The sequence below is a fragment of the Botrimarina sp. genome, from assembly GCF_040219535.1.
Taxonomy (GTDB): Bacteria; Planctomycetota; Planctomycetia; order Pirellulales; family Lacipirellulaceae; genus Botrimarina.
Genome location: NZ_JAVJSH010000012.1, coordinates 511,908 through 701,871, shown reverse-complemented (window position 1 = coordinate 701,871; position 189,964 = coordinate 511,908). Strand labels below are relative to the sequence as shown.

The window sequence follows — 189,964 nt, the reverse complement described above, 5'->3', positions numbered from 1 at the left end:
CCGTCGACCCAGCTCACCTCACGCATCGGGTCGCCGATCTGGATCGACGGGTCCTCCACCGTCGTCGCCCCCAGGTTGCCCAGCAGCGGGCTGCCCGTCACGTCGGCGGAGGTCACCTGACCGTCGCGGTTGAGGTCGCCCGTATGCAGCACGTGGGCCACGAACTTGCCCATGCCGATCTGTTGGTTGGCAGTGGCGGCCTCGTCGGGAACGCCGTCGGTGCTCGACTGGTTCGTGTTGATGTTCGCCTCGGCGCGGACGATCGACGGCAGGATGCCCCCCTCCTCACCGGAGATGTCGCGGCGGGTGGCGAACAGGTTGATTGCGGTGATGTCGCGGATTGGTTGCGTCGGGATCAGGCTGAAGTCTTCGTCCGGCGTCTCGAACTCTGTCCCCGCACCGAGGTCGGTCCCGCGCAGCGAGCGCCAGTTGCTGTCGCCGCTCGCGTCCGGGTTGAGCGACCGCCATTCGACCTCGAAGTTGTAATTCTCGTAGTCGTTCAGCCGCACCACGGCGTTCTGCTCGAACAGCGTGTTCAGCACGCGCTGGTCGCCGTCGGCGTCGTTGGGGTCGTCGTCGTCCGGCTCCACGCCGGTGCCGAACAGCTGCGAGCCCTGGATCGCGTCGAAGTTGAGCACGCTCCACACGTGCTGCACGCCGGGGTCGTTGCCGTCGACGTCGCGGTCGACCAGGGGCAAACCGGTTTGCGGATCGGTGAGGACCCCGCCCTCACCATCGCTCTGCAGGACCACCAGCCGGGGCTTCGCTTGATTGGTACGGGAACCTCCGTAACCCGATCCCGACTTCGTGTTCCACAGGTTCTGGAGCTGAACGCCGACCCCGATCTCGTCCTCGAAGGTGATCCCCCACTTGACGGTTTCTTGGCCGCTGACCGCCATGTTGGCGAAGGTCGAGAACTCGAGCCAAACGACGTGCGTGTCGTATTGCGAGCGGCTGAACGAGAAGTCCCGCGTGGCGTGTTGGAAGAAGCTCCATTCGTCGCCCGCTGGGACCGGCTCGCGGATGTTGTAGGTCAAGACCGATGGACCCGCGCCGCCGGTGATCGGGTGCGGCGTGGGGCCCTCGGTCCCGTCGATCTGCCGGCCGATCTGCCACGAGTTGACGTCGCCCGGGCGGTTGGTCCAGCCGCTCGGGTCGCCGGCCAGGTAGTCCTCGCTGATCTGTGCGGACGCCGACGCCGCGAACGCCGACAAGAGGGCGGTCGTTACTCCCCCCCACCGAAGACGTCTATCTAGGTCCAACATGTTGCCCGCCCGGTTAAGAAGAAAAGCGTCGGTCTTCAGCTGGGTCGCCGCCATCGACGGCGGCCGGCCGCCGCCGAGCCCAACAGCAGCATCCACCCCGCAGCTGGCTCGGGGACGCCCGCGGCGCCGCTGGCCGACGCGCCGTAGTTGGCGGCCCAGGTGTCGTAGTCGCTCTGCTGGTAGGTCGTGCCGAGGCCGTCGCGCCAGACCGTGTAGTCGGCCGCGTCGACCGTGCCGTCGCCGTTGAAGTCGCCGGGCAAACCCTCCGGTGCGAAGAACGACACCGCCCGAGAGAGCGCGTCGCCGGTGTTGAACACCGCCGCCGCGAAGAGGCCCTGGAACTGCTCTTCGGTCAGGCCGCTGGGCGCGACGAGGCCCAGGTCGATCGTGCCGGTCAGGTTCGCGCCGGCGGCCTGGCCGCTGGCCGTGAGGTTCATCCACGACAGCTCGGTCGGCAGCGCGGTGCTGATCGCTCCGCCGGCCGCCGGGTTGTCGAACGCGCCGCTAAACAGAACGGGGTCGTCCGCCATCAAGGCGAAGCCAGAGATCGCCTGCCCGCCCGCCGCGATCTGGACCCGGCCGTTCGCCGGGTTGTACTGCAACTCAGGCCCGCTGGGCGCGGCGCCGGCGACCGCGGTGAGGACGCCGGCCAGCGCGTCGCCGACGGTGACGTTCTTGTCGCCGTTGGTGTCGCCGTCGCGCCAAACCCGCTCGCCCATCACGCCGAGCTTGGAGAGCAACGGGGACCCGGTCACGTCCGCCGAGGTGACTTGGCCGTCGCGGTCGATGTCGCCGACGTGGTACTCATTGACGACGATCCGGCCGAAGCCGGTCTGATGGTTGTTGGTCGAGCGGTCGCTGCCGTCGGTGTTGATCTCGTCGAGGTTCGACACCGTGACCGCCGAATCCTCCCCCGTGTCGGGGTTGCCGAAGCGGGGGTTCCACAAGCTGATCCGCAGCTTGCCCAAGTCGCCCAGCGGCTGCTTCTCGGGGCCCGACAGGTCGTAGATATTCTCGACGACGTTCATGCTGTGCCAGCCGTCCTTCTCCGGGCGCATGCCCGGCGAGCCGCCGAAGGGCGTCGAGGCGTCGTCGGCCGGGTTGGCCGGGATCGACTCCTCGCTGAACCACTCGACGTTCATGCGGCCGTTGTCGAGGTCGTGCACCCGCACGACCGTTTCGTACTGGAAGAAGTGGCTGAGGATGCCGCTCTGGTCTTCGGCGCGGAACTTGAAGTCGGTGAAGTCGAGCGCCGGGGGCGTTACCGTCTGGCTCTGCCCCCACGCGAGGTTCCGCGCCTCGGTGGTGAACGCGCCACCGACCTCGATGTGCACGTTTTCGCCGTTCTCGTTCACTCGGTGCACGTTGATCTGGTTCGTGCGTCGGAAGCGGTCGCCGGCGTTCCGCGTGTTGTACGTGTGGCCGAAGTAAACGCCCTGGTCCTGCGAATCGAACAAGCCGATGCGCGCCTGCATGCTCTCGGTCGAGCTGACCGCGATGTTCGACGCCACAGAGTACTCGAGCACGTAGACCTTCTGCCGTGTGTCGAGCTGCGGGTTGAGATCGATCGACGCGTTCTGATGGAAGAAGGTCGTCGGGTTGTCCGACCACCACGCGCCCTGTGCGAGGATCTCTTCGTAGTTGCTCGGGTCGTCGGGATGGCGAGGTTGGTCGAAGTCGATCGACTGGAACCCTTCGGGCACGCCCTGCGGGTTCGGCGCTTGGGGGTCGTAGGTGAGCAGCGGCGCGCCGACGGGCGACCCGCCGTTGGTGTCCGGGTTGACGATGAACGGCTCGATCTCGAAGACCGGCGTCGCTTGGGCGGAGCCGTTGATGATCGCGCTTGGCACGAGCGCAGTCGTCGTCGTGGCGCCCGACGCGTAGTCTTCGTTGAACAGCGTCTGCGCGTGGGCCGACGCCGCAACGACCGCGGCCCAGATGACTGCGCCGTGCAGGAATATCCGGCCGGCAGGTAGCGAGAAGAGTGGCGCCATTTTCCTTGTCGGGGGAGGAGGCCGAGCAGGAGGAGGTGAAAAGAGCGACAGCCCGCCTGAGCCGCCGCCATGCGCCGCGTTGGATAAATCCCCGCCGCCCCATAACGCTGGGGCGGCGGGGACTGGCTATCCAATGCCCCGCCGAGCGAGGCGCGTCGGATCGATCAGCCGGCCCGGCGCCGCATCAATCCGGCCAAGCCGCCCAGCGCAACAAGGCAAGCCGAGGTCGGCTCGGGCGTGCGGAAGGTGGCGACCGCGTCGCTGCGGAACTCGACGTAGTCGAACCGCGTGTTGCTGGTCAGGTACGCGTTGTACAGACCCCACGCCTGCACCGTGCCGCTGGGCTTGGCCAGGTTGAAGTCCGAGGTGATCTCGGCGATGTCGAGCGGGCCGCCGGGAACGAGGTCCGCGGCCGACTCGAGGTTCGACACGTCCATGCTGGCCCAATTGCCGCCGGACAGGTCGATGCCGAAGTAGTCGAACTTGTTCGAAGTGGTGGAAGTGTCGACGAGCCCGGTCTCGGTCACGTACCACTGACCGTCGACTTGCAGCACCGCGTGGATCGACTGGTCGAGGGGGTCGTCGGTCCGCCCCGCGTTGTTGCGGCCGCGCCACACGACGGAATTAACGTCCGAGGCCATCGTGCCGCCCGGAACCTCTTCGGTAAAGAACAGGAACGGATAGAAGCCCGAAGAGGCGAAGAGGATGCCGTCGGTCGTGTCGGGCGGGGTCTGCGGGTTGTTGTTGATCCCGCCGCCGATGTCGCCCTTCGGCACGGTGTCGCCGTTGCCGAAGATCGCCGAGCTGTTTTGGACCACCGGTCCATCGCCATCGAAGTCGACAACGTTGCCGACCTGGTCGTTCCGGGAGCGGATCACGTCCCACCCCTGCTCGACGATATTCTCACCGCGGGACGCGGACGGCGAAGCGGGAAATGTCTCGCGGTACAGGACGTTTGCGTCGGACAAGTCCGGCAGCGGCGTGAAGTCGGGCCCCTGGCCGTTCGCTCCGACCGGCAGGGACATTGTCGCGCCGATCGCCGCGACACAGAACAGTTTGAGTCTCATCACAAGGCTTCTCCAAGGTGTGCGCGAACCGGTCCGGCCATCCCCCTGCGGGCGCAGGGCGGTCGGCCAAGCGGATCGCTAGACAAGAAATCGCAGCGCTAGGGGTCGATCGGTTGAGGCCTTTTCCGGCAAGGATTGCGGCTAGCCGCAAAACCGACCATCGACAGTGTTACCGCAGACGCGGTGACGTTGGCAAAACGGGGGCTGGGGACGAGAGGTGAAAAAGCGATTGAAAAGCTTCAACGAGCAGCCGCTGCCGGGAGCCGGCAAAATGCGAACCTCCGGACTCGACTCTTCGTTGTCATTTGAATAGCCGCCGCACGCCCAATTGGGCGCAATTTCTATCGTTTGTGTCGCATGTGGCCGAAGTGCCCGGGGCGGTCGCTGGCAAGGGAGCGGGATTTTGGGCAACCGACCGCGCGCCCGACGCCATGCCGAGGGCGGGCGTCCCCTAAATTAGCAACTCACGGGCCGCTCTCCGCTAGTGGATTCTCCGGAATTTCGTCCGCCTTCGCCTCTTGGGGCACGGCGACGATGCCATACATGTTGATATCCCAGTTGTCCCCCCCGAGCGGGCCCAGCCCAACGGGGCCAGCCTCCGCCACGCGACGCCAGATGGAGCAGGTGAAGTCGATGCTTGCGCCCGGACCGCTGCCGGTGGGGCGTTGCTCCCACCGCACCGAGCCATCCGGCGCAAGATCCCGATACTTGCCAGACCCCTCGTCGATCCCCAGTCGGTCGTCAAGCCGCTCGAAGCCACGCTTTAGCCACTCCGGCGCCTGCGCCCGATCGTCGAGCAACACGTAGATGTCCGCGGGCTGCGTCAGTTCCAGCTCGATCCGCAGCTGCTTGTTGAGCTTGTCGTCGTTGAAGGTCCGTACGAGGTCCCCGCCGATGAGGTACTCGGGCATACCCTTGGCGTCCACGCCGTTCCACTCGTGCTCCGGTCGATCGACGAAGGCCAACGCGTCTTCGAACATTCCGGCGTGGACGATTTCGTAGAAGCTGAACGAGTCTTCGCGATCGATATTGTCCGTTACCTTCGCGATGATCGGCGGCCTCATGCCGCGAACCGTTTCGAGGCTCTCCCCCGCTCCGACGGGGAAGCGGTCGGCGTTGACGGCCACGATCCGGCTGGCGGTGCCGAGTTCGTCCATCCGGACCGCTTGGCCCGCTTCCAGCCGCCTGGCTAGCCTCGGCGGGCCGACCTCGTTCGCACGTCCTTCGATGTCGACGGCGCCTTCGTAGACTACCACGTCGGTGCCTCCGCGGTCATCGACGCTCACGCCGAACTCGGTGCCCAGGTCGACCACCCGCGCGATCGGCGTGGCGACCGAGAACCCTTCGGCGCCCTGCGCGACCACCACCCGCAACGCGCCGCGGTGGATCCGCGCGTGCATGTCGTCCTGCAATTCGAGCACGGCCGGCGCTTGAAGCGTCATCGACGTGCCATGGTCGTAACGGATACGCAGCGAGCCCGCGTTCAGCCGGAGCACGTCGCCACGGTGCAGGCTCCACGGATCCTGATGCGATAAGCGTTCCGTGTACCAGTCCGAATCGCTCGACTCATTCACGACCCGAGCCACGAGCGACTGCTGTGGGTCCGCAAGGGTCGAAGGCGGAACCGTCGCAGCCACCGGAGCGGGCGTGTCCTCCCGCATCGCCGCCACGCCGGTCCACACGGCCGCGATCGCCGCCGCTATCCAAGGCGTCGCCGCCAGCAGCCACGCACCCGCCCTGCTCGTTCGAGTTGTTTGAGGACCGGGTTGCGAACGTCCCTCTGTGGACAACTCTGTGGACACCGGCGCGGCGACCGACGCGGAGCGTGCGCCACCAAGCCCAGCGGTCGCCCCCGCGATGCCAGAGCCGCTGCCGTTACGGCTTGAGCTCGAACCGAAGGTCGGCGCCCCGTCGCCGGCGGCGATCGACCGCGCCCACTCGACCAGCCGCGCCTCGTCGCCGGCGAGGTCGAGCAGGTTTGCTGCGAGCCGTTCGTCTTGCTTAAGGCGCACGACGAGCCGGCCGAATTCCTCTTCGGTGAGGTCGTCGGAAAGGTAATCCAACAACAACGACCGGTCCTCCGGACTCATTCGGTCGCCTCCATGGGGAAGTGCCGCTCAACACATTCACGCAGATTGATCCGGATCCGCTTGAGCACGCCGTAGGTGGCGGCCATGCTCCGCCCCAGATGCTCGGCAATTTGATCCACTCCCGCGAACGACTCGCCGTATCGCAGCTGCAGCACTTCGCGGCTGCGGGGGGGCAGCTGCTCGACACACCGGCGTAGAGCCGCGTCCCGCTGCTGATTGACCTCGGTCGAATCAAGGTTGCGGCCAGCCGCTTCCGCCAACACGCCCACAAGCTCCGAGTCGTACACCATGGGCCGCTTCGACTTCCTGAAGAACGAGAACACCTGGCGGCGTGCTATCTCCATTGCCCAAGGCAGGAACTCGTCCGGGCATCTCAACTTGTGGAACGACCCGACGATGCCGACCGAAACCTCCTGGAAGACTTCTTCGGCATCGTGGTGGTTCCTGACGCAGGCGAGGATGTAGCCGTACAGCTTGCCCCGGTGCTTAATAATCAGGCGGGTTATCTCGGTATTGCTGCTCACATCCGCCTCAGCACTGCGGGGCTCGCCGGCCTGCTCCTCCCGCGCGGGGCCTCGCTCGTCCGGTGGCGACGACGCCTGTGGCTTCGCCGAGCTGCGTCCCTCCGACGACGAGTCGCGAGGCGCCACAGCCGACCCGCGGCCAACCTCCAACCCCTCTCCGCCGGGCTGCGTCTGTTCGCCGAGCTCACGCAGCCGGTCCGCAGTCCCGAACCGGCGGGGATTCGCGTCTGACGGCGGTTGCCCGCTCGTTTCCAATCGCAGTGCCACGGTAAGTCTCACCGGGAAGGTGTGGCGGGGCCGGCCCCCCACCCACACGTCGGACCTGCCCAGCAACAAGATGTCAGCCCCCCGCAGTTTAGGCGCGGCGTCGGAAAAAGCCTGGATGCCGCGTCCGGCGGGTGTCGCCCCGTTAAGTTGCAGCCATAGGGCCCGCCGGATTAGCCTCTCCGGGAACGCCTCGAGTGCCCGCCGCTCGTCTAATCATCGCTCGAATCGACTCGGATTTTCGACCAGGAGCCATGTCTGCCATGTCGCTGTTCAGGAACCCGCTGAAACTCCCCTCCGTGCTGGCTTGGGCGCAGCTGCTCGTGGTGGGGGTCGCGGCGGCCCAGCCCTACCTGGCCGAGGGCGTGAAGGTCGGCGAGGTCTCGTCGGACACCGCCATTGTCTGGACCCGCTTGTGCACCGTCGAGTCCGTAAACGAGCGATTCCAGCTCCCCGGGGCCGAGGGGGAAGTCCGTGTCCGTTACCGGCCCCCCGGCGGCGATGAGAGGCAAACGGCGTGGACGCCGGCCGACCCCAACCGGGACTTCACTGCGCAGGTCCGCCTCGAGGGGCTCTCGCCCCAGACGCGTTACGCCTATGTCGTCGAGGCGCGCAACGGCTCGGGCACGGCCGAGCTCGGCGGCGAGTTCGACACGGCCCCCTCCGCCGACCAGCCCGCCCCGGTCCGGTTTGTTGTGACGACCGGCCACAAGCACCAGACGGCCGAGGAAATCGAGCTCGGCCCGCGGATCTACCCGGCGATGGCGTGGCTGCAGCCCCACTTCTTCATCCACACGGGCGACGTCGTCTACTACGACTTGGACACCGACCCGCTCGCAGAGTCCCCCCAACTCGCGCGGCTCCACTGGCATCGCATGTACAGCCTTGAACGCCGAGTCGCTTTCCACCGCCGCGTAGCGAGCTACTTCATCAAGGACGACCACGACCTGCTCAAGAACGACTGCTGGCCCGGCCAGACCTACGGCGACCTCACGTTCAACCAAGGCGTGCGGATCTTCGACGAGCAGACACCCTCCAGCGACAAGCCCTACCGCACTTTCCGATGGGGCAAAGACCTCCAGATCTGGCTCGTCGAAGGGCGCGAGTTCCGCAGTCCCAACGACCAGCCGGACGGGCCCGGCAAGACCATCTGGGGCGACGAGCAGATGCGGTGGCTCAAACACAGCATGCGGGCGTCCGACGCCACGTTCCGGCTGCTCGTGACGCCGACCCCTGTGGTCGGGCCCGACCGGGAGAACAAGTTCGACAACCATTCCAACGACGCTTTCGCCTACGAGGGCGCCGACGTGCGGGAATTCTTGTCGGGCCTCGAGCGGTGTTACGTGGTCTGCGGCGACCGGCACTGGCAATACGTGTCGGTCGACGACCAAACGGGCCTCCGCGAATACTCCTGCGGCTCGAGCACCGACGAGCACTCTGGTGGCTGGGGCAAGGACGACAAGCGGCCCCAGCACGAGTTCCTGCGGGTCGCGGGCGGCTTCTTGAGCGTGGAGGTCACGCCCGGCGACGAGCCGACCATCGCGTTCCGGTTGCACGACGTCGACGGCCGCGTGGTGCACACCGACTTGCAGCCGTCCGGCGGCTAGCCGATCGCCGCGATCGCCCGGCGCAGCTCCGCGACGTGGCGCGGGATGGCCTCGCGCGGCGGTTGCTCGCCCTCGTACTCAAGCACTAGGTAGCCCGCATAGCCACTCTCGACCAGCAGCCGCGCCAGCCGCGGGTAGTCGGCCGGCATGGGCTCTCCGTTGACGGGGGTCTCGGTCTTGAGTTGAGCGATCGCTGCTACCGGCGCCAGCCGCCGCAGGTGGTCATACGGCGCCGGCGTGTCGACCAAATTGCCGGAGTCCCAGCACACGCCCAGCCAGGGCGAGCCGACTTGCTCGATGATCCGCAACAACAGATCGGGGTCACGCACCCGGTCGTGGTTCTCCAACCCGAGCATCACGCCGCACCGCTCGGCCAACGGAAGGACCTCTGCCACGTTCGCGGTCACGTTGTCGACGAGCGTGTCGTCGTCGAGCCCTTCCGGCGGGCGCCGCGACGCGAACACACGCAGCGCCGGCGCGCCGAGGTCCGCGAAGCGCTCGATCCACTCCCGCGCGTACGCCAGGTTGGCTTGGCCGCGGTCGCTGCCGGGCGGCCAAGAGAAGTCGTTGCCCATCGCCGCCGATGAGATATCGAGGCCGAGCAGATGCGCGCGCCGCCGCAGCTGCGCAACGAAACCGGCGGGCGGCGGTGCGGGGAAGAAGTAGCTGGTCGGTTCGACCGCGTCGAGGCCCTCGCGGGCCGCGTAGTCGAAGAAGCCCTCCATCGTGAGCTCGCCGTCGGTCCGCTCGCCGTACCGCCACCGCATCGCATCGCGGAGCGAGTAACTCGACAGCCCAACCCCCTTCAGCCGCGGGTTGACCCGCGGCGAGAGCGGCGCCTGGGCGGGGGCGGCGGCCGCGAGCGTCGCAGCGCCGAGGCCGGTAAGGAACTCGCGTCGGTAGATCATTCGTCTTCAGGGGTTCTTGGTCGGGCGGTAATCTCAGGTGGATTCCGACGCCATCCGGTCGACACGCTCCGCCGCCTCGCGGTTGACGCGGGTGATCGCGTCGATAACCGGTTGGTCGGGTGTTTCGTCTTCGTAAAGCAGCCCCTTGCGGCGGATCCGGTTCTTCATGTACGCGCCGCACAGGTGGAAGCCGACGCATTCCGGGTTGGCAAGCGTCAGGTCCATGATGCGGCGGTAGGCCTCCGTGTCGTGCCGGTGCGACCCGTCCTCGAGCACGTGCTTGCCGCCCGAATCGGCGAGCAGCACCGGCATTCCGATGCGGCCGGCCCACTCGTCCAGGTCGTCGCGGATCTGGTCGGGCTCGCCGAAGTTCTGGAAGCTGAGCACGTCGACATACGGCTTGGCCGCCTGCAGCACCTCCTCGGCCATCCGCCCGCGCCCCTCGTACCGATCGCCCAAGATCAGGTGGTGCGGGTCGTACCGCCGCACGGCGTCGTGCGTAACCCGGTAGTACTGGGTCGCTAGGTCGAACAGCTCGCGCCGGCCCTCGTCGCTCGCGAGCCGCGCGGGGTCGAACAACGGCCCCCGCCAGCGGCTGTGGGGGTGGGTGTGCACCCAGGAGGGACAGTCCACGTAGAAGTAGCCGATCAGGTCGGGGTCGTCCGCCATAGAAGAGCAGTACTCGCGCGCCACGTAGTCGCACCAATCCGCGAATTCCGGCGCGAAGAAGTCCGGCTTGCGGTTCTGCGCGTCCCAGTGGTGGAACTCCGCGAAAGGCAACTGGTGGCAGTAGGGCAGCCCGATCGCGTTGTACTCGGCGCGGGTGAAGTAGCGCGACTGTTTGTGATTGGTGGCGCCGTTGGAGGCCATCTCGACGGTGTTGCCGATCGAGTTGAACCCCCATTCACGCAGGTCGGGGCCGACCCGCTCCCGCAGCCACCGCTGGACGTCGCCACCGTAACGCTCACCCAGCAGGTCGCCGTGCTCCGGGTACCGCAGGGTGGCCGGGTCGATGTGGTTCATCCCGACGGAGAAGAACGGGGCGCCGTCGGGTGTGACGAGCCACGTCCGGTCGCCGCGGCGGGCCAAGCGGAACGCCCCCTCGGGCTCGGTCTGCGTGGTGTCGAGCCACCGCCACGCAGCCGGATCACCGGCGGGCGCTTCGCCACGCGTTCGCGCCGCGGCCGCCAGGGCCGCCGCGCCGGCGATCCATCCGAACCGTCGCCGATCGATCTGCGCTTGTCGCTCCAAGGCTCAACTCCCGGTGGGTGGCCGTGCTCACTCGTCTGCTGCGGTTTGAATCCTGCCGTCGAACTCAACGGCGATCACCGACGCGAGGCGGTTCGGCGCTTGCTGCGGAACGCTCACCCGCAGGCCGTCGCTCGTCGACCGAACGCCGAGCGACTCGCCGCCAAGCAGCCGGCAGCTCGCCGGCTCAGAGACAACGCCGCGCAGCGTGAGCCCGCCGCCGGTCGGCCAGTCGAACACGTGCAGGTAAAGCGTGTCGCCGTCGGCCCCCTGCCGAACGGTGCAGCGGCCCCACTCCGGCGTGTCGACGGGGCTCGCCGTGCAGCCGTAGATGGCCTCGGAGTACCGGTTCATCCAGTCGCCCATCTCGTCCAGCCGCTCCACGCTCGGCTGGGGGATCTCGCCCTGCGCCGTGGGACCGACGTTCAGCAAGAAATTGCCCCCCTTCGACACGATATCGATCAGGTTGCGGACGAGCTTCTCGGTTGACTTCCAGTTGTCGTCGTTCTTCTTGTATCCCCAAGTGTCGTTCATCGTCATGCACGACTCCCAATCCACGCCGGGCAGGCCGGTGGGGGGGATCTCTTGCTCGGGCGTGCCGAAGTCGCCCGCGTACTGTTGATCGCCGCGGTTCATCCCCGACATGCCCTTGCGGCCCTTGCCGACCCGGTTGTTGATGATCAGCGTCGGCTTGAGGTCTAGCAGGAACGAGTACAGTTCGCGGCCGTCGGCCTCCGTCCACCACGGCGTCCACTCGCCGTCGAACCAGAGCACGTCGGGGTCGCACGACTCGATCAGCTCGCGGAGCTGCTGCTTCATGTAGGCGATGTACTGGTCCTTCTGCGACTCGTCGATGATCGTGTTGTGCTTTTGGTCGGGGTCGATCTTCTGGCTCGGGTGGGCCCAGTCGATGATCGAGTAGTAAGTGCAGAACTTCACCCCTTGCCGGCGGCAGGCCTCCGCGAGCGGCGCCAGCAGGTCCTTGCCGTAGGGGGTGGCGTCGACCACGTCCCACTCCGTCGCGTCGGTGTCGAACAGGCAGAATCCGTCGTGGTGCTTCGACGTGATCACGAGGTACTTCATCCCCGCGTCGGCCGCGATCCTCGCCCACCGCTCCGGGTCGTACTCCGTCGGATTGAACTCGTCGGCGAGCGGGCGGTACTCCTCGAGGGGGATGTCCGCTCGGTTCATGATCCACTCACCGATGCCGCGCACCGGCTCCCCCTTCCATTCACCGGCCGGGATCGCGTACAAGCCCCAATGGACGAACATGCCGAAGCGCGCGTCGCGCCACCACTGCATCCGCTCGTCCCGTTGCTCGGCCGACTCTTCCGGCAAGGGGGGCAGGGACCCCTCTGATTCGGCGTGTCCCACACGCGGCGCCAAGAGGAAGACGACAAGACAAACGAGCGCGACAGTCCAGGTGCGGATCATTGCCGGGTTCCGTTGAGAAAAGAATTCGGTTCGCAGCCTAGCGACGGGCCTGCTGAGTAGACGCGGCGCCCGCCGGCCGCTTCTCGGCCCGCAGCCACCGCCCGCTGTACCTCGGGATCGCGACCCGGCCAAGGTCGTCAATGGTGTCCCCCGTGACCGCGTCGGTCCAGCCCGCGTACGCGTCGGGAGCGTGGAGGGCGACTTCGGCGGCTTCGCCGTCGTTGATCAAGAAGTAGTGGTCGGCCGCTTGGCTCGCCAAGCGGTAGAGCAGGGCTCCATCGCAGCGGTGCGGCGACCGGTGGCCACCCAGCACGTGCCGCAGCAGCGACCGCTCGGCCTGGTCGTCGCCGGGCCGGAAGCAGTTGCGTGCCGCTTCCCAAGCGAGCAGCACCGCACGCCCGTCGCCGTGTCGGGCCTCGGTGGCCGCGGGGGCGCCGTGGTCGAACTCCGTCACGGACTGGGCGGTGGTCGGCGTCAGGTCGGCGATCCAGCCCTCGACCTGGCGACCGTCGATCGACCACGGCCTGTTCACGCCGGCGCCCTGGTGGCTGGCGAGCACGACACCGAAGAGCCTCTCGAACGGCGAGCCGCGCCCCGTGTCCAGCAACTCTGCGCGGTGGTTCATGTGCCCGCCCGGCATGTCGAGCACCAACCGACCGCCGTCGGCTACGTATTCCTCGAAGACCGGCCACAAGTCCTCGTTCAGCGCCACCACCGCGGGCAACGCGATCACCCGGTAGCGCCCCGCGAGGCCATTGCGAAGGTCGTCGGCGGTGACATACTCGAATGGCACGTCGGCATTCATCAAGGCGCGGCTCAGCCCGACGCGCGCCTGAGTTGCGAAGTACGCGAAGTCGTCGCGTCCGCGGTTGCTCATCGCGGCCCAGATAGCCTCGTTGTCCCAGTCGTAGAAGACGCCGACGATCGGCTCCTTGTGAGCGGCCCATAGCTCGTCGCGCCACTTGCGCGCCGCTTGGCCGATGCGGCCGACCTGCCGGGCGCGGGGGGTGATCTCGTTGTTGCGGCCCAGCAACGCGTACTCCCCCGCTTCCAAGCCGGCGGTTCGTGCGTTCCAGCACCAGATGCCGAAGCCGCGGAAGCCGCCGGCCAGGTAGCTGAGCATCAGCTGGGTCATCGTGCCGTCGTCGACGGTGAACGCCTGACCGGCGCCGCTGTGCTGCTGCGGGCCGCCGGTGGTCTCTACGCCGAACGCCCACCCCCCTTTGAACATGTCCGTCGCCCAGCTCGCGTGCATGTACACGGGGCGGGTGATCTCGTGGTCGACCTCGTTGAAGTGCCACTCTAGGTGGACCGACGGGTAGAAGCACCCGCCCGGCTTCATCAGGTCGGCAATCCCCTCCATGTCCACGCCGCGCAGCGGCATCGACAAGAACAACGCGATCTCCCCGCCGCGGCGGAACGGGATCAGCGGGTCCTCCGCGCGGGCGCGATCAATCTGGCTGCGTAGCAAGGCCAGCCGCCCGTCGGCGCGGAAGCGGAACTCGTCGCGTACGCGGGCGAAGCCGCGGTTCTTGGGCCGCAGCCCCGCCTCGGCGACCTCCTCCCACGAACCGTACACCTGCCCCAGCCCAGCGTGGTTGCGGTTGTGCGCGCGGCTGACGGCCTCGAGCGTCCGGTACTCTTGCTTGGCCCAGTCGGCGTACGCCTGCCTGGCGATGTCGGGCAGGTTGCGCACGATCGACTTGCTGTAGTAGTAACGTTCCAGCGGGGTCAGCTCGGGGTCATCGCCGGCGCCACTCTCCAGCCCGATACGCTCAGCGCGTTTCCGGTAGAGCGTCGTCATGTGCTCGACGACCCGCGGATCGCTCCGCGCCTGCTGAACCGACGTGGCCGGGTCCAAACCGAGCCGCTCCAGCAGGTCAGGCGTCAGCCGCTCCCAGCCCGCCTCGCCGTACCACCAAGGCCAGATGCCCTCGTCCAGCGCGATCTGCGCGACGCGGTTCTCGTCGGTCCCATCGCACAAGAGCGTCTGCTTAAGGGCCGTGTAACCCAGCTCACGCATCGTGCGGAAGTGCCAGCGCATCTGCTCCTCGCCATCGCCGGGGCGCTGCACGTACACCGAACCCAGCGGCATCGGCGCCAGCTCGCGGTAGTAGCGCTGCTCTGGCGAGTCGTGCAGGCGGTCGTATACCGAGTGCAAGAAAGGGTCATCCGGCTCTTCCGCGTGGCCCGCCGTTGTAGCGGCAACGGCAAGCAACAACAGCGCGCCTTTCAGGGTGCGGGAGCCGGCGAGCCGAACATTGCGAATAGGGTTCGTCACGGTGCGAGAGTGGTCTGGTTGAGAGGACAGGAGAGCGGATACGGCGGCCGCCGCCGGCCTAAGGATCGGCTCTCGCCTGGGTGACCGCTGCGGCCCAGGGGCCATCGCCCGGCGGGCTGAGTGAGACAGAGCGCCCCCCCTCGACGTGCTCGGCCGGGCCGAGCACGCCGCGATCGATGTCAATCCATTCGAACTTCCACGCGCCCGGCGCGGGGCTCAGATCGAGCGCAAACTGGCCGCCGTCGGTCGCAAACAACGCGTATCGCTCTCCCGCCGCGGCTGCCAGGTAAGCCTCGTTCGGTTCGCGGTCGGCCAGGAGTGAGTTGTCGGGCTCGACGGTCCAGAGTGGGACCCGCTCTTCCAGCAGCCGCGCGGCGCGGATGCTGGCCAGCGCTTTGTCGCTCAGCCCCAGGCCCGACGGGGGTCGATGGAATCGCACCGACGCCGCTCCGGCGAGCAGGTGCCGCCAGAAGCGCTCCACGCCGTCTCGGTCGCTGTGCCCGAACTTGTTGCCGTCGGCGCCGTAGGTTTTGGTCGTGTTCATCGGACGCGGCCGCGCCGCCAAGTAGCCGCGCACGAACAGGAAGTTGTCCCAGTGCTGCTGACCCGATTTGTGGTTGTTCTGCGACACGTCGACGAACGTGTACAAGTCGGGGTGATCGAACGTCTGGCGGTGCTCATCGGAACGCAGGTCGTGCGAGTCCCACATCTCCGTGACGGCGACCGATTCACCACGCCCACGTGCCTGCTCGCGCAGGTAGCGCGCCCAGTAGCGGCCCCAGGCGGGGTCGCCGCTGGTCTCGTTGTCGATGCAGTAAAGCACGTGGTCGTAAGCGAGTGAGGCTTCGAGCAGTCGGTCGACGAACCGCTGCTGGAAGCCGAGCACAAGCGAGTTGTCGCGTTGTTCTGGCGTGGTGAAGAAGAACGGCTGCTCGTTCCTGCCGGGGTGCTTGTCGTACCGCTCGGCGAAGCCCGACTCCTCGTAGCCGTAATTGACGTTGTTCTTCGGGTTGAACGGGTGCGACTGCCAGTTGGGCTGCCGCAGATCGGTAAAGTCGAATCGGTCCCAGACCTCGATCTGAACGAACACCCCCCGGCGGGCGGTCTCACCGAGGAACCTCTCGAAGCGGCGCCAGTACTCGGGGTTGAACCGCGTGAGGTCGTAGCGGCCGTCGTCGCGTCGCGCGAAAGCGTAGACCTCCCAGTCGCGGCCGTCGCGGCGGTCGCTCATCGTGTTGCGGACCACGTTTCCGCCCGCGGCGACCAGCCGGTCGAGCTGCCGACCGAGCCGCTCGTCCGGCCATTGGAAGAGGTTGTCGTCGTCGCTGCCACCGACCAGCAGCACCGGCTCGCCGTTGTGGCTCCAGTACCAGGGATTCTCGCTCCACGGCTCGATTGCTCGGCCGGAGGGCGCCATCAGCGTCGACAACGCGAGCAGCGCCGGCAGCAATCGGACAGAACGGGGCATCGGGCGCAGGGCTGAGCGTGGAGGAGATACGGAGCGCGGAGGAGGCGTGGGCCGATGAGCGGAAGCGGTCGGGCGCTGGTGGTAATGGCTTGCGGGGCGGGTTTTAGGCGCGGCGGCTCACCAGCCGACCGCCTCGAGGAACTCCGGTCCGGTGCGGCTCAGCTCAGTGCGCGCCACGTCGCGCATCCGCTCGAGCACCTCCGCGTGGCTGGCGTGCCCGACGAGGTTCTCCAGCTCCGCCGGGTCGGCGGCCAGGTCGTACAGCTCCTCGCCCTCGCCGGGCACGAGGTAGCGGATGTGCTTGTAGCGCCCCTCCCGGCAGAGCACGTACCAGGGGAGCTGCTTGCGAACGCGTCGCTCCGTGGGTGGCAACGGGTCGAGGTCGTCGCCGTAGATGTCGTGCGTCTGCGCGAGGAGCACGGGGTGCGGCCATTCGGATTCGGGATCGCTGAGCAGCCGAGAGAAGTCGTGCCCGTCGAGCCGCCAGGGGACCTTAGCGCCGGTCTGCGCGATGAGCGTCGCAGCCAGGTCATCGCCGCCGACGGGCGCATCGCACACACGCCCTTGGGCCACCCGGCCGGGCAACCGAAAGATGAGCGGCGCGCACAACGCGGCGTCGTACGGGGCCCACTTTTCTTCGAGGCCGTGCTGGCCCCATGCGAAGCCCTGGTCCGAAGTGAACACGATCAACGTGTTGTCGAGCTGCCCCGTCTGGCGGAGCGATTCGACCAACCGCCCGACGCCCTCGTCGATCGAGAGAACCGCCTCGTGGTACTGGCGGACCGCCTCTTGGAAGCTGACCGGATCGCCCGCCTCGGAGCGGGTCCAACGCGTCAGCAGGCGCATGTGGGGCGGCTTGTCGGGCCGCGGGGGGAAAATGTCGACCGGCGGCGGCGTGTGCGTCCCGGCGTAGCGCCCCGCGTGCCGCTCTGCCGGCGTGTAAGGCCCGTGCACGCCCGAGTAGCAGAGCCAGAGCAGCCACGGCTGCTCGAAATCCGCCGAGCCCTGGCCGATACGCCGCTCGCGGATGAAGCGTTCCGCGAGGCCCGTGTAGATGTCCGTTGAGTAGCCCTCGAACACCTCGGCCTCGGCGCCGTTGACCTCTAGCTTCGGGTTGTCGTAGTAGGCCCACACATCGTCGCCGCGCAAGTTCGGCCGGTTCCAGACGGCTTGCAGATCCCAATCGCGCCCCCACCCCGCGTCGGCGCCGGTGTGCCACTTTCCGATCTGGGCGGTCACGTAGCCCCCGTCGCGGAGGCAGCGGAACCAGAAGGGGCATCGCGCCGGATCGTACTCCGCATTGGGGTAGGGCTCGGTTGCCCGCATTGTCTGTACGTTGTACTGCCGGAGCCCGGTGAGTTGCGTCGCGCGGGAGGGCATGCACCACGTGCCAATGTAGGCCGATTCGAAGCGCACGCCCTCGGCCGCCAGCGCGTCGATGTGCGGCGTTCGGACCCAATCGTGCGCCTGACCGTAGCAGCTCACGGTGCGTCGTGATTGGTCGTCGGTGAAGATGTAGAGCACGTTCGGCCGTCGCTCGGAGGCCCCCTGAGCCATCGCGGAGCCGGGCTGAACGACTGCGAATCCAGCTAAAAGCAGCGCGAAACGTGCGGCGATTTGCATGCGAGAAGCCGAGAGCGCGTGGGGGAGGAGCAGCGACGCGTGACGCATCGCCCACCAACGTAGTCCCGCGCCGCGCCGGCGGCCAGCTTCCGCGGGGCCGAGCGCCCAAACGCCGGCCTAGCGCCATAGACTTTGGCCTACACCCACTTTTCGCCAATCTCTTCCGCAGGTCCCTCGGTGTGCGAAGCCACCACGCCCTGAACATCGAGTCGCTCGCCGCCGCGGCCGTCGGCGTGATAGTAGCCGTTGCGATCGCGCCGGCTAGCGGCAACGAGGCGACGGCCGGCGGCCCCGCCGAGCTTGCCGTGCGTGTGGCGCCGGACCGTGTGGCGCCGGACTGTGTGATCAATCTCGTGCTGATTCCCGCCGGCGAGTTCCGGATGGGCAGCTCGCCGGCGGAACCCTCACGGGATCCCGACGAGGGCCCGCGTCACCCCGTCCGCTTGAGTAAGAGCTTTTACCTTGGCAAGCACGAGGTGACCCAAGCGCTGTGGACGGCCGTCATGGGGAGCAACCCTGCCGAGTTCGACCGCGGACCGCACGCGCCGCAGAGGCCGGTCGAGTGCGTTTCGTGGGACGACTGCCAGACGTTGATCGCTCGATTGAACGACCGCCAGACGGAGGGCCAGTTCCGCCTGCCGACCGAAGCAGAGTGGGAGTATGCGTGCCGCGCTGGCAGCGGCGCCGCCTATTCGTGGGGGCCGGTCACCGAGCCCTGGCGAGTCAATCGCCGCGCGTGGGCCAACAGCGGCTCGCAAGCGATAACACACCCGGTCGGCGAGAAGCCGCCCAACGCTTGGGGCCTGTACGACATGCACGGCGGTGTGTGGGAGTGGTGCGCGGACCGCTACGGCCCCTACCCGAGCGCCGCGCCGGTCACCGACCCCGCCGGCCCCCCCGAGGGCGAAGACCGCGTCATCCGCGGCGGCAGCTGGTACGACCCGCCCGCTGCGCTACGATCGGCGAACCGCCACCGCCACGAGCCGGAGGGCCGCTACACCACGATCGGCGTCCGCCTGGCGTTCGACCGAGCCGACTCACCCGAAGCGAGGCGCCTGCCGTGACTCGTCGAAACCGACCGGGCGGGCACGCCGTCGCTCGTTGGCCGGCGGCCACGCTCCTCGCCGCCGTCCTCGCAGCCGGGCCGGCGCCCGCTTCCGACGCAAACGGTCGCGTCGATGCAGCGCGGCGGCCAAATTTTGTCGTCATCTTCTGCGACGACCTCGGCTACGGCGACCTCGGCTGCTACGGCTCGCGCTGGAACCAGACGCCCGAGATCGATCGGATGGCGTCCCAAGGCGTCCGGTTCACCAGCTTCTACGCCGGCGCGCCGGTCTGCACGCCGTCGCGGGCGGCGCTGTTGCTCGGCTCTTATGCGCGGCGGGTCGATCTAGACCTCGACAACGAAGGCCAGCCGGTCTTCTTCCCGCGCGAGCCCAAAGGGATCGCCCCCTCGGAGGTGACCCTTGCCGAGGCGCTTGCCGACGCCGGCTACCAGACCGCGTGCGTGGGCAAGTGGCACCTCGGCGACCAACCACCGCACCTACCTACTCGCCACGGGTTCGGCTACTGGTTCGGTGTGCCCTACTCCAACGACATGGAATGGGCCAAGCGCGGCGACCCGCCGCTGCCGCTAATGGAGAACGACCGCGTCATCGAGCAGCACGACGCCCACCGCGAGTTCGACCAGTCGACACTCACCCAGCGATACACCGAGGCCGCCCTCGATTGGCTCGAGGCGAACAAGAGCGAGCCGTTTTTCCTTTATCTCGCTCACACCATGCCGCACAACCCGGTCGCGGCGCGGGAGGCGTTTTACGAGCGGACGACCAACCCGGAAGCCGGCTTCGGCGCGGCGGTCGCCGAGATCGATTGGTCGACCGGCCGGCTCCTCGAGTGGCTGCGCGACAACGACCTCGCCAGCGACACGCTCGTGATCTTTACGTCCGACAACGGCGGACAGCCCCGCTGGGGCGCCGACAACGGGCCGCTCCGCGGGCACAAGGCCCAGGCTTACGAGGGGGGGGTGCGCGTGCCGTGCGTCGCTTGGCGCCCCGGGACTGTGCCGGCCGGCCGAGAGACCGACGCGATGGCGTCGGTCCTGGACCTCGCGCCGACCCTCTGCAACCTGGCCGGCGCCACGCTGCCCGCCGGCCCGACGCGCGACGGCCACGACATCGGCGACTTGCTCGAGGACCCCGGCAAGTCTCTGCCACCGCGTCCGTTCTTCGTCTGGTACGACGGGCGCCTCGAGGCCGTGCGCTACGGCGACTGGAAGCTGATGCTGCCCGGCGAGTTCCGCCGCCGCGAGCAGGAGCTCCCGGAGCTATACAACCTGGTTACCGACCTCGGCGAGCAGCACGACTTGGCCGCCCAGCAGCCGCAGATCGTCGCCGAGTTGACGGCGCTGGCCGATGAGCACCGTCGACAACTGGGCGAGCGACTGACCTACGGCCCGACAGTCCGCCGCGCGGCGCGTGTCGACGACCCGCGGCCTCTGCTCACCGACGCCAGCGCTAATCAGCCAACCACCGAAGATTGACCCGCCCCGACGTCCGAAACCTTCTATGCCACGCTCCCCGCAACCCCGCCGACCGCTCGCCCTTGCCGCGACGCTGCTAGCCGCGTCAGCGCTTGCGGGCGACCCGATCGAGTACCTGCCTCCAACCGAGTGGGACGAGCCGCCCGTCGTCGAGCCCGGCGCGACCGACGACTCCCCGCCGAGCGACGCGATCGTGCTCTTCGACGGCGCCGACCTCTCGGCCTGGCACAACAGCGACAATTGGCGAGTCGAAGAGGGCGTGATGATCTGCGGGCCCGGGTGGCTCACCAGCAAGCGTTATTTCGGCGACTGCCAGGTCCACCTCGAGTGGTCCGCGCCGGAGGAGCCCGAGAAGACCGGTCAGCACCGCGGCAACAGCGGCGTCTTCTTGATGGGGCAGTACGAGGTCCAGGTCCTCGACTCGCACGAGAACCGCACCTACCCCGACGGCCAGGCGGCCGCGATCTACAAACAGACGCCGCCGATGGCGAACGCCACCCGCCCTCCGGGGGAGTGGAACACGTACGACATCTTCTGGCGCGCGCCGCGATTCTTGGACGACGGGACGGTTGACCCGGCGGTCGTGTCGGTCGTGCACAACGGCGTGCTCGTCGTCGATCGCCACGAGGTGCTCGGCGCCACCGGCTGGGACCGCCCGCCCGACTACCGCAACTACGGCCCGCGCGGGCCGATCGCGTTGCAGCACCACGGCAGCCCGGTCCGCTACCGCAACGTCTGGGTCCGCGAGCTGCGCCCCCCCACCGGCTCGGAGCGACCCGCCCGCTATCACAACCACGCCAACGGCCGCAGCTGGGCCGCGGACGAGCCTATCGGCGAGGCCAACCCCGCCGAGTTAGAGACGCACAAAGACATCGACTACGTGGGGGCCGGCGTAGCGCGGCAGACGCTCGACCTCTACCTGCCGAAGAACCGCGACCGCACCCGCCCGTTGCCCCTGGTCGCGTACATCCACGGCGGCGGCTGGCGGCACGGCAGCAAGGACAAGGCGAACCTGGTAAAGCGGCTCGCCGAGTCGGGGCGCTACGCGGCCGCTTCGATCGGTTACCGCCTGACCGACGAGGCCGTTTGGCCCGCCCAGATCCACGACTGCAAAGCCGCGATCCGATGGCTCCGCGCCAACGCGAAGCGCCACGGCTACGACCCGCAGCGGATCGGCGTGTGGGGCATCTCGGCCGGGGGGCACCTGGTGGCGATGCTCGGCGTGAGCCGCGGCTCGGAGTTCGTCGAGGGCGACCTCGGCCCGCACACCGACGCGTCGTCCGAGGTGGCGTGCGTCGTCAACTGGTTCGGCCCCAGCGACCTGACCGCGATGGGGCCACAAGGGACCGAACTCTCCGGGCCCGACGCGCCGCAGTCGCTGCTCGTCGGCGGCGCTGTTGAAGAGAACGCGGCGCTGGCGCGGACGGCTTCGCCGATTCACTACGCTTCGGCCGACGACGCGCCGATGCTGATCGTGCACGGCACCCGCGACCCGCTCGTGCCCTTTGAACAGTCCGCCGAGCTGCTGCACGCGCTACAGTCTGCCGGCGCGCCCATCGCGCTGCTGGCGGTGCAGGGGGCTGGCCACGGCGGTCTCGGCGGCGAGGCCAACCGCTTATGCTACGAATTCATCGATGCCCGTCTGGGCGGCCAGCCGTTCGAGATGGGCTACCGCAGCATCGCGGGGCCGGGTTGGCGTCGCACTCACCCGGCCGGCGACCCCGCGCCGCCCGCCGCGACGTCCCTAGCAAAGGAGCACCCGTGAGGAACCTGACACTCTGTCTGTTGATCGCGGCCGCGTCGGCTGGGTGGGGCGCCGATCGCCCCAACGTGCTGCTGGTGATGTGCGACGATATGGGCTGGTCCGACCTCGGGTGCTACGGCGGCGAAGTCGAAACGCCCAACGTCGACCGCCTCGCCGACGAGGGCATGCGCTTCACGCAGTTCTACAACAACGCCAAGTGCACCACGACGCGGGCGTCGATCATCACGGGCCTCTACCCACGCGGCGGCAGCACCCACCGCTACGAAGAACTGCTCCGCGACGACATGCTCACGGTCGCCGAGATGCTCGCCCCCGCGGGCTACCGCTGCTCGCTCGTGGGCAAGTGGCACTTGGGGCGCGGCGAGGGCGTCCACCCGCTCGACAGGGGCTTCCACTCGTACTACGGCCTGCTCGACGGCGCGTGCAACTTCTTCGACCCCGCGCGGCCCGACCCGCCGTACAAGGGGGGCCGCGTCCGGTACTTCGCCGACGGCCGCCGGCATGTGACCGAGTTCCCCGAGGACTTCTACACGACCACGGCGTTCACCGACCGGGCTATCGACGAGGTCCGGCGCGGCGTGGAGTCCGACGGGCCGTTCTTCCTGCACGTGTGCTACACGGCGCCGCACTACCCGCTGCACGCGTGGCCCGAGGACATCGCCAAGTACCGCGGCCGGTACATCGACGGCTGGCCCGCGCTGCGCGAGCGGCGCTTCGCCCGGCAGAAGGAGCTCGGCGTGGTCGGCGACGATTGGCGGCTGTCGCCGGCGGACTCGCGCGCGTACGACTGGCGGACCGCCGATCACGACTTCGAGGACCACCGCATGGCGGTCTACGCGGCGATGATCGACCGCATGGACCGCGAGGTGGGCCGTTTGCTTTCGGAGCTCGACCGGCTCGGCGTGGCCGACGACACGCTCGTGCTCTTCCTATCGGACAACGGCGGCTGCGCCGAAGAGCCCGGAGGCCGCGACCCGGCCGAGCGTAACCCGGGTGCGGCCGACGACTACGTGGCCGTCGGGCCAGCGTGGGGTTGGGCGCAGAACACGCCGTTCCGCCGTTACAAGTCGTGGATGCACGAGGGCGGGGTGCGTACGCCGCTCATCGCCCGCTGGCCCGGCCAAGTGCCCGCCGGCTCGATCACCGATCAGGTGGGCCACATCATCGACCTAGCGCCGACGCTGGTCGACCTGGCCGAAGCCGACCCGCCCCGACACCGCGATGGCGCCCGCGTGCTGCCGCTAGAAGGCCGCACCCTCGCGCCGGTTCTCGCCGGGGGCGACCGGCAGCCGCCCGAAGAACTGGCCTGGGACTTCTTCGGCAACGCCGCGATCCGGCAGGGCGATTGGAAGCTCGTTTGGGACAAGCTCGTCGGCCAGTGGGAGCTCTACGACCTCGGGCAAGACCCGACCGAAATGAACAACCTGGCTGCCGACGAGCCCGACCGGGTCGAACAGCTGGCGAGGGCTTACAACGCATGGGCCAAACGGACCGAGAACACCTCGCGGCCCGGGCCCGGCGAGTTCTGAAGGCCCCCGGCGCGAAACCGCATCCTCGGCGCCCCCGCTGATCCGTTTATCGCACCAGGCAATATTTGATGGGCGGCTTTTTTCGAATGACAGGCGATTTTCCGCGCCCAGACGGGCGCCACACGCGGCATTAAGGAACGACTGGTAGGTCGGTTGTGCTCGCCAGTCGGCTCGTCCCTTCCTCATCCTCATTCTGTCTCGACTCCTCCCTCTGCTACGACGTGGTTCGCTTCGTTCGATCGATCGACGGGGCTCTCCCCGGCTGTCGATCCCGGCCCGAGGCCCCCTTGGGCCAAACGCGCGTGTCGCGGGGCGTGTGGCTGACTGACTGATTTATTGGCGTTGCTGTTCAGCACTCTTCTACGAGGTCACGTCTAATGAAGCTCCGACTCTTTCGCTCATCTCTTCTTGCCGCGGGCGCGGTGGCGCTGTTGGCCGCTGACAACGCGGCCGCTCTAACGATTCCCGGCGAAGTCATTTACCGCGAGCCGTTCACGCATGGCCGTTTTGTGACCGGCACGCCGGACTCGGACGTGTCGATCTCGACGTACGGGTGGACCGCCGAGTGGGGGCCGGGCGCGGCGGCGTCGGGCGTCGATGTCGGCGGCGCCGGGGCCGGCACGCTGGCGGAGGCCGTCTCCTCGGGAACCGGCATCCGGGCGGCCGACGAGGGCAACTCCAGCACGCTGGAGTTCGCCGCCACGCTGCACACCCAAGTCAACGCGGGCATGCCCACCGACGAACGGCCGGACGGCACCCGCAACGGCTTCGCGTTCTTCCGGAACCAGACCGATCCGGACGACCTGGTCACCGAGCCGAGCCCGGCCTTCGGCATGATCTGGACCGACGAGGCCGCGTTCGAGTTCAGCGGCGTGCCCGAATCGGGCGAAGGCCAGGGCCTGGGCCCCACGGCGATCGAGTTCTGGATCAACCCCAGCAGCACGCAGGTCACCTACAACCCCGCGGTGCGTGTCGACGGCGAGTGGTACATCAACACCCAGACCACCAGCGTCGCCCGCACGTCCGACTGGCTGAACGTGCTGATCCCAATCCACAGCCCCTTGATCCCAGACCGGCAACGCCACTGGGTGACCGGCGCGTATATTGAGGGCCAGATGCTGGCTGGCGACTTGTCGTCGCTCAGCACCGCCGCGTTGCCGCTGGGAACCGTCGACGCATTCGGTCTCTACATCACCACGCCCGACCACGGTGTGCGGGCGCGGTTCGACGGGTACACGATCTACGGTTTCGGATCGAACGTTGTGCCCGAGCCAACCGCCGGAGCGCTCGCGTGCTTGGCGCTGGTGGCGCTCGCGGGTGACCGCCGCGTCGGCTAGCCGATAAGCCTCGAGGACGCATCGCGATAGCTCTCAATTTGTCTCGCCCGGCGACCGCGACGGCGACCACTGCCCCGCGTTCGCCGGGCTTTTTGTTACACTCACGCTAGCTCTCGACCAACGAAAGAATGCTTTTCACCAACCGCGAAGACAGCACCGATCGCCGACGGTTCTTGCAGCGCGCCGGCGCGACGTTGGCGGCCCCTTACTTGCTGACCGCCTCTCGTGCGCGGGGGGCGGCCGCCCCTTCTGACACGGTCGTCGGCGCGAGCATCGGCCTGGGGGGGCAGGGCAGGTGGATCGCCAGCGAGTTGGGCAAGTCGGGCCGAGTGGCCGCGCTGGTCGACGTCGACGAGGCGCGCTTCGCCAAGGCGGCCGACCGCCTCGTGTCGGAAGGGGGCGACAGGCCGGAGCTCTACGGCGACTACCGCCGCGTCCTCGACCGCAAGGACATCGACGTGGTCACCATCGCCACGCCCGATCACTGGCACACGAAGATCGCCGTCGAGGCGATGCAGGCTGGCAAGGACGTCTACTGCGAGAAGCCGCTGACGCTCACGATCGACGAGGGCCGCACGCTCTGCCGCGTCGCGGAAGAGACCGGCCGGGTGGTGCAGGTGGGCACCCAGCAACGCAGCAGCCGCGGCTTCCTCGAGGCGGTCGCGCTGGTGCGCGACGGCCGGATCGGCGACCTCCGCCGTGTGTGGGTGGCCATCAACAAGGCGAAGTCGGGCGGCCCGTTCCCCACGTCCGACCCCCCGCAGAGCCTCGACTGGGACGTGTGGCAAGGCCAGACGCCCGCCGTCCCCTACATCCGCCAGCGGTGCCATTACGACTTCCGTTGGTGGTACGAGTACTCCGGCGGCAAGCTCACCGACTGGGGCGCGCACCACGTCGATATCGCGCAGTGGGGCGCCGGGCTTGAAGGGGACTCGCCCGTGTGGGTGAACCCGCTCCGGGTCGAGCACCCCGTGCCGATGCAGAACGGCCATCCGCAGGACGACAGCTCGTACAACACGGCGACCTCCTTCACTCTCGAGTGCCGCTTCAAGAACGGCGTCGAGCTGCGTATCCAGGACGAGGTCAACGAGCCGGGGATCGCGAAGTTCCCACGCGGGGTCCTCTTCGAAGGCTCCGAGGGCCGGTTGTTCGTCAACCGCGACCGAGTGTCGGGCACGGCCTACGAGCGGATGGCCGAGAACCCGCTGCCAGACAACGCGCTCAGCGACCTCTACAAGGGCCGCACACCCACCAGCCACATGAAGAACTTCCTGGAGTGCGTCCGCGACCGCGCCGAGCCGGTCTCCGACGTGTTCTCGCACCACCGCATCCTCACGACCTGCCACCTGTCGAACATCGCGCTGCGGCTGGGCCGCGGCGTCGAGTGGGACCCGACCGAGCAGCGCGTCGTCGGCGACGAGCAGGCCCAGTCGATGGTCGCCCGCGAGCAACGGGCCGGGTACGAGATCGTCGCTTGAGCGGCCGACCGATCGGAGCGAACCGGCATGAAGCGATCCGAGGTGAACCAAGCGGTGCGCGACGCGATCGCGTGCTTCGCGCGTTGCGGCTGGGCCCTGCCCCCCCGCCCGCGGTGGGACGTGACCGACTTCGGCCGGGGCGACTTCCGCCGATGGGGCTTGGTGCTCGTGAACCTGGCCGAGGAGCCAGAGTACTGCGAGAAGCTCATGTACGCTTACCGCGACCAAGTAACTCCCGCGCACACCCACCGGCGTAAGAAGGAAGACATCATCTGTCGCCACGGGCGGCTGTCGCTGCGGCTGTGGGCCGACGCGGACCGCAGCACAAGGCCGGTCGCCGTGCCGATCGATGGGCGGCCGATCACGGTCCCCGGCGGCGGCGCCATCGACCTGCCAGCGGGCAGCCGCGTGACCCTCACGCCCGGCGTGTACCACGAGTTCTGGCCCTCCGCGGACGACACCGTGATCGGCGAGGTCTCCACCGCCAACGACGATGCGGCCGACAACGTTTTCGCCGAGCCGGTCGATCGCTTCTGTGAGATCCAAGAAGACGAACCGCCCGAGGTCCGCCTCGTCGGCGATTCTTACTAACTCCCTCGCCAACCCAATCCTCCGTCGATGAACCTCTGCCGCCCTCTCGCGCTCGCCGCGGCGCTGCTCGCGTCGCTCACCGCCCACAGCGCCGAGCCTCTCCACGCGGACCTGGTCGTTTACGGCGGCACGTCGGCGGGCGTGGTGGCCGCGGTGCAGGCGGCGCGGCTCGGCCGGAGCGTCGTGCTGGTCTGTCCCGAAGCGCACCTCGGCGGCTTGTCGAGCTCGGGGCTCGGCTTCACCGACACGGGGAACAAGGCGGTCATCGGCGGCCTGTCGCGGGAGTTCTACCACCGCGTGTGGAAGCACTACCAAGAGCCCGACGCGTGGCGCTGGCAGACGAAGGACTCTTACGGCGGCCGCGGCCAGGGAACGCCGGCGGTCGACGCCGACCGCCGCACGCAGTGGATCTTCGAGCCGCACGTGGCCGAGCGAGTCTTCGAGGACATGCTCGCCGAGACCGACGTGCGCGTGTTCCGCGACGAGTGGCTCGACCGCCAGGGGGGCGTCGAAAAGCAAGGCGCGCGGCTCGTCGCGATCACCACGCTGTCGGGCCAGTCCTACCGAGGCAAGCAGTTCATCGACGCCACCTACGAGGGCGACCTGCTCGCCGCCGCCGGCGCCGATTTCCACGTCGGACGCGAGCCCGGCGACCGCTACAACGAGCAGTACAACGGCGTGCAGACCGGCGTGTACCACCACAACCACTACTTCCAGGCGCCGGTCGACCCCTACACGACGCCGGGCGACCCGTCGAGCGGACTGCTGCCACGCATCAGCGACCAGCCGCCGGGCGAGTACCGCGCCGGCGACGATAAGGTGCAGGCCTACTGCTTCCGGATGTGCCTGTCGCGACACCCAGACAACCGCGTTCCGTTCCCGAAGCCCGAAGGCTACGACCCCGCCGACTACGAGTTGCTCGTGCGGGTGTTCGACACCGGCTGGCGCGAGGTGTTCTGGAAGTTCGACCCGATCCCCAACCTCAAGACCGACACCAACAACCACGGCCCCTTCAGCACCGACAACATCGGCTACAACTACGACTACCCGGAGGGCTCTTACGAGCGCCGCCGCGAAATCGTCGAGGAGCACCGCCGCTACCAACAGGGGCTGATGTATTTCCTCGCGAACGACCCGCGCGTGCCCGAAGAGGTGCGGCAGAAGATGGCCCAGTGGGGCCTCGCGGCCGACGAGTTCGAGGACAACGACAACTGGCCGCACCAGATCTACGTTCGCGAGGCGCGGCGCCTGATCGGCCAGTACGTGATGACCGAGGCCGACTGCCTCCTCCAGCGGACCACGCCCGAGCCGGTCGGCATGGGCTCCTACACGATGGACTCGCACAACGTTCAGCGGTACGTCACGCCCGAGGGGCACGTGCAGAACGAGGGCGATGTCGGCGTGAAGCCGCCCGGCCCCTACGCGATCGCCTACGGCAGCCTGACCCCAATGCGCGACCAAGCGACCAACCTGCTCGTGCCGGTTTGCGTCAGCTCTTCGCACATCGCGTTCGGCTCGATCCGCATGGAGCCGGTCTTCATGATCCTCGGGCACTCCGCCGCGACGGCGGCAGACATCGCCATCGAGCGGGGCCTCGCCGTGCAAGACGTCCCCTACGGCGAGCTCCGCCAGCGGCTGCTCGCCGAAGGGCAGGTCCTCCAAGCGCCCGCTCCGCCCGCCCCGCAGGAGAACCCCGCCCCGCAGGAGTCTGCCCCCCAGACGGACCATCAACCGGCGCCGCCACGGCACTCCCCTCCGACGCCCTCTCCGGTCGAGAGCTAGAGAAACTTAGGCAGACATCGGCGACGCGGAGCTGACCGCCGTACCGATCCGCGAGTGCAAGGAGCCGGGTGGGAAGCGGAGCGACTGTGTCGCTCCGCTTCGGCAAAAAAACCGGCACCGACAGTCTGCCCATCGCGACACGGAGCGAAACCGAATGGCCTCGGCCTCGGTCGGCGCCCGGGCCGGCGGCCTGGCGCCAACCTGCAACGGCCGCAGAAGGTTGTTTCTGGCCCGGCCGACGCGGCGGCCCAGAAACAGATGTGCCCTCTTGCGGCTGTTGCGCGCGGGCGGACGCGTGGGCACGCCGCCACGAACCCACGCGCCGCCAACATCGTTGGTGACAGCGGGAAAACGGGCCAAGACACGCGGTCGCAGCATTAGGATTAGAGCGCGAGCCCGAAGCGTCCTCGCAGGGAAAAAACGCCCCCAGTCCTAGACACGCGACGGGATCCCCGATGCCTTGGTTCACCGACCAATTCCCGCTGGTTTCGTTTGGCGAGATCCTGCTGCGGTTGTTCTGCACGAGCGTCTTCAGCATCGTGATCGGGCTCGAGCGGGAGGTGCGCCAGAAGCCGGCGGGCCTGCGGACCAACGTGCTCGTCGCGCTCGGCGCGGCCGGCTTCGTGATGGCGCTGGCCCAAGGCCACGTGCTGCTAAAACTCGACGAAGAGGTTGCCCGGCTCGACCCGGGCCGGTTGATCCAAGCGGTAGCGGGCGGGATCGGGTTCTTGGGGGGCGGCGCCATCTTCCGCGCCACCGACGAGGTGCGCGGCCTCACCACAGCCGCCACGATCTGGGTCTCGGGCGCGGTGGGCGTCTGCTGCGGCCTCGGGCAAGTAATGCTCGCCGGCCTGTTGAGCTTTCTCTGCCTGATCGTCCTGGTGGGACTCGGCCACTTCGAGCACCGCGTGCTCGACACGAAGAGCCGTCAAGACTGATCCGCCGCCCACTCTGACGCGGCGCCCCGATCGGCGAGAGTTCCGTCGCGGAGCGACGCGCCCGATGGGGCTGGCTGCGATAAGTTCCAATCGGTCGGCGAGGCGACGGCCGGCGGGCAGTGCGACGCGATCACCAGGTCGGCCACGCGCCGCGCGATGTCGATCGTCCGCTCGTTGCCGGTCACGTGCCGCGTCACGTAAGCGCCCTCGATGATCAGGCAGAGCTCTTGCGCGAGGGCGCGGGGGTCGCCGGCGCCGGCCTCGCGGGCGATGCTCTCGAGGATCTGCTCGATCGCCCGCTTGTTCTCGGAGGCGGCTTGGTGCGCGGGTTCGTGCTGGAGGGGGAACTCGATGGCGGCGTTAACAAAGATGCAGCCGTGGAACCCGTCCGACGCTAGGATCTGGTCGACCACGTCGAGGACCGCGTGCAGCTGCCCGATCGCTGAGGGGCCTGCGCGTTCGCGTATCACCGTTCGGAATTTGTCGATCAGCCATTCGTTCTGCATCCGCAGACCGGCGAGCATCAAGTCTTCTTTGCTCTGGAAGTGCTTGTAAAAAGCGGTCTTGCTGATGCCCACGTCGGCGATCACCTGGCTGACCCCAACCGAGCGGAATCCGTCGCGGTAGAACCGCTGGATCGCAGCCTCGACCAACCGCTGACGGGTGGGGACTCGCATGGCACGCGGCGCAGAAGAGAGTGTCGGCGCCCCTGGAGTAAACCTCCCGGTGTACCGGAAGTCAACTTTCCTCCGCCGCCGCGGCAGCGACAATCGCCGCTGACGATGGTCGCCGAGGCGAGTCGGCGGGTCGGTTGGCAATTCGCTCGTACCGTGACGGAAGGGGTTCGCTATGAGGCGGTTCTTGTATTTTGTGTACGGCGTGGCCTGCTACGCCTTGTTCTTGGGGGTCTACGCCTACCTGGCCGGCTTCCTCAGCAACGTGGGCGTGCCCAAGAGCATCGACTCGGCGCCGGCCGGGCCGATCGGCTTGGCGGTGCTCGTGAACCTGTCGCTCGTGACGCTCTTCGCGGTGCAGCACTCGGTGATGGCGCGGCCGGCGTTCAAACGCGTCTGGCGCCGGGTCGTCCCCACGCCGATCGAACGCAGCACCTACGTGCTGGCGTCGTGCGTGGTGACGATCCTCCTCATGTGGCAGTGGCGGACGATCGATCCGGTCGTCTGGGACCTGGCCTCGCCGGCCCTGCGGGCGGTGGTCTGGACGGTCTTCGCCGTGGGCTGGCTGGCGGTGCCGGCCGTGAGCCTGTTGATCAACCACTTCGACCTGTTCGGCGCGCGGCAAGTCTGGCTGCACCTGAAGCGACAAGACTACACGCCGCTGCCGTTCCGCGAGCCGTCGCTGTACAAGCACGTGCGGCACCCCCTCTACCTGGGTTGGGCGGTCCTCTTCTGGGCCACGCCCACCATGACCGCCGGCCACGCGCTGTTCGCCGGCGCGCTGACGGCGTACATGGCCTTAGCTGCGCTGGTGGAAGAACGAGACCTCATCGCGCACTTCGGCGCCGACTACGCCGACTACCGGCGCCGCGTCCCGATGTTCCTCCCCAGGTTGCGGCGGCGCTCGCCGGCAGTGCCGGCTGCCGCCGAGTGACCCGCGAGGCCGGCCTCGTCAGCCGCGCGCGAGGTGGTCTGTCGACTGGGCCGGGCTCTTCATCCGCCGGAGCTCGACGTCGTGAAGGCGCATCTTTGCGGATTCGAGGTACACGCCGAAAAGGCCCTCGGTGAACGTCGCGTCGGCGAGCGTCAGCACGACACGCTCGTCGACCGACAGCTCGATGTACTGGCCGAACACCAGCAGCTGCAGCCGCGCGGCGCCGGGCGTTGTGACGTGCCAGTTGCCGCCTTGCAGCGTGCGGAACTGCATCATGTGCTCGCCGCTGCCGGGCGGGCCGGTCTGCCAAGCGCGTAGCTGTGCGATCCCCTTGAGCAGGTCGAGCGACAGGTAGTAACCGTCGCGCGAGTCGGGGTGCACACGGAAAACCAAGCCGCACTTGCCGAGCCCATCCAGCACGATCCGCGCCCGCAACCGAGCCGACCGGAGCACGCCGTCGAACGCGAAGGCTTGGAAGCCGGCCTCGCAGGCGAGGTCGAGCACGTCGTCGTGCACGGAGCAGAGCTGCTCGCCGTGGCCCTCGCACAGGGGACGCACGCAGCGGGTGTCGACGCGGTCGCCGAGCCAGGCGTCGAAGCCCTCGAACGTGCCCGCGCGGAGCAGGCCTCCGTCGGTGCGGTGCAGCCGCTTGGGCGGCGGCATCAGGTTTTGCGATGTGCGGTCGGGCCCGTTGAGCGAGAAGAAGTTCCACACGAGCCATCCGTGGTCGTCGCGGCACACGCGGGCCGCGTAGTTGCCCTGCGCGAGCAGCACGTTGTCGTGGTAGCTGCGCCACGGGGCGCCGATGCGGTCGGTGTGCCAGTAGCGGACCTTGGCGTCCTCGCGCAGGCTGCCGATGAGGTAGTACTCGTCGGCGAACCGCATCAGGTTGGGGACCTCGATGTCGTCGTACAAACCCGGGTGGTGCAGCGGCGGCGCGGGCTGGAAGCAGCCGGGCGTGGTCTCTTCCATCACGCCGACGCACCCCCGCCGGACAAGGGGTCCCGAGTTCGTCCGCGCGGCCATGATCAGCCACCCGCGGTCCCCTTCCCGGTAGTAGTACGGGTCGCGGAAGCTGACCCACTCGCGGCCCTCTTTCTCGGACGCCTCGTACCAGGTGGGGTCGGCTTCGAGGGGGAAGCTGCTCGTGGGGTCGGGCGGCGCGTGCCGCGAGCCCTCGGGCTGCCGCCGGGCGATCTCCCTGGCGCGTTGCACGGCCGGCGGGTCGTGCGGGCCGCGGAGGTCTTGCCAAGCGACCGGCGCCTTGCGCCAGTGGAACAGGTCGTCGGACTCGGCCAGCCCGATCCGCTGCACGGCGCCTTGTTCGCGGCGCGACAAGCCCGTGTAGAACATCCGCCAGCGGCCGGGCCGGTGCGGGTCGGGCGACACGGCCATCGTCCACAGCATCAGGTCGTCCCACGAGCCGGGGTCGCCGATGAACAACGCGTTGTTCACTCTCCGCCAGTTGATCGCGTCGGTGCTGACCGCGTGCGCGATGAAGTCGTGGTTCGGCAGCACCAGGTGGAACAGGTGGTAGAGGCCGTCGTGGTAGAGCACGTCGACGTCGCCGATCGCTTTGCGGCTGCCTTCGGTTTCGGTGAACACGTGCGCGCGGTCTCGTTCGGTGGGGGCGGGGGCCGCGGCGCCCCAGCCGACGGGGCCGCCGGGCCTAGCCTAGCCCAACCGCCCCCGGCGAGCAGCGCCGCCCGCCCGGTCCGGCTGTCGGGTCTAGCGGGCGTCGCGGAAGAAGCGCTCGACCTCTTCGGCGTCGACCGGGTTGGAGACCACCCCGTCGAACCCCCGCTCCCGCCAATCGGACGGTTCGTCGGGGCCGTGGCTGAGCAGAGCGAAGCGGCAATTCGCCAAGGCGGGGATCGCCTTGAACTGATGCAGCAGGTCGTCGCAGCTGGGCTCTTCGAGCCGCGCCGGAACGAAGACAACCTCGGGCGGCGCCGTGTGGCAAGCTTCCAGCGCCTGCTGGCTGTTCAACGCGGTGACCCGGTAGCCCCTCCGCTCGAGCTCGCCGGCCGCCCCCTCGCCCGGCACGGCGCCGTCGCCGATGAACACGAGGGCGGGGGCGGTTGCGTCCTGGTCGCCGTCTTCGTGGGCGCGGAGCCAGCGGGCGAGGGCGCCGATAAGCTGGTCCCGATCAATGGGTTTGGTCGCCACGTCGTTGCAGCCGGCGTCGAGGCAGCGTTGCCGGTCCGTGCTCATCGCGTTGGCGGTGAGCGCGATGATGGGCCCCTCGTAGCCGTCGGCGCGCAGCTGCTGTGTCGCGGCGATGCCGTCCAGGACCGGCATCTGCATGTCCATCAGGACCGCGTCGAAGGGCGCGCCGTCCTCGCTCCTGGCGAGACAGGTCTCGACGGCTTGTTGGCCGTCGTTGGCGGTTTCGACCGAGAGGCCGGCCTCTCTGAGCAGCAGCGACACCAGGAACCGCATCTCGTGGCGGTCGTCCACGGCGAGCACCGTGCCGCTGAGCCTCAGAGGGTCCGAAGGCTTGTCGGGCGTCGGTTCGGCCCGCAGCGACGCCGTGTCGGGCTCCGTCCATTCGACGCCGTCGAGCGGTCCGGTGTCGAAGGTGAAACGGAAGGTCGCCCCCTCGCCGAGCTCGCTCTCGACCTCGAGCTCCCCGCCGAGCATGTCGACCAGCTTGCGGCAGATCGCCAGCCCCAGCCCGCTGCCGCCGGTCGCCCGGGTGAAGGAGTTGTCGATTTGCTCGAACGGGCGGAACAAGATCTGGCGGTCCGACTCGGCGATCCCCACGCCGGTGTCGGTGACGGTCATCTCGGCTTTCTGTTCCTCTCGTAGGCAGCGGCACGTGACGGTGACGCCCCCCTCGCGGGTGAACTTGATCGCGTTGCCGACGAGGTTGACGAGCACCTGCCGGACCATCTTGGGGTCGGTCATCACGTGCTGGGGCATCTCGCCGTCGAACGCGATCGACAGCGTGAGGCCCTTCTCCGAAGCGCGGACCGCCATCAGCGAGCGGATGTCGGCGAGCACCTCGAGCAGCGAAGTCCGCTCTCGGCGAACCGTCATCTTTCCCGACTCGATCTTCGACAGGTCGAGGATGTCGTTGATGATCTCGCACAAGAACTCGCCGTTCTGCTTGATCGTGCGGATGCAGGACCGCGCGTCGGCGTCGTCGGTCCGCGCGGCGAGCACGTCGGCGTAGCCGAGGATCGCGGTCATCGGCGTGCGGATCTCGTGGCTCATGTTGGCGAGGAAAATGCTCTTCGCCGCGTTAGCGGCCTCGGCCGCTCGGCGCGCGTTCTCCAGCTCGATCTCGGTCTGCCGGCGCTGGGTGATGTCCACCCCGATGCCCGCGATGCGCACCGGCCGACGCTCGCCGCCGTTGCCCGCGAACACGGTGCGGCCCTGCATCAGCACCCAGCGGACCTCGCCGTCGGGGCGGACGACGCGGTGCTCGCTGTGGAACTCGCCATCACCGGCCGGGTCGAGGCTCGCCTCGATGCCGCGCCGCACCGCCGCGCGGTCCTCGTGGTGCACGAAGTCGGGGATCTCCTTGAACGCGACCGTCGACGGCGCGTCGTCGGCGAGGCCGAAAATGGCCTTGAGCTCGGGCGACCACACCACCTGCCCGCTCGGGACCTCCCCGTAATAGGACCCGAACTGCGCGAGCTTCGCCGCCAAACGCAACCGCTCCTCGCTCTCGACGACCGCCTTCTCGGCCTCCTTGCGGGCGGTGATGTCGAAGTTCACGCCCATCAGGGTGACAGGACGGTCGCCGTCCAACTGCTGCACGCTGCCGCGGCCGATGAGCCAGCGGACGGTTCCGTCGGGCCACACCACGCGGAAGTCTGTCTGGTAACTCACGCCCCCCTCCAGAGCGGTGCGGACCGTGTCGCGCACCGACTGGCGGTCGTCGGGGTGGACCCGCTCGAGGAAGCCCTGGTACGAGTCGACTCGCTCTAGTTCCGCGCGCGTCAGTCCATACAAGTGGGCCCCGCCGAACCATATCAGCCGATCGCTCTCCACGTTCCATTCCCAGAAGCCGAGCTCCGCCGCCCGGGTCGCCAGCTGCGTGCGGCGCTCGCTTTCGGCCAGCGCGCGTTCGGCCTCGACGCGGCCGGTCACGTCGACTCCGAGACCGCCGACGAAGCGCTTGCCGTGAGCGTCGGTGAAAGGGAACTTCATGCTGAGGAAGTAGGCCCGGGTGTCGTCCGGGTAGAAGGCCTCCTCGATCGCCTCGATCGACTTCTCGTCGTTTAGCACGAGGCGGTCGTTCTCGACGAAGCGGTCGGCGATCTCCCGGGGCCAGAGCTGGTGGTCGGTCTTGCCGATCCAGGCGCCGGGCTCGATGTTGAACCGCGCCTCGTAGTTCGGGCTGAGGTAGACGTAGCGGCCCTCCGCGTCCTTCAGCCAAGCAACCACGGCGCTGTTGTTGAGGAACGCGGCCGTGCGTGCCTCGCTGGTTTGCAGAGCCGCTTCGTCGGCTTTCCTCTGGATCGACTCCCAGAGGATGTTCGCCACGGCCGTGACGAAGTGGGCGTCGTCGGCGGTGTAGCTGCCCGGCGTGCGTGAGTGCACGCCGAGCACCCCCCACGGCTTGCTCTCGGGGCCGATGACCACGCTCAAGCCGCTCCGCACGCCGTGGTCGATCAGCAGCTGGGGCCCGCTGAAACGCTCCTCGGTGGTCAGGTCTTCCACGACCACCGGCCAGGCGGACCGCAGCGTGTAGCCCGCCTGCGAGTCGCGGCCGGTGGGCACGGCCGCGTGGCCCACGAGCCCCGGCTTCCACCCCACACCGGCGACGAGCCGCACGGTCTCGCCGCCGGGGTCGAGCCGCAGGACCTTCGTCAACTCGACGCCCAGCGTGTCGGCCGCGACACGGACCGCGCGGTCGAACAGCTCGTCGAGCGGCCCCCCGGCGAGCGCGTGCCGCCCCAGCCGGGCGATCGCCGCCTGCTGCCGCTCACGGGCCTCCAGGTTGCGGGCGGCCTGCTTGAGGTTGGTGATGTCGGAGAACGTCACCACGACGCCGTCGATCTTGTTGTCGCCGGTTCGGAAGGGCATGACCCGCCGTAAGAACCACCGGTCGTCGACGCCCTGCACCTCCTTCTCGACCGGCGCGAGCCGGTCGAGGACGGCCCGCGCGTCGCCGACCAGGTCGGGGTCGTTCACCCGCGTCGACAGGTCGCTGATCGGCCGGCCGACGTCCGTGTCGAGCAGGCTCATCAGGCGCGTGGTGGCGGGCGTGTAGCGGCGGATCCTCAGGGCCTCGTCGAGGAAGAGGGTCGCCATGTCGGTGCTCGACAGCAGGTTGCTCAGGTCGTCGTTTGTCGACTCGAGCTCGTCGACCTTTTCGTGCAGCTGGTTGTTGACGGTGTTCAGCTCTTCGTTGAGCGACTGCAGCTCCTCGCGCGAGGTCTCCAATTCCTCATTCGTCGATTGCAGCTCCTCGTTCATCGACATGACCTCCTCGTTGGAGGCCTTCAGCTCTTCGTTGGCGCTCTCGAGCTCTTCGATCGTGCTCTGCAAGTCTTCCCGCGTCGCCTGCAGCTCGAGCGCGAGCTGCCGCTCGATGGACGTGCCTTCGGTGTCGGCCCCGACATCGGCAAGCTCGTGCTCGGCGGTCGCCGAGGGCGGCGCCGCCTCGTCGGAGAAGCTGACAAGCAAGAGCGGCTCGGCCTGCTTCGCCTGGACCAGCGGTTGCACGCGGACCCGGACCGCGACCCGCTCGTTGCCCCGTTGCACCCGGGGCGCGACGACCGACGCGATCTTCCCGGTCACGCGCGCGTGCTGCAGCGCCGTGCGCAGCTTCGCCTTGAGCCCGCCGAGCGCCATGGCGCTGACTTCCAGGTCCGGTTCGCCCAGCGGGAAATCGAGGTAATTGCGGACCGGTCCGTGGATGTACTGGATCAGCCCGCGGCGATCGACCATCACCGACGCCGGAGCGAACGCCTCGAGCAACGCCTTCTTCGATATCTCGATCGCGCCGGCGTACTCGGCGGCCTGCGTGCCGTCCCTGCCGCCGTTGCGGCTGAGCCTCCAACGAGGCGACTCCAGCGGGTAGCCCGACGCTCCGGACTTGCTCACGCCGGTCTTCCGGTAGAGCCGCGCCGCTTGCGAGACGGTCTCGTAAAGGTGCTCTCTCTTGGCCGGCGACTCGGAACTGCCCAGCAGCAACAGGCCGTTGGGGCGGAGGGCGTAATGGAACATGTCCAGCACCCGCCGCTGCACGTCCGACTCGAGGTAGATCAGCAGGTTGCGGCAGCAGATCAGGTCGAGGTTCGAGAGCGGCGGATCGGCCAGCAGGTTTTGCACCGCGAGCACACACAACTCGCGGAGCTCCCTCCGCACGACCAGCCGGTCATCCACCCGCGTGAAATACGAGTCGATCTGGCTCTCGGTCAGGTCGCCCGCCACGTTCTCCGGGTAGGAACCGGCACGGGCGGTCTCGATCGCGTCGGAGTCGATGTCGGTCGCGAAGATCTGGATGTCCACGCGGCGGTCGAGCCGCTTGAGCTGATCCCGCAGCAGCATGGCCACCGAGTACGGCTCCTCGCCGGTGGAGCAACCCGGCGTCCACACGCGGAACGGTTCGTCCGCCGGCTTCTCGAGCAAGGCCGGCGCGAGCTCGGCGGCGAGCGCTTCCCAGGCCGGCTCGTCGCGGAAGAACCTAGTGACGCCGATCAACAGGTCCTTAAAGAGCGCTTGCAGCTCTTGCCTCTCTTCGCGCAGCAGCCTTACGTAATCGCCCGCGTCGACGACCTGGCGGATGCCCATCCGCCGCTCGATACGCCGCGTGAGCGTGCCCGTCTTGTAGCGCGAAAAATCGTGGTCCGTAGACGCCCGAAGCAGGCCGAGGATCGACCGGTACTGGTCGGGCACGGCGTCGGCGAGGTCCGCCTTGTCCTTCTGCAGGACGTACGGGTGCCTGGCGTACCCTACGAGAAGCCCCGGCATCTCGGCGATCGGCACGACGAAGTCCACGGCGCCCGTAGCGATCGCCGCGCGGGGCATTCCGTCGTGCTCGGCCGTTTCTGGCTCCTGAGCGATCGTCAAACCGCCGGCGCCCTTGACCTCGCGCGCGCCCTCCGCACCGTCGGCGCCGGTTCCCGACAGCACGACGCACACGGCCCGTTCCTTTCGCGCCTGCGCCAGCGAGCGGAAGAAGTGGTCGATCGGCAACCGCACGCCGCGCCGCTCGACGGGCTCTTCCAGCAGCAGCTCGCCCCCCTCGATGCTTAGGAACCGATCCGGCGGGATCACGTACACACGATTCGGCTCGACCCGGGTCGTGTCGGTGACCTGATGGACCGGCAGCTCGGTGTGCTTCGAGAGCAGCTCGACCATCAGGCTGTCGTGGGCCGGGTCCAGGTGCTGGACCAGCACGAAAGCCACGCCCGGTTCGTTGGGCATCCCGCGGAGCAGCTGCCTGTAGGCTTCCAGCCCGCCGGCCGACGCACCGACCCCGACCACCACACACGGGGCCTCCGCCGCCTCGGCTCCGGTCCGGGCGCCGGCCGCGGTCCCCGGATCTTTCCGCGGGGCTTTGCTCTTCGACTTCTTCTTAGCCATCGACTGGGCCCGGTCGTCTAGCGATCAGGCGTAGCAACTTGGTGTGGGGGCCGCGACGACCATTGTCGCGGTTCGCGGAGGGCGGGTCCGCACAGCGTGGCCGATGAGGGGCCCGGGCGCCGCGCCTCCGCTTCGACCGAAGGGGCCTCCTAACAAGGGAGTACTAGCGTTACACGGGCTGAGAGTCTTCTCATTGGACAGCCGATTGTAGCAGCCCACGCCGGCCTCGGAGCACGGGCAAATTACCGCTAGGGGGCGCCAAACCCCAGTCGAAATCCCGCCCGACAACGCCGCTTCTGCACCCGACCAAACAGCCGTGGCGCCTTCCGCCACCCCTCGAAGGGCGGCGCGGTTATCGCGTAGCCCACGCCCTCGTCGCGCGGTACACGCCACGACGGGGCAGGCACTCGGCTTGGCGTTGTCGCTCTGCTAACGAGAGCCCCTGCGGTGAGGCGTCTGTTGGACGAAGGCCGCCCTGCCAAATCACGACATCGTCGTCATCGGTGGCTCGAGCGGCGGCATCGAGGCCCTGTCGGAGTTGGTAAGCGGGCCGCCGGCCGACCTGCCGGCTGCGGTTTTCGTGGTCCAGCACCTGCCAGCGGATTCCCACAATTACCTGCCGAAGATCCTCGCCAAGCGTTCCGAGCTGGAGCCGAGCGGCACGTCGAAGCCCTCCGGGGCCTGCTCGCTTCGAGGGACCCGTCCCGCCCCGACCGGCAGAGCGCCGGTTAAGATAGCGACCGGCGCCCAGACCGCCGCCGATTGGCCCGTCCCGCCGCCTTTTCGAGTCCTGGTATCCCCGCTACCGCCATGCAGCTGTCCGACTTCCAACAATTGATCCGCGACATGTACCACGAGAAGGACGTGGCCCGCGGCGTCGACGGGACCTTCATGTGGCTCATCGAAGAAGTCGGCGAGCTGGCCGCCGCCCTCCGCGACGGCACGCCCGAGGAACAGCGCGGCGAGTTCGCCGACGTGCTGGCTTGGCTGACGACGATCGCCAACGTGGCCGGCGTGGACCTGACCCAGGCGATCGAAGAAAAGTACGGCCGGGGCTGCCCGGGGTGCGGCCAGCTCGCCTGCGTGTGCGACGACGCGGAGAAGCCCTGACGGGCTTCGGGCGCCAGGCCTCGGGCTGCAGGGGATCGCTGGCCAGCCCTCCCGGAGCTCGAAACCCGAAGCCCGAAGCCCGGCGCCAGCGCGGCGCTGTTGGTTCGCTTCCCTCCGGGGCCGTACAATCACCTCCATGCCGAACCGCGGCCTGAAACGTGTCCTTGGCGAGACCTCCCTCGAGCGGAAGTGCTTGTGGTGGTTCGGGATTGCGCTGGCCGTGCTGCTGTCGCTGAGTTTTTATTGGTCCGGCCTGAAGCTGCGCGAGATCGTTTACGAGAACGACCTGAAGCTCGGCAAGGAGTGGGTCAACGCCGCGCTGGTCGAGCGCCACTTCGAGGCGTTCGTCGAGCCCTCGCCCGACGAGAAGCAGAGCTTCACCCCCGGCGACGTGCGGTTCTGGGAGGACATGCTCGACAGCATGATCAGCGGCGGCCGCGACGCGGACGTCGACTTCGACTCCTACGCGATCCTCCCGCAAGACCCGATCCTCAACCCGGACGAGAAGAACCCCCCGACCCAGCCGGGCGAGCGCGAGCTGCTGGCGCGCTACGACGCCGCGGACCGGGCCGAGGCCGAGCCGTCGCTCGTCGACGCCCGCGGCGGGAAGCTTTTCCGCTTCTACCAGCCGATCTACGCGAAGCAGTCGTGCGTCAGCTGCCACTCGATCTCGATGAACGGCGGCCTCGCCCGGCCGGGGCTGAAAGAGGGCGACCTGATGGCGGTTATGCGGATCGAGATCGAGCGCGACACGGGCGAACAGATCGCCATGTACGAGGGGATCATGTGGGCGGTCGCCGTGATGATCGGCGTGCTGTCGATGTTCCTGCTGTACTTCATCATCCGCCTGCTGATCGTCAAACCGGTGCAGCACCTGCGCGACGTGGCCAACGCGATCCGCGAGGGGGACACGGCCCAGCGGGCCGACATCCAGACCGGCGACGAGTTCGAGGACCTGGCGGCCGCGTTCAACCGGATGCTCCGCCAGCTGCTGAGCCAGCAGAACGCGCTGGAGAGCGTCAACCACGAGCTCGACGCGAAGGTCGACGAGCTCGCGCAGATGAACCTGCGGCTGTTCGAGATGAACCGCCTGAAGAGCGACTTCCTGGCGACCATGAGCCACGAGCTGCGCACGCCGCTCAACAGCATCCTGGGCTTCAGCGAGGTGCTCGGCGCGGTCGACTCTCTCGACGCCAAGCAGCAACGCTACGTGACGAACATCCAGCGCAGCGGCAAGATGCTGCTCGAGATGATCAACGACATCCTCGACCTGGCGAAGCTCGAGTCCGGCCGGATGGACGCCACGCCGAGCGAGCTGCCGCTGGCGTCGATCATCACCGCGCAGTGCGACATGGCGCGGCCCCTCGCCGAGCGCAAGCACATCGACCTCGACGCGGTCTGCCCGACCGGCGTGCCCCCCCTGCGGCAGGACCACGCCAAGCTCCAGCAGATCCTCAACAACCTGCTCTCCAACGCGATCAAGTTCACCCCCGAGGGGGGACGCATCATGGTCCGCGCCCGCCGCGAGGAATCGTCCGACTCGGACGGCGCGCCGCGTGCCGGCGGCGACTCGGCCACGCTCGTCGTCGAGGTCGAAGACACCGGCATCGGCATCAACGAGGCCGACCAGGGGATCATCTTCGAGAAGTTCCGCCAAGGAGCGTCGGCCGCCCCCGGCGGCGACGCCATGACGCGCGAGCAAGGCGGCACGGGCCTCGGCCTGTCGATCGTCCGCGAGCTCTGCCGCCTGCTCGACGGCGAGGTCACCGTACGCAGCGTCAGCGGCAAGGGGAGCACGTTCACGGTCCGCCTCCCCTGGCGCCTGCCCGACCGCACCGATCTGGACGCCGAGCTGAACCGCGAAGTCGCCGAACTCACGCGCCCGGCCAGCGGCGCGCTCCCCGCCCCGGCGGCCCCGCACCCGGCCGCTTCCGCCGCCGGCTGAGCCGATTCTTTGTAAGGGCACGCCCCGTCGTGCCCCCGCCCTCGCCTCTCGCCTCCGGCCTACAGCCTCCAGCCTTCCCTGTGGTTCACCTCTACACCGACGGCGGTTGCTCCGGTAACCCCGGCCCCGGCGGCTGGGCGTTCCTGCTCGTGCACCCCGCCACCGACAAGCGCCTGGAAGGCTCCGGCGGTGAGCCGGAGACCACCAACAACCGGATGGAATTGCGAGCGGTCGTCGAGGGGCTCTCGACGCTCAAACGGCCGACCGAGGTCGAGCTGTTCACCGACAGCGTGTACGTGGGCAAGGGCCTCAGCGAGTGGATGCCCGGCTGGAAGCGAAACGGCTGGAAGCGGAAGGAGAAAGGCCGCTTGAAGGACGTGAAGAACGTCGACCTCTGGAAGCAGCTCGACGAACTCGCCGCCCGGCACACCATCAAATACACCCGCGTGGCCGGCCACAGCGGCCACCCCGAGAACGACCGCGTCGACGAGCTCGCCGTGGCCGCGTACCAGCAGTACTTGTAGCAGGCAGCAGGCAGCAGGCAGCAGGCAGCAGGCAGTATGCTATTTAGCGAAGCTGCCTACCGCCCTCTGCCCTCTGCCTACTCCCCGTGGACCGCGCCCTCGCCACGCCGATCGCCCAGCTGAGCCGCGCGCGGCGGGACCACGCCGACGCGCTCGCGCGGAAGGGCCTCCGCACGGTGGCGGACCTGCTGTTCTTGTTCCCGCGCGACTACGAGGACTTCCGCGACCGCCGCGCGATCGCCGACCTGGTCGCCGACGAGCCGCAGACCGTCGTCGGCGAGGTGACCGACGTCGAGTCCCGCGGCACGGGCTTCGGCAAGAGCCGGCTGGGGGTGATCGTCGAGGACGCGTCCGGCGCGCTCCGCGCGACCTGGTTCAACCAGCTCTTCTTGCGCGACAAGTTCCGCGTGGGCCGGCGCGTGCAGCTCTCCGGCAAGCCGAAGAAGAAGGGCCTGCGCTGGGAGATGACCCACCCGCGCATCACCTGGCTCGGCGACGACCCCGACGACGACCCGTCCAACGAGGGGCTGCTGCCGGTCTACCCCCTCACCGAAGGCGTGCCGCAGCACGCGATGCGGCGCCTGGTGACCGAAGCGGTCGACGGCTACGCCGACCTGCCGGACGAGGTCCTCGCTGCCGAAGTGCGCCGGCGCAACGCGCTGCTGCCGATCGCCGACGCGCTCCGCGCGATCCACCGGCCGGCCGACGAGGCCGCGCGCGACGCGGGGCGGCGGCGGTTCGTTTTCCAAGAGCTGCTCACGCTGCAGCTGGCCCTCGCCGCGCGGCGCCGGCAACACCAGTTCGCGTTCAGCGCGCCGGCCATCGAGGTCGACACGCGGCTCGACGCGCGGATCCGCCGGCTGCTGCCGTTCGAGCTCACCGACGGCCAACGCGCGGCGATCGAGGACATCACCGCCGACCTGGCGAGCCCCACCCCGATGAACCGTTTGCTGCAGGGCGACGTCGGCTCCGGCAAGACGATCGTCGCGCTCTACGCGATGCTCGCCACGGTCGCTTGCGGCTGGCAAGCGGTCCTCCTCGCGCCGACCGAGGTGCTCGCCCGCCAGCACGCGGACACGCTCTCGGCGATGCTCCGCGCGAGCCGCGTGCGTTTCCGGCTGTTGGTCGGCGGCATGACCGACGCGGAGAAGCAACAAGTCCGCGCGGGCCTCAAGTCCGGCGACGTCGACCTGGCGATCGGCACCCACGCGTTGCTGCAAGAGAAGGTCGCGTTCGCCAAACTCGGCCTCGCCGTCGTCGACGAGCAGCACAAGTTCGGCGTACGCCAGCGGGCCGCGCTGCGCGACGGCGACCGCTCGCCGCACTACCTCGTCATGACCGCCACCCCGATCCCGCGCACGCTGTCGATGACCCAGTTCGGCGACCTCGACATCTCGAGCATCACCGACCTCCCGCCCGGCCGCCAGCCGGTGCGGACGTACCTCGTCGAGCGCGACCAGCAGAGCCGCTGGTGGGACCACGTGCGGCGGCAGCTCGACGAGGGGCGGCAGGCCTACGTGGTGGCGCCGCTGGTCGACGACTCCGAAGCGATCGACGCCGCGAGTGTCGAGCGGGCGTTCGAGCGCCTGACCCACGGCGAGCTCCGCGGCTACCGCCTGGGCCTGCTGCACGGGCGGATGGCGCCCGCCGATAAGGACGCGGCCATGGAGCGATTCCGCGGCGGCGCGACGCAAGTCCTGGTGAGCACGACCGTCATCGAGGTCGGGGTCGACGTGCCCAACGCCACGGTGATGGTGGTCGCGTCGCCCGGCCGCTTCGGCCTCAGCCAGCTGCACCAGCTCCGCGGCCGCGTGGGTCGCGGCCGCCACCCCGGCGCGTGCGCGCTGCTCGCTCCGGCCGAGCTCTCCGACGCGGCGCTCGCGCGGCTGCAGGCGTTCGTCGCCACGACCGACGGCTTCGAACTGGCGGAGATCGACTTCGGCCTCCGCGGGCCGGGCGACCTGTTCGGCGACCGCCAGAGCGGCCTCCCCCCGCTGCGGATCGCCGACCTGGTGCGCGACCGCGAAGTCCTCGCCGAAGCGCGCGACGCGGCAGCCGACCTGTTCGCCAAGGACCCGGGCCTGAAGTCGCCCGAGAACACGCTGCTGCGCCGGCAAATGCTCCGCCGCTACGGCGCGTCGCTCGAACTGGGCGACGTGGGGTGACGAGTTGCTCCCGCGCCGAAAGGGATCTACAATGTAATTACAACCGATGACCCAGATCTAACCAGGAACCGAACGATGCGAGTCGACCTCGTGGCCATCGGCAACTCGCAGGGGATCCGCATCCCGAAAGCGGTGATCGACCAAGCGGGCTTGTCCAAGGAACTCGAACTCGAGGTGACTCCTGGGGCGATCGTGATCCGGCCTGCCCATCGGGTCCGCGGTGGGTGGGCCGACGCGGCTGCCTCGTGCGGCGTGTCCGCCGAGGACGACCTGGGCGACTGGGACGCCACGCTCGGCGACTTCCAGGGCGTGTGGGAATGAAGCGGTTCGAAGTTTGGCTCGTCAACCTCGACCCCACCATTGGGAGCGAGATCAGGAAGACCCGGCCCGCCGTGATCGTATCGCCGGACGAGCTGAACGATCACCTACGAACGGTCGTCGTCGTGCCGCTGACGACCGGCAGGACTTACCCGTTTCGAGTACCAACGAGAATCGGCGGCGCCAAGGGTGTTGCGGCCGTGGATCAAATTCGCACGGTCGACAAGCGGCGGCTGACGAAGCGGATTGGGCGCGTGGGAAAGGCGACAGGCCAGAAGCTTCTCGCCGCGCTCATCGAGATGTTTCGACCGTAGCGGCCTCACTCGACTTCCACGGCCTCACGCTCCCTGAGCGGCCCTTCCTCCGCGGGCGGGTCGGACGATTCGGCTGTGTCGTCGTCGGGGCTGTCATCGGGGTCGCCATCGGGGTCGCCACCCGCGTCGTCGTCGTCGGTTTGCTGCCGCTCGAGTTCGTCGGCCGCGTCGCCTGCGGCCCGACGCAGGTCGTCACCTGCCGCCCGCGCGGCCGCTCCCATTTCTTCGATGTCTTGTTCTATCTTCTCGGTCTCGATCGTCGCCGAAGGGCGATCGGAGTCGGCGCTGAAGGAGATCCACCCGATCAGGGCGAGAACGAGGATTACGACCAGCAGGGCGACGATGGCGCGCACGGCGTGGGCCTCCTAGAGGATGGAACTCGGGGCCCCACCAGATGCACTTTGGGCGCCGACGCCGATCGACGCCCCGTTTCAACTTCCCGACGCCCCTTCGGCTGGCTCGGTGGCGATCAGGATGATCTCTTGCCGTGCCACTCTTGGACCAATTCAGGCGGGGACCGCCCCAACGTTGGCCCGGATCGCCTCCTCGGACACCGGCGAGATCACCCCCCGCTCGGTGACGATGCCTGCGACCAGCTCGGCCGGCGTGACGTCGAACGCCGGGTTCCACACGGCGACCCCCTCCGGCGCGGTGCGGCGGCCGAACGGCTCGGCGACCTCCTCGGCGGCCCGTTCTTCGATCGGGATGTCGGCGCCCGACTCGATCGACAGGTCGAACGTCGTCGTCGGCGCGGCCACGTAGAACGGCACGCCGTGCGCTTGCGCTAGAACCGCCAGGCCGTACGTGCCGATCTTGTTCGCCACGTCGCCGCGGGCGGTGATCCGGTCGGCGCCGACGATCACGGCCTGCGCCTTCTGGTCGCGCATCAGCGGCGCGGCCATCGAGTCGCAGACGAGCGTCACGTCGACGCCGCGCTGCATCAGCTCCCAAGCGGTCAGCCGCGCGCCCTGCAGCAGCGGGCGGGTCTCGTCGGCGTAGACCTTGGGGTTCTTGCCGGCCTTCTGCAGAGCGAAGATCACGGCCAGCGCGGTGCCGTCGCCGCCGGTGGCGAGCATCCCCGTGTTGCAGTGGGTCAGGATCCCCGCGCCGGACCCGAATTCGCCGAGCAGCTCGGCCCCGTACCGGCCGATGGCCGCGCACTGCGCGCGGTCCGCTTCGTGGATCGCTTTGGCCTCGGCCAGCAGCCGCTTGCCGACCTGCGCCGGCGGCACTTCGTCGTCGAGCTCTCCGACGACGCCCCGCATCCGATCCAGCGCCCAGAAGAGGTTGACCGCGGTAGGGCGGCTGGTCGCCAGGTGGTCGCACGCGGCGAGCGCCGCCTCGCGTGCGGCGGCCGGATCGCGGGCCGGCGGCTCGGCGCCGAGCATCGCCCCGTCGCGCACGCCCAGCACCACGCCGTACGCGGCCGCGATGCCGATCGCCGGCGCGCCGCGTACGGCGAGCCGCTGGATCGCGTCCCACACGTCCTGAACCGATTGGCAGTTCACGTAGATGACCGACTCCGGCAGCCGGGTCTGGTCCAGCAGCGTGAGGAAGCCGTCGCCGCCGCCGGTCCAGCTGATCGGCGTGGCGTTGGCTTCGGGCGTGTCGGACATCGGGACTCCGCTGCGGGGATCGGAACGGCGGGGAAGCGGGGGACGCACCTCTACCGGTCGGCGCGACGCCCCTACACTACCCGCATGGAAAACCCTCCGCTGCCCCTGTCGCTCGAATCGCGGGTCGTGCTGGTCACCGGGGGCGCCCGGCGGGTCGGCAAGGCGATCGCGATCGAGCTGGCCCGCCGCGGCGCGCGGCTGGCGATCCACTGCAACTCTTCCGTCGAGGCGGCCCGCGACCTGTGCGCGCTGCTCGAGGAGCGCTACGGGACCGACGCCGAGCCGTTCCAGGCCGACATCACCGAAGACGGCGCGGCCGAGGACCTCGTCGACCGCGTCACGCGGCACTTCGCCCGCTTCGGCGACGCCGACGACGAACACGTCGGCCTCATCGACGTGCTGGTCAACTCGGCCGCCGTCTGGCCCGAGAAGCCGCTCGAAGAGTTCACCGCCGACGATGCGCGACGCTGTTACGAGGTCAACACGCTCGCCCCGCTGCTGCTCGCGCGGACCGCCGGGCTGCGGATGGCCGACCAGCCGACCGGCGGCGTCGTCATCAACCTGGGCGACATGGCCACCGCCCACGACGGCTCGCCGTACCCGGGCTACCCGGCCTACCACCCGTCCAAGGCGGCGATCCCGGGCATGACCCGCGCGCTCGCGATCGAGCTCGCCCGACGCAACCGCCGCGTGCGTGTCAACGCGGTGCTGCCCGGCCCCGTGATCTGCCAGCACCTGCCCGGCGAGCCCGAAGAGCCCGAGTCGCGCAAGCAGCACGCCCGCGACGTGGCCCTCGTCGCCACGCCCGAAGAGGGCGGCTACGGCCGCGCCGAACACGTGGCGCACGCCGTGGCGATGCTCGTCGAGAACCCGTTCTTGAGCGGCGTCTGCCTCCCGGTGGACGGCGGCGGCCGGCTGGCCTGAACCGCCGCCGCCCCGCGCTGGTAGGATGAGATCATGACCGACACGCCGCCCGACGCCCCCCGCCTGAAGCCCCGCGCCCTCGCCGTCGGGGCGACGGCCGCGCTCGCCGTTGCAACCGCGCTGCATTTGGTCATGATCCCGCCCGGAGGAAGCCCAACGGCGCACGAACTCGCCGAGGGCCGCACGCCTGCGGGCGAACCCCTCAGGCGGGTCGCCAACACGCCGGTTGAGAACCCGCTCGACGCCGACCGAGCGATGGGCTACCTCCGCGACCTCTGCGCGATCGGCCCCCGCATCAGCGGCACGCCCGGCATGCAGCGGCAGCAGCAGCTCGTGTCGGAGCACTTCAAGGAACTCGGCGCCGAGGTCGAGTTCCAGCCGTTCACCTACCCGCACCCGCTGACCGGCAAGCGGGTCTCCCTGGCGAATCTCATCGTGCGGTGGCGGCCCGACGCGGAGCGCCGCGTGCTGCTCTGCGCCCACTACGACACCCGCCCGCTGCCTGACCAGGACCCCGACCGGGCCGCGCGGCAGTCCGGCGTGTTCGTCGGGGCGAACGACGGCGCGTCGGGCGTGGCGGTGCTGATGGAGCTGGGCCACCTGATGGCCGAGCGGTTCGAGGAGCAGGCGTCGGACGAAGACTTCGGCGTCGACTTCGTGCTCTTCGACGCCGAGGAACTGGTGTACCGCGAACGCGACCCGTACTTCCTCGGCAGCCAGTACTTCGCCAGCCGGTACAAGAACCGAAGGCCGGACGAGTGGTCGTACGAGGCCGCCGTGCTGCTCGACATGGTCGGCGACGCCGACCTCCGCTTGCCGTACGAGGCGAACAGCTACCTCAACCGCCAGTCGCGTCCCATCGCTCAGGAGGTGTGGGCCGTGGCCGAGCGGCTGGGCGTCGACGAATTCGTGCCGAAGCTCGGCCCCCAGGTCAGCGACGACCACCTCGCGCTACGCCGGTACGGCGGCATCCGCGCGATCGACATCATCGACTTCGACTACCCCCACTGGCACACCCGCGCGGACACGCCGGACAAGTGCTCGGGCGAGTCGCTGGCGAAGGTCGGCTGGGTCGTGTGGGAGTGGCTGCTGGAGCGGGCGGGGGAGGGGGAGTGACCCGAGCGGCGCCCAACCCCTAGAGAGGCAAGACGCGGACACGAGCCCTCGCCTCGTCCACCACGACGAGCGCGCCGGCGGCCAAATCGGCCTCGTGCTGCCTCAGAGCCGCCGCTACGACGGCGCCCATGTGGTCGGGCAGGACGTCTTGGCCCCGCACTTGAAGAACGCTGGGGCCAGCGGCGTGCGTCAACGCGAGCGTCGTTCCGAAGTCCAGGTCGTGTGTGAAGACGACGCGGCCGTTGCGGCGAGCCCAATCCATGATCTCTCGATCGGTCGCCGCAGGGTTGCCGACCGACGACCAATGGACCGACGACCATCCGTGTTCGGACAATTTGTCGACCCAGCCGGGCGACAAGTTCATGTCGATCAAGAGTTCAATGCTCATGCCGTCGTCAACGGCGCCTCACGCTCCTCCGTTCGCCAAGCGGCGTAGGCCAAAGCCTGCTTGATGTCCTCCGCTTCCAGGTAGGGATAAGCGGCAAGGATCTCTTCGTGCGAACGGCCAGCCGCCAGCAGCCCTAGGATCATGCCCACGGTCACCCTCTGCCCACGCACGCACGGCTTGCCCCCCATGACGGCTGGGTCGAACGTGATCCGGTCAAGCTGAGGCATTTGGTGGTTGTTGTGTTTGGGCAGGCTCACGCCGGCCGGTGCGGGCCGAGGAAACATCGCTGCCGCTCATTCTAACAGGGGTTTCTTGCGAATACCGCACCTCGCCCGAAACGCGCGGCGTGTGGAGAGGCCTCGCCCGTCGCTTGCCAAACCGCCCCGGCTATCGACAATCCCTCCGATACCCCACGCCCCCCAACTCCGGAGCCTCGCCACGATGGCCGACGTCAAGATCACCGTCCGCGACAACGGGTCCCTCAAGGTCGAAGGCCCCGTCGAAGTCTACGACGCGCAAGGCCGCAAGTTCCCCCTCGACCCGTCGAAGCCCGCCATCGCGCTGTGCCGCTGCGGCCACAGCAGCAACATGCCGTTCTGCGACGGGTCGCACAAAACGTGCGGCTTCGAATCGGTCGTCGTCGCGCCGCAGGAGTGAGCCAGGGCCGCTAGTCCGTGGCCCGTTGACAGTAGTCGGTTGCCCGTGGCCAGTAGCCGCGCCTCGCCACGAGCCACGCGCGACCGACTAACGGCGCGAGCCGCGCGGCCGCATCGACACGCTGTTGACATGTCCGCGACACCTTATCCACCCCGCCCCGGCTGATGTTTCGGCCGGGGTTTTTCGCGCCGGTCCCGGGATCGGGAGGGGTTTCGCGGGTCGCAGGGAAGGGCGGCCGGAGGGAATCGCGCAGCGGCTGGAATCGGCGCGTAGCGGGCCGCGGCGCGCGCGATAGAATCCGCGGCCCCGCCCCCTCCGTGACCCGTTGCGAGATCCGATGCCCGCCGAAGAAACCACGCCCCGCGACGCCGCCGATACCCCGACCGCGGCCTCCGCCCCGGTCCGCTCGACCACCCCCCCGACGCCCGGCGCGCCCTTCGACGAGGCGCCGCTGTCCGCTGCGACCGTCGAGACCTCCACCCCGTTCGTGGGCCGCTGGAACGAGTTGGTCAGCACGACCAACTGGGAGAAAGGCCGCATCATCGCCGAGTGGCGGGCCGAGCTGGAACGCTCCGGCGCGGCGGTCACCGAGTACTCCGACGAGGCCTGGGCGCGGCTCGTCGGGGGGGTGACCAGCCAGCACGTGGGCCGCCTCCGCCGCGCCCACGATCGCTTCGGCCGAGTGTACGAGCAGTACCCCGGCCTCTACTGGAGCCACTTCCAAGCCGCGCTCGACTGGCCCGACGCGGAGATGTGGCTCGAAGGGGCCATCACCAACAAGTGGAGCGTGTCGCAGCTGCGCGCCGCCCGTTGGGAAGCGGTCGGCGACCCGTCGGACGCCGACCAGGCGAGCGACCCGCGGGTGATCGAGGGCACGCTCGACGAGGACTCCTATTCTGCGCTCGTCGATCGCAACGACCCCGCGCAAGAAAAGTCCAGCGAACGGTCCAGCGAAGGCGGCGACACGCGCCCCACGCCCGCGCGCTCCGAAGCCGCCGAGCGTTCCACCGTCGGCGAGCCAGACGACGGGCCAGACGACGGGCCCACGCCGGCCACCGAGGCCGCGCCGCGGGTCCGGCCGTTCAAGGACCTGGCCGCGTTGCCCGACGACGTGGCCGACGCGTTCGAGCAGTTCAAGCTCGTGATCCTCAGCCACAAGCTAACCGGCTGGGAAGCGATCTCGCGCGACGACCTGCTGGGGGCGCTGGAGGCCCTCAAGGTGCTGGCGATGGCGCCGTCGGAGAGAGAATGACTCGGCGCCCGTCACCGAGTCGTGAGTCACAATGACCAAGGACCAGTGAGTGACGGCCAACGCTGCCCATTGGTCATCGAGGCTTGGCCGTTCGGTCATTTGCCCCACCCTGCCGGCCTTCGCCCCCCGCGCCGCGTTGTGCTACCCTCTTGGTCCCAACTCCCCCACTTCATGGAGGCTCGCGCCGATGGTCACCGTAGGAATGAACTATGTCGTGTTGCCGGGCAAGAACGGGGAGTTCGAGGACAAGTTCTCCGCGGTCATCGGCGCGCTCAACGCGGCCGAGGGCCACACCCAAAGCCAGTTGTGGCGGGACACGGCCGACGAGAACTCGTACCTGATCACCAGCGAGTGGAACGACGAGCAGGCGTTCCGCGACTTCATCACGAGCGACGCGTTCCGCTCGGTGACCAATTGGGGCAAGGCCGAGATCCTCGCCGGCCGGCCGTCGCACAAGGTCTACAAGCACTGAGCGGCGGCGCGCTGCCGAGCCGCGTCTGCGAGCTCGGTAGGGCTCTCAGCGATCCGCCGTCGGCTTCCCGCTGATGGTCCAAGAAGCTGACCGCTAACCGCTCCGATCCGACCGCCCTTACAGCGACCTGAGGTACGCGATCGCGTTCTCGATGTCGGCGACCGGGTCGGGACCGGTCGTTCGGTCGACGATCAGCGGGCCGCGGTAGCCGTGCTCTTCGAGGGTCGCCAGCACCTCGTCGAAATCGGCTTCCCCCCGCCCCAGCTCGACCTCGGTCGCGCCGCTGGCGGCCGACGTGTCGCCGACCGCGTCGACCGCGTACACGTGAGCGACCTGCGCTCCCAGCTTGGCGGCGGCCTCGGGGCACGCGACGCCGCGGCCGATTAACAGCAGCGGGTGGAGCGACAAGCCGACGGGGCCGTCGCCCGCCCGCCGGCAAAGGTCGAGCTGCGTGTCGGGCGGGTCCCCAGAAACGAGCGCGGGCCGCACGCCGACCCGTTCGCCCCGAGCGCCCAGCAGCCTCAAGGCCTCGGCCAGCGAGTCGGCGCCCGTTTCGCCCGACGGCGCGCCGGCCCGGACGGTGAGCACCCGCGCGCCGAGCTTGTACGCGAACGCCATCGCCTCGCCGATGGCGAGCACCCGGCGCTCCAGGTCGTCCGGGTCGCCCAGCGGCCGGCGGGTCGGGAAGGTCGCGGCGAGGACCCTCAGCCGGTGGTCCTCCAGCATCCGGCGGAGCTCGCGCAGAGCGGTCTGCGAGAAGTCGGTCGGCCGCAGCTCGTTCCGCAGGTCGACCTCCACGCCGTCGGCCCCGGCCTCGGCGGCCCGCGCCAAGGCCCGCTTCAGCGGCGAGCGGAACGAGCGGGTCGGAACGCCGATTGGGAGGGTTTGCACGGTCTTAGCGACGGGGCGGTCGGGCGGTGGGCCGGCGCGGCTTGGCGCGGCGGCCCGGTGGGCGGGCGGCGTTGTACGTTTGCTCGGCCGACCAGCCGGGGCGACCCCCGTGGCGTGTCGGCCTTGAGCCTGCCGCCTTTCTACGTGCCGCCCTCCCCGAGATGAATCCTCCCCCCGCGACCCTCGCTCTCGGTGTGGGTTGCCTGTTGTGGTCGGCGGCGCCGCTGCTGGGCGCAGCGGGCGGGCCCGACCGGGGCGCGCCGCCCGTCGCGCAAGCGCCGGCCGCGCCGGACTCCCCCGACGACGGCGACGCCGAGCTCGTCGGCGTGTTCCGCTGCCGCTTCGGGCACGACCGCTGGGACGTCAACTACGACGACTGGCCCGACCAGTGGACGCGCCTGTACGACGCCCAGCACCCGCAGTACGTGCGGATGGGCATCGAGCCGGTCTCCGACGAACACGGCAGGGCCTTGGTGATCCGGCCCGACGGCGCGGCGGCCCAAGCGAGCAGCCCGCCGATCCCGATCATCCCCAAGTTCAGCTACAAGCTGCGGCTCCGGGTTCGGGTGGCGGGCGTCGAGCACGGCGCGGCCCGGGTGCAGATGGCGTTCTGCGACGGCGCCGACAGGGTGCAGCAGCTCGAGCAGGTGTCGGACCTGCCGTCGGACTCCCAGTGGCGCGACATCGAGCTGGGCGACTTCGAGCCCTCCCAGCAGAGCGTCGACCGCCTCTACCTGCGGGCCGTCTACGAGCGCGGCGAGCGCGGCGACCTCAACGCCGAGATCGCCATCGCCGACCTCCGCTTGTACCGCCTGCCGAGCATCCGGATCGCGACCAACAGCCCTTACAACGTGTACACCGAGCCGTCGCAAGTGAGGGTGACCTGCCGGCTGTCGGGCATCCTCGAACAGAACCCAGAGATCCGCTTCCAGCTGCTCGACGCCACGGACAAGGCCATCGGCGGCGAGGGGGAGATCGAACTCGAGGGGGAGGTGATCCACGAGTCGCGCACCCGCGCGTCGGAGATCGTCGACGGTTTCGGGAGCGACAAGCCGAGCTACGAGGGCTCGGTCGAGTGGCGGCCCCCGATCGACGACTACGGCTTCTACCGGGTCCGCGTCGGGATGTTCAGCGCAGAAACCGGCCAGCCCATCGGCGAGGCGCGCTCCATCACCGTGGCGGTCGTACGCAAGGACCTGCAAACCAGCCAGAGCGGCGAGTTCGGCTGGAGCCTGCCCGACGCGGACGACCCGCTCCCGTTCGACGTGCTGCAAGACCTGCTGCCCCGGGTGGGCGTGAGGAAGGTGAAGCTGCCGGTCTGGTTCCCCGCCGGCGACGAGAGGCGGGCCGACACCCTGCTGCGCTTCGCGGAGCAGCTCACCGCACGCGGCATCGACACGATCGGCGTGCTCGAGGACCCCAGCCACCACCTGAAAAGCCACGCACCGGACGAAGCCGCCCCGCCGATCGAAGGCCTCTTGTCGGCCGACCCCTCTTACTGGATCCCGCTGATCGACCCGGTCATCACCCGCCTGTCGCTGAGGATCCGCTGGTGGCAACTCGGCGCCGACGGCGACACCAGCTTCGTCGGCTACGGCTCGCTGCCGCAACGCATCGGCGACATCCGCAACCGGCTCTTCCGCTTCGGCCAAGACGTCCGCCTGGCGATCGGCTGGCGCTGGGACCACACGCAAGACTGGCGCGAGCGCCTGACCTGGGACGGCGAGCAGATGGCCGGGCGCGAGCAGCTCGACGCCGCCGGGCTCGCCGCCGCGTTCGCCTCGGCGCCCCGCAGCACCGTCCAGCGCTGGGTGCTCGTCGCGCCGCCGGAGGTCGCCATCGACACGCCGCCGGGCGCGGACCTCACGGACCCCGAGGGCCCCTTGGTCCGCGCGGCGATGGTCCGCCGGCACCAGCAACGGGTGAGGGACTTCGTCGAGCAGGTGCTGGTCGCGAAGGTGAACAACGCCGACGGCATCTTCATCGCCGACCCGTTCAGCGGCTCGGCCGACGCGCGCGTGGGCCGCACCGGCGTGATGAACGACGACGGCACGCCCGGCGAGCTGCTGCTGCCCTGGCGCACGTGCGCGCGGCTGCTGGGGGGCGCGGAGCACCTGGGCTCGCTGCAACTGCCCGGCGGCAGCAACAACTGGCTCTTCCGCCGGCCCGACGGCCAGGTCGTCATGGTGCTGTGGAACCTCGGCGTCGAGGTCACCGAAGACGACTCGGCGTCGATCGAGGAGGTGCTCTACCTGGGCGAGGACCCGCAGGTGATCGACGTGTGGGGCAAGTCCACGCCCGCCGAGCTCCGCGACGGGCGCCACGTAGTGCCGGTCGGCCGGATGCCGCGGTTCGTGTTCGGCCTGAACGACGCCGTCGCCCGCTGGCGGATGGCGACCCGCTTCGAGCGGACCAACCTGCCGAGCGTGTTCGGCACGCCGCACGAGAACCGCCTGTCGTTCACCAACACCTTCGGGCAAGGCGTGGGGGGCCGCGTCGGGGTCTTCGTGCCGGAGCTCGACGGCGCCCAGCCGCCGCTGTCCGACCGACCGTCCAAGCACTGGCGCGTGCAGCTCCGCGACGACCGGATCCGCTTGGCGGCCGGTGAAGAGGCCGGCTCGGACACAGCGATCACGCTGCTGGGCGCCGGGTACGGGCCCCAGCCGGTCCGCATCGACTTCATGGTGCAAGCCGACCGGGAGTACCGCTTCAGCGTGTGGCGCCAGCTCCACGTCGGCGAGAACGACGTCGAACTCGAAATCGACAGCTACCTCGACGAGTCGGGCCGGCTGATCGTTGAGCAACAAATGCGCAACCGCGAAGGCCGACCCTCGGACTTCAAGTGCTTGCTCTACGCGCCGCAGCGACGGCCCAAGCGTGCGCAGGTGTTCCAGCTCGGCCCGGAAACCGACAAGAAGGAGTACCGCTACCTGAACGCCGAGTCGCTGATCGGCGAAGAGTTCCAGCTGCAGATCGAAGAGCTCGACGGCCAGCGGGTGTTCCTGCACCGCTTCCGCGCGAAGCGCCAGCGGCGGCCGCCCGCCAATCCCGAGAAGTCCGGCGGAACGGAGTCGGAGGAACCGGGCCCCGGCCAGCCGCTCGCCGACGACGCGCGCCCCGACGATCGGGCCCCCTGGGGTGGCGTGCCGGCGCCGGGCGGGTAAGGATCAGGTGAGTCGCACCGAGCGTCCTCCCTGGCGAGCCCCCGCATGCCGACCATCGCCGACGCCGTTTCGTTGCTCGAAGAGATCGCCCCGCCCGTCCTGGCCGAAGAGTGGGACAACGTGGGTCTGCTGGCCGGCGACCCGGCGGCGCCGCTCCACAGGGCGCTCACGTGCCTGACCCTCTCGCCGGACGTCGTCGCCGAGGCGGCCCACGCCCACGCCGACCTGGTCGTGACCCACCACCCGCTCCCCTTCCGCGGCGTGAGGTCGCTCTCGACCGAGGGGATCGACGGCGGCTCGCTGTGGCGGCTGGCGCGGGCCGGCGTGGCCGTTTACAGCCCCCACACGGCCTACGACTCGGCCGCCGGCGGCGTGAACGACCAATGGGCCCAGCGGGTCGGGCTGATCGATGTCGTGCCGCTCGTCCGCTCGCCGATCCGCGAAGAGGTCTGTGGCGTCGGGCGGATCGGCGACCTGCCCGGCGGCCGGTTCGCAGCGCTCGTCCAAGCGGTGCGGCAAACCGTTAGCCCCGCGGCGGTGCTCCGCGTCGTCCCCCCGCCCGACGGCGCGGCTCGGCGGGTGGCGATCGCTTGCGGCAGCGGCGGCTCGCTGCTCGACGCGGCCCTCGCGGCCGGCTGCGACACGCTGCTGACCGGCGAGCTGGGCTTCCACGAGTGCCTCCGCTGCCGCTCGCTCGGCGTGGGCGTGGTCCTCACGGGCCACTACGCGAGCGAACGCTTCGCCGTGGAAAGCCTCGCGGTGCGACTCGCCGCCGAGCTGCCGGGCGTCGAGGTGTCCGCTAGCACCGCCGAGCGCGACCCCCTGTCGCCGGCCGCCATGTAGGCCCGCCACGCCCGCCGGTTTTGACCTTTTGCCCCGGCTGCCTAGACTGCCCCTCGGGCGTGTCCGGCGCGTGGTCGGACGGGTCTCCCGCCGTTTTGCTCCCGCCGCTGTCTTCCCGCCGAGGTCTTCCCTTGCGACCCCGCCGACTGCTGACCGCACTGCCCGTCTTTAACGAGGCGCAGCACTTGTCGCCCGTGCTCGACGAGGTGGTCGCCCACGCCGACGACGTGCTGGTCGTCGACGACGGGTCGACCGACGCCACGGCCGAGCTGCTCGCCGGGCGGACCGACGTGCGTGTCGTCACACACGAGCCCAACCGCGGCTACGGCGCCGCGTTGCGGACCGCGTTCTGCTACGCGAAGAAGCACCGCTACGACGTGCTCGTCACGATCGACTGCGACGGGCAGCACGAGCCGCAACGCATCCGCCAGCTGGCCGACCTGTGCCGCGACGGCGTCGACATCGTGTCCGGCAGCCGCTACCTCGACCCGTCGCTCGCCGGAGGGCTCTCCCCCCCCGAGCAACGCCGCCGCATCAACCGCGCGATCACCGCCGAGATCAACGAGCGGCTGGGCCTGTCCCTCACCGACGCGTTCTGCGGCTTCAAGGCTTACCGCGTGCGGTCGCTCGGGCCCCTCCGCTTGGCCGAGGACGGCTACGCGATGCCGCTCGAGCTGTGGGTGCAGGCGTCCCACCACGGGCTGAACGTGATCGAGACCCCCGTGCCGCTGATCTACCTCGACGAGAAGCGCTCCTTCGGCGGCGAACTCGACGACGCGCGGCGCCGGCTACGCCACTACCGCGAAGTGATCGACCGCGCGATGGCCCGGATCGCCGTCGCGCCGCCGCTGCGGTCGGACGACCCGTGCGCGGGGCTGCTCGCGTCGGGCGTGGCGATGCCCTCGAGCTGACGCCGGCCGCCTGACCCTCGCGGCGGGGTTCCGATACGATCCGCCTTCTATGGCGCCACCACCGAAGCCCCGCGCACCGAGCGAGAACGACCGCGCGCTCATCGCGCCCGGCTGGGCCGAGTTGCTCCAGCGGCTCGCCGCGCCGCCGCCCGCGCCGGCCGACTCGCAACTGGCCGGCGAGTCCGCCACGCGGCTGCGGGCCGACGCGCGGCGCGAGCTCGTCGCGCTGGCCGCGGCCTACACCGGCCGCTACGCATCGGCCCCCGCGCGGCCCTTCACCGACGAAACGCCGCTGGTCCTTTCTGGCCACCAGCCGGAGCTGTTCCACCCCGGCGTGTGGTTCAAGAACATCGCGCTGGACGCGCTCGCCAAGCAGGCCGGCGCCGTCGGCGTGCACCTGCTGATCGACACCGACCTGTGCCAGGCGCCCGGCGTGCGCACGCCGACCGGCTCGCTCCAAGAGCCACGCGTCGAGCCCGCGCCGCTCGACGCACGCGGCCCGTCGGCGCCGTACGAGCAGCGGCCGATCCACGACGCCGACCTGTTCGACTCGTTCGGAGAACGCGTCGCGTCGCTCGTGGCGCCGCTCGTCCGCGATCCGCTCGCGCTGAGCCGGTGGCCCCTAGCGATCGAAGCGCGCCGACGCGGCGCCACGCTCGGGCAGGCGCTGTCGGAGTACCGGCACCGCATCGAGCTCGGCTGGGGTTCGCAAACCCTCGAGCTGCCGCTTAGCGCCGCGTGCGACGGCCAAGCGTTCCGCTGCCTCGCTGCCGAGCTCCTCGCGCGGCCGGCCCAAACCCGCGCGGCCTACAACGCCGCGCTCGCCGAGTTCCGCCAGCGGCGCCGCCTCCGCAACGCCGCCCAGCCGCTGCCCGACCTGGCCGAGGCCGACGGCCTGGTAGAAACGCCGCTCTGGGTTTGGTCGGACGACACGCCGGCGCGGCGGGCGCTCTTCGCATCGCTCCGCGACGGCCGCTTGCGACTGACCGACCGCCACGGCTGGTCGGCCGACGGGCCGGCCGACGCCGCTTCGATCGCCGCGTGGATCGCCGAACTCCGCCAGCGCGGCGTGAAGCTCCGCAGCCGCGCGCTGGTGACCACCCTCTTCGCCCGGTTGCTGCTCGCCGACCTGTTCCTGCACGGCATCGGCGGGGCGCGGTACGACGAGGTGACCGACCGCTTCGCGGAGCTGCTGCTCGGCGTGCGGCTCCCTTGGCACGCGACCCTGTCGGCCACGCTCCGCTTGCCGATCGAGCACGGCCTGCCCGGCCCGACCGAGCTCCGAGGGCTGCGGCAGAAACGCCGCGACCTGCGCTTCCACGGCGAATGGTTCTTGCCCGAGGGCTCGCCCGCGGCCGACGCGGCCAGCCAGAAGGCCGACTGGATCGCCCAGGCGAAGACCCCCGCCAACGCGGCCCAGCGCCACGCCGGCATCACCGAAGCAAACAGCCGGATGCACGCGGCGCTCCGGCCGCTGCGAGAAGAGACCGACGAAGCCATCGCCGCCGCCCGCCACGGCGTTCGCGCGCGGCGCGTGCTCGACTCGCGCGAGCACTCGTTCTGCCTGTTCCCCGAGGCCGACCTCCGCCGCCGCCTGGCGGCCCTCTGCCCCTGACCCGCGCCCCGCCCCGCCCCAACCGCCTCGCGCCGCCGAGCCCCTCTCTGATGAACGATCCCCCCAACTGGCAAGCCGTGATCTGCGACCTCGACGGCTGCCTCGCCAACGAGAAAGGGGGCGCGATGGACCTCGTGCGCCTCGGCCGGATCGCCGAGCACAACCGCCGCGTCGAGGCGGCCGGCGAGGGGCCCACCGTCACGGTCTGCACCGGTCGGCCCCAGCCGTTCGCCGAGGCCATGTGCCGGCTGCTGGCGAACAACACGCTGCCGTGCATCGCCGAGAACGGCGTCTGGCTCTACCACCCCGGCACGAACCACTACGAGCGCGACCCCGCCATCACGCCCGACCACGCCGACGCGGTCGTGGCCGCGTCGAAGCTGCTCAACGAGCGCTACGCCGGCCGCGGCGTGACCCAGCAACCGGGCAAGACCTCGTCGGTCACGCTCTTCCACCCCGACCGGCAGGTCTTGATCGACATCCAGCCGGAGGTACGCGACCTGCTCGCCCAGCGCGACTGGCCGTTCCGTGTGTCGATGACCTGGGACTACATCAACTGCGACCTGAAGCACGTGTCGAAGTCGACCGGCCTCGCGCGCCTGTTCCAGCGGACCGGGCTCGACCCCGGGCGCTGCCTCGGCCTGGGCGACACGATGAGCGACCTGCCGATCGCCGAGGCCTGCGGCTGGTTCGGGTGCCCCGCCAACGCGGCCGACGAGATCAAGCAGCACGCCGACTACGTGTCGCCCGAGGAAGAGGTCGCCGGCGTGCTCGACATCCTCCGCCAGGCCGGCGCGCTGCGCGGCCCGGGCTGAGTCCGGCGCGTCAGGCCGATCCGCCGGCGCGCCCGCCCGGCGAGCCCCCCACCCCACCGAGCCACCACCAAGCGTGCCCCAAGTCCACATCGCTATCACCCGCCGGGTGCGGCCCGGCCAGGAGGCCGCGTTCCAGGCCGCTTTGAAAGAGTTCGCCAGCCAGTCGCTCGGCTTCCCGGGCACGACCGGCGTGCACCTGGTCGGCCCCGTGGGCGGCGACGAGCGGGACTACGGCATCCTCCGTTCTTTCGAGAGCGCCCAGGCGTGCGAGTCCTTCTACGCGTCGGACCTGTTCGCCGACTGGATGCGCGGTACCGAACACCTCGCCGAGGAGCAGTGGGTCCGCCAAGAGCTCACCGGCATGGAGGCCTTCTTCCGCGGCCGCGGCGCGCCGCCGCCCCGTTGGAAGATGGCGGTCGTTACCTGGCTGGGGGTGTATCCCACGGTGCTCGTGTGGTCGGCCGTGCTCGCTGCGCCGATGTCGGGGGCGCCCCGCTATGTCGCGACCGCGATCTCGATCGCGCTTTCGGTCGTGACGCTGACGTGGCTCGTCATGCCGCTGCTGACGAAGCTGTTCGCCCCGTGGCTGAACCGCCACGCGCCGCGCCCCGTCGCGCATCGCAGCACGCCCGACTGACGCCCCGTCGCGAAGCGGGCAGCCGGGGGAACCTCGCGCGATTGACTCACGACGCAAACGCTGATCGACTTCTTGTGGAGGTCGACGCCGACGTACTTCATGACGGACTCCTTCTGATGGGAACGGGGTCGTTGAACAATCCTCGTTTACCACCGAATCGAAGGACCGCCTACGCGGCGCGGCCTCCTCTCATAGGTTCACCCGGCTGGCCTATTCAATAGGCGTTAACTTCATCTCCTTGAAGATTGACGTATATGCCCCGCCCTTCCTCCAAACTCTCCGCTTTATCCAATACCGCACGGCCCACTTCAATGCCTCCAACCTTGACCGAATTACAACCAAATCCCGCGATCGCAACAGCCTCGGCACGTCCATCTGATCGTAGCAGTTGTATTTCAATATGATCATCGAATTCGGAAACTTCTGGCGGACCGAGGCGAACTACAAAAAGGCGAACGTCTTGCATTATGGGTCTCCAGGCAAACGGAGTCGATCCGTCGGTTCTGGGCTATATACACCAGTACGCCATCTCCAGTATGCCGATTGCCGGGTGCCATGCCCACCTCCGAAGGAGATGGGCATGCGAACCACCGAGGCGGCCTCTCATGCTTTTCCGCTTCGTGGGTGATCATGAGCGGCATGCCTCGTGGCGATGCGCGTCCACATGCTCATCCGCTTCGCATGTGAGCATGGCACCTCGGCTTGGATGTAGCGGATGTCGGCACAAGCGGAGAAACTGCCCCCAAGCTAGAGTTTACCGTCAGGGCGTTCGGCGACGACTGGTAGGCCCTGAAAATTAAACGCGTCGCGAAAGTTTCTCTCGATCCTAGCTTGCTCTTCATCATCAAGAATTGATTCTGCCGTCATGTCATCCCATCGCCTGCAAAAACTTGGCGACACAAGCAAGCACGGTTTGCCAGCATTCATTCCATCCTCAACTTCGACGGTAAGAGTGCGATTGCCCTCGCCGGGTGAACCTATGAGAGGAGGCCGCGCCGCGTAGGCGGTCCTTCGATTCGGTGGTAAACGAGGGTTGTTCAACGACCCCGTTCCCATCAGAAGGAGTCCGTCATGAAGTACGTCGGCGTCGACCTCCACAAGAAGTCGATCAGCGTTTGCGTCGTGAGTCAATCGCGCGAGGTCCAGCAGTCGAGGCGTTTCTGGTGCGTCGAAGAGCACCGGATCGAGGCGTTCTTCCGCGAGCTGGGCCCGTGCCGGGTCGTTGTCGAGGCGACCATCGGCTACGAGTGGTTCCTGCGGCTGGTCGAGCCTCACACCGAGCGCGCCGTGCTCGCCCACCCGGGCAAGCTCCGCGTGATCGCCCAGAGCACCCGCAAGAGCGACAAGCTCGACGCGCGCGTGCTGGCCGAGTTCCTCGCGCTAGGGATGATCCCCGAGGCGCACCGCCCCACGCCGCGCGTACGCGACCACCGGGCGTTGGTGCGTCACCGGCAGCACGTGCAGCAACGGATCACGGCGACCAAGTCGAAGATCCGCCGCGTGCTCTGGGACTACAACGCGGACCGGTCTGACTTGTTCACGCGGCTCGGCCACGAGTTCCTGGATCGGCTCGAGCTGTCGCCCGCCGATCGGTTCCGCGTCGAGCAATTGCGGAAGCACCTGGCGTTCCTGCAAGAGCGGCTGAAAGAGGCGAACGAGCAGCTCCGTTCGTTCGCCAAGGAGGGGGTCGACCAGGAAGTTCGCTATCGCGAGCTGCTCCGCACCATCCCAGGCGTCGGCGAGGTGACCAGCGAGGTGGTGCTGGCCGAGCTAGGCGACCCTTCTCGCTTCCGCTCGAGCAAGCAGGCGGTCGCGTACGCGGGGCTCGCGCCGGGCTGGCGTGAGTCGGCGGGCAAGCGGAAAGAGCTGTCGATCGAGAAGAAGGGCTCGAAGCTGCTGCGTTGGGTGCTGGTCGAGTCGGCGTGGCAGGTCGTGCGTTACGACGCACGATGGCGAAACCAATTCGAGCAACTCGCGAAGCGGACCGGCAAGAAGAAGGCGATCGTCGCCACAGCGCGTCGGCTGCTGACGGTGATGGTGGCGATCCTCCGCAGCGGCGAGCCCTACCAACCGGGAGCCCTCGCCTAAGGACAACACACAACCGGCTACCGGACGCAGGCGACGACACGGGACGACCCCGAAGCATGGCATGGCGACGCGTCCTCACCGACACGATCGCCGACCGGGTGAATGGCGGCGTCCCTTCGAATACCGTTCCTGGAGGCGTTCCACCGAGGGCGACCTCCGAATAGATGCCCGAGCGCACCTCGTCCAACCACCGAATCGAAGACCCAAAACGGGTTGACGGCTGAACCTCCATAGATGCCATGCCCACCTCCGTAGGAGATGGGCATGCGAACCACCGGGGCGGCCTCGCGTGCTTATCCGCTTCGCGGCTGCGTGTCGCGCCCGCCTGGTGGTGAAAATGATCGGCACGCCTCGTGACGATGCGGGTTCCCATGCTCATCCGCTTCGCGTGTGAGCATGGCGCCGGCTCGACGCCAGCCGAAGAACTCGAACAGTTCCTGCCGGAAGTGTGGAAACGCGACGACGCTGCCGAGCCGATGGATCAGTCTTGATCGCCGCTGACAATACTCCGACTCGCTGCCGACGGAGTATCAGCAAGCTTCACGAGCTGAAAAGCATCGTTATTCCTATCGCCTGGTTCGATCGATACCACGTTGCCTACTTTATGATTGGAGAGGCAGATGACGTACCGCGACAGCATTCTCATCGCTTCTTCCACGTTGGGAATGTGTCGGCCTGTATCGACGAGCTTGGCGAATAGGTCGTTGGCAGTAATCGGTCGTCCGACGAATACCATCATCGCGAACTCAGAAAACCGATTCGACTGAAGGTCGAAGAAGCGTACGCGTTCGTTCTCGACGATCGGCACGACGAACCCGCCTCCCCGCCCTTTGGGATTCGAAGGGTCGAAAGACGTCAGCAGCTTCTTCGCGGTCGGCGTCTCTTCTCTCATAGTTTCACCATTCCCATGGACGATAGTATCTGTGGTGAGTGTCATGCAAGTCCGTAGGATGGGGTGCTCGCACCCATCTTCCCGGCGCCGATCGGCGGGCCCGTTGCCTACTCCCTCCGCTCTCGCTCATCGCCCCGCCACTCGTCGGCCGAACCCCAGTCGGCGCCGTACTCGCCGAGGCGGACGCTGGCCGTCGTACGCGTAGAAGGCGCCACGCCGAAATCTTCTGCGACATCGGCGACGTGCGCCTGCTGCAATCGCGGTGGCACGAGGCCGAGGTGAACCTTCGTCAGGCGCTGGCCGCGGCCGAGGACCCGGCCCCGGTCCAGCAGCGGCTGGCGGAACTCGACGGGAGGGTGGCGGCCCCACGAAGGCCGGCGGCGCCGCGGCGACCAAATAAGCCGGCTCGGCCGCGCCGGTGGGCGACAATAGCGACTCGCATGGCTTACGGAGACACACCCCCCCACCTGAGAGGGGGCAGCCCGTTGACGTGTAACGCATGCGCAACCCTCGGCGCGACAACGGGTTAGCGTCCCAATCGCCCCGTTGAAGCGTTACACAACACATTCTCACGTGTTGCGTTTGTTTCAAACGGGCTCGCGGCATGCCGCCGAATGTGGCTTATTCCCGCCGCGGGCCAAAGCAGGCGAGCCGCCGCACGGCCGGTTCTAGCGCGTCGGCCAGGCGTCGGTAGCCCTCTTCGGTCGGGTGGAGCTTGTCGGCCATCCAGCGGTCGGGGATGCGGCCCTCGGCGTCGACGAACAGGGCCGTGCAATCGAGCAGATCGACGCAGGGCGAGTCGGCCACCGCAGCGAGGCGGCGGTTCACCTCGGCCGCCGCGCGGCGGTGGGGGGCGCCGCTCGACTCGCCGCAGGGGAGCACCGAGAGCAGCAGCACGCGCGAGGTGGGCATCTCGAGCCGGAGAGTCCGGACCACCTCAGCGACGCCCTCGGCGGTCTCCGACGGCGAGTTGCGGCCGTTCTTCACGTTGTTCGTGCCGATCAGCAACACGACGACCTCCGGCGCCATTCGGGCGTAGCCGCCGTGGTCGAACCGCCACAGGAGCGACTGCGTGCGATCGCCGACCACGCCGAAGTTGGCCGCGCCGAGCGGCTCGAACCGTGCTCGCCAAACCGCTTGCCCGACGGTCGACCACCGCTCGGTGATCGAGTCGCCGAGGAACAGCACCCGGGGCCGCTCGGTCGCGGCGCGCTGGGCCAGGGCGCGGCAGCGGCGGTCGAAGCGGTCCCACTCCAGCGGAGCGGGGAGGACCGCGGTGTTGGGGGCCGAGGGCGGGGCCGCGGCGGACGGCTTCGGCTCTTCGGCGACAGCGACCGCCGCGATGGCCACGAGCAGCAGCGCAAGAGCGGCCGGCGCCAAGGCGAGCGGCCCCGCGGTGGCGCCGGGCGCCATCACGGCCGGCGCCCCGACTCGAGGGCGAAATCGGCTTGGTCGGTCCCCTCGGCGGGCACGGTGAGCCGGAGCGACCCGTCGAATGCCTCGGCGGGGAGCTGGCTGGGGCCGCGTAGGGGGGCGTCTTCGCGGCCGGCCACGTACCGGTCGTTGAGCTTCTTGATCCGCACGACGTGGGTCCCGACCACGGCGCCCGGCCGCGGCGGGGAGACCAGCTCCAGCTCGTAGTGGCCGGTGTCGTCGGTGACGGCGAACGAACCGACCCCGGCGTCGGGAGCGTCGGTCGGGCTGATCGGCTGCGTGTTGACCCGGGCTCCGGCGAGCGGGGCGCCGTCGAGCGTCACCACGCCGGAAACCGGGGCGACCGAGCGGGAGTCGCCGCAGCCGGCCGCGACCAGCGCTAGCAGGCCCGCGGCGCCGGCGAGCGTCGCGGGGCGGGCGGCGGCCTTCGAGCCGGCGTGCCGCGGCGGAGCAAAGCGGGCGGGCGAGGTCACAGGGCGCCGGTGGGCTCCTCGCCGGCGATGGTCGCCAGCGACGTCAGCAGGCTCATGTCGATGTCGTCGGTGACGAACCGGGCACTACCGTCGGACAGGGCGAAGTGCATCCCGTCGGGGTGCACGCTGCCCCAGCCGCGCTTGCAGGCCTCCGGGTCGCCGGTGGTGATCTCGCAGCGGCACGTGTCGGGCAGCAGCGTGCCCGAGAGCGGCTGCACCTGCGACATCGAGTACGACGTGTACCCGTACGCCCAGAGCGTCTGGCGGCGGAGCGTGTCGGTGAGGGTCCCCTCGCAGAGCCCCGACGTGGCGGAGGAGAGCACGCTGTGCCGCTCGCCGATCATGAGCGTCTTGGACAGGCCGTCGGTGATGCGTCGCAGCCGCACGGGCTCGGTGATCGACCGCGGCTCGAGTTGGGCGACCGCCGAGCCTTGCCGACCGGTCGCCAGGTCCACCGCCAGCAACGACGGGAAGGGTCCCATCAGCTGCCGGCCGTCGTACTCGCCGAACGGCTGCGTCTGCCAGCCGCCGGGCGCGACGCCGCCGCCGGTGAACGGCGGGCTGCTGGTCCAGTCGCAGGTGACGCTCTGGTCGCTGTCGTTCCAAGCGCCGGCCACGGCGCGGTACGAGCCGCGGGCCCAATCGACGTTCTGGCCGGGCCCGGTGATCGGCCGCACGAGCTCGTCGGTCCCGAGGTCGGAGGGGCACTTGTAGCTGGCGATCTGAGCGACCCGCACCAGCGAGTTGTCCAACCCGTCGTTGTCCAGGTCGCGGGGCGCGGTGACCGGCTCGTCGGGGTCGAAGTTGTCGTAGACGTTCTGCTCTTCGATGAAGGGCAGGATCGCGATCGCCCAGTTGGCGTAGGTCGGCGTCTGGCAGCACCCGCCGGGCGAGCTGCCGCCGGGGGGGAGCTCGCCGTTGGCGGACTCGTAGTTGAGCACCGCCTTGGGGATCTGGCTGATGTTGTTCAGGCAGGCGGCCCGCCGGGCCGCGGCGCGGGCCGCTTGCACGGCGGGCAGCAGCAACGCGACGAGCAACCCGATGATCGCGATCACCACCAGCAGCTCGACCAGCGTGAAGCCGGCGGGCGGCTCGCGCCGCCGGGCCCGTTCTGTGGTTCGGGGAGAGAGCATCACCGCCTCCTGAGGGAGAGGGCCAGGCACGCCGTGAGGGCGCCGAGCAGGGCGGCCGGCTCGGGCACGGCGGCCGCGTCGGCGCCGGCGCCGTAGTTGTCGGCCCACTGCGTGTACTGGCCGGCGCCGATCGTGCCGCCCAAGGGGTCGTTCGGCAGCGTGGCGGAGGTCCCTTCGGCGTCGCGCCAGAGGGTGTAGTCGGCCGCGTCGACTCGGCCGTCGTCGTTGTAGTCGCCGAAGAGCCCGCCCAGGCTGGCGTCGAGCAGGGCGAGGTCGTCGGCGTCGACGTCGTCGTCGCCGTCGAGGTCGCCGTCGGCCCAGCCGAACACGCCGGCCGCGTCGAGGTTGACGAGCAGCGCCGACCGGTCCGCGGCGTCGACCAAGCCGTCCAGGTCGAGGTCCCCGTAGTTGGTGCCGAGGATGTTGAGCACCAGCTCGTCGACGTCCAACTGGTCGAGCACGTTGTCGGTTCGTGTGATGCTGAACTTCTCGGGGAACGAGAGGTCGAGCCCGGGGATGCGGTTGACGCCGAACACCGGCTCGAAGTCGAGGATGCCGTTAAAGTTGTTGTCCGGCACGTCGGGCAACGACTCGTTGAGCGTGAGCACGTTGATCGCCTCGGTCAGCAGGTCGATGTCGGCCGCGTCGACCATCTCGTCGGTGTTGAAGTCGGCGGGGTGGTACTTCAGCACGTCCGGTCCGGTCATCGTCCACTCGCTGAGGAGCAGCTCCCCCACCCCGCCCGATCCCGGGAACGTGACGCCGACCCGGGTCAGGTCGAACGACCGCGGCGAGCGTGAGAAGAACGGCTCGAAGCTGGCGTTGGTCCAGCCGTTGGCGGCGCTGGGGTTCTCGTCGAGTGCGACGGGCAAGCCGCCGACGTTGGCTTGCGTGCCCCACGTGTTGACCGGCAGCGCGCCGATCTCGCTGGCCGTGGGGCCGATCGGCAAGACCCGCGACCCGGCCCCGTTGATGTCGACCAAGCCGGGGAACGCCCCTTGGACGAACGAGACCGTCCCGCCGGCCCCGTCCTCGTACCGCCCCGAGCGGGTCCGGGAGCCGGTGTCGAAGTTGATGCGGAACCGGGCGTCTTCTTGGCTGACGCGGACCGGCACGGTCACGTTGATGCCGAAGTCGAAGTCGGGGATCGGCTCGTCGCCGCTGGCGGTCCCGCCGCCGCTGTTGCCGAGGCGCAGGCCCTTCGCGGCGAAGATCAGGCCCGAGAAGTACCCGCCCGGGGTCGTGTCCGTGACCGTCAGCCGAGCCGCGTTGTCGCCCGCGCCGTTCGGGCCGACGCCCTCGACGATGTCGGCGACGATCTCGTCGGGGGCGCCGCCGAACGAGCCCCAGAAGGCGCGCTCGCCGGCGATCGCGTCGTCGAAGTCTTCGGAGAAGCCGGTGGTCAGGATGCTGACCGGGCCCGGCGACGAGTCGGAAGAACCGTCGAACGAGATCGTGAACGAGTTCTGAACCGGCGCCGAGAACGCGCCCTGGGCGCGGGCCGGGCGGGGGTCGAGGAGCACGGCCACGAGCGCGACGAGGGCGATCGCCGCGGGGGTCCGCCTGAGTCGGAAGGTCATCTCAAGCACCTGGGGTAGTTGTCAGCAGGGGGTGTGGATCGTTGAGCGGTTTCGGCGTGAGGGCGAGCGCGCCGGGCGCCGACGGCGTGCTCGGCCGCCCGCGGGCGACGCCCGTGTCGAGCGGGGTGGCCGCGATGCCGTACATGCTCACGGCGAGCTCTTGCATCGGCAGCGCGCCGAGCGTCACGACGCGGGGCGACGGCACGTCCCGCACCCAGATGTCGTGGACCGTGTCGATGCTGACCGCGGGCCCGAAACCTCCGCGGGCCATGCCGACACGCCGGTAGTCTTCGTCGACGCCGATCTTGTCGCCCGTGTCGGCGAAGTTGTCGGTGAGCCAAGCGGGGGGATCGAGCCGCCGGTCGAACATCACGTACAGGCGGGCCGGGGCGGCGAGCTCGACACGGATCTCCACGTCGGCCTCCCACTTGTCGGCGTTGAAGGTCTGCACGTAGTCCGCCCCCAGCAGGTAGGCGGGGATGCCGGTCGCTTTGAGGCCGTTCCATTGGTGGAAGCGGTCCACGTAAGCGCGGGCCTCTTCTCGCAGGCCGCCTCGAGAGATCTGGTAATACTGGGCCGCTTGCGGGGCGCGGAGGTTGTCCCAGACGCGTCGGATCAGCGGCGGCCGCGGGTCGAGCGGGCCGGGGCCGGCGCTGGCCGGGTACGCGTCGGCGTGGATCGACACGATCCGCGAAGTGGCGCCGTCCGGGTCGACACGCAGCCCCTCGCCCGACCGCAGCAGACGGATGTCTTCCCGCGCCGAGCGGCGCGTGGCGTTGCGGCGGTCGGCCGCCGTGCCCGAGCGGTCGACGTACTGCAGGTCGACCCGCCCCTCGAACACGACCACGTCGGTCGTGCCGGCTTGCTGGTCGACGTCGACGCCGAACTCGGTCCCCAGGTCGGTCACCTCGGTGGTCGGCGTTTCGAGGACGAAGCCCCGCGCCGACTCGCCAACTCGGGCGCGGACCGCTCCGCGTCGGGCGCGGACCCGCATGGGGGAGAGGAGGTCCAGTTCCGCCGGGCCCCGCATGACGACCACCACCCCGCTTGTGAGCGTCAGCTCTGCGACCCCGCGCTGGAGACTCAATTCTTGGCCGGCGACCAAACGCCGGGGCACGGCGCCGCTGCGCGACGCGTCCCACCCCTCGTTGCCCCAAGCGGCGCCGCTGGCGTTGCTGAGCACGCCGATCGCCTCCTCACGACCACCGCCAGCCCCCGCAAGCACTCCGCCGTCCCGGGCGCCGAACAACGCCGCCGAGTAGGCCACGGCGAGCAAACACCCGGCCACGGCCAGCCAAGCCGAGGCGCGGAGGCCCCGCGTCAGCCGGGCGCCGCCGTACAGCGTAGACTTCGTGACCGACCGCTGGATCTCGGCGGCCGCCTCGTCGAACAGGCCCCACAGCTCGGCCATCTCGGCGCCGCAGGCGCCGCGTTGCGGATCGGGGGCGGGCTCCGCGCCGCGGGACGCTTCCGCCGCGTGCCCTTCCAGGGGCAACAGCGTGGTAGCGTGGCGCGCTTCGAGCAGGGCGTGCAGCTCGACGCACTCCGCGTAGCGCTCGGCGAGGGCCGGGTCCTTGCGCAGCAGGCGGCACAGCTTCGCCGCGGCGGCTTTCGGGTCGCTGCCGTCGAAGAGCTGGCCGACGAGGCGCTCGACCGCTTGTCGGTTGTCAGGGGGGGTCATGTGGCCAACTCCTTGGCGAGCTTCCCTTCGATGCAGCGGAGCAACGCCGCCCGGATGCGGTGCAGCGTGACGGCGATCGAGCCGGGCGTGCGGCCCGCCCGCTGGGCGGCGAGCTGCACGGAGCCGCCCGGACCGTAGCGGTCGTGCAGCCGCGACCGCTGCTGCTGGTCGAGCCGCTTGAGGCACTCGTCGAGGGCGACCGCCCGCTCGTCGTGCGACTCGAGCCGTTTCGTGGCGGCGTCGGCGACCAGCTCCATCGTGCTGTCGTCGAACAACAGCTTGTCGCGGCCCCGCCTGCGCCGCTCGGTGAGCACCTCGTAGTAAGCGACCTTGCACGCCCAGGCTTGGAAGCTCGTGCCGGGCTCGAACTGGTCCGCTTTGCGCCACAGCACGACGTTGGTCTCTTGCAACACGTCGCGGGCCCTGTCCGGGTCCGGCAGCAGCGCCAGGATGTAGACGTACAACCGGTTCTGGCACTCGGTCAGGCGGCGCACGAACTCGTCGGTGACGCCCGCCGTCGCGGGGGCGTCGGGCGGGTGCTTTTCTGCGTTGGCCCTCGGCTGCGTCATCGGTTTGCTGGCGGGTTGCGGAGCTGTTTCCTCAGCGAGCTGTTCGCCGGGCGAGCCTGCCAAAGAACCCCGGCCGCGCTCGGCGAGCGGGGCTCGCCAGCGACGGCTCGGGGTCTCGTTCCTCAGCTATTCGCCGACAGGGTTACGCGGCCTGCCGCGCCGGCGGCCTGCTAGCCCCGGCGGCGGGCGCCGCGGCGGAGGCCGGCGACCACGGCGAGGCCGGCCAGCGCGGCGCCGGACGGCTCGGGGATGCCGAGCCGGTAGAGCCCTTGGACCTCGGCCGCGGTGAGCACGTCGTCGTAGACGCGGATGTCGTCGAGCCAGCCCTTGAAGTGCGCGTCGGCCGTGCCCCCTTGGGCGATCCGATTGTTGCGGGCGCCGATGAACATGCCGGGGGCCTCCCAGGGGAGGATCGGGCTCTTGGCCGGGTCGGCTTCGAGCGCGGCCTCGGTGATCACGGTGCCGACCGGCGCGCCGTCGATGTAGATCTGCACGTCGTCGGCGACCGTGCCCGACGCGTCGACGCGCCAAGTGTACGCCAGGTGGCGCCACTCGCCGTCGTTCCAGCCGGTGGGGAACCGCTCCTCGTTGGTCGAACCGGGCTCTTCGTGGCGGAACTTCAGGCGGTTGTTGGTCTCCGTGCCGTCGTGGGTGCGGATAAAGATCTGGACGCTGCCGGCGCCGTTGGTGTCGATTTGAAACGACATGCGGTCGTCGCCGCCGAAGGTGGCGGGGTTGCCGTTCTGTTGGCCCATGAAGACGCGGCTGCCGCTGGGGCCGCCGTCGCCGCGGACCCACAGGGCGACCGTCCCCTGGTAGTACGCTCCGCCCGCGCCGGGCACGGCGTCCACGCCGGCGCTAGCGAAGTCGTCGAAGCCATCGAAGTAAGCGGCGCCATCGCCGACGATCGCGCCGCTGTCGATGAACGTGCCGTTCTGGAGCGTCGAGTCGAGCGCCGGGTCGGCCGAGTTCGTGTAGTCGCTGTCGAACGTGAAGTGGGAAATCAGATCGGCCCCGCTGGCGATCGAGGCGGCCAACAACAACGCAGCGGCTGAAGCGAAGACTCTCATTAGATGCATGCTCCCTTGGGAAACCGGCCACGCAGGCCGTGCCTGCCGAACGGCGCCCAGCTGTAGAAGAGAAAGGAACGCGAAAGCGAGTTGCTATGGATCAGTCAACGAAAAGCAAAGGAGGAGAAGCTGCTGCCGGCCGAGTCGTGCCGCGGCCGGGGGCTCACGAAGCGGCCGGACGAGCCGGGTCGCGATCGCTCGATGGTTTTACCGACCCCACGGCTGACGCCATTAACGCAAAAATGAGAAGTTGTTCGATTCGCCGTGCGGCCGCCGCCGCGCTCGGCGCAAATTAAGAGCCGCCAAGCGGTTACGGATTCTTGTTAAGCTAGGGCGGCCGAACCATCGTGTATTTAGGGGGCTCGGGCCCGACCGGCAAGCCGCGCCGATCGTGATCCGGGCCCCTGCGGCGCGCCCTGGCTGCCGGCTCCGGAGCCGGGGCAGCGGCGGCGCCGGCGACGGCTCATCGAACTGACTCCTCTGACGGCCATCATGCCACCGGACCTTCTTCGGCGCTCGCTGCGCCTGGCGATCGGCGCGCTTGCGACCCTCCCTGCGATCGAGGCGGCGGGCCAGCGGTGCTCGACCGGTTGCGAGCTGTACAGCTACGCCTCGTCGGTCAGCGCCGACGCGGGCGGGCCGCTCGATCTGCGGGCGTTCGCGTTCTACCCCCGCGACCTGGCGCCCGGCGCCGATGCGCCGATCGCGGTGGTGATGCACGGCTACTCGCCGCGGTCGACCTTCGGCGACACCCGCCAGCACGCCGAGCGGCTGGCGGGCGAGGGGTTTGTGGCGGTGTTGGTCGCGATGCGTGGCCGGGATGGCTCCGACGGCCAGCGCGATTCGGGCGGGTTGGAGATCTACGACATCTACGACGCCGTTGAGCACCTCAAGGCGGACGACTACTTCGCGCCTCGGGTGGATCGGACGAACGTCCATATCACCGGCTTCTCCGGCGGCGGGGGGAACGTCATGTCGGCGCTCACGAAGTTCCCGGACTATTTCCGCTTGGGCTCGTCGTACTACGGGATCTCCGACTACGGGTTCGACCCGGTGACCGGCTGGTACGTCAACGGGGCCGACGTCGGCGTGATGCGGACCGACCAGCTCGACACCGACGTGGGCGACCCCACCACCGGCGACCCGGGGGTGCTCGATCGGTACCTGGCGCGGGCCTCGAACCTGGCGTCGAAGAACAACCCGTACAGCGAGATCCATCTGTTTGTGAACTCCGACGAGACCATCTCGCCGCCGGTGAACCACGCCAGCTACCGAGACAACGCCGTGGCGGCCGCGTCGTCGCCCGGCGAATTCGACAACATCACCGTGCACGTCGGCCAGTCGGACGGCTCGCTGTGGGTCGACCACAACGGCGACGGCGTGCGGGACGACGACGAGCTGCAGAACTTCCCCCACTCTGGCGGCTTGGAGTCCCAAGCGCGGGGCGAGGCCTGGTACCTCGACCGGCTCCGCGCCGGCCTGATCCCCGAGCCGGTGCTGGCGCCCGCCGACGAGCTGTTCGTCGCGGGCTGGGTGCGCACCAAGCCGTTCGAGCTGTTCATCGGCGACGGCCAAGACGCGGCGGCTCGCCTCGAATACGAGCTCGATGACCGAGCGATGGCTTTCCAGATGCTCATTGAATCGAGCGACAAGTCGCCGGCGGCGCGGCTGACGGTCGACCCCTCGCTGCTGGCGACCCCCTGGATGCTTGTGGAGCTCAACGGCGAGGCGATCGCCACGGCGCTCGCCGACGAGCCGTTCGTGTATGCGTCGCTGCGGCACGGCGACACGCTCCGCTTGGTGGCGATCCCCGAACCGTCAGGCGCGGCGGCGACATCGATCGCCGCAGCCAGCTGCGCGGCCGCGACGGCGGGTCGCCGACGCGGCAGGCCGCTGGTCACCCTAGGCCGTGCGCTGCGCCTGGCGCGGCACACCCGATGCGAACCACACGCCGTGGCGGTGCGGGGTTGGCGGTGCGACTGACTCGATTTTGCCGTTAATGGCGGGCGTCGCTGCGGGAGTAACTAGGGGGCGGGAGTCGGCCACCGGCTCTCGCTGCACGCTCTTCGGTCGAGGGCCCCGACGGCGCTGGGCGCGCCGCGGCGCCCGGCGGCGACGGTCTCATCCTGCAGGCGACGGCATGCTATCTCGCAGCACCCACCGGGGCGCATCCGACACGGCCGGGCGTGGCTTCACGCTGGTGGAGCTGTTGGTCGTGATCGCCATCATCGGCATCCTCGTGGCGCTGCTGCTGCCCGCGGTGCAAGCGGCGCGGGAGGCCGCACGGCGCACCCAGTGCAAGAACAACCTCAAGAACATCGGCCTCGCTCTGCAGAACCATCACGACACGCAGGGGTTCTTCCCGGCCGGCGGGTGGGGCTTCGTGTGGATGCCCGACCCCGACGCGGGCTACGGCGTCGATCAACCCGGCAGCTGGTTCTACAGCTTGCTCGAGTACATCGAAGAAGGCTCGCTCCGCTCGATCGGGTCGGGGCTGCCGCAGGCGCAGAAGCCCGAGGCGCTGCGCACGCTGCTGACCTCGCCGATCTCGGTGCTGAACTGCCCGTCGCGGCGGGCGGCGACGCCCTACCCGTTCGGCGCCGGCAGCGGCACGGCGTTCCGCGTCCTCGGCGAAACGCCCGACACGGTCGTCCAGTTCGACCCACGCGCCGACCCGGGGGTCTCTTTCCGCGGCGACTACGCGGGCGTGACGAGCGGCGGGCACGAGACCTACGCGGCCGCGTCGTTCGGCGCGTCGACCCCGGACTACGATCGCGGCACGCCGCCCCGCGACGGCGGCGGACCGATGACCCGCTCCGAGGCGGATATCCTCTGGGAGCAGCCGGTAGCCGGACGCCTGTCGGCGGGTCGCAACAAGTGGCGGTTCGAGATGTCGGGCGACAAGAACGGCGTCATCCTCTCTCGCTACCCCGTGCCCATGCGGAAGATCACCGACGGCACGAGCAAGACGTACGCCGTGTCGGAGAAGACCGCCAACTCCGACGCGTACACCGACGGGTCATCGCGGATCGACGACCAGAGCGTTTACAACGGCTTCGACCGCGACAACCACGTGTCGTCGTGGCTCGCGCCGCAAGCGGACGAGCCCGGCTGGTCCGCCCCTTTCCACATGGGCAGCGCCCACCCGGGCGGGTTCAACGTGGTGTTCGCCGACAGCTCGGTCCACACCGTCGCTTACGACGTCGACCCCGCCGTGCACGGCGCGGCGGGCAGCCGCGACTGGGGCGAGAGCGAGGGGCTACCCGACTGAGCCTTCCATGCGGGTTGGTTCAACAGCCGATACGCCGCGGGGTCTCAGCGGCCCGCAGCGGCGAGCTCACTGATTCCGTCGCCGGGCGCCAGGTCGGCCGCGGTTGGCGACCCCGGCCAGGGTTAGCAGGGCCGCGACGGCGCCGGACGCCTCGGGAACGGCGGCGGCGGCTTCGCTTGCGGTCCCGAAGTTCATCGCCCAGATGTCGTAGTCCGCGTTGCCGACGAAGCCGTCGCCGTTGGCGTCGGCCGGGTTGCCGGGCTCCAGCCGCAGCCAGTTGTCTCGCCAGACCGAGTAGTCGGCCGCGTCGACCAGGCCATCGGCGTTGAAGTCGCCCACGGCGGTCGGGTTGAACGTGTCGCCGGGGTCCCAGAACACGGTGTCGAGGTAGACCGTCGCGTCGGACGACCCGAACAGCTGGATCGAGTCGAGCGACACGTTCACGCCGGTGATCTGGCCGTCGCCGCCGGCGGTCCAGGCCTCCCAATCGCCGGGGTTGTCTAGCCGCCACTTGTACTGGCGCCACTGGCCATCGGCGACCACGGAGCGTCGCACGCCGCGGTCGCCGGTCTCGGGGTCGTCGATCGCCAGCGACACCTCGAGGCCCGGGTCGGTGGTCTTCAGCCAAAAGCCGACCGAGCCGATCGACTCGAACTGGAGGTTCGCCACCCTCGACGCGGCGTTCGAGCTGCCGCCGAAGTCGCTGAACCGCGCCCCCGCCACGTGCCGGACGAAGAAGTCCTCGCCGGAAGACTCGTCGTACACCAGGTCGAGCCGCTGCGAGTGGCTCCCCTCGTGCGCCTCGGCGCCGTCGCGCACCGCGTCCGACCCGGCGAGGTTCGCCGTCGTCGAGCCGGAGAACGTCAGCGAGCGGTTGAACACGCCCTCGTGGCCATCGATCACGCCGTCCGACGCCCGGCCGCTGCCGTAGTCGTCGAACGAGGTGAGCACCTTCCGCCCGAAACCGACGGGCGCGCCCGCGGTGGTCGCCGTGCGGACCTGGATGTCGGCGCCGTAGTAGTACTTGAGGATGTCCAGGTAGTTGATCGAGTTGTCCGACAGGTAGTCGGCGCCGTTCTGCGACATCGCGCCGCGGTTGGGCCAGTTGGGATTGGTCACGCTGCCGCGGAAACCGAGCGTGGTGCCGCGGTTGAACCCGCCGACAAGCCCTTCCTCGTACGTGTAGGTGACGAACCGCTCGGTGTCGCCCAGGCTCGGCGCGCCGAAGGCGGGGCGGGCGCTGGGGCTCTGCGGGTCGAACGGCGCGGTCGGGATCGCGCCGGCCACGTAGAACGAGGCGATCAGCACGTCGCGCTCCGGGGCGATGTTGTCGCGGACCCAGAGGATCTCGCCCTCGGTCGCCGCGGCCGCGTCGAAGTGGATCTGCCGCGGCGAGCCCGACCCGCTGTAGACCTGGTCGTTCTGCCCGTCGCCGATGACGCCCGACCCATCCAGCTTGTAGTAAGCGAACGTCCGCGCCGCGACCGCCTGGGCCTTGAGCGCCTCGAAGCTCGCCAGGCCGTTCTCGCTCACCACGACGTTCGGCACGTAGTCGGATTCTGTCGGCACGGCGCGGCGTAGCGCCGGGTTGTTGTCGACGTCGACCAGGATCGTCGGCCGAGCGGCGAACTCCGACTGCCCGCACACCGGCGCAGCCATCGCCGCGATCAACGCGGCGAACAGGGGGCGAAGCGACATCACACACCGCGGCGAGCGCCGCGTAGCTAAAGCGGAGGGAGGGTTCTGTTCCTAAGCTTCATCCTAGGCAAGAACTGCAAGCTACGCTCTCGCTTTTACGCAGGCGCGGCGATCGTTCGGCCTGGAAGCCCCCGCCGCTGTCAACTCGCCCCGGCGATCGTCGTCGTCGCGGCGGCGAGCACGGGGGGCCCCTGCTGACAAGTCGCCCGAGTCGCCCGATCGGGCCGGGCGTGAAGAAACCCCGCGGAAACAGGCGTTCCCGCGGGGCAGGGTGAGGGTGGCTGAGGGGTCTCGAACCCCCGACCTTCGGAATCACAATCCGAGCGGCACGGATTCTAAACCGTTGGCGGGAAAGGGGTTTGCGGCTTGCGACCCCGGCCGTTGCACCAACGGTTGCACCAGCGGCGCCGATTTGGAGCAAATCACGGCCGACCTGGCGGGCCGGCTGTGCGCGGATTGCTTGCGGCGGCTGGCGTCGCAGCTATGGGAGGCGGCTGACCGTTTATGAGGCGACGAAAGCGGCAGTCTGCTCGCAGCCGGCGATCGGGGAGGTTTAGACGGCCGCTGTGATCGGCAGTGCTGAACAGGTTGCGGATTGCCCGAGTCAATGCGGCTCCTTACCGTATGCGGCATCGCACGGAAGCGCGAAATTCCGTAAGCGGGGGCCGGATGGAAAAGCTAAGACCGAAAGGAAGTTGGGAGAAACTGGGTGCTGGAGAGCTATTTTTTGAGGTGCCGCTAGCGGTCGCTGTAGTCGTTCAAGGCGCGATTGCGTCCATCAACTACTGCCGCAAGTCGCCCCCAGAGCTGGATCTTGCGATTGGTAGCGGCCTCGGAGCTTTACTAGCGGGGGTGGTACTCCTGTGGCGAGCGTTCGTACGCCATAAGAAAGCCTCGAAGGCAGAAAGCCACTCACATGAGTTGGACGCGGTTCTGCACACGCTGCATGCGGTACTGATTGAGCGAACCGACAAAACCCGCGAAGCGTCGTTGCGAATCTGCGTGTTCGTTCCCGGCAGAGTCGCCGATACGATCCACCAGATCACGAATTACGTCGGGGACGGTCCACCGCACGGTGCAGGGCGAGACCTCCCCTGCAGCAAAGGCGTGGTCGGGCTAGCGTTCCGAACCGGCGAGGCGAAATACGATAAGGCACCCGGAAGCGGTTCTCTTGCCGACTACTATGTCAAGACTTACGGCTACGCCAGGGAAGAAGCAGCTGGGATGCGTCAAGACAGGAGCGCATGGGCAGCGATCCCTCTGGTGGGGGGTGGTAGGGTGCTAGCGGTGGTTTTTCTGGACTCCGACCGGAGGGATTTTTTCGGCAAGGCTAATAGCCCGCAGCGAAAGACCATTGAGAGTGCGACCTTGGGCGTCGCTCGATTCGTACAAGCTAGGTAGAGTTAGGTAGCGTGCTAGACTCTCCTTCCACGAAGGGGGCAGAAGAAATGCAGAAGGCACTAGTTAAGAAAAAGAGCAAGCAGAAGCCCCGCAATCCCGAAGCTGCTCGCTTTAACAAGCAGCGGCGGATTTTGGGCAACCTAGAATCTGTCCCAATAAGCCCTTCGATTCAAAAGAAGGTCGACCAGATTCTTAGGGATCGGGGAATCATTAGGACGGCGGAGTAGCGGACCGTGTAGCGGAGAGTCCGCCTGCAGGACTGTCGCTCAGGGTACGGTATGCGCTGCCGCCCGGGGGGGGCACCCGATTCTGTCGCCGTGTCGGCCGAGTCCGTAGCCCGACCCCCACGGGCTTTCGCCAAGGCTACGGGGTGGGGGGGGTATTCGGTTTCTGGCGCGATCCAGCCCGCTACCGTAGCTGCCCCTTCGCAAGTTTTTTGGCAGTAAAAGGGTGTTTCTGGGGCCGGTTGCCGGGGGCCTGCCGAGCGGCTGCCTCCGCGCCGTTTGCCCATTTATGATGGCGGCAAAATGGAGTTTCTGGGGGCCGGCCGATGCGTCGGCCCCGGTAACCAATGATGCCTACCGCGGCTGTTCCCAGCGGGGCGGGCGCTCCGGGGCGGCGCCGAGAACCTAATCGCCGCCCGCCGGCCACGGTGGCCGGCCCCCGCCATTAGAGAGCCCGCCATTAGAGAGAGAGCCTGGCGGCGGCTGGCGCGGGCAGGCCGTTCGATGCCGCGACCGCCGGAAGGGGGCGCCGGGGGTGTGGAAGGACCCGACCGGGGGGGCGTCGAAGGTACTTTTCGACCCCGCCGGGGCGCCGTAGGCGGAGCCCCGATCGGCCCGGGTTTTGGCGCACGCCGGGGCGATTGTCGGTTGTAAGAAGAACGCGGCGGGTCCTCCGGCGGGGCGCCCCGGGGGTGGCTTCGCCGCGGACCGAGGGCCGTGTATCGAGGCGGGCGCCTTTTTTTGGCTAGTATTACTACCACCCGCGGCGGCGCCTGACCGGTTTGACTGGTTCGTGCTGGCGCCCTGCCGGTAGACTACGGGGCGGGGATAGGGTCGCTCCCGAACGGCGGTTTCCTGGCCGCCTTCCCCCTCTGCTTTCAGGGGTCGTGAGGGCCGCGACAGGAAGCGGTTTCGATGGCGGATGAATCTGAGTCAGGCGAAGCCGACGAGCGTTTCGGCGCGATCAATCGCACGCTGAACGGTCTCAATTCGGCTCGTGCGGCGCTCCAATGCCTAATCGGTAACGCGGAAGTTGTTTGCCGGTACGCGAAGACCTACGACTTCGTGTTCGCGCCTGACGGTTCCTTCGCGGGTCTTTCGAAGCGGCGGAGTGCTGCCGCCGACCCGCAGGTGCTAGACCTCGACGTTTGGGAGTCTCAGCGCCGGGCGCAGCTTGCCAAGACCGACGATGCGGCGTGGGGTATGCCGCTAGCCGATTTGATCGAACAGGGACAGCGGACGGGCGCTCTGCAGTTTCTGGCCGCCATTCCCGACGATGACTTCCTCGGCCGGCACGCCCGCGACGCCGCTACTTACTATGAGCGGCTGCCCGAACTCACTGAGAGTCTGTGGGCGGCGGGCAATAAAGCGGACGCCGGAGTCCAACGACTGCCGCAGCCGTTCGTCACCGCATTAAATGGGCTGCGCCCTGGCTGGAGACCAAGAATTCGGAGGGACCTCCTCGATCCGCTTAGAAGGTGGCCCGCACAACGCGGCTTCGGCATGGCGGCCGCACTTATCCCTGATGGAGCGAGGGAGTTTACTCGGCTAGTTTTCGAAGGCGACCCACGTCCGGAGTGGTCCGAGGCGATCGACCTGATCTACGAGGCGGAAGCCGACCTGATCGCGGTTCGGGGCGAAGCGGGAGAATCGTCGAGAGCCACTGCGCCACCCGAACCGGTTGGGAGTTTCTCCGCCGAAGCGTTGGTGCGGCAGTTCGGCGGGAGCATAAGGGAATCGAGTTGGCACAACGCGTCAGCGACTGATGGTCCACGAACCGAGACCCAATTTAATCGAGCCGCTCCTGTTTCACCTCTGGCTCGATCCCTAAGCCGACTCCGCGAACACTTCGTCGCCGGCCTGGATCGCCACCCGCCGCTGATCGGCGTGATGGTCCATCATGAGGCACCGCTGAGCTTTCCAGAGCCCCACTGGCCAAGTCGGATGCTGGACGGAAAGAAGAACCTGTTCGTCCACGGGGGCACGGTGAGCGCCTATGGCCCGACCGACGATCCACTCCGAAAGCTCGGCGTCTACGCTGAGGAATCAACTCAGGAGCGACTTACTGAAGCCAATCTCGGTTTCGGCCACTACTGCAGAATCGCAGACGAAGCGGACGCATTGCTTGGGGAACTGCCGCAGCCGCTCTTGCGATCCATCTGGAGTGATTGGCCCGCGGAGTACTGGCGCGGCTCAGAGTTTTGGTGCTGGATAGCCGCCGTGTTCGAACTGGCGTTCAAAAAGTATCCCCTCAGTGGTCTTTCAGCCGAGCGATTCGTTTGGGATGAGGAGAGCGGGTATGGCGCGCCGGTTCCGACTGCCGCACAGCTGGACGGCAGTCAGGGCGCCTCGAATTGGGTTATCGATTTAGTGCGATCGACTGTACGCCCTGCTCCCTATTGGTACTCAAAGATTGACAACCTCTGGCAGGCGTCAGTGGCTGCCGTGGATTTACTAGCGCTCCTGCTAGAGGCGGCGAGTTCTGGCACAGACGCGAAACCTGGGCCTACACCCCCAGCGAACCAGTCGGCCGCTTTGCCGACAATCGACGAATTAGAGAAGGCCACACCGCCGCTCAGTCATGAGACCGGTCAGTGGGTGAAGAACACCAGAGCCGCTGAACTGGAGGGGCTGTCCACCGGCACCCTGTCTGACTACCGGCTGCCTGGTGAGAAGACGGCAGACAAAATGTTCGGCCGAGATAAGGACGGCCGGATTTGGCGCCGCCAAGGAACTGCTAACGCGCACCCGTGGTACCTCCGATCTAGCCTCCGATCGCAGTCGAAACCGTAGAAAAAACCGCCGATTCGGCGGATTCGACGATTCGCTCTATCGACGCGACAAGCGTTTACTCCAGCACGCAGACGGCAACCCCGCCGCTCTGCAGTGTCTTTCACGCTGGAGTTGAACCATGCGAAACGCTTCTTTGCCGGACGCGATGACCGCGCCGGCCAAGTTCCTCGACGCGAACGGGTGCGCGACGCGCTACCTGTGCTCGACCGCGCATTGGCGGCGGCAAGTCGACGCCGGCAAGGCGCCCGCGCCGCGGCGGTTCGGGCGGCTGGTGCGGTGGCTCGAAAGCGAACTGGACGAATGGGACGCCGCCGGCAACCCGCCCGTCCGCAGCACGAAGGGGGGCCGGTGATGACCCCTCACAACCGAGACCTCGACGCCCGCCGCAACCCCGACAACTGGCCCGTCGACCGCTCCGCCCTCCGCAGCGAGGGCGAGCGGCGGCGGGACCACGGCATGGCGGCGGCCGCTTGCCCCAAGGCCCTGCGGGTCCGGGCCGGGCAAGTCGCGTTGCTCGACGCGCTGCTCCGCTCGCCCGACGGCACGGCGACGATCGACGACGCCACCGCGCCCGACGACCTCCGCGCCGCCTTCACCGACGGCGGTCAGTGGCGCGGCACGGTTCCCCGGGCGCTCGCCGCGATGGGGCTGATCGATAAGGTCGCGATCGGGTCGAGCCAGCGGCCGTCGCGGCACGCCGGAACCCGCGGCGTTTGGCGGCTGGTCGACCGCACGAAGGGGATTATCGCCCGCTGCCGGTTCTCGGCGGCGGTGAACCTGGCATTACGCGAAACGCCGCCGGCTGGCACCGACGGCGCTTCGGACGGATCGAACCCTAATCAGGAGGATTCCAACCGTGGGTAAACTCACCAGCATCTTATCGGCAGGCGGCTACGGCGGCGACGACTTTTCGGCCGCATGGAACGCGACCGAAGCGGCCGACGACTTCGGCCCGCTGCCGCCGGGCGAGTACCTGGCGGCGGCCGAGCGGGGCGAGCTGACGACCGTCGGCGCGAAGGGCACGCCGAGCTACAAGCTGACGTTCCGCGTCGTGAAGGGGCCGAGCGGGTCGGCCGACCACGTCGACCGGCTGTTCTGGCACGACGTCTGGCTGACGCCGGCCGCGCTGCCGCAGGCGAAGCGCGACCTGGGGAAGCTGGGCGTCACGGAGCTGTCGCAATTGGAGCGGCCTCTCCCGCCGGGCATCGTCTGCCGGGTGCGGCTCGCCTTGCGACGCGACGACGACGGCGCCCAGCGCAACCGCGTCGTGCGGTTCGACGTCGACCACGTCGCGCCGCCGCAGGCGGACCCCTACGCGCCGACCGACGGCGCCGATGGCGCCCCCGCCGATGGCCCTCAGCAGGCGGAGGGCGAGACCGATGCCGCATGACGACGCGACGGCCCACCCTTCTCAGGGGACGCTGGGGTTTCGCGTTGTCGGCGGGCGCCACGGCCTGCGGCGGCTTGTCGATTGGCAAGCCGCCCTGGCCGGGCACGCCGCCTGCGACCCGCGGGCCGAGACCGACCGGGAGTGCTACCTCAGCGCGTTCACGTTCCCCGACGACTTCCGCGACTACCTGGCCGCCAACGGCAGCACGAAGGGCTACAGCGGCCCGTGTGGCGCGGCTTGGCTGTGGCTGGACCTCGACGACCCCGACGACGACGCCCGCGCCCTCGACGCGGCACGGCGGCTCACAGCGGGGCTGGTGGACCGCTACGCGATCGACGCCGATGACCTGCTGGTGTTCTACAGCGGCGCGAAGGGCTACCACGTCGGCCTGCCGCTGGCGTTGTGCGGCGCGCCGGCGCCGTCGGCCGTGTTTCACCGGGTCGCCCGCCGGTTCGCCGAGCGGGCCGCCGAGCGGCTTGGTTTGATTCGGGATGGGGGGCTAGCGATCGACACGGGCGTGTACGACCGCGTCCGGCTGTTCCGGGCGCCCAACAGCCGCCACCCGAAGACCGGCCGCTACAAGCGCCGCATCGCGTTCGACGAGCTGCTCGCCCTGCGGCCCGACGCGATCGCCCGCATGGCCGACGCGCCCGAGTCGTTCGACCTGCCGGCCGCGCCGGCGCTCAACTTCACGGCGGTCGCCGATTGGAACGCGGCCGCCGAGGCGGTCCGCGCAGCCGACGCGGCCCGCGCCGAGCGTCGCGCCGCGGCCGCGGGCGCGACCTTGAACCGGCGCACGCTCGACTTTATCCGCGACGGCGCCGCCGAGGGGGACCGCCACCGGCTGCTTTACTCGGCCGCCGCGAACCTGGCGGAGTTTGGCGCCGGGTACGACCTGGCGTTCGCCCTGCTCAGCGAGGCGGCGCTCGACTCCGGCCTGCCGCCGGCGGAAGTCGCTAGGCAGGTCAGGTGCGGCGTTGAGGGGGGCCGAGCATGAGCACGAACTACGACACGGCCGGCGACCTGCTGGCCGGCTGGCGCGACGACCTGCTGACCGGCGAGCGGCCCCCGCGGTGGGCCGTCGGCGGCGCCGTGTTCGACCCGGTCGAGCTGGGGCCGGGGCTGGTGATGCTGCTGGGCGGCGCGCCGGGCGCCGGCAAAACGGCCCTGGCGATGCAATGGACGCTCGACGCGCTGCGGCTGTCGCCCGCGCTGCGGGCGCTGGTGGTGAATGTCGAGACCTCGCCCGCGGTGCTGCTCGACCGGCAGTTGTCGCGGCTGTCGGGCATCCCGCTAGCGACCGTGCGCGACCGGGAGCTGGGCGAGCTGCACGGCGACCGGCTCGCCTTCGGGTTCGACGCGATCGAAGCGGTGGCCGACCGGCTGGCGTTCTTGGCGCCGCCGTTCGACCTGCCGAGCATCGCCACGGCGGCCGACGGCTTCGGCGCCGACCTGCTGGTGCTCGACTACGCGCAGCGGATCGACACGGGCGACCGGGGCGACAAGCGGGCCGGGGTGAACGTGCTGATGGACTACCTGCGGCGGTTCGCCGGCGCCGGGGTGGGCGTGCTCGCCCTGGCCGCCGTGGGGCGCACGAAGGACGCCAAGGGCCGCAGCAGCTACGCGGCCGAGGGGCTGTCGCTCGCCAGCTTCCGGGAGTCGTCGGAACTAGAGTTCGGCTGCGATAGCGCCTACATGCTGAGCCGCGGCGGCCGGCCGGACGAAGCCGACCTCCGGTGCCTAAAGAACCGCCACGGCGAGCCCCGCGACCTGCGGCTGACGTTCGACGGCGCGCTGCAGCGGTTCGAGTCGCTCGACGACTTCGCCGAGTTCGCCGGCGGCGGCCCGGTCGAAGCGCTCGCCGAGCTGTGGAACGCCGACGGGGAGGGCGCCGCATGAACGGCCCGACGAACGGCCCGCCCCCCGGCTGCGGCGTGCTGCCGCCGATGACGCCCCCCACGCCGCGCCCCGACGCCGACCGCGCCGAGCCGAAGCCCGACGCGACCGCCAAGCGCCGCGCCGCGGGGCGGTTCGGCGTGCTGAACCGGTTCGCGGACAACGGCGCCCGGTTGGTCGACACGACCGCGCAGGCGTGCTGGTGGATTCTCTACCGCGAAACGAAGCCCGACGGCTTGGCGACCGTGTCGCACCAGCGGGTCGCCGATTGCGTGGGCGTCGACCGCAAGACCGTCACCCGGGCGCTGGCGCGGCTAGAGCGGGCCCGGCTGCTGACCGTGGTGCGGCACGGCGGCTGGCGGCGCGGCCCATCGACCTACCGCGTCCACCCGACGCCGAAGCGGCCCCCGCCGACACCGACAAAAACCGACGCAAAAAAAGGGAAAGCGGCTTCGGCCCCTAGTACCACCAGCGAGCCTTAGCCAAGTACCACCCGAGGCCCGTTCCTAGTACCACCCGCGCCCCATGAACCAGAAACCAGAAGGCGTGAGCGCTTCTGGCGTTGCTGCGCAACGAAGCGACACGCCCAGAAGAGAGTCGCCCCCCGGCGCCGAGCTGATCGCCCAGCTAGACCGGCTGTGGCGCCGCCCGCCGGCGGACGCCCCCGACCGGACGCGGCCGCCGGGCTGCCCGCTAGACCACCGCGACCCGTCCGGCTGGAAGTCGACGCCCGACCCCCGGCGCCCGGGATACCGACGCGTCGCCTGCGGCTTCTGCGGGCGGTTCTACGGGTACGCGCCGCCGGACCGGCCGAAGCGCCGCCGAAGTTGACACCCGCCCCTCTAGCTGTCTTAATTGTGACATGGCCGAGCGACGCTACCCGACGATGACCGAGGCGCTGCGCGACTCGCTGCTGAGCGACCCGCGCAGCTTCGCCGAAGTCGCCCGGCAGACCGGCCTGACCCGAACCAGCCTGATGGCGTTCGCCGAGGGCAAGCGGTCGCTGCGGCTCGACCTGGCGGATGAGTTGGCGGTGTTCTACGGGCTGCGAATCAGTAGGAGAGAGGATGGCTAAGAAGCCGTGGGCAAGGTTTCCAACCGTATCTGCCGGAGCAGAGTTTCTGGTGATGGGTTACCTCATGCGCCGGAACATCCAGACCTACAAAGCTCCACTCAACAATGCCGGCTACGATCTGGTTTGCATCCACCCGGACCCGCGTTACAAGCCATCACGCCGGGAGAGAAGTCAGATTCGGGTGCAGGTAAAAAGTCGCATTCAGTCGGACTGCGACCGCGGCTTTCCCGTCAAGGCTGCTTCGCTTGACGCATTCGACTTCTTGGTCGTCGCGTTCTTGAATATCGGTAACTTCTACCGCGGCAAGGACGGATCGGAGGGGATGCGTCCGCCTGAGTTCTACACGCTGCCGGCAAGCTTCGTCGCAGAACACCACGACGCGTCTTCAACGTGGGAGAAAGTCAGATTGCGACCGATCGCGAACCAGATCGAGCGATTTAAGGACGAAGCCGGTTTCGACCTAATCGCTGAGGCGCTAGGGATACCGAAGCCCACCAGAAAGCCAGCGAGTGAATAATGGCCACCGTCTACCGCAAAGCCGTCACCCGACCCCTGCCGCCGGGCGCCGAGTTGTTCACCCGCAAGGGCGAGCGGCTCGCCCGCTGGCGCGACCGCAAAGGAGAGCGGCGGACCGGCGCCGTGGTCGAAGGGCGCGACGGGTCGCTCCGCGTCCGCGTCGAGGCGGCGACCTACGTCGCCAAGTACCGCGACGGCGCCGGGGTGGTCCGCGAAGTCTCGACCGGCTGCCGCACGAAGGACGCCGCGCAGGCGGTCCTCCGCGGGCTGATCGAACGGGCCGAGAAGGTCCGGGCGGGCGTGGTCACCGCGACCGACGACGCCGTCCGCGACTGGCTGACGACGCCCGCCGCCGAGTCGCTCGCCGAGTACGTCGACCACCTGCGCAGCCGCGGCCGCAGCACGAAGCACGTCGCCGATTGCCAGCGGCTCGCCGGCCGGGTGGTCGCCGAGTGCAACCTGCGGTCGCTCCGCGACCTGGCGGCCGGGCCGGTCGAGCGGTGGCTGTCGGCGCGCACTGCCGAGGGGATGGCGCCCCGGACCCGCAACAGCTACCTGCAGGCGGTGCGCGGCTTCTGCCGATGGTGCGTCGCCGAGGGCCGCCTGCCCGATGACCCGACGCGGCGGATCGGCAAACTCGACGAAGCCGCCGACCGCCGGCGCAACCGCCGGTCGATGACCCCCGACGAACTGCGGCGGCTGCTATACGTCGCCCGCTGGCGGCCCCTGGCGGAACGCGGGCGGCTGACCGTAGCGAGCGATCCGGGAGAGCGGACCGGCAAGCGGGACACCTGGCGGAAAGAGCCGCTCACGCCAGAGAGCCTGGCCGACGCCGTCGATCGCGCCCGAGGCCGCCTAGCCGATCAACCCGAGTTAATCGCTGACCTCGAAAGGCTGGGCCGCAGCCGGGCGCTGATCTACAAGGCGCTAGTGCTAACCGGCCTACGCCGCAGCGAGCTAGCCAGCCTGACCGTCGCATCGGTCGACCTAGATGCCGCCACGCCGATGCTGCTGCTGAGCGCCGCCAAGGCGAAGAACAGGCAGGCGGCCGAGATACCGCTCCGCGCCGACCTGGCCGACGACCTCCGGGCGTGGAACGCCGAGAAGCGGGCCGCCGCTCTAGACGCCGGCGTGCTGTCGATCGCCACCGGGCAGCCATCAGGCCTTCCGAGCGACTCGCCGCTGTTCGATGTCCCGCCCCAATTGCTGAAAGTGCTCGACGCCGACCTCGCCGCGGCTGGCATCGCCAAACGCGACGACCGCGGCCGCACGCTCGACGTCCACGCCCTGCGGCATTCGTTCGGCTCACTGCTGTCGGCCGGCGGGGTCGCGCCCCGGACCGCGCAGGCGGCCCTGCGGCATTCGTCGATCGACCTGACGATGAACGTCTACACCGACCCGCGGGTGCTCGACGTCGCCGGCGCGCTCAACGCGCTGCCGACGCTCCCCCTCGACGCGACGCCCGACAACCGCGACCGCCAGCGCGCCACCGGCACGGCCGACGCTTGGCCGGTCGACCGAGGGGGCCAGAGTTTCGTTGCACCAACGGTTGCACCAAATCCTGGCAAGCAGAGCAAACTAGGGGCGTCTGCTGACAAGTCGCCCGAGTCGCCCGATCGGGCCGGGCGTGAAGAAACCCCGCGGAAACAGGCGTTCCCGCGGGGCAGGGTGAGGGTGGCTGAGGGGTCTCGAACCCCCGACCTTCGGAATCACAATCCGACGCTCTAACCAACTGAGCTACAGCCACCGCAGCGCGACGCTTTGGGCGGCGGGGCCGCCAAGCCCGGCGATGCTACCGCCGCTGGCCGGCAAGGGTCAACGGCCCCGCGACGCGATCAACGGCCCAGCGCCGCCTAGCGGGACGCTGGGGCGTTCGTCGCCCGACTCGGCTCACCGGGGCGCTCACCGGGGACTCGACGGGGCCAGCGACGCCCATCGCGGCGGTTCGTTTTGGCTGGCGGGGAGTCAGCGGCCGCGGCTCACCGCGACGCCCCAAGCGATCGCTACGCCGGACGCGGCGCCGGCGGCGAACACTGCCAAGAGGGTCATCGGGTCGGCGGCCATCACGTGGGCGAGCTGGAGCATTTCGTGCGTCAGAGGGCGAGGGGAGATCGGGTGGGTTGACCCTCCGAGCGTACTGACCGCGGGTCAAGGCGACAAGTTCGCAAGGAACGCCAGGTACTGCTCCTCGAGCGTTCGCCAGCTGCGCCCCGTCTGCTCTGCTAGCTCGGTGGGCCGGTCACTCCGGCTGTACACTTCCCGCAGCGTGTCGACCAGCGCGGCCCGGTCCGCCTGCTCGCCGTGCATGAGCATCGTCACCACGCCGGCCGCTTGGGCGTACGCGCCGGGCAGGTCCTCGACGCGTTGCAGGTCGGTCATGCCGAGCCCGGCGAGCCTCTCGAGCGGCATCACCGGCCCCTTCGCCACGGCCGACGGCAGGCGCCCCTGGGCCGGGTGGCAGAGCGTAAAGCCGGCCCGTCCGTCGACGGGCGAGAGCATCTCGAAGTAGCAAGCGACCCCCTCGACGAGCCAGAAGTTCGTGTCCCGGCCCGCGCCGACACGGCCCGGGCCGTTCTCCGCGAACATCTGGTGCGCGGCCTCGTGGTAGAGCGTGGCCCGCAGCAGCGACGCGTCGGCCTCGGCGCCCGAGTGGTAGAAGTGGGCTTCGCGGGCGTCGTCGAAGTAGATGCCGAGCGTCTCGGCGATGCGCGGCTGCCGCCGCCGCAGGTGCGCGGTGTAGCCCGCCTTGTCGCGGTGGTGGAACACCCGCATCGGCCGCGCCGGCCGCGCCGGCCGCTGGCCTTCGAAGAACAGGTCGCGGAGATCGCTCTCCGAGTACAGGTAGCCCGCGAAAGCGTTTCGCCACGCCTGGTGGAGCGCTTCGAGCTCCGCGGCCAGGCGCGTGGCCGCCTGGATCGAGTGGTTGGACTGCACGACGAAGCGGTCGGTGCGGACGGCCCAGCCGTCGAGGATGTCGGACCGCGCCCGGTCGGCCGTCGCCGCGTCGACCCACCGGCGGCCAACGCGGCGCTCGCCTGCCTCGTAGCGCGACAGCTCGTCCGCCCGGACCCACCCGAACCGCCCGTCCCAGCGGTAGCCGCGCCGGTGCTGGCGCGCCTGGTAGGGGGTCATCCACTGGCCGTCGGAGCGCTCGTAGGAGAGCACCCGGCGGGCTTCGGGGTGGTCGGGGTCGGCCAGGAGGGCCTCGGTCGCCAAGCGGAACGCGTCGGCCGCCGCGCCGCTCTGGGCGGCTTGCTGCGCCCAGGCAAACAACTCGTCGGCCGATTCGGCCGGCCGATCGACCGGATCAGCCGCCGTGTACCCATCGGGCACGATCGGCAGCGTGCTGCCCAGCCAGGGCTCGGCGGCGGACGAGCAGCCAAACCCGCCAGCAATCAACAGCAGCACGCCGCGGCGCAGCAGCGCGACGTGCTTTCCGGCGGATTTGGCGGGCGGCATGCCCCAAGTTTAGGCAGCCGCTCGTGCTGCGGGGGCGGGCCGTGGTGCGGCGGGCGGGGGCTGGCCCCACGGCGCGGGCCGGTTGTGCGGCTTTGGCGGCTTCTGACGGCGGCGCGCCGGGGGGGCTACCAGCCCGCCTAGTGCGCGAACCCGTTTCGTCAACCGCAACGGGGCCTCAAAGTGCGAAAAACAGGCGAAGTTTTCGCGACTAAGTTTGACCCGGATATCGGCCTGCCGTAAATTGCCGCTGGAGCTGGCCCGTCGGGCCGGCGATTTGCCCCGCGTCCGCCCTCACGAGACTCCTTGCTCCGGCCGGCGTCGGCGATCGAGCCGATCGACTTCGCCGCGCCCGCCGTGCCGAGCCTCGGGAGGTTTTTTTGAGTTGGGCCGCCGCATGCAGCACGGTGCGGCCGCCATGCGACTGTTTCTGCGTGCAGACTGAGAGACGAAGCGTTGACTGGTACGGTTAAGAAGCTGACTGAGAAAGGTTTTGGGTTTATCGAGGGGCAAGGGGGAGACATCTTCTTCCATTGCTCGGCAGTCGTCGACAACGGCTACGACAGCCTCCGTGAGGGGCAGCAAGTTGAGTACACCGAGGGCCAGGGCCCGAAGGGCCCCCGCGCCGAGAACGTGAAGCCGGTCGAGTAGTTGCTGCGGCCAAGTGGTTGCGACCCATCGGCCGGTTGCTGCGGCCGAGTGGTTGCGACCCATCGGCCGGTTGCTGCGGCCGAGTGATTGCGACTCATCGGCCGGTTGCTGCGGCCAACGATTGCGACTCATCGGCCGGGGTTCGACCCGAGCGTTCTAGCAGGAAGCCATCAATCGCCGCCCGGCGCCGCGCAAGCGGGGCCGGGCGTTTTTTGTTTAGCGGCTGTCGATGGATGGATCGCGCAGAGACGCGGAGACAGCAGAGCAGAGGGGGCTCACGCCAAGGCGCGAAGGCGCGAGGACTTTCGCCAGTTGGGATTCATGCCGACAGAGCGTGGACTGCCGGCTCACGCTCGGGATGGGTGAGGGCGTGGAGCGAGAAGAAGCATTCCGAGAGGCTTGCTGGGATTTCGAGCGCCTCGGGACGCGGCGTGCTGTCCGACGAACGGTAAACGCCCGCCCAAACGAACAGCGAGCTCTTCGAAAAAGAGAACGGGGCGGGTTGCGGCATCGGGCCGAGATAACGCGGGTTGTCGAGCTGTAGCGACGCTCTGGATGAGCTGATCGTTTGTAACTTGTCGACGTCCCGCGCATAGTTCGGCGCGGCACGCGGGAGATATTTGAGCTCGATAACGGCGACCACCCGTCGTGCGCTACAGATGAGCACGTCTGGATAAACACGTCGGCCGTCTACCAAGCGAACGCGGGGTTCAACTACGAGGAACTGCGACGCCGCCTGCGAGGGGCTTGCGAGCCGCGCACAGAAGGCGGCTTGCAGGCTTCGTTCTGAATTGATTCGGCGGTTCGCGTAGTCCTCATCGATCGTCGCGGTCCAAGCGTCGAGCAAGCGGCGTTTGAGGAGACGTCTCATCGATTGGACTTAGCGCCTTCGCGGCTTTGCGTGAGTTCTCTCTGCTGTCTCTGCGACTCTGCGCGACACCCCACGACGCGCCCGCCGGGAGCTTACGCTTCCCGGATCGCTGGGGCTTCGCTTACGCGCCGCCCTGCTCGGCCATCGCGGCGTCGAAGGCCACGTCGCTCGGGGCGAAGTCGAGCCGCTTGACGAACTCGGCCGCCTCGCGCGCGCCGTGCTCTCGGTCCATGCCGGAGTCTTCCCACTCGACCGACAGCGGGCCCTGGTAGCCGATCACGTTGAGCGCGCGGATGATCTCCTCGAAGTTCACCCCGCCCCGGCCCGGCGAGCGGAAGTCCCAGCCGCGGCGCGGGTCGCCGAAGTTCAGGTGGCTGGCGAGGATCCCCTGGCGACCGCCGAGCGTGACGATCGCGTCCTTGATGTGCACGTGGTACTGCCGGTCGGGGAAAGCGCGGATGAACTCGACCGGGTCGACCCCCTGCCACATCAGGTGGCTCGGGTCGAAGTTGAAGCCGAACGCCTCGCGCCGGCCGACCGCCTGGAGGGCGCGCTCGGCGGTGTAGATGTCGAAGGCGATCTCGGTCGGGTGGACCTCCAGGCCGAACCGCACGCCGCACTCGTCGAACACGTCGAGGATCGGGTTCCACTGCTCGGCGAAGAAGCCGAAGCCCTCCTCGACCATCGACTCGGGGACCGGCGGGAACGAGTACAGCAGCGGCCAGATCGAAGAGCCGGTGAACCCGTTCACGACCGACACGCCGAACTTCTGCGCGGCGCGGGCCGTGTTCTTCATCTCCTCCACGCAGCGGGCGTTCACCCCCTGGGGCTTGCCGTCGCCCCACAGGCGCGGGGGGAGGATCGCTTGGTGGCGTTCGTCGATCCGGTCGCACACGCCCTGCCCCGCCAGGTGGTTGCTGATGGCGTGGCACTCCAGGTCGTAGCGGTCCAGCAGGGCACGCTTCTCGACCACGTAGTTGGGGTCGTCGATCGCCTTGTCGACCTCGAAGTGGTCGCCCCAGCAGGCCAGCTCGAGCCCCTGGTAGCCGAAGTCGGCCGCCATCGGGGCGAGCTTCTCCAGCGGCAGGTCGGCCCACTGGCCGGTGAACAGCGTGACGAGACGCGACATTGGGGGGCTCCTGCGGAGCTAGCCGGCAGACGGCAGCAGGCAGAAGGCAGGCTCGCTATCCTGCCTTCTGCCTGCTGCCGTCTGCCTACTCGCTCGCCGTGCTAGAGTGTCAGTATGAACTTGCGAAGAGCATCCATCGCCGCCGCGGCTTGCCTCGGCGCGGCGGCGGCGGCGAGCGCCGCGGCGCCGTCGGTCGAGATCGCCAACCAAGCGGGGCCGCACGGTACCGCGCCGCGCGAGTGGCTTCAACGGTTGGCCGAAGCCGGCGCGGGGCCGGCCCGGTTGGTCGCCGCGCGCGGCAAAGAGCGGCCCCGGTTGGTCGAGCTGGGCGAGGGCTTGGGGGGGCGGCCGATGGTCAAGCTCTACGGCGTGCTGACCCGCGACGGCGAGCTCCTGTTGCCGGGCCCAACCGGTCCGAAGCGGTTCGGCCGCAGCGACCGGGCCGCACTCGAGGAGTACTTCCAGCGGATCGCGGGGGACGGGCCGGCGGCGCTCACCGAGCCCCGCGGCAAGTTCGGCCTCACCCGCGCCGAATTCGTCGACCTGTTCACCAGGCTCCAAACCCCGCTGCCCGAATGGCCTCAGCCGCCGACGCTCCGCCGCGCGATCGACGACGTGAGCCGCGCGGCGCGGGTCAAGATCGACGTTGCGCCCGCCGCCGAAGCCGCGCTGGGCACGACGGCCGACGCCGCCGACGAGGTGCGGGGCCTCGCCAGCGGCGCCGGACTCGCCGCGATGCTGCGCGCCGAGGGCCTCGCCCTCCAGCCGCGGCGGCCGGTCGGCGAGGGGGTGCGGCTCGTGGTTGCGCCGGCGAAGGAGGCCGACGACCCTTGGCCCGTCGGCTACGAACCAGAGGTCGCGATCGGGGAAGCCGCGCCGGTGTTGTCGGAGTTCCTGACGGTTGAGGTCGAGGGCTACACGCTGTCCGAAGCGATCGACGCGATTCGACCGCGGCTGGAGGTCAACGGCGAGCCGCTGGCGATTGTGTACGACCACTTCGCGCTCCGCCGCGACGGGGTCGACCCCGCGGCCGTCGAGGTCTCGTTCCCCAAACGACGCACGTTCTACAAGCGGCTGCTCGGCGCGCTAGCGAACCAAGCCGGGCTCGGCGTCGAGCTCCGCGTCGACGAGAACGGCAAGCCGCTGCTGTGGCTGTCCCGCTGAATCGCTAACCCCGTCGCGGCGCGGCCCGTTAGCCGCGATTGCGCCCCCGGCCGCCCATCATCGCTCGCATGTCGCGGCCGGAGCTTGGCTCTTGGCCCATGGCCTCGAGCTGCTGGTCGACCATGCGGCGGAACTCGCTCATCTGGCCGCGCGTCCCGGCGTCGACGAAGTCGAGCCGCTGCTTGCGGAACTGGTCGCGCTGCGCCTCGCTCATCTGGCCCCCGCCCCACGGCGGCCCCCCGCGCTCCCCTTCGGGCCGCGCGGCGCGTTCTTTCCGAGCGGCGACGATCTCCGCTGCGCGGGCGCGGGCTTCCTCTTGCAGCTGATCGGGAGGGAGTTCGAACAGGGTGTCCATCCGCTCGGCGATGCGGGCGCGCATGTCGGGGCGGCTCCGCTGGAAGAACTGCTGGCGCTGCTCGTCGGTGAGCTGGCGCACCTGGTCGCGAAAAGCCTGCCGCTGGGAATCGGTGGCGTCGTCGGCGAAGGCCTTGCTGCGCAGGGCCTCTAACTCGGCGACCGCGGGGTCGACCCGCTCGCCCCGCAGCGCCCAAGCGGCGCCGCAGAGCAGCAGCAGGGCCACTATCGCCAACGGCCACCTGCGTTTGTTCTTCGTCGGGGACTTCTTTGTCATGCTCGTTTTTCCTGGCGGCTAATCCTCGGCGAGCACGATGCCGTCGACGTGCCCGTCTAGATAAAGGAAGTTGCGCGAGCCGTCCTGACCGACCGGGCCGTGGACGGCCTCGAAGTCGTTGACGACCCACACGCGCGTGCTGCTCCGCTGCGCGCCGGTGCGGCGGTCGGCGAGCACTTGGGGGCGTGTCTTGTCGCCGACGCGGTCGCCTTGGTACTCGTAACTGGTGCCTTCGGTGTCGAAGTAGCTGCGGTCGGGGTCGTCCTCGCGCTGGGTGTCCGAAGGGCACCGCCAGACGAGCGCGTTGTCTTCGGTGAAGCCGGCGAGCACTTCCGGCAAGCCGGGCCGACCGTCCACGTTGGCGGTCTTCGGCAGCCGCGGCGCATCGGGGAACTTGGCCCGAGCGCCTTGCGATTGGAGGTGCTGCTCCAGCGCGAGCCCCACCTGCCGCAGGTTGTTGCGGCACTCGGTCCGCCGCGCCGAAGCCCGCGCCGCCTGCACCGCTGGCAGCAGCAAGCCGAGCAGCACGCCGATCACGGCGATCACCACGAGCAACTCAACGAGGGTGAACCCTCGGCGGGCCGCACGACGCAGGGGCGGGAGTCTTTCCATCGTCCGGAAGAAAAGCGGGCGGGGTGTCGCAGAGGCATCCGGTGCGGGCGCCCGGCCGCTGCGCGGGGGCCCGTTAGCTTCAACCGCGCGGCGGGGGCCGCGGCGCCGTAGAAATCTTGCGGATTCCTTTCCGCCGCGATTGGGCAAGCTGGGCTAGACGCGGCGTGACCGCCGCGGGATGGTCTCCGGCAGAGAAAGCGCCCAGCGCGCGCCGTGTTCCCCCGCCGAGTGAGCCGTCCCGGATGTCGACTTTGTTGCCCCACGTGTGGGGCGAGGTGATGGTCCCCCCCGGGGGGGCGACCGAGGTCTCGCTGGCGGTCTCCGAGAGCTACTCGGGGCTGACGCTGCCGATCCCGGTCTTCGTCCGACGCGGCTCGGAGCCCGGTCCGGCGCTGTTCGTCACGGCCGCGTTGCACGGCGACGAACTGAACGGCACCGGCGCCGTGCGTCAGTTGATCGCGGACTCCACGCTGCACCTGGCGCGCGGCACGCTGCTGCTGGTGCCGGTGCTCAACCTGCTCGGGTTCGACCGCCACAGCCGGTACTTGCCCGACCGCCGGGACCTCAACCGCTGCTTCCCCGGCGCGGCGTCGGGCAGCCTGGCGAGCCGGATGGCGTCGATCATCTTCCAGGAGATCGTGGGCCGCTGCGACTTCGGCGTCGACCTCCACACGGCTGCGGTGCGGCGGACCAACTTCCCCAACGTGCGTGCGGACCTGTCCGAGCCGCGGGTCGCCGAGCTGGCGCGGGCGTTCGGCTCGTCGATCATCGTCGACGGGGAGGGCCCCGACGGCTCGCTCCGCCGCGAAGCCTGCCGCGCGGGCAAGCCGACGATCATCCTCGAAGGGGGCGAGGTCTGGAAGGTCGAGCCGTCGGTCGTCGAGTACGCGGTGCGGGGCGTGAAGAACGTGCTCTCGCACTTGGGGATGATCGAGGAGCCGGCTGTCGAGCCCCCCTACCAGGTCGAGGTCCGCCAGACCACGTGGGTGCGTGCCGACCACGGCGGGTTCCTCCACATGCACGTGGGCCCCGGCGACACGGTCCGCGCCGGCGCGCCGCTGGCGACCAACACGAGCCTGGCGGGGAGCGTGATCGAGGTGTTCCGTTCGCCGGTCGACGCGGTCGTGCTCGGCACGGTGACCCTCCCCTCGATCGCGCCGGGCGACCCGATCTGCCACCTGGGGGTGCTCGAGAAGAGCCAGCCGGGGCCAGGGGCGCGGGGCATCGATCGGCGCCGCGGCGAGTTGCCGGACGACCACCTGCAGAACCGGCTGCTGGGCGACCTGGCCACGAACATGATCGTCACCGACGAGCCGCCGATCGACCCGCTGACCCTGGCCGCCGACGACGACGAGACCGACGAGGGCATGGGCCACGAGGAAGACACGTAGCGCGGCGGGCGGGTGTCACCGCCCGGGATGGCTCGTGCAGTGGGAGTCGCCCCGGGTGCGTGACAAGGCGGGCGACGAGAGGCAAGATCGCATGCTTCGGCGAGCGGATCGCGAAGCGGCGGCCCGTCGTGTGGCGCAACGACCGCCTGCTGCTCGAGGCGCTAGCGGTCCCGCTGTCGATGGCGATGGTCGCCGGGCTGTGGTGGCGCTTGGGCTGGTTCCCGCATTGGTCCGGCGCCGCGGCGACTTCGGCCGTCGGCGCCTGGACCACCCGGCGCCTGGGCCGCCCGGTGGCCGAGCGGTTCTACACGGGGCCGCAGATCGTGCGCGGCGTGAAGCCCCAGCCGGCGTTCTTCCGGCGGCTGGCGTCGCCGGGGGAGTGAGCGGCAAGTATACTTTGGCAGTTCCCCGCCTTTGCCCGCCGTACTCCCATGGCTAGCGCGTCGCTTCCCCCGACGATCGAGTGGACCGTCGCCGATCTGGCCGAGCGTTTCGGGCCCGACATGCCGTTGGTCCGGATCGTCCGCGACCCGCGCCCGGGCACTGCGACCGTCGAGGATGTCGTACGCTTGGACGACCACGAGGATCGCCTCTGCGAGCTGATCGACGGCGTGCTTCTGGAGAAAACGATGGGGTTCTGGGAAGCCTACCTAGCGAGTCGGCTGGTTACGATCCTGGGAGCCTTTGTCGGGGCGCATCGAGTCGGGATAGCCGCAGGGGCCGACGGGATGCTCCAGCTGTTCCCCGGGCAGGTCCGTATCCCGGACGTGTCGTTTGTGTCGTGGGCGCGGCTCGAGGGCTCCGGGTTTCCTGACGAGGCCGCACCGCTCTTCGCACCGGACCTCGCTGTCGAAGTGCTCAGCCGCAGCAACACCAAGCGCGAGATGGAGCGAAAGCTCCGGGAGTATTTCGAGGCCGGCACGCGCCTGGTGTGGTACATCGACCCGCCCACTAAGACCGTCATCGTGTACACGGCGCCCGATTCTCCGAGCGTGCTCACCGAGCAAGACACGCTCACCGGCGGCGACGTGCTCTCCGGCCTCGAGATCGACCTCCGCGCCCTCTTCGCGACGCCCCAGCCGCCGGCGAAGGGCTGAGCTACGACCATCGGCTGGCACGCACCCGGCGTGTGCCCTGAGTGGAACGCTCCCGCCGCGCCCCCTTTGGCCGGCCGCGGTTTCCGGCTTGAATCGTGGTTTCCCCACGAGTCACGAGCCACGAGTCACCAGCCACGCCGCCCCTCGGATGCCTGCTAGCACGCCCCGCCGCAGCGACGCCAAGAAGATGGCGGCCGCGCAGAAAGAGATCTCCGTCAGCGAGTTCTTCGCGAAGAACCGCCACCTGCTGGGGTTCGACAACCCCCGCAAGGCGCTGCTGACCACCGTCAAGGAAGCGGTCGACAACTCGCTCGACGCGTGCGAGGAGGCCGGCATCCTGCCGGAGATCTGGGTCCACATCGAGGCCACCAGCGCCGGCAAGTACAAGATCGGCGTGCAGGACAACGGGCCGGGGATCCTCAAGAAGCAGATCCCGCTGATCTTCGGCAAGCTGCTGTATGGCTCGAAGTTCCACCGCCTGCGGCAGTCGCGCGGCCAGCAAGGCATCGGCATCTCGGCGGCTGGCATGTACGGCGTGCAGACCACCGGCAAGCCGGTGAAGATCGTGTCGAAGGTCTCCGTGCGCAAGCCGGCCCACTACTACGAGATCCAGATCGACACGAAGCGCAACGTGCCCAAGATCCTCAACGGCAAGGGCGAGGGGGTCGACATCCCGCCGGGGGAGAAGGGCGTCAAGTACATCAAGGACCACGGCATCGAGTGGGTGCCGATCGACCACGGCACGCGCGTAACGATCGAGCTGGAGGCCAAGTACATCCGCGGCCGCGGCTCGGTCGACGAGTACCTCGAACAGACCGCGATCGCCAACCCGCACATCTCGCTGCACTACGTCGACCCGGACGAGTACCAGTACGACTACACCCGCAGCACCGAGTCCCTCCCGCCCGAGCCGAAGGAGATCAAGCCGCACCCGTACGGCGTGGAGATCGGCCGGCTGGCGACCCTCTTGGAAGAATCGGAGGACCAGAGCGTCAGCGAGTTTTTCCGCACCAAGTTCAGCCGCGTCACGCCGGCGGTCGCGAAGCGGATCTGCGAGGGCGCGAAGGTCGGCGCGCGGACCAAGGTCCACAAGGTCGAGCGGCCGCAGATCGAGAAGCTCTACGAGGCGATCCAAGCGACCAAGATCTCCGCGCCAGAGACCGACTGCATCTGCCCGATCGGCGAGGACCTGATCCTCCGCGGCCTGCACCACGTGGTGCCGGGCGAGTTCTACGCGGCCGCCACGCGGCCGCCGAGCGTGTACCGCGGCAACCCGTTCGTGGTCGAGGTGGGCCTCGCCTACGGCGGCGCCGCGCCCACCCAGAATATCACGGCGGACCTGCTGCTGGAGCTGCTGGAGGAGACCGACACGCGCACCGTGCGGCAGTTCCTCATCAACACGTTCAACGGCCTCGGCGCCGAGTCGGCCGACCGGATCGTCAAGCAGAGCGGCCTGAAGACCCGGCAGACCCCCAACAAGCTGAAGCCGAAGGACCGCGAGAAGCTGCTGCACGCGATGAAGAACGTGAACGTGGCCGAGGGCCAGCAGATGGACGTGCTGCGGTTCGCCAACCGGGTGCCGCTGCAGTTCCAGCAGGCCGCCTGCGCGGTGACCCAGACCGTGACCGCGACCAACTGGCGGGGCTACGGCCTGAGCCAGTCGCGCGGCGCGTTGCCGAAGGGGCCGGTCACGCTGATGGTGCACATCGCCAGCGTGTGGGTGCCGTTCACCAGCGAGAGCAAGGAAGCGATCGCCAGCTACCCGGAGATCCAGAAGGAGATCCGCTTGGGGCTGCAATCGGTTGGCCGCAAACTCGGCATGTTCCTCCGCCGGCGCCAGAAGTCGAAGCAGCAGTCCGACCGCCGCGAGGTGTTCATGCGGTACCTCAAAGAGGTGGCCGGCGCGGTGAGCGTGATCAACGCGGCCGAGGAGAAGGAGCTGTACGAGCAGCTCTTGAGTGTGGCCAAGAAGCGCACCGCCGACGCCGACGTGAAGATGGACGACCGCGGCCGCAAGGTCGAGCACGACCCCGCGCAGATGAACCTCGGCGACAACGTGCTGATCGTCGACGCCGCCCACCACGAGGCCGCGATCAACCGCGTGGTGACCGCGCCGGAGGAAGCCAAGGAGCCCGAGGAGAACGGCGAGCTTGTTGGAGACTAGCCGCCTGCCACCTGGGCTGCCCGGTTATACTTGGCGTGGCCACGGGGTCTCCAGAACCTGAGGGTGAGATAGATGGTCCGGATCACGATCGACGACGATCTCAAGCAGAAGCTGCTTTCTTCGACCGCCGGCGAGGTCGTCGAGTTGGTGGACGGTTCGGGGAGGATCGTGGGGCGGGTACTGCCGGACTCATTCCAGCCCGGCCCCCCCCTTTCCGCCGCGACGCCCGACTACAGCGACGACGAGCTCGATCAATTGGCCGCCTACGACGGCCCGGCAATCTCCACCGAAGAGTTGCTCGAGCGCGTAAGGGCGTCGCGAAAGTGAGCTACGCGATAGCCTGGAATCCGGAGCCAACCAGAGTCATCGATGGCGTACTCGCCGTCGCTTCGGCCGAGGCCTGCGATCGGATCGAGGCGGCGCTGGTTTCGCTGCATGAAGCCCTCCGCATCTCACCCGAGTCGGTAGGCGAGTCGCGTCGAGAGTCGACCGACAGAGTCGTGATAGCCGACCCTCTCATCGTTCGATTCTCAGTCGATCCAGCGCGTCGACTGGTCAGGGTGTACGCGGTTTCTGTGTTCGACAATCTTGTCTAGCAAGCCACCGCCTTGCACCCGCTCCAGCTCCCCACCGCCGCGCAGCTCGAAAACCATCGCTGGAGCGTCGTGTCGCTCGTGGCGGCGAACGTCATCCCGCTGGCGGGCGTGTTGCTGCTGGGCTGGCGGGTGTTCGACGTGGTCTTCGTGTACTGGCTCGAGAACGTCGTCATCGGCGCGATCAACGTGCTGAAGATCCTCACCTGCTCGCCCGACCCCGGGCTCGTCGCCCAGCGCTACGCGGAACGGCTCGCCTCGCTCCCGCCCGAGCAGCGCGAGCAGCTCGAGAAGCTCACCGCCGGCGGGGCGGCTTGGAACGCCTCGAAGCTGTTCTTCGCGCCGTTCTTCACGGTCCATTACGGCCTGTTCTGCTTCGTGCACGGCGTGTTCGTGGGCGTGCTGGCGGGCGAGGGGGGGCCGCTGGGCGGCTCGATGAACCCGTTCGGGACCGCGATCGAAGCCCTGCAGAGCCCCGCCCTGCTGGTCGCCGCGATCGGCCTCGCGGCGAGCCACCTGGTGTCGTACTTCACCAACTACCTGGGGCGCGGCGAGTACCGCCGCCTGACGCCGCCGGAGCTGATGATCGCGCCGTACGGCCGCGTCGTCGTGCTGCACGTGGCGATCGTGCTGAGCGGGTTCTTCGTGATGACGCTCGGCTCGCCCGTCTGGCTGCTGTTGCTGCTGGTCATCGGCAAGACGCTCTTCGACCTCACGCTGCACCTGAGGGAGCACGAGCGAGGCGCTGGGTCGAAGGCGCTAGGCGCTAGTTGAGCGCGGACGGGTCGCTGCTTAACTTCAGGGCCCCCCAGCAAGAACTCGCGCCTAGCGCCTCGCAACTAGCGCCTCGCCCCCATGCCCCGCCTCTCCGAAGACTGGCTCGCCGTGCTGCTCGGGGTCGTGCTGCTGGCGGTATGCCTCGGGGCGGCCGTCGCTTCGGGTGACGCCGGCAACCCGCTCACGCCGCTGCTCGCCACGCCGGGCGGCTGGTCGGAGTCGCCGGTCGAGGCCCTGGCGTCGGGCCGGTGGGCCGGAACCCTCGGCGCCGGCACGGCCACGCTGGCGACTTTTGCTGCCGCGGCGTGGCTTGGGGGACAGAAGGTGGGACGCTTCGCGGCGGGGTTTGTCGGAGTGTTCTTGCTCGCGGCGGTGTCGATCGCGTTGTCCGAGCAAGCGACGCTCGACTACTGGGGCCTCGCCTACGCGCTGTGGGCGATCGTCATCGGCCTGGCGATCGCCAACACCGTCGGCACGCCGGCTTGGCTCCGGCCCGCGGTGCGGACCGAGCTGTATATGAAGGTCGGCCTCGTGCTGCTGGGGGCGGAGGTGTTGCTGGGGAAGTTGTTGGCGCTGGGCCTACCGGGCATCGGGGTGGCGTGGGTCGTCACGCCGATCGTGCTCTGCACGACGTTCTGGTTTGGCCAGCGCGTGCTGCGGATCGAGTCGCCTTCGCTGAACATGGTGATCTCGGCCGACATGTCGGTCTGCGGCGTTTCGGCCGCGATCGCCACCGCGGCCGCGTGCCGCGCGAAGAAGGAAGAGCTCTCGCTCGCGATCGGCCTGTCGATTGCCTTCACCGTGGTGATGATGCTCGCCATGCCGCCGGCGAGCCGGGCGATGGGCCTCTCGCCCGAGGTGCGCGGCGCGTGGATCGGCGGCACGATCGACTCGACGGGCGCGGTGGGCGCCGCCGGCTCGCTGCTGGGCGACGCTTCGCTCGAGGTGGCGGTCACCATCAAGATGATCCAAAACGTGCTGATCGGCGTCGTGGCGTTCGCCGTGGCGACCTACTGGGTCATGAGGAATCCGGAATCCGGAGTGCGGGATGCGGAATCCTTGCCGGGCGAGGCGCCTTCAGAGGATTCCGAACTCCGCACTCCGACTTCCGCATTCGCAGAGATCTGGCGCCGCTTCCCCAAGTTCATCCTCGGCTTCCTCGGCGCGTCGGTCGTCTTCTCGGCGATCACTTGGCTGCACGCCGACGGCGACGCGGTCGTCGACGCCACGATCGGCGGCGCCACCAAGACGCTCCGCACCTGGTGCTTCGCGTTGGCGTTTGTGTCGATTGGCCTCGAGACCGACTTCCGCACGCTCGCCGCCACGCTCCGCAGCGGCAAGCCGCTGGTGCTCTACGTGTGCGGCCAGACGCTCAACCTCTGCCTCACCCTGGCCATGGCGTGGCTGATGTTCGGCGTCGTGTTCCCGGACGCGGCGCGTGTTGGGCTTCGGGCTTCGGGCGTCGGGCCTCAGGGGGTGACCTCCGCCAGCGCCCCCCCGAAGCCCGAAGCCCGAGGCCTGAAGCCCGCCGCCCAGCGGCTGGCCGAGGCGGGCGTCGACCCCGGAGCGCTGTTCTACACCGACCACCCGCGGGCGTCCGCCGGTTGGGGTCGTGACGATTAGGCAAGCCGCTCGGCCCGGCGGGCCGAGTCGCGCGGGTCGTGACGGCTGTGACGGCTCGCCGGAAAACTCTCTGCGTTCCGAGCGTGCCGGGTCGATCCTCGGGGTTAGTCCGGCCAGGGCGATCTCTCGCTCCGCCCACGGACCCCGATGAAACACAACGGAGCAAGGAGGCTTCCGATGTCGTGGCGCCCGCGTCCTACCCGCCTCGCCCCCGCCCGCAACGCCGTCGCGGCGACCGCGCTCGTGTGCCTCGCGGCGACCACCGCATCGGCCTTCGAGGGCTGGAACGGCCAGCGGAGGCTGAGCCACCAGCGGCCCAACGACTTGTTCTACAACCACTACGTGGGCCCCGGTCCCAGTGGCACGACGGCGCAGCAGTACGTGTCGCCCGTGCCGGTCCCCCCGCAGATGGGCCACACGTACACCACGTACCAGCCGCTGATGCCGCACGAGTACATGTACAAGCATCATCGCAGCTACTGCACCTACCGGCCCGGCGCCGGTTGGACCCGTACGAAAGTCCGCTATCACACGGGCGGAACCCTGCTGCACCATGCCAGCTTCGGCCTCTGGGACGACGTGCCGCTGGGCTTCTTCCGCAACATCGACTTCATGAGCCACATCGACCACCTGCAGAAGCCGGACCTGTACTGAGCCCCCCAGCGCCGCCGACCGCGACCGCCCCCTTCCCCCTGACGAGCGAGACCGCGTCATGCGTTCCCCCCTGATCGCCGCGGCCGGCCTGGCCGCCGCCACGCTGGTCGCCGGCGCGGCCGAGGCGAGCTACCCCGTCGTGTGGCCCCTGATGCGCGCCCAGCACTACAACTGGCACGACAGCTACGCCCACACCGAGTACGGCCGGCCCGTGGCGTTGGTCGTTCCGCCCACGGCTCAGATGCAGACGACCTACAGCTGGGGCGTGGGCTCCAGCTCGATCAGCCGGATCGACCACCAGTTCGGCCGCCACTACCCGGGCCCGGGCCCCTTCGGCGGCCCCTTCCAGCCGACCCCGGTGTGGCCGCAGAGCACCACGCAGTTCGGCGTGTACCACGTGCGGAGCGCGTGGTGACCCCCGGCTGACGAACCGATCAAGAGCGTCCCCCCTTTTGCTGAGGAGGCCGCCCGGGCCCTGTGCCCGGGCGGCCTTCTTGGTTTTTGGTAGGCAGCGCGACCCTGCGTCGGCGTCAATCGCGTTCGTCGGAACGCAGCCCTCGGAATCCGACGCTCGAGATCCACGGCCCTGGCTCGCGGGCAAGTTGCATCTCAATCAACGGCATGACTTCGGGGCTACTCACCGCCAGTTCCCCCGCGGCGATTTTCTTCTGGGCGTCGCGTAGCCGTTCCCAGACCTCATCGCACGTGTGTTCGCTGGGCTGCCAATTCACCCACACCCGATACGGCCCGCCCGCTAGCGTGCTCGCGGCGCCCTTCGCTCCGTTCTGCAGGCCGGAAACTTCGATCGTAGTGCTCTCGCTAGGATGGCGCAATTCGACAACGCCTTCTTGAAGCACGCCCCACGGCTTCCAATCCGAGATCTTGTGCAGCGAGAATTCGACGCTCGCCACTCCGCAGATATCCAGCGACGCAACCGCCCCGCCGCCGCCGCCGAGCCGGCCGACGAAGACGCCGTCGTTGAGGATCACGGGGGCGTTGGCAAAGTACATGTGGTCCAGCCGCACGCTCTCGAGCGACACCGGCCGAGGCGGGTCCTCGCCTTTAACACTAGGGACAAGGTTGAGTTGGTACTGACGACCGTCCGCGGATGTCGCCAGCTTGATCGCCCGCGGCTCAAGGCGACTGAAATCAATCGACTCCGGTTCGCTGCCGCTCTTCGCGACTTCAACGAGCAGCCGCGGTGCCTTCCGTGTTGGTTCGATTCGTACGGACTCTATCTCTCCATCGATCCGGTACGCGAACGCCAAATCGCCCCCGACAGATGCCGTGCCGCTTCCGTGCTCTTCGTAAGTCTCGATTCCCGCGTCGGGGAGGTAGGAGACAATCCTCGCGGCGACCGAAAAAATCCGCGGAGTTGATCCGACCTCGGCGGCGGAAGCCGTCGCAGCGTGAGCCGCTACCGCGATGAAGGAGAGAGCTTTGGCGCGTTTCATAAAGGGTTCTCCAGGTGGTAGGTGGTTTGTCGGGACACGAAGCCAACGCCCGGGAAATAACTTGCCTTAGTCGTATAAGCGGGCGCACCGGTGTCAGCGATCGGCGTCACCGGTGCGGGAGCGGGCGCCTCGACGACGACGGGCGCCGGCGGATCACTTGAAATCGAACGCCAGGCCCCGAGCCCCCAACCAACGGCCAGCAACACGCCGGCGGCGAGCGCGGCGACCGGCGCAGGAACCGACACGCTGTGTTGCCACCAAGAGGAGGTTGTGGGGCGTACTAGCGCCGCACGGGCAGCCCGGCGGTTGGCCCTCCGCATCGGGGCGGTCGGCTCGGCACGGCGGAGCGGCGAGAGCAGCTCACCGAGACGGTCCTCTTCGCTGGGCGTTGGTTCTGTGGAATCGTTCATGTTCGGTCCTCGATCGACGCGAGCGTCGCGGTCAGTTCTTGGCGGCCGCGGTGGATGCGGCTCTTCACCGTGCCCAGCGGAAGGCCGAGCGTCTGGGCGACCTCGCCCAGGGGGAGTTGCTCCACGAACGCGAGCACAAAGATGTCGCGCGTGGTCGCGTCCATGCCGCCCAGCACGCGGAGCGTCTGGCGGAGCTCGTCGCGCGCTTGGGCCTCGTGGCCGGGGCCGGCTGAGTCGTTCTCCGGCTCGCCGGCTGCTGCCAGCGGCTGGCTGCGTCGCCAGCGGTCGCGCCAGCGGCGGCGCTCGACGTTCCGCGCTACCGCGTAAACGAAGCCCCGCAGTTGGGCCGGGCCGCCACGCATCCTCGGCGCCGCGGCGACCAGGTCGGCGAACGCGTCGGCCGACTGCTCGCCGGCGAGGGCCGGGTCGCCGTGGATCGCGAAGAAGTAGCGGTAGAGTGGCCCTTCGAACTCGGCCACCAGCCGCTCGACGGCGCTGTCGTCACCCCGTTTCAGCTCGGCGAGAAAAGCGGCGTCAAACGGCATCGGGGCTCCTGCTGGCGATCGTCGGTTCGCCTAGAAGAGCCAGCAAGCAGCCCGCCGGTTGCAGAAAAGCCTGGAGATTGTGCGGGCGCAATTGAGCCGAGGGCGCTAGCCTCGGGCGATCGGAGCACCGGCCGCTGCGCTTCGTTCGCCCGAGGCTAGCGCCCGCGGCTGAGGCTAATGGCTTGCCGGCGCGTCACTTCGCCAGGCGGATGCCGCTGAATTGCCACCGCGCGGCGGTTGCAAAGAAATTGCGATACGTCGGGCGGATGTGGTCGCTGCTTGTCGCGCAGCTGCCGCCGCGGAGCACCTGCTGGTTCACCATGAACTTGCCGTTGTACTCGCCCAGCGCGCCGTCAGCCGCGCGGTAGCCGGGGTAGGGCGTGTAAGCACTGGCGGTCCACTCCCAGACGCCGCCGAGCATCTGCCGCAAGCCGTTGCCGCCGGTCTCCGCCGACGGCTGAACGGATTGCCCCGCCGCGACGAGCTTGTCAGCAAACCCTCCTGCGGTCTGCCTGCTGCCTGCTGCCTGCGGGCACGCCGCTTCCCATTCGAACTCGGTCGGCAGCCGTGCGCCGGCCCAGCGTGCGAACGCGTCTGCCTCGAAGTAGCTTACGTGCGTGACCGGCGCGGCCGGGTCGACGTCGGATCGGCCGGCGAGCGTAAACTCGGTCCAGCGGCCGTCCGCCTCGCGGCGCCAGTACAGGGGGGCGGACCAGCCCTCGCTCTTGACGGTGTTCCATCCTTCGGCGAGCCACAGCGTTGGATCCTCGTAGCCGCCGTCGGCGATGAACTGGAGGTACTCGCCGCACGAGACCGGGCGGTGAGCCAGTTGGTGTGGTTGCAGCAGTGCCTCGTGGCGGGGCCCCTCGTTGTCGTACGCGAAGCCGTCGCCGTCGTGGCCGATCGACCGCACTCCCCCCTCGAGATCGGCCCAGCCCTGTTCGCTCGCTTCGGACGGGGCGCGGGGGTCGTCGCGGAAGGCCGGCTCGAGCGGGTTCACCGCCAGCGCGTGCTTGATGTCGGTCAGCAGCAGCTCCTGGTGCTGCTGCTCGTGGTTCAGGCCGATCGCCAGGATGTGGCCAGCCTGCGGGTCTTCTGCCAGCGCGCCGCGCTCGGCTAGGCGGGCGACGGCGTCGTCGACCCGCCGGCGGTAGTCCCACACTTCCGAGAGCCCGGGCCGCGAGATCAGCCCCCGCTGCTGCCGCGGGAACTGCTCGCCGACGGTGTTGTAGTAGGAATTGAAGAGCACCGCGTACGCGGGGTCGATCGGCTCGTAGCCGCTCACCTCCCGGTCGAAGCGGCCGACGAGGAACGTCTCGAAGAACCAGGTGGTGTGCGCCAGCTGCCACTTCGCGGGGCTCGCGGCGGGCATCGACTGGAGGGTGCTATCCTCCGGCGTGAGCGTTTCGGTTAGCCGCTCGGTGAACCGGCGGACCCGTTGGTAGTCGTTGAGCATGGCCTTACATTCCGCCAGAACCGCCATGACGCCAAGGGCGCCAGGTACGCCAAGGACGGCTTTTGTGCGGACGGGACTCGGAGTTCACCACACAAACCGCTGTGGCGATTCTAAGCCGCGGCGCTTCGAGAGAGCTCTCTTTGCGACCTCGGCGCTCTTGGCGTCTTGGCGGTTTCTCTCGTGTCGCGGCTTTCCCCTGCGTGCCCCAGCGCGATAGATTGCCCACCTCTGGACAGAGCCCACGGAGGACCCCCGATGAGCAGCAACCCGCCCGCCTTCGGCGCGAAGAAGATCAAGCGCGAGAACCTCCCCAAGGGAGGCAATCTCTGCGAGTACTGCACGGCGAAGTGCTGCCACTACATCGCCGTGCCGTACGAGACGCCCACCGAGCGGGCGGACATGGATTACATCCGCTGGATCGTGCTGCACAACAATTGCACGTTCTTCCGCGAGGACGAGGACTGGTACCTCTTGGTGCACACCGTGTGCGAGAAGCTGCAGGACGACTACCGGTGCGGCGTGTACGAGACCCGCCCGCAGATCTGCCGCGACTACACGTTCGACAACTGCGAGTACGACGAGGACTGGACGTACGACTTCTACCTCGAGACGCACGAGCAGGTCTGGGAGTACGCCGAGGCCGCGTTCCAAGAGAAGGGCGAAGACATCCGCTCTCGCCGGCCGAACCCACTGGCCGTGTTGGCCTAGGGGCCGGCAGCAGGCAGCAGGCAGCGGGCAGGCTTGCTGGCGGAGCCGGACTGTTTAGCAAGACTGCCTGCTGCCCTCTGCCGGCTGCCCGCTATGCCAGAACGCATCACCCCCCGCACGCTCAAGGGCTTCCGAGACTACCCGCCGGAGGTGATGATCCCGCGCGAGCGGCTCATGGAGACCGCGCGGCGCGTTTACCGCTCGTACGGCTACGCTCCGATCGACACGCCTGCGCTGGAGTACCTGGAGGTGCTCACCGGCAAGGGCTCCGACGAGACCGACAAGCAGCTCTACCGCTTCCAGGACCACGGCGGGCGCGACGTGGGCCTGCGATTCGACCTGACGGTGCCGCTCGCGCGGTTCGCCGCGCAGCACGCGCAGCAGCTCGGCCTGCCGTTCAAGCGGTACCACATCGGGCCGGTCTGGCGGGGCGAGAACACGCAGAAAGGCCGCTACCGCGAGTTCGTGCAGTGCGATTTCGACACGGTCGGCGTGACGGGCGTCGCGTCGGACGTCGAGGTGGTGCTCGTCGTGCACGACCTGATGCTCGCCCTGGGCGTCGGGCGGTTCACGATCCGCATCAACCACCGCGGCGTGCTCAACGGGCTGCTCGAGACGCTCGGCCTGGCCGACCGCTCGGTCGAGGTGCTCCGCGCGCTCGACAAGCTCACCAAGGCCGGCCCCGACAAGGTCCGCGCCGAGCTGGCCGAGACCGCTGGCGCGACCGACCAGCAGGCGGACGCGCTGTTCCGATTCGCCGAAACCGGGGGCGACGCCCAAACCGTGCTCGACTCCCTGCGGCCCCTGGTCGGCGGCAACGCGCTCGGCGCGGCGAGCCTCGACCGGCTGGCGGAGGTCCTCGCCGGAGTCGCGGCCGGCGGGGTCGCTTCGGGGCGGGTGCAGATCGACCCCTCGATCGCCCGCGGCCTCGACTACTACACCGGCCTGGTGCTCGAGACCACGCTCGACGACCTGCCGGGGATCGGCAGCGTCGCCAGCGGCGGCCGGTACGACGACTTGGCCGGCGTGTACACCAACCAGGCGCTGCCGGGCATTGGCGCGTCGCTCGGCGTGGACCGGCTGCTGGCGGCCATGGAGGAGCTCGGCCTGGTCGACGAGGTCCGCACGCCGGCCGACGCGCTGGTCGTGTTCTTCGATGGCGATCGGCTCGCCGATTACGTGGCCCTTGCGGCCCGCCTGCGCGCGGCAGGCGTAGCGACGGAGGTCTACCCGGAGCCGAAGAAGCTGGGCAAGCAGCTGCAGTACGCGGACAAGAAAGGCTTCCGCTTGGCCGTGATCGCCGGGCCCGACGAGCTCGCCGCGGGCGAGTGCCAGCTCAAAGACTTGGCTACCGGCGAGAGCAAAACGGTCCGGCTCGACGCCGCGGCCGAAGCCGCATTGGCCGCGCTCGGCCGCGCGTGACGCCGGTGGTCACTGGTTGCGGATGGCGCGCTTCAGCACCAGGTCGTAGTACGGCTCGGTCGCGGGGTCGGGCTCGTTGACTAGAGCCCAACGGCCATCGCGGAGGATCATCTCGAAAGTTCGCTCTTCGTCTTCCGACTGGAGCTCGTGGATCGGCGATGTGCCCATCTTCTCGGCGACGGCGTCCTGCGTCGGCACCTTGAGTTGGTCGAGGTCGAGCCCCTCGATGTCCAGGTCGGCGACACTCTGTTCTTCTTGATTCTTCTTCTTTGTCGCCTCGTCGTCGCCCTTCTGGGGCTTGGGCAGGACGACCGTCACCTTCGAGTCGGAAACGAACGTCACTCGCGCGCGGTACGGCTCGCCCTCTTCTTCGGGGGGGAGCAGCTCGTGCTCCACCTGGATCCGTGCGGCCGCGACCGGGTCACCCGGCCCCGGCGCGCCGTCGACCGCCAGCGATTGGCTGCTAATCGATTGGTTCTCGAGCCCGTGCTTGAGGGTTTCGACGATCGCCTCGAAGCGATCCTCGGGCGTCCTCTCTCGGGGCGGCGGCTCGACCGCCGTCGACTGGGTCGGCTCGGGCTCGCACCCGGCTACTGCCACCAAGGCGAGTCCGGCCAACAGGGCCATCGCACCGGGTCGGAACCGACGGAAGCGGAGCGCTTTACGGACGCGTAGTAGGGCCATTGAACGGCTCGCGGGTCGCGATAGCGTGGGCACAGGGGAAAGGCTCAGGACGCCCCCTACGGGAGGATAGCACCGGCCAACGAATCGGACCAAGAGGCTGCGTCCGGTCTTGGACGCGGGGTCATTCGCCCTGGGCGGCGGCGCGTGGTGCGACCGCTCCAGCCGCGCCAGACGGCCTGCCCTGCAGGGAGGAAGCGCGGGAGGGGGGCCCACAGTCTCTTCGAGGAGAAGGGGAAGCCGTCAGAACGCGAAGGGGTCATCGGACGCGTCGCTGTCGCCCGCGGCCGGGGCTCCCGCCGCGAAGGGGTCCTCGGCGGCGGCCGGCGCGTCGCCGGTTGGGGCCGCCGGCTGCACGCCGAACGGGTTCGTCGCTGAGTCGAGGGGGGCCGCTTCGGCGCTGAGGTCCACCCCGAGGCTCTCGCCTAGGGCTTGCATCGGGTTCTGCCGGAACGACGCCAAGCGCTCCCCGCCGAACGGGTCGCGAGCGTCGCGGACCGCCGGCCCGACGGGCAACAGCGGTTCGTCCGGATCGGGCAGCTTCGCCACACGCAAAGAGCGCTGCAAGTCCTGTGGCGAGCGGGCCGAGGCCAGCGCCGCCAGCGGCAGGTGCACCTCGCGTCGCAACGCGGCGATCTGCTGCCGGTTGAGGCCGCGGTAGCCGTAGCCCTGCTTCGGCGGGGCCACGCCGTCCGGGATCGTCGACCAGTCGATCGGCGCCCGGCGGCCCGAGTCCGCCTGCTGCGACTCGGCGTCAGAGCCGTCGGCCGGCGAAGAGGAACTCGCCGTCGCGGACGACTCGGCCGACGCTCCGGCGGGTGGACCCTCGGTCGCAGTCGTTTGGGCGTACGCCGCGCCAGTCGCCAAGGCCAGGCCCACGGCCGTCACACATCGGACGACCCCCAGCCGCCAACGCAGTGGACTATCTCCAAAGCTCTCCATAGGTCTCGTATCCGTCCAGCGTGACTGGCTTCTCGTCCGAAGCGGGGGGGGTCGACCGAGGCGTCGGCAGACCTCCCAGCATAATCGCCGTGACGGCCGTGACAAACCACCGCGCGGGCGGCCGCCCAACGGGCCGGCCGGGTCCGCCGGCCGGGGGAATCACCTCGAAACGTTGGTCAATCCGCCGCTGCCGAGCTGTTTTTTCATCTCGTCGAACTGCTCGCGCTCGAGCTTTGAGAGCGATTCACGATCGAGCCCCAGCTCGATCGCCTCGTTCCAAGCTAACCGCGCTTCCTCGTTGCTGCCGGCTCCCATGTAGGCCGTGGCAAGGTGGAAGTACTTCGAGGGGGTCGGCCGATCGATCACGGCGAGCCGCAGGTCGGAGATCGCGTCTTGGAAACGCTTGTCGACGATGGCGACCACCGCGCGGGTGTCGAGGATGTCGGTGCTGGGGCCGAGGAAGTCGACCGCTTCGTTCACGTACTGCTCGGCTTGCTTGAGCGATTCGCTATCGGCATTCGCCAGCGCCAGCAAGTAGGCGAGGTTGTTGAGCACGACCGCTCGGTTGAAGCCGGTCAGGTCGGGACGATCGAGCAGCTTTTGGTAGATGGCGACCGCCTCGGCGTATTGGCGGCGGAGGTCGAGCATCTCGGCCTGCTGCAGCTGCAGAGCGATCATGTCGGGGTCGTCGCGGAGCCCGCGCTCGATCACGCCCGACACCCGGTCGAACAACGCGGCCTGCCGGTCGTCGGACTCGTCGATCGCGCGGATGATCGCCAAACCCCGCTGGGCGATCGCCGCGGCCGGGGCGTCGTCGCGGAGCGACTCCAGCTGCTCGATACCCTCCTCGGCGTCGACGTGCTCGCCAACGAACTGCGCGAGCGCGAGCTTCTCGTTGACCCCGCCCACCTTGGCCGCCAACTCGTACACCTTCCGGGCCTTCGGGTAGTCCTCGAACTCCGTCAGGCGGGCGGCCACGAGCCGCAGCAGCGGGACTTGTTCGGGCGTGATCTGGCTGGAGTCGCGGGGCAGGATCGTCAGCAGCGCCTTGGCGGCTTGCTCCTTCATCCCCTTCTTGAAGGCGACCCGCGCTGTCAGCTCCTTCGTCTGGGCCGACGACCCGGCGATCTCGCGCAGGCGCTGCACCTGCCGCACCGCGCGGTCGATGTCGCGGGTTCCGCCGCGCTGCAGCAGCATCTGCACGTACGAGATGCGGACCTCCGGGTCCTCCGGGTAGCGTGCGATCAGGCTGACCATCTGGTCGCGGCAGTCGCGCCAGCGCCCGAGGGCGAAGTACAGCTTGGCCAGGTTCAGCTCCGAGCTCTTCGACAAGCGTTGTTGCTCGCCGAGCTCTTCCAGGAGCTTCGCGGCTTTCTGGCGCGACACCGGCTCGGGCCGGGGAGCGAGGATCTCGGCCAGCAGCAGTCGGTCGGCCCGCGGCAGCGTCCCGCCCTGGGCGTTGGACGAGAGCAGCCGCTCCGCGTCGCGGAGTTCTTGGTAAGTCCCCTTGCCGGCCAGCAGCCGGGCGGCTTGCGTGCGCGCCCAGCGCACGGCGGGCGTGTCCGGCGGCACGACCTCCTCGGCGGCGCCGCGGAGGATCTCGTTGATCAGCGCCGTGGCCTTCTGCACGCCATCGCGCTGCCCGTAAGAGGGGCTCAGGTAGAACGTGGCCGCCATCCGGGCCGCGTTGATGCGTGCGGCGCCCTCGGAATTATCCAGCGCTTGCTCGAACAACGCTTCGGCGTCCATGCGGCGGTTCACGACCTGGTAGCAGTGGGCGAACATCAGCGGGTTCTGGTCTTCGGCCAGCACGAGCTGTGCTTGCCGGATGGTGTCGTCCGCTTTCACCCCTTGGCCGCTCGCCGCGTAGAACTCGACCAGGGCGATCCAGCCTTCGGCCGCTTCGGGGTTGAGTTGGACGACCTTCTCGAAGGCCTTGCCGGCCTGCTCGATGAGGTCGCTCTGCCTCTGCTTGTCGATCGACTCGCCGACCGACGCGCGGGCCAGGAACCGGCCGAGCCAGAGCTGGGCGGCCGCGTCGTTCGGGGCCGCGGTGGCGTACGCCTGGGCGGCCACGATCGCCTCGTCGATGCGACCGGCTTGCCGCAGGCTCTCGGCGTACTCCTTGCCGAGGAACCGCGAGCGGGCCGCCTCGCCGAGCCCCTCCATCCGCTCCAGCGCGTCCGCGTAGCGTTCTTGGTTCATCAGGAGCTTCACGTACTGCAGCAGCGTGAGCGCGTCTTGTCGGCCCAAGTCCGCCGCGCGGTCGTAGCTGGCCAGCGCGGCCTGGACGTCGCCGCGGACCAGCGCGATGCGCCCCTTGAGCGTGTGCAGGTCGGCCCACTCGCCGCGGTTGGCCAGCGCCCGGTCGACCAGGCCTTCGGCCTTTTTGAGCAGGGCTTCGTCGCGGCCGCCGGTCTGCCACTCGGTGATCAGGCGGTAGGCCTCGGTGAACTGGTAGGTGGGGTCCTCTTGGCTGCCGACCACCTCGAGGATCTGCTTCTGCACGTCGCGCATCGCTTGCTGATCGGCCGCCGACTGCGCGGCCGAGAACAGCTCGAGCAGCGCCGGCAGGTCCGACGGGGCCAACTCGGCGACCCGCTCGAGGCACTCCTGCCGGGCCTCGCGGTCGCCCAGCCGCCCGAACTTCTCCGCCAACCCGCGCCACACCTGCACGCGTTGCTCGGCCGGCCAGTCCTCCATGCCCTCGGCGAGCGAGAAGAGCTGGTTGGTGAGGTCCTCGTCGTTGATGACGCTCAACAGGTCGGCGCGTTCCAAACGGAGGATCGGCATGTCGCCGAACTTCTTGACCACCTCGTCGAGCAACCGCAGCGCCTTGACCGGCCCTTGCTCGGGGTCGGCGGCGAACAGCTTGACCGCCGCGCGCCGCACGCCCAAGTTGTCCGGGTCCATCTCGTAGGCGGCGAGCAGGGTCTCGCGCGCCTCGGGGTACTTCTCGCGCCTCATCAGCACCTCGGCGCGGAGCACCTCGAACATGGCGTCGCCGATGCCGGTGCGCTCGGCGTACTGCTGAGCGAGCTTGTCGAACGCCTCCCAGTCTTGCTGGCCCTTCGGCTTGGCCAGCTCCTTGGCCATCGCGTCGTAGATCGACGTGGCCCCGCGCGACAGCCCCGAGCCCCCGCCCGAGCCGCCGCGGGCGGCCATCACCCGCATGCGGCTGAGGTCCGCCATCCGGTTGTCCGGGTCCAAACGCAGCGCCTCGTCGAAGGCCTTCGCGGCAAGCTCCAGCTGCCCCAAGCGCTCGTAACACATGCCCAGGAGCAGGTTCAGCTCCGTGCCGAACGAGGGGTTGTTCGCGAAGAAGCTCTGGTACTTCTCGAACACCTGCGCGGCCTTGAACCACTTGCCCTCCTTCATCATCAGGCGGGCTTCGAGGTAGTCCGGGTAGGCGGCCTGGATCACCGCCGACTCGCGCATCTGCCGGATCGTCGAGCGCGCCGCCTCGGGGGTGTCGATGTCTAGTTGCAGGCGCGTCTTCTGGAACATCAGCAGTTGCGTCTGGCTGGGGGGCGTCGCCTTCAGGCCGCGGTCGTACGCGGCGAGCGCCTCTTCGGCCTGGTCGGCACGGATCTCCACCTCCGCCAAGGCGAGGTAGAGGCCCGGCAGGTGGGGGTTATCCTCGATCGCCTTGTTGAGCATGTCGCGGGCTTCGTCGTACTGCTCGTCGAGACCCAACAGCCGCGCGTTGGCGATCACGATCTCCGGCTTCTCGCCGTCGAGCTCCAAGGCGCGGCGGATATCCGCTTTCGCCTCGTCCTCTCTGCCGGTGCTGGCGAAGTACTGGCCACGCGCGAGGTAGGCCTCGCCGCTGTCGGAGTTGACCTCGATCATCCGCTCGACCACCCGGTCGGCCAGCTTCTCGTCGAGGTCGTCGCTCCGCAGCGACATCGCCGCCCGCACGTACACGCCCGGGTCGTTCGGGGCGACGGCGGCTTCGCTGTCGAACTCCTCCGCGTCCGGGTCGAACCCGATCAGCTTGTAAGCGTGCTCTTGCGCCTTGGGGCTCGCCGAACCGAACAAGCAGACCGACCGCATCACCTCCAGCTCGGCGTCGTTGGGCGTGCGGCTCAGCAGCAAGTCGATGTGGTCGAGCGCCTGATTCAGCACGCGCCGCTCCATGTAGAAGTCGAGCAGGCGGCGGCGGAGTTCGTTCTGTTCGGGGTGCTCGCGGAGGGTGGCCTCGGTGTGGCCCATCGCGCGTTGCACGTCGATCATCTCCGAGCGCGGCTCCTCGGCGATGTCGAGCAGCGTCTGCGACATCGACACCATGGCCGACTCGTCGCCGGGGCGGAGCTGGAGGTAGTTGTAGAGGTGCCCCGCGCTCTTATCGAGGTCGCCCTCCTCCCGGGCCTCGGCGGCCGCGGTGAGCAACCGGTCGGCGTTGCGCGACTTCTGGAAGTGGTACAGGCCGTAGGCGCCGCCGATCAGCACGAGCGTGCCGACAACCAAGCCGACCAACAGCGGGACGTTGACGCGGTATTGCATAACAGAAAGACGCCTAGCGGATCGCGGCGGAACGGCGGACTAAAAACTCGCGACGGCGCGGCGTCGACCCAAACGGACCGCCGCCCGCCGGCAGTGGACGCACCCGTAGCGGGCGGCGCCGCGTGCCTGGCCCTTTGCGACGCAGCCAGCCGAAGGAGAGTTCCCCGGCTTTTCTCGAGCCGGTCATCCTAAGTCGCGAGGCGCCCGTGTCAATCCACTGCCACGCCCCTAAGTGCCTGACAGCAAGCAACTTGGGTCGACCGGGGGCCGATTCTGGCTGTTGTGCGGCCTGCGATTATTGGACCTCGACCCACACCGGCCGCGAGGCCGCCCCGCTCGGCTCGGCGACCGCTTGCAGCCGCACCGGCCCCGCGCCAAGCTCGTCGGTCGAAAGCGACGCGCTCCCGCTCGCGCCATCGATCGAGCCGACTTCGCGTGCGTTCTGCCGGATAGCGATCCGCGTGGCGCCGGCGGCCGAGGCCGACACCTCCAGCGGCTCGCCGAGGGCCACGTCGGTCGATTCGACGACCAGCCGGGTCGGCTCCGACACGCCCCGCTCCGGGTCGAGCCGCTCGATCGATCCGACCTCGATACGCTGCGCCTGGAACGGGTCGCCCGCGACGCCCACGCACCGCAGCTCTTGCCAGCCAAGCCGCAGCTGCTCGTCGCCCAGCTCGGCCGTATCGCCGGCGCGCTTGCGGAGCGCCAGCCGGCCGTCGACGTACAGCTCGTAAAACCCGGTCGATCCGCCGCCGGGCGGGGCCACGGTCGCCGTGATCGCGAGGCCGTCGGTCCCCGGTTCGCTTTCTGGTGTGTCGGCCGGCTTCGCCGCCGGCCCCAGCGCCCCCTTGTTCAGCCCGAACAGGTTGAGCTCGTCGAGCGCCTGCTCGAGCGACCCCTCGGCCGGTCCGGGCCAGCCGGTGAGCTGGAGGGTGGGCCGCTTCGCCCACGGCTGGCAGAGCGGGTCGCCGACGATGAGCAGCTGATACGGCGCGGCGACCGACAGGTAGAAAGCCTCCGCCAGCGACGCCCCGCGGCGGTAGTGCACCTGCAGGGTTGGCAGGGGGAACTTGGCTTGCACGGCCGTGGGCTCGTCGACCGTGCCGCAAGAGCCGGTTGCCCCGGCGCGGATCAGGTCGGTCAGCGGCGTCTGCCACGGCTTGTCGGCGAGCATGCCGCCGTAGCTGGTCAGGTGCTCGGCGATTGCGCCGGGCTGGAAGCGGAGGCCGGCCTCGCCGAGCGGCAGGTCGGCCGCGCCGGTCATCAGCCCCGCCACGTCGGTCGCCCCGGTCGGCAGCACGCCCTGCTGGACCTCGGCCTTCGCGCCGGCGGCGCGCAGCGCTGTGGCCGCGGCCTCGTAGCAGCCGTGGCGGGTGACCGAGCGGACGTTGCCGTTGCGGAGGAAGTAGAACGCGCCGTCGGGCGGGTCGGCGTCGGCCTCGGCAGCCCGCCGCAGCGACGCGATCACCTCGCCGACCGACAGGCCGCGGCCGGTGGTCACGCCGAGCGAAGTCGACATCAGGTAGCGCCGCCCCTGTTCCCGATCGATGGTCGGCTTCCCCTCGGCCGTCCACGAGTAGGCCGAACGGAACGCGCGAGCGCCGGCCGCGTTGATCGACCGGCAACGCAGCAGGTTCGCGCCCCGCGTCGCCACCCCGCCGGGGCTGGGCACGTACCAGTTCGAGTCGAGCAACAGCAGCCCTTCGGGCGCGAACAGCGTGAAGCCGTACAGGTAGGTCGCGCCGGTCAACGACGCGGTCGGCGACTGGCTCTTGGAGAATTCCCGCCCCTCGTCGAACGCGCCGCGGAGGCCGATCTTCCAAGGGAAGTCGGTCGAGTAGGCGACCGTGTCGATCTGCGCGGAGAGCTTGCGGGAGTCGATGGTTTTGAGGACCGGCTCGAGCACCTTCTCGCGGAACTCATCGACCGGGACCGATTCGAGGTCGCCGTCGTAGTCGAGGTACAGCACGTTGGCCGCCGGCAAGCCGCGGAGCCGCACGTAGTGGTTGGCGACCGCTTTGGAGCCGGCGCTGCGGGCGTTGACCACGAGCAGCACGTTCTGCGGGCCGCCGCCGGCCAGGGCGACCGCCTGGGCGGCGAGCAGCAACAGCGCGGCGGCCACGGCTCGGCGCGGGGCGGCGGGGGCGGCTCTCAGCAGAGCGGGCATACGGCAGCCTCGGGGCTCACGGGACCACGCCGACCGACCAGCAGCCCCCGGCGCGGCTTGCAGTTATAGTGGATTGTTCCGCGTCGCCCCGCCCCCCGGGCGCTTGCCGCCCGAGCCGGGCACAGGGGGGGCGTCGCCCTCTCCCCACCCGGACTTCGCGCCCTATGGCAGGCCTCGGTTCCTTCTTTCGCTCGATGCTCGACGGGGGCAAGGTCGATATCGCCCGCCGCTACGAGATCCTGCGCGACGCGGTGTCCGGGACGATGTCGAACTTCCACCAGGCGCGGGACCGGGAGACCGGCGAGATCGTCGGGCTGAAGATCCTCGACAAGACGAAGACGGAACAACTCGAAGCCCGGTTCCGCGGACTCGAAAAGCCGACCGAAGGGGAGATCGCCGTTCGGTTCGAACACCCGACGATCGTCAAGACATTCCGCCACGGGATGACGACCAAGAACGAGCAGTTCTTGGTCATGGAGTTCCTCGACGGACCCGGCCTCAACTCGCTGATCATCGGCCGCGACGCGCGGCTCGACGGCAACCGGCTGACGCTGATGCGCCAGGCCGCCGAGGCGCTCGACGTGGTCCACCAAGCCGGGTTCATCCACCGCGACGTGTGCCCGCGGAACTTCGTGTGCGCGAAGGACGGCTCGTCGCTGAAGCTGATCGACTTCGGCCTCACGGTGCCGGCCACCAAGGAATTCATGCAGCCGGGCAACCGAACCGGCACGCCCAACTACATGGCCCCGGAGATCGCCCGCCGCCGGTCGACCGACCAGCGGGTCGACCTGTTCGCGTACGGGGCGTCGATGTACGAGATGTTCGCCTTCGAGCTCCCTTGGCCGCGCGGCGCCGACGGGCTGGCCGCCATGTCGCACGGCGTGATCGCCATCCCACCGCTCTCGGGGTTCTTCCCCGGCGTCCACCCGGAAATCGAGGCCATCATCAACGAGTGCCTCGCGGCCGAGCCGACCCAACGCCCGCCCTCGATGGCCGCCATCGTGAAGCGGCTTAAACGGCTTAAAAGCGAGCACGCCGAGCCGCAGTCTTGACGCCGCCGAAGTCCTGGCGCCATAGCCGCTTAGGATTCAACCGGCACGGGACCGCTTGCGGACGATCGTCGATTCGCCTAGCGTATGGGGCTCGGCGCAGCCTGACACGCGCTGACCTCCCGCCGCCGCGGCCACCGCGAGCGCCACCGGCGGCAGACCACAACCCAGCTGGGGCGTCGCGACCCGAACAATCGGGGCGGCGCCGGCCCAAAACCGCGCGAAAGCCATGGCGATCGACAAGTCACTCAAAGTCAAAGCCGGCGCGACGGCCAACCGCAGCGTGCTGACCCGTGTCGAGCGGATCGAGCGGCTCCGCGAAATGAACCGCTTCGATTCGGACGACTCGCCCTTCGGCCTGCCGAAGGTCCGCGTCCGCAAGCTGCAGATGAAGAAGAAGAAGAAGACCAAGAAGGACGACGACGACAAGTGAGCCCAGGCGGCTCAACTGCGCGGCCCCCCCGGTCCCGGCCGAATCAGCCGGCTGGGCGCCCACGCCGCGGGGCTTCAGGCCAACGCCGCGCCAAGCCGCATCGCCCCCTTGCCGGCGCCCGTGTCGGCGCCACGGCGGCGGGGGTCGGCCGTTCGGTCTTTCTCGCGGCGGACCAATTCACGCAGCACGTCGCTGGACGCCAGCTCGGGCAGTCCCCAGCGTTCGGCTCGCGAAACCCGGTCGCGGTAGGTCTCGAGGAACGCCTGCCGCTCTTGCAGGTCGGCCAGCCGCTCCTCAAGCCGCCGCAGCGCCGGTTGGCTCTGGCGGGTTTCGGGCGAGCGATCGGCGACCGTTAGCAGCCGGTGCAAGGCGCGAACCTCCGCGTTGTAGCCGCGGATCTGTGCGGCGAGGTGATCCAGGTCGACGCGCGCATCGCTCGACTCCCCCCGCAGCGGCTTGAGCGACTCGCGGCGTGTCCCCGACCTCAGGGGATTCGGACTAGCGTCCGGGTCGTCGGCGAACGGGTCCCGCCACTCGAGCGGCGCAGCGGCCGGATGCCGTGACCACTTGCCCTCGCTCGGGCCACTCGCGCTCTGGCTTGGGCCACTCGCAACCGGATCGTCGCTCCTCTCCTCCCGCGACACCGGCTTCGCCACTTCGCGCGCCTGCGGCGCAGAGGAATCGCGCTGGGTCTCTGGCAGCAGCGGTGGCGTCGGCCCTGGGCGCGAGGCGGACTCGCCGATCGCTAATGGCCCTTCCCGCGACGGCCGCACCGGATCGAGCATCCGGGATTCGGCCGGCGCAGCCTGAGCGGCGGGGGGCTCGGAGGTGAAATCCGAGGCCGGTGGGGCCTCGCTCGGCGCGGCCTCGACCCGCGGCGGCTCGGCCGGTAGGACCTCGATCGGGCGGAACTCCGGCGCCGCGGGGAGCCGGCCGGACCCGCCCGGCATCGCCACCGCCAGCGCTTCGTCGAGCCAGCCGGCGAGCTGCGCTCGGGCTTCGGCCGATGCCTTCGCGTCGTCCGGCAGGTCGTTCCACGCCGCTAGCACGGCCGCCAACTCGGCGCGACGCTCCGCCAGCACCCGCTGCGAGCGCCCGTAACGGAGGTCGAGTTGCTTGGCGAGCGCTTCGACCTGTTGTTGCAACGGCCCAGCGGAACTCGCGGCCGGCGCGGCGGCGGCGGCGATCGCGATGAGCAGGCCAAGTTGCAAACCGGTCCGGATGGTCATCTGCCGTCACCTAACTTGTCGCTTACGCGGGTTGCCCGTCGACGCGCGGCGGGGCCGCCGGGACGAGGCGCTAGAAGTCGCGGGGAAGCGTACCCCCTGGTCTGGGCCGGTCAAACCGGCGCCGGCAAGTGGCGGCGACTTCCCCAGCCAAGCAACCGTCTCCGGCGGCGGTGACCCGCGTAGCCGCGCCAGACCGCGCAGCGCAATGGCCTCGGCTAGCCGAATCCGCACGCGCGCGAGGGGCTACATTTTACCTGACCCGACCACTTCGCAGATTCCGCCAATCACAGGCCGACGGCCGCCGAAAGAAGGTGAATGAGTCGCGGCCGGGCGTCGGCGCCCGAGCGAGCGACGCGAAGTGAGACTCCGATTCCAGTTTGCGGGCAGGGCAAGCGGGGGTTGGGTGGCTGCGATCGATTGACAGCAAGAGACACCGACACAGGCGGCTTCCCAGCTCCGCCCGCGCTCCAAACGCATGACGGCCGGCGACGGCGTCAAGGTGCGTGCAGCGGTGGATATTCCTCTACACGGAAGTAACCCGCGAACTCCGCAGGTCTACTCCTCGCTGCCGACACCCAGCGTCGAAACGATCTGGCGCGCCGCCGCACAGAGGTGCGGCGCCCGGTGCAGCGAATTGGGGGTCACGCTGAGCGACCCGAACTCGCCCAGCGTGGTCGTCATCGAAGCCAGCGATTGGCTCGACCCGAGAATCGGTGACCGCCGCGACGCGCGGTTCGCGATGGCCGCGTTGGTCGTCGTCACCAGAGACGATGCTGAGCAGGCGTACTGGCGCCGCTTGGCTTGGGACACGGCCCCCGCCAACGCCGACGTGTACGCGGCCGTTGAGACCCTGCGCTTGGCGCTCGACGAGTCGGCTCGGCGGATCGCCGACCGCCAGGCCATCGAGGACTACCGGCGGCGGGTCCTTAGCCTCAACGAGAACGAGCGCCTTGTGTTTGACCAGGTCTGCAGCGGCCGGCTCAACAAGCAGATCGCCCGCGAGGTCGGCGTCAGCGTGCGTACGATCGAGCAACGCCGCCGCCAGGTGTTCACAAAAATGGGGGTCGATTCCGCCGTCCCGTTAGCGGCGCTCAGGGCCCAGGTCGAGACGCTCGAAGACCAAGCGCGCCGCCAACGGCGCGGCGACCGCGTCCTCGCGTCAACCGCGCCACACGGCCGCGGGTGGGCGCCGGTGAGTCATGCCGTTCCGATTGTCGCGCTGCCGTCGTAGCGGCGGGCAGCCGGCGGCGCCGACGGCTTGCTGCTGCCGCCGCTGTTTCACGAGAACAACCGCTGCTGTCGCTGGCCGGCCGGGCGACGGAAGTCCCGCGCGCTGAGCGGTTGCGGCGCGAGCGGCAACCCGTGCCGGGCGGCGAACACGCGGAATGTCCGCGACACCTGGCCCGCGTAAGCGCCCGCCCCGCGCATACGCTCGCCGAAGCGGCTGTCGTTGAGCCCGCCGCCCCGCGCGCCGCGGATGAGCGCCTCGACGCGGGGCGCCCGGTCCGGGTCGCAGCGGCGGAGCCACTCCAGAAAAACCTCCCGCACCGAACCGGGCAGCCGCAGCAGCGTGTAGCTAGCCGACCCCGCGCCCGCGCCGGCGGCGGCGGCGATCAGGGCCGGGATCTCGTGGTCGTTCAGGCCGGGGATGACCGGGGAGAGCATCGCGTGGACCGGCACGCCGGCGCCAGCCAACTCCCGGATCGCTTCGAGCCGCGCGTCGGGCGTGCTGGTGCGCGGCTCCATCCGCCTTGCGAGGCCGGTGTCGAGGGTCGTCAGCGAGATCGCCACCACGGCCGCCCGGTGCTCGGCGAGCTCGCTGAGCAGATCGAGGTCGCGCGTCACGAGGCGGTTCTTCGTAACCACGCCGACCGGCTGCCGGCACTCGGCCGCAACGGCGAGGCACCGCCGCGTGATCTCGAGCTTACGCTCTAGCGGCTGATAGCAGTCGGTCACGCCAGAGAAAACGATCGGCTCGGGGATCCAAGCGGGCCGGTCGAGCCACTTGCGGAACAGCTCCGGAGCGGCGGGTTTAGCGAGGATCTGGGTCTCGAAGCCGAGCCCCGCGTCGAGCCCCAAGAACTCGTGGGTCGGGCGGGCGTAGCAGTAGCTGCAGCCGTGCTCGCACCCGCGGTACGGGTTCACGCTCCAGCGGAAGGGCAGGTCGGGGCTGTCGTTGCGGTTGACGATCGACCGCGAAGCGTCCTCCCCGTACCGGGTGGTTTGCCTCGCGGCGCCGCCCACGCCGCGGCGGGCCAAGAAGTCGGCGTCGCTGGCGAGGTGCTCGTAGTCGTCCTCGCGCTCCAGCGGCAGGTGAGGGTTCGCCGGCCGACACGCCGCGCCGCGTCCGGCCAGCCGCTGTCCGGCAGGGGCCGATTGCCTCGCGGCGGCGGGCCGGTCGGTGGGCGGGAGCTGGGTTTGCCGTAGCATGGGGAGGCCTCCGTCGCCGGGCGCCCACGCGGCGCCGCATGGGGTGACGCATGTACAGTATCGGCGGCCTGGCAAAAGTCAAACGTTTCTCCCGATCGAGGCGGCGATGCTGCTCTACCTGATCCTCCTGTTCACCGTGCTGCCGATCGTCGAGATCGCGCTGCTGTTCGAACTCGGCGACGCCATCGGCTGGCTCCCCACGCTGGCTATCGCGCTGGGCACGGGCGTGCTCGGCGCGTCGCTCGCCAAGGCGCAGGGGCTCGCCACCCTCGGCAAAATCCGCCAGCAGCTCTCCGAGGGTCACCCGCCGGGCGACGCGTTGCTCGATGGGGCGCTGATCCTCGTGGCCGGCGCGGTGCTGATCACCCCCGGCGTGCTGACCGACCTGTTCGGCTTTGCCTTGCTCGTGCCGCCGGTCCGCGCGGTCGCGAAGCGGATGCTACGCCGCCGCTTCGGCCGCGGCTCGACGCGGCGCTCCGCCGACGGTCGGACGGTCGTGTGGAGCTACGATTCGGGCCGCCTCGGCGCCGACCCCAGCCGCCCCGACCGGCCGGTCGTCGAGGGCGACATCATCGATGCCGAAGTCATCGACGTGCACACCGCCGAAGCGCCCCGCGAACCCAAGACCGACTGACCACTCCCCGGAGCGGCGCATTAGAAAAGCCGCCGCCGAGGCGATCGCCCCGGCGGCGGCTTATTCGATAGGACTTGAGCCAGCCCCGCCGGCTCAGCTCTGACGGACCTCGATCTTCCGCGGCTGGGTCTCGGGCCGCTTGGCGATCGAAACCCGCAGCACGCCGTTCTTCAGGTCGGCCTCGATCGAGTCCGGGTCGACCGTGTCGGGCAGGTCGAGCGAACGGGTGACCTTGCCAAACCGCCGCTCGTTGTACACGTACTTCGGCGGCTCTTCGCCGGCGGTACGCTCCACGGTGATCGACAGCTGGCCGTTCTCAATCGTGACCTCGACGCTCCCCGCGTCGACGCCCGGCACGTCCAACTCGACAAAGAGCTTCTCGTCCGCTTCCCACAGCGACGCCGGAGCGGCCCAAGCGGCGCCGGTCATGGCGTTGCGGGTCGGTGCGGCGAAGAAGTGGTTCAGCAGCGAATCGACCTCCGAAAGGGGGCCCGAAAGAGTCTGCGGCAAACGGTTCGTAGGAGCAGTTCTGGACATGGCGAAAACCTCCTCTGCAGGGACGCTGTAACTAAGGACTGGTCTGGGAAAGGACCCGGCGGGGGCGCCCCGACCGGCGGATCTCTCTGGCCAGAGAGCAGATTTCTGTCGGCGTAAGCAGGGAAAGCAAGTGCGGCGCCAATTTCGCGAAAAGGAACCTAAGTGCTTTACATAAAACGACTTGCGGCCATAGATGCAGAGGCCGCAGTCCGGCGTGCGACAGGTTCGACGTGCCATATTGGCGCCACAGGTCGCCCAGACACGGCGCCGTCGCGCAAATCTTGGGCGCCAATTTGGCGCCGCGACTGGAGAGCGCCTTTTTCAGACGGCTAAGCCCGCGGGCCGATCGCTTCGGCCCACGCCTGCTCGGCCTCGTCGAGCCAAGTAGCCGAGGCCGGCTCCTCCGGCTCTGCAAACGGAGCTTCGCTGTAGACCCACCGCTCTTCCGCCTCTTCCGGGGAGGGCGGCTGGCGGCGGTACGGACCGCGTGGGGCGGCGCCGTAGGGCGTCGCGTCGGATTCATCCGCCGTGGCGGCGCCGTAGACGAACTCCTGGGAGTCGTCGAGCGCCTCCGGGGGGACGGGCTCGGCGGTCGCGCTCTCGGGCGTAGCGGGCGTGTCGATTGTGACCAGCCGGCGGCGAACCTCGGTCACGGGCGCAAGCGGCAGGTAATCGGCCTCGACCCACGGCTCGGGCTGCGGGCTCCGGGGGCGGAGCTTGCGCCGCTTCTTCCGCCGCGCGGCCGGTTCCGCCGCGGGGGGCTCGGGTGCGGGGGATTCTTCGGCTTCGGGCTCCGCTTCTTCCATCGCTTCGGCGGACGGATCCAGTTCGGGCTCCGGGTCGCCCTCGCGCGAAGGGAGGCGCCGCAGGTCCACGCCTAGCTCCTTGAACATCTCGTACACGTGCTCGTGGCAGGTGAATACGAGCAGCTGGTGCCCCTCGGCGGCGAACTGGGCGAGTACGCCGGCCGCGATCCGGGCGCGGGTGTTGTCGAAGTTGACGAGCACGTCGTCGAGGACCATCGGCAGCCGCACGCCGCGGCGGGCGAACGTGGCCACCAGCGCCATGCGGACGCTCAGGTAGAGCTGCTCGCGCGTGCCGCGGCTGAGCTGGTCGACCGGCAGCGACTCGCCGTCGACCGTGTCGACCAGCAGCACGTCGTCCGCGAGGGGGGTCCACACACGCGGGTAGCGCCCGCGGGTGAGCCGCTCCAGGTAGCGTGAGGCCTCTTGCAGGGTCTCGGGCTGTCGGTGCTGCTCGTAGTCGCTGCGGATCAGTTCGAGCATCGCGCCGACCGCCGCACGCTCGCGCCATTGCTCGTTGGCCTCGACGAGCTGCGCTTCGACGAGGTCGATCTCGATCCGCTTGTCGGCGAGCGACGTGTCCTCGACCATCGCTTGCCGCTCTTTGTCGACGACCGCGCGGCGGGCGGCGAGCTCGCGGAGCCGCTTCTCGATCGACTCGTGCTCGGCGGTGATCTCGGCCCATACGCCGTCGAGCGTCAGCAGGCCCTCGCGGCTCATCAGGTCGGCGTAGTCTTGTTCGGTCCCGCTGGCGCCGATCGCCGCGGTGATCTCGCGGGAGAGCCGCGCGACCCGCTCGTCGAGCCGCGCCGCTTCCTCAAGGTCGGCGACCACTTGGCGGAAGGCTTGTTCGCCGTCGACGCCCGCGCGCTGAAACAGGCTGAGCCGGTCGGCCTCGATCCGCTCGGCGGCGGCCGCGTGTTTCTGCTCTTTCTCCTTTAGCTCGAGCGACCGCTCGCGGAGCTTCTTGCGGTGGTCGATGCGGCCTTGCTGCAGCCGCCGCTCGGTGAGCAGGTGGCCGAGTTGCTCGCCGAGGTCGGCCTCCTCCAGCACCAAGTCGGTCTCTTCGGCAAGGGCGAGAATTCGCTTGGACAGCTTCTCGTGTTCGCGCTCGCACCGCTCGGCCTCTTCTTGCTTGGCCTCCAGCCGCGACCGCAGCTCCGCCAGCGCCTGATGCTGGCCGGCCAGCTTGTCGATCTCCGACGCGGTGGTCTCGTCCGGCAGGCCGACAGCGCGGAGGGCCTCGCGCCATTGCTGTTGGGCTTGGGCCAGCTCTTCCTTGGCCGCGCGGTAGTACTCGTCGGCGGCGGTCGCTTTCTGGTTCGCCTTGCGGCGTTCGGCCTCGACCGGCAGCATCCGCTCGAGTTCCTCCAGGTGCTTCTCCGCGTGCTCCAAGCGGATCGACGCGGCCCCTTCGGCGAGCGGCAGCTCCTTGTCGAGCTCCTTGCGCTCGGCGATCGCCTTATCGACCTGCCGCTTGGCGACCTCGAGCTGCTGTTGGCACGCGTCGAACTCTTGCGCGCGGTTCTCTTCCCACTGGTGCCGCACGAGCCAGCAGGCGCCGGCCGTGATCAGGCCCAAGAGCCACCAAGCGTCGCCGAGCCAGCCGGGCGCGACCCAATTGCCGAACACCAGCACGACCGCGCTGGCGAACAGCGCGGTGAGCAGCAGGAAGATCTCGGTCGGCAGCACCTGGCCTTCGGCCAAGCGGACGCGCCGCTCTTCGAGGTCGCGCACCGACCGTTGCGCTTGATCGACCTTCTGCTCGGCCTTCTGGCGGCCGCGGAGCAGCGCGACCAGCTCGCCCGCTTGCTCGATGTCGGCGGGCAGGCCGAGCTTCTCGCCGCTGGTGAGGGCGGTCTGGAGCTGCGCGTCGTAGTCGCGTTGGTGGCCCACGAGCGCGTCGCGCTCGCGCTTCGCTTCGGCGACCACGCGCTCGGCGTCGTGGAGGGCTTGGCGCGAGGGCTCGAGGGTCTCGAGGACCTCCTCGTCGAGCTCGGGCGCGGCCTCGGGGTCGGGCTTGTGGCGCCAGAGCTTGGCCAAGCGGGCGGCCTCGGCCTCGACGCGGGCCTCCAGACGCTCGGCCTCCTCGCCGAGCTCGCCGAGCTGCCGCTCGAGCGAGTCGAGCCAGTCCTGCTGTTCGGCCAGCGCGTCCAAGCGGCAGCAGCTGCGCACGAGCGCCTCGTTGACGCCCAGCTCCCGGGCCTCTTGGTGCAGCTCGCGGCGTTGGCCGCGGATGGTGTCGCGGCGGCGCTGGTGCTCCTCGGCCTTGGTGTTGAGCTCTTCCAGGCGCTCCAGGGGCTTCTCGCCCAGGTCGGGCAGGCCGTCGAGCCGCGTGCGGTCTTCGCGGACCCGCTCGCGCTCGGCCCACATCGGCTTGAGGCCCAGGGCGATCTCGATCCGCCGAGCGCGGCGCTCGGTTTCTTTGAGCTGCGCCTCGAGCTGTTCGCTCTGCGCTGAGGTCTCGTCGAGCTCGACGGCCAGCTTGCTCCAGCGGCGAGCGTCGACAGCCAGCTGCTCGATCTCGGTCTGCAGCCGGTCGCGGCGGGCTATCAGGTCGGCGATCCGGGAGGGCTCGCCAGCCGGCGCGAGCAGCCGCCGGCGGCTGGTGCGGAGCTCTTGGATCACGTCGTACAAGGAAACGCGGTCCAGCCCCGACGTGAGCCGGTAGATCCACCGCGCCGCCTCGGCGCCGTCGAGCGCGCCCAGCTCGTTGATCTCGTCCAACCCGATCGCGAAGACGTTGCAGTAGGTCGCCTCGTCGACGGACTCGAGCCCCTCGCGCAGCAGACGGTCGCCCTGCTCTTCGCCGTCGGGCAGCGTCACCACCACCCGCCCCAGGTCCCCCTCGCCGCGCTCCACGTAGCGGGCCGCGCGGAAGGGGCCGTCGTCCGACAAGAGGCCGAGCGACCCGCCGGGGCGGCCGCCGGACCTGGGCGGCAGGTACCGCTCGCGACGCTCGGCCGTCACGCCGTACAGCATCGACCGCAGGAAGTGCATCAGCGTGGTCTTGCCGGCCTCGTTCGGGCCGTACACCACGGTCACGCCCGACGACAGGTCGCGCATCTGCAGGTCGTGCCACACGCCGAAGCCGTCGACGTGGATCTCGGTGAGCTTCATAACGCAGCGCTGGGGAAGGGGGGCCAGCGTTCACATGGGGGGTGGTCAGGCGTCGTCGGTCATCAGCGCCACGCCGAGCTTCGCGGCCCGGTTGAACAGCGCGTCGCGCGCGGCCCGGCCGTCGGTCTTCGCGATCTTCGCCAGCGACGCGTCGCCCAGCGGCTTGGGCAGCAGCTCGCCCAGGTCGAGCACGAACGCGTCGCTGCGCCGCAGCACCTCGACCTGGCGCAACAGGTCGCCGAGGATCGTCTCTTGGTCGAGCAGCTCGTGCGGCGGCTCGTAGCGGCTCGGGCAGTCCAGCGAGTAGCTCCAGCACAGCGGCTTCTCGCGCGCCGCGTGCTTCTGCAGGTCGCGCAGCAGCTCGCCCGCCAAGCCGTCCGGCCGCAGCTTCGCGACCATCGGCCCCACGCCCTCCAGCCGCCAGGCGATCAGCTGGTGCACGCCCTGCGAGCGGCCGCGCACCTTCTCCAGGCGCTCCTTGAGCCGGGTGAGCAGCTGCTCGGCCGAGACGCCCGCCGTGAACTCGAGCGTTTCTTCTTGCCAGCGGACCGAGTCGGTCGCGACGAAGCGGGTCTTCGGCTTGCCGGACTCGTCGACCTGCACCACTGTGCAGCCCGAGGGGCCGGGCTCGGCGGGGCTGCGGCACTGCGGCGAGCCCGCGTAGTGCGCCACGCCCGGCTCGTGGTCGACCGTCGCGCGCCGCGCGCGGCCGCCCAGGGCCATGTAGTCGACGCGGTCCCCCTCTTTGCCCGGCGCGTCGCTCGTGCCGTACGCGACGCCCACCGTGAAGAGGCCACGCGCGTCGCGGCGGAAGCCGCTCGCGTCGACCTCGCGGTCGGCCGGCTTGCTGATCCCTTGCACAACGGCGACCGCCTTGCCGCCGCGGGTCAGCTCGTGCGACTCCACGCGGCCAGTCGGGAAGACCGTCACGTTGTCCGGCAGGCGCTCGGTCCGGGGCCACGCGTCGGGCGGGTCGAGCTCGCCGCCCGCCCAGTAGACCGGGATGTTGCGCTTGGCGAGCCGGTCGAGCTGAGCCACCAAGAAGCTCACCACCCGCGGCGAAGCGCCGCGCGCGTCGAGCACGTCGCCCGCCAGAAGGAGCGCGTCGGCGTCTTCGGCGAGGGCGGTTTCGAAGACGCGGTCGGCTGCCTCGAGCGGCGCGTCGCGCAGCAGCCGCCGCAATTCCGTGTCCGCCTCGGCGACGCCGTGCAGCGGGCGATCGAGCCGCATGTCGCTCGAGTGCACCAGCCGGAGTGGCTGATTGGCCATAGTGGGGTGACGCCTCCCTGCGTGCGTTGGATGCTCCGCCAGCGCGAAGGGCCACCCAGAACGGCCCCGCCGGCTTCGCCTACTCCACAGAATCTACCCATCATGCGGCGATCTACCAACTTCAATGGGAGGCTGTAGGCTGTAGTCCCTAGGCTGTAGCACGCGCCGGGCGCATCGCCACGGCCCGGAGCGGGGCCCGCAGCTAGGCAAGGCAGGTCACGATCACGCTCTCCCGACGGATCGACGCCCCCGGCGCTCCCCACGGCCTACGGACTACAGCCTACAGCCTGCAACCTTCGCCGATGCTGACGCCTTTCTCCGAAGATCAAGCGACGTTGGCGGCTCGGCGGGCGTCGCTCGAGCAGCTTCTGCACGCGGAGATCCCGCTAGCAGCGGGCATGCGGGTCGCCGTCGACGCGATCTCGCCCCAGGGGCTGTGGCTGTCGATGCCGCTGGCGCCCAACCGCAACCCGCACCAGACCGCTTTCGCCGGCAGCCTCAACGCGCTTTGCACGCTGGCCGGCTGGGCCGCGACTCACCTGCTCGTCGAGCAGCTCGGCGTGCGTGCGGCGACCGTGATCCGCCGCAGCTCGATCAAGTTCCACCAGCCGGTCGAAACCCCGCGCGTCGTGGCCCACTGCCTGCAGCTGCGGCAGCCGCACTGGGAGTACTTCGTCGAGATGCTCACCGAAAAGGGCCAGGCCAAGCTCGACCACGTGGTCGAGATCCCCGGCGCCGACCCCTCGCGCCCGGCCGTGCTCTTCGCCGGCTCGTACGTGGTGCACCACGCTGAGCCGCAAGCGGGGGGCGTCGCGTGACGCGGATCACGCACCCGCCACCCGGTTGATGTCAACTCGGGGCACTCGCTCTCCGTTGTCCCTGCTAAGCGGCCGACGCGTAGCCGCCCGAGCCGCTCCGCAGCAACGCGCGGTACTTGGCGCGCAGCTCCATGTGGGTGACCCACACCCACCCGGCCGCTCCGAGAGCGAGAACCATCAGCACGGTCTGCAAGTCGCTGCTGCGGTTGGCGGCGGGCGCCTTCGCGGCCGGATCCGCTTCGGCGAACTCGCCCACGTCCCCCCCGCCGCCGGAGCCGACCCACGAGGTGTCGCTAACCGGCCGGGCCGGCGGGGGCGCCGAGTCGCGGAGGCCGTCGGCCGCATCGCGAGCGGCCGTACGCGACGGCAACGGCGCGAAGTCGCTGTCGTCCTGTTCGGCAACGCCGCGCTCGCGGCCGCCCTCGTCGAGCTCGCGCAGGCGGCGGTAGTACTCGAGCTCCCGTCGTTCGGCGTCGGTCATCCGATCGGCCTCGCTCCGCCGGTCGTTCCAACCATCTCCCGCGCCCTCCGGCGCCTGCTGGGAGGCGCCGCTGGTGGTTCCGCGTTGGATCGGTGTGACAGGACGATCGAGTTCGGGGCCGTAGCTCGAACGCGGCTCGTCGCCGAACCGGGTGACGAGCGACTCGTCCTCCGCGCCGTAAGGCGGCAGCGCGGGGCCGCGCCCCAGGATGCTGGCGCCCTCGTCGGCCCGCCCGGCGCCGTTCTGCGACGGCATCCGCAGCGGCGGCGTCGAGGGTGGCGGCGTCGAGGGCTGCTGCGCGACCCGCGCGTCGTACGACCGCCCGACCGGCGACGGCGGCTCGACCCGCGAAGGAGTCCCGCCCTGGTTCCCGCCCTGGTAGCCCCGCGGCGTGTAGCCCGGCGGATACGCGGCCGGCGCGGCGCCCTGGCCGGCCTGCTGCGGGTACTGCGGCCGGCTGCCGAAGGGGTTCACCCGGTCGAGCGTGTCGGTCACGCCACGAGCGGCGTTCTTGACACTCTCTTCGAGGTCGCGAGCCCCCTCGTCGAGCGCTTGCCAGCTCTTCTCGCCCGCGTCGCGAAAGTCGGACGGCAGGTCGTTGAACAGCGGCGCGTTCTGATAGGCGGTCCGCGGCTGCGGCTCGGACGGCGACTCGCTGGCGTCGGCCGTCGTCCCCTCGGCGGAGGCAGCGTTGTCGGTCGCTTCGTCGGCCAATGCGTCGGCCCCGTCGGCGATCTGGGCCGCGTCGCCCCAGGCCGGCGCGACCGGCTTGGCGACCTCGTAGCGCCGCGGCGCGGCGGCCGCCGCGATCCGCCGCGGGCTCTGCTGGTCGATCTTGGTCAGCCGCCGTGGGGCCTCGCCCCGGCCCACGTAGACCCGCACCCGCGATATCGGCCCCACGTCGTCCGGCAGCTCGCTCGTGACCGCCATCGCCCGCCCCGACCAGAGCGCCTCGACGTCCTCCGGCGCGAGCTGCACCAGGTAGTCGTACCCTTCGGTGCTAGCTTCGGGCGTGTCGGCGGTCTCTTCCGAGGGGACCCAACCGAACGTCACGGCGAGGAGGCCGGCCAGGGCCGGCGCGGCGAGGTTGGCGAGCACGGGTCGCTCCTAGCGGGCAAGATCGATCACAGCGGCTAGCGCCCGCATCGCGCAGGGAACGGGCGCCAGGCAGCGGCCGATTCTATCCCGCGCCGCGGATGCGACCTAGGCGGATTAGGCCGGTCCGGCGGGGCCGGGGGCTGACCCGACGCCGCCTCACGCCCAGTTCTTGGTCGTTGGTCATTGGGGCTTGGTCATAGGGGCCGCGAGCCTGGGATCCGCCCCACAAGCCAAATACCGCCGCGGTGAGCCGTTTTCCCCACAAACCCCGGTGGTATAGTATGCGGTAGCCACTTTCGCGCCGGCCGGCTGAATGGCGAACTGAATGGCCAACCGATGGGGCCCGGCGCGTCCCCCCGATAGCTAGCCGAGGAGCAAACCGCAATGTCGCTCGTACTGACCGAACGCGCCGCCGAAGAAGTCAAGCGGATCATCGAATCGCAGAAGCTCGACGAGGGCGCCTTCCTCCGGGTGGGCGTCACGGGCGGCGGCTGCAGCGGGTTCTCGTACTCGCTCGGCTTCGACGACGCGTACGACGAAAAATCCGACTCGAAGAACCAGCAGCACGGCGTCGACGTGGTCGTCGACAAGAAGTCGGCTCTGTACCTCGACGGGACGACGGTCGATTTCTACGACGGCATCGAGCGTCGCGGTTTCACGTTCGAGAACCCGAACGCGGTCAAGTCGTGCGGCTGCGGCAGCTCGTTCCAGGCCTGACCGGGCCCCGGCGCCAGGCCTAACGGCCCCCGGCCGAGCCCGTCAAACCCAGCTCCCCCACCCCCGGGGCGGTGTTCTCGCAGCAAGCCGAGGACACCGCCCCGGCTTCGTTTGGCGGCCGCTCGCTTGGCGCGGGATTCGGCGTCTGGGGCACGCAGGCGGCGCAACCCTTGCGAGTGGTCGTTCCTGTGCGGCCAACCCCTCGGCCGGAGCTGTTTTTTCCGCAGAGAGCCGCCCCCCTCCCCGGCCGCGCCCTAGGGTTCTAGTGGAGCGGGGTGGCAGGAGCCCTCCGCGTATCTCTTCTCTAACTGGGGTACCCGTCATGCGACGCGCCGCCCTCAATCTGCTGCGCCGGGAAGACGCCGCGACGGCCGTCGAGTACGCGGTGATGCTCGCCATGATCGCCGGCGTGTGTATCGCGTCGGTGCTGGTGTTAGGCAACGCGACGGGCCAGAGCTTCGACGATTCGGCCACGACCCTTGCCGGCGTGCTGGGCTCGTGACGGGGTGAGGCCAGTTGTCCGTGGTCGGTAGCCCGTTGCCGCGCAACCGCCGGCTACCTACGACTGACCACTGACAACGGTCAATCAACTACAAAGAACCCGGCCCACCAGAACGGGTGTTCGGCCGCCGGGGTCTGTCCCGGCTCGACCGTCAGACGCGGCTCCGCGGCCGGGTCGAGCGGCGTGGTGCGACCCAGCGCGAGCGAGCGCTCCCAGGCCGCGGCCGCACCGAGCCGCTCGAAACCGAGCAACCACTCGGCCGCTAGCTCGCCGGCCCGCCGGCCGCCCGACTGCCATCGCTCCACGAGCAGCCCATCGGTCCCTCCGGCGAGCACGGCGCCGACCAGGTGCAGCTCGGCCGCGCCCGCCGGGCCGGCTTCCCTGGCTCGCGGCTTGCGGGCGCCCCCCGCTTCGCCGCCCCCTAGGCCCGACAGCACCATCGCCCTGGGGCCGCCGTGCGGCAACACGGCGAGCGCCGCCGCTTGGCCGCCGGGCCGGGCGCTCAGCAGCGGCAAGCCCAAGGGATCGAGCCCGACGGGCTGCCCCGCCGCCCGCACGAACACGCCGAGCGGCGCCGTGCTGAGCGACAACGCGTCGACCTCCAGCGCCGGCGGCGGCGCGGCCGCCCCGGCGACTCGCGCCAGCGGGTCGCTCGGCGTGAGATCCACCGCCCCTTCGGCGGCCACGGCCCAAACCGGCCCAGGCTCTCCCTCGCCCGCCGGGCGGCGGGGGCGGAACGGCCAGCCCGGGGTGGGCGCGTAAGTCATCGTGGCGTCGCCCAGGCGCGTGGGGGCCTGGCCGCCGTCGCGAACGGGGATCGGCACGATCGCCAGCGGCGCCCGCCACACCGGGCCGTCGGGCACGACCCAAAGCCGCTCGAGCCGCGCCGCGTCAAGTCGTGAATCGCCCAGCAGCATCTGCCCCAACTCGGCGGCCGGCGCTTGCCACGCCCCTTCGGCCAGCTCCTCGGCGGACCAGCTCTGGCGCGGCCCGACGCCGGCGACCGCCTTGAGCAGCCGCTCCACCTGTGTGGCGACACGATCCGTTGGGCCGATCCGCCACAGGTGCTCTCCCTCACCGGTCAGCAACACGCCGTAGCAGGCGTCGCCGAGTTCGTGGAACGCGACCAGCGCTTGGCCCTCGCTCAGGCTGGCCTTGGCGGCCACGGGATCGATCTGCGGGGGGAACACCAGCGGCGTCGGCGCCCGGCCGAGCGCGAGCCGCGCGACGACCGCTTCGCGCCGCGCGACGTTCTCGCGCAGGGCCTCGGCGGCTTTCTTGATCGCCGGCGCGGCCTCGTCCGACGTGTCGGCGACGGCTTCGCGGAGCGCCTTCTCGGCGTCGGCGCCTTCCAGCCGCAGCGCGTGGTACTCCGGCGCGAGCCGGTCGATCGCGGAGCGGGCCTCGATCGCCGCGGGGGGGAGCTGCTCGTCGAGCGCTTCGAGGACCCACCGCACGGCGATCCGACGCCCCGACAGGCCGCGGGCAGCGAGCAGCTCGTGGCGCCGTTGTTGGTCGATCACTTGCAGCGCGAGCAGCGGCTCGCGGCGGTCCTCCGCGGCGGCGAACCAGCGCTGGAACGCGGCCGTTTGCGGCGCCGCGCCGGCGGCCAGCACGTCGAGCGGCGACGTGCGCCACGCCCAGCCACTGGGGTCGCCCAACAAAGCAGCGAAGGCCTCGCGCGCGACGCGCGGCGTCAGGCGGCCGTCGTCGTACCAAGCGACCGCCACGCGGGACTGGAGCAGGCGTCGCGACATGGCCTGCTGCGCGGCGATCGCGCGCTCGGCGAGGCCGAGCGCCTCGGGGGTGCGGCCGCGCGTGGCCGCGGCAAGCGCTCGGAGGCGGTCCCCCTCGCGCCCCAGCAGGCCCGCGGCCGCGTCGCGGTCGCGGCGGAACAGGTTTTGGATTGCCGCGTCGGCGTCGCCCGCGTCGCCCGCCAACAGGGCCCGCTCGACGAGGGCCAGTCGGGCGTCGATCGACAGCCGCCGCCAGCCGCTCCGCTCGCCCCACGCGGCCGCCGCGGCGAGCGGCGGAGCGGCCGCTTTGCCTTCGGTCAGCGCGAGTGTGTGCCACGCGCGCAAGACCTCGGCCAGCACGAGAGGCTCGTCGTAGGCGACCGCCATGGCGGCCGCGTCGCGGTAGGCGCCGGCCGCCGCGGCCGTGTCGCCGGAGGCCTCCGAGAGCTGGCCGCGGGCGAGTAGGGCGATGGCGCCGCAGCGGTGCGCGTAGCGCCCGGCGAGCAGCGTGGCTTGTGTCAGGTGCGGCGCCGCGACGAGCGCCTCGCCCCGCGCGCCCTCGGCGAGTCCCCACCACAACTCGGTCCACGCGCTGGACCAGTGGCCGGCGGGCCCGACGCCGCCTGCGATCCGCGTGGCGAGCGAGCGGTTGCGCAGGTCGTGCTTGCCCAGCGGGCCGAGCAACTCGCCGCGGCGGTAGATCGTCCACGCGATCGAGCGGGCGAGCTCCTCCGCGTCGAGCCGCCAGTACTGGGCCATCCGCACCACGCCGCCGCGCTGCAGCACCTCGGCCTGGTTGACCTGGCCGACCGCGTAGAGCGCCGTCCGCGGCACGTCCGCCAGCAGGGCCGGCTGCGTGGCTGCCGCCCAATCGGGTTGGCGGCGCGCGCGGTTCGCGTCGTCGCGCGGGTCTTGCTGGAAGTTGATTTTTTGCAGCCAGTCCGCGTGCTGCAGGTAGAGGTCGATCGCCGCGTCGAACTCGGCGAGCGCCTCCTCGAGCCGGCCTTGTTGGTAGAGAGCCTCCCCCAGCGCCCCGGCGTAGATGATCGAGTCGACCCAGCGGGCGTCGACGGTTTTGACGGCGGTGCGTAGCTCGCTGCGAAAGCCCCGCTCGGCTTGTCGGTAGTCGGCCGAGTTCAGCTCGTCGACCGCGACGAAGTAGCTCGTGCCGGGGTGGGTGCGGCTACGCTGGCCCGCCGCGGGCGACGCCAGCGCCGCCAGCACAGCGACGAGCAACAGCGATGTTCGGCCAGCCATCACGGCTCCGGACGAATGGAAGAACCTGGGAGCGTCTGTCCCAGCCAGAATCACGGATCGACGTTCGGCAGACCTTCCGCCTGGCCCACTCCGCCTTCCCCTTTTCTTCGAAACAGGCGCCGGCGTTGCTTTCATCGACAGGGCCGACGGGCCAGCCGTGCTGCCTCCCCCTTCAGCGTACCCCTGCCCAGCGAACATGTCCCGTGTTGCGACTCGGGTGAAAGTTTTCCGGTTGCGCGGCCGATATCGGTTCTAACGGCTGGCGCCGCGCGGCGCCCCGCGCTCGTAGACTCGTACCGCGACGGCCACCGCGGTGGGCCGTACTCCGGAGAAATCGCCATGCTGACCGGCTCCCACAAGACGCGTCGGCCGTCGTTGGGCGTCGCCGCCCTGGTGCTGGCCGCCGCCGGCGTCGCCTCGACCGGTTGCCAGGTCGACATCGGGGGGCAGATGCTCCCCAGCCCGTACTACCTGACGGACGACGTGCAGTACTACGAGCCCGGCCCCGAGTTCAAGCTGGCCAACGAAGCGGCCGCCCTCCGCGCCGCCGCCGAGGCGCGCGACAGCGAGCTGCAGTAGCCTCAAGCGGCGCGGCGAGATCGCCGCCACCGCCGCGCGGCGGCCAACGCCCGCCCGCGCCAACCGCCGGGCCTCGCGTGCGACAGCCGCCACGAGGTCTCCGTCGCGGTGCGCCACCGCCGCTTGTAGGCCTCCGGCCCCGGGCCCAGGTCCAGCCGCGTGTCGCCCCGCGCGAAGCTGTCCTCGACCATCCGCGCGAAGAGCACCGCGCCGGCGCCGCTAGCGGCCCGGGCGTCGTAGCCGGTGCGGAGCCCCAGCAGCTCACCGCCGGAGCGGTAGCCGTAGTAGAACGCGGCCGGCCGGCCGTCGAGCCGCAGCAGGTTCAGGTCGACCATCCCCAACCGCGCAGCGCCGCGGTGGGCCTCGCAGAGCAGGCCAGCCACCTCCGGGTCGCACAGCGTGTTGCCCGTGTCGCTCCCGGCTTGCCAACTACGGCGCGAGAGTTCCACGCACTCCTCGTACAGGTCCATCCGGTCGTCCGCCCCGCCCGGTTCGGGGCGCCAGCGCACGTGCTCGACGCGGGCGGACCGCTCTAGCTGCCGCGCTTTCCGCTGCACCTCGTGCCGGAACTTGCGTGGGCGGCGGGCGAGGTAATCGTCCCAGCCGACGAAGCGATCGAGCCGGAGCACCGACGTCGTCGCGTGCGGCGCCGCGTGCGGCGCGAGGCCGGCCAGCCGCATCGCGTGCTCGGTCCGGCCGCCGTCGACGCCGTCGTGTGCGACCCAGCACGGCGCCAGCACGTCCCACGTGCGGGGCCCGCGCGACAGCAACCGCATCGCGACCATCAGCGTTGCGCTCGGGTTGGGCCCCACCGGGCCGTACCACACGCCCCACTCGTCGAGCGGGTAGGTGAGCACACGGATCGGCCCAACCGCGGTCCGCTCGGTCCGCTCCACCATCGGGGCCACGCCGACCAGCCGGCCGCCGCTCCGCACGAGCACCACCCGCAGCCGCTCGCGATCGCCGGCCCGGCGGGCGTACGCTTGCAGCCATTCGATCGATTGGAAGAACGACCCGCGCGGCGTGCCGCGGAGCAGCTCGCGCCACTGCCGCGCGTACGCGGGCAGCGCGTCGGCGTCGTTGATCTCGATCGCGTCAATCACGGGCGGAAGCTGCTCACGGGCGGACGCGGCTCTCGGGCGAGGGGCGCGGCTTTCGCACACTGTTTACTTACGACGATACGCACCCCCCGCGCCGGGCGGGCCGGCCTGGGTGGGGCCTCCCCGCCGCTTTCCGGGCGACGCGGCGTCGCGACCCGGGCGACCGGCGCGACCGGCGCCCCGGTTTGGTCGCGGGCAGCGCCGGCGACTACGATCGCAAGCATGCCGCCGCAAGACCTCGTGCCGCTCATCCACGCCGCCCCGCTCCGCGGTGTGCTGGCGGTGACCGGCGGCGGCAGCGAGTCGCTGCCGGCCTTGTTGACCGTGCCGGGCGCTTCGGCCACGGTGCTCGAAGCGGTCGTGCCGTACAGCGCCGCGTCGCTCGCCGATTGGCTCGGCGAGCCGCCCGCCCAGGCGTGCAGCGAGTCGACCGCCCGCCAGCTCGCCCGCCGCGCGCGGCAGCGCGCCGGCGCCCTCGCGCCGGGGGCCGACCCCTTCGAGTTGTTCGGGCTCGGTGCGACCGCCGCGTTGGCGACGAGCCGGCCGCGCCGCGGCGAGCACCGCGCGCACGTGGCGGTCGAGACCGCCGCGCGCACCGTCCGCTTGACGCTGCGTTTCGAGAAGGGCCGGCGGTCGCGGGCCGAAGAGGAGGCCGCCACGGCCCACGCGATCGTCGCCGCTTTGGCGCACGCGGCGGGCGTCCGCGCGATCGACCTCACGCGGACCCCGCCCGGCGTCGAAGCCGAACTCGATGACTTCGTCGCGCCGACCGGCTGGGCCGAGTTGCTGCTCGGCCGCCGGCAGGCCGTCCCGCTCGGCGGCGCGCCCGCGCCGGGCGCGGGGGCGGTCTGTTTGCTGCCCGGCTCGTTCAACCCGCCGCACGCGGGCCACGCGGGGATCGCCAAGGTGGCCGCCGAGCGGACCGGCCGGCCGGTCGTGTACGAGCTGGCGGTCGAGAACGTCGACAAACCGCCGCTCGACTTGATCGAGCTGCGGGACCGCGTGGCCGCCCTCCACGGCGCGCCGATGTGGCTGACCCGCACGCCGCGCTTCGTCGAGAAAGCCCACTTGGCGCCGGGCGCGGTGTTCGCGGTCGGCGCCGACACGATCGCCCGCATCGGCGACGCGCGCTACTACGCGGGCTCGGCCGCCCGCGACGCGGCACTCGCCGAGCTGGCCGAGCTTGGCTGCCGGTTCTTGGTCTTCGGGCGCGTCGACGGCGGGCGGTTCGTCACGACGGGCGGGCTTTCGTTGCCGCCGGCGCTCGCTTCGCTGTGCGACGCGGTCCCCGAGGCCGACTTCCGCGAAGACGTTTCGTCGACGGCGTTACGCACGCGGGGCGGCGATTCCTCCGAGGGCTGACGCGACCCGGAGCGCAAGATCAACGCGGCCCGCCGGCCCGCGCGCAAAAAAAGCTCCCAGAAAAGCACACGTCCCAGGGGGGCAGAGGACGGGCAACTTTTCCGGGAGCGATTGGACGCGTGAGCCGTGAGGACGAAGGGGGGAGATATCGACCGTGGGCCTGGGCGTCAGAAGGGAGACGTTGGCGTCAGCGGACAAAAAATGAACGGTAGCGGCGGAGCGTGGCTTCCTTGCTGCTCGGGCCGCTCTCGCGAGCACGCCTTTTGAGGGCGGCCCTCCACGTGGTTTGTGTTGGTCGGGTTCGGGCCGGGGCGAAGCGTCGCTCGCCCTCAGCCGTGTGGCGGGGAAGTTACGAGCCTCGCGAGAACGCGGCAAGGGCGATTCGCAATCGGAGCGAAAAAATTCCAGCGGGCCGCTAGCACCAGGCCGAGCAGCACGCCACGCGCAGCGGCGCGATCGGCCGGCGCGTCAGATCGGCAGCGTGTCGAACTGGTAGAAGAGCCCGAACCACAGCAGCGCGGCCGTCTGCTCGACGACCACCAGCGTCACGGCCAGCGTGTTGAACCGCCCGTAGCGCTCCCAGGTGACCGCGTGAGCCAACGCGACCACGTGCAGCAGCGCCAGGGGCGGGACCCACGGGATCCAGGTCGCGAAGAAGCACTGCAACGCGCGGAGCACGTAGGTCGCCGTCCACGACGGGCTGCGGCTGAAGAAGCAACCGGCGAGCGAGGTCGGCAACCCGAGCAGCACCAGACCGGCCAGCGCCACCACGGTCGCGTAATCCGACGGCACGCCAAGCGCCGCGGTGAGCGCCACGACCGCGCGGAACGCGATCGGGTTCCAGAACACGACCTGCATCCCTAGCCAAACAGCCGGGTTGTCCCGGGCACGCAGGGCGGGCGTGGTGAAGAACACGCTCGCCAACAGCGCGCCGAGGCCCGCCATCGGGATGAACAGGGCGAGGAACCACTTGCCCCCCTTGTGGAAGTCGGCCCACTCAAACGGCAGCAGCGCCCAAACGACCAGGTAGAAGAGCGTGACCACAACAGCGACCGCCCAGTCGTGGGGGCGGACGGCAGGGCGGTGCGCGGTGGGCTCGTCGCTCATGCTCTCACATTAGGGGCGCGAGGCAGACCGCCAAGCGTGCGGTCTTCCCGGCCCGCCGGGCCGGGCGCCCACCGCCGCGGTCGCTCACCATGCTTCAAGCGAACCGCTCTTGCAGGCTCTCGACCTGCATCTCCTCGGTGGCGAGGGTCTCCATCGCGGTGACGGCCGCCTCGCAGGCCTCGAGCGTGGTCAGGCACGGCACGCCGGCCGCCGTGGCCGCCGCGCGGATCTTGCCCTCGTCGGTCCGTGCGCCCTTGCCGATCGGGGTGTTCATCACCAGCGCGACGGTCTCTTCGGCCAGGTAGTCCAGCAGGTTCGGCCGCCCCTGCTGGAGCTTGTTGATCCGCTGGGCCTGGACGCCGGCCGCGGCGAGTGCGTCGGCCGTGCCGGGCGTGGCGACGAGGCCGTAGCCGCGTGCGGCGAGCCGACGGCCGATCTCGACGCCGCGCGGCTTGTGCTGCGGCGCGAACGACAGGAACACGTTCCCTTCGAGCGGCAGCACCGTGCCGGCGGCCAGCTGGCTCTTGGCGAACGCCATGCTGAACCGCGGGCTGATGCCCATCACCTCGCCGGTGGATCGCATCTCGGGGCCGAGCACGATGTCGACGCCGCGGAACTTGATGAACGGGAAGACCGCTTCCTTGACCGACACGTGCGCGGGCTTCGGGTCCTCGGTCACCCCCTGCTCGGCGAGCGACACGCCTGCCATGACCTTCGCCGCGATCGAGGCGACCGGCATGCCCGTCGCCTTGGCGACGAACGGCACGGTGCGGCTGGCGCGGGGGTTCACTTCGATGACGTACAGCGTCGGCTTCGCCGACGAGTCCGATGGCGAGCCGGCCACGTTAGTGGTCGGTGCTTGAGCCAATCCGACCCCCGACTCACGTCGGGGGCTCGCCGACGCGTCGGCCTCAGGCCTGACGGCGAACTGCACGTTCATCAGCCCGCGCACGCCGAGCTCTTGGGCGAGCCGCACGGTCGCCTCGCGGATCTCGGCGATCACGCCGGGCGACAGGCTGTACGGCGGGATCGCGCACGCGGAGTCGCCCGAGTGCACGCCGGCCTCCTCGATGTGCTCCATCACGCCGGGCACGACGACCGTCTCGCCGTCGGCGATCGCGTCGACGTCGACCTCGGTCGCCCCCTCCAGGAAGCTGTCGATCAGCACGGGCTGCCCCTGCGCGGCGATGAAGGCCTCGGCCACGAAGCGGTCGAGCTGCGGCGTGTCGTAGCAGATCTCCATCGCGCGGCCGCCCAGCACAAAGCTCGGCCGCACCAGCACCGGGAAGCCGATCCGGGCGGCGATCGCGCGGGCCTCGTCCGGCGTGCGCGCGATGCCGCTGGGGGGCTGGCGCAGGCCCAGGCGGTCGAGCAGGGCGGCGAATTTCTCGCGGTCCTCGGCCGCCTCGATCGCGTCGACGCTGGTGCCGATGATCGGCAGGCCCGCGTCGGCCAGCGCGCGGGCCAGGTTCAGCGGCGTCTGCCCGCCGAACTGCACGATCACGCCGTCGGCCTCGACGCGCTCGCACACGTCCAGCACGTCCTCCACGGTGAGCGGCTCGAAGAACAGCAGGTCGCTCGTGTCGTAGTCCGTGCTGACGGTCTCCGGGTTGGAGTTGATCATCACCGACTCCACGCCCAGCTCGCGCATCGCGAAGCTCGCGTGGCAGCAGCAGTAGTCGAACTCGATCCCTTGGCCGATCCGGTTCGGCCCGCCGCCGAGGATCACGATGCGCCGCTTCGCGGCGGGCTCCGGGCTCCGGTCTTCGGGCTTCGGCGGGTCTCCCGAAGCCCGAGGCCCGAGGCCCGAAGCCCCAGCCTTCGGCGGGACCTCGTCCTCGTCGCCCCAGTACGTGCTGTAGAAGTACGGCGTGTAGGCCTCGAACTCCGCCGCGCACGTGTCGACCGACTTGTAGCTGGCCCGGATCCCTCGCGCCAGGCGCTCGCGGCGGACCTCGCTCTCGCTTCGGCCGAAGATCGTCGCCAGCTGCCGGTCGGAGAAGCCCTGCCGCTTGGCCTTCCAGAGGAGCTCGTCGCTGATCGCGGCCAGCGAACGCGAGCCGGCCACGTTAGTGGTCGGTGTTGCTTGCTGCCCACCCCCGACTGACGTCGGGGGCTCGCCGGCCGCCGCTTCGCGGAGCTCCTCCTCGGTCTCGACGATTTCAGCCAGGTTGTCGAGGAACCAAGGGTCGATGCTTGTCAGCTCGTAGATCTCCGCGACCGACATGCCGCTCTTCAGCGCGTACCGCAGGTGCCACACGCGTTCCGCGCCGGGCACGGTGAGCTTTGCACGGATCTCGTCGTCGGTCGGCCGCTCGGGGCCCGGCTCGCCGCTGGGGCCGTACCACAGGTCCTTCGGGTCGCTGCCCAGGCCGAACGCGCCGACTTCCAAGCCCCGCAGCGCCTTCTGGAAGCTCTCCTTGAACGTGCCGCCGATGGCCATGGTCTCGCCGACCGACTTCATCTGCGTGGTCAGCTTGCTGTCGGCCTCGGGGAACTTCTCGAACGCGAACCGCGGGACCTTCGTGACTACGTAGTCGATGCTCGGCTCGAAGCACGCGGTGGTCTCGCGCGTGATGTCGTTGGGCAGTTCGTGCAGGCGGTAACCGACGGCCAGCTTGGCGGCGATCTTCGCGATCGGGAAGCCGGTCGCCTTGCTCGCCAGCGCCGAGGAGCGGCTCACACGCGGGTTCATCTCGATCACGATCATCCTGCCCGACTTGGGGTCGATCGCGAACTGGATGTTCGAGCCGCCGGTCTCCACGCCGATCTCGCGGATCACCGCGAGCGACGCGTCGCGCATCCGCTGGTACTCCTTGTCGGAGAGCGTCTGCGCCGGGGCGACCGTGATCGAGTCGCCCGTGTGGATGCCCATCGGGTCGAAGTTCTCGATCGCGCAGATGATGACGACGTTGTCGTCCGCGTCGCGCATGACCTCCATCTCGTACTCTTTCCAGCCGAGGATCGACTCCTCGACGAGCACCTCGGTCGTCGGCGACAGGTCCAGCCCGTGCCGGATCATGTGGTCGAACTCTTGGCGGTTGTACGCGATCCCGCCCCCGGCGCCCCCCATCGTGAAACTCGGGCGGATGATCGCCGGCAGGCTGATGTGGTCGAGCCACTCGCGCGCCTCGTCGAGGGTGTGGACCGTCTTGCCGAGGCACACCTCGAGCCCGATCTTGGTCATCGCCTGCTTGAAGCGATCGCGGTTCTCGGCCTTGTCGATCACGTCGGCGCGGGCGGCGATCATCTCCACGCCGTGCCGCTCGAGCACGCCGTTGGCGTCGAGGTCCATCGCCAGGTTCAGCGCCGTCTGGCCGCCGAGGGTCGGCAACAGCGCGTCGGGCTTCTCACGCGCGATGATCTTCTCGACCACCCGCCACGTGAGCGGCTCGATGTAGGTCCGGTCGGCCATGACCGGGTCGGTCATGATCGTAGCCGGGTTGGAGTTCACGAGCACGACCTCGTACCCCTCCTCCCGCAACGCCTTGCACGCCTGCACGCCCGAGTAGTCAAACTCGCACGCCTGGCCGATCACGATCGGCCCAGAGCCGAGCAGCAAGATCTTGTGGATGTCGTCGCGGCGGGGCATGTGGCGGGGCTTAGGGCTTCGGGCGTCGGGCTTGGGGGCGATCCTCGGGCGAGCCGCAAGGCTCGCCACCGAACCGCCCGCGTCGGCGCCCCCGGGACGGTCCCCGCGGCGCCGCGCAAAACACAGACACCGTACCAGCCCGCTGGCGCCGCGTGCAGTGGCCAGCGGGGCGATGGGCTCGTATCCCGCGGCGGCTAGCGAGGCGCCCGGGTGGGTCGAAGGGGGAGTGGAGAGTGGGGAAGGCGGCGCAAGCGACCGGCGCGATCACTCCCCACTCCCCACTCCCCACTCCCCACTCCCCACTCCCCACTCCCCACTCCCCACTCCCCACTCCCCACTCCCCACTCCCCACTCCCCACCCCGCCTTCCCCCTGCTGGCGCCGCCCGCGACCCTGACGGTTGTGCCGGTCCGCCCCTTCCTGCCGATTCTGCCGGCAATTTCTGCACTGACGGTTGTGCGGGGTCGATTACTTGGCACAGGCGACCGGAGTGTCGCCGCCCGCAGGGGGGCGCCCCGCGGGGTCACTGCGCGAGGAGCGTGTCGCTGTCGGCCGGGGAGCGTCCCGGCCGCGCGGCGCGGCGCCAGCGCACCAAACCGCCGCGAGGCGCAAGGCAGTTGCCGACCGCGTGCCAGCGGCCGCCCTTCCCAGCAAACGGGAAGGCCGGCCGCCGCGCCGCCGGTCGGGCGAGACCCGAGGAGACTCATCCGTGGCGCACCACAAGTTCACGTACGTGACCGTGCTGCTCGTCGGCGTGGCGCTAGGGCGCCTAGCCAGCCCGGCTGCCGCGCAGACAGCCGACCCGCCGGGCGGCGACTTGCCGGGCTACGACGCGACCGACCTGGAGCTCACGCTCCCCCCCGCCGCGGCCACACCCGCCCCGGGCGCCGCCGCGCCGCCGCCGATGGCCGAGCCGGTCGCCGGCCCCGACGATCCCGTTGCCGTCGCCCCCGAACTGATCCCGCCCGGCGCCGGCGCGCTCGAGCCGATCCCCGCTTACGACCCGACACAGCACGACCCGCTGCAGCACGACCTGCTGCCGCTCACGGGCGACTACCCGGCGGTCACCGAGTCGAGCGGCACGTGGCTCGAGCGCGGCTTCTGGTACGCAGACACCGAGCTCGTGATGATGGCGCGAACCTGGGACGACAACGGCCGGATCCTGTTTCAAGAGTTCGACTCGCTCGAGAACCAGATCGTGCTGCAGATCGACGTGACGTCTGCGCCTACGCTCATTCCTATTCAAGATCAGCGACTAGGAGAGAGCAGCCCTGGGTACGACGGTTCGATGAGGCTGACGCTCGGCAGATTCCTATTCCGAGATATTCAGAATCGAGATCACTGTCTTGAAGCTCTGTTCTTCGGCGGCAACGACCTGGAAGAGTCGGTCGCCGCGGAGGCACAGCAGCTTGGCATTGGCCAAGGCATCGACCAGCTTCTCACAAGTGGCCAGCAGCGCAACGCGCAAGGCCTCCACGTGCCCGCCGGTATCGACGGGAGCGCGCCGTTCCAGGTTGACAGCAGCTTCGCGTTTCCGTCATTCGACCAGGCGACCTCGATGCAGGCCGACTACGTCAACCGATTCCTCAACTGGGAACTGAATTACAACGTGTCCGGCCGCTCCGACAAGGATCGGATGGAACTTCTGCCATCGGGCGAATGGGTCCGGAGAGCGGCCTCGAACATCACCTACGATTACTCTGCTGGTTTTCGATACTTCGACTTGGAAGAACAGCTCTTTTGGAGAGCAACCGAGATCCGCTCCCTCGGAACGAGTCAGCAGTTCATCGTAGGCGATCCTCCCAATCAGGCTGTCGCAACCGTCTATAGCGACACCCCAGACGGCGCCTACCGCCTCCACACGACCAACGACCTCTACGGGCTGCAGCTCGGCGCCGGCGTCAGCTACCAGACCGACCGCTGGAGTGTGACCCTCTCAACCAAGCAGGGCTTCTACATCAACGACGCCCGCTCGCGCCGGCAGTTGACCTTCACCGACGACAACGACGCCGACGAGAACAACTTCAACCTCGATCTGCACGAGAACGGCGTGTCGTACATCGGCACGGGCAGCATCGTGGCCCGCTACCACCTGCGGCAGAACCTGTCGCTGAGGGCCGGCTGGGAGTTCATGTACATCACCGGCCTGGCCCTCGCGCCGAACGAGGCCAACTTCAACCCCGCGGTGGGTCAGCAGCTCCACCTCGTCGGCGACGTGCTCTACCACGGCGTGAACGCCGGCGCCGAGTTCTACTGGTGAGGGACGAGGGGCGGGGGACGGGGGAAGGCCTGCACGACCGAACCGGCCGTGCGAGCGTATTCCCTCGCCCCCCGTCCCTAGCCGCGCGTCCCTCCCTCCGCCGCTCGGCGTAGGCGCTCGGGGGCTCGCCGCCGTACAGTAGCGGTTTGCGCGACGCTACCTCCCCGCCGCTAGCATGCCCCCTACGCCCGAAAACCCGCCCCCAGGCGAGCCTCCCGCCAGGGGGGAGTCGTTCCTTGCGCGGCGCTCCGGCGGCCTGACCCACTACCTGTGGATCGCGCTGGCCGTGACGCTCGTGCTCGCGTTTATCCCGCGCGGCGTGCGGAAGGCGCTGGAGAGCAACACCAACAAGGCCGAGGACTGGCTGCCGGCAAGCTACCGCGAGTCGGCCGACCTGATGTGGTTCCGCGACCACTTCGTCGGCGACACGTTCGTCCTCATCAGCTGGGACGGCTGCACCCTCGGCTCGCCCGAGAAGCTCCGCCTGCTCGAGCAGAAGCTCCGCGCCGAGAAGGACCCCGCCGGCTGGCGCTGGTTCCCCAAGCTGCTCAGCGGGCCCGGCGCGATCGAGGAGCTGACCGAGGGCGCCGCCGGCCTGGACCGCGACGCGGCCATCGAGCGCCTCGAAGGGGCGCTGGTCGGCCCGCCGAAGCTCGACGCGCAGGGCCAGTCGCTGGGCGACGGCTCGCGCACGACCTGCCTGCTGGCGTTCCTCGACAGCCGGCTGACCGACTCCAACCTGGTCATGCGCCGCGCGGTCGAACGCGTGCGCGACCTGGCGCATGCCGAGTGCGGCGTGCCGCTGGCCGACATCCACATGGGCGGCCCGCCGGTCGACAACATCACGATCGACATCGAGGGCGAACGCACGCTGATCCGCTTGGCCGGGCTGTCGGGCATCGTCGGCCTGTCGCTCTCGTACCTGGCGTTCCGCAGCATGAAGATCACCGCCATGGTGTTCTGGACCGCCGGCGTGAGCGCGGGGGCCAGCCTCGCGCTGGTCTACTGGTACGGCGTGTTCGAGGTGCTCGGCTTGGGGCTCGACAGCCCGCGGCTCGGCGCGGCCGACGCGATCCTGATGTCGATGCCCGCCGTTGTCTACGTGCTGGCCCTGTCCGGCGCGATCCACCTGGTCAACTACTACCGCGACGAGCGCCTGGAGCACGGCCTGTGGGGCGCGGCGGAGCGTGCGGTTCGGGTCGGCTGGGGGCCGTGCCTGCTGGCGGCGTTCACCACCGCGGTGGGGCTCGGGTCGCTCGGCACGAGCGACATCCTGCCGATCCAGAAGTTCGGCGTGTTCTCGGCGATCGGCGTGCTCGCCACGGTGATGCTGCTGTTCGCGATCCTGCCGGTCTTCCTGCACCGCTTCCCGCCGGGGCGCAACATCATCGAGGGCCGCAAGCCCACGCTCGAGGCGCTCGCCCACGCGTGGCACGCGCCGCTCGCGCGGTTCGTGACCACGCGCCACACGCTGACCGCTGTGATCTGCGTGGCGGTGATGGGGGTGGTCGCGATCGGCACGACGCGGATCCAGACCTCCGTGCAGCTGCTGAACCTGCTCGACGACAGCTGCGACCTGATCACCGACTACGAGTGGCTCGAGGCCCACCTGGGGAACCTCGTGCCGATGGAGGTGATCGTCGCCCTGGACGCCGCGCAGCTCCGCTCGCCCGACGAGCCGGCTATCGACCTCGCCGCCGACGGCGCGCCGCGCTACCGCATGACGATGTACGAGCGCACCGCCATGGTCCGCCGGCTGCAGGGCGAGATCGAGTCGCTGCCGGGCGTGAGCCGCGCGCTGTCGGCCGTCACGTTCGCCGCCGCGCCGGTCGACCAGCCGAGCGCGTCCGCCCGCCGCGCGGCCGAGTACACCACGTCGCAGCTGCTCCAGCAGTCGCGCGACAGCCTCCTGGACTACCTCCGCCTGGAGCACAACGAACAGGGCGAGCCGACCGGCCGCGAGCTCTGGCGCGTCAGCGCCCGGGTGACCGCGCTGGGCGACATCGACTACGGCCGGTTCGTCCAGTCGCTCAAGAAAGAGGTCGAGCCGGTGCTCGACGCGTACCGCCTGCGCGACCGGCTCGCCGCGCGGCTGGCCGAACAAGGGCTCGCGCTGGACCGCGCGGACGTCTGCCTGCTGATCGACGAGGCCGGCGCGGAAGACCCCCGGCGCCCGCCGGAGGGCTCGACCGCCGCGCGGCTGGCCGACGTGCTGGGCGACTCGGCCATCGGCGGCGTGACGGTCTACCCGCTCAGCGCGTACGAGCAAGCCGACGCCCAGCGGCAGGCCCGCGCGCGGGAGCAGCTCGCCGAGCGCTTCGACGCGGTCGTCACGCTCGACCCCGCGGCCGCCGGCCGCCTGCCCGGCCTCGACGTGCTCACGCTCGAACCGCCCCCCCACGCCGACGAACCCCCGCCGGCGCTCCAGGCGTCGACCGTGTACACCGGCATCGTGCCGCTCGTGTACAAGACGCAGCGCGAGCTGCTGGGCAGCCTGTTCGAGTCGATCGGCTGGGCCACCGTGCTGATCGCCTGCGTGATGATGGTCGTGCTCCGCAGCCCCGCGGCGGGCGTGGTGTCGATGCTGCCCAACGTGTTCCCGATCGCGATGGTCTTCGGCTCGCTCGGCTGGCTCGGCATCAAGGTCGACATCGGCATCATGATGACGGCCAGCGTGGCCCTCGGCGTGGCGGTCGACGACACGCTCCACTTCATCACCTGGTTCCGCCGCGGCGTCCGCGAGGGCCTCGACCGCCGCACCGCCACGCGCCAGGCGTACGAGCGCTGCGCCACCGCGATGACCCAAACCACGCTGATCGGCGGGCTCGGTCTGGCGGTGTTCGCGGTGAGCACGTTCACGCCGACCCAGCAGTTCGGCACGCTGATGATCACGATGCTCGGCATGGCGCTCATCGGCGACTTGGTCATGCTGCCGGCGATCCTCTGCGGCCCGCTGGGGCGCTTCTTCGCGCCCGGCTCGCCCGCCACGCCCGAGGAAGCCGCCCGCCGCGACCCGCCCGCATCGGCGAGCGCCGCCCCGCCGACCCCCAGCCAAGAGCCCCCCCACGAGTCCTCCGCAGGGCCCTCCCCAGGGCCCCGCGCCGAAGCCGCGCCGCTCGGCGGCGACCCCTCACCCAACCGCGGCCCCGCGCCGCACGAGCCACTCTCCCCGGCCAACGCCGCGCTGCGCGAGAAGCTGCAGAAGTTGGGCAGAAGAGAGTGAAAGTCCGCTGCGAGCCGCCGCGCGGTGTGGGATGATAGCGGCGTGGCGACAAGCTCCTTACACCTAGCCTCTCTCCCCTTGCTCCTCGCCTCGTGACGCGCCGCAACCTGACCGTGCTCGTCGTGTCGTTGGCGGCGGGCGCGTTGTGTTTCAGCCGGGCCGAGCAGAACCCCTACGCCCGCGACGCCAGCCGCGCCTACCGGCTGATCGACTCGCTGTCGCTCGAGGACCCGCCCGACGAGGAGCTCTTCGCCGGCGCCGTGCAGGGGATGGTCGCGGTGCTCCGCGCCCGGGGCGACGAGCACTCCGCTTACCTGCCGCCGCAGATGGCGCAGTCGTTCGAGGCCGAGATGAGCCAGCGCTTCGGCGGCGTGGGCGTGCGGATCGGCTTGGAGGGCGACCCGCCGCGCGTGGTCGTCGTCGAGCCGCCGCTGCCGGGCACGCCCGCCTACGCGGCCGGCATCCGCCAGGGAGACACGGTCGTCGCGGTCGACGGGCGGCCGACCGCGGGGCGTTCGCTCGAGGAGGTCGTGTCGATGACGCGCGGCCGCCCCGGCGAGCCGGTCACGCTGACCGTGCGCCACGAGTCCGGCGGCGCCCGCCGGCCCGCCGAAGAGAGCTTCCTGATCGTCCGCGAGGTGATCCGCTTGCCGTCGGTGCTGGGCGACCGGCGCACGCCGGAGGGGGACTGGCGGTTCCGCCTCGAGCAGGCGCCCGGCGTCGCGTTGGTGCGGCTGATCACGTTCGGCGAGCAAACACCCGGCGAGCTCCGCGCGGCGATCGATCGCGTGCTCGCCGAGGGCGCCGAAGCGGTCGTGCTCGACCTCCGCCAAAACCCGGGCGGGCCGGTCGGCGCGGCGATCGAGGTCGCCCGGCTGTTCTTGCCGGAGGGGGCGCCGATCGTTTCGACCCGCGGCCGCGACGGCGAGGTGCTCGACACGGCCGCCGCCGCCGCCGACGGGCCCTTCCTCGGCGTGCCGCTGGCGGTGCTGATCGACTCGGCCTCGGCCAGCGCGAGCGAGATCGTCGCCGCCGCGCTGCAAGACAACGGCCGCGCGGCGGTCGTCGGCGCCCGCTCGTTCGGCAAGGGAACCGTCCAGACCGTGCTGCCGCTGGGCCCACGCGACGCGAGTCTCAAGCTCACCTCGGCCACCTACTGGCGCCCCAGCGGAGTGAACATCCACCGCCTCGCCGACACGCCCGAGGGCGACCCCTGGGGCGTGTCGCCCGACGAGGGGGCGGCGGTCGAGCTGACCGACGCCCAGCGCGACGCGTGGCTCGCTTGGCGCCGCGAGCGCGACCTGGCGGCCCCCTCTCTCGACGCGCCGCCCGACGCGCCGCCGCCGCTCGAGGCCGACCGCGCGTTGGCCGCGGCCGTCGAGCGGCTCTCCTCCGACTGACCCGCGCGCCCCGCCGCCATGAAGCAAGCGACGCTCTGCCTCGGGCCGCTCCTGGCGGCGCTCGCCGCGTGGGCCGCGCTGGCCGGCGGCCTCGGGGCCGACGCCGCGTGGACGGCCGGCGTGACCACGCTCTGCGCGCTCTGGTGGGTGTTCGAGCCGATCCCGATCCCGGCCACGTCGCTGATCCCGATCGCCGTGTTCCCGCTGGTCGGCGTGCTCACCGCCGAGTCGACCGGCGCCGCGTACGGCAGCCCCCTCGTGCTGCTGTTCCTCGGCGGGTTCCTCCTCTCCGCGGCGATGGAACGCAGCGGCGCCCACCGCCGCATCGCCCTGGGCATGGTGTCGCTGTTCGGCGCCACCAGCGGCCGCTGGCTCGTGTGCGGGTTCATGCTCGCGTCCGGCCTGCTCAGCATGTGGATCTCCAACGCGGCCACCACGCTCATGCTGCTGCCGATCGCCCTGGCGGTGCTCGAAGGGACCGACGACGACCGCCTCGCCGGCGCGCTGCTGCTGGGCGTGGCTTACGCGGCCAGCATCGGCGGCATCGGAACGCCGATCGGCACCCCGCCGAACCTCGTGTTCATGCAGGTCTACGCCCGCAACACGGGCGAGTCGCCCACGTTCCTCGAGTGGATGACCTGGGCCGTGCCGATCGCGTTGGTGATGGGCCCGGCCGCGTGGCTGTGGCTCACCCGCGGCCTCGGCAAGCAGTCGGCGATCGTGCTGCCCGAGGTCGGCCCCTGGCGCCCGGCCGAGGTCCGCACGCTGGCCGTGTTCGCTGTCACGGCGCTGCTGTGGGTCACCCGCAAAGAGCCCTTCGGCGGCTGGAGCGGCTGGGCCGGGCTGCCCGGCGCGAACGACGCGAGCGTCGCGCTGCTGGCCGTCGTGGCGATGTTCCTGATCCCCGCCGGCGGCGACGACAAACACCAGCGCTTGCTCGACTGGGAGTCGGCCCGGCGGATCCCGTGGGGGATCCTGATCCTGTTCGGCGGCGGGATCGCGATCGCGGCCGCGTTCACCGAGTCGGGCCTAAGCCAAGCGATCGGCGAGTCCCTGTCCGCGGCGGCGGCCGCCCCGCCGTGGCTGCTGATCGGGGTCACCTGTTTGCTCGTCACGTTCCTCACCGAGGTCACCAGCAACACGGCCACCGCCACGCTGCTGATGCCGCTGCTGGCCGCGGTGGCCGTCGGCGCGGGGATCGACCTGCGGCTGATGATGGTCCCGGCCGCGATCAGCGCGAGCTTCGCGTTCATGCTGCCGGTTGCCACCCCGCCCAACGCGATCGCGTACAGCGCGGGCCGCTTCACCACTCGCCAGATGGCCAGCGAAGGCCTCGCGCTCAACCTCTTCGGCGTGGTGGTCGTGACCGCCTGGTGCGTGTGGCGCTTCGGGTAAGGCGCCGCCCCGCCGCCGCCGCCGCGCTCCCAAGGCCCTTCAGAGAACCGCTCCGCCGGTGGGCGGCCGGCAGCGGACCACTAGAATACGCGCCTGGAATAAACGGCGCGCCGCCCGCTCCGCGGGTAAACTCTGCTTCCAAGCCGCCCGACCAAGACCCCCGACCGAGCGGCCCAACCGAGCCGCCCGACCGAAACGACGGAGACCGACCACCATGCCGACACCGCACGAAAAGCTCGTCCTGCTCACCGCCTGCCTGCTGCTCGGCGGGGGCGCGTCGGCCCGCGCCGACGCCGTCGAATCGATCAGCGACGCCAAGAAACAAGAGCTCGCCTCGCAGCCGCCGGTGACCGTGTCGACCGCCATCGGCGACCTGACGCTGCCGCCCCCCTACAACACCGAGTCGACGACCAAGAACAGCCGCATCGTGCCGTGGCCCGACGGCGCGGGGCCGCGAGCGCCCGAGGGCTTCACCGTGACAAAATTCGCCGAAGACCTCGACCACCCCAGGCGCGTGCACGCGGCGCCCCATAGCGAAGAGGACGGCGGCGCCGACTACTTCGTCGCCCTCAGCGACGACGCCCGCTCCAGCCCGAACCGCATCCTCCTGCTCCGCGACTCCGACGGCGACGGCCGACTCGACGAGACCTTCGAGTTCGCCACCGAGGCCAACGGGATCAACCAGCCCTACGGCATGACGATCCTCGACGGCCACTTCTACGTCGGCAACGTCGACGCGGTCGTGCGGTGGCCCTACCGCGAAGGGATGACCCGCCTGGAGGGCAAAGGCGAGCAGGTCGCCGAGCTCCCCGCCGGCGGCTACAACCACCACTGGACACGCAACCTGCTCGCCACCCGCGACGGCGAGCGTCTGCTGGTCACGGTCGGCTCGTCGAGCAACGTGGGCGAGCACGGCATGGACAAGGAAGAACGCCGCGCGTGCATCCTCGTGATGGACCCCGACGGGTCGGACGAGGAGCTCTACGCGTCGGGCCTGCGGAACCCGGTCGGCATGGACTACAACCCGGCCACGGGCGAGCTGTGGACCGCGGTCAACGAGCGCGACAAGATCGGCGACAACCTGGTCCCCGACTACATCACCAGCGTCCGCCGCGGCGGGTGGTACGGCTGGCCCTACTCGTACTACGGCGACATCCGCGACCCGCGGTGGGCCGAGGACCCGCACGAGGAGCTGGTCGCCAAAGCGATCGTGCCCGACGTGCCCGTCGGCCCGCACACCGCGTCGCTCGGCTTGGCGTTCTACACCCAGGACCGGTTCCCCGAGCGCTACCACGGCGGCGCGTTCGTCGGCCAGCACGGCTCGTGGAACCGCGCGAACTTCTCCGGCTACAAGGTGGTGTTCGTGCCGTTCGACGACGAGGGCCGACCCCAACCGCCAGAAGACTTCCTCACCGGCTTCATCGCCGACGGCGACGCGAGCCAAGTCTACGGCCGCCCGGTGAGCGTCGCCGTCACACCGCGAGGCGACCTGCTCGTAAGCGACGACGACGGCGGCGTCATCTGGCGCGTGTCGTACGGCGACTGATCGCTCTGCCGGGTAGCGGGTCGCACGGGTTGGCCGGCTGGCCTGCCCGCGTGGCGGAAGCCAAGAAAGGCTCCGCCCATCTCTCTGCCCGACGGGAGACTGTTCTCGGCCTGCCTGCGCCGCCAGATCGACTGCGACTGGCGGCGCTCGAGGTCTGCCCGGCGGCGACCCACCTCAGCGAGTTCGCCAGAGCCCGAAACCCGCGAAGTCGGTGCAACCGACCGCAGTTACCTCGACAAGAAACGCGGCGTCACCACGGGCGGCTCACCCTCGCCGTAGTTGGTTGCGACGCGCGAAGCGACAATTCGTCGCAGGGAGATGGCGCCGATCGCCGCATTCGGAAGCTTGTGCGGGTGTGAGAATGTGCGAAGCTGGGCGAGATTCGATCGGAGAAGCTGTGCTCGCCAACCTTCCACAACGTATCGCTCGACGAAGCGTCGCCGCGCTACTCGCGGCGGCTTGCTTGTTCGTTGGCGCCACGGGGGACTCGCTCTTCTACCTCTTCGAGTCTCTCGCACTTGTCGGTTCGGCCGACGAGCAACCCGCCGAGGCGTACTTCCACCATCACGGCGACGGCCTCTGGCATCATCACGGCGCGCCGCACCGCGGGAGTGCGACCGAGACCGAATCGGGGAGAACCGACCACCGCTTATCGAAAGCCGTCGCGGTCCGTGGTGGGTGGACTTCTGGAATCGACACGCTTTCCCGGCACGACCACTCTACGCTGCTTCTTGCGCTCGCCTCCACGTGCGAGCTGAGCCTCCTGCTTGCCCCGCCGGCATTGGAAGGTTCGATCGCGGATCAATCCGGCGCGGTGTGCGAACTCAGCGACGCCTTGCCGCTGGTCCTAGCGAGCCTCGGCCCGCGGGGCCCGCCGTTTGAAGACTGTGTCTAGCTCTGCTCTCTCGGCACGCGCCCGGGCCGTCGTCGCCTTGGGTCGGTTTCAGCGGAGGTGCGCGACATCGCGTTTCCGCCGACGCTGTCTTTATCCACACGACAACAGTGCGCCGCCACCGATGTGGTGTGGCGGTGCGTGATCACCTTAGGAACCAAGTCTCGTGAGAACTCGAATCTCCAACCTCGGCCTGCTCGCCACGGCGGCCGCCGCGCTGTGTGTCGCCGACAGGGCCGACGCCCACGGCCTGCAGATCCTGCTCGACTCGGACGGCGACGGCGGCCTGCAAGCAGAGTACGACTTCGGGCCGCACCCCCGCGTGGCAGGTGTTCAGATCGACGAGGCGTTGTTGTGGGACGAACGCGTCCGCTACGCGCCAAATTACCCGACGCTCGCGGTTGGCGGCGAGGAGCGGATCACGTGGGAAGGCCAAGACTACCTGATCCAGTACGACCCGGCAGAGTGGGACAACCAACTCGAATGGCGGCTGGCTTCTGAGTCGACGGACTTCCCCGGCATCACGCCGTTGCGGGGTGGGTTCGAGGCAATCGAGTCTTACTACGGCGACGGCACGCTCGACCTGCGGGTCAACCTGCAAGGGCCGCTCCTACGCTGGGAAGCCGGGGCGTTCACGCCGGCGGCCGACGCGAGCGTGAGCCTCACCAGCCAAGACTGGCCCGAGCCGGACGACGGGTTCTGGTACGTCGAACTGCACGACGAGGTCACCTCGGCGACGGGAGTCGTTTCGACCGCGCCGTACGACCTCTCGTGGGCCGGCTACGACGACGGTGAGCACTGGCACTACCTGTGGACGCTCAACGGACCTAGCGATGGGACGCCAGCCGCCGACGGCGTCTACCTGGCCGAGTACACGATCAGCAGCGGCGACGGCGGGCTAGAGACCGAGCCCATGTGGCTGCTGTTGCGGCAAGGCGTGGACGCCAACTCGTCGGACTACCTTGCCGCCGAGGCGGCCGCCATCGCGGCGGTCCCCGAACCTACGACGCTCGCGGTAGCCGCGGCCGGCCTCGCGGCGCTTGGCTCGCGGCGGCGGAGGGCCTAGGTCATGCCGCGCCCGCTCCGCAGGATCGGGTTCACGCTCGTCGAACTGCTCGTGGTGATCGCGATCATCGGCGTGCTGGTGGCGATGCTCTTGCCGGCGGTCCAGAGCGCGCGGGAAGCCGCGCGCTCGACCGCCTGCAAGAACAACCTGCGCCAGGTTGGCCTTGCCGTGATCCGCTACTGCGACACGCACAGTGGGGAGTTCCCCGAACTCGACCACAGCTACGGCGAGGACTCCAGATCATGGATCTTCGCACTGGAGCCGTATGTCGAGTCGGTCGACGAGATCCGGATCTGTCCGACCGATGAGCACGGCGACGAGCGACTGCGGCTCGACATGTCGAGTTATGTGCTTAACGACTACCTAGTCGGTGTCGTCGACGGGGGCGTGCGCGACCGCGACAAGCTGCAGGCGACCACGAAGACCCTGCTCGGTATGGAGATCGCGGACCCTCCAAAAGACGCCGAAGGCCAGCCCGACGTGACCGCTCAGTACGAGCACGCCCACGCGAGCGCGTGGTTCACACCGGGGGCGATCGCGTTCGGGTTGGTGCAAGCGAACGTCGAGAAAGACATCTGCCTCGAGCGGCACCGCACGGGGTCGCACTACCTGTACGTGAGCGGCCACGTGCGGACTATCTCCGCCGCACAAGTCCAGGAATGGATCGATCAGCCGTACGATTTCGCGCGTCCGCAGTGACGCATTCTATAGAAGGGACCGATATGCTCACGCGTCTGTTCGCCGCCACTGCGGCTCTGTCGTTATTCGCCAGCGCCCAGGTCGCGCTCGGGCACGGTACCCCCGCGGAGGTGACGGTCGTGGACGGCCGGTTGACGATCACGGGCAACGCCCCAGCGACTCCCGAGGGTTTCAGCGACCAGCTGTTGGCCGAGACGATCGCCGGGTCGGCGCTGGCGCCGGTTTCGCAAGACCGTCTCTTCACCGACTTCCCCGGCGTCGACGTCCGCGGCGTCGCTGTGGGATCGGGCCTGTGGATCGAACCGATCCTGCTCGACGCCGACCCGGGCCCCGGGGTCACGCCGCGCGGCGTGTGGTGGTGGTCGCCGGCCTCCGACGAGATCGAGCCGCTCGACGAAGCGTTCCGTGTCGACCTGATCTCTGCGCGGGGTTTCGGCTTCACCAGCCTCGCTCCCGACGAGGCGCTCGCCGAACCGTTGGAGCTGATGGAGCCGCTGGCGGTCGATCTCAATGACCACCGCCACCCGCTCTACTACGTTGTTCCCAGCGGATCGGCCGCCCCGATCGGAGCCTTCGCTTTCTTTGCGCGGATCACCTCACCGACGTACGAATCGTCGGCGCCCTTCCTGATCGGTCTGAACCACGGGCTGCCTGCGGGTCAGTTCGTTGAAGCGGTTCAAGCCATCAACGAAGCGGCCGGACGGATCCCCGGCGACTACGACTACGACGGCGCCGTCATTCCCGACGACTACCTCGCCTGGAAAAACGAGTACGGGAAGAGTGGCCTCGATCTCGCAGCCGACGGCAACCAGGACGGCGTCGTCGACGGAGCCGACTACACGGTTTGGAGGGACCGCCTGATGACCGCGCCGGCGCCGTCCGAGTCGCGTCCCGTGCCTGAGCCGACCGGCAGAGCGATCATCGCACTGGCAGCGATCACGATGGGAGTCTGTCGACGGTCCTAGAGCAATGAGGCTGGACCGGCACCGGCGACTTGGCGTTTCGCCGAACTGACGGCGGTGGCGATTCCCTCTGAGGATGTGCTGTCGATTCGACCGCGGGCATCGGCGTCAACGACAGGGTCAACGCCGGATGAGAGACCCTCGCGTCGCGGGCTAATTGAAACCTACTCAGGTCGTAAACGCCGAAGCAACCTAGCGGCACATTGGTTTAGGCCGAACCATGCCGACCCTCGGCCGCAGCTCTCGTCGGTGCCTCCCGGCCGCACCTACCCGCGACCGCCCGCCCGGTGGGCGATTCTGGCCGAATTTGGCCGGGCCGCAGGCCGGTCGACCGGCGATAATGCGGGGTCGCGCTCGGTCGCGGCGGCCGCTCTCCGGGGCGAGGGGGACGCTGGTGGGATCGGCTGCGGCGCGGGGCGCGTTTCGTTACACGGGCCGCGACACGGCGCTTCGTGTAACGTCTCCGCAAACCCAGGCGGCGAAACGCGTTAAGCCCCGTTTGGACGCGCTGAAGCGTGACAACGCGTTTTTTTGCGCGCCACGTTTGTAACGCTTCGAACCGGCGGCGATCCGCGTTCGGTGGCCAATTCGGGCGGGAGCAATCGGGTCGGCACTGTGGGTCTCCGTTATCCCTTCGGGCCCGAGGTCGCGCGGCGTTCGCCGCGGGCCGAGCGAGGGAGGGCTTGGTTGATCGGCGGCCGCTTGCCGCCGCCGAGCCACCGGCTGGCCGCCAATCCACCCAGCCCCAAAACGCAAAGCCCACCGATCCAGAGCCAAGCGGGCGCGCCGCTCCATCCGGGCAGCGTGACCTTTCCTGCGTCGCCCCAAGCGGTGAGCGCGGCCGAGAGCCGCGGGTAGATCGCCACAAAAACGCCCGCGCCAACCAGCATGCCCAGCACCCCCACCATGGCGTCGCGGCGGCCTTCGCCGCAAGCGGCTACGCCGGTGCCTGGGCAGTAGCCGAAGACCGCCATCCCGACCCCGAAGCACACCCCTCCCGCGACGACTCCCAACCACACCAAGGGCTTGATGTGCAGCGAGACCGCGCCGGTCGGCAGCAGCGCGTACACGCCGACCGCCCCCACGACGACGGCCGTGCCCATGATCTTGACCACGGTCCAGTCCCGGAGCAGGAATTGGCCGACGATCACGTGGAACTTCGCCACCCGCCCCTTCTGCAGGAGCACGCCGAAGACCACCCCGGTCAGCAGGCCGAGCGCCAAACGCCAAAGGGGATCAAACATCGCCTGCTTTCCTCCCATACACGAGCAAGGCCGTGGCGGTAGCGACTGAGAAGAAGATCACCGAAAACAGCCAACTCGACGCGGCGAGCTGCAGATTGCCGCTGATGCCGTGGCCGCTCGTGCACCCCTGGGCCATCCGTGCGCCGAACACCATCAGGGCGGCGGCGAAGAACGCCGCCGTGAGCCGCAGCCCGGGGCTAGCGCCGAAGCGGCTCTCCCACAGCGGCGGGACGGTCGTCGGCGCGCGATCCCCGGACGCCATCGAGCTCATGAGGCTGCCCAGCAGCACGCCAACGACCAGCATCCATTCCCAGCCGATCTTCGGCGACTCCTGCTGATAGTAGCTGTTCGCTTCCGCCACGGCGGGCAGCGTCGCCTCGATCAGCATCGCCGCCGTGTGCTCGAACGCCGTGGTTATGCCCAGCGGGTGACCGGCGCTCCAGAAGGCGAACCAACTCAGCACGCCGATCCCCGCCCCCACGGCGTAGGGCGTCCAGGACTTTTTCGTCAGCGGATTGACCATGCTCCGGCTCCTCACGAGTGCCCGCCGCGCGGCGGCTCAACTCACCACCTCGTAGCCCGACGCCTTCCACGCTTGGAAGCTGCCGGGCACGTTGCGGACGTCGCGGTAGCCGGCGCGTTCCAGCAGGCTGGCGGCGATGCTGGCCCGGTAGCCGCTGCCGCAGTAGGCCACCACGGGCTTCTGCTTATCCAAGCCGGGACCGCCGTTCACCCCGTCGCGCATGTCGGCCACGTACAGGCGCCTCGCGCCGGGGATGTGGCCCCCCTGCCACTCGTCCGGAGCACGCACGTCGAGCACCTGCACTTCCTGGAGGTGTTCCTTCAGTTCGTGCACGCTCATCTGCGGCGTGCGCTTGAGCGGCAGCCCGGCGTTCTCCCAGGCCGCCATGCCGCCGGCGAGGTAGCCGGCGAACTTCGTGAACCCGGTGTTGGCGAAGCTCCAGAGGAACCAATCGAGGTCCGACTCGTCTTCGACGACCAGCAAGATCGGCGTGTCGTGCTCGAGCATCTGGCCCGCCCACACCGACAGCTCGGGCCGGGGCCCGAGGTTCATCGCCCCCTCGATGTGCCCGCCACCGAAGCCGAGCATCTGCCGTGTGTCGACCAGTTGGGCGTCGCCGCGGTCGCACGCTTTGGCGAACCGCTCTGCCGGCAGGCCCCGGACGCGTGGCGCGCCGCTCAACACGGGGGGTCCCTCGGCGTTGAGCTTCTTCAGCGGCTTGTAGTGGTGGGGCGCCGGCGGGGCGCCCTCGGCGACGAAGGCCTTGAACTCCTGGAAGTCGGCGTGGTGCAGGAACGGGTTGGTCCGCCGCTCGTAGCCCACGGTGCTCATCGGCCGCTCGCCGATGTCCGCCCCGCAAGCGGACCCCGCCCCGTGGCAGGGGTAGAGGATCACGCCATCGTCGAGCTTCAGGAAGTAGTCGCGCAGCGTCGCGAAGAGCTGCTGGACCAGCTCGTCGGTCTGTTCCTCGCCGAGCAGGTCGGGACGGCCGGCCGAGCCCACAAACAGCGAATCGCCGGTGAACACGCCCCACAGCGAGTTCTCCCCCTTCGAACGTTCGTGGATCTCGTACGACAGGTGCTCCGGCGTGTGGCCGGGTGTGTGGCGGCCGACCAGCGCGACCGCGCCGAAGTCAAAGCGGTCGCCGTCGTGGACCTTCTCGACGTCGAAGCCGTACTCGGCCTTCGCTTCGCCACTGGCACACAGTTGCGCCCCGCCCAGCCGGTGAACCAGCTCGCGCGCGCCGCTCATGAAATCGGCGTGGATGTGCGTCTCGAAAACGTGCGTTATCGCCACGCCGTAGCGGCGGGCGAGCTCCAGGTAGACGTCCACGCTGGGGCGCGGATCGATGACCGCGGCCGTGCCGCTGCTGTCGTCCCCGATCAGGTACGAGAGCTGTGCGATCCCTTGGGTCTCGACCCGCTGAAAGACCATGGTCATGGCTATCTCCCGACGCCGGTGGCGGCCGCATGCCGCAGCGGCATGCGTGTTTCGGCGGAGCCGCGTGGCCGCTTAGCGCGGCGTTGCTCTGAGCAGCGCTGGGCGACTCCCCCCGAGAAGGGAGAGCAACAACTGCGCCGCCTCGACCGGCGCCGCGCGAGCCGGCGAGGGGAGGGTGCAGGAACTCGGGGCTAACCAACAGCTTGTGGACATTGCTATCCGTCGCGGGTACCCTTGCGGGCCTCTTCGTCAGCTGGCCGACGGTTAGCAGTCACCGCTATTCTGCCGGAGCCGAGTTATGAAGGCTGCTTCTGGCGTCTTGGGCGCTGTCGCGCTGCTCTTGGTGCTGGTCGCGGTCGGCGACGCGATCTTCGCAGAACGTGTGCCGATGAGTTGGCCCGTGTACGGCGGCCTCGCCCTGGTTTGTGGGGCGATTAGCGCGGTGCTGTCCCGGAAGGCCGTCGGGTAGGTGAGTCGCCTGCCCGACCGGGACCGCCGGCAGGCGATAACGCAACGAGGCGGACCTCTGTGAGCGACCCAGCGAAACCCGCCGCCAGGCGTCGGGGCCAAACCTGGCTTGCGCTGGCCGTCGCGGTGATGTGCGGCGCGCTGGGCGGATTGGGCACATTCACCTTCGGCTACGGCGAGGGGCACGCGTACCTGGGCAACAACCCGGCCAGCTGCGCGAACTGCCACGTCATGCAGTCGTTCTACGACTCTTGGCAGAAGTCGAGCCACCACGCGGTCGCCGTGTGCAACGACTGCCACACGCCGCACGACAGCCTGCTGGCGAAGTACCTCGTCAAGGCGGACAACGGCTTCTTCCACTCGCTCGCTTTCACGACGGGCCAGTTCAAGGACCCGATCCAGATCAAGCCGCGCAACGCCGCCGTCGTGCAGCACGCCTGCCTCGACTGCCACAAGCAGCTCGTCAATCACATGCTCCCGGCCCAAGAGGGGGGCGACATGCTCTCCTGCGTCCATTGCCACGCGAGCGTCGGGCACGCACAAACCGTCGCGCCGCGACGACACGAAGGATACTAAGCCAATGCGGATGCTCCCCCACCGGTCCCGCCGCGGCGCGGCGGCCGTGCTCGTCCTGGCGTTCGTGGCCGCGGCGGTCGCCACCGTGCTGGTGGCCTGGGTGCTGATCACGATGTTCGGCCGCAAGCAAGAGGCCCGCGCGCCGTACGTGCGTGTCGCCGAGGTCAGCGAGATCAGCACCGACCCCGTCCCCTGGGGGCTCAACTGGCCGCACCAGTTCGACGGCTGGAAGTCGACCGCCGGCGACAAGTTCTACGGCGGCTCCAACGCGATGCCCGAGTCGAAACTCGAAAAGCAGCCCTGGCTCAAACGGCTCTACGCGGGCTACGCGTTCAGCATCGACTACCGCGAGGCGCGCGGCCACGCGTACATGCTCTACGACCAGGGCGTCACCCAGCGCGTGACCAAGAAGCCGCAGGCCGGCGCGTGCCTGCACTGCCACGGCTCGACGACCGTGCTCTACCGCCGGGTCGGCCTCGAGGCGATGGGCGAGCCGGTCAACGAGGAGACCCTCGCCGAAGAGTTCAACATGGAGGCCGTCCAACGCGGCTTCGAGGAGCTCAGCCCGATGCCGTACGACGAGGTCCTCGCCATGCTCAAACGCACGCCCGACGGAACCCCCGGCGAGGGCGCGCCGGTCTTCCCGCAGCCGCCGCCGGGCGGCTTCGAGGGGGAGTTCGCCGGCGAGCAGGTCCCCGAAGACCACCCCGCCGTCGGCGAGGCGCACCCCGTCACGTGCATCGACTGCCACGACCCCCAGACCATGGCCATCCGCGTCACGCGGCCCGGCTTCATCAACGGAATCGCCGCCCTCGCCGAGGGCGACTCGCCGGCTCCCCATCTGCCAAGCATCCAGAAGTGGCGCGACGCGGGACGCGAAGGCGATTACGATCCGAATGCCCACGCGTCCCGCCAAGAGATGCGCTCCTTCGTGTGCGGCCAGTGCCACGTGGAGTACTACTGCGCGGACAAGATGACCCTCACCTTCCCGTGGCGGAACGGGCTGCGCATGGAGGACGAGCAGCGCTTCTGGGAAGAAACCGAGTTCCCCGGCGGCGAGCCGTTCTACGACTACAAGCACGCCGAGACCGGCGCGATGGTCTACAAGGCCCAGCACCCCGAGTTCGAGCTGTGGAGCCAAGGCGTGCACGCCCGCAGCGGCGTGAGCTGCTCCGACTGCCACATGCCGTACGAGCGTGTCGGCGCCGCCAAGGTCTCCAGCCACGACGTGCGCTCGCCGCTAGAGAACCTCAACGCGGCCTGCCAGAACTGCCACCCGCAGAGCGAGGGCGAGCTGCGCGAGCGGATCGAGACCATCCAGTCGAAGAACCTCGCGCTGCTCGACCGCGCGGCCAATGCGATGACCGACATGCTCGACGCCATCCGCGAGGCCCAGGCCTCCGGCGCCGACGAGCAAGCGCTGCGCGACGTGCTCGACCTCCAGACCAAGTCGATGTGGCGCCTGGACTACATCAGCAGCGAGAACTCGCGCGGCTTCCACGCCGACCAAGAAGCCGCCCGCATCCTCGCCGAATCGATCGACTACAGCCGCCAGGCGCAAGCGATGGCGCTGCGTGTGCGAGCGCCCGATCCGCCGGCCCTGGAGGAGTTGCCCGAAGAGCCCGTCGAAGGGGTCACCCCCGAGCGCCCGCGGTCCGGCCGCGCGGCCGGACCAAGCCCACCGCCCGGACCGCCGCAGGCCGGGGCGCCCGAAGCCTGATCGCCGGGCGCCCGATCCCGCGTGCGGCGTGTGGCGTTCAGTCCTGTCGCCTCCGAGTCGGGGCCAGCCCGGCGGCCGCAGGAAGCAGCACGAGGGCGATCGCGCCGGGTTCGGGCACGCCGGCGGCGGCCGAGGCCCCGCCGAAGATCGTCGCGCCGTAGTTGGCGACCCACAGGTCGTAGTGGTCGCTTCCGATGGGGCCGGCCACTTCGCCCACGTTCTCCAGCGTGCCCTCGACGGCGCCCTCGTTGTCGCGCCAGAGGGTGTAGTCGGCCGCGTCGACGAGCCCGTCGTTGTTGAAGTCGCCGGCCAGGCCGGTCTCGGGCGCCACGGTCACCTGGAGCAGGCCCGTGCCGGACAAGAAGGAGCTCTCGAAATCGGCGCCCGACCCGACGGCGCCGTACGTGCCCAGCGTGAGTTGCGGGATCCCATCGAGGTAGAGAGCCGCCACGGCGTCGGCGCCGGCGAAGTCGAGGTCCAGCAGCCCGCCGTCCAGCACCCCGACGTCGGCCGAGTCGGCCAGGTAAGCGTTGGTGATGCTCAGCACGCCCTCCTCGACGGTGGTGTCGCCGCTGTAGGTGTTGGCGCCGTTCAGGATCCACTTGCCGGCGCCGGTCTTCGCCACGTTGACGACGCCCGTCGCCGAGTCGCCAATGATCGGGTTGAGCACGTTGTCTCCGGCGTTGTCGCCGGTCAGCGTGAAGGTCCGTTCGACGTCGACGAAGCTGAGCGTGCTTGGTGTCTCGCCGAAGTTCACGAACGGGCCGACCGGGTCGCTGAACTGCACGCGGGTCGGGCTCTGCACCCTCACGATCGTGATGACCTCGTCGTCGTCGTCGCCGGATTCTTGCAGGAACTGACCGCTGATCTGCATGCCGGGGGCCAGGTCGCTGGTGTCGCCGATGTCGTACGCGACAAACGTGCTGGCCTGGGTCACGCCGGTCTCGAACCCGAAGCCGGCCCCGCTGACGATCCCGGACCGGGCTTCCGCGGTGTCGATCGTCAGCGCGCCGGTGTTGCTGAACACGAGCGGCCCGCTCCCCGAGGCGTCGAGCGTCGCCCCCCGCGTGCCGATGGTGAACAGCCGGTCGGTGGTGTCGCCGGCGCCGTCGTAGCGCAGCGTCGCGCCTTGCACCACCAGGTTCGCGCCGTCGCTCGACGAGGCGCCGATGCCGCTGGGCTGGCCGCCGTCGCGCAGATGCGAAACGCTCAGCGTCGTGCCCGCGTAGGCGCCGCTATCGAAGCCCTCGACGCGGCTGCTGAGGGTGTTGCCCTCGACGCGGGTCACGCCCGTGTAGTCGTTGGTTCCGGTGATGCGCACGCCGCCCAGCCCGCGGAGCGTGCCGGAGTCGAGGCCGTTGGTGGCCACGAGGCCGTTGGCGCCCGTGAGCTGGTTCGTGCCCGGCAGCGTGATCACGCCCGTGCCGCCGCCGAAGCGGTAGGTCGCGTTGGCCGGCGTGACCGAGCCGGTGTAGGTGACGCCGTTGGCGTCGCCGGCGAGCGACATGTCGGCGGCCCTCGCCAGCGGTCCGGACGTGAAGTCGAAGTCGGCGGCGGCCTCGGCCGGCGTGAGCATCAGGCCGCCGTTGTCGTAGTCGAAGAACCAGACGACGTCGCCCGCGGCGGAGATCGGCCGCTGGTCGCGGTTATTGAGTTTGGCTAGCAGCGTGGTGTTGAGCGAGTTCGGGTCGCCGCTGTGGTAGATCGTGCCGGTGTCCACGCCGACCGAACCAGCGACCGACCGGATATCGGCCGCCGGCAGCGAGTCGTTCGACGCGAAGTGGAGGTTGCCCCCCTCGACGAACGTCGAGTACGAGTAGGTGTTCTCGACGCCGGTGATGCGCACCGTGCCCGTGCCGCGCACGCCAAACGACTGGGGTTCCTGCTCCAGCTCGTCGATGCGGTTCTTCATCTGGCCGGAGATGATCGTCTCGCCGCTGCCGTCGAAGTACAGCTCGCGCTTGGTCCCCTCGGGCGGGTCGCCGTCGGCGCCGATCTCGCCGGACACGGTGAACGTCTTGCCGGCGGGGAGTTGGTTGACGATGCCGCGCGAGTTGGTTTGGGTGATGCCGCCGGCCCAATCGAGGCTGTGCTCGCCGGCGATCGTCACGTAGCCCGAGAAGGCCCAATCGTTGTTGATCGTGCGGCTGTCGCTGGTCGAGATCATCACGCTGCCCCGACGGACCGCCGCCGTGCCGAAGGCCAGGTCGTTGTCCAGCACGATCGGGCCCGCCGCCACGACGAACCCGCTGATCGTGTTGGCGCCGCTCAGCACGGTGGTCGTGTCGTCGCCGCCGCCGAGCTGGAGCCGGCCGCCGCCCGAGATGATCCCGTTGATGCGGACCGTGCCGGGGCCGGCGCGATTGATGCCGCCGTCGACGGCGCCGGGGGCCGGGTTCACGTCGTCGACGACGACGGGGCCGTTGATGTGCAGCTCGGCGTTGGTGGTGTTGAGGTTCAGCTGCGATGCGCCCTCACCGAAGGTGAGCGGGCCGGTCAGCGTGAGGTCGTTCGTGGTCTCGAAGTCGTCCAGCGACCTCATCTCGACTTGCTCGCCGTTGATGAAGACCGGCGCGCTGATCACGTTGGTCGATCCCGGCACGCCCCCGCTGACGAGCAACGCGCGGCCCGAGTTGAAGGCCGGGATCACGTTCTCCGGGTCGGTCTCGTCGTTGAGCTCGTAGTTCTCGAACACGAGCCTCCCGCCGGTCGCCGAGACGGTCGTCGCCACGGGCCCCAGCGTGCCGCCGAGCCGCAGCGACGCGACCGTCACGTCGGTGGCGCCCACGTCGATGTCGAGGTCGCCGCCCAGCGGCACAGACAGGTTGGCGCCGACCACCGGAGAGATCAGCACCTGCGACATATCCTCTCGCCCCGGGTCGTTGGGGAACTCGGGAGTGCTCCAGTTCTCGTCGATCTGCCAGCTCTGCACGCCCGTCAGCGAAGCGTTCCAGTCCGATTCGGTGAGCTGCCCCGACGCCTGCCCCGCGCAAAAGGCGATGGCGGCCGTCGTGAGGCCCAACAAGCCGATGAGATCCCGCATAGCCATAGACATCATCTCGACCCAAGATGTTGGCGGAAGAAAAGGATTGCCGAGCCAAGGCGCGGAATAGGAGGCGCACAGCCGGCCGGTCACGCGTCGAGGCGGTCACGCGTCAAGGCGCAAGCCTCGTGCGAACGATTAGATGAGATCAGATGAGGAGCACGCGGGCCGCGGTTGCGGCTGCCACGAGGCGTGTCTCACGTTAGCACACCGAGTAGCCCGCCGGCGCCCATACGTGCCTGTTATCCGGACAGAGCGGGTAGCGGGAACCACCGAACTTCCGACAGGCTTATCTAGTGTGGCGAAGCCGCCACAGGCCCGGCTCGGTTGCTCCACCGCGGCAGGACGCCGACGGACTCTTGCCGACGCGCGCACGAGGCCCCGCTGCCGCTCTGCTCCGTGGTAGGATTACCCGGTGCGTCGTCGGGTGGCCTCTGGCTGAGCGTCCTCGGCGGTGTACGCCGGTCGTCTCGTCTCACGTCTCACGTCTCACGCGGCGTCGCTATTAAGACAGGCCGAACCTTGGGCACGCGCGCGTTTCTTAGCGAAGCCGGTGGGGGACGAAAGCCCGCCCGGTCCGGCAGGCCGCCCTCCGGCGTGACGCTGGTCGAACTGCTCGTCGTGGTCGCGATCATCGGCGTGCTGGCCGCGTTGCTGCTGCCGGCCGTTCAGGCGGCGCGGGAAGCGGCCCGCAACACGCACTGCAAGAACAACTTGCGGCAGATCGGCCTCGCGGCGCTCGGCTTCGAGGCGACCCACGGCGCCCTCCCAGCCGGCGGCTGGAACGCCGCCTGGATGGGCGACCCGAACGAAGGAACCGGCGGGCGGCAGCCCGGCGGTTGGATCTTCCAAGCGGCGCCCCACCTGGAGCAGGCGCACGCCTCACTGCCGGGGTTAGGCGTGACCGACCTGTTCGGCCTTCGGGACGCGTTGGCGGAGCTGGCGGCGACCCCCCTGCCGACGATGAATTGCCCCAGCCGGCGAACGGCCCGTGTCTACCCGGCCTACGACCACGACGGGTTCAACTTCTCGCCCCTCGGCCACGCCGCCAAGACCGACTACGCCGCCAACGGCGGCGAGCGTATGAGGGTCGGCGGGCGGTCGGTCGGCCCCTGGCTGAGATCGCCCTTCGCCGGCTCGCGTTGCAGCGCCGGGTACCCCAACTGCCGCTGGGTCAGCGACGACGACTGGCTCAGCCGCCGCTGGAACGGCGTTGTCGGCGACCACACCGGCGCACGGCTCGCCCAGGTCACGGACGGGTCCGCCCACACGCTCTTCGCCGGCGAGAAGTGGGTCTACGACCTCTACTACGACCGTGTGACGGTCGACTCCGAGCACGACAACCGGACCAACCGCACGCCCCACGACAACCCGGGTGACAACGGTTCGATGTACGCCGGGTTCGACTACGACAACATCCGCATCGCCCGCCCGCCCCGACGCGACACGGACTACGACACCCGCAACCCCCAATCGGACAAGAAGGGCGCCCACTACCAAGACCGGTTCGGCGGCCCCCACCCGGCCGGGCTGAACACGGTGCGGTGCGACGCGTCGGTGCACGGCGTCGGCTGGGATATCGCGTCGGGCGCCTGGACCAACCTGGCCGCCCGCAACGACGGATTGATCGAGCCTTAGCGGGCTGTCGATCGACCGCCGCTACGGCCGAACGCTCCGTCCACGAATCGAGCCTCAACTGATCGTGTCGACGTTGTTCCCGAAATTCGTGTAGTCCACCTTCTCGCGCGGGTTGGTTCCGTTGAGGAACTCCTCGACGTTGGTGTACCCGTCGCCGTCGGCGTCTTCGCTGGCGTCGCCGGCGGCCGCGGGGTCCATTCCGTGCTCCGCTTCCCAAGCATCGGGCATGCCGTCCGAGTCACGATCCTCCGGGACCCCGTCGGGCGAGAACGCGTACTCGGGGTAACCGCCGACTTGCTCGGGGTCGCTGATGATGCCGGCGCCATGTTCGACCTCGCCCGTACGCACCGTCTCGACGATGCGCTCGTCGACCGGGTCGCGGCGGGGGAGCGTGGCGCCCGACTTGGCGAGCACCTCCTCAAACGCCTGCGAGGCCGATTGCTGGTTGACCGGCCAGCCCTCGAACGGGGTGTGGACCCGTGCGTGGTCGCGGTCGCCGGGCCCTTCCATCCGCATGCCTTGCCAGTTGTCGGCGGTGACCCCGGGGTAGCCCTCGACGATGTTGCCAGCGACGTACCACTTGCCGGGCCGCGGGCGCGTGTCGGGGTACCAGCCCCCTTGCTTGAAGGCGCCCTTCGGGGAGTGCATGTTGCGTTGCTCGATCGTGGCGATGGTGCTCCGCATGTTGTCGTTCGTCGCGGGCCCCGGCTTGTAGTAGTTGTTGATGACGTTGACGAGCGACGTCTCGTCGCCGCCGTCCATCGTGCGGTGCCGCCAGTTGAAGACAACGTTGTTGCGGTAATCGAACTCGCCGCTCATGCCGATCGACGGGTTGCGACCCGTGTTGCAGGCGAACAGGTTGTGGTGAAAGGTCGCGTCCTCGCCGCCCCACGTGCCGCCGAACTCGTGCCCGGGCTTCATCCCCTCACTCGAGATGCAGTACTGGACCGTCAAGTACCGGACCGGGTTCTTTACGCGGACCGTCTCGCCGGTCACCGGGTCCTGCTCCTCGTCCATGTAACGATAGAGCGACAAGTTCTCGTCGCGTCCCCAACTCGTGCTGCAGTGGTCCACCACGATGTGGTGGTGGGGGTTGCCGCCGATGTTGTCCGACCCCTGCCCGCCGGACGTCACCCCGCGGCGGACCCGGAGGTGGCGGAGGATCACGTTGTGGGTGTTGATGTCCAGCGACGCCCCGGCGATACAGACCCCATCCCCCGGCGCGCTCTGCCCGGCGACGGTGATATCGGGGTGGTCGATACGCAGGTTCGAATCGAGCTGGATGACGCCGGCCACCCGGAAGACCACGATCCGCGGCCCTTCGGTCTCGAGCGCCGCGCGGAGGCTGCCGGGCCCGCTGTCGTCCAGGTTCGTGACGGCGATCACCTCACCGCCGCGTCCGCCGGTCGTGAACATGCCGCCGCCCCAGGCGCCCGGAAACGCGGGGATCCCCAGGGGCATCCTGTAGGGCATCGGAGGGACCATCCCCGGTTCGGGCTGCCGAGCCGGTTCGCGATCCCCTTGGGATCGCTCGGCCTCCGCCGAAGAGCCGACGGCTGCGTCCCGCGCGCCGGAGGCGCCCGAAGGCTGGGCCCCCGCGCAAGACGCCAGCACGGCCAGCAGGGCGATAGTCAGGAGGCTCGTTCGGTGGCGTGAATCGGCGTCGCACATAGCTGCTCTATTCCCCTGTTTTGAACCGCCCATCGCGCTGCGGGTCGCGCGCTACCAGAGCGAACGCTTCCAAGCCGCCGGAGCGGGCGGCGCCGGCTGGCCTACCAGGGTGGCGAATTCACCAAGAGGCGCCGATCAGATGATCCACCGCAACGCAACGCGGACCGGTGTCTTTCTACGTGGGTCGCTCCGCACGCCGCCATTGTGGCCGGCAACCGCGCCGGCCTCAACCTCCGGTGGCGCCGTCGCGCCGGGGGCCTCGCCGAGCGATACCGCCGGCCGCCCGCTGCGACCCAAGGGAGTGGGTTCTTCCGCCCGATAGGTGGCTCTAGCGCTCCGGCGGTCGGTCGGTCGTCGGCTACGAATACGCCTCGCCTGGCGTCCGACCAGACTAAGGGCGACGAGAGTCGCGGCGCACGGCTCCGGGATGGCGAGGGTTGCCGGTTCGATTGCGTCGCGCCACACGGTGTAGTCGGCGGCGTTGATGCGGCCATCGCCGTTGCCGTCGGCTTCGCCGAGGTCGACCGGCTGCGGCGCGAGCTCGCCGTATTGGGCTGCCCACAGCGCGTAGTCGTCTGGCCCCACCGCGCCGTCGAAGTCGAAGTCGCCACGCAGCAGCAACGAGTCGGCCTCCGCCGCGAGCCACGGCACGGCCGCGTCGTTCAACGCAGCGGACGGCGTGCCGAAGGTCGCGAACGCCACGTAGATCGGCGGGCTCGGCGCGAGGCCCTCCGCCCGCAGCCGCAGCGACGCCGTGTACACGCCCGGCGCCGGCGGCGCGCCGCCGGCGCCGACCAGCTCCCAGTAGCGGTGCGCGTGCAGGCTCAGCGCGCTGGCCGTCGTTGTGCCGATCCGCCGGCCCGGCACGGCCGCCCCGGCGCCGTCGACGGCGGCCGCGAGGAAGTTCGGGTCGTAGAGCGTGAGCGCCGCCGATGCGGCCGGCGTGAAGCCGACCTCGCCCTTGCCGTCCCAGTGCAACAGGTTCGAAGTCACGCCGCCGACGGTCATTGGCAAAAAGTCCCAGTACACATCGACGCCCACCGGCAACGACTCGGACCCGGCCGGCGGGCTCGTCAGCGACAAGAACGACGGGTCCTGGCTCAGCCCGTTCGACGGCAGCAGCTCGCCGAAAGCCCGCGCGCCGATCGCCTGCCCGCCGGGCGTGTCGTCGTCGTAGCCGACCACCAGCCGGCCGTGTTGCTGCTGCAGCAACACGCCCTGCCCGTCGGCCAGGCACTCGCCGCACTCCGCCGCGAGCCACACGGTCACGGCCGCGAACAGCCGGCTCAATCGATTCGGTTTCATCGAAGCCCCAACGAGTGCGATACAAGTACCGCCGGGCGGGCGCGGGGCCCGCCCGGCGGGTGAAGAGGGAAGGGGGGGCGCTAGCGTCGCCGCGCAGCGGCCGCGGCGAGCGCCGCCGCGGCCAGCAGCGCCGTCCCCGGTTCGGGGATCACCAGCGACTCGGCGTAGCCGATCGCGTCGGCGTAGAACGAGAAGTCCTTGCCGCCGAGCTCCGGCGCGCCGGCCGCCGGGTCGTCTATGAAGTTCCGGGTGGCTTCGCCGAGCGCCTCGGCCGCGGCGACCGGGTCCGCCTGGCTGCTCACGAGGTTGTCGACCAGCGTTACCAGGTAGAACGGATCGGAGTCGGCGAGGCCCGTCACGCTCGCGGTCAGCTCGACCAGGTACACGCCGTCGGCGATCGGCGCGCCGTCGTCGGTCAGGTCCGACAGGCCGAACGTCGGGTGCGCGTGGAAGCCCCCCAGCGAGTCGGTCAGGTTCGGCTGCGGCGCGTAACCCCCTTCGACGGCGGTGGTCGGCGCGAACGCCACCTGGCCGGCCCCGTCCCAGTGCGAGATCGCGACCGTGTTCCAACGGATCTCGGCCTCTGCCGGCAAGTCGGTCTCGTTCGCGTCGTAACCCGGCTCGCTCGAGCCGACGTCCCACGGGATGAAGGCCGGCGAGCCGACCAGCGGAGTCAACACCGCCTGGAACACCTTGTCGGTCGGGTCGAAGGCGACCTGCTCGATGTCGTCGTCGTCGAGGATCGCGAAGCCCACGTCGACCTGTCCGTCGGTCTCGAACACGGCGATGTCGCCGCCGCCGCCGTGGCCGAGCGCCGCCGACGCCGGGGCGAGCAAGCACGCGAGCAGGCCCGTCGATCGAAGAATTCGGTTCGTCACTTGAAGTCTCTCTTTGTTGGTGGGGTATTTGAATTCCGCAGCAACGGCTGTGGTTCGCTCGCAGCCTCTGGGCGGCGGCTTCACCGCTTCTCAGCCGGTTCTCACTGCGGCGGGCGGGCGAAGTCGAAGCCCTCGGCACACCACCCTGCGATGGTTCCTGCGTCGATCGGCTCCACGTGCCCGTCCGCGTACAGGTAGTTGGCCACGCCCCCCGTGTGCCGCTCTACGGCGACCTCCTCGGCGACCGCGCCGTAAATCGTCTCGATCCGCTGCGCGGGGCTCATCGCTTGGGCGTCGTCGAACCACCGGTCGCTGTGCACGTGGTCCGACCGCACGCCGAGCACGCTCCCGCCGTCGACCGCGACGCTCTCCACGACGAGCAGCGTCGCGTGGGTCTCTTTCAGGTCGTACAACTCCCCGACCATCCCCTCCTGACGCCGGCGGATCGCCGCCGCGATCGGCGGCGGCGCACTGGCAGGCACACGGTCGGGGCGGCGCAGGTAGCCGTTCATCGCGTAGCTCGTGTCGGCCCGGATCACGCCCTGTGGCGGCGTGTCGTAGCGGTCGAGCTGGTCGCTCGACAGGGCCCGGCCGTCGTTCCGCTCCGGGTCGTCGGGGCACAAGCGGATCGCGTCGACGTCCTCCGTGTAGGGAGAAAGCGTCGCGATCCACGAGACCTCTTCCTGGGTCGGCCCGCCGCCCTCGCCGATCCGCTGCTGCTCCTCGAACTCCCGGTTGAAGTACGCCATGCTCGGGAACGCGCCGCGATGGGCGCCGGCGAACTGGTGCACCGCCAAGCCGATCTGCCGCAGGTTGCTCGCGCACTGCGTGCGTCGCGCGGCGCCGCGCGCCGCCTGCACAGCGGGCAGCAACAGCGCCACGAGCACGCCGATGATGGCGATCACCACCAGCAGCTCGACGAGTGTGAACGCACATCGACTACGCGACATACCTACGGCCTGGAGCAAACAGCCCACGCACGCCCACGCACCGCAGCAACGGGCGAACGCAGGTGCACGCCGAGCGCGCCGGTCGAGCGGCGGCGGGCGAGAGAGAGAGCGAAAGAAAGAACGGTCTACGCGACGCGCCCGGCCGGCGGACCCCGCGCGCCGAGCGTCGCTAGCCGCAGCGCAGCGACCCGCCGCGACCCGTCTGTGCGAGCCAAACCCGGCTCGCGACTCTCCGCACCGACGACGCCCGCCGGCGCGAGGCTCTCTTCGAGCTGCGAAACCAGCGCGAGCAGCAAAACGCCGTGGTCGCGGTGGCCATCGACGGGCGCACGCAGGCCGGTGCAACTCTTCGACCGGGCGTCGGCCCCCTGCTCGCGGGTCCGTCCGTCGGCTTCAGCGGGCCCGTGGTGGTGGTGCCAGAGCCCGTCGCCGTGTTGGTGGAAGTAGCCGTGCGCCAGACCGTGGTGCGCCAAGCGCGGCGCGTCGCTCTGGGCTGCGTCGCTCTGGGCTGCGTCGCCCGACACGAGGTAGTGCAGCGCGTCGCCTGTCGCCCCGACGACCACGTAGGTCGCGGCGAGCAGCGTCGCGGCGCGCCGGCTGAAGGGGCTCAGAGCCAAGGTAAGCGTCCGGGGATTCGGGGCGTCTGGAGCGCGAATTCGGCGGGCGTCGGTTCAGACGGCCATCGCTAGCCGCCCGCCAATCTCTCAGAATCAGCGGGCCACGCAACCGTTTGGCCGCCTTGCGGGCGGCGACCCGCTCTGACTTTCTAGTCGCTCCGGGCCCAGCGACCACCCGTACGATCACCCGTACGACCGGCTCGAAGCCCGCGCCGTAACCGCCATCGGCTGGATCCAAGGGGCTTGTGAAAGACGCCTGCAAGACAATGGACGCCACACCTGACAGCTCTCCGACTCCTCCAGAAGTACGTCGGTCGAGGTCGAGGACGACACGGCGGCAACGGACTCTTGTGTCCGCGAGGGTTGCAGGCGCTGCGAGGTTTTCGAGCGGAGCGGCACGAACAGCGGCGGCTAGACCACTTTCTGAGCCTGGCGCTCCTCGCCCGACGACAGACGCCAGCGAAGGCCTCGGAGGCGGTGCGGTCGATTCGGCCGGCGTGCGTTGCCGCTTTGGGTCACGCCCCGAGCCCGCGGGAGGGTCTCCCGCCGTGGCCGTCGGCTGGAACCTCCCCGTGACCACTCGCCCGGTGGCCGAGATTGGCCGGGCGAGAGGCCGACCGGTAGGGGATAATGCCGGCGTACGCCGCGCCGGGCGGCGGCCGGGTCGCACGGCGCGTCGCAGGGCGGTTCGGGTTTCGTTACACGGGCGGCCTTAGACCGTGTGGTGTAACGTATCACTAACCCCAGACGCCGCAGCGGGTTAAGCCCCGTTTGGACACGTTCAAGCGTGACAACGCGATTTCTTGCGTGTCGCGTTTGTTTCATTCCCGGCGGCGGCGACCCGCGTTCGGTGGCCAATTCTTGCGAGGCTCCTTCCCGGCCGGGGCGCCCACGCGGCGTTCAGCGGCGTGGCGGTCAGCCCTTCACGGCCGCTAGCAAGAAGTTGGGCTTGAGCGCTTCGAACGACAGCCGCTCGAGCTGGTCGGCGCCGCGAGCGATGTTGACCATCCACACGCCGATGTTCGGCTCGACGCCGGCCGTGCGGCTGGCCTCCATCAGGGCCTCGCGCGCTTGGGCGATGTGGTCGATGCTGATCAGGTTCACCGCCAAGCGGCCGCCCGGCCGCAGCCGCGCGAAGGCCTCGACCGCCAGGCGCGTGACCTCGCGGCCGGCGCCGGCCACGAACACGCAGTCCGGGTCGGGCAGCTTGGCGAAGGCCTCGGGCGCTTTGCCGAGGACCGGGATCACGTTTCCCACGCCGAAGCGGTCGCAGTTCTCTTGGATCAGTCCGTGGTCCTCGGGGTCCATCTCGATCGCGTACACGGCGCCGTCGTGGGCGAGCTGGGCCGCTTCGACGCTGACCGAGCCGGACCCGGCGCCGACGTCCCACACGAGGCTGGCCGGCGCGATGTCCATCTGCGCGAGGGCCAGCGCGCGGACCTCCGACGGGGTGAGCAGGCCCTGCTTGGGCTTGGCCTGGAGGAACGCGTCGTCGGGGTTGCCGAACAGCCGGCGGCCGACCGCGTCGCGCGGGCGGTCGGGCGCGTCGGGCTGGCGGACGAGGATCATCACGTTCAGCGCGGGGTACTGGCCGGCGGCGATCTTCGCCAGGTCGCCGGTGGTGACCCGCTCGTCGCGGGCGCCGAGGTTCTCGCACACGTAGGCGTGGAAGTAGTCCACGCCGCGGTCGAGCAGGGCCCGGGCCACGTCGGCGGGGCCGACTTCGGCGTTGGTGAACAGGCCGACCTTCTTGGCGGTGCGGATCCGCTCGACGACCGACCTCAGCGGGTGGGTCGACAGGTCGGTCAGGTAGGCCTCGTCCCAGCTCTCCATGACGCGGGCGAAGGCCAGCTGCATGCTGCTCACGTGGGGCAGCACCTCGAAGCGGTCTTTGCCGAACCGGTCGAAGAGGAAGCGGGCCAGGCCGTAGAACATCGGGTCGCCGAACACGACCAACGCGGCCCGGCGGTCGCCGACCTTCTCGACCTGGGCGGCCAGCTGGTCGAGGTCGCCGCTGAGCGGGACCCGCTCTCCCCGCACGCCCTCGCCGAGCAGGGCCAGGGCGCGGTCGTCGCCGAGCAGCACGTCGGCCGCGGCCACACGGTCGCGGACCACGGCCGAGGCCGCGTTGAGGCCGTCGTCGCCGATGCCGAGGATAGAGATAGAGGCCATCACGGAGGCTGTCGACCGTAGGCTGTAGGGAAGAAAGCTGAACTCAAATCCTACAGCCTATCGCCTGCGGCCTACAGCCTGCCGCGGAGCGGCCCCCCCGTCAGGCCTCGATGAAGCACTTCAGGGCGTGGTGCTCTAGGCGGATGGGGGCGCCGGTGTCGAGCTTGGGGCCGACCGACTCGGCGAACACGTCGTGGGGGCTCTCGGCGGCCGTGTCGACCGCCAGGCGCCAGTCGAGGCCGCGGGCCGCGGCCGGCGCGCGGAACTCCTGCGGCTGGCCGCCGGAGTGCATGAGAACGAGCACGTGGCGGGTGGCCGGGTCGTCGAGCCCCGTGGGGCTGAGCAGGCAGGTCAGGCTGTGGAACGTGTGGTGCCAGTCGATCGCCTTGCCGTCGACGCCGTACCAGCTCACGTCGGGCAGCTCGTCCGGGGCGTGGGGGGCGCCGGTCAGGAAGTCCGCGCGGCGGAGCACGGGTTGGCGGCGGCGCAGGTCGATCACCTGCTGGGTGAAGCGGAGGATCTCGGCGTTCCGCTCGACCAGCCGCCAGTCGAACCACGACAGCGCGTTGTCCTGGCAGTACGCGTTGTTGTTGCCGCGTTGGGTGCGGAGGACCTCGTCGCCGGAGACCAGCATCGGCACGCCCTGGCTGAGCATCAGCGTGGCGATGAAGTTCTTCGCTTGGCGGCGCCGCAGGCGGCGGATGGGCAAGCGGCGGGTCGGCCCCTCGACGCCGTAGTTGGCCGAGTAGTTGTTGTTATCGCCGTCGCGGTTGTCCTCGCCGTTGGCCAGGTTGTGCTTCCGCTCGTACGACACCAGGTCGTTGATCGTGTAGCCGTCGTGGCTCGTGACGAAGTTGATGCTGTGGTAGGGCGCGCGGCCCGACGGCTGGTACAGGTCGCTGGAGCCGGCCAGGCGCGTGGCCATCGGGCCGGTCATGCCGAGGTCGCCCCGCCAGTACCGCCGCACGTTGTCCCGGTAGGCGCCGTTCCACTCGGCCCAGCGGCTGCTGGCGAACGAGCCCACCTGGTACGCGCCGGCCGCGTCCCACGCCTCGGCGATGATCTTCGTGTCCGAGAGCATCGGGTCCTCGGCGATGTACTCCACCAGCGGCGGGTTGGGCGTGAGCTGGCCGGAGCGGTCGCGGCTGAGGATGCTGGCCAGGTCGAAGCGGAACCCGTCGATGTGGTAGTTGTAGACCCAGTGCCGCAGGCAGTTGAAAATCATCTCCCGGACGATCGGGTGGTTGCTGTTCACCGTGTTGCCGCAGCCGCTGTAGTTCTTGTACGAGCCGTCGCCCGTGAGCATGTAGTAGACGCTGTTCTCCAGCCCCTTGAAGCTGAACGTGGGGCCGTGCTCGTTGCCCTCGGACGTGTGGTTGAAGACCACGTCGAGGATGACCTCGATGCCCGCCGCGTGGAGCTCGCGGACCATCTGCTTGAACTGCTTGACCTGCGCGCCGGGCTCGTCGCCTTCTTGGTAGCCCCGGTGGGGGGCGAAGAAGGCCATCGGGTCGTAGCCCCAGTAGTTGCCGCGCTTGGACCTCGAGCCGTCGGTCTCCTCGGTGGGGAACTCGTGCACCGGCATCAGCTCGACCGCGGTGACCCCCAGCGACTTCAGGTACGGGATCTTCTCGATGACCCCCAGGTAGGTGCCCGGCGAGTCGACGGCGGCCGACGGGCTCATCGTGAAGCCCCGCACGTGCATCTCGTAGATGACCGACTCGCTGAGCGGCCGCCGCAGGTGGCGGTCGCCGCCCCAGTCGAAGTGGTCGTCGATCACCACGCACTTCGGCGGGCGGACGACGCCGTCGTCGCCGGGCAGGAAGCCGCCGGCCAGCGCCTTGGCGAACGGGTCGATCAGCCGCGCGTGGGGGTCGAACCGGTGGCCGCGCTCCGGCTCGAAGGGTCCGTCGGCCTGGAAGTGGTACAGCTGCCCCGCGCCGAGGTCCGGCACGAACACGCTCCACAGGTCGCCCCAGCGGTCGGTGTCCGGGTTGAGCTCGATCAGCCGGGACGGCTCGGGGTCGGCGACGGATTTGTACAGCAGGACCCGCATCGCCGTGGCGGTCTTGCTGAAAACGACGAACTGCACGCCGTCGTCTCGCAGGATCGCCCCGTACGGTAACGGGTACGCGAACTGCATCGGTGGTAAGCTCTTGTGCGGCTTTGCCATCACGAGGCCCGAAGGACGGGCGTAGAAGGAAGTCGTGCCGTGAGCGATCATTGTGACTCTGCGGGGTCGTTCTTGGGACCGGCGCCGCCTTCCCTGGCCCAGATCGCCCCCGTCGCTCGGCTAGGCAGCTTGCGCGAACCGGGGGCGTAACGCTAGCATCGGTCGGTCCGCCGGCGAGTTCCCAGCCAAGCGGCGGCGGCCCGCGCCGCTTCGCCCGCCGGCACGACCCGCGGTAACCGACAAGACGCCAAGAGCGCCAAGGACGCCAGTGGTTTGATGGCCCTCTCGTACAAAGACGCCGGCGTCGACCTCGACGTTTACGCCCAGTCGATGTCGCGGCTGCCGCGGCTGATGCGCCGCACGCACACGCCGCGCGTGCTGCCGCTGGAGGGCGGCTTCGCGGGGCTGTTCCGGCTCGACTTCGCGGGGAAACTCTTCGCCCGCAACTACCGCGACCCGGTCCTCGTGAGCTGCACCGACGGGGTCGGCACCAAGCTCAAGGTCGCCCAGATGGCCGGCCGGCACGGCACGGTCGGCGTCGACCTCGTGGCCATGTGCGTGAACGACGCGCTCTGCTGCGGCGCGGAGCCGCTGTTCTTCCTCGACTACATCGCCATGGGCAAGGACGACCCGGAGCGGCTGGAGCAGGTCGTGTCGGGCATCTCCGACGGCTGCGTGCAGGCCGACTCGGCGCTGCTCGGCGGGGAGACCGCCATCATGCCCGACCTGTACGGCCCCGACGACTACGACCTGGCCGGCTTCTCGGTCGGCGTTGTGGAGCGCCATCGGCTGATCGACGGCACGCGGGTCGCCGCGGGCGACCTGGTGCTCGGCGTGGCCTCCAGCGGGCTGCACTCCAACGGCTTCAGCCTGGCCCGCAAGATCGTGTTCGACGCGGCCGGCCTCTCCCCGGGCGACACCGTCCAGGAGTGCGGCGGGGCGACGGTCGGGGACCTCTTGCTCGAGCCGACGCGGATCTACGTGCAGCCGGTCCGCCGCGTGCTCGCGCACTACCGCAAGAAGCAGGTCGTGCACGGCATCGCCCACATCACCGGCGGCGGCCTGCGCGAAAACCTCGAGCGGATCCTGCCGCCGCGCGTGCGGCTGCGGATCGACGAGGGCTCGTGGCCCGTGCCCCCGGTCTTCGCATGGCTGCAGCGGTTAGGGGAGGTCGCCGACGACGAGATGGAGCGCGTCTTCAACCGCGGGATAGGCCTCGCGCTGGTCGTCAGCGAGCACTTCGCCGAGAGCATCGCCAAGCAACTCGCCGACCAAGGGCTAGAGAACTGGGTGATCGGGCGAATCGATGAGGAATGACCGTCCGTGGACGATCCTCCCGAACTCACCGCCTACCACGAAGCCGGCCACGCGCTCATCGCCGCGTACGCCGGCGGGCGGGTGACGCTCGTGACCATCGCGCCGGAGCCGGACGACGGGCCGCGGCGCTTCGGCGGGCTGGAGGTCGTTTGGCGGCGCGGGGAGTTCTCGCCGAAGGCCTTGGCCGAGAAACTCGTGCTGGTCGCGCTCGCCGGGCCGGTCGCCGAGATGCTCTACCGGGGCGAGCCGCTCCACCCGGCGCTGGTCGGCGAGTGGTCGGCCGACTGGCGGCAGGCGTGGGACGAGGCCGCGGCCATCGTGCCCGACGAGCGCCGCCGCACCCGCTGGCTCGAAGATCGGCTGCGCGGCCTGTACGGGCTGCTCGACGAGCCCCTCGCTTGGGAGGCGGTCGCCGGCGTGGCTGACCACCTGATGGCCCACGAAACGCTTGAACGGGAGGAGTTCGCGGAACTGGTCTCGGTGTGGCTGGGGTGAAGGAATGCGGAAAGCGGAAAGGGGAAAGCGGAAAGAGAAGCCGGTGTGCCATCCGCCTGCGCGGCATTCCCCTTTCCCCTTTCCACTTTCCACTTTCCACTTTCGCCGCACACTAGGCACGCCACCTGCGGAACGCGAAACTAAACCCATCTCGCTTTCCATCAGGGGTGCCCCATGTCTTTTTCGGTCCAGACCCGCACCGCGCTGGTGACCGGCGCCAACCGCGGCATCGGCAAGGAGATCGTCAAGTCGCTGGTGACCCACGGCGCGCGGCGGGTGTACGCGGGGGTGCGGTCCGTCGGCAAGGCCGAGGGCCTCGTCGAGCAGTTCGGCGAGGTCGTCATCCCGATCGAGATCGACTACGAGAAGCCCAAGACAATCGAAGCGGCCGCCGAGCAAGCGAGCGACGCGCAGCTCGTCGTCAGCAACGCGGGCGTGCTCCGTGTGAGCGACCCGTTCGCTCCCGACGCACTAGACAACCTCCGCGCGGAGCTCGAGGTCAACGTGTTCGGCCTGCTGCACATGGCCCGCGCGTTTGCGCCGGTGCTGAAGCACAACGGCGGCGGCGCCTTCGTGCAGCTCAACTCGGTGGCCTCGCTGCGGAGCTTCGCGCCGTTCGCGACCTACTGCGCGTCGAAGGCCGCGTCGTACTCGTTGACGCAGGCGATACGCGACTTGCTCAAGGAGCAGGGGACGGCCGTGCTGAGCGTGCACCCGGGGCCGATCGGCACCGACATGGCCGACACCGCCGGCCTGGAAGAGACCGACCCGCCGTCGGTCGTCGCCGAGGGGATCATCGCCGCGCTCGCCGCCGGCGACTTCCACCTGTTCCCCGACAAGATGGCCAAAGAGTTGGGCGCGGCCTACGCGGCGTTCGCGGAGAGCGTGATCGACGCGGACCCGATGGAAGGGTGATGGGCGCTTTCCTGAAGGGGCTGCGGCGGATCGCCTTCCGGTTGGGGGAGTGTGATGAGGGCGTTGGATGATTCGGGTGTGGGACGCGTCTCCAGACGCCGATAACGGTGTGCCAGCCGCCCTTCTTCGGCGGCGCGTAATCGGCGTCTGGAGATGCCTCCCACAGAGTGTCGGGTCGGATCTCTAGGCGTCGGAGGCCGCGGCGGAGCGGCGTCAGTCGCTCGACCCGGGGCTTTGCTCGCCGTCGAGCTTCCGGCGCAGCGTGGTGCGGTGGATGCCCAGCGTGCGTGCGGCCGGCGCGTACTCGCCGTCGTGGTGGGCCAGGGCCTCGCGCAGCACGGGCCCTTCGAACTCGCGCAGCAGGCGCTCGTACACGCGGCCCGCGGAGTCGCCCGCGGCGAGCATCTGCCGGGCCCGCGCGGCCACCGCCGCGCCGAGGCCGGTCGGCCCGTCGGCCGGCTCGAGCCGCTTCGCGCTGGGCAGGTGCTCCGGCAAGACCACGCCCCAGCGGGCGAGCACCGCCGCGTGCTCGACCGCGTTGCGGAGCTCGCGCACGTTGCCGGGCCACTGGCGCGACCGGAGGGCGTCGATCGCTTCGGGGGAGAACGACAACGGCCGACGGCTGGCGCGGGTCGCGAAGTGGGCCGCGAGCAGCGGGATGTCGTCGACCCGCTCCCGCAGCGGCGGCACGCGGACCTCGAACACGCACAGCCGGTAGTACAGGTCGCGGCGGAACTCTCCCGACGCGATCCGCGCGGGCAGGTCCTGGTGGGTCGCCGCGACGACGCGGAACCGAGTCGGCGCGGGGCGGTCGGCGCCGACGGGGAGGACCTCGCCTTGCTCGATGGCGCGGAGCAGCTTGGTCTGCAGCGCGGCGTCGATCTCGGCGACCTCGTCGAGGAACAGCGTGCCGCCGTCGGCCTGCACCATCAGGCCCGGCCGCGGCCGGTTCGCCCCGGTGAACGCCCCCTCGACGTGGCCGAACAGCTCGGACTCGACGACCGACGGGCTCAACGCGGCCGCGTTCACCGCGACGAACGGCCCGGCGGAGCGGGCGCCGTGCTCGTGGATCGCGCGGGCGGCGAGCTCCTTGCCGACGCCGCTCTCGCCGGTCAGCAGCACGTTGGCGTCGGACGCCGCGGCCAGCGCGATCCGCTTGAAGAGCGTCTGCATGACGGCCGACTCGCCCACCATGCCGCCCGGCGGCGGCGCGTCGGGCAGCCGCACGGCGCCCTTGAGGCTGAGGCCCCGCTGCATAGCGGCCCTCATCTCTTGCAGGTCGAACGGCTTGAGCACGTACTCGAAGGCGCCGCGGTGGATCGCCTCGACGGCCACTTCCAGCGCGCCGAACGCGGTCATCACGATCGCCGGCGCGGAGTCGGTCAACCGGCGGAACTCGTCCAGCGCCGACAGCCCGTCGACGCCCGGCAGCCGCACGTCGATCACCAGCAGGTCCGGCGGCGACTCGGCGGCCATTCGCAGGCCTTCTTCGGCGGAGGCCGCGGTCCGGACCCCGCACCCCATGCTGCGGCCGAGCTTCTCGAGGCCCCAGCAGATCGACTCCTCGTCGTCGACGATGAGGATCTCAGGCATGGGTTGGCTCCTGGTGGGCGGCCGGCAGTTGGATGGTGAACTGGGTCGTCGCGCCGACGCGGCGCCAACCGACCTGCCCCCCCGCGTTCTCGACGACCATCCGGCAAACGGGCAAGCCCATGCCGACCCCTTCGGGCTTGGCGGTCACGAACGGCTCGAAGCAGTCCTCGCCGCTCGGCGTGTCGGGCCCGGGGCCGGAGTCGATCACCCGCAGCCGCGTCTGCCCGCCCTCGGCGGCGAGCTCCACCCGGACGAACGCGTCGCCGTCGCCGGCCAAGCGGCCGCGGCCGGCGGCCTCGACCGCGTTGAGCAGCAAGTTGACGACCGACTGCAAGAGCTGATCCCGGCGAGCACGCACGCGGCACGCTTCGGGGGGCGCCCAGTCCAGGCGCACCCGGTTGTGGCGGGCCGCGGGCCGCACGGCGTCGATCGCTTCGCTGGCGACGGCCGCCAGATCGACGATCTCCGCCGCCGCGCCGGCGGAGGGGCGGCCCAGCTGCAGTAGCTGCTGCAAGCGGCCCTCGAGCGACCGGAGCTGGCGGCGGGCCACGTCGAGGCAGTCGTCGTCGGCCGGCGGGCGGCAGCCCTCGGCGTGCAGGTCGATCGCCAGGCGGCAGCCGGTGGCCGCGTTGCGCATCTCGTGGGCGAGCCCCGCGCCGAGCATCGAGACCGCCCTGAGTCGCTCGGCGCGGCGGAGCTCGGCCTCGTACTGCTGCATGCGATCCGCGGCCCGCACGACGGCCCCCGCCAGGTCGCGGGTCTCGTCGTTGAAGCGTGTCTCCGGCGGCGCGGCGTGGCCCCCTTCGGCGAGCCGCCCGACCGCCCCGCCGAGCCCGGCCAGCGTGCGGCCGATCCTGCCGCCGACGGCGTTCACCACCAACGCGGTCGACGCGAGCATGACGCCGCCGACGACGACCGGCGGCAAGATCGCGGCCCGCCAAGCGGCCTCGTAGTCGCGCCGCGGGAACAGCAGGTGGAGCGTGCGGGGCGGGGTCGCTCGGCCCCGGTCGCGCAGCTCGACCGCCATGTGCAGGTAGCGGCCGTCGGCCGTGGTGAGCGCCGCGCCGAGGTCGACCCCGTCGGCCTTGAGCGGCTGCGGCTGGGTGGCGAGCGTGCGATCGCGGGCGAGCGTCGGCTCGCTGGCGGAGAGCACGCGGCCCTCCCGCCCGGCGAGGACGAACTCGGCGCCGGCCAGGTCGGCCATCTGCCGGAGCACCGCGTCGGTGAGCGGGTAGCTGCTCTGGTCGAGCGCGCGCACGACCCCCTGCAAGCGCTCCTCGATCCGCGCGGTGGTCGCCCGCCGGGCCAGCCAGCCGTAGGCCAACGCGACGGCCACCAAACCGAGCACGCCGACCAACGCCAACGGCGCCATCAGTTGGGCGCGGATCGTGAAGCGCGCGCCGGCGCCGGGTAGCGCGGGGGCTCGCCGGCTGTCGCGCGGCGCGGCGAGGGTGTCGGCCCGCGCGACAGCGGGAAGCCGCTCGCCGGAGTGCGGGGCCGTGCTCTTGAGTACATTCGCCATAGTGAGACCGGATCGGCCCGGGGTGGCACGGCACGTGCCTAACGCGGATCGCTCCGGGGCGGCGCGAGGCCGCCCCGGCCCGCTTCCGCCGCCACGATACCGAGTCGGAGAGAATCGATGCCACAAGGACGCCGCCACCCAGGCTTCACCCTCGTCGAGCTGTTGGTGGTCATCGCGATTATAGGGATACTCATCGCCCTGTTGCTGCCCGCCGTGCAATCGGCGCGCGAGGCGGCCCGGCGGAGCCAGTGCAAGAACAACCTCAAGCAGCTCGGCCTGGCCGTTTTGAACTACGAGGGCGCGAAGAAGCACCTGCCGCCCAGCGCGCTGGTGGACCTCGGCGTGACCAGCACCGCCAACAACGGCTCGTGGGGCGTGCACGGGCGGGTCCTCGATTACCTGGAAGAGGGCGCCGTCCGCGACCTGGTCGACCTCGAGACCGGGTGGGACAACCAGATGGGGATCCACGACGTGCGGATCGCCCCCTTCCAGTGCCCCAGCGACGACAAGGCCGCCGAGCCCCGCCCGTTCAGCGACGGCCGGCCCACGCTGTGGCCGACGAACTACGGGTTCAACTTCGGCACTTGGTTCGTCTTCGACCCGGCCACCAAGCAAGCGGGCGACGGCGTGTTCTACCCGAACAGCAACCTCCGCCTGGCGAAGGTCACCGACGGCACGAGCCACACGCTCCTGTGCGCCGAAGTGAAGGCTTGGACCGAGTACACACGCAACGGCGGCCCCGCGTCGACCGAGATCCCCAACACGGTGGAAGAGGCGACCGCGGTGGTCGAGTCGGGCGCCGACGAGAAGAGCACCGGCCACACCGAGTGGCCCGACGGCCGGGTGCACCACACGGGCGTGACCGCGACGATGACGCCCAACACCTACGTGCCCTACACGAACAGCAAGGGGGTCGAGGTCGACGCGGACTTCAACTCTTGGCAGGAGGGCAAGAACGGCAGCGCCGGCGCGCCGACCTACGCGATGATCACCTCGCGCAGCACGCACCCGGGGCAGGTGCAGGTCACGCTGGTCGACGGGTCGGTCCAGTCGGTGGCCGACGAGGTCGACCCCGCGGTGTGGCGGGCGATGGCTACCCGCGGCGGCGGCGAGACCGCCCGGTACGCCGCGCCGTGAACGCCCCCGGCGGTCCGTGGCGGTCGTCGCGGCTTGGCGCAGCACGACTTCCCACGGCGGGCGTGGTAGGCTGGGGCCGTGCTGGACCTGGCTATCGTCGTCGCGTTCCTGGCTTACTCCACGCTGGCGGGGCTGAGGCACCGCAAGCAAGCGTCGCGGGGGCCGACCGACTTCTTCCTGGCGGGCCGGCAGACGCCCGGCTGGCAGGCCGGCCTCAGCATGGCGGCCACGCAGTTCGCCGCCGACACACCGCTGCTGGTGTGTGGGCTGGTCGCGACCGGCGGGGTTTGTCTGCTGTGGCGGTTCTGGGTCTACGGGTTCGGCTACCTGCTGATCGCCTTTGTGTTCGCCGAGTGCTGGCGGCGGTCCGGCGTGCTGACCGACGCCGAGCTCGCCGAGACGCGCTACAGCGGCCGCGGCGTGCTGCTGCTGCGCGGGCTCAAGGCGGTGTACTACGGCACGGTCGTCAACTGCTTGTTCCTGGCGATGGTGCTGACCGCCGCGGTCCGGGTCGCCGAGGTGTTCGCCCCCTGGCACGAGTGGCTGCCAGCGCCGGTGTACGAGGCGATCCGCGCGGGGGTCGACGCGGCCGGCTTGGCGCCGATGGCCGTGGCGTCGGACGCCGACCCCGCGACGGCGGTCTGCAACGGGCTCATCTCCGTGGCCGTCATCGCGTTGTTCGTGCTCGGGTACTCGGCGGTGGGCGGGCTCCGCGCGGTCATCGCGACCGACGTCTTGCAGTTCGCTCTGATGACGGTCGGCACGTTCGCTTACGCGTGGTGCGTGCTGGCGGAGGTCGGCGGCTTGGGCGCGTTGGCCGAGGGGCTGACTTCGCTCTACGGAGCGTCGCGGCACGCGAGCGTCGTCGGCCTCTTCCCGACCGGGGAGCACGCGTTGTTGCCGTTCCTGGTGCTGATCAGCGTGCAGGGGCTGTTCTGGATCGGGAGCGACGGCACCGGCTACCTGGCCCAGCGCTACATGGCGTGCCGCTCCGACCACGACGCGCGGCTCGCCGGCGTGGTCCACACGTGGGTGCAGGTGCTCGGCCGCAGCCTGGTGTGGCTGGTGATCGCCGTCGGCTTGCTCGTGGTCTACCCGCACACGCCGGCCGACGCGGCCTCCGAGGGCTTCGCCGCGGCGCGCGAGCTGACGTTCGTCAGGGGCATCAACGACCTGATGCCCGCGGGCCTACGCGGCGTGATGCTGGCCGCGATGCTCGCGGCGCTGGGGTCGACCATCGACTCCCAGTTGAACTGGGGAGCGGCCTACTGGAGCAACGACCTGTACGGCCGGCTCTTCTGCCAAGGGCTGCTGCGGCGCGAAGCGGGCCGCCGAGAGCTGGTCGTCGTCGCCCGCGTGTCGAGCGTCGTGCTGCTGTTTTTGGCGACCCTGCTGATGCTGCGGATCGGTTCGATCGGCGCCACGTGGCTGGTGTCGCTGGTGTTCGGCGCGGGGATAGGCGGCGTGTTGATGCTGCGTTGGTTGTGGCAACGGACCAACGTGTACTCCGAGCTGGCCGCGATCGGCGGCTCGCTCGTGCTCGCGCCGGTCGCGCTGGTGGCGTTCGACAGGGAGTGGGTGCAGCTGAGCGTGGTGGCGTTGGGGTGCCTGGGGCTGGCGAGCGCCGCCGCGCTCCTCACGCAACCGACCCAAGACGAAACGCTCGAGCGGTTCGTCGGCCGCGTGCGGCCGTTCGGGCTGTGGACCGCGGCCGGCGCCGAAGGGTCGGCGCGCAGGTTTTTGACGCGACTCGGCTGGGCCACGGCGATGTCCGCCGCGCTGTTCTGCCTGCTGACCGGCGCGGTGCGGCTGCTGCTCCCCGCGCCGGGCCGCTCGGGCGCGGTGGGGTGGGCGCTGGTCGGCGTCGGGACGGCGTTGGCGATCGCCTCGCTGCCGGCGCTGCGTGCCGCGACCTTCGACGAGCCCGAGTGACGCAAGAACGGGTCAAGCGTGAGTCGGCGCCCCGGCGGGCGAGCAGCCCCTTGCGCCGGCTAGCTGGACCGTCGCCGGCGGACCGGCCGCAGACTCCGCGCCGCCGCGCTCGCCGATAGGATCGCTGTCGGCCGGGCCGGCCGGGGGGCGGTCGCGCGTGTCGGGGGCGCTGGCGTCGCGCTCGACGGTTTGGAACTCGCCCCAGTCGACGTCGATCCGGGTGTGCAGCCGCTTGCCGGCGTCGACCGCGTCGGCGAACACGCTCTCGATCCGGGACGCAAGGAACGGCGCCGTCGGCCCGCGCCCGATGTTGACGAGCATCGTGTGGGGCACGTCGGCTTCGGTGACTGCCAATTGCGGCAGCCGGGCTTTGAGGGCCTCGAGCAACGCCGACGGCCTTTCGCCGCGCGGACAGATCGCTACCAACCGGCGGCGGTACCCGCAGCCAAGCGGATCGACACCGATCGCCGCGAGCGCCTGATCGGCGAGGTCGGCCTCGTCAACAAGGGGGGTGATCGCTTCGCGGACGAGCTTGTCGAGGAGCCGCGTGCAGCGCACCACCCCGCCGGGCTCGCCGCTGGAGAGCTGATCGGCGACCGACTCGACGAAGCGGTCGGCGACCCGCGCGGCCAGTCGCGAAAGCTCGGGCGGGGTGTCGGCTCCCAAGAGCGGCGGCCGCTCGTCGATCGCGTCGAGCAACTCGGCGAACGACTTGCGGACCGTGGCGGCTTGCTTCGCCGCGTCCTGCGGGGTGCGCGCAGCGGCGGACCGCGCGTCGGCGCCCCGGCTCACGTGCTTGTTCGGGTCGACCTCCCGCAACAACCGGAGGGCCTCGGTCCGCAGCTCGAGGGTCGAGCGCGCGCTGGTGGTTTGCGCGAGGTGATCGCAGTCGACCGCGCCGAGCACGCGGTACGCGTCGGCGACGCTGCCGACGCCATCGGCGCCTGGGTCGAGCGCGGCCAGGTCGAAGGCCGCGGTCGCCAGCAGCCCCATCGCCGCCGAGGCGCCAGCCGTGGCGCGTGGCGGCGGCGCCGTGCAGAGGCTCACTTGATCGAAGGGCGGCTGGTCACGCTCGAATCGCGCGATCCAGCCGTCGGCGCCCTCCGAGCCGGTGTTGCCGGCCTGCTGGCTGTGGTGCAACTCGATCAACAGCGACATCAGGCTTGCCGCGCCGAGCTGGTCGGACGGCCGCAACTGGCTGGGCAATCCCAGCACGGCTTCGACTGAGAGCGGCGTCGAAATGGCTTCCCCGACCGACCGCACCGCCTGAGCCAGGTCGATCAACATACCGCCGCCCGCGCCGCCGCAGCCTCCCGCGAGGACCACGACGCGCACCGGTTCGGGCTTGTCCGCCGTGGCGAGGCTCTGCAGCTTCGCCGCGAGCGTGCGCGCGACCCGCTGGGCGTTGTCGACCAGCGCGATCCGGCCGAGGGGGCGGTAGCCGCGCGTCGTGAGGGAGCGTGGGATGTGGTAGAGCCAGCGCCGCGACACGCCGCGGAGCAGCGCCGGGTCCGCCGCCCGATAGTCTTTCGGTCGCCGGAGCGGCACGTGCAGCGTGTCGCCGTCGCCGTCGCCGGGCGCGAGGCCCGCGTCGCGCCGCAGGTCGGTGAGTTGGTCGCGATCGGTGTCGATCGCCAGCCACGCCGCGGGGGGCGCGTGGTCGCCGAAAGCGGACCAGGCCCCCTTGGCCGCCGCCAGCATCCGCGAGCCGACGCCCCCGAGGCCCACGAAGAGCGTCGGCCGGGCGGACGCGGCGAGCTGGAGACCTTCCGGCGCCGCCAGGTCGATCACCTCGCTAGGCCCGGCCGGGAGCCGCGTGCGCGGCCGGGCCGGGGCGGGGGCCGCGGGCGGGGTGAACTCGGCCGCGTGGGGGCGCCGCGCGGGGCCGTCTGCTTTCGGCCGGCCGAGCGGCTGGGTGCTGATGGCCAGGACCGACTTGGTGTCGTCCGGTCCCACGGGCGCGCGTGCGGTGGGGCGCGCGGCGGGAGCGCCGGCGTCGGTAGCAGCGGTCTGCGCGAGGGCTTGGACGAACTTGCGGCAGCTCGGGTAGCGGTCGCCCGGGTCCTTGCTCAACGCCCGCGCGATGACAAGCCGGTCGTCGTCGCCGAGCGGGCCGAGGTTCGGCTCGGCCATCGTGTGTTGCTTGACCAGCTGCGAGACCGTCTGCCCCGCGAACGGGAGCACGCCGGTGAGCACGTACTGGTAGACGATCGCGAGGCTGTACTGGTCGCTGCTGCGCGTGGGCGCGCCGTCGAAGACTTCCGGCGCGGAGTAGAGCGGGGTCATCCCGCCGACCATCGACTGCTGCGTGCGCGAAGCGAGCTGCTTGACCAGGCCGTAGTCGGCCACTTTCGAGTGATCGCCGACGAGCAGCAGGTTCTCTGGCTTGACGTCCAGGTGCTGCAGGTCGTGCTGCTCGCTGAGGCAGTCGAGGCCCTCGGCCGCGTCGGCCATCAAGCGGAGCAACTGGTCGCGGGGCACGCCCGGGTGGCCGTCGGCGCGGCGTTGTCGGAAGAGCTGGTCGAGGCTCGAGTCGGCCAGCTCGGTGACGATGATCAGGCGGTTGTCGACGATCTCGTAGCGTTCGATCGTCAGCAAGAACGGGTGCCGGACGCTGCGCACGCGCTCCAGCGACTTCCGCTCGCGGTCGGCCAGCTCGGCGTCGCAGTGGCCGAACACGACCTTGACGGCCTTCTCGACGCCGCCCGGCGCGGTGGCCCGCCACACCTCGCCGTAGCCGCCCGCCCCCAGGCGGTCGATCAGGGTGTACCCATCGGGGAGTCGGGGGGCGGAGTCGGTGACCGGCATAGCGATTTAGATGAAACTGCGCGGCGAGGGCGTCACACCAGCACAGCCTGGAGCCTCGCGGCGGCGTCGGGCGCCGCGCCGCGGACGCGGTCGGCCTCCCTCGGCGTCAGGTCGGCTTCGGGCGAGACTTCGAAACGCACTCCCAGTTCGCGACAAACGGCCTTGTCGGCCTCGCTGGTCGCTGGCGGCAAGACCGGCTGGATCCCCAGCTCGGCGCACCGCACGACGACGCTCTCCGTGAGCTGCCGACGGCGTGGCTCCGACGACACGCCCGACACAGCCGCCTGCGAGAGGAGCAGCCGATCGGGCGCGAGTCCGCTGAGCGACTCGACCGCCGACGCGCTCCCCGCGAACCCCCCGAGCACCAAACGCAGCCCCGAGGCGGCGAGCGAGCGGCACAGCGCGGTCGCTCGGGGGTCGTCGGTGGTGTGGTCCCACGGCACGACCAGCGCGAGCGTCGACCGCGGCGGCAGCCGGTGCATGGCCGCCTCGGCCGCGTGGAAGTCTTCTTCTTGCAGCGGCTCGCCGGATGTCAGGCGCAGCAGCAAGTCGGCGGGCGCGCCGCGCGTGGCCAACCTCTCGGCCGCGACCATCCACGCGATGTAGCGGTGCGACGCGCGGAGCGTTGTCGGGTGGAAGGGGGGCGACGGTTCGTCCGCGCCCCGCGTGTCGTGCCGGCACAGGAAGGCGGTCGTCGCGCTGGTGTCCAGGTCGCGGATCGACGACCAAGCGACCTCCGGCGCGACCCACAGGAGCCCCTCCAAGCGTCGGCGGTGTTGGGCGACGGCGTCGCCGCGTGTGCGGCCCGCGCCGGACGCTCCCTGGGCCAGCGGCTGGGTGACCATCCGCTCGGACTCGGTCGACGATTGCACGGCGAAGACCAGGTCGATATCGGCCACGCGGATCGAGTCGCCATCGTTGAGCGGCGTGTCGCGGGCCGGCTCGCCGTTGACGAAGGTGCCGTTCGTGCTGCCCAGGTCGCTGATCAGGAAGCGCTCGCCGGCGGCAGTGATCTGCGCGTGCTCGCGGGACACGGAGCCGCAGTCGATCTGCAGGCCCGCCGACGCGCAGCGGCCGATCGTGAACGGGAACTCCTCGATCACGACCGTGCGCGGACCGGCCGACCCCGGCAGGAAGTACTCCAGCCGCGGCCTGTTGGGCGAAGGGGTCTCCGACGGTCCGCTCATGCCTCACCTTCCTCGGATATCGCAAACCGGCTTGGGCGTCCGCCGTTCGGGACGCACGGCCGTCGGGGGGCGCAAGGGGGGGGGGCACGAAGCGGTCGCCCCGCTTAGCAACCCTAGCATCCAATCGGGCCGACGATCCGGCCGGCGGGCGCCGGCGGGCCGTGGCGCAGCTAGTCTTGACTCGCTCGGCCCCACCCCGCACCCAACACGCCGACGGACGCGATGCTCACAACCGCCAATAGCGTTACGATCGTCTCACGTGACCGAGACCTTCTCCGAAGGCTGGCTTGGACCGTCGACGAGTTCGGCTACCTGCGAACCGCCACCGACGACTGGTCGCCGGCGGCCCTCTGGCGGCGGTGTTACGAGCCGGAGCTGTGGCTGCTCGACACACGCGACCCCGAGGCGCTCGACACGATCGCGGCCGCGGCGTCGGCGCGCCAGCTGCACGTGGTCGCCCTCGCGGCCCGCGACGCGCGTGCCCAGCAC

General features: G+C 69.8%; 150 protein-coding genes, 1 tRNA gene and 3 pseudogenes (1 of these 154 running past the window's edge). 85 read left to right on the top strand and 69 right to left on the bottom strand.

The features are described from left to right. From RIC11_RS07040 to RIC11_RS07020, 5 genes are all read right to left on the bottom strand, one after another. Positions 1-1,214: hypothetical protein (locus RIC11_RS07040; RefSeq protein WP_350209708.1), on the bottom strand; the 1,214-nt coding region annotated here is incomplete at its 3' end. 86 nt (positions 1,215-1,300) lie between these two features. After that, positions 1,301-3,259: a PEP-CTERM sorting domain-containing protein gene (locus RIC11_RS07035; RefSeq protein WP_350209707.1), complete on the bottom strand. Its 1,959-nt coding sequence runs from the start codon at positions 3,257-3,259 to the stop codon at positions 1,301-1,303. Between the two features lie 164 nt (positions 3,260-3,423). Then, on the bottom strand, positions 3,424-4,326 hold the full coding sequence (locus RIC11_RS07030) for a hypothetical protein (RefSeq protein WP_350209705.1): 903 nt from the start codon (positions 4,324-4,326) through the stop codon (positions 3,424-3,426). Between the two features lie 464 nt (positions 4,327-4,790). Further along, a complete protein-coding gene (locus RIC11_RS07025) occupies positions 4,791-6,416 on the bottom strand; it encodes a FecR domain-containing protein (protein WP_350209704.1) in 1,626 nt (541 codons plus the stop codon). Further along, complete coding sequence (locus RIC11_RS07020) at positions 6,413-6,940, bottom strand: sigma-70 family RNA polymerase sigma factor (protein WP_350209702.1); 528 nt, start codon at positions 6,938-6,940, stop codon at positions 6,413-6,415. Before RIC11_RS07020 ends, RIC11_RS07025 begins: the two co-directional genes overlap by 4 nt. 527 nt (positions 6,941-7,467) lie before the next feature. Here RIC11_RS07020 and RIC11_RS07015 point away from each other — a divergent pair. Next, the gene (locus RIC11_RS07015; RefSeq protein ID WP_350209700.1) at positions 7,468-8,811 is read left to right on the top strand and encodes an alkaline phosphatase D family protein; all 1,344 of its coding nucleotides are present in this window, start codon (positions 7,468-7,470) and stop codon (positions 8,809-8,811) included. Here RIC11_RS07015 and RIC11_RS07010 read toward each other — a convergent pair. From RIC11_RS07010 to RIC11_RS06985, 6 genes are all read right to left on the bottom strand, one after another. Beyond that, the gene (locus tag RIC11_RS07010) at positions 8,808-9,719 is read right to left on the bottom strand and encodes a sugar phosphate isomerase/epimerase family protein (RefSeq protein WP_350209698.1); all 912 of its coding nucleotides are present in this window, start codon (positions 9,717-9,719) and stop codon (positions 8,808-8,810) included. The genes RIC11_RS07015 and RIC11_RS07010 overlap by 4 nt on opposite strands. Before the next feature lie 33 nt (positions 9,720-9,752). After that, positions 9,753-10,970, bottom strand: coding sequence for an agarase (locus RIC11_RS07005; RefSeq protein WP_350209697.1), 1,218 nt, complete (start codon positions 10,968-10,970; stop codon positions 9,753-9,755). 27 nt (positions 10,971-10,997) lie between these two features. Further along, a complete protein-coding gene (locus RIC11_RS07000; protein WP_350209695.1) occupies positions 10,998-12,401 on the bottom strand; it encodes an alpha-L-fucosidase in 1,404 nt (467 codons plus the stop codon). A 37-nt stretch (positions 12,402-12,438) separates the two neighbouring features. Further along, complete coding sequence (locus RIC11_RS06995; protein ID WP_350209693.1) at positions 12,439-14,562, bottom strand: beta-galactosidase trimerization domain-containing protein; 2,124 nt, start codon at positions 14,560-14,562, stop codon at positions 12,439-12,441. Positions 14,563-14,740: 178 nt separating this feature from the next. Next, entirely contained in the window at positions 14,741-16,150 is a 1,410-nt protein-coding gene (locus tag RIC11_RS06990) for a hypothetical protein (protein WP_350209692.1), read from the bottom strand. Between the two features lie 117 nt (positions 16,151-16,267). Continuing rightward, entirely contained in the window at positions 16,268-17,707 is a 1,440-nt protein-coding gene (locus tag RIC11_RS06985; protein WP_350209690.1) for a sulfatase-like hydrolase/transferase, read from the bottom strand. A 245-nt stretch (positions 17,708-17,952) separates the two neighbouring features. Between RIC11_RS06985 and RIC11_RS06980 the strand changes: the two genes are divergently transcribed. The 9 genes from RIC11_RS06980 to RIC11_RS06940 all read left to right on the top strand — a co-directional run bounded on the left by RIC11_RS06980 (position 17,953) and on the right by RIC11_RS06940 (position 29,735). Further along, entirely contained in the window at positions 17,953-18,837 is an 885-nt protein-coding gene (locus RIC11_RS06980; protein WP_350209688.1) for a formylglycine-generating enzyme family protein, read from the top strand. Beyond that, positions 18,834-20,315: a sulfatase family protein gene (locus RIC11_RS06975; protein WP_350209686.1), complete on the top strand. Its 1,482-nt coding sequence runs from the start codon at positions 18,834-18,836 to the stop codon at positions 20,313-20,315. The genes RIC11_RS06980 and RIC11_RS06975 overlap by 4 nt, the downstream gene beginning before the upstream one ends. A gap of 25 nt (positions 20,316-20,340) precedes the next feature. Further along, positions 20,341-22,080 (top strand): 3-keto-alpha-glucoside-1,2-lyase-like domain-containing protein, encoded by a 1,740-nt coding sequence (locus tag RIC11_RS06970; protein WP_350209684.1) that lies wholly within the window; start codon positions 20,341-20,343, stop codon positions 22,078-22,080. Next, a complete protein-coding gene (locus RIC11_RS06965) occupies positions 22,077-23,609 on the top strand; it encodes an arylsulfatase (RefSeq protein WP_350209682.1) in 1,533 nt (510 codons plus the stop codon). Before RIC11_RS06970 ends, RIC11_RS06965 begins: the two co-directional genes overlap by 4 nt. A gap of 377 nt (positions 23,610-23,986) precedes the next feature. Continuing rightward, on the top strand, positions 23,987-24,946 hold the full coding sequence (locus RIC11_RS06960) for a hypothetical protein (RefSeq protein WP_350209680.1): 960 nt from the start codon (positions 23,987-23,989) through the stop codon (positions 24,944-24,946). A 128-nt stretch (positions 24,947-25,074) separates the two neighbouring features. After that, positions 25,075-26,424, top strand: coding sequence for a Gfo/Idh/MocA family protein (locus RIC11_RS06955; protein ID WP_350209679.1), 1,350 nt, complete (start codon positions 25,075-25,077; stop codon positions 26,422-26,424). A gap of 27 nt (positions 26,425-26,451) precedes the next feature. Beyond that, positions 26,452-27,015, top strand: a complete 564-nt coding sequence (locus tag RIC11_RS06950) for a D-lyxose/D-mannose family sugar isomerase (RefSeq protein WP_350209677.1) — start codon at positions 26,452-26,454, stop codon at positions 27,013-27,015. A 27-nt stretch (positions 27,016-27,042) separates the two neighbouring features. Then, positions 27,043-28,797: an FAD-dependent oxidoreductase gene (locus RIC11_RS06945; RefSeq protein WP_350209675.1), complete on the top strand. Its 1,755-nt coding sequence runs from the start codon at positions 27,043-27,045 to the stop codon at positions 28,795-28,797. Positions 28,798-29,252: 455 nt separating this feature from the next. Continuing rightward, the gene (locus tag RIC11_RS06940; protein ID WP_350209673.1) at positions 29,253-29,735 is read left to right on the top strand and encodes an MgtC/SapB family protein; all 483 of its coding nucleotides are present in this window, start codon (positions 29,253-29,255) and stop codon (positions 29,733-29,735) included. On the opposite strand, the gene RIC11_RS06935 is transcribed toward RIC11_RS06940, so the two are convergent. Next, positions 29,726-30,412, bottom strand: a complete 687-nt coding sequence (locus tag RIC11_RS06935; protein WP_350209671.1) for a TetR/AcrR family transcriptional regulator — start codon at positions 30,410-30,412, stop codon at positions 29,726-29,728. The genes RIC11_RS06940 and RIC11_RS06935 overlap by 10 nt on opposite strands. A 172-nt stretch (positions 30,413-30,584) precedes the next feature. On the opposite strand from RIC11_RS06935, the gene mddA reads away from it, so the two are divergent. Then, a complete protein-coding gene (gene mddA / locus RIC11_RS06930; protein WP_350209670.1) occupies positions 30,585-31,343 on the top strand; it encodes a methanethiol S-methyltransferase in 759 nt (252 codons plus the stop codon). Between the two features lie 18 nt (positions 31,344-31,361). Here mddA and RIC11_RS06925 read toward each other — a convergent pair whose 3' ends face one another. Both RIC11_RS06925 and RIC11_RS06920 read right to left on the bottom strand, forming a co-directional pair. Then, positions 31,362-32,948, bottom strand: a complete 1,587-nt coding sequence (locus RIC11_RS06925; protein WP_350209668.1) for a glycoside hydrolase family protein — start codon at positions 32,946-32,948, stop codon at positions 31,362-31,364. Between the two features lie 123 nt (positions 32,949-33,071). Then, the gene (locus RIC11_RS06920; protein WP_350209666.1) at positions 33,072-38,891 is read right to left on the bottom strand and encodes a chemotaxis protein CheB; all 5,820 of its coding nucleotides are present in this window, start codon (positions 38,889-38,891) and stop codon (positions 33,072-33,074) included. Positions 38,892-39,366: 475 nt separating this feature from the next. Between RIC11_RS06920 and RIC11_RS06915 the strand changes: the two genes are divergently transcribed. From RIC11_RS06915 to RIC11_RS06885, 7 genes are all read left to right on the top strand, one after another. Further along, complete coding sequence (locus RIC11_RS06915; protein ID WP_350209725.1) at positions 39,367-39,729, top strand: chemotaxis protein CheB; 363 nt, start codon at positions 39,367-39,369, stop codon at positions 39,727-39,729. Then, positions 39,702-40,001, top strand: a complete 300-nt coding sequence (locus RIC11_RS06910) for a MazG nucleotide pyrophosphohydrolase domain-containing protein (RefSeq protein ID WP_350209664.1) — start codon at positions 39,702-39,704, stop codon at positions 39,999-40,001. Before RIC11_RS06915 ends, RIC11_RS06910 begins: the two co-directional genes overlap by 28 nt. Positions 40,002-40,137: 136 nt before the next feature. Then, positions 40,138-41,946, top strand: coding sequence for an ATP-binding protein (locus RIC11_RS06905; protein WP_350209662.1), 1,809 nt, complete (start codon positions 40,138-40,140; stop codon positions 41,944-41,946). Between the two features lie 80 nt (positions 41,947-42,026). Then, the gene (rnhA, locus tag RIC11_RS06900; RefSeq protein WP_350209660.1) at positions 42,027-42,470 is read left to right on the top strand and encodes a ribonuclease HI; all 444 of its coding nucleotides are present in this window, start codon (positions 42,027-42,029) and stop codon (positions 42,468-42,470) included. A gap of 86 nt (positions 42,471-42,556) precedes the next feature. Then, a complete protein-coding gene (gene recG, locus RIC11_RS06895; protein ID WP_350209658.1) occupies positions 42,557-44,635 on the top strand; it encodes an ATP-dependent DNA helicase RecG in 2,079 nt (692 codons plus the stop codon). 75 nt (positions 44,636-44,710) lie between these two features. Then, a complete protein-coding gene (locus RIC11_RS06890) occupies positions 44,711-44,956 on the top strand; it encodes an AbrB/MazE/SpoVT family DNA-binding domain-containing protein (RefSeq protein ID WP_350209656.1) in 246 nt (81 codons plus the stop codon). Beyond that, a complete protein-coding gene (locus RIC11_RS06885; protein ID WP_350209654.1) occupies positions 44,953-45,267 on the top strand; it encodes a type II toxin-antitoxin system PemK/MazF family toxin in 315 nt (104 codons plus the stop codon). Before RIC11_RS06890 ends, RIC11_RS06885 begins: the two co-directional genes overlap by 4 nt. Positions 45,268-45,272: 5 nt before the next feature. Here the strand turns inward: RIC11_RS06885 and RIC11_RS06880 are convergent, their stop codons facing one another. Continuing rightward, on the bottom strand, positions 45,273-45,620 hold the full coding sequence (locus RIC11_RS06880) for a hypothetical protein (protein WP_350209652.1): 348 nt from the start codon (positions 45,618-45,620) through the stop codon (positions 45,273-45,275). A 153-nt stretch (positions 45,621-45,773) separates the two neighbouring features. Then, entirely contained in the window at positions 45,774-46,883 is a 1,110-nt protein-coding gene (gene mtnA, locus RIC11_RS06875) for an S-methyl-5-thioribose-1-phosphate isomerase (RefSeq protein ID WP_350209650.1), read from the bottom strand. Between the two features lie 84 nt (positions 46,884-46,967). On the opposite strand from mtnA, the gene RIC11_RS06870 reads away from it, so the two are divergent. Together RIC11_RS06870 and RIC11_RS06865 are read left to right on the top strand one after the other, a co-directional pair. Beyond that, positions 46,968-47,807, top strand: coding sequence for an SDR family NAD(P)-dependent oxidoreductase (locus RIC11_RS06870; protein WP_350209648.1), 840 nt, complete (start codon positions 46,968-46,970; stop codon positions 47,805-47,807). Between the two features lie 33 nt (positions 47,808-47,840). Then, positions 47,841-48,923, top strand: a complete 1,083-nt coding sequence (locus tag RIC11_RS06865) for a M28 family peptidase (RefSeq protein WP_350209646.1) — start codon at positions 47,841-47,843, stop codon at positions 48,921-48,923. Between the two features lie 19 nt (positions 48,924-48,942). Here the strand turns inward: RIC11_RS06865 and RIC11_RS06860 are convergent, their stop codons facing one another. Both RIC11_RS06860 and RIC11_RS06855 read right to left on the bottom strand, forming a co-directional pair. Further along, on the bottom strand, positions 48,943-49,311 hold the full coding sequence (locus tag RIC11_RS06860; RefSeq protein ID WP_350209644.1) for a DUF5615 family PIN-like protein: 369 nt from the start codon (positions 49,309-49,311) through the stop codon (positions 48,943-48,945). Then, positions 49,308-49,538, bottom strand: coding sequence for a DUF433 domain-containing protein (locus tag RIC11_RS06855; RefSeq protein ID WP_350209642.1), 231 nt, complete (start codon positions 49,536-49,538; stop codon positions 49,308-49,310). The genes RIC11_RS06860 and RIC11_RS06855 overlap by 4 nt, the downstream gene beginning before the upstream one ends. Positions 49,539-49,752: 214 nt before the next feature. Here RIC11_RS06855 and RIC11_RS06850 point away from each other — a divergent pair, with 214 nt between their 5' ends. From RIC11_RS06850 to RIC11_RS06840, 3 genes are all read left to right on the top strand, one after another. Further along, the gene (locus tag RIC11_RS06850) at positions 49,753-49,968 is read left to right on the top strand and encodes a CDGSH iron-sulfur domain-containing protein (RefSeq protein WP_350209640.1); all 216 of its coding nucleotides are present in this window, start codon (positions 49,753-49,755) and stop codon (positions 49,966-49,968) included. A 337-nt stretch (positions 49,969-50,305) separates the two neighbouring features. Continuing rightward, positions 50,306-51,220, top strand: coding sequence for a hypothetical protein (locus RIC11_RS06845; RefSeq protein WP_350209638.1), 915 nt, complete (start codon positions 50,306-50,308; stop codon positions 51,218-51,220). A 187-nt stretch (positions 51,221-51,407) separates the two neighbouring features. Next, entirely contained in the window at positions 51,408-51,692 is a 285-nt protein-coding gene (locus RIC11_RS06840; RefSeq protein ID WP_350209636.1) for an antibiotic biosynthesis monooxygenase family protein, read from the top strand. Positions 51,693-51,809: 117 nt separating this feature from the next. Here RIC11_RS06840 and RIC11_RS06835 read toward each other — a convergent pair whose 3' ends face one another. Further along, positions 51,810-52,583, bottom strand: a complete 774-nt coding sequence (locus RIC11_RS06835; RefSeq protein WP_350209634.1) for a sugar phosphate isomerase/epimerase family protein — start codon at positions 52,581-52,583, stop codon at positions 51,810-51,812. A 161-nt stretch (positions 52,584-52,744) separates the two neighbouring features. On the opposite strand from RIC11_RS06835, the gene RIC11_RS06830 reads away from it, so the two are divergent. From RIC11_RS06830 to RIC11_RS06805, 6 genes are all read left to right on the top strand, one after another. Beyond that, complete coding sequence (locus tag RIC11_RS06830) at positions 52,745-55,747, top strand: hypothetical protein (RefSeq protein WP_350209632.1); 3,003 nt, start codon at positions 52,745-52,747, stop codon at positions 55,745-55,747. Between the two features lie 45 nt (positions 55,748-55,792). Then, a complete protein-coding gene (locus tag RIC11_RS06825; RefSeq protein ID WP_350209630.1) occupies positions 55,793-56,590 on the top strand; it encodes a Nif3-like dinuclear metal center hexameric protein in 798 nt (265 codons plus the stop codon). 131 nt (positions 56,591-56,721) lie between these two features. Further along, on the top strand, positions 56,722-57,501 hold the full coding sequence (locus RIC11_RS06820; RefSeq protein ID WP_350209628.1) for a glycosyltransferase family 2 protein: 780 nt from the start codon (positions 56,722-56,724) through the stop codon (positions 57,499-57,501). 49 nt (positions 57,502-57,550) lie between these two features. Further along, complete coding sequence (locus RIC11_RS06815) at positions 57,551-59,116, top strand: hypothetical protein (protein WP_350209626.1); 1,566 nt, start codon at positions 57,551-57,553, stop codon at positions 59,114-59,116. A gap of 50 nt (positions 59,117-59,166) precedes the next feature. Continuing rightward, positions 59,167-59,931: an HAD family hydrolase gene (locus tag RIC11_RS06810; protein WP_350209624.1), complete on the top strand. Its 765-nt coding sequence runs from the start codon at positions 59,167-59,169 to the stop codon at positions 59,929-59,931. A 73-nt stretch (positions 59,932-60,004) separates the two neighbouring features. Further along, positions 60,005-60,568, top strand: a complete 564-nt coding sequence (locus tag RIC11_RS06805; RefSeq protein ID WP_350209622.1) for an antibiotic biosynthesis monooxygenase — start codon at positions 60,005-60,007, stop codon at positions 60,566-60,568. Between the two features lie 214 nt (positions 60,569-60,782). On the opposite strand, the gene RIC11_RS06800 is transcribed toward RIC11_RS06805, so the two are convergent. After that, positions 60,783-61,034, bottom strand: coding sequence for a hypothetical protein (locus tag RIC11_RS06800; RefSeq protein ID WP_350209620.1), 252 nt, complete (start codon positions 61,032-61,034; stop codon positions 60,783-60,785). A 605-nt stretch (positions 61,035-61,639) separates the two neighbouring features. Here RIC11_RS06800 and RIC11_RS06795 point away from each other — a divergent pair. Then, positions 61,640-62,656 (top strand): IS110 family RNA-guided transposase, encoded by a 1,017-nt coding sequence (locus tag RIC11_RS06795; protein ID WP_350209618.1) that lies wholly within the window; start codon positions 61,640-61,642, stop codon positions 62,654-62,656. Between the two features lie 481 nt (positions 62,657-63,137). Here the strand turns inward: RIC11_RS06795 and RIC11_RS06790 are convergent, their stop codons facing one another. From RIC11_RS06790 to RIC11_RS06755, 8 genes are all read right to left on the bottom strand, one after another. Continuing rightward, positions 63,138-63,548, bottom strand: coding sequence for a hypothetical protein (locus RIC11_RS06790; protein WP_350209616.1), 411 nt, complete (start codon positions 63,546-63,548; stop codon positions 63,138-63,140). A gap of 621 nt (positions 63,549-64,169) precedes the next feature. Beyond that, positions 64,170-64,961: a GDSL-type esterase/lipase family protein gene (locus tag RIC11_RS06785; protein WP_350209614.1), complete on the bottom strand. Its 792-nt coding sequence runs from the start codon at positions 64,959-64,961 to the stop codon at positions 64,170-64,172. After that, on the bottom strand, positions 64,961-65,455 hold the full coding sequence (locus RIC11_RS06780) for a transthyretin-like family protein (protein WP_350209612.1): 495 nt from the start codon (positions 65,453-65,455) through the stop codon (positions 64,961-64,963). Before RIC11_RS06780 ends, RIC11_RS06785 begins: the two co-directional genes overlap by 1 nt. Next, complete coding sequence (locus RIC11_RS06775) at positions 65,452-66,588, bottom strand: DUF1559 family PulG-like putative transporter (RefSeq protein ID WP_350209610.1); 1,137 nt, start codon at positions 66,586-66,588, stop codon at positions 65,452-65,454. Before RIC11_RS06775 ends, RIC11_RS06780 begins: the two co-directional genes overlap by 4 nt. After that, the gene (locus tag RIC11_RS06770; protein ID WP_350209608.1) at positions 66,588-68,168 is read right to left on the bottom strand and encodes a hypothetical protein; all 1,581 of its coding nucleotides are present in this window, start codon (positions 68,166-68,168) and stop codon (positions 66,588-66,590) included. Before RIC11_RS06770 ends, RIC11_RS06775 begins: the two co-directional genes overlap by 1 nt. 1 nt (position 68,169) lies before the next feature. After that, entirely contained in the window at positions 68,170-69,849 is a 1,680-nt protein-coding gene (locus RIC11_RS06765) for a FecR domain-containing protein (RefSeq protein ID WP_350209606.1), read from the bottom strand. Then, the gene (locus tag RIC11_RS06760) at positions 69,846-70,418 is read right to left on the bottom strand and encodes a sigma-70 family RNA polymerase sigma factor (RefSeq protein WP_350209604.1); all 573 of its coding nucleotides are present in this window, start codon (positions 70,416-70,418) and stop codon (positions 69,846-69,848) included. The genes RIC11_RS06765 and RIC11_RS06760 overlap by 4 nt, the downstream gene beginning before the upstream one ends. A 170-nt stretch (positions 70,419-70,588) precedes the next feature. Next, complete coding sequence (locus tag RIC11_RS06755; protein WP_350209602.1) at positions 70,589-71,488, bottom strand: LamG-like jellyroll fold domain-containing protein; 900 nt, start codon at positions 71,486-71,488, stop codon at positions 70,589-70,591. A gap of 492 nt (positions 71,489-71,980) precedes the next feature. Between RIC11_RS06755 and RIC11_RS06750 the strand changes: the two genes are divergently transcribed. Next, on the top strand, positions 71,981-73,471 hold the full coding sequence (locus tag RIC11_RS06750) for an alpha/beta hydrolase family protein (protein WP_350209600.1): 1,491 nt from the start codon (positions 71,981-71,983) through the stop codon (positions 73,469-73,471). 157 nt (positions 73,472-73,628) lie between these two features. Then, complete coding sequence (locus RIC11_RS06745) at positions 73,629-74,759, top strand: DUF1559 family PulG-like putative transporter (protein ID WP_350209598.1); 1,131 nt, start codon at positions 73,629-73,631, stop codon at positions 74,757-74,759. 66 nt (positions 74,760-74,825) lie between these two features. On the opposite strand, the gene RIC11_RS06740 is transcribed toward RIC11_RS06745, so the two are convergent. Next, positions 74,826-76,457, bottom strand: a complete 1,632-nt coding sequence (locus RIC11_RS06740) for a SpoIID/LytB domain-containing protein (RefSeq protein ID WP_350209596.1) — start codon at positions 76,455-76,457, stop codon at positions 74,826-74,828. Between the two features lie 669 nt (positions 76,458-77,126). Here RIC11_RS06740 and RIC11_RS06735 point away from each other — a divergent pair. From RIC11_RS06735 to RIC11_RS06685, 11 genes are all read left to right on the top strand, one after another. Then, positions 77,127-77,858: a GAF domain-containing protein gene (locus RIC11_RS06735; RefSeq protein ID WP_350209594.1), complete on the top strand. Its 732-nt coding sequence runs from the start codon at positions 77,127-77,129 to the stop codon at positions 77,856-77,858. A gap of 1,139 nt (positions 77,859-78,997) precedes the next feature. Continuing rightward, a complete protein-coding gene (locus tag RIC11_RS06730; RefSeq protein ID WP_350209592.1) occupies positions 78,998-80,875 on the top strand; it encodes a hypothetical protein in 1,878 nt (625 codons plus the stop codon). Between the two features lie 118 nt (positions 80,876-80,993). After that, on the top strand, positions 80,994-81,227 hold the full coding sequence (locus RIC11_RS06725) for a helix-turn-helix transcriptional regulator (RefSeq protein WP_350209590.1): 234 nt from the start codon (positions 80,994-80,996) through the stop codon (positions 81,225-81,227). Next, positions 81,224-81,739, top strand: coding sequence for a hypothetical protein (locus RIC11_RS06720; protein ID WP_350209588.1), 516 nt, complete (start codon positions 81,224-81,226; stop codon positions 81,737-81,739). The genes RIC11_RS06725 and RIC11_RS06720 overlap by 4 nt, the downstream gene beginning before the upstream one ends. Then, entirely contained in the window at positions 81,732-82,265 is a 534-nt protein-coding gene (locus RIC11_RS06715; RefSeq protein WP_350209586.1) for a hypothetical protein, read from the top strand. Before RIC11_RS06720 ends, RIC11_RS06715 begins: the two co-directional genes overlap by 8 nt. Continuing rightward, complete coding sequence (locus tag RIC11_RS06710) at positions 82,255-83,262, top strand: DNA primase (RefSeq protein WP_350209584.1); 1,008 nt, start codon at positions 82,255-82,257, stop codon at positions 83,260-83,262. The genes RIC11_RS06715 and RIC11_RS06710 overlap by 11 nt, the downstream gene beginning before the upstream one ends. Then, complete coding sequence (locus RIC11_RS06705; RefSeq protein WP_350209582.1) at positions 83,259-84,164, top strand: DnaB-like helicase C-terminal domain-containing protein; 906 nt, start codon at positions 83,259-83,261, stop codon at positions 84,162-84,164. The genes RIC11_RS06710 and RIC11_RS06705 overlap by 4 nt, the downstream gene beginning before the upstream one ends. Further along, positions 84,161-84,643: a helix-turn-helix domain-containing protein gene (locus tag RIC11_RS06700; protein WP_350209580.1), complete on the top strand. Its 483-nt coding sequence runs from the start codon at positions 84,161-84,163 to the stop codon at positions 84,641-84,643. The genes RIC11_RS06705 and RIC11_RS06700 overlap by 4 nt, the downstream gene beginning before the upstream one ends. 43 nt (positions 84,644-84,686) lie before the next feature. Beyond that, complete coding sequence (locus tag RIC11_RS06695; protein ID WP_350209578.1) at positions 84,687-84,992, top strand: hypothetical protein; 306 nt, start codon at positions 84,687-84,689, stop codon at positions 84,990-84,992. Positions 84,993-85,023: 31 nt separating this feature from the next. Next, positions 85,024-85,236, top strand: coding sequence for a hypothetical protein (locus tag RIC11_RS06690; protein ID WP_350209576.1), 213 nt, complete (start codon positions 85,024-85,026; stop codon positions 85,234-85,236). Next, positions 85,229-85,753 (top strand): hypothetical protein, encoded by a 525-nt coding sequence (locus tag RIC11_RS06685; RefSeq protein ID WP_350209574.1) that lies wholly within the window; start codon positions 85,229-85,231, stop codon positions 85,751-85,753. The genes RIC11_RS06690 and RIC11_RS06685 overlap by 8 nt, the downstream gene beginning before the upstream one ends. 172 nt (positions 85,754-85,925) lie before the next feature. On the opposite strand, the gene RIC11_RS06680 is transcribed toward RIC11_RS06685, so the two are convergent. After that, on the bottom strand, positions 85,926-86,270 hold the full coding sequence (locus tag RIC11_RS06680) for a hypothetical protein (RefSeq protein WP_350209572.1): 345 nt from the start codon (positions 86,268-86,270) through the stop codon (positions 85,926-85,928). A 10-nt stretch (positions 86,271-86,280) separates the two neighbouring features. On the opposite strand from RIC11_RS06680, the pseudogene RIC11_RS06675 reads away from it, so the two are divergent. Beyond that, a pseudogene (locus RIC11_RS06675) lies at positions 86,281-87,093 on the top strand (tyrosine-type recombinase/integrase); the annotation flags it as partial. Positions 87,094-87,425: 332 nt separating this feature from the next. Here the strand turns inward: RIC11_RS06675 and RIC11_RS06670 are convergent. Together RIC11_RS06670 and RIC11_RS06665 are read right to left on the bottom strand one after the other, a co-directional pair. Further along, a tRNA-His gene (locus RIC11_RS06670) sits at positions 87,426-87,499 on the bottom strand. A 401-nt stretch (positions 87,500-87,900) separates the two neighbouring features. Beyond that, on the bottom strand, positions 87,901-89,211 hold the full coding sequence (locus RIC11_RS06665; protein ID WP_350209570.1) for a hypothetical protein: 1,311 nt from the start codon (positions 89,209-89,211) through the stop codon (positions 87,901-87,903). 453 nt (positions 89,212-89,664) lie between these two features. Here RIC11_RS06665 and RIC11_RS06660 point away from each other — a divergent pair, with 453 nt between their 5' ends. Next, positions 89,665-89,859 (top strand): cold-shock protein, encoded by a 195-nt coding sequence (locus RIC11_RS06660; protein WP_350209568.1) that lies wholly within the window; start codon positions 89,665-89,667, stop codon positions 89,857-89,859. A gap of 319 nt (positions 89,860-90,178) precedes the next feature. On the opposite strand, the gene RIC11_RS06655 is transcribed toward RIC11_RS06660, so the two are convergent. Both RIC11_RS06655 and RIC11_RS06650 read right to left on the bottom strand, forming a co-directional pair. Beyond that, positions 90,179-90,730, bottom strand: a complete 552-nt coding sequence (locus RIC11_RS06655; RefSeq protein ID WP_350209566.1) for a hypothetical protein — start codon at positions 90,728-90,730, stop codon at positions 90,179-90,181. Between the two features lie 121 nt (positions 90,731-90,851). After that, positions 90,852-91,859, bottom strand: coding sequence for a sugar phosphate isomerase/epimerase family protein (locus RIC11_RS06650; protein ID WP_350209565.1), 1,008 nt, complete (start codon positions 91,857-91,859; stop codon positions 90,852-90,854). 114 nt (positions 91,860-91,973) lie between these two features. On the opposite strand from RIC11_RS06650, the gene RIC11_RS06645 reads away from it, so the two are divergent. Next, entirely contained in the window at positions 91,974-93,023 is a 1,050-nt protein-coding gene (locus RIC11_RS06645; protein WP_350209563.1) for a hypothetical protein, read from the top strand. Between the two features lie 28 nt (positions 93,024-93,051). Here the strand turns inward: RIC11_RS06645 and RIC11_RS06640 are convergent, their stop codons facing one another. Both RIC11_RS06640 and RIC11_RS06635 read right to left on the bottom strand, forming a co-directional pair. Beyond that, entirely contained in the window at positions 93,052-93,654 is a 603-nt protein-coding gene (locus RIC11_RS06640; protein ID WP_350209561.1) for a hypothetical protein, read from the bottom strand. A gap of 402 nt (positions 93,655-94,056) precedes the next feature. After that, positions 94,057-94,266 (bottom strand): annotated as a pseudogene (locus RIC11_RS06635) (type II secretion system protein); the annotation flags it as partial. A gap of 242 nt (positions 94,267-94,508) precedes the next feature. On the opposite strand from RIC11_RS06635, the gene RIC11_RS06630 reads away from it, so the two are divergent. The 9 genes from RIC11_RS06630 (at position 94,509) to RIC11_RS06590 (ending at position 102,980) form a co-directional block, all read left to right on the top strand. Beyond that, positions 94,509-95,657, top strand: coding sequence for a succinylglutamate desuccinylase/aspartoacylase family protein (locus RIC11_RS06630; RefSeq protein ID WP_350209560.1), 1,149 nt, complete (start codon positions 94,509-94,511; stop codon positions 95,655-95,657). Positions 95,658-95,716: 59 nt separating this feature from the next. After that, positions 95,717-96,040 (top strand): hypothetical protein, encoded by a 324-nt coding sequence (locus RIC11_RS06625; protein WP_350209558.1) that lies wholly within the window; start codon positions 95,717-95,719, stop codon positions 96,038-96,040. Positions 96,041-96,088: 48 nt separating this feature from the next. Beyond that, positions 96,089-96,754 carry a Uma2 family endonuclease gene (locus RIC11_RS06620; RefSeq protein ID WP_350209556.1) on the top strand — a complete coding sequence of 222 codons (666 nt, stop codon included), beginning with the start codon at positions 96,089-96,091 and terminating at the stop codon, positions 96,752-96,754. A gap of 148 nt (positions 96,755-96,902) precedes the next feature. Continuing rightward, positions 96,903-98,918, top strand: a complete 2,016-nt coding sequence (locus RIC11_RS06615) for a DNA topoisomerase VI subunit B (protein ID WP_350209554.1) — start codon at positions 96,903-96,905, stop codon at positions 98,916-98,918. A 72-nt stretch (positions 98,919-98,990) separates the two neighbouring features. Then, positions 98,991-99,245, top strand: coding sequence for a hypothetical protein (locus RIC11_RS06610; protein WP_350209552.1), 255 nt, complete (start codon positions 98,991-98,993; stop codon positions 99,243-99,245). A 281-nt stretch (positions 99,246-99,526) separates the two neighbouring features. After that, the gene (locus RIC11_RS06605) at positions 99,527-100,285 is read left to right on the top strand and encodes a DUF6498-containing protein (RefSeq protein ID WP_350209551.1); all 759 of its coding nucleotides are present in this window, start codon (positions 99,527-99,529) and stop codon (positions 100,283-100,285) included. 81 nt (positions 100,286-100,366) lie between these two features. Next, entirely contained in the window at positions 100,367-101,911 is a 1,545-nt protein-coding gene (locus RIC11_RS06600; protein ID WP_350209549.1) for a YeiH family protein, read from the top strand. A 177-nt stretch (positions 101,912-102,088) separates the two neighbouring features. Then, entirely contained in the window at positions 102,089-102,565 is a 477-nt protein-coding gene (locus RIC11_RS06595) for a hypothetical protein (RefSeq protein WP_350209547.1), read from the top strand. A gap of 58 nt (positions 102,566-102,623) precedes the next feature. After that, positions 102,624-102,980 carry a hypothetical protein gene (locus RIC11_RS06590; protein WP_350209545.1) on the top strand — a complete coding sequence of 119 codons (357 nt, stop codon included), beginning with the start codon at positions 102,624-102,626 and terminating at the stop codon, positions 102,978-102,980. Between the two features lie 115 nt (positions 102,981-103,095). On the opposite strand, the gene RIC11_RS06585 is transcribed toward RIC11_RS06590, so the two are convergent. The 4 genes from RIC11_RS06585 to egtB form a co-directional block, all read right to left on the bottom strand. Then, a complete protein-coding gene (locus tag RIC11_RS06585) occupies positions 103,096-104,019 on the bottom strand; it encodes a hypothetical protein (protein WP_350209543.1) in 924 nt (307 codons plus the stop codon). Further along, positions 104,016-104,429, bottom strand: coding sequence for a hypothetical protein (locus tag RIC11_RS06580; protein WP_350209541.1), 414 nt, complete (start codon positions 104,427-104,429; stop codon positions 104,016-104,018). The genes RIC11_RS06585 and RIC11_RS06580 overlap by 4 nt, the downstream gene beginning before the upstream one ends. Continuing rightward, complete coding sequence (locus RIC11_RS06575) at positions 104,426-104,974, bottom strand: RNA polymerase sigma factor (protein WP_350209539.1); 549 nt, start codon at positions 104,972-104,974, stop codon at positions 104,426-104,428. Before RIC11_RS06575 ends, RIC11_RS06580 begins: the two co-directional genes overlap by 4 nt. Positions 104,975-105,167: 193 nt before the next feature. Beyond that, the gene (gene egtB / locus RIC11_RS06570) at positions 105,168-106,430 is read right to left on the bottom strand and encodes an ergothioneine biosynthesis protein EgtB (RefSeq protein WP_350209537.1); all 1,263 of its coding nucleotides are present in this window, start codon (positions 106,428-106,430) and stop codon (positions 105,168-105,170) included. A 255-nt stretch (positions 106,431-106,685) separates the two neighbouring features. Here egtB and RIC11_RS06565 point away from each other — a divergent pair, with 255 nt between their 5' ends. Together RIC11_RS06565 and hisS are read left to right on the top strand one after the other, a co-directional pair. Beyond that, positions 106,686-107,138, top strand: a complete 453-nt coding sequence (locus RIC11_RS06565; RefSeq protein ID WP_350209535.1) for a YkgJ family cysteine cluster protein — start codon at positions 106,686-106,688, stop codon at positions 107,136-107,138. A 93-nt stretch (positions 107,139-107,231) separates the two neighbouring features. Next, on the top strand, positions 107,232-108,560 hold the full coding sequence (gene hisS, locus RIC11_RS06560; RefSeq protein ID WP_350209533.1) for a histidine--tRNA ligase: 1,329 nt from the start codon (positions 107,232-107,234) through the stop codon (positions 108,558-108,560). Between the two features lie 9 nt (positions 108,561-108,569). Here the strand turns inward: hisS and RIC11_RS06555 are convergent, their stop codons facing one another. The 4 genes from RIC11_RS06555 to RIC11_RS06540 all read right to left on the bottom strand — a co-directional run bounded on the left by RIC11_RS06555 (position 108,570) and on the right by RIC11_RS06540 (position 116,856). Beyond that, the gene (locus tag RIC11_RS06555; RefSeq protein WP_350209531.1) at positions 108,570-109,244 is read right to left on the bottom strand and encodes a hypothetical protein; all 675 of its coding nucleotides are present in this window, start codon (positions 109,242-109,244) and stop codon (positions 108,570-108,572) included. A 240-nt stretch (positions 109,245-109,484) separates the two neighbouring features. Next, the gene (locus RIC11_RS06550) at positions 109,485-110,183 is read right to left on the bottom strand and encodes a hypothetical protein (protein ID WP_350209529.1); all 699 of its coding nucleotides are present in this window, start codon (positions 110,181-110,183) and stop codon (positions 109,485-109,487) included. Between the two features lie 159 nt (positions 110,184-110,342). After that, complete coding sequence (locus tag RIC11_RS06545; RefSeq protein WP_350209527.1) at positions 110,343-114,689, bottom strand: tetratricopeptide repeat protein; 4,347 nt, start codon at positions 114,687-114,689, stop codon at positions 110,343-110,345. A gap of 295 nt (positions 114,690-114,984) precedes the next feature. Beyond that, positions 114,985-116,856 carry a TIGR03790 family protein gene (locus RIC11_RS06540; RefSeq protein ID WP_350209525.1) on the bottom strand — a complete coding sequence of 624 codons (1,872 nt, stop codon included), beginning with the start codon at positions 116,854-116,856 and terminating at the stop codon, positions 114,985-114,987. A 164-nt stretch (positions 116,857-117,020) separates the two neighbouring features. On the opposite strand from RIC11_RS06540, the gene RIC11_RS06535 reads away from it, so the two are divergent. Both RIC11_RS06535 and RIC11_RS06530 read left to right on the top strand, forming a co-directional pair. Continuing rightward, positions 117,021-117,908: a serine/threonine protein kinase gene (locus tag RIC11_RS06535; RefSeq protein ID WP_350209523.1), complete on the top strand. Its 888-nt coding sequence runs from the start codon at positions 117,021-117,023 to the stop codon at positions 117,906-117,908. 226 nt (positions 117,909-118,134) lie between these two features. Beyond that, positions 118,135-118,338, top strand: coding sequence for a small basic protein (locus RIC11_RS06530; protein ID WP_350209522.1), 204 nt, complete (start codon positions 118,135-118,137; stop codon positions 118,336-118,338). A 74-nt stretch (positions 118,339-118,412) separates the two neighbouring features. On the opposite strand, the gene RIC11_RS06525 is transcribed toward RIC11_RS06530, so the two are convergent. Further along, positions 118,413-119,567 carry a hypothetical protein gene (locus RIC11_RS06525; RefSeq protein WP_350209520.1) on the bottom strand — a complete coding sequence of 385 codons (1,155 nt, stop codon included), beginning with the start codon at positions 119,565-119,567 and terminating at the stop codon, positions 118,413-118,415. A 475-nt stretch (positions 119,568-120,042) separates the two neighbouring features. Between RIC11_RS06525 and RIC11_RS06520 the strand changes: the two genes are divergently transcribed. Further along, complete coding sequence (locus RIC11_RS06520; RefSeq protein WP_350209518.1) at positions 120,043-120,798, top strand: LuxR C-terminal-related transcriptional regulator; 756 nt, start codon at positions 120,043-120,045, stop codon at positions 120,796-120,798. A 47-nt stretch (positions 120,799-120,845) separates the two neighbouring features. Here the strand turns inward: RIC11_RS06520 and RIC11_RS06515 are convergent, their stop codons facing one another. Beyond that, positions 120,846-121,997: a PA0069 family radical SAM protein gene (locus tag RIC11_RS06515; protein WP_350209516.1), complete on the bottom strand. Its 1,152-nt coding sequence runs from the start codon at positions 121,995-121,997 to the stop codon at positions 120,846-120,848. Positions 121,998-122,103: 106 nt separating this feature from the next. Here RIC11_RS06515 and RIC11_RS06510 point away from each other — a divergent pair, with 106 nt between their 5' ends. Then, the gene (locus RIC11_RS06510) at positions 122,104-122,631 is read left to right on the top strand and encodes an FxsA family protein (RefSeq protein WP_350209514.1); all 528 of its coding nucleotides are present in this window, start codon (positions 122,104-122,106) and stop codon (positions 122,629-122,631) included. Positions 122,632-122,724: 93 nt separating this feature from the next. On the opposite strand, the gene RIC11_RS06505 is transcribed toward RIC11_RS06510, so the two are convergent. The 3 genes from RIC11_RS06505 to RIC11_RS06495 form a co-directional block, all read right to left on the bottom strand. Then, entirely contained in the window at positions 122,725-123,168 is a 444-nt protein-coding gene (locus RIC11_RS06505) for an Hsp20/alpha crystallin family protein (RefSeq protein ID WP_350209512.1), read from the bottom strand. Positions 123,169-123,497: 329 nt separating this feature from the next. Further along, positions 123,498-127,091, bottom strand: coding sequence for an AAA family ATPase (locus tag RIC11_RS06500; protein ID WP_350209510.1), 3,594 nt, complete (start codon positions 127,089-127,091; stop codon positions 123,498-123,500). Between the two features lie 45 nt (positions 127,092-127,136). Beyond that, on the bottom strand, positions 127,137-128,360 hold the full coding sequence (locus tag RIC11_RS06495) for a metallophosphoesterase family protein (protein ID WP_350209508.1): 1,224 nt from the start codon (positions 128,358-128,360) through the stop codon (positions 127,137-127,139). 302 nt (positions 128,361-128,662) lie between these two features. On the opposite strand from RIC11_RS06495, the gene RIC11_RS06490 reads away from it, so the two are divergent. Next, complete coding sequence (locus RIC11_RS06490; RefSeq protein ID WP_350209506.1) at positions 128,663-129,178, top strand: YiiD C-terminal domain-containing protein; 516 nt, start codon at positions 128,663-128,665, stop codon at positions 129,176-129,178. Between the two features lie 64 nt (positions 129,179-129,242). Here the strand turns inward: RIC11_RS06490 and RIC11_RS06485 are convergent, their stop codons facing one another. After that, on the bottom strand, positions 129,243-130,757 hold the full coding sequence (locus tag RIC11_RS06485) for a hypothetical protein (RefSeq protein WP_350209504.1): 1,515 nt from the start codon (positions 130,755-130,757) through the stop codon (positions 129,243-129,245). A 384-nt stretch (positions 130,758-131,141) separates the two neighbouring features. Between RIC11_RS06485 and RIC11_RS06480 the strand changes: the two genes are divergently transcribed. After that, positions 131,142-131,474 (top strand): HesB/IscA family protein, encoded by a 333-nt coding sequence (locus RIC11_RS06480; protein WP_350209502.1) that lies wholly within the window; start codon positions 131,142-131,144, stop codon positions 131,472-131,474. A 322-nt stretch (positions 131,475-131,796) separates the two neighbouring features. After that, a complete protein-coding gene (locus tag RIC11_RS06475; RefSeq protein WP_350209501.1) occupies positions 131,797-131,976 on the top strand; it encodes a Flp family type IVb pilin in 180 nt (59 codons plus the stop codon). 80 nt (positions 131,977-132,056) lie between these two features. Here the strand turns inward: RIC11_RS06475 and RIC11_RS06470 are convergent, their stop codons facing one another. Beyond that, on the bottom strand, positions 132,057-134,969 hold the full coding sequence (locus RIC11_RS06470; protein WP_350209499.1) for a hypothetical protein: 2,913 nt from the start codon (positions 134,967-134,969) through the stop codon (positions 132,057-132,059). A 339-nt stretch (positions 134,970-135,308) separates the two neighbouring features. Here RIC11_RS06470 and RIC11_RS06465 point away from each other — a divergent pair, with 339 nt between their 5' ends. Then, positions 135,309-135,548, top strand: coding sequence for a hypothetical protein (locus tag RIC11_RS06465; RefSeq protein WP_350209497.1), 240 nt, complete (start codon positions 135,309-135,311; stop codon positions 135,546-135,548). A 2-nt stretch (positions 135,549-135,550) separates the two neighbouring features. Here the strand turns inward: RIC11_RS06465 and RIC11_RS06460 are convergent, their stop codons facing one another. Continuing rightward, positions 135,551-136,651 carry a GNAT family N-acetyltransferase gene (locus tag RIC11_RS06460; protein ID WP_350209495.1) on the bottom strand — a complete coding sequence of 367 codons (1,101 nt, stop codon included), beginning with the start codon at positions 136,649-136,651 and terminating at the stop codon, positions 135,551-135,553. 219 nt (positions 136,652-136,870) lie between these two features. Between RIC11_RS06460 and RIC11_RS06455 the strand changes: the two genes are divergently transcribed. Further along, positions 136,871-138,010 (top strand): nucleotidyl transferase family protein, encoded by a 1,140-nt coding sequence (locus tag RIC11_RS06455; RefSeq protein ID WP_350209493.1) that lies wholly within the window; start codon positions 136,871-136,873, stop codon positions 138,008-138,010. Positions 138,011-138,478: 468 nt separating this feature from the next. On the opposite strand, the gene RIC11_RS06450 is transcribed toward RIC11_RS06455, so the two are convergent. Beyond that, a complete protein-coding gene (locus RIC11_RS06450) occupies positions 138,479-139,117 on the bottom strand; it encodes a hypothetical protein (protein WP_350209491.1) in 639 nt (212 codons plus the stop codon). Between the two features lie 94 nt (positions 139,118-139,211). Beyond that, entirely contained in the window at positions 139,212-142,709 is a 3,498-nt protein-coding gene (carB, locus tag RIC11_RS06445; RefSeq protein WP_350209489.1) for a carbamoyl-phosphate synthase large subunit, read from the bottom strand. Between the two features lie 708 nt (positions 142,710-143,417). Here carB and RIC11_RS06440 point away from each other — a divergent pair. The 9 genes and pseudogenes from RIC11_RS06440 to RIC11_RS06400 all read left to right on the top strand — a co-directional run bounded on the left by RIC11_RS06440 (position 143,418) and on the right by RIC11_RS06400 (position 156,154). Next, the gene (locus tag RIC11_RS06440) at positions 143,418-144,968 is read left to right on the top strand and encodes a hypothetical protein (RefSeq protein WP_350209487.1); all 1,551 of its coding nucleotides are present in this window, start codon (positions 143,418-143,420) and stop codon (positions 144,966-144,968) included. Positions 144,969-145,143: 175 nt separating this feature from the next. After that, complete coding sequence (locus RIC11_RS06435; protein WP_350209486.1) at positions 145,144-148,191, top strand: efflux RND transporter permease subunit; 3,048 nt, start codon at positions 145,144-145,146, stop codon at positions 148,189-148,191. A gap of 92 nt (positions 148,192-148,283) precedes the next feature. After that, positions 148,284-149,591 carry a S41 family peptidase gene (locus RIC11_RS06430; protein WP_350209484.1) on the top strand — a complete coding sequence of 436 codons (1,308 nt, stop codon included), beginning with the start codon at positions 148,284-148,286 and terminating at the stop codon, positions 149,589-149,591. An 18-nt stretch (positions 149,592-149,609) separates the two neighbouring features. Continuing rightward, positions 149,610-150,986: an SLC13 family permease gene (locus RIC11_RS06425; protein ID WP_350209482.1), complete on the top strand. Its 1,377-nt coding sequence runs from the start codon at positions 149,610-149,612 to the stop codon at positions 150,984-150,986. A gap of 214 nt (positions 150,987-151,200) precedes the next feature. Beyond that, positions 151,201-152,532, top strand: coding sequence for a PQQ-dependent sugar dehydrogenase (locus RIC11_RS06420; protein WP_350209480.1), 1,332 nt, complete (start codon positions 151,201-151,203; stop codon positions 152,530-152,532). A gap of 397 nt (positions 152,533-152,929) precedes the next feature. Further along, entirely contained in the window at positions 152,930-153,427 is a 498-nt protein-coding gene (locus RIC11_RS06415) for a hypothetical protein (protein ID WP_350209478.1), read from the top strand. A gap of 163 nt (positions 153,428-153,590) precedes the next feature. Further along, positions 153,591-154,490, top strand: a complete 900-nt coding sequence (locus RIC11_RS06410; protein ID WP_350209476.1) for a PEP-CTERM sorting domain-containing protein — start codon at positions 153,591-153,593, stop codon at positions 154,488-154,490. A 3-nt stretch (positions 154,491-154,493) separates the two neighbouring features. Next, a pseudogene (locus tag RIC11_RS20705) lies at positions 154,494-154,715 on the top strand (type II secretion system protein); the annotation flags it as partial. Positions 154,716-155,212: 497 nt separating this feature from the next. After that, positions 155,213-156,154 (top strand): hypothetical protein, encoded by a 942-nt coding sequence (locus tag RIC11_RS06400; RefSeq protein ID WP_350209472.1) that lies wholly within the window; start codon positions 155,213-155,215, stop codon positions 156,152-156,154. Positions 156,155-156,777: 623 nt separating this feature from the next. On the opposite strand, the gene RIC11_RS06395 is transcribed toward RIC11_RS06400, so the two are convergent. From RIC11_RS06395 to RIC11_RS06385, 3 genes are read right to left on the bottom strand one after another with little or no spacing between them, the layout of a single operon-like run. Next, positions 156,778-157,395, bottom strand: a complete 618-nt coding sequence (locus RIC11_RS06395) for a YeeE/YedE thiosulfate transporter family protein (protein ID WP_350209470.1) — start codon at positions 157,393-157,395, stop codon at positions 156,778-156,780. Continuing rightward, positions 157,388-157,918 carry a YeeE/YedE thiosulfate transporter family protein gene (locus tag RIC11_RS06390; protein ID WP_350209468.1) on the bottom strand — a complete coding sequence of 177 codons (531 nt, stop codon included), beginning with the start codon at positions 157,916-157,918 and terminating at the stop codon, positions 157,388-157,390. The genes RIC11_RS06395 and RIC11_RS06390 overlap by 8 nt, the downstream gene beginning before the upstream one ends. A gap of 36 nt (positions 157,919-157,954) precedes the next feature. After that, positions 157,955-159,358: an MBL fold metallo-hydrolase gene (locus RIC11_RS06385; RefSeq protein ID WP_350209466.1), complete on the bottom strand. Its 1,404-nt coding sequence runs from the start codon at positions 159,356-159,358 to the stop codon at positions 157,955-157,957. A gap of 298 nt (positions 159,359-159,656) precedes the next feature. Here RIC11_RS06385 and RIC11_RS06380 point away from each other — a divergent pair, with 298 nt between their 5' ends. Genes RIC11_RS06380 through RIC11_RS06370 form a run of 3 tightly spaced genes read left to right on the top strand, consistent with a single transcriptional unit; the run spans position 159,657 to position 162,122 of the window. Continuing rightward, the gene (locus tag RIC11_RS06380) at positions 159,657-159,827 is read left to right on the top strand and encodes a hypothetical protein (RefSeq protein ID WP_350209464.1); all 171 of its coding nucleotides are present in this window, start codon (positions 159,657-159,659) and stop codon (positions 159,825-159,827) included. A 59-nt stretch (positions 159,828-159,886) separates the two neighbouring features. After that, complete coding sequence (gene nrfH / locus RIC11_RS06375; protein ID WP_350209462.1) at positions 159,887-160,402, top strand: cytochrome c nitrite reductase small subunit; 516 nt, start codon at positions 159,887-159,889, stop codon at positions 160,400-160,402. A 4-nt stretch (positions 160,403-160,406) separates the two neighbouring features. Then, positions 160,407-162,122, top strand: a complete 1,716-nt coding sequence (locus RIC11_RS06370) for an ammonia-forming cytochrome c nitrite reductase subunit c552 (protein WP_350209461.1) — start codon at positions 160,407-160,409, stop codon at positions 162,120-162,122. A 37-nt stretch (positions 162,123-162,159) separates the two neighbouring features. Here the strand turns inward: RIC11_RS06370 and RIC11_RS06365 are convergent, their stop codons facing one another. Then, positions 162,160-165,171, bottom strand: coding sequence for an autotransporter-associated beta strand repeat-containing protein (locus tag RIC11_RS06365; RefSeq protein ID WP_350209459.1), 3,012 nt, complete (start codon positions 165,169-165,171; stop codon positions 162,160-162,162). Between the two features lie 591 nt (positions 165,172-165,762). On the opposite strand from RIC11_RS06365, the gene RIC11_RS06360 reads away from it, so the two are divergent. Next, positions 165,763-166,803 carry a DUF1559 family PulG-like putative transporter gene (locus RIC11_RS06360; RefSeq protein WP_350209457.1) on the top strand — a complete coding sequence of 347 codons (1,041 nt, stop codon included), beginning with the start codon at positions 165,763-165,765 and terminating at the stop codon, positions 166,801-166,803. 54 nt (positions 166,804-166,857) lie between these two features. Here the strand turns inward: RIC11_RS06360 and RIC11_RS06355 are convergent, their stop codons facing one another. From RIC11_RS06355 to glgX, 7 genes are all read right to left on the bottom strand, one after another. Next, positions 166,858-168,276 carry a pectate lyase family protein gene (locus RIC11_RS06355; RefSeq protein ID WP_350209456.1) on the bottom strand — a complete coding sequence of 473 codons (1,419 nt, stop codon included), beginning with the start codon at positions 168,274-168,276 and terminating at the stop codon, positions 166,858-166,860. Between the two features lie 333 nt (positions 168,277-168,609). Further along, entirely contained in the window at positions 168,610-169,779 is a 1,170-nt protein-coding gene (locus tag RIC11_RS06350) for a dockerin type I repeat-containing protein (RefSeq protein WP_350209454.1), read from the bottom strand. 80 nt (positions 169,780-169,859) lie between these two features. Next, positions 169,860-170,657, bottom strand: coding sequence for a PEP-CTERM sorting domain-containing protein (locus tag RIC11_RS06345; protein WP_350209452.1), 798 nt, complete (start codon positions 170,655-170,657; stop codon positions 169,860-169,862). A 101-nt stretch (positions 170,658-170,758) separates the two neighbouring features. After that, positions 170,759-171,607, bottom strand: coding sequence for a DUF1559 family PulG-like putative transporter (locus tag RIC11_RS06340; RefSeq protein WP_350209450.1), 849 nt, complete (start codon positions 171,605-171,607; stop codon positions 170,759-170,761). 125 nt (positions 171,608-171,732) lie between these two features. Then, positions 171,733-172,224, bottom strand: a complete 492-nt coding sequence (locus RIC11_RS06335) for a hypothetical protein (RefSeq protein WP_350209448.1) — start codon at positions 172,222-172,224, stop codon at positions 171,733-171,735. Between the two features lie 915 nt (positions 172,225-173,139). After that, positions 173,140-174,396, bottom strand: a complete 1,257-nt coding sequence (gene cbiE / locus RIC11_RS06330; RefSeq protein WP_350209446.1) for a precorrin-6y C5,15-methyltransferase (decarboxylating) subunit CbiE — start codon at positions 174,394-174,396, stop codon at positions 173,140-173,142. A gap of 100 nt (positions 174,397-174,496) precedes the next feature. Continuing rightward, positions 174,497-176,539: a glycogen debranching protein GlgX gene (glgX, locus tag RIC11_RS06325; protein ID WP_350209444.1), complete on the bottom strand. Its 2,043-nt coding sequence runs from the start codon at positions 176,537-176,539 to the stop codon at positions 174,497-174,499. A gap of 306 nt (positions 176,540-176,845) precedes the next feature. Between glgX and purM the strand changes: the two genes are divergently transcribed. The 3 genes from purM to RIC11_RS06310 all read left to right on the top strand — a co-directional run bounded on the left by purM (position 176,846) and on the right by RIC11_RS06310 (position 179,296). After that, a complete protein-coding gene (gene purM / locus RIC11_RS06320) occupies positions 176,846-177,886 on the top strand; it encodes a phosphoribosylformylglycinamidine cyclo-ligase (protein WP_350209442.1) in 1,041 nt (346 codons plus the stop codon). Between the two features lie 6 nt (positions 177,887-177,892). Then, positions 177,893-178,381: an FtsH/Yme1/Tma family ATP-dependent metallopeptidase gene (locus RIC11_RS06315; protein WP_350209440.1), complete on the top strand. Its 489-nt coding sequence runs from the start codon at positions 177,893-177,895 to the stop codon at positions 178,379-178,381. A 174-nt stretch (positions 178,382-178,555) separates the two neighbouring features. After that, the gene (locus tag RIC11_RS06310; protein ID WP_350209438.1) at positions 178,556-179,296 is read left to right on the top strand and encodes an SDR family oxidoreductase; all 741 of its coding nucleotides are present in this window, start codon (positions 178,556-178,558) and stop codon (positions 179,294-179,296) included. A 213-nt stretch (positions 179,297-179,509) separates the two neighbouring features. Here RIC11_RS06310 and RIC11_RS06305 read toward each other — a convergent pair whose 3' ends face one another. Further along, complete coding sequence (locus RIC11_RS06305; RefSeq protein ID WP_350209436.1) at positions 179,510-180,889, bottom strand: sigma-54-dependent transcriptional regulator; 1,380 nt, start codon at positions 180,887-180,889, stop codon at positions 179,510-179,512. Beyond that, complete coding sequence (locus tag RIC11_RS06300) at positions 180,882-182,411, bottom strand: sensor histidine kinase (protein WP_350209434.1); 1,530 nt, start codon at positions 182,409-182,411, stop codon at positions 180,882-180,884. Before RIC11_RS06300 ends, RIC11_RS06305 begins: the two co-directional genes overlap by 8 nt. A gap of 117 nt (positions 182,412-182,528) precedes the next feature. Here RIC11_RS06300 and RIC11_RS06295 point away from each other — a divergent pair, with 117 nt between their 5' ends. Both RIC11_RS06295 and RIC11_RS06290 read left to right on the top strand, forming a co-directional pair. Then, positions 182,529-183,548: a DUF1559 domain-containing protein gene (locus RIC11_RS06295; RefSeq protein WP_350209432.1), complete on the top strand. Its 1,020-nt coding sequence runs from the start codon at positions 182,529-182,531 to the stop codon at positions 183,546-183,548. 78 nt (positions 183,549-183,626) lie between these two features. After that, the gene (locus RIC11_RS06290) at positions 183,627-185,480 is read left to right on the top strand and encodes a sodium:solute symporter family transporter (RefSeq protein ID WP_350209430.1); all 1,854 of its coding nucleotides are present in this window, start codon (positions 183,627-183,629) and stop codon (positions 185,478-185,480) included. 12 nt (positions 185,481-185,492) lie between these two features. Here RIC11_RS06290 and RIC11_RS06285 read toward each other — a convergent pair whose 3' ends face one another. Together RIC11_RS06285 and RIC11_RS06280 are read right to left on the bottom strand one after the other, a co-directional pair. Beyond that, a complete protein-coding gene (locus RIC11_RS06285; protein WP_350209428.1) occupies positions 185,493-188,288 on the bottom strand; it encodes a protein kinase domain-containing protein in 2,796 nt (931 codons plus the stop codon). A gap of 32 nt (positions 188,289-188,320) precedes the next feature. Further along, a complete protein-coding gene (locus RIC11_RS06280; RefSeq protein WP_350209426.1) occupies positions 188,321-189,475 on the bottom strand; it encodes an FHA domain-containing protein in 1,155 nt (384 codons plus the stop codon). Positions 189,476-189,697: 222 nt separating this feature from the next. Here RIC11_RS06280 and RIC11_RS06275 point away from each other — a divergent pair, with 222 nt between their 5' ends. After that, positions 189,698-189,964, top strand: the start of a protein-coding gene (locus RIC11_RS06275; RefSeq protein ID WP_350209424.1) for a CBS domain-containing protein. Its footprint extends 1,140 nt past the window's final position; 267 of the gene's 1,407 nt are visible here — the first part of the coding sequence; its start codon is at positions 189,698-189,700; its stop codon lies beyond the right edge, outside the window.

What these genes read in the sequence shown, in the direction of transcription:
- RIC11_RS06520 (WP_350209518.1), top strand. Translation starts at nt 120,043, where the DNA reads ATGACGGCCGGCGACGGCGTCAAGGTGCGTGCAGCGGTGGATATTCCT.
- RIC11_RS06690 (WP_350209576.1), top strand. Translation starts at nt 85,024, where the DNA reads ATGGCCGAGCGACGCTACCCGACGATGACCGAGGCGCTGCGCGACTCG.
- RIC11_RS06340 (WP_350209450.1), bottom strand. Translation starts at nt 171,607, where the DNA reads ATGTCGCGTAGTCGATGTGCGTTCACACTCGTCGAGCTGCTGGTGGTG.
- RIC11_RS06365 (WP_350209459.1), bottom strand. Translation starts at nt 165,171, where the DNA reads ATGGCTATGCGGGATCTCATCGGCTTGTTGGGCCTCACGACGGCCGCC.
- glgX (WP_350209444.1), bottom strand. Translation starts at nt 176,539, where the DNA reads ATGCAGTTCGCGTACCCGTTACCGTACGGGGCGATCCTGCGAGACGAC.
- RIC11_RS06760 (WP_350209604.1), bottom strand. Translation starts at nt 70,418, where the DNA reads ATGACGCAGCCGAGGGCCAACGCAGAAAAGCACCCGCCCGACGCCCCC.
- RIC11_RS06790 (WP_350209616.1), bottom strand. Translation starts at nt 63,548, where the DNA reads ATGAGAGAAGAGACGCCGACCGCGAAGAAGCTGCTGACGTCTTTCGAC.
- RIC11_RS06470 (WP_350209499.1), bottom strand. Translation starts at nt 134,969, where the DNA reads ATGGCTGGCCGAACATCGCTGTTGCTCGTCGCTGTGCTGGCGGCGCTG.
- mtnA (WP_350209650.1), bottom strand. Translation starts at nt 46,883, where the DNA reads ATGTCCGACACGCCCGAAGCCAACGCCACGCCGATCAGCTGGACCGGC.
- RIC11_RS06590 (WP_350209545.1), top strand. Translation starts at nt 102,624, where the DNA reads ATGCGTTCCCCCCTGATCGCCGCGGCCGGCCTGGCCGCCGCCACGCTG.
- hisS (WP_350209533.1), top strand. Translation starts at nt 107,232, where the DNA reads ATGCCAGAACGCATCACCCCCCGCACGCTCAAGGGCTTCCGAGACTAC.
- RIC11_RS06475 (WP_350209501.1), top strand. Translation starts at nt 131,797, where the DNA reads ATGCGACGCGCCGCCCTCAATCTGCTGCGCCGGGAAGACGCCGCGACG.
- RIC11_RS06535 (WP_350209523.1), top strand. Translation starts at nt 117,021, where the DNA reads ATGGCAGGCCTCGGTTCCTTCTTTCGCTCGATGCTCGACGGGGGCAAG.
- RIC11_RS06985 (WP_350209690.1), bottom strand. Translation starts at nt 17,707, where the DNA reads ATGGCTCAGGGGGCCTCCGAGCGACGGCCGAACGTGCTCTACATCTTC.
- RIC11_RS07035 (WP_350209707.1), bottom strand. Translation starts at nt 3,259, where the DNA reads ATGGCGCCACTCTTCTCGCTACCTGCCGGCCGGATATTCCTGCACGGC.
- RIC11_RS06710 (WP_350209584.1), top strand. Translation starts at nt 82,255, where the DNA reads ATGCCGCATGACGACGCGACGGCCCACCCTTCTCAGGGGACGCTGGGG.
- RIC11_RS06940 (WP_350209673.1), top strand. Translation starts at nt 29,253, where the DNA reads ATGCCTTGGTTCACCGACCAATTCCCGCTGGTTTCGTTTGGCGAGATC.
- RIC11_RS06615 (WP_350209554.1), top strand. Translation starts at nt 96,903, where the DNA reads ATGCCTGCTAGCACGCCCCGCCGCAGCGACGCCAAGAAGATGGCGGCC.
- RIC11_RS06400 (WP_350209472.1), top strand. Translation starts at nt 155,213, where the DNA reads ATGCTCACGCGTCTGTTCGCCGCCACTGCGGCTCTGTCGTTATTCGCC.
- RIC11_RS06740 (WP_350209596.1), bottom strand. Translation starts at nt 76,457, where the DNA reads ATGTCGCTTCGCCCCCTGTTCGCCGCGTTGATCGCGGCGATGGCTGCG.
- RIC11_RS07000 (WP_350209695.1), bottom strand. Translation starts at nt 12,401, where the DNA reads ATGATCCGCACCTGGACTGTCGCGCTCGTTTGTCTTGTCGTCTTCCTC.
- RIC11_RS06600 (WP_350209549.1), top strand. Translation starts at nt 100,367, where the DNA reads ATGCCCCGCCTCTCCGAAGACTGGCTCGCCGTGCTGCTCGGGGTCGTG.
- RIC11_RS06620 (WP_350209556.1), top strand. Translation starts at nt 96,089, where the DNA reads ATGGCTAGCGCGTCGCTTCCCCCGACGATCGAGTGGACCGTCGCCGAT.
- cbiE (WP_350209446.1), bottom strand. Translation starts at nt 174,396, where the DNA reads ATGGCCTCTATCTCTATCCTCGGCATCGGCGACGACGGCCTCAACGCG.
- carB (WP_350209489.1), bottom strand. Translation starts at nt 142,709, where the DNA reads ATGCCCCGCCGCGACGACATCCACAAGATCTTGCTGCTCGGCTCTGGG.
- RIC11_RS06855 (WP_350209642.1), bottom strand. Translation starts at nt 49,538, where the DNA reads ATGCCTCAGCTTGACCGGATCACGTTCGACCCAGCCGTCATGGGGGGC.
- RIC11_RS06490 (WP_350209506.1), top strand. Translation starts at nt 128,663, where the DNA reads ATGCTGACGCCTTTCTCCGAAGATCAAGCGACGTTGGCGGCTCGGCGG.
- RIC11_RS06810 (WP_350209624.1), top strand. Translation starts at nt 59,167, where the DNA reads ATGAACGATCCCCCCAACTGGCAAGCCGTGATCTGCGACCTCGACGGC.
- RIC11_RS06695 (WP_350209578.1), top strand. Translation starts at nt 84,687, where the DNA reads ATGAACCAGAAACCAGAAGGCGTGAGCGCTTCTGGCGTTGCTGCGCAA.
- RIC11_RS06685 (WP_350209574.1), top strand. Translation starts at nt 85,229, where the DNA reads ATGGCTAAGAAGCCGTGGGCAAGGTTTCCAACCGTATCTGCCGGAGCA.
- RIC11_RS06300 (WP_350209434.1), bottom strand. Translation starts at nt 182,411, where the DNA reads ATGGCGAATGTACTCAAGAGCACGGCCCCGCACTCCGGCGAGCGGCTT.
- RIC11_RS06550 (WP_350209529.1), bottom strand. Translation starts at nt 110,183, where the DNA reads ATGGAGAGCTTTGGAGATAGTCCACTGCGTTGGCGGCTGGGGGTCGTC.
- RIC11_RS06770 (WP_350209608.1), bottom strand. Translation starts at nt 68,168, where the DNA reads ATGACCTTCCGACTCAGGCGGACCCCCGCGGCGATCGCCCTCGTCGCG.
- RIC11_RS06745 (WP_350209598.1), top strand. Translation starts at nt 73,629, where the DNA reads ATGCTATCTCGCAGCACCCACCGGGGCGCATCCGACACGGCCGGGCGT.
- RIC11_RS07015 (WP_350209700.1), top strand. Translation starts at nt 7,468, where the DNA reads ATGTCGCTGTTCAGGAACCCGCTGAAACTCCCCTCCGTGCTGGCTTGG.
- RIC11_RS06395 (WP_350209470.1), bottom strand. Translation starts at nt 157,395, where the DNA reads ATGTTTGATCCCCTTTGGCGTTTGGCGCTCGGCCTGCTGACCGGGGTG.
- RIC11_RS06555 (WP_350209531.1), bottom strand. Translation starts at nt 109,244, where the DNA reads ATGGCCCTACTACGCGTCCGTAAAGCGCTCCGCTTCCGTCGGTTCCGA.
- RIC11_RS06525 (WP_350209520.1), bottom strand. Translation starts at nt 119,567, where the DNA reads ATGACCATCCGGACCGGTTTGCAACTTGGCCTGCTCATCGCGATCGCC.
- RIC11_RS06850 (WP_350209640.1), top strand. Translation starts at nt 49,753, where the DNA reads ATGGCCGACGTCAAGATCACCGTCCGCGACAACGGGTCCCTCAAGGTC.
- RIC11_RS07030 (WP_350209705.1), bottom strand. Translation starts at nt 4,326, where the DNA reads ATGAGACTCAAACTGTTCTGTGTCGCGGCGATCGGCGCGACAATGTCC.
- RIC11_RS06645 (WP_350209563.1), top strand. Translation starts at nt 91,974, where the DNA reads ATGAACTTGCGAAGAGCATCCATCGCCGCCGCGGCTTGCCTCGGCGCG.
- RIC11_RS06435 (WP_350209486.1), top strand. Translation starts at nt 145,144, where the DNA reads ATGCCCCCTACGCCCGAAAACCCGCCCCCAGGCGAGCCTCCCGCCAGG.
- RIC11_RS06960 (WP_350209680.1), top strand. Translation starts at nt 23,987, where the DNA reads ATGAAGCTCCGACTCTTTCGCTCATCTCTTCTTGCCGCGGGCGCGGTG.
- RIC11_RS07010 (WP_350209698.1), bottom strand. Translation starts at nt 9,719, where the DNA reads ATGATCTACCGACGCGAGTTCCTTACCGGCCTCGGCGCTGCGACGCTC.
- purM (WP_350209442.1), top strand. Translation starts at nt 176,846, where the DNA reads ATGGCCCTCTCGTACAAAGACGCCGGCGTCGACCTCGACGTTTACGCC.
- RIC11_RS06310 (WP_350209438.1), top strand. Translation starts at nt 178,556, where the DNA reads ATGTCTTTTTCGGTCCAGACCCGCACCGCGCTGGTGACCGGCGCCAAC.
- RIC11_RS06910 (WP_350209664.1), top strand. Translation starts at nt 39,702, where the DNA reads ATGCAGCTGTCCGACTTCCAACAATTGATCCGCGACATGTACCACGAG.
- RIC11_RS06860 (WP_350209644.1), bottom strand. Translation starts at nt 49,311, where the DNA reads ATGAGCATTGAACTCTTGATCGACATGAACTTGTCGCCCGGCTGGGTC.
- RIC11_RS06455 (WP_350209493.1), top strand. Translation starts at nt 136,871, where the DNA reads ATGCCGCCGCAAGACCTCGTGCCGCTCATCCACGCCGCCCCGCTCCGC.
- RIC11_RS06705 (WP_350209582.1), top strand. Translation starts at nt 83,259, where the DNA reads ATGAGCACGAACTACGACACGGCCGGCGACCTGCTGGCCGGCTGGCGC.
- RIC11_RS06355 (WP_350209456.1), bottom strand. Translation starts at nt 168,276, where the DNA reads ATGCCCTACAGGATGCCCCTGGGGATCCCCGCGTTTCCGGGCGCCTGG.
- RIC11_RS06380 (WP_350209464.1), top strand. Translation starts at nt 159,657, where the DNA reads ATGAAGGCTGCTTCTGGCGTCTTGGGCGCTGTCGCGCTGCTCTTGGTG.
- RIC11_RS06725 (WP_350209590.1), top strand. Translation starts at nt 80,994, where the DNA reads ATGCGAAACGCTTCTTTGCCGGACGCGATGACCGCGCCGGCCAAGTTC.
- RIC11_RS06990 (WP_350209692.1), bottom strand. Translation starts at nt 16,150, where the DNA reads ATGCCCCGTTCTGTCCGATTGCTGCCGGCGCTGCTCGCGTTGTCGACG.
- RIC11_RS06425 (WP_350209482.1), top strand. Translation starts at nt 149,610, where the DNA reads ATGAAGCAAGCGACGCTCTGCCTCGGGCCGCTCCTGGCGGCGCTCGCC.
- RIC11_RS06565 (WP_350209535.1), top strand. Translation starts at nt 106,686, where the DNA reads ATGAGCAGCAACCCGCCCGCCTTCGGCGCGAAGAAGATCAAGCGCGAG.
- RIC11_RS06640 (WP_350209561.1), bottom strand. Translation starts at nt 93,654, where the DNA reads ATGACAAAGAAGTCCCCGACGAAGAACAAACGCAGGTGGCCGTTGGCG.
- RIC11_RS06480 (WP_350209502.1), top strand. Translation starts at nt 131,142, where the DNA reads ATGTCGCTCGTACTGACCGAACGCGCCGCCGAAGAAGTCAAGCGGATC.
- RIC11_RS06840 (WP_350209636.1), top strand. Translation starts at nt 51,408, where the DNA reads ATGGTCACCGTAGGAATGAACTATGTCGTGTTGCCGGGCAAGAACGGG.
- egtB (WP_350209537.1), bottom strand. Translation starts at nt 106,430, where the DNA reads ATGCTCAACGACTACCAACGGGTCCGCCGGTTCACCGAGCGGCTAACC.
- RIC11_RS06885 (WP_350209654.1), top strand. Translation starts at nt 44,953, where the DNA reads ATGAAGCGGTTCGAAGTTTGGCTCGTCAACCTCGACCCCACCATTGGG.
- RIC11_RS06505 (WP_350209512.1), bottom strand. Translation starts at nt 123,168, where the DNA reads ATGTCCAGAACTGCTCCTACGAACCGTTTGCCGCAGACTCTTTCGGGC.
- RIC11_RS06585 (WP_350209543.1), bottom strand. Translation starts at nt 104,019, where the DNA reads ATGAAACGCGCCAAAGCTCTCTCCTTCATCGCGGTAGCGGCTCACGCT.
- RIC11_RS06530 (WP_350209522.1), top strand. Translation starts at nt 118,135, where the DNA reads ATGGCGATCGACAAGTCACTCAAAGTCAAAGCCGGCGCGACGGCCAAC.
- RIC11_RS06465 (WP_350209497.1), top strand. Translation starts at nt 135,309, where the DNA reads ATGCTGACCGGCTCCCACAAGACGCGTCGGCCGTCGTTGGGCGTCGCC.
- RIC11_RS06970 (WP_350209684.1), top strand. Translation starts at nt 20,341, where the DNA reads ATGCCACGCTCCCCGCAACCCCGCCGACCGCTCGCCCTTGCCGCGACG.
- RIC11_RS06450 (WP_350209491.1), bottom strand. Translation starts at nt 139,117, where the DNA reads ATGAGCGACGAGCCCACCGCGCACCGCCCTGCCGTCCGCCCCCACGAC.
- RIC11_RS06750 (WP_350209600.1), top strand. Translation starts at nt 71,981, where the DNA reads ATGCCACCGGACCTTCTTCGGCGCTCGCTGCGCCTGGCGATCGGCGCG.
- RIC11_RS06385 (WP_350209466.1), bottom strand. Translation starts at nt 159,358, where the DNA reads ATGACCATGGTCTTTCAGCGGGTCGAGACCCAAGGGATCGCACAGCTC.
- RIC11_RS06495 (WP_350209508.1), bottom strand. Translation starts at nt 128,360, where the DNA reads ATGGCCAATCAGCCACTCCGGCTGGTGCACTCGAGCGACATGCGGCTC.
- RIC11_RS06735 (WP_350209594.1), top strand. Translation starts at nt 77,127, where the DNA reads ATGGAAAAGCTAAGACCGAAAGGAAGTTGGGAGAAACTGGGTGCTGGA.
- RIC11_RS06370 (WP_350209461.1), top strand. Translation starts at nt 160,407, where the DNA reads ATGCGGATGCTCCCCCACCGGTCCCGCCGCGGCGCGGCGGCCGTGCTC.
- RIC11_RS06390 (WP_350209468.1), bottom strand. Translation starts at nt 157,918, where the DNA reads ATGGTCAATCCGCTGACGAAAAAGTCCTGGACGCCCTACGCCGTGGGG.
- RIC11_RS06580 (WP_350209541.1), bottom strand. Translation starts at nt 104,429, where the DNA reads ATGAACGATTCCACAGAACCAACGCCCAGCGAAGAGGACCGTCTCGGT.
- RIC11_RS06935 (WP_350209671.1), bottom strand. Translation starts at nt 30,412, where the DNA reads ATGCGAGTCCCCACCCGTCAGCGGTTGGTCGAGGCTGCGATCCAGCGG.
- RIC11_RS06730 (WP_350209592.1), top strand. Translation starts at nt 78,998, where the DNA reads ATGGCGGATGAATCTGAGTCAGGCGAAGCCGACGAGCGTTTCGGCGCG.
- RIC11_RS06890 (WP_350209656.1), top strand. Translation starts at nt 44,711, where the DNA reads ATGCGAGTCGACCTCGTGGCCATCGGCAACTCGCAGGGGATCCGCATC.
- RIC11_RS06870 (WP_350209648.1), top strand. Translation starts at nt 46,968, where the DNA reads ATGGAAAACCCTCCGCTGCCCCTGTCGCTCGAATCGCGGGTCGTGCTG.
- RIC11_RS06830 (WP_350209632.1), top strand. Translation starts at nt 52,745, where the DNA reads ATGAATCCTCCCCCCGCGACCCTCGCTCTCGGTGTGGGTTGCCTGTTG.
- RIC11_RS06945 (WP_350209675.1), top strand. Translation starts at nt 27,043, where the DNA reads ATGAACCTCTGCCGCCCTCTCGCGCTCGCCGCGGCGCTGCTCGCGTCG.
- RIC11_RS07025 (WP_350209704.1), bottom strand. Translation starts at nt 6,416, where the DNA reads ATGAGTCCGGAGGACCGGTCGTTGTTGTTGGATTACCTTTCCGACGAC.
- RIC11_RS06610 (WP_350209552.1), top strand. Translation starts at nt 98,991, where the DNA reads ATGGTCCGGATCACGATCGACGACGATCTCAAGCAGAAGCTGCTTTCT.
- RIC11_RS06280 (WP_350209426.1), bottom strand. Translation starts at nt 189,475, where the DNA reads ATGAGCGGACCGTCGGAGACCCCTTCGCCCAACAGGCCGCGGCTGGAG.
- RIC11_RS06540 (WP_350209525.1), bottom strand. Translation starts at nt 116,856, where the DNA reads ATGCCCGCTCTGCTGAGAGCCGCCCCCGCCGCCCCGCGCCGAGCCGTG.
- RIC11_RS06865 (WP_350209646.1), top strand. Translation starts at nt 47,841, where the DNA reads ATGACCGACACGCCGCCCGACGCCCCCCGCCTGAAGCCCCGCGCCCTC.
- RIC11_RS06420 (WP_350209480.1), top strand. Translation starts at nt 151,201, where the DNA reads ATGCCGACACCGCACGAAAAGCTCGTCCTGCTCACCGCCTGCCTGCTG.
- RIC11_RS06650 (WP_350209565.1), bottom strand. Translation starts at nt 91,859, where the DNA reads ATGTCGCGTCTCGTCACGCTGTTCACCGGCCAGTGGGCCGACCTGCCG.
- RIC11_RS06700 (WP_350209580.1), top strand. Translation starts at nt 84,161, where the DNA reads ATGAACGGCCCGACGAACGGCCCGCCCCCCGGCTGCGGCGTGCTGCCG.
- RIC11_RS06510 (WP_350209514.1), top strand. Translation starts at nt 122,104, where the DNA reads ATGCTGCTCTACCTGATCCTCCTGTTCACCGTGCTGCCGATCGTCGAG.
- RIC11_RS06845 (WP_350209638.1), top strand. Translation starts at nt 50,306, where the DNA reads ATGCCCGCCGAAGAAACCACGCCCCGCGACGCCGCCGATACCCCGACC.
- RIC11_RS06775 (WP_350209610.1), bottom strand. Translation starts at nt 66,588, where the DNA reads ATGCTCTCTCCCCGAACCACAGAACGGGCCCGGCGGCGCGAGCCGCCC.
- RIC11_RS06655 (WP_350209566.1), bottom strand. Translation starts at nt 90,730, where the DNA reads ATGAGACGTCTCCTCAAACGCCGCTTGCTCGACGCTTGGACCGCGACG.
- RIC11_RS06305 (WP_350209436.1), bottom strand. Translation starts at nt 180,889, where the DNA reads ATGCCTGAGATCCTCATCGTCGACGACGAGGAGTCGATCTGCTGGGGC.
- RIC11_RS06795 (WP_350209618.1), top strand. Translation starts at nt 61,640, where the DNA reads ATGAAGTACGTCGGCGTCGACCTCCACAAGAAGTCGATCAGCGTTTGC.
- RIC11_RS06950 (WP_350209677.1), top strand. Translation starts at nt 26,452, where the DNA reads ATGAAGCGATCCGAGGTGAACCAAGCGGTGCGCGACGCGATCGCGTGC.
- RIC11_RS06905 (WP_350209662.1), top strand. Translation starts at nt 40,138, where the DNA reads ATGCCGAACCGCGGCCTGAAACGTGTCCTTGGCGAGACCTCCCTCGAG.
- RIC11_RS06825 (WP_350209630.1), top strand. Translation starts at nt 55,793, where the DNA reads ATGCCGACCATCGCCGACGCCGTTTCGTTGCTCGAAGAGATCGCCCCG.
- RIC11_RS06920 (WP_350209666.1), bottom strand. Translation starts at nt 38,891, where the DNA reads ATGGCTAAGAAGAAGTCGAAGAGCAAAGCCCCGCGGAAAGATCCGGGG.
- RIC11_RS06815 (WP_350209626.1), top strand. Translation starts at nt 57,551, where the DNA reads ATGGCGCCACCACCGAAGCCCCGCGCACCGAGCGAGAACGACCGCGCG.
- RIC11_RS06785 (WP_350209614.1), bottom strand. Translation starts at nt 64,961, where the DNA reads ATGGCGCCCGGCGCCACCGCGGGGCCGCTCGCCTTGGCGCCGGCCGCT.
- RIC11_RS06630 (WP_350209560.1), top strand. Translation starts at nt 94,509, where the DNA reads ATGTCGACTTTGTTGCCCCACGTGTGGGGCGAGGTGATGGTCCCCCCC.
- RIC11_RS06755 (WP_350209602.1), bottom strand. Translation starts at nt 71,488, where the DNA reads ATGAGAGTCTTCGCTTCAGCCGCTGCGTTGTTGTTGGCCGCCTCGATC.
- RIC11_RS06665 (WP_350209570.1), bottom strand. Translation starts at nt 89,211, where the DNA reads ATGCCGCCCGCCAAATCCGCCGGAAAGCACGTCGCGCTGCTGCGCCGC.
- RIC11_RS06575 (WP_350209539.1), bottom strand. Translation starts at nt 104,974, where the DNA reads ATGCCGTTTGACGCCGCTTTTCTCGCCGAGCTGAAACGGGGTGACGAC.
- RIC11_RS06545 (WP_350209527.1), bottom strand. Translation starts at nt 114,689, where the DNA reads ATGCAATACCGCGTCAACGTCCCGCTGTTGGTCGGCTTGGTTGTCGGC.
- RIC11_RS06295 (WP_350209432.1), top strand. Translation starts at nt 182,529, where the DNA reads ATGCCACAAGGACGCCGCCACCCAGGCTTCACCCTCGTCGAGCTGTTG.
- RIC11_RS06285 (WP_350209428.1), bottom strand. Translation starts at nt 188,288, where the DNA reads ATGCCGGTCACCGACTCCGCCCCCCGACTCCCCGATGGGTACACCCTG.
- RIC11_RS06765 (WP_350209606.1), bottom strand. Translation starts at nt 69,849, where the DNA reads ATGACCCCCCCTGACAACCGACAAGCGGTCGAGCGCCTCGTCGGCCAG.
- RIC11_RS06350 (WP_350209454.1), bottom strand. Translation starts at nt 169,779, where the DNA reads ATGAAACCGAATCGATTGAGCCGGCTGTTCGCGGCCGTGACCGTGTGG.
- RIC11_RS06500 (WP_350209510.1), bottom strand. Translation starts at nt 127,091, where the DNA reads ATGAAGCTCACCGAGATCCACGTCGACGGCTTCGGCGTGTGGCACGAC.
- RIC11_RS06515 (WP_350209516.1), bottom strand. Translation starts at nt 121,997, where the DNA reads ATGCTACGGCAAACCCAGCTCCCGCCCACCGACCGGCCCGCCGCCGCG.
- RIC11_RS06595 (WP_350209547.1), top strand. Translation starts at nt 102,089, where the DNA reads ATGTCGTGGCGCCCGCGTCCTACCCGCCTCGCCCCCGCCCGCAACGCC.
- RIC11_RS06955 (WP_350209679.1), top strand. Translation starts at nt 25,075, where the DNA reads ATGCTTTTCACCAACCGCGAAGACAGCACCGATCGCCGACGGTTCTTG.
- RIC11_RS06800 (WP_350209620.1), bottom strand. Translation starts at nt 61,034, where the DNA reads ATGCAAGACGTTCGCCTTTTTGTAGTTCGCCTCGGTCCGCCAGAAGTT.
- mddA (WP_350209670.1), top strand. Translation starts at nt 30,585, where the DNA reads ATGAGGCGGTTCTTGTATTTTGTGTACGGCGTGGCCTGCTACGCCTTG.